The sequence below is a fragment of the Rhizobium sp. YTUHZ045 genome (assembly GCF_051124255.1).
GTDB lineage: Bacteria > Pseudomonadota > Alphaproteobacteria > Rhizobiales > Rhizobiaceae > Rhizobium.
This window is the reverse complement of record NZ_CP101434.1, coordinates 172,697-399,463: the sequence shown is the minus strand read 5'-3', so window position 1 is coordinate 399,463 and position 226,767 is coordinate 172,697. Positions and strand designations below refer to the sequence as shown.

The window sequence follows — 226,767 nt, the reverse complement described above, 5'->3', positions numbered from 1 at the left end:
CGGAGTCTGGAGATGACCCGGCTGCGGGACGGGAATGGCCGGCGCACCTGGAGCGGCGGCGCTGGCCGCGCGAACCTTCTTCCCAGAAAGAACATCGGGTGGACGTGCCACCGGCCTTGGTGCCCTTGCGATTTTCGACGCACGAACTGCCACAGAAAGAACAGTTCCAGGCCTGGCGATCACATGTGGCGCCCCTTATGGATGTACATCTGCCGGATGGAAAATCAGAGGGCGATGGTTTCCTCGCGGAACAGACCGGTTGGCACCTCGGCGATATCCTCATCGTTCAGCAGCGCGCGCAGGCGTGCAGCTATATTCGCGATCAGGCGATGCTGCGATCGAGCCCAATTGATCACTGGAACGTCGGCATACTGCGCAGCGGCCGGGCCTGGACCGAAGCCGATCGGCATGTCACGGAAACCGGCCCGGGTGAGATATTTTTCAGGTCTCTTGGTTATCCGTACCGCGGGCGGATGACCGATTCAGTTGCTGTGCTCGTCTTCCTGCCCTATGAACTGTTGACCGGTGATGCGACTCTTCTGCAGAGCGCCAACAACACCGCCTTCTCCGGTAGCCTGGCTGAATTGCTGGTCAGCTATATTAACGGCCTGGAAACGAACCTGAGCAGCTTGACGGTGGAGGAGGTGCCGCGGATCATACGGACGATCGGCGATATGGTCGTTGCATGCGCTGCATCCTCCACAAGTTCGGACCGCGGCCAGGAACAGACCAATATGGGGCTGATGGAGCGGGCGCATCGCTATATTCACCTCAATCTTCATTCAGATAGCTTGACGCCTGAGGTCATGTGCCGAGCGCTGGGAATCTCGCGGACCCGGCTCTACCGATTGTTCGAAACGAGCGGGGGCGTCTTCACTTACATTCGCAAACGTCGCTTGCTGCAGGCCTATGCGGATCTTACCAATCCGACCGACAACAGGCCGATCTCGGAGATTGCCGAGGCCGCCGGCTTCGACGTTGCAGCCAATTTCACGCGCGCGTTCAGCCATGAATTCGGGCTCAGCCCGCGTGAAGTCCGAAAGACCATAGCCACTGAGCGCCCGGCAATCCCCGCAACCCGTGCCATGCGAGTTGGGACAACGATCGGCGATTGGCTGACGTTCGCACGTTGATGTCGGAAAGTACCAAAAGCCATTGCTATTAATGGATATTTTCAAAGAATTAGGCAGCGACGTTTACTTGGCACCCTCGAGTTCCATAAGATCGATTACGCCAGATTCGATTGTAGCCGGGGTGGGTTCAAAGTTGAAGTGTCCTGTTTCTGAGTGTCGCCAGATGATTTTGGACTTCGGTCAAGCACTCTTGGACTGTGCACCAATAATTTTGGATCATGACTCTCCTGCCCGAATGCCTGACCGCTCCGCCTGTCAGGCGATGCCGGAACGAACCGGCAGCGGATCGAACATCCGCTGCCCAAGATAATTCAACGAGTGGTCTGCTTATTTTGCCGGAGCTTTGTAGGCAGATGCGATTTTGCCCGCCTTTTCTTGAGCGGCCTTGAATTCCGCACCTGTGTACGCTCGCACGGTTTTGATATTCGATACTGCTCCCGAAGCGCCGACGACAAGAAGCGCGGGGATCAGGTCAACACCGTCGGGGAATTCTGCGATTACCATCCAGTCGGTTTCGCCGGTCGTGACGTAGAAAGAATGCTGCTTCCCGCCTGCTGCTTCCATGATGGCACGGGCCGCCGCTTCCCGGTCCGACGGATCGGCGATCATTCCCTTTGTTGCCGCGGCTGAATAGCACCCTGTGATTATGAACAGTGGCATAGGACATCCTCCTCAACAATCGGGCAGATCGGGCGATCTGCCGCATATTCAGTATCTCACATCCAGGCGTTGACCGCGATTAGGTAAACCGGAGTAAACCCCGGCGTAGGGCGCCCTGTCGCGCATGGTTGCATGTGCTTGATCTGTAACGTCGTTTCCTATCGCACCTCGAACTCCGGATCTGAGGGAACCTGCATGGCGAGAGCGAGATGATTTGTCTGCGCGGCAAGTCCGATGATCGTCAGGAGTTCGCCATGTTGGGCATCGGTCATGCCGCGGGCTCGGGCAGCTGCGGTGTGGGATTGAATGCAATACTGGCAGGCATTGGCCGTCGACACGGCGATGTAGATCATCTCCCGTGTCAACGGATCAATCGCGCCTTCGACCGTCATGACCGATTTGAGCGTCTCCCATACCCGCTTGAGATTTGCCGGATCGTTTGCAAGAGCACGCCAGAAATTGTTGATGAAATCGGTCTTGCGTGTCGCCCTAATGTCATCGAATACGGCTTGCACGGCTGGAATGGCTGCGGCCTCTTGGTCTGACAGGAGTTTGACTGTTGCCATCGATTTTCCTTTCGGGTTTGCCGATACACCGCCTCGGGCACGATGTTTGCTCCGCGAGCCCATGTTGCCGGCGGAAGATACGAAGAAATGCCAGCGGCCGCCAGCCTCCCTCCCGGCGAGGAAATCGAAGACGGCTGTTTCAGGAAAACAGGCAAAATTAGAAATTATTGTCTACAGATTTTATAGATTATACGGTTCCATAGACCTGTCGACTTTCAGCGATGAGATTTCGAACACCCGAAGAATCCTTTTGCGGGTGCAGGTGACCTGCCGACTCTTCCAACATCAACAGGAGATTTTCATGAGCAATCCGGTTCTCGTCGATCAGATCATACCCGAGTCCGATGTCGTGCCGCTGACCGGCCGCGTCGGCGCCGAAATCAAAGGTGTTCGTCTTGGCGGAGATCTTTCGGACGCAACGGTGGCAGCCATCAACCAGCTTCTGCTCAAACACAAGGTGATCTTCTTCCGCGATCAGGGACATCTTGACGATTCCGAACAGGAAGCCTTTGCACGCCGGCTCGGCGATCTCGTGCCGCATCCAACCCAGGGGCCCGTCGCCGGCACGGCGTCCATCCTCAATCTCGATTCCAGCCGCGGCGGCGGCAGGGCGGACCAGTGGCATACCGACGTCACCTTCGTCGACGCCTATCCCAAATTCTCCGTCCTGCGCGGTGTCGTCATCCCGGCAGCCGGCGGCGACACGATCTGGTCCAACACCCATGCCGCCTATGAAAGCCTGCCGGCGCCGCTCAAACTGCTGGCGGACAGTTTGTGGGCCATTCACAGCAATGCCTACGACTATGCCGCCGTTCGCCCTCGCGCCACCGCCGAAGAGAAGAAGCATTTCGAGGAAGTTTTCACCTCGACGATCTACGAAACCGAGCATCCGGTCGTGCGTGTCCATCCGGAAACCGGCGAAAGATCGCTGCTGCTCGGCAACTTCGTTCAGCGCCTTGTCGGCCTGTCGAAGAGCGACTCCGTAAAACTCTACGAGGTGTTCCAGTCCTACGTCACCGCCCCGGAAAATACCGTGCGCTGGCGCTGGAGAGCCGGGGATGTGGCGATCTGGGACAATCGCACCACCCAGCACTATGCCGTCAACGACTATGGCGACCAGCACCGCGTCGTGCGCCGCGCCACGGTCGATGGCGATGTTCCCGTCAGCATCGACGGCCGCCGCAGCATAACGCATGTCAAGGCTGCCAAGCCGCAAGCAAGGGCGGCGTGACCGCGCACATATGAGTGTTGCCCGGCCCATGAAGCGACCAGAGCTTCATCGGCCGGTCTTCGCAAGTGCAAATGAGCCGCATGCCTTACGAGAAGGAAAGCTTCTCACTTGGCCGCGTCAGCGTTTCCGGGCGCAGGACCGCATCGAGATGCTCCTTCTGCATCAGGCCGCGTTCGAGAAGGATTTCATAGACTCCCCGCCCCGAATGATGTGCTTCCAGCGCGACCTCCGTGGCATTGCGATAGCCGATATAGGGGTTCAACGCCGTCACGATGCCGATCGACTGCTCGACTGTCTGGCGCAGCCGGTCACGGTTGGCGGTGATGCCTTGAATGCAGTTGGACTGGAGCGTCAGGCAGGCATTGGTCAGGTGGCTGAGACTGCGGTAGAGGCTGTAGAAGATCACCGGCTCGAAAGCATTCAACTGGAGCTGGCCCGCCTCGGCCGCCATGGTGATCGTCACGTCATTGCCGATGACCTCGAAAGCCACTTGGTTGACGACTTCCGGGATGACCGGGTTGACCTTGCCCGGCATGATCGACGAACCCGCCTGGCGCGCCGGCAGGTTGATCTCGTTCAGCCCGGCGCGCGGCCCCGAAGACAGAAGCCGCAGGTCGTTGCATGTTTTGGACAGCTTGACCGCGACGCGCTTGAGGACGCCTGACAGCTGCACGAACGATCCGCAATCCTGCGTCGCCTCCACCAGATCCGGCGACGTCACCAGATCGACGCCGACGATCTCAGACAGGCGCTCGCGCACAAGCGCTGCATATTGCGGGTGGGCCGTGATGCCGGTGCCGATGGCCGTGGCGCCAAGATTGATCTCGCGGATCAGCGAGACGGCTTCTAAGAGGCGCGCCTCGTCCTCTGCCAGCATCAGCGCGTAGGTTCCGAATTCCTGCCCCAGCGTCATCGGCACGGCGTCCTGCAACTGGGTGCGGCCCATCTTGAGGACGTCGGCAAACTCGATCGCCTTGGCCTCGAACGCTCGCCGCAGGACCGCCATGGCGTCGACCAGTCGGTGAACGCCGATCCACGCAGCGAGCTTCAGGGCCGTAGGATAGACGTCGTTGGTGGATTGCGACAGATTGACATGTTCGTTCGGGTGCAGGTGCTGATAATCCCCTCGCCCATATCCCATGATTTCAAGCGCCCGGTTGGCAATCACCTCGTTGGCGTTCATGTTGGTCGAGGTGCCGGCGCCGCCCTGGATCAGATCGACAACGAAGTGGTCGTGCAGTGCACCGTCGCGGATCTCGATACAGGCCGCAATAATGGCGTCGGCGCGTTCCCGGTCCAGAAGGCCAAGGCTTGCATTGGCCTGGGCCGCCGCCTGCTTGATCGCAGCGAGCGACGCAATCAGGTCCGCCGATTCCCGCAGGGTCTGACCGGTGATCGGAAAATTCTCGACCGCACGCAGCGTATGCACGCCGTAATAGGCCGAGGCCGGCACCTCGCGATCGCCGATCAGGTCATGCTCGACGCGGATTTTCGCAATATCGGAGATAGTCATGGCTGGACTTTCGAAAGCGGCGCTGCGGACCTGAAATGCGGCGGCAGGCCGGAGAGATGATCGGTTAAGGCGCGGCAGAATTGCCGCGTCCGGAAGCGTCATTGTATCAAAGCTGCAGGACTGGACTACTCCCCCTCCGGCTCCGGTATGCGCAGCCTGAACGGAAAGGACACGCCACCGGTCAAAACACCCATGGTGTTCACCCGCATGGGACGATGGAACGTTGCAAGCTCATGGCGGAGTTCAGGCGAACCGATGCCGAGCTGATCGAGGATTTCCGTCACAACCGCGTAGAGGATTTCGATGTTGCCATCCTCGACCTTGACCGAAATGGCGAGCGCCCCATCCGCCCCCAATTGCCTGGTGTCATCCGAGGCGCGCACACCGATTGCATAGCTGGCATCGGCGCCGAGCTTGCCGATCAGCGCGCCGTTGAACGCGCGCATCAACACTGTGCAGTAACGCCCCTCGCCCGCGACCATTTCGGGGTGGCGCGCCATCGCCCGGAAAATGCGAGCGAGTGCTGCGTCTCGCCTCGACAAACCCTCCTGCCCCTCGCCCCGATCTGCTGCCGAAGCAAGCTTAGCGTAGAGGCGCGCCAGGCGATCCAACGGAAAAGCGGGCGTCGGCAGATTGCATCCGTCGATCCCCCATTCGACGTCCTGCGGATCAAGATCGCATAGTTCAGCGACTGTACGCTTCACGAGCACCTGCATCGGATGATCCGGCAGGTGATAGTCTTCGACGCCCGCGCCGATGGCCCGGGCGCCTGCAATCATTCCAACGTGTTTTCCCGAACAGTTGCTGCAGACCGCCGTCGGCGTATAGTCCTGCCTGATCCAGGCGCGATTCACGGTTTCGGACAAGGAAGGATGGCCGCCGCAGCGAAGATCGGCCTCTTCTGCCCGGACCTTCGCCAGCATGGTCCGCGTGTGCGCGATATGCAGCTCTTCGCTGCTGTGCGAAGCGCACATCAGCGCGAGATCCGCATCATCGAAGCCGTAACGCTCGATCCCACTCGTCTCCAGGATGGCGAGCGCCTGGGCCGGCTTGGCGGCAGACCGGGCAAGCGTCAGGCGCGTCGGGTTTCCCAGCGCATAAAGCAGCCGGCCTTCTGCATCGACGACCGCCGCATGGACGCGATGGCGGTTCTCGACGATGCCGCCACGGTCGGTGACGACGAAATCCTCACTCGGGATCATTTCTCTCTCCATTGAAGCGGCCCCGGCGGCATTTGGCGCCGGGGCAAGCCTTGCTGTCGCGCCGGTCAGGCCAGATCGAAACCGCCGCGATCGTCGCCTTGTTCTGCCGCGATCATGTGGATGCGCTCCCGCATCAGAAGCCAGCCGACCACCAGCGCCGGAATGATCAGCAGCAGCGACGCGACCGTGTAGGTGCCGACCGGATAATCCAGCGCCATCAGAATCACGACGACCGCAAGGAAGCCGAGCGTCAGCACGCCGGTATAGGGCGCGCCGAACATCCGGAATTCGGGCCGCGCCAGCTTGCCCTGACGCGACAGGTGCCACAGCTTAAGCTGGCACAGAACAATCACGCCCCATGCCGCGATGATGCCGAGCGCGGCGACATTCAGTCCGATCTCGAACGCTTCTGCCGGAACGACGGCGTTCAGCACGACGCCGAAGGCGGTCACGACAGCCGTCACCGCAATGCCGCCGTAGGGCACGCCGGATCTGTTCATCTTCGCCAGCGTGGCCGGCGCCGAGCCCGAAATCGCCATGGAATGCAGGATGCGGCCGGTCGAATAAAGGCCGGCATTGAGCGACGACAGGACCGCGGTCAGCACGACGAGGTTCATGACGACGTCGGCGCCTTCAACGCCGATCTTGCCGAAGAAGGTGACGAACGGGCTCTCGCCGCCCTTATAGGCGGTATAGGGCAGCAGCAGCGACAGCAGCAGAACCGAGCCCACATAAAAGACCACCAGGCGCAGCACGACCGTTCGGATCGCGCGCGGCATGACCTTGCGCGCGTTTTCGGTTTCGCCCGCGGCGGTGCCGATCAGCTCGATCGAGGCATAGGCGAAAACCACGCCCTGGATCACCACAAGCGCGGGCAGGATTCCGTTCGGGAACATGCCGCCGAAGTCGACAATCGTATTGAGGCCCGGAGCGTGGCCGTCGATCGGCGTGCCGGTCACAACGAAGTAGACACCGACGAGCAGGAAGACGACCAAAGCGAGAACCTTGACGAGGCTGAACCAGAATTCCAGTTCGCCGAACACCTTCACCGACAGAAGGTTCATGGCGAGAACGAGAACCAGCGCCGCCAACGCAAAGACCCACTGATCGATCATGGCGATCCATGGGACGTAGGCCTTGAAGAAATTCATGTAGAGAGCCACGGCGGTGACATCGGCGACCGCCGTCATCGCCCAGGTCAGCCAGTAGAGCCAGCCGACCGCAAAGGCGAGCTTTTCACCGTAGAATTCACGGGCATAGGAAACGAACGAACCGGAGGTCGGGCGGTGCACGATCAGTTCGCCGAGAGCCCGGAGAACAAGGAACGCGAAAAAGCCGCACAAGGCATAGACCAGCACAAGCGCCGGACCGGCAGCGGCAAGCCGCCCGCCCGCGCCCAGAAACAGACCGGTGCCGATCGCTCCGCCGATGGCGATCATCTGGATCTGCCGCGGCTTCAGTGCCTTTTTGTAACCGAGATCCTCCTCCGCGAAAATCTGGCCATCGGCCTCGGTTCTGGTGGATTCCATCACTGTCATTTCTCCTCCCTGGGTTCGGCAACCTCCCGGCCGCCCCTCCGCGCAGTCGCGTCAAAGATGTCAATCTGCCATGCGGTCTGACAGGTTTGAAATAGATGAAGAGACGCCGCTCGGTCAAGGGTCTTTCGTGCGATGTTGTGCATATATGGACGCCGGTTCGTCACAGGCAGCTGGATGCCGGGTTGATCCGATACCCCATTTCGCGATATGGAAGAACTCGTTGTTCACCGACCTTGTGACCGGGGAGTATGACCAAAGGTGCGTTTGAAAGCGTGTCCGAAAGCGCTCTGAGAGAGATAGCCGACTTCACTTGCGATGCGCGCGATATCAGCCTCGGGCTCGCTCAGCCATTGCCTCGCCAAAAGCATTCTCCAATCCGTGAGATACTCTAGCGGCGGCTTGCCCACGCGGCGCGCGAAACGGGCCGAGAACGCCGATCGAGACATGCCAACCCTCGCCGCCAAGCTCGCAACAGTCCACGGGCGCTTTGTTTCACCGTGGATAACACGGAGCGCTTCTCCAATGTGACGATCCGCCAGCGCACCGATCCAGCCGATGCAGGCGTCGCCCTGCTCGGCGACATAGGCACGGATCGCCTCCACGAACAAAACCTCCGCCAGCCTTGTCGTGACCAGAGAACCGCCAATGCGGTCCCGTCCGACTTCGCCATCGAGAAGCTCCAATGTCCGGGACACTGCCGTAGCCGCGCCTGACGCGCCTCCGATGCGCAGGAAACGCGGAAGCGCGTCGAGAACGAAGTTGGCCTCGGCACTTGCGAACGTGATGCTGCCGCCGATCAGGACCGTCTCGTCGCCACCAAGACGGACGATGTCGCGGCCGGATTGCGCGTACAAGGCCGCACCATCGATCGGTGTCAGGTCCGGGTTGCTTGCCACCCCATAGGCTCCGCCGCCGATCAGGAACACGTCGCCTTCGGTCAACTGCTGCGGGGGGTGGTCAGGCAAGAGAATCCAACATTTCCCGCGCAGGACGGCCACGAGCTTCAATCTTTCCTTTTCCGCGAAAGACAGGCTCCAGTCGCCACTGGCTTCCAAACGAGTTCTACCGCCGCTGCGCGCACCGAGAGTGGTGAGCACATCAGAAAGCGGATCTGAATGATTCATGGACGATCGCGACATATTCATGGCCTTCCGAGCATAGATCATCCAAGTGAGGTCGACTACCTTTAATTCGAAAAGGAGACCAAGCCATGACTATCGAAAACAAAGTTGTCGTCATTACCGGCGCGGGCAGCGGAATGGGTCGCGCCACCGCCCTCCACTTGGCCGAACGGGGCGCTCGTGTCGTGTTGGGCGGACGAAGGGAAGATCGGATCGCGTCTGTGGCCGCGGATATCAAGGCCATTGGCGGCGGTTGCGCATATCGGAGCACGGATGTCACCAAGCGAGAGGACCTCACCGCGCTCGTCAACTTGGCTTGCAGCGAATTTGGCCGGCTCGACGTCGTCGTGAACAACGCCGGCATTGGCCCGCTGTCGCGTTTCGACGCCCTGCAGGTAGATGAATGGGACGAGACGATCGACATCAACGTGAAGGGGGTCCTTTATGGGATCGCCGCGGCGCTGCCGGTGTTCGGCAAGCAGCAGAGCGGCCATGTCATCACTGTCGTTTCGACCGCAGGGCTCCGAATCCTGCCGAAGATGGGCGTCTACGCTGCCAGTAAGAATGCGGTACGCACGATCATGGAAGCGTTACGGCAGGAGTCCGGACCGAATATCCGGGTGACGGAGATCTCACCGGGGGCGATCCAAACGGAATTCCTGACGACAGTGGGGGACGAGGCCGAACAGGCGCGCCTTAGAGCATGGTCGGACAGAATTGCAATTCCTGCCGATTCCATTGCGCGCGCAATCGCCTTCGCCATCGACCAGCCGGCTGACGTCGAAATCGGAAGCATCGTGGTTCGGCCAACCGCACAGGACTAACCGTCGGGATTCCGCGGTGATCTCTCGACAGACAGGATCTAGCGCGTCTCGCTGCCGATGAGCCGGCTGACGGCCATCTCCACCTTTTTAAGATGGATGTCCATCGCGGTCCGGGCGTCGACCTCCGCGCCTGCGCGGATGGCTTCGACGATGGCGCGATGCTCGTCGTTCGATTCCTGCCGCCGCGGCCCGAGGACCGTCAGCAGACCGGATTGCTGCGCCATGGCCTCCCGAACCTCGTCGACAATATCGCGGAAGACGGCGTTCTTCGACGCCGCCGCGATCAGCCCATGAAAATCCGAGTCCAGCCGCACCCAGGCCTCGGTATTTTCCTCATGCTCCATCTCGTCGCAAAGGCCGAGCAAGCGGGACAGCTCGTCATCGCTTCGACGCAGCGCCGCCCAGCCGGCGGCCGATACTTCGACGTAGGGACGGGCCTCCATCAGATCACGCGCCGAATAAGTGCCGTAACTGATATCGCCGTCGCCGGCAGCCGCTAGCACATATGTGCCGCTGCCCGTTCGTGTCTCCGTCAGCCCCAGAATCTGCAGCGAGCGCAGTGCTTCACGCACGATCGGGCGGCTGACGCCATATTTTGCCGCCAGCTTCGCTTCTGACGGCAGCTTCGAGCCGGCAGCAAAACGGCTTGACAGGATGAGGCTGCGCAATTCCTCGAACACAAGTTCCGAAGCGCTTTTGCGACTAAGGGTCGCTGGATTGGACAGCCAGTTTTCTAGATCGTTCATCGCCTTGCATCCGATCGGCCGCGCGGGATATCCGGGCGCAAATTGGAAATTACACCTTCAACGCTGCGCGTCTGTCATCGGCAACCCAATGATGGACCGCTTGACCTCCAGCAGGTGCTCCGCCATGGCCGCACGCGCATCCTGCTCGCTGCCCGCGGCAATTGCCTCCAGAATTCGGCGGTGCTCCGCATTGGACGCTTTGCGCCGTCCACGAACATGCTCGACCAGTTCGGATTGCGTCGAGAGCGCGCCGCGAACATCGGCGACGACTTTCCGGAAGATCGCATTGCCTGAAGCCTCCGCGATTTCTCCATGAAAGGTCGCGTCCATCCGCACCCATTTCTGGACATCCTCCTCCTTGTCCATCCGGTCGCACAAGGATGTCAGCCGGACCAGCTGCTCGCCCGAACGGCGCAATGCCGCCCAACCGGCAGCCGGAATTTCGATGCAGGGGCGCGCCTCCATCAGATCGCGGGCGGAATAGGCACCGCCGCCAAGTTGTCGTGCGGGGCTTTCCGAAACGACGAAGGTGCCGCGGCCGGTCCTGGTCTGCGTGAAGCCCAGCGTCTGCAGGGAGCGAAGCGCTTCACGCACGATCGCCCGGCTGATGCCGTAGCGTTCGGCCAGTTGCACCTCCGAGGGAAGACGGCTTCCGAGCGGCAGTTTCTGATCCACAATGGCCGTGCGGATATCTTCGAAGACCGCTTCGGCAGCGTTTCTTCGGTTGATTTCGTTCTTCTCCGACAGCCATGAATCCATATCCCGCATCGAAGGACGATGCGTGTTAACCGGAGAGCTGTCAAGCAACCGGACAGGTGCGGGCATGCCTCGTGTGCGGCCTATGCGAAGCCGCTTACCAGAGCTTCATATGCCGATTGACATCTTTGTAGAGCAGATAGCGGAAGCGGCCGGGACCGCCGGCGTAGCAGGCCTGCGGGCAGAAGGCGCGCAGCCACATGAAATCGCCGGCTTCGACCTCGACCCAATCCTGGTTCAGACGATAAACCGCCTTGCCCTCCAGCACATAGAGGCCGTGCTCCATGACGTGCGTTTCCATGAAGGGGATCACCGCACCCGGCTCCAGCGTCACGATATTGACGTGCATGTCGTAGCGCACATCGGCCGGATCGATGAAGCGGGTCGTGCCCCAGCGGCCGTCGGTGTCGGGCATGGCCTGGATCGGATGGTCATCCTCATGCGTAAAAATTGCCGGCGGCGGCTCCAGCCCCTCGACTTCCTGGAACGCCTTGCGGACCCAATGGAAGATGGCAGCAGCCGAACCGTTGTTTTTCAGGCGCCAGGCCGAGCCGGCCGGAAGATAGGCGAAGGAACCGGCACGCAGCGCATGGCTGACGCCCTCGAGCTCAACCGTCATGCCGCCTTCGACGACGAAGAGCACCGCTTCGGCTCGTTTGTCGGGCTCCGGCCGGTCGCTTCCGCCGCCCGGCTGAACTTCCATCACATATTGCGAGAAGGTTTCGGAGAAACCGGAAAGCGGCCGTGAGAGCACCCATGCCCGCGTTCCCGTCCAATGCGGAAGGAGGCTCGTGACAATATCGCTCATGACGCCGCGGGGGATGACCGCGTAAGCCGTGGTGAAAACGGCCTTACCGGAAAGCAGTTGGGTCTGCGGCGGCAGGCCGCCGAGCGTCGAAAAATACTCTGTCTTGTTCATCGGTGCGGCTTTCCAAGCATTTGTCTCCGCATCTGCTTTATGCGCCGCTGATCCGTTAGGCAACTCCCAGCCCGGACGAGCGCTCGGCCATGACCAGATGGCCCGGCCCGACCTCGCGATAGGAGGCTATCGGAGGGGCATAGTCGACCGGGCGCATCGGGCTCTTGATCTCGTCGTTCGCCGCCATCCGCTTCTCGTGGCGGCGGTCGGGATCTGGCACCGGCACGGCGGCGATAAGCTTCTTGGTATAGGGATGCTGCGGATTTTCGAAGACGGCGGCGCGCGGGCCGATCTCGACGATCTCGCCGAGATACATCACCGCCACGCGGTGGCTGACCCGCTCGACCACCGCCATGTCATGCGAGATGAACAGGAAGGCGAGGTTGAGACTCTGCTGCAGATCCAGCATCAGGTTGATGACCTGCGCCTTGATCGAGACGTCGAGCGCCGAGACGCTTTCGTCCGCTACGATCACCTTCGGCTGCAAGGCAAGCGCGCGGGCGATGCAGATGCGCTGGCGTTGGCCACCGGAAAATTCATGTGGGTAGCGCGCCGCCATATCCGCGGACAGGCCAACCTTCACCAGCAGGTCGGCGACGACCTCCCTTGCCTGTTTCGCATTGCCCATCCGGTGTTCGAGATAGGGTTCGGCGATCGCAGCCCCCACCGTCATGCGCGGATTGAGGCTGGCGAAGGGATCCTGGAAGATCATCTGCACGGATTTGCGCATCTCGCGCAGATCCTTCTTGTCGAGCCCGAGCACCTCCTTGCCCTCGACGAGCACCGAGCCGGCCTGCGGCTCGATCAGGCGCATGATGGCGCGCCCCGTCGTCGATTTGCCGCAGCCGGACTCGCCGACGAGCGACAGCGTCTCGCCGGCATTGAGATCGAAAGAGACGTTTTCGACCGCATGCACGCGGCTGGTCAGCCGGCCGAAAAGGCCGGAATGGATCTCGAAGCGCTTGGTGAGGTTCTTCACCTGCAGGACGGGCTTCGCCGCGACCGTATCGGCAGCCTCGGCGGGAACGTCCGATTGCCCCGTCGCCGTGTTGACCACGGGAAAGCGCAGCGGCCGCTGCCGGCCCCGCATCGAGCCGAGCACCGGCACGGCCGATAGCAGCGCCCGCGTATAGGGGTGTTTGCCACGGTGAAAAATATCGGCGGTAGGCCCGCTTTCGACCTGTTCGCCGCGATACATCACGACCGTCCGATCGGCGATCTCGGCGACGACGCCCATGTCGTGGGTGATGAAGAGCACGGAGGTCCCCTCCTCTTCCTGCAGCAGCTTGATGAGGTCGAGGATCTGGCCCTGGATCGTCACGTCGAGTGCGGTCGTCGGCTCGTCGGCGATCAGGAGCTTCGGCCGGCTGGCGAGCGCCATGGCGATCATCACCCGCTGGCGCATGCCGCCGGAAAAACGATGCGGATATTCGTCGAAGCGCGAGGCGGCCGAGGGGATACGGACCTTTTCCAGCAGCCTGATCGTCTCCGCCCTGGCATCGGCTTTACTCATATCGGAATGGCAGAGCAGCGCTTCGGAGATCTGATCGCCGATGGTGAAGAGCGGATTGAGCGAGGTCATCGGCTCCTGGAAGATCATCGCCACCTCATTGCCGCGCACCTGCCGCATCGCATGTTCCGGCAGGGCCAGCAGGTCGCGGCCGTTGAGCATGACGCGGCCCTCGATGCGGCTCGTCTCCGCCTGCAGCAGCCGCATGATCGACAGCGAGGTGACGCTCTTGCCCGAGCCGGATTCGCCGACGATCGCCACAGTTTCACCGGGCGCGACGGTGAAGGAGACGTCGCGCACGACCGGTTTCCAGGCGCCGTCGACCAGGAAGGACGTAGTCAGCCGGTCGACGGAAAGAACGGGGCTCAATGTCTCGATCGGCTGGGCTTGGGCGTTGGCCATATCGGCTCCTCTTGTGGCGGATGAGAACGGTCGATCAATCCGGCCAGCACAGCAACCCGTCGAAGCGGTGCCGGCTGCGGTTTTCGATCGGTGTGGCGATGACTTCGTTGGAGGCGCGCGCCTTGTCGAGTTCCTCAGCGAGGCGGTTTGCGACGATGACCTCCTGGCCCGGGTGCAAGTTGCAGGGGTCGAGATAGAAATAGCGGTGCTCCACCTCATGATCGCGCACGATGATCGGCGGACTGCCCTTGGCGAGCGCATCGGCCAGATCCCAGGCGGTGATATGCGCCTCTTCTGGATCGACGATGAGCCGCAGCCGATCGAGCGGATTGTTGGTCGGGTCGGGCTCGATCAGCGGGGTGACGCCGGGACGGCCGTCGAGCGTCTTCTTCCACAGATTGAGATAACCGGTCTCGCGCTCGCGGATGCCGGCATGATCGCGCCTTTCCCACGCCTCCAGCGCCGCCATGACCCCGAAGATACTTTCCTTGCCGACCTTCATGCCGCGGCCGATCCCCATATTCTGCAGGAAGGCGTGCCGCACCAATTCCTTGCTGCCGGCGACGATGCCCGAGGTCGGGCCGCCGAGAAACTTGTGGCCGGAATAGAGCGCGATATCGGCCCCCTGCTCCAGGAAGGTCCTGAGGTCATATTCCGAGGCCGCATCGACGATGACGGGGACGCCCTTGGCATGGGCGATCTCGATGAATTCCTTGAGGTTCAGCAGGCCATAATCGACGACATGGTGGGAAACGACATAGACGGCAGCAGCCGTCTTGTCGGTGATCGCCCTTTCCATGTGGAAACGATGCGTCGAGGTCGCCTGTCCCACAAGCACCACCGTGCCGCCGGCAAGCCGGATCGCCTGGTCGACCGGCGCGCCGTAGCTGACCACATGGCCCATCTGCACCAGCACCTCGTTCCTCTCCGGGACGGCGTCCGGGAGTTTCTCGATCGCCAACAGATTGTCGCCGGTGATTGCGCCGGCGACGGCAAGCGAAATGCCGGCCGAGCAGGAGGCGGTGACGAAACCAGCCTCCCCGCCGGTCAGCCGGGCGATGACGCTGCTTGCCTTGCGCTGCAAGTCGTTGATTTCCACGAAGTGCGGCAGGATCGCTGCCATCGCCTCGATCGCCTCCGGAACGACGATCGAGGCGCCGAGGCTGGTCATCGTGCCGGACACATTGATGACGGGACGAAGGCCGAGCGAAGGTCTGATATCATCGGGCATGAAGATCTCCGAAAGTCTGGGAGGAAGGGCAGAACATGGCGCGGCCATCTGGTAGTGTCGAGCAGCCGGGGGAAGGATGCCTGTTAAAATAGAAATAAGTCATCCGAAGACCACTCCAAACACGAAAACACGTTCAGCCATGCAATGCGACGATGGCCTCGATCTCGACGGTGATATTGCCGGGCAGCGAGCCGAAGCCGACCGCCGAGCGGGCATGTTCGCCGGCCGCGCCGAATACGGCGATCAACAGATCCGAGCAGCCGTTGATGACGCTCGGATGATCCTCGAACTCGGGCATGGCATTCACCATGCCGAGCAGCTTGACCACCCGCCTGACGCGGGAGAGATCGCCAAGCGCTTCATGCATGACGGCAAGCAGGTTGATGCCGGTCAGCCGCGCATGTCGGTAAGCTTCCTCGACACCAACTCCGCCGCCGACCTTGCCGGCATGCAGGAAGCCATCGGCCTCGCGCGGGCCCTGGCCTGACAGATAGAGCATGTTGCCTTCTAGCACATGCGTCACGAAATTGGCGATCGGCGGCGGTGGCGGCGGCAGCGTTATGCCGAGCGCGGCTAACCGTTGGTAAGGCGAGTTCTCGACCTTGCCGGCGGCGGCGGGGAACTGATTCACGCGAACTCCTGTCATGCGAATTTCTATTGGCGGATTTGGATTGGGCGACCTCTGGTCGGCGGATTAAAGGTCCTTGCGAAGTCTTGGATCGAGCATGTCTCTCAGGCCGTCGCCGACCATCTGCAGCGACAGCACCGAGAGGACGATCGCCACGCCGGGGAAAACGGTCATCCAGTCGGCCTGCCCGATATATTGCCGGCCGGCAGCGATCATCGTTCCCCAGGTCGGCACTTCGGGGCTGACGCCGAGGCCGAGGAAGGAGAGGCCGGCTTCGGCAAGCATGGCGCTGGCAAAGAGGAAGGTGGCCTGTACCAGGATCAGCGACAGCAGATTGCGCAGCACGTGTCGCGTCATGATGTGGAAGGTCGAGATGCCAAGCGCCCTCGCCGCCTCGACATAGGGCAGCTCGCGGATGACAAGCGTCGAGGCACGGACGATACGGGCAAGGCGCGGCGAGTAGACGATCGACAGCGCAATGATGACCGTCGTCAAGGACGGGCCGAGAGCGGCGACGAGGGCGATGGCGAGCAGGATATCCGGAAAGGCCATCATCGCGTCGATCAGCCGGGCGATCGGCGTATCGAGCTTTTGAAAGAAGCCGGCAAGCAGGCCGAGCGTCACGCCGATGGCGGCCGACAAGGCGACGACCGCCGCACCGACGAGCAGCGACAGGCGGCCGGCGAAAATCGTGCGCGAGAAGACGTCGCGGCCGAACTCGTCAGTACCGAAAAAGAAGACGCCGCTCGGCGGCTTCAGACGGTTGACGATGGAAAGCTTCGACGGCGAATAGGGCGCGACCACCGGTGCTAACACCGCCAGCAGCACGAAGACCGTCAGGATCAGCAGGCCCAAGGCCACCGTCCTGCGCTTCATCAGGCGGCGGACGAACTTGATGCCTTCGCTTTCGACGGGTTTGATTGCCACATCCGCCATCAGTAGCGCACCCTCGGATCGACCAGCAGGTAGAGCATGTCGATCGCAAAATTGATCAGCACGTAGAGGGCGGCGATGACGAGCAGCGCCCCTTGAATGACGGGATAGTCGCGGCGCAAAACCGCCGAAACGACGAGATTGCCGACACCCGGCAGTCCGAAAACGGTTTCGGTGACGACAGCGCCCGAGATCAGCACCGCCGCCGTCAGGCCGAGCACCGTCAGTATCGGGATCAGCGCATTCTTCAGCGCGTGCTTGAGGATGACCTTGCGCTCGATTAGCCCCTTGGCGCGCGCCGTGCGGATATAATCGTCGCCGAGCACATCGAGCATAGAGGCACGGGTGAAGCGCAGGATCAGCGCCGAAGAAACGATGCCGAGCGCAAAGGCCGGCAGCGTCAGATGATACATCCGGTCGATGAAAGTCGAGCCCGGGCCGCCATAGCCGGAGACCGGGAAGAGATTGAACCGGACAGCGAAGAACTGCATCAGAATGAGACCGAGCCAGAAGCTTGGAATGCTAGCAGCGAACATGGCAAGCGTCGTTGCCGCCTGGTCAATGAAGGACCCGCGCCGATAGGCGGCATAGATGCCGATCGGCAGGGCGATGGCGCTGGCGATGGCAAGCGAAAACAGCGTCAGGAAGAAAGTCGGCTCGGCCCGGTCGATGAGCGCGGATGTGACCGGCATGTTAAGGAAGATCGACTGACCGAGATCGCCCTTCAGCAGTTCGCCTATGTAATAGACATATTGCAGGCCGAGCGACTGATCGAGGCCGAGCCGGGCCCGGAGATCGGCAATATCCTGCGGCGTCGCATCCGGCCCGAGCATGACGGCGGCCGGATCTCCCGGAGTCACGCGCACGATGACGAAGACGATCGTGACGACCAGGAACATCACGACCATCATGCCGAACAGGCGTTGGAGGATGTAGCGTATCATGAATGCCGGCCTTCAATCCCTTGCAGATGCGGCAGAAAAGATGACCGGTACCGGTCCCGAAGGGCGGCACCGGCGGTGTTGCTTACTTCTTGATCGAGGCGTTCCAGAAATATGGCCACGGAGCCGGATCGACGCCTTCGAGCTTGATCGACTTCGCCGAGACGGCGTTGAAATCGCCGATCTTCATGAAGGGTGCGTCTGTATAAACGGCCTTCTGGACATCGGCCCAGAGCGCCACGCGCTTCTTCGGATCGACCTCGGAGGTGAAGGCATCGACCGCGGCCTTGCGGGCCGGCGTGTCCCACCAGCCGGGCGAACTCGTCGACAGCGAGCCGATGAGGGCCGGCTCCGGCAGGAAGGGACTGTGGGTGATGTAGATATCCCACAGCTTCGGATCGGTGCGGCGCTGCGTCAGCGTCGCCCAGTCCACCACCTGCATATCGACGGTGAAGCCGGCAAGTTTCAGATATTCGGCGGCGACCTGCGCCATCTTGTAATGGAACTCGTATTGGCGGCTGGTCAGGATGCGGATCGGCTCGCCATTGTAGCCGGCCTTCTTGGCAGCGGCCGCCGCCCCTTCCGGATCGGCGACATTATAGGAGCCCTCGGCGCCGGCATCCGTCGACCAGGCAAAGGACTTCGGGTAGATGGCGCCGTCGAGCGCATAGAAATCCTTGCTGCCGAAGGCCGCCGCCAGCATATCTTCCATGCTGAGCGCCTGGCGGATCGCCTTGCGCACATCGACCTTGGCAGCCACACCTTCCTTGGTGTTGAAGACAAAAACCGGATAACCGAAGGGCTTCAGCATGACCGGCTGCGCGGCGGTCGAGGCCTTTAGCTTGTCGTAGGATTCGACCGGGATCGAGTCGACATAGTCGTACTGCCCGGAAACGGCGGCCTCGACGCGGGTGTTCGGGTCCGGCACCGGCACGAAGCGGATTTCATCGAGATATTGATGACGCGCGCCGCCATAACCATCGCTCTCGCCGCTGCGCGGCTTGTACCCATCGAAGCGGACAAGCTGGATATACTGGTCGGCTTTCCGTTCCTTCAGCATATAGGGTCCGGTGCCGATGAACTCCTTCATCGGCTCGTCCTGTTTTTCGGACGGGATGATGATCGCCGCCGAATTGTTGAAGGCGAGCAGCGAGGTCAGCGGCGCATAGGGCTGCTTCAGCGTGATCGTAACCATCGAAGGATCGGTAGCCGCGATCTTGTCGATAAAGCCGGCCACCTGCTTGCCGCGCGAGGCGATCTTCATCCAGCGGGTAAGCGAAGCGACCACATCCTCGGACGTCATATCGGTATTGTCGTGGAACTTGACGCCAGTCCTGAGCTTGATCGTATAGGTTTTGCCGTCGGCGCTGATCTCGGGCAGGCTTTCAGCGAGAAGCGGCGTGACGTTCCAGCTCTTGTCGAAAGTGTAGAGCGTCTCGAAAATATGCTGCGTGACGATGCCGACGAGATCAGCCGTGGACGACATCGGATCGAGCGTCGGCGGCTCGCCGATCGTCGCGACATTGATGACGCCGCCCTTTTCCTGAGCGAGCAGGGTCGAAGGCAGGGCGACGAGCGCGGTGCCGAGAAGGAATGCGACGAATGTTTTCATATGAGAGCTCCCGATTTAATTCCACAATTATGTAATTCATCTTTTTGTAACAGAATAGAAGCTGAAGCTATCGTGTCAAGCATGAGCGGTCGATTATGCAGCCGCGGATGGCGCGTTTCCGGAAAGCACCATCTTCAGCTGCGCTAGTTCTCCGCACGGGGCCTGCGTGATACGCCAAGTGAGACGACTGCCCTGCGGCAAGATTAAAGGAAGGGAGAAGCGAATGAGCATCGACTTCAATGACGGGAAATGGCTGAACGAGCCGGCCAGCTGGCACGCCGACGAAACCGGCCTGACGATGACGACAGGCGAAAAGACCGATTTCTGGCGCGAGACCTATTACGGCTTCACCCGCGACACCGGCCACTTCCTCGCCTTTCCCACGGGCGACAGCTTCACCGCACAGATCCGCGTCCAGGGCGAATTCCGCACCCTCTACGATCAGGCCGGCCTGATGGTACGCATCGACGAGAGCCGCTGGGTGAAAACAGGCGTCGAATTCACCGACGGCGAAGCCTTCCTCAGCACCGTCGTCACCGACGGAAAGTCAGACTGGTCGGTGTCGCAGCCCTTCAAGGAATTGGAGGATTTCCGCATCCGTGTGACTGTCGCAAACGGCGCCGTGCGCATCCAGGGCTCCCGCGACGGTAGCCGCTGGCCGTTGCTGCGGCTAGCACCCTTCCCGGCTGCCGATCGCTATGAGGTCGGGCCGACAGCCTGTACGCCGGAGCGGAGTGGTTTGAGGGTTCGATTTTCGGAGTTTTCAATCAGCCCGGCTATTACGACGGGGCTGCATGATTTGAGTTAGGCAAAATTGGATGCCTTCAGGATTGCGCTGGGAAGGCCTCCAGCAATGTCCACGCCCAAGGGCAGCCGCTCCGAAATACCGGAATACTCACTTTCGGAGTGACAGCCGCGCCCTTCTCTGCGAAAAAGAGCGTGATGAGAGACAGGGGCGTTCGTCGACAGACGGGCTGAGAAGAACCCTTCGAACCTGAACCGGATAATGCCGGCGGAGGGAGTCGCTCGGGGCACCGCCGTAAGAGCAGCGCCCCGCGCCCGCCCCCGCCTGAAAGGGGCACCATGCAGAGCAAGATCACGTCGGGAGCCATGCTGAAGGCGATGCGCGAAAAGCCGCCGCTCGTTCAGTGCATCACCAATTATGTCGCGATGAATATCGCGGCCAACGTCCTGCTGGCCGCGGGCGCTTCGCCCGCCATGGTGCATGCCGCTGAAGAAGCCGGCGAATTCGCCGGCATCGCCAATGCTTTGACCATCAACATCGGCACGCTCTCGACGCAATGGCTCGAAGGCATGCAGGGGGCTGCCAAGGCCGCCATTGCGGCCGGCAAACCCTGGGTGCTCGATCCGGTGGCCCATTACGCCACGGGCTTCCGTCGCGCCGCGGTGGCCGACCTTCTGGAGCTTCGCCCGACGATTATCCGCGGCAACGCCTCCGAGATCATCGCGCTTGCCGGCGGCGAGAGCCGTGGTCAGGGCGTCGACAGCCGCGATCCAGTCGAACAGGCGGAGGATTCGGCACGGCGGCTGGCGAAGAGGCAGCGGACCATCGTCGCCGTCACCGGTGCTGTCGATTTCGTCACCGATGGCGCGAGGGCAGTCCGTATTGCGGGCGGATCGGCCCTGATGCCGCAGGTCACCGCGCTCGGCTGCTCGCTCACCTGCCTCGTCGGCGCCTTTGCCGCGACCGCGCCCGAAGATCTCTTCGGCGCGACTGTCGCCGCGCTTGCGACCTTCGCCGTCGCCGGCGAAGATGCAGCGCTCGGCGCCGCCGGCCCGGGCTCCTTTTCCTGGCGCTTCCTCGATGCGCTGGCTGCGATCGACGCCGAAACGCTCGATGCCAGGGCAAGGGTATCGGTCGCATGAAGCGCTTCGACCTTTCGCTCTATCTCGTTCTCGATCCCGATCTCTGCGCCGGAATCGGCATGATCGAGACGGCGCGGCTTGCCGTTGCCGGCGGCGCGACGATGGTGCAGTTGCGCGACAAACATGCCGGCACGGCCAGCATGATCGAGACCGGCCGCGCCTTGAGAGAGGCGCTCGTTGGAACCGGCGCCCTCCTCATCGTTAATGACGATGTCGAGGCTGCGGTCGCGATCGGCGCCGATGGCCTGCATGTCGGCCAGGAGGATATGAATGCGCGCAGGGCACGAGACATGATCGGACCCGAGATGATCCTTGGTCTCTCGGTGGAAACAGCCCGGCTCGCTGCCGCCGTCGACCCTGATATTGTCGATTATGCCGGCGTCGGACCTGTCTTTGCGACGCCGACCAAGGCTGATCACAAACAGCCGGTCGGCTTTGATGGTCTTGCCAGGCTGGTGAAGGCCTCGCCGGTGCCGTCCGTCGCCATCGGCGGCCTCAAGGCGGAGCATGTGGCCGAAGTGTTTGCAGCCGGCGCCGAAGGGCTTGCCGTCGTCTCCGCCATTGCGGGCACGCCGGACCCCGAGGCCGCCGCCCGCCGCATCGCCGCAGAAATCCGAAAGGTCCGCCCATGATCCGCAACGTCCTCTCCATCGCCGGCTCGGATCCCTCCGGCGGCGCCGGCATCCAGGCCGATCTCAAGGCGTTTGGCGCCCGTGGCGTTTACGGCATGGCAGTGCTCACAGCGTTAACGGCACAGAACACGCAAGGGGTGACCGGCGTGCATCTGGTGCCCCCGCAATTCGTCGCCGATCAGATCGATGCCGTCTTCGCCGATGTGCGCGTCGACGCCGTCAAGATCGGCATGATCGCCAATGCCGGCATAGCCGAGGCTGTCGCCGCAGCCCTTGCCGGTCGACCGGGAATCCCCATCGTTCTCGACCCGGTGATGATCGCCAAGGGTGGGGCCGCCCTGCTCGCGCCCGAAGCGGTCGACGTGTTGACCCGGCTGCTGCTGCCGCTCGCAACCCTCCTTACCCCGAACCTGCCCGAGGCCGCGGCCCTGTTGCACCAGCCGGTCGCGACCAATCGCGATGAGATGGCGGCGCAGGCCGAGCGGCTGCGCGCGCTTGGCCCCGCCGCCGTATTGGTCAAGGGTGGCCATCTCGGCAGCGACGAGAGCCCAGACGTGCTTGCCACGGCCGACGGCCTGCACTGGTTCGAGGCCAGGCGAGTGCCAACGAAAAATACACACGGCACTGGCTGCACGCTCTCCAGCGCACTGGCCGCCGAGCTTGCCAAGGGCGCATCGGCCGAGCAAGCCGTCGCCATTGCGAAGGATTACCTTGCCGATGCAGTCGCCGCCGCCGGCAGTCTCACTGTCGGCTCCGGACATGGCCCGGTGCAGCATTTTCATGCGCTTTGGAAGCACGGCGAATAACCGATCCCGCCGAAAGGCGCAGGCTTAGGATTATGAGAGAAAAACGGCCCGGCCTCCCCGGGCCGTTTTCATTCGCGCCAGCTGGCGCTGGTCCGAAGCCGGGCGCACCGCTCCATTTGAAAATCCCTGTTGACAAGCCCATTTAGATAGCCAAGTCTATGACATTAAACGGATATATATTCCGCTATAAAGGAATATCTGGAGGAGAGACAGGTGCCAGACCTGCTTGTGAGCTTATATTCCAACAGGCTCGCCGACCTGAAAGAGCGGGCCGATAATGTCCGCGCCTCCATTCGTCCGGCTCTTCCACCGGAACTGCACCTGGTCGTCAACTGGGTTCGCGAACGATTCAGCGAGAATTGGGCGAGTGAAGTTTCGGTTGCCTTTTCCCGCCAACCCGTCGCCTGCCAGATTGCCGTCGACGGCGGCAAGCTGCTCGGCTTTGCCTGCTATGACACGACGGCCCGCGGCTTCTTCGGCCTAACCGGCGTCGATCCCGAGGCGCGTGGCAAGGGCATCGGTCTCGCGCTGTTTTCCGCCTGCCTTCAGACGATGAAGGCGCTCGGCCATGCCTATGCCTTCATCGGCGATGCCGGGCCGGTCGATTTCTACGCCAGCACCGCGGGTGCGATCGCCATCCCTGCCCCCGACAAGGGCATTTACGAAGGCATGCTGCGAAGCGCGCCGAAATGACCAGCTGATACCGGAGTTCCAGAAGTGTCCTCGACCCCGCTCGCCCTTTTTGTCGGTCTCCCGAACCCTGCGATTTCGGATGACGAATTCGCCCTGTTTCGCGAGACCAATCCGCTCGGCCTGTTCGTCGGCCGGCGCAATCAGCGCGAGCCGGAGCAGACAAAGCGGCTGATCGAACGCTTCCGCGAAGCCGTCGGACGAGAGGATGCGCCCGTCTTCACCGACCAGGAAGGCGGCCGCGTCCAGCATCTCGACGCCGGTCCCTGGCCGCTCTTCCGCAGCTTCGGCCAGTTCGCCGAACTGGCCCGCCGCGATTTCGATCTCGGCAAAAAAGCACTGCGCCTTTCCTCCCAGGCCATGGGCGCGATGATGACGGAACTCGGCCTTTCCAGCGGCTGCTCGCCCGTTCTCGACCTCGTCTTCGAGACGACGAGTGCGGTCATCGGCGCCCGCTCCTTCGGCCCCGATCCCGACTTCATCGCTGCCCTCGGCCGTGAGGTGGTCGACGGGCTGCTAGAGACCGGCAACATGCCGGTCATGAAGCATATTCCCGGCCACGGCCGCGCCACGCTCGACTCCCACAAGGAGCGTCCGGTCGTCGATGCCAGCCGTGAGACGCTCACCGCCACCGATTTCAAGCCTTTCGTCGCACTGAAGGATACGCCCTGGGCCATGGTCGCCCATGTCGTCTACTCGACCTACGATGCCGAATTGCCGGCATCCGTCTCTCCTGTCATGCACGACGTGATCCGCAAAGAGATGGGTTACGAGGGCGTGCTGATCTCCGACTGCATCTTCATGCAGTCGCTCACGGGCACCTTGCCGGAACGCGTCGCCCAAGTCCTCGATGCGGGTTTCGATATCGCCCTCCACAGCCACGGGGACGTCAGGGAAAGCGAAGCCGCCGCCAAGGCCGCCCGCCCGCTCACGGATGCCGCTCTGAAGCGTATCGCCGCCGGCAAGGCTCGCCTCGGCAATCTCAAGATCGACGTCCGCGCCGCCCATGCCGAGGTGGAAGACATGTTTGCCAGCGTGCCGGCCGCCTGACCGGCAGATCATTTTTCACGCATAAGAAAAGGGGAATGGAACATGAAAAAATATCTATTTGCAGCCGCCGCACTGACGCTGCTTTCGGGATCCGCCATGGCGCAAACGATCCTGACGGCGAATATCGAACCGGCCACGACCTGGGTTCGCAACTTCAACCCGTTCAACCAGACCTCGGCGCGCCAATCGACGCTCGATTTCATCTATGAGCCGCTGGTTATTTTCAATCGCTTCGACAGCAACAAGCCGGTCTATCGCCTGGCCGAAAGCTTCAAGCTCTCCGACGACCTGAAGAGCATCGACTTCAAGCTGCGCCCGAACCTGAAATGGTCTGATGGCAAACCGCTGACGGCAGCCGACGTCAAGTTCACCTATGATTATCTGAAAAAGTTCCCGGCGCTCGACTTCGTCAGCATCTGGACCTTCGTCACCGACGTGCAGGCCGTCGACGGCCAGACGGTGCGCTTCGCGCTTGCCAATCCGAGCTCGCTTGCTGCCGAGCAGATCTCGCAGCTGCCGATCGTTCCCGAACATGTCTGGAAGGATGTCGCCGATCCTGTCACCTTCGCCAACGAGAACCCGGTGGGCAGCGGGCCGTTGACCGAGGTGCCGCGCTTCACCGGCCAGACCTACGACCAGTGCCGCAACCCGAATTACTGGGACAATGCGCATCTGAAGGTCGACTGCATTCGCTTCCCGCAGCTTGCCGACAACAACCAGATCCTGACGGCGACCGCCGACGGCACGCTCGACTGGGGCGTCTCCTTCATTCCCGATATCGACAACGTCTATGTCGCGAAGGACCCGGCGCATTTCCATTACTGGTATTCACCGAGCAGCATGGTCGCCTTCCTGTTCAATCTGGAAACGGCGAACGAGAACAATAGAAAGGCCTTCAACGATGTGAAATTCCGCCGCGCCATCGGTATGGCGCTCGATCGCAAAACGATGATCGACGTCGCCGGCTACGGCTATCCGACGCTGAACGAAGACCCCGGCCTGATGGGCGAGCTCTACAGGAGCTGGGCGGATCCGTCCGTCAAGGCCGACTTCGGCAAGTTCGCGACCTATGACGCCGACGCCGCCAAGGCCCTGCTCGACGAGGCCGGCTACAAGGACAAGGACGGCGACGGCTTCCGTGATAATCCCGACGGCAGCAAGATCTCCTTCTCGATCATCGTCCCGAACTCCTGGACGGACTGGGTCGACACGGTCAACATCGCCGTCGAAGGCATGCAGGCGGTCGGCATCGACGCCAAGATCGAAACGCCTGAAGAAGCCGTCTGGACCGGCAACCTCATCGCCGGCAAGTTCGATGCGGCGATCAACAGCCTGCCGGCTTCGGCCTCGCCTTATTATCCCTACAAGCGCGCCTTCAGTGCTTCCGACAAGGGAAAGACCCGCTTCACCGCGCAGCGCTGGTTTAACCCCGATGTCGAAAAACTCGTCACCGAATTCACCCAGACCGCCGATCTTGCCAAGCAGAAAGAGGTGATGAACAAGGCGCAACGCATCGTCGCCGAAAACATGCCGATGATTCCGGTGTTCAACAATCCGAACTGGTACCAGTACAACACCAAGCGCTTCACCGGCTGGTCGACCAAGGAAAATCCCTTCGTCAATCCGTCGATCTCGCGCACCAATCCGGCACGCCTGCTGAACCTGCTTGCCCTGGAACCCGTGAAGTAAGCATCACGATCTCCGGAAGCGGCGTATGAACGCCGCTTCCGTCACGACGGAGTTCTCATGGCTTTTCTGCTTCGCCGCCTCGTCTTCTACATGGCAGCCTTCATCGCCGCAGCGACGATCAACTTCTTCCTGCCGCGCCTGATGCCGGGCGATCCGGTGCAGATCATGTTTTCGAGTGCCGGCACCGAACTGCCGCCGGAAAGCCTGCAGGCGCTGAAGCTGACCTTCGGTTTCGTCGACGGCCCGCTCTGGCAACAATATCTCACCTATCTCGGCAGCATCTTCACCGGCGATCTCGGCCGCTCGATCAAATATTTCCCGCTGCCCGTCACCTCGTTGCTCGGCCATGCGCTCGTCTGGACCGTCGGCCTCATGGGAACGGCGACGATCGTCAGCTTCGCGCTCGGCACCTTGTTCGGTATCGTCGCCGCCTGGCGGCGCGGCAGCAGGTTCGATGTCGTCGTTTCCGTCGGCGCGATCTTCGCGACCTCGGTCCCGGCCGTCGTTACCTCGCTGATCGTGCTTTTCATCTTCGGTTTCACGCTCGGCTGGTTCCCGAACGGTTATGCCGCCGATCCCTCACTCGATCCGGCCTTCAGCCTGCACTATATCGGCAGCGTCGCCTATCACGGCATTCTGCCGATGGTGACGCTCTGCACCGTGCTGATCGGCGGCTTCACCGTCACCATGCGCAACAACATGATCAACCTGCTCGGCGAGGATTATATCGTCATGGCCCGCGCCAAGGGCCTTTCCGACAGGCATGTGATGCTCTGGTATGCGGCCCGCAACGCCCTGCTGCCGACCGTCTCCAGCCTTGCCATCGCCATCGGCACCATCCTCGGCGGTTCGCTGGTGACCGAAGTCGTCTACAACTATCCCGGCCTCGGCAACATTCTCTATCAGGCGATCCTCGCCCGCGATTATCCCGTCATCCAGGGCCAACTCCTCATCATGACCGCGACCATGCTGATCGCCAATTTCATCGTCGACGTCAGCTATATCCTGCTCGACCCGCGGCTGAAGGGCGCATGAGATGAAGACCCTGCTTCGGAACCGCAAGGCGCTCACCGGCCTCGCCATCATCGCTTTCATCATCGCCGTCGCGATCGCAGCGCCGCTGCTGACGCAGTACGATCCCGCCGCCCGCACCGGCAGGCCGCACCAGCCGCCGTCGCTCGACCATATCCTCGGCACGACCCGCATCGGCCAGGATGTCTTCGCCCGCCTGCTCTACGGCGCCCGCACCTCGCTTGCCGTCGGCTTCGGCGCCGGCCTGCTGATCACCTTCGTCGGCACCGCGCTCGGCATCATATCAGGCTATCGCGGCGGCAAGACCGACGAGGTCATCAGCTTCTTCACCAACATGGTGCTGGTCGTTCCCAACCTGCCGCTGCTCTTGGTGCTTGCCGCCTTCATCGGCCAGGCAAGCCCCATCGTCATCGCCCTCATCCTCGGCGCCACCTCCTGGGCCTGGGGCGCACGCGTCACTCGCGCCGAAACGCTCTCCGTCAAACACAAGGATTTCGTCAAATCGGCCGAGATGATGGGCGAGCCGCAATGGCGCATCATGACATTCGAGATCTTCCCCAACGTGATCTCGATCGTCGGCATCAATTTCATCGGCAGCGTCATCTTCGCCATCATCACCGAGGCGACGCTGGAATTCTTGGGCCTCGGCGATCCCGAAGCGATCTCCTGGGGAACGATGCTCTACAATGCCCAGAAGGCCTCCGCCCTTTCGGTAGGCGCCTGGTGGGATATCCTTACCCCCTGCTTCGCGCTTGCTTTCCTCGGCATCGGCATGTCGCTGCTGAACTTCGCCGTCGACGAGATCGCCAATCCGCGTCTCCGCACCGGCAATCAACTGAAGCGCTGGTCCCTGCTCGTCCGTTCCGGGGAGGGCCGCCTGTGACCCAGCCGCTGCTTTCGGTGAGGAACCTAACCATCGACTACATCGGCGAGGAGAAGGATTTCCGCGCCGTCGACGATGTCAGCTTCGATGTCGCACCGGGCGAAGTCTTCGGCCTTGCCGGCGAATCCGGCTGCGGCAAGAGCACCATCGCCTTTGCCATCAGCCGGCTGCACAAGCCGCCGGCATTGATCCGCAGGGAAAGCCGGATCCTGCTCGACGGCCGCGACGTGCTCAGCCTCGACCAGCAGGCGCTCAGCGCGTTCCGTTGGCGCGAGGTCGCCATGGTTTTCCAGAGCGCGATGAACTCGTTGAACCCTGTGCTGCGCATCGAGAGGCAGTTCTACGATGTGCTGCGCACCCACAAGAATATGAGCGGTGCGCAAGCGCGCGAACGCACTGCCGAGATGCTCAAGCTCGTCGACATCGCGCCGGACCGCATGTGCGACTATCCGCACCAGTTTTCCGGCGGCATGCGCCAGCGCATCGTCATCGCCATCTGCATGGCGCTCGATCCGAAGCTGGTCGTCATGGACGAGCCGACAACGGCGCTCGACGTCGTCGTTCAACGCGAAATCCTGCAGCGCATCAACGAGCTACGCCGCAGCTTTGGCTTCTCCGTGCTGTTCATCACCCATGATCTCGGGCTGATGGTGCAGTTCTGCGACCGTATCGGCATCATGCTTGCGGGCAAGCTTGTCGAGCAGAACGGCGCCGAGGCGATCTACAGGACGCCGAAACACGCCTACACGAAGAAGCTGTGGGCCTCCTTTCCCTCGCTTCATGGAAGCGTGCTGCTGTGAGCGATGCCATCCTTGCCCTCGACAAGGTGACGAAGACCTTCGGCCACGGCGCATCCGCCGTTCATGCCGCCCGCTCGATCTCCATTTCGCTGCATGCCGGCCGGGCGCTGGCGCTCGTCGGCGAATCCGGCAGCGGCAAGACCACCTGCGCGCGGATGGCGATGCGCGAATATCAGCCGACATCGGGGCAGATCCTCTTTAAAGGCCGCCCGGTGGAAGGGGCGAGAGCAAATGAGATCGCTCGCTATCGCCGCTCGGTACAGATGATCTTCCAGGACCCTTTCGCTTCGCTCAACCCGGCGCATACCATCGCCCATCATCTGAGGCGGCCCTTGAAGCTGCACCGGCCGGAGATCAACGGAGCTGAGATCGACATCACGGTCCGCAGACTGCTACAGCGCGTCAGACTCGATCCCGATCTCGTTGCGCCGAAATATCCGCATGAACTCTCCGGCGGTCAGCGCCAGCGCGTCAATATCGCCCGCGCCCTTGCCGTCAAGCCGGAGGTGATCGTTGCGGACGAACCGACCTCGATGCTCGACGTCTCGGTGCGCCTGGGGGTGCTCAACCTGTTGAACGAAATGAAGCAGGAGATGAAGCTCGGACTGCTCTACATCACCCATGACATCGCCACCGCCCGCTATGTGGCGGAGGACATCGCGGTAATGTATGCCGGCCAGATCATCGAATGGGGCAGCACCTCCAGCGTGATCGACAATCCGCTGCATCCCTATACAAGACTGCTGCTTTCGGCCGTGCCCGATCCCGATGTCCGTTTCGAAGACCCGAAAGCCCGGCTGAGGCCTGATGAAGTCGAGGATATCCGCCGCCGTTCTGCCGCGCCACAGGATGATATCGTCGAAGTGGAGCAGGGTCACTTCATCCGGATGGTCTAAGATCGGCTCGCTGGCCTCGCCCTTTGCGCTATGCTAGGGACGGTCCCTTTCATGTGAGGCGAAACCATCATGCTGCCCTGGATCCAGCTCGATTCCGCGACCATTCCCGGCGAAGACGGCGAACTCAGGCTGAAGCGGCGCGGCAGCGAATTCTCGATCATGCTCGGCGCCAACGAGCTGATGAACAGCCGCCTCAGCGGCTCGGAAGAAGCGCTGGCGACCCTTTCCTGGGAGCGGATCAAGGCGCATCCAAAGCCGAAAATACTGATCGGCGGGCTCGGCATGGGCTTTACCCTGCGCGCCGCCCTTGCCGTCCTTCCCCAGGATGCCAGGGTCATCGTCGCGGAACTGGTACCCGCTGTCGTCGCCTGGGCGCGCGGACCAATGGCCGAGGTCTTCAAGGGCTGTCTCGACGACCCGCGCGTCCACATTCACCAGGGCGATGTCGGCGAGGCGATCCGCGCCGGCAAGGCTGCCTATGACGCGATCCTGCTCGATGTCGACAACGGCCCGGACGGGTTGACTCGCAAATCCAATGATCGGCTCTACGATTTCGCCGGCCTTCGCGCCACCCGCGACGCGCTTCGCCCCGGCGGCGTGCTCGCCGTCTGGTCGTCCGGCCCTGATCCCGATTTCACACGCCGTCTCAAGGACAGCGGCTTCTCCGTCGACGTGGTCAATACCCGCGCCAGCCGCAAGCGCGGCGCCCGCCACGTGATCTGGCTGGCGGCCAAACCGGCTCGCTGAGACGAGCTCAGCCGCCGGAAGCGATTCTGCGCGCAGCGTTGATCGCTCGGCGAGCGCCGGCGCGCAGTTGCACGGTCTCCGCACCGGCGATGACCAGATCGAATCCGTACTTCAGCAGTTCCCCGGCCCGCTCGCCATCGCCGGCATAGGCGCAGGCGAATTTCCCGTGGGCGCGGCAGCGGGAAACGGCGTGCTGCATAGCGCTGTCGATCTCGGCGGCGTTCGGCGCCACCTGATCGCCGTTCGACAACGCGATCGAAAGATCGGCGGGGCCTACGAAAATGCCGTCGATGCCGGTGACGCCAAGAATGCCGTCGATCGCATCGAGCGCGGCGCGGGTCTCAACCATGGCGATGGCGACCGTGAGCTCGTTGGCGCTCCTGAGATAGGCATCGGCCGACAGGCCGGTATGGTTCAGCGCCAATGACGGCCCCCAGCTTCGCTCGCCGAGGGGCGGATATTTCGTGGTCCTGACCAGCGCTCGCGCATCTTCTGCCGAATTGATCATCGGCGCGATGATGCCGGAGGCGCCGGCATCGAGCAGGCGCGAGGCGGAAGCGAAATCGCCGACGGGTATGCGGGCGATGGCCGGCTTTCCGGCGAGACGAACCTGAGCGACGGCGTTTGCCGCCGATTGCATATCCCACATCCCGTGCTGCATATCGAGCACGACGGCATCGAAAGCCTCTTGCGCCAAATGGTTGACGAGCATGGCATCGGGGATGCCGACCCAGGCGGAGATCATGCCGCCCTGGTGCTTTCTGATACGGTCGGCAAAACCGTCGATTTCAGCTGCGCTCATGCCATTCTCCTCATTTCGACAGGCCGTCAGCGGCCGGATTTGCCGCCAGACGGCAGCAGCAATTCATCCTCTGCGGCGCAGCCGCGAGAGCATGACGATCACCACGATACCCGCTGCGGCCAGAATGGCTCCCCAGAGCATCCAGATCTTTTGAGCGATCATGAAACTGGACGCCGGATAGGGAAAATAGCCGCTTCCCTGCCCGATCCAGATCAGGCCGAGCAAGACCATGAGCAGACCTATGACATATCCGATCGTTTGCATGCTTCAGCTACCTTCGCCATCGATTCGGCCCCACAATGTCGATCGCGATCGCCGATGACAAGGCTTCTCCTGGACAGAACTGCAACCGCCGCTAATCATTTCTCTTCACCTCATCCGCCAGCCAGGCGCTGAGCCTCTCGCTGTGAACGTTTGGAGACCGCGGCGGCACCAGCCAGTAACCGTGGTCGGGCGCCTCCAGCGGTGGACCGGCTTCGACGAGCATGCGTGCCGAAAGAAGCGTATCGACGAGGCCCTTCCAGCCGATCGCGACGCCCTGCTCGCTGAGGGCGGCCTGGATGACCAAGGAATAGGTATTGAAGCTGATATCGCCGCGCCCGGCGTTGATGTCGCGCAGGACCGATAATTCGGCAAAGTAGCTGCGCCAGTCGAACCAGGGCGATGGCAGCGGTCCGTCAAGATGGATCAGCCGCGCCTTTGCGAGCTCTCTTGGATCGTCGAGGGGGCCGTTGCGATCGAGAAATCCGCGCGTGCAGACGGGCACGACCCTCTCCGGCAGCAGGAGCGTACCGACGGCTGCAAATTCCTTACGCGTACCGAAAACCACCGCGACATCGGCTTCATCGCGGAATCCGGCCGCAAGCCTCTGCGTCGCAATGATCTGTATGTCCGTTTCCGGATGCAGAAGGCGAAACCTCTCCATCCGTGGTATCAGCCAAAGTGCCGAGAATGCATAGTCTGTCCTGAGCCTGACGACCGGCCGTTGAGCTTCGACGCGAAAACTGCGGGCGAGTGCATCGATGTCGCCGACTGCCTTGGCGGTCACCGCGAGAAGGCGCTCGCCTTCCGCGGTCAGCTCGACGCCACGATGCTGGCGGCGCAGTAGGCTGACACCGAACTGGTCTTCCAGCCGGCGGATCTGGTAGCTGACGGCGGGCTGGGTCAGCCCGAGTAGCGTCGCAGCCGCCGAAAAACTGCCCAGTCGCGCGACTTCAACAAAAAGGCGCATCCATCCAAGCTCAGGGGGGTGCTCTGCCATAAAAATCCCTTTAGGCAGCCATCGAAAAAAAGCTGCCTTTACAGGCGCAATGATAGGCGCTTCAATAAAATCTTCAAATAGCAAAAGGCAAATCATATGGCGCGCCCGAATATCCTCATTCTCATGGTGGACCAGTTGAATGGGACCTTGTTTCCCGATGGTCCGGCCGATTTCCTTCATGCGCCGCATTTGAAATCCCTGGCCGAGCGCTCGGTGCGCTTCGCCAATACCTATACGGCAAGCCCGCTCTGCGCGCCGGCGCGGGCATCCTTCATGTCGGGACAATTGCCGAGCCGAACGCGCGTCTATGACAATGCGGCGGAATTCGCCTCCGACATTCCCACCTACGCCCATCACCTACGCGCCGCAGGATACCAGACGGCGCTGTCAGGAAAGATGCATTTTGTCGGCCCCGACCAGCTGCACGGTTTCGAGGAACGCCTGACGACGGATATCTACCCGGCGGATTTCGGCTGGACGCCCGACTACACCAAGCCCGGCGAGCGCATCGACTGGTGGTACCACAATCTCGGCTCGGTCACGGGCGCCGGTGTGGCCGAAATCACCAACCAGATGGAATATGACGACGAGGTCGCCTATCACGCCACGCGGAAACTCTATGATCTCTCCCGTGGCCATGACGAGCGCCCCTGGTGCCTGACCGTCAGCTTCACCCATCCGCATGACCCCTATGTCGCGCGCCGCAAATTCTGGGATCTCTATGAGGACTGCCCGGCCCTCGATCCGGCGGTTGCGCCGATCGCTTTCGATGAGCAGGACCCGCACTCGCAGCGTCTGATGAAAGCCTGCGATCACGAGGCTTTCGACATCAGCCCGGAGGAGATCAGACGGGCAAGACGCGGCTATTTCGCCAATATCTCCTATGTCGATGAAAAGATCGGCGAGATTCTCGATGTGCTCGAACGCAGCCGCATGGCCGACAATACGATCATCCTCTTCGTGTCCGACCATGGCGACATGCTCGGCGATCGCGGCCTCTGGTTCAAGATGAACTTCTTCGAAGGGTCGGCCCGCGTTCCGCTGATGATCGCAGCGCCCGGCTGGGCGCCGAAGCGCATCGACCAGCCGGTTTCCACCCTCGACGTGACGCCGACGCTCGCCGGCCTCGTCGGCATCGATATAGCCTCACTGAAACCGTGGACCGAGGGTTGGGATCTCGCTCCGCTTGCCCAAGGCACCGGCAGCCGCGGCCCCGTGCCGATGGAATATGCCGCTGAAGGTTCCGAAGCGCCGCTCGTCTGCCTGAGGGATGGGCGATACAAGCTGTCGCTCTGCGAGAAGGACCCGCCGATGCTGTTCGACCTCGAGGCCGACCCGAGAGAATTGAATAATCTGGCGAGCGATCCCTCGCATGCGGAAGGCTTGGCGCGGCTAACCGAACAGGCAAGCCGGCGCTGGAACCTTGGCGATTTCGACGCAGCCGTGCGCGAAAGCCAGGCGCGACGCTGGGTGGTCTATTCAGCGTTGCGCAACGGCGCCTATTATCCCTGGGACTACCAGCCGCTGCAGAAAGCCTCGGAGCGCTATATGCGCAATCACATGGATCTGAATGTGCTGGAGGAGAGCCAAAGGTTCCCGCGCCAGGAATAAACGTGATTAACCGGTCTTTCGCGCCGGCGCCTCGCGCAGGAAACCCTCAATGAACTGCTTTTGCAGTAGGATGCCGTCCCATTCATCGGGGAAGAAGGGCGAGTCATAGATGAGCGTGAAAGGCCCGGCGTAACCGGCCTTCTCGCACATCTCCAGGCACTTGCGGTAATCGTCAGCATCGAGACCTGCAGGGCCATAATCGGCCTTGGCGTGGCAGATCTCCGCCCGGCGCATGATATCGGCAAGACCTTCGTACTTGGCGGGTGCCGACCAATTGCCGAGGTCGCCGTTAAGGCCGACCTTGCCGTCCAGCCGGTCCAGCAGCCAGTTCATCTCCAGCGGCGACGGCAGCAGGTCGAACCAGTTCTCGACAACGACGCGCACCCCACTGCCTTTGGCCTTGTCGGCCAACCAGTTCAGATGGCGGGCAGCGCGAGCAAGGTTTCCCTCCGTCGGCTTCTGCTTGCCGGCAATGACCCGCATCCGCTCAGCCCCGAGGGCAGCGGATATGTCGATCCAACGCGCCATCCATTCGACGTCGCGTTCGGCCGTTTCGGGATGGCTCGGGTCACCGTCCTCGACGAGCAGCGTCTGGAACAGCACATTGGACGCTGCCATCGCGTCGCGCAGCTCGTGGAGGTAGCCGGTTTCGAGGCTCGGCAGATGGAAGGAACAGATCTCCAGCCGATGGATGCCACGTACCGCCAGCGCCGCCGGAACGTCGATCAGCGCCGCGACACCGGGGCCATACGGTTCTTTGGGGGCAGCGCGTTTGCTGGGATCAGGGCTGTAGGCATGGACCGCGCCGAGCAGCCGGTGCAGTGACCACGTCGAAACCGCAAAGCGTTCGTTCTGCAAAAGCTGCATGTGCCTTCCTCCAGAAAGCTTCTCGTTCCATTAATGGCAAAAAAAGCCCGCGCTCTTCAATTGCCGTCAAGCGAAATCGCCACGGATGACTGCCTCGGCGGCCAGGGCAGCCCCCAACAGCGCCTCGTCGCGATTGGCGGTCGCTGAAAGCAGCAGGCCGACAGGCATGCCGGCCCCGGCCGTGCCGCAGGGGATGGAAACGCCGCACGAGTCGAGGAAATTGCCGAGCGCGGTGTTGCGCAGCGTCTTGTTGTTGGTCGCGAAGAAGAGCTCGTCGTCGCGCTCCAGCGGGCTGATCGGCGGAGCGACATGGGCGACCGTGGGAAAGGCGATCAGACGATTGCCAATGAGACGGTCGGTATCGGCGATCAGGCGGCTGCGCGCCTGCAGTATCGCGATGTAATCGGGCGCCGTCGTCCTGCTTCCCAAGCGAGTGCGCATGACGACGCGGTGGTCCATACGGTCTGCGTCCGGTCCCGCGAGGCGTTCATGGTGAAGGGCGAACGCCTCTGCCGTCACCAGCGGACCGTATCTCGTCATCAGATCGAAAATCTCGTTGAACGCTGGGATGACGGTGCGGGATATATGGGCGCCGGCCCTTTGTAGGCGTTGCAACGCTGCCTCGAACGCGGCGACGACACCCGGTTCGGCTTCATCGAAAACAACATTTTCTGGCACAAGCAGTTCCAGCCCCGGCAGGGCAGGCTCGACAACGTCAGGCGCGGTCAAGCCCCGCATTGCCGCATCGATCCAGACTGCGTCCCTGACGCTGCGGCAGAGCGGCCCCAGCGAATCGAGGCTTTTTGCCAGCGGGTAAACTCCATCCATCGCATAACGGCCTGATGTCGCCTTGTAGCCGACGATTCCGTTGAACGCAGCGGGAATGCGCACCGACCCGCCGGTATCCGTGCCCATCGCGACAGGCACCAACCCAGCTGCGACGGCAACACCGGCGCCAGAGGAGGAGCCGCCGGGGATGCGCGGGAGATCGGTGCCGCGCGGATTGACCGGCGTGCCGTAATGGGGATTGATGCCAAGGCCGGAAAAGGCGAATTCGCTCATATTGGTGCGGCCGATGGCGACCATGCCCGCCCGCCTGAGAAGACCGACGACCGCCGCATCACGGCTGGCGGGTGCGTCGGAAGCCAGGACGATTGACCCCGCCGTCGTCGGCAGGCCTTCGATGTCGAAAAGATCCTTCCAGGCGATCGGAATGCCGTCCAACAAACCGAGCGAGCGCCCTTCCCGCAAACGTTTGGAGCAGGCGCGCGCCTCCTCCATCGCCCGACCTTCGAGCAGTGTGGTGAAGACCGCCTTGTCGGCATAGTTCGCTATGGATTCGAATACCGTCTCGGCCACATCGACCGGATCGGCGGCGCCGCCTTGGATGAGAACGGAAAGCTGGGCGACCGACATCGCGCCGAAGGATTTGCTCATGGGGCGGTCCTGATGAGAGATGCGGTCAATGACTAACCCGGATCATTCCGGCGAGCCAGAGCTTCACGATCTTTTGCATCTATTGGTACGAATTTTTGAACACTGAGTTTGAATATTGCCCCTTCAATTGCCACGATTGAAGACACACATGCATGCACGCATGGCGAGCCGGCTCGACGCGAGGGTGAGAGTTTACTCTTCGACCGGCCGCATGTGTTGCAGGAGTAATTAAAAATGACAGATTGTGAAACTTTAAGCCGTCGCCAGGACATGGTGACCCTCCACGTGAAAGAGGACGAATCTCTCGGTCCAGGCGAGCGTGACTATGTGGAACATGTCAGCGCGCAGAAACTTTCCGGTTTCGAGCGCATCGTGGTGGTCGCAGCGTTGGTTGTCTTGAGCTTTGTTGGTTTTGCCGCATATTCTTCCAGTGTGACGGATCCGGTGACGACATCGGCCATTGCCGCCACCCCTGGCGATACGCCGCATCATCAGCCTTACGGCCATTGCCGTGACAGCAGCCCTTATGCTGAACGGGTCTGCTGACAGCAAGCCGACTACCCCGGGCGACATTGTTGTTCGCCCAGGGAGAAGTTTCTTCGCCGGGCATGACGACCTCTGGCTCACGCTGCGTTGACAGCAAAAGGGAAAGAACCATGGCCGGCAAGATCGATTACAATCTCGAACGTTTCGTCAATGCCCAAAACGGCGTCTACGAGCAGGCGCTTTCCGAGCTGAAGGCCGGACGGAAAACCTCGCATTGGATGTGGTTCATCTTCCCGCAGATCGCTGGTCTCGGCGCCTCTGCAATGGCGGAAAAATATGCCATACGCTCGGCCGGGGAAGCGGCCGCCTATCTCGCCGATCCCACGCTCTCAAGCCGGCTGCTGCGCTGCGTCGAGGCTCTTTTATCGATCGACGGCCGATCGGCCCATGACATCCTTGGCTCGCCTGATGATCTCAAGCTGCGCTCATCGATGACCTTGTTTGCAGCGATCAGCGATCATGACTCGCCCTTCCACCGGGCGATCGACCGTTTTTATCAAGGAAAATTCGACGAGCGGACGATCGAGATCCTCAGCGCCAAGGACTAGAGCGGTTCAGCTTTTCACGGAAGCGCAGCACCGCTCCAAGTTTTTGTTTTTAAGCAATTCCCGGCAAAGGCGCTCCGCGCTTTGCGTGGGAAAACCGTTTCACACTTTTCCTGGAATTGCTCTAAGCGGAGCGACATGCGCCGCCAAGTTTTTCTATCAGGCCGAGATTTTGGGGCGCACATGTTGCCTACCCCGAGTAGTTGGCGTTTATTGCCCATGGCGCAAGCCAGCGAAGACCGCCTCTGTCGCCTTTTTTGTGAGTATCTGCTTAAATTCTTGAGTTGTTAGCTTTTTTTCACGATGATGCCGGTGAACGCATCCGAGTCTTGGGTAAGAATGTCTGATGGGGATCAAATTGCCAATGCTGCAGATCAGAGCTGGGACTAAATGCATTGCCCTTTTGCTGGCGACCGCAGCGATTTTGGCTGGTTGCCAGTCATCCGGCGTTGATGGTCTGGCTGCTTACGGCGACAGCGCAAAAACTCTCCAGGATGACTCGGCCGTCGCCTTCTACAAGAACGACGAGCTGATAACCAACGGCAAACTGCAGTTTCAGGAAAAGAATTACGGAAAATCCTACGCCATCTACAAGCGAGCGGTTGACGTTTTTCCGGAAGACCCGGCCGCCTGGTTAGGCTTGGCGGCCTCCGCCGATATGGTTGCCCGCTTCGATACCTCCGACCGCGCTTATCAGCAACTCTCGCGGATGATCGGCAACACCCCGGTCTACTACAACAATATCGGCTATTCTCACCTGTTACGCGGTGACCTGCGTACCGCCCGGCGCTATTTCCTGAAAGCCTATGAGCTTGATCCCGGAAACGAAGTCACTGCCCGTAATCTCGAACTGATGAAGAACAGCGTGAAGTATGCTCAGAGGTAATCGATCCTTCAGCGATCGGCAATCTGCGTCGAGATGAGAACGCCCTAGATATGAGCAGCGGCACGGCGCCCCTGGCGGCGACCACCGATTGCTTTGGAGATTTCGGCGAGTCGGTGTTTACCGTGCCTTCCGAAGAATGAGCTTGCCTTCCGGCGAGAGTGTGCGTTCGTAACGCGGCAGGTTACTGACGGAAATGCCGCCGGCTTCGATCGACGCAAGGGTGCTATCTGCAGTTTGTGTTTCCGCTGACACGCCACGGGGTGCGAAAAACTGTGCCGGTTCCTTGCCGGGTGCACTGAGGACCAAAGCTGAACCCATGCGTGCACCGCTCATGTCGTTGCGCATTCCTTCGTTGATCGACAGAATGGACTTTTGCAGGCTATCCATCTCCTGGCGGATCAGTGCGACTTCGTCGGCCTTGGCATTCTCCGCGATGTTGCGCGACTGCTTTTCCATTTGTCCTCTCAGGCCATCGATGGACCTTTTGAGCGCAGCGATGGTCTCGCGGCTCTCGCGAACATCGGCCGAGTTCTTGGCCGTATAAATGAGAACGCCGGCATTCACAGGCAGGAGCATGAGGATCAAACCGACGAGCAGCGGGTTTCTTGAGACTCTCGGCTCTGGTGTTCGCATATGGCTTGGTTTTGCGCCGTCGACTTCGACGTCGATATTCGGGATGCCGGTCATTCGCTTACTCCCCGTAAGTCATCAAATCTGCGTTGGCATTGTCCAGGAACAGGCCGTGATCAGCGCCAAGTCCGCAATCATTCCGACGTAAATACACCTTCCCACGCGCGTTCGAGCATATCAAGCGACGCGATTCGCGCTAAGCCATTAAACTCGCAGTAGGAACCGACGAAATCGAGAAGATATTTCGGATGGTAGCAAGACGCTAGCGCATCACCGTTGTACTTGCGATCGTAGAACAAGTTCAGCTCTGGGTCAGAGACAACCAATCCAGTGCCGCTGGCATAGGATTTGAAAATTCTGAGATATTCGTCGCGCGACGGAGTGTTGACAAAGATCTTGTATTTGAGGCGCCGCAAGCCTGCCTCGTCGGAGAGGTCCTTCGGCGCTATATTCGTCGAGAATACGACCAGTTCGTCAAAGGGAACCTTGAACTTCTTGCCGGTGTGCAGCGTCAGGAAGTCATATCCGCGCTCGAGAGGCACAATCCAGCGATTGATGAGCGCCTGCGGCGCCACTTGCTGACGCCCGAAGTCGTCGATGATGAAGACGCCGCCGGACGCTTTCAAGTGTATGGGTGCTTCATAGACATTTGGCCCGGCGTTGAAGGTGAGATCGAGCTGATCGAGGGTCAATTCCCCGCCCGTCTTGATCACCGGACGGCGGCATTCGATCCATCGTTGATCCGCTTTCGAATGGGAGTCCGTGCCAGCCTCCGATACGGGGTGATGCACGGCCTCGTCATAGAAACTGATGACATGACCGCCGACCTCGATGGCATATGGCACCCAGATCGTTTGCCGAAACAGTTGCGACGTCCGCTCGGCGATGCTGGTCTTCCCGTTGCCGGGCGGTCCGTAAAGCAGGATAGAGCGACCGGAGTTGATGGCCGGGCCGAGTTTTTCGACCAGTGTGTGCGAGAGCACCAGCCCCTCAAGGCTGTCGGTCAGCCGGTCTGGGGTCACGCGCTCGTGATGGATGGACTGCAAACCTATTTGCCGGCAGAACGCGTCGAGCGACACCGGCGCCGGCCCGACATATTGGCATTGGCGCGACGCCGCGTGGGCATATTCGAACCCCTTCATTGACAGCGCATATCGAACATCGGATCTGACATCCTCACCCGCCAGGCCGCGAGCCTCGAGGTATGCGAGTTTCACCAGTTCCTTGATCAAGATATTGACGATCACTTTCGGCAATTTCATGCGTTCAGCGAGATGAGAGGCCGTGGTCGTATCCTGCTCGGCCGCACATTTTGCGGCCAGCCGAAGCAAGAACGACTGATCCAATCCCGCTTGCTCTATGCTTCCCGGTGCCATTGGCATACGCGGGTCGAGGGAAATGATGGCGTCACGATTCTGTTCGAGCGAATACTGCATACGACCTCGCTTGGCTTAACCGCCGGGTTTCATGCCGATAAGAAGACTGATGACACGCATAACAACGGGCACGAGCACAATGACGAGGCTTACCGGAAAAAGGAACGCGCCCAGCGGCAGCAGCATCTTGACCGGCAAGGCGTTCGCCTTTTCCTCGGCGCGCACAATACGCAGGTCGCGCATTTCCTTGCTGTAGACCCGCAGCGTCTGCGTGACGCTGGTCCCGAGCTCCTCCGATTGGCGGAACAGAACGGACAGGGCCCGGGCCTCGTCGATTCTCAGGCGGGTGGCCAGGTTAGCGAGCGCCTCACGCAGTCGCCGGCCGCCCCGAACTTCCAGCATCATGATCGAGAGATGGAGGCCGAAGTCCTGCTGCTTGTCCACGAATTCCCGGGCAACACGGTTCGCGGCCGCTTCGATGCTCATCCCTGCATCGAGGCAGACGATCAGCATATCCATAAAATCGGGAAAGAGGCGGCGGTACTCCCTCTCCTTGGCGGTGCCACGCCGGTCGATATAAATGTTGACGAGAATAAAGGTCGCGCCCGCAGCAAACATGGCAATGATCAGGGCGCCTATCTGCGGCATGTTCGGCGCGATCCGGTTTAGGGCCCAGACCGCCCCGACCAGCATGCAGATACAAATCACCGCGCGGACCACCTGGAAGGTGGTCACCGCGCCGGCAGCAAAATAGCCCGCCCGAATCAGCCGGTTCTGGGTGGAGTTCAGATTCGTGTCACGTCGCGTAATTTCGAAATAGCGGCGGATCAGGCGGTTTTCCGCCTCGCCGAGATCGGCGATCGTCGTATCGCCAACATGGAAGTCGTCGCCCACCGCCGAGCTCTTCGACACCCGAACGGAGACCTCGCGCTGTCGAAAAAACAATTCCGAGGCTGCCGCCGAAAATATCAGCACTGCAAAGAAGACGATGAGGTAGATTCCATACTCGCTCGACATGACCGCCTCAGTACTCGAAGTTGACCATCTTGTAGAGAATGACATTCCCGATCGCCATGATGGCCAGCAGAATGCTCACAACGGCGGTTCCGTGGCCGCTGTCCCAGACGGGGTCGAAGTAGGTCGGCGACAACGCCTTGATCATCGCGTAGAGCAAAAACGGATAGATCGACATGAAGATCGCCGTGATGCGTCCTTCAGACGAAATCGCCCTGACCTTTGCCTTGAGCATCGACCGGTCTCGCAGCGTTTTCGAAAGGTTCTGCAAGATCTCCACGAGATTGCCGCCGGTTCCGGCCTGTACGCTCAACGATATCGCAAGCAGATTCAGGTCCTCGACGCCGACCCGATCGGCTAAGTTCACAAGGGCATCGTCCAGCGTCACGCCGTAGGTGAGCTCATCCGAGAGGAGGCCGAATTCGGTGCCGATCGGATCAGGCATCTCGCGTGCCACCAAAGAAATCGCCGCCGGCAGCGGGTGGCCGGCGGCCAGGCTGCGATTGGCGACATCGAGCGCTTCAGGAAGCTTCAGCTCGAATTTCTTCATGCGGCTCGCCCGGGCGCGCCAGACGACCAATGCTGGGATGAGCAGGCAGATCAGCAGAAAGATAGGTATTCTAAACAGAGTGCTCGGCACGAGGAACTGAACTGCCAGCCACGTCAAAAGTGCGCCAGCGATCGCGAAGAGGGCAAATCGCCTGGCATCGAACTTGATTCCCGACTGGGCGTAGAACCGCAGCAGCCGCTGCATCATGGGAGTTTGTCGCCAACCGCCGGCGACACCGCGCTCCTTGAGCATATCGCTATAGGTCTTGCGATGATCATCGCTGACCTCGAGCAAGCTCAACCGATGGTTCACGGCGCGGTGGCGTTCGGATGTCTTGAAGTAGCCGCGCATAATCGCTTCAACAGCGACAAGGGCCGCAGTAAAAACGGCAGCGTAAACGAGAGTGAGGGTCATTGAACAGGTCCCGTCTGCAACGGTTTACCGGGGTCAAAAATCGCTACGGGGATCTCAATCCCGAGTTCGGCAAATTCCTCGACGAATCGCGGCCGGATGCCGGTGGCGCGGAATTCGCCATGGATCCGCCCGCCTTCGTCGGTGCCGAGCTTCTTGAATTTCATAATCTCCTGCATCTGCACGACTTCGCCCTCCATGCCGGTGATCTCGGAAATCGAGACAACTTTGCGGCTGCCGTCGCTCAGACGCTGCACCTGCACGATCACGGTGATGGCGGACGAGATCTGCGAGCGAATGCTCAACTGCGACATCGGCATCCCGGCCATGCCGACCATCTGCTCAAGCCGGCCGACGGCGTCGCGGGGGGTATTGGCATGAATGGTCGTCATCGACCCCTCGTGACCGGTATTCATCGCCTGCAGCATGTCGAACGCCTCGTCGCCGCGGACTTCGCCGACGATGATGCGGTCGGGACGCATGCGAAGGGCGTTTTTCAAAAGTTCGCGTTGACGGATCTCGTTGCGTCCGTCGAGCGTCGGCGGTCGGGTTTCCAAACGCCCGACATGGGGTTGCTGCAGTTGGAGTTCGGCCGCATCCTCGATAGTGATCAGGCGCTCCTTTGGAGAAATCTGCGAGGAGAGAGCGTTGAGCAACGTGGTCTTGCCAGAACCGGTGCCGCCTGAAATGACCATGGACACTTTGCCCTTGACTGCGGCGCTGAGAAGGATGCGCATCGCATCGGCCATGGCGCCATATTGCACGAGGCGCTCCAATGTCAGCGGCTTGCGGGTGAATTTGCGGATGGAAACGAGCGGCCCATCGACCGAGATCGGCCTGATGGCGACGTTCACGCGTGAGCCATCCTTGAGGCGGGCATCAACCATCGGCGTCGATTCGTCGACGCGGCGGCCGACCGCCGAGACGATCTTGTTGATCACCCGAAGGAGATGGTCCTCGTCCTTGAAACGCACGGCGGTGCTTTCGAGCTTGCCGCTCCGCTCGACATAGACGCTGCTGTAGCCGTTGATGAGAATATCTGCGATCGTCTCGTCGGCCAGCAGTGGCTCGATCGGTCCCAGCCCGAGCATCTCGTCGGTGATATCGCGGATCAGATCGTTGATTTCCTTGGCATTCAGCGGAAAGTTGTTACTCCGGATATAGTCCTTGACCAACGGCCGGATCTCGGTCGCGATCTCCTCGTTGTCGAGCGTGTCGAGGATCCCGAGGTTGATACGATCGAGCAGGTAACGGTGCAGATTGACCCGCTCGGAAACCATGTCCGGCCCGAGAGACGCCTCTTCGCCACCCGCCGTGGCGCTGTCGGAGACCGGTCGGGCAGGCATGTTCTGAGCTGCGACGAGAGACAGGTCGGCCGCCTCCGGATGTTCGCGGCTTTCAGGCTCCTGCTGATGCTTGTAGAAACGCCCCATGATGCCGTTCGCCATGCTTCCCACCCCTGAACTATTTTACAATGACCGTGGAACCGACTTTCACCCTCTCATAGAGATCGATGACGTCGGCATTGCTCATGCGAAAACAGCCCGATGAGGCGAAATCGCCGACCGTCGACTGCTCGTTCGTTCCGTGAATGCGGTAGAGCGTGTCGGTCCCGCCCTTGAAGAGATAGATCCCGCGAGCGCCCAAGGGATTGAGCGGACCGGCAGGTACCAGGTCCGGAAGTCCGGCCGCGCGCGCCTTCATCTCGGCAGGCGGGCGCCAGTCAGGCCACTCTGCCTTGCGTCCAACCCTGACGGTCCCGCTCCAGCGAAATCCGTCACGTCCAACGCCGATCTTGTAACGGATCGCACGTCCTTCAGAGATGACGAGATCCAGCGTTCGGTTCGCGCTGACGATGACGATCGTTCCGGCCGCGTAGTTTTTTTCGATCGTCACCACGGTGCTTGTCGTCGGCCCGAGGCTTCGAGGCACAAGCCCGGCTGCCGCGGCATCCCCGGCAATGGCCAGAACGGCCAGAACCACAAGGCCGACGCAGGACCTTACGCGGCCACTGTCAATCGCCTTCATCGCACCAATGCTCCAAGTTTACCGACCGCACCGCAGAATCGCGCCCGGGAATTCACCTGAGCCGGCAGCACACCGCGGTTGACCGCCTCGCTCAAAGTATCCCAGTCATCCGCAATGACATGCGTCGGAATCTCCTTGAATATCTTCTCCGTTTGCTGTCGGCGCAGGCCGAGGCCGAAAAGCTTGGCGCGGTATTTGTTTATGATGATAAATATCTGATCCGAACTGCCTCGCAGCCGTACCAGATTGGCAAACAAATCCTTGGCTTGGGAAAGCGCGGGGACCGTCATTTCGGTGACGATGCAGATGCTGTTGACCGAAGTGAGCACCTCGTATTTCCACGGCGTGTCATAATAGGGGATGTCGACAATCGTGTGGTCGCTCTCGAAGGCGGCCACGTCGAGCATTCGCAGTACGAGTTCAGAGCCCTTCGGCGCCAGAAGGACTGACGGCTGTTTGAACGAAAGCAGTGAAAAGCCTCCTGGATGCCGCTTTCGGACCAGATCGATGAATTCGAGATCGACCCGGGAAGGATTGGCGATGACCGGTTTCAGGTCGTAGTCGTTGACAAGATTAAGATAATAGCCGAGCGATCCCGAGCAGAAATCCGTGTCGAACAAGTCGATCCGCGGCGTGGAATTTTTGGTCGGCTGGGCCAGTACATGCGCAAGCGACGAAGCGATCATGCTGGCGCCCGCGCCACCGACGGCTGAGACCACGGCATGCACCCGGCTGTCGCTGGCCCCGGTGCCTGGCGCATGGGTCGAAATCATGTCGATCAGGGCGCGGCGCTCGAGCGGCTTCTTCAGCCAGTCATTGCCGTTCAGGCGGAAGAGCAGCCGCAGCATGTCGTCCGGCAGGTCTTCGGAAACGACAACGAGGGGAATGTCGCGATAGCGGGTGCGAAATGTGAAGAGCTCCGGCTGCTGCAGCAACTCCCCGTTGTCGACGTCGAGAACGATCAGGTCGAACTGCGTCGGATCGAGCCGGCCCTTTTCTCCGAGCGCCTTCAGCGAGAGATGGCGGACATCGTAACGCGAAAGCGACCCGAACGTATCGAGCATGAAGCTCGCTGCCGCCGCGTCGTCGGAGAGAACCAGGATCTTGGTGGATGCGGCAATGTTCATGTGAGCTGTCATTTTCGCTTTCCTACGCGTAACAAGGAGTCAGCAGGTTGAGCAGGTCTTCAGGTCTTCCGTCGTGATTGTCACCGGATGGGCCGGGATGGTGACGTCGTTCAGTCCCAACAGCCCGCCGAGGATCGGCAGATCGAAGGTGATGTCCCGCACCTCCAGCCGCATCGTCAGCACGGGCCCGTCAGGGCGGCCCCAATAGCCGAGTCCCGATCGCTGGTAAGTGACGACCAGATTCTGCGGTTGGATGCGCCAATTGAGATCGCAAATGCCGGGGTTGGGATCACCGGCGGTGCAAACGCCATCGCTTCCCAGAACGATCCGGTTCAATGCCGCGGTGCAGTTGGCAAGAGCCGGTCCGCAGGTCGACGATATCGTGGCATCGTTCGGTGTGGCTTTGCCATTGTTGAGCGGATCGGCAGCGTCGGTCGGGAAAACGGCGTTGAAATTGGTCGTCAGCGGATCTGATACCGCCGCCAGTCGGGCACCATATTGCAGTGCCTTGACCGTCTGATTCCACTGCGACATGGCATAGCCGAACTCGATGAACGCGGCGAAGACCAGCATAACGATGGGGAAGGTCAGCAATGCTTCGACAAGGCTGACACCACTGCTATCCTGCCAGAATGTCTTGACCAGCCGAAGGATCACCATCCGATGTATCTCTCTTCATGGAAAGAACTGAGGGTGATGGCGTCAATTCCAAGAAAGCCGAACACCGGCGAGCTCTGATAGAGATGCGCAGTGGAAAGGGTTATGTTCCCGTCGGCATCGGGCGCACTGATGGTGATGTCGGCAGGGTCGTTCCAGCCAGGGACGCGGGGTTGAGCGTTTGCCGCAGGTGTCTGCGTTCCGTAAAATGCGATTGTCTTTGCCGTTGCTTGATTGCATGTCGGCACATAAGTTCCCGACAGCGGTCGGCATCGCGAAAGGTAACGCCCAGCATCCCGCAGACCTGCGTCGATCTGCATCCGCTGCCAAAAAATGCTGCCAAACTCCAGTATGGCCGCGGCAAAGAGCGTCACAAAGGGGACCGCGAGCAGCGTCTCGGCGAGCACCGCGCCTTCCTCCCGCCGCCAGAAGCCGAGGCACAGTCGATGCAGGATAAAATTGCGAAGCGCCATCATCTGACCAGCTCCGCTTCTTCCCGAAGGAATTCGTCCAGCGTGCCGCGTCCGCCCTTGCCGGTGATGTCGATCATCTCCAGGGAAAGGTATCGTTCGCCGGCATCCGCGATCGCCGGCTTGGTCAGGAACATGCGCGCGAAGGCTACGGCGCGGGTGGCCTTGTGACCGTTCAGATGGCCGACCGAGGCCTCATAGCCACAATTGACAATGGCCGAGAAAATCTCGCGGCGGTCACCATATTCGGCCGCCGTATAGTTCGAAAGATCCGGGCCGGCATAGCATTGGCCGCCCGTTGCCGGTGTTCCGGTCTCACCATTCGCCGAGGCATGATTGATGAGAGCCGCGTTTGCAAGCTCGTATCGATAGACGTCGTAAGCGGAGGGTTGGGTCGGTGTTCCAGTTGCCTGCGGGGGATAACTGGAGTAGTTGCTGAGAACCGTGCTCACCGAGGGCGCAGCGGTGCCCTGCGCGACATTCCAATAGGTCGTGTAATTCCAATTGTTGCCGCTGCTGATCTTGCCGCCGGCAAGCGAGGTCATGCTTGCTCCGTAGCCGAGCGGCAAAGCCTTGGTCGCATCGCCGACAACGTCTCCGACCATGACTGGATTATAGGTGTCGCAGCCCTTCTTTCCCTTGCCGCTGATTGACTGAGCGGAGCGCACGTTCTGGGCAGGTCGGTAACGATAATCTCCGTTCGCCTTGTTGAACGACGAGGAGTAGAAGCCGAAGCGCGTATTTACGCCGTCCTCGACAGGCCCCGCCTTTGCGCCCGTTTCCGTATCGAGGCTGTCCTGTGTGTAGCATGTACCGGGATTGCCGGTGGCAAGAGCCTCCGCCAGCACGGACGCACCATTGCCCAAGGGGGTCCGCAGGAAGCCGAAATTGCCGGGACCGGGATTGGACGCCGCGGTGCTGTGAAGCTCGATTTGCCGCCCGTAGAGATTTCCGGCCGCAAAATTGGTGTGCAAGGCGGCAGCTGCAGTTTCGCTGGCGCTTTCACTGGTGTTCCCCACCGGCTCGAACGGATTGCAGATAAAGATCGGCGTCACGTCGCAGGCGCTGGCGTGGTATACCGCCACGGCGTCGGCAGCGATGTTGATCGTATCGCGGGTGAAGCCAGCCGGCATCGGAAATATCGTCTGCATCGCCTGCGGCTTGGCGATGACCCAGGCATAAGACGCTTCGCTGGCCACGGTCGTTTCCATGGAAGACGGAATAGCCGTATCGTCGTTGGCCGGAATGCTCTTCAGAAAAAGCACGGTAACCGTGCTCCCGGCATCGTTGCCGGCGTCATAGGTCACGCTTATATACGAGCCAAGCGACATGCCGGTCCCGCCGCCGGAGAAAGCCGCGCTATTGGCGATTTTCTCGATCGCCGTCTGCGCCCTCGAAATGGCATCATCGCGGCCATCGAGTTCACGGGCCCCGGCCAGCGCCATCGCATCGACAGCGTTCTGAAGATCGGTATGCAGGTTGCTGCTGCGGCCGACATCGATCACCAGCAGCGAAAAGCCGAGAAGCATTGGCATGGCGATGAGCGTCAAGGCGATGACATAGCCACGATGATCATTCCAGAACCGTCTGACAACCCTGCTGAGCATTGGCGTCCCCCCATCACGGCGCTATCGCCGTGATGACCCCGTTTCGTGCATTTCCCCTGCGGCGCGCTACGCCGTTCATGCCTCCGCCAGCTACTGGCTGGCAATCGCCCCGTTGGAGGCCCCATTCGCCCCCATGGCCGGCGACGGCTGAACAACGCCCAGCCCGCCGTTCTGATATTGAGTGACCACCCTGCGGATCACCTTGCCGTCGCTTGCGATTCGGGTTCGCTGGGCTTCCGGCGGGAATGGGTCCTCGATCTGGATGGCCTTGTTTGCTTCCACGGCGTTGCCGACCCCGAAGGTGATCGTGTCGCGATGGTTCATGTAGTCGGCGCAGCCGGAAGCGAGGCCGGCGGCCGCAAAGACGAGAAGGACGCGCTTAGCGTTTTGTAGCAACGGCTTGGACTCCCTGGTTCAAGTCGAGACGGTGGCCATAAGGCCCGGTCACACCTACGCCATTTCGAAAGCGTCGGAGCATGTCCTTGTCGACTTCCAGAACCCCGAGCGCGAAGAGCTCGACGTCGTTGGACGAACGCGTCTGATCGAGTGGGCTGTAGAGGTCCTCACCCGGGCGGGCCGGGCGCACAATGTGTGGCGTGACGACGATGACGAGGTCGGATTCCTTCTTCTGGAAACTCGTCGAACGGAACAGAGCGCCGAGCACCGGTATCTGCCCGAGTCCCGGCAATTGCTGGATGTCTTTGGCATTGATCGACTGCAGCAGGCCCGCCAAGGCAAAGCTCTGGCCGTCGCGGAGCGCGACCGTGGTGCTGGCAGCGCGCGAGATGAACCCCGGATTGCCGTTGACGTTGATCGACGGATCAATCTCGGAAACCTCAGGCTCGATCTCCAGGTTGATGAGACCATCATCAAGAACCACCGGCTTGAAGGTCAGCCGCACACCGAATGGGCGATAGTCCGTCTCTGTGGCCACCGTCGTGCCGTTGTTCGTCGTCTTCAGGATCGGCACTTCACCGCCTGCATGAAAGCTGGCCGTAGAGCCACTCATGGCGATGAGGTTCGGCTGAGCCAGGCGGCGCACCAATCCCTTCTGCTCGAGGGCGTTGATCACAACGTCGATGTGGCCGCCGGAGATTTCCAACACCTTGGCGATCAGCTGGCCGAAGGGCAACGCACCCGTTGCCGCACCCTTGGGATCAAGGAGGGTACGGGCCAAGTTGCCGTTGTCATCAACGGTGATCCCCTGGCTGGCCGTTGCCTTGCCGATGCGATTGTTGTTGCCATAGCCGGACCAACCGATCCCGAGGTCACGACCCGTCTGGCGCGAGGCTTCGATGACACGGACCTCAAGCATCACCTGCTGGCTGTCACTGACGCGCAACTGGTTCAGCACTGGCTGGTCGGAATAGGATTGGGCGATTTCCATCACCCGCTGCAGTTCGATGCCGTCACGGACGAAGCCTGTCAGGCGAATGCGATCGTTGGAGTTGATGACCCTGACCCGAGCCGAGGGCGCGGCAGAGCGAATGGCGGAAGCGACTTCGCTGAAATCGCTCGCAACGCGGATGTCGATGACCCCAAGCAGCGACTTGTCGTCGCCATAGACCGAAATATTGGTGGCGCCGGGCTTTTTGCCGCGGATGAACAGCGACTTGTCGGAAAGCGGCACCACGTCGATCATATCGGCGCTGCCGATGACAAGATCACCGAAGGGCTGGCCTGTATTGAGCGTCAGCGTCTCGTTCGGAGGCAAGGTCACATGCTGGACTGATTCGCCTAAAGTGATGGACTTCTCCTGTGCGTTGGCGCGGCCGGCAACTCCGGGGCCCAAACACACACAGGCCGAAAACACTGCCGCTAGTGCCGCAAGGCTTTTCGTCCTCGCGATTTTTCTCTTGCCGTTCGCCATGCCTGCTTTAGCCCCCTCATCCGGCTCGCCGCACCTGCGGCATTCCGCATCAACATCACTGGACCAAGCCGACTCGGTGCTCCTCGCGCTTCGTCGTGTTCCAGACTCCCACTGTCACCCACTTCGGCTCAACCGGCAACACCGGCTCAACCTTTTGTTCCACAATCTGCACTTGTTTTGCCGGTTCTGGCAACTGCTTTTCCAAATCCTTGCCCAGTTCTGTCGCCATCGCCCCGCCACCGAGGTCGGCGACAGTGATCGGCCGGGTCTGCTCGACTGAGGAAGAGGCAACATTGCGAAGCGCCAGCGAGAGTGTGCCGACACTGGAGCCGAGGGTTAGGCGCTGCGCCTCGTCGGTCGTGACCTCAAAGGTCACCGTTTTCACGACGGATGGCTCGTCCTTGCGCTCGTCTGCCGTCTGGTCCACCGCAAGGACCTTGACGCCTTGCAGCAGCACGTCGACGAAGGTCTGATCGTTGCCCGCCTGCCCGCGCACGACCCGCGTCAGAAGCACGTCGACGCGATCGGAAGGCCTAACGAAGCCGGCAACGCCGAGCACATCGTTGACGCGGATGGAGACCGCCTTCATGCCCTGGTCGAGCGCCGCCGACAGCGTGGCGCGTTCGCCCGTACCCGTGATTTTCGAGGATAACACCGGCTCGCCGGGATCGATCGCCGCCATGGCATAACGCGGCTGGGCATCGTTGCCGACGACCATCTCGATGCTGACGAATGAGCCTGCGGGTGTTTCATTAGAGGGCCACGGAATGGCTCTGAGGTTTTCGGATCGGATCCGGTCACCGAAGCGCATTGGCGTGGCGGCGACTACGAGCGTCCGTTCCTCCGCCTTCACGCCGTTCATCGCCAGCAGCCGGGCCTTCTGATCGGAGAGATACTCGCGCATCCCGAAAACTGCGGCGGCGGCGAGTACAAATGCAATAACGAGGCTTAAAATTGTTGAAGAACGCATCGCGGTTACTCGCTACACTGGACGGAGCGCATCCATTCATTGATGCTAATTTAGAAGAGAGGGGTTAACAAAACCCCTCGCTTCTTCGAACGCCAATATCAGGCCGGGACAGCCAGCGAGGTCGTGAACCACCCTGCCCATGCCGTCCAAACCGCACTCAGATTGGTGCCGGCCAGTGTCACCGCCCCGATCACTCCACCAACCAGCAAGGCAAGCAGAATGAGGTATTCGGTGAGTGCGACGCCATCTTCTTCCCGCGCGAAAGCGCGTACGCTATTTACAAATGCTTTCATCGAGAATTACCTCCCAGGTAAGTGGTGCGCCGTATTTCCCCCGGCACTAGTCGTCGAGACCGCCCCTTCGACTGAAATATTAATAATCTGTTAAGTCTAATTTAGTCAATTGTTTTATACGCAGACATTCGACATTTATACTTTATGGTTAAGACGAAAAATCGCAGGACTGGTGGTAAAATCCAGCTAACGTGGCCGATATAGAGCGAAACCAAGCGTACAGAGTAGATTACTATAGCCCTAAAAGGTTGAATCGCATGATGGAACTGGTGGTTGTTATTAATTCTCTTTCAGTATTACTTTTTCTCTGCGCCGCCTGGAGCGACTTCCGCACATGGAAGATCCCTAACGCCGTCGTGCTGGCGCTCGTAACACTTTATGCACTGCGCGCCGTGGCCGTGATGCTTGGCTCCGAGGATGTCGGCGCGGCCCTGTTTGCTCCGAGCGGAATTGGTGGCGACCTTGGGGCCGGTCTGCTGATGTTCATGCTTGGGGTGGCGCTCTGGACGTTCCGGCTGTTTGGCGCAGGAGACGCCAAGCTTTTCCTGCCCATCGGCCTTTTTGTCGGATGGCACGGAATGCTGCCCTTTGCGATGTTGCTGCTCGTCCTCGGCATTCTGACGCTGCTGGCCCTGCGGCTGCCGGTGCCGCTGCCCGTCGCGCATCTCGCCTTTTTCATGCGCATCGAGGAAATTCGGGCGAGCCGGAAGATACCCTATGGCGTCATCATGGTTTTCGCGACGCTCCTGACCCTGGCTTTGCCCATGATCCGGCAGCACCTGTAGCGACGGCGACCTACCCCGAAAAGGCTCTGGCCGACCTGTTCTCCAGCGCGGCGATCTCCTCGGAGACCTCGCTCAATCGCTGACGCAGGTCGCTGTCGGTGCCGTCATCGACCTCTTCCTCGCCAAAACAATAGCGTGCCTCGTGAAGCTCGAGCTTGGCTTCGAGCTCGGCGCGTCTGGCATATAGGCGCTTGAGATAGGCGTAGTTCATCTCCCGGTCTCCACATCGTCCCGGTGATGGAAAAACGGTGTGGAGGCGGTAAGGTTCCGGTCTATCAGGTGAAAGAAGCGATCGCTGCTCGGCAGGCCTTGGCGAAATGGCCGCAACAGCCGGCGGCGCCCATTGCCTGACGGCTGACGCGCGCGCCTTCGAGCAGCAGCGTCAGCGTATCGGCAAGAAGTTGAGGTTCGCGCGCACCGGCTGCCGAACAGAGCGCGGCCAAGCGATCGCGCTGTGCGGCCTTGTGCCTCTCGATCATTTCATGGGCGGGATGCCCTTCTCCCTTGAGCTCGATGGCGGCGTTGGCGAGATCGCAGCCGGCGGGCTCGCCGTTCAGACACTGCGCCCGCATCTCCACCCAGGCGTCGAGCTGGGCGCGGGGATCGGCGGGATGAGCGGCCTCCAGATCGCGCCAAATGGCATCGGCCTTTTCGGAGGCACGCCGCAGCGTCTCGCAGACGAGTTCGTCTTTCGAGCCGAAATGCCGGTAGAGCGTCATCTTATTGGTCGAGGCGGCATCGGCGATGGCATCGACGCCGATGCCGCGGATGCCGCGCTCGCGGAAAAGCTCCACGGCCGTCGAGACGATGCGCTCCCGCGGCGGGATGCGATCTTCTGAAACGGTTGGGGAGATTTCATTCGAAGTTTCTGATTTTTTTGCGGACGAAGTCCTTGACATCAATGTGACCGATCGGTAACAACAGCATTGTTACTTACCGGTAACACCACAGACCGCGAAAGTCAACGCAGAGGGTTGGCGGCGGATGTGGAACACGGGCGACCGCCCACGAAAGGAGGACAAGCCATGAGACAGACCAGAGACGACCTGACAATATCCGAAGCCCTTCGCGACCCCCTGATCGCCATGGTGTTGCGCGCCGACGGCGTGAAGCTTGAAGACTTCAAGCAACTCCTGGAAACGGCCGCCGGGAAACGCGAACCACGCCCGACGCCGGTGGGCAAGATGATCGGAGCGCTTGCGAGCCGCGCCAATCTGCCGGCCATTCCCTGCTTCGGCTGAAAAAGCCGCCTGAATACCGGGGGATCTCTCCCTGCCCCCGACAAGGGCTGTCGTCACAAAGAGGCGGCGGCCCTTGCTGCTTGATCGTAATGGCCGGAAAGCGCCCGCAGCGTCGCTGCCACCGCCGATGTCGCGCCGGCATCGAGCCCGAGTCCCTTTATCGATTCCACCAGTAGCGCTTCCCGCACCGCCCGGTATTTCAGGCAGGTTTCAAGGCCCTTGGCCGTGGCGGCGATCACCTTCTCCTTGCCCGCCCGCGCGCTTTTCACAAGGCCGCGCTTTTCGAGCTTCTTGAGCGCATAAATCACCAGATGCGTATCCTCGACGCCGAGCACGCTGCAGAGGTCGCCGAGCCGCTTCGGCCGCTGCCGGTGCGCCACCGAATGCAACACCAGCACGTCGATCGCCGCGCAGCCGGGCTCGCCCGCCGCCGTCATGCAGCGCACCATCCAGCGGTCGAAGGCATTGCCGGCGAGGATGAGACCGAATTCCAATTCCGAAAGAACGGGAAGCGCGCCATCGGCGAGATGCGAGGAGGAGACGATCGGCCCGATTTCCGGCTGCCCGCGCTCACCTGCCATTCCATCCCTCCAAGATCACCATCTCGACGTTGACATTTTATCGATAAATCGTCAATAAATTTTCAGTTCAAAAGGAGGTCGGACGATGAGCGGACAGTGGGATTTCTGGATCGATCGCGGCGGCACTTTCACCGACATCGTCGCCCGCCGCCCCGACGGTTCGCTTGTCGCCCACAAGCTGCTTTCGGAAAATCCGGAAGCCTATCGCGACCCGGCGGTGCATGGAATCCGCGAATTGCTCGGCCTCAATCCCGGCCAGACGATCCCTTCCGAGCTCATCGGCGCGGTGAAGATGGGAACGACGGTCGCCACCAACGCGCTTCTGGAACGCAAGGGCGACCCGACCTTGCTGGTGACGACAAAGGGCTTCCGCGATGCGCTGGAGATCGGCCATCAGGCGCGCGCCGATATCTTCGCCAAGAAAATCGTCAAACCGGAACTGCTCTACGCCGATGTGATCGAGGCCGACGAGCGCGTACTGGCGGACGGCACGGTGGAACGCCCCCTCTCAGAAAATGATCTGCGGCGCGCGCTTGAAGTCGCCTATGCGCAGGGATTGCGCGCCGTCGCCATCGTTTTCATGCATGCCTACCGCTATCCCGAGCACGAACAACAGGCCGCCGCCATCGCGCGCGCCATCGGCTTCACGCAGATCTCGCCGTCGCATGTCGTTTCACCGCTGATCAAGCTTGTCGGCCGCGGCGACACCGCCGTCGTCGACGCCTATCTGTCCCCCGTTCTCCGGCGCTATGTCGATCAGGTTGCCGTCGAACTCGGCGCCGTCGAAGGAAAGGGCCCGAAGCTGATGTTCATGCAGTCCTCGGGCGGACTGACCGATGCGCATCTCTTTCAGGGAAAGGATGCGATCCTCTCCGGCCCCGCAGGCGGGGTGGTTGGCGCGGTCGAGGTCTCGCGCATCGCCGGTTTCGACAGGATGATCGGCTTCGACATGGGCGGCACCTCGACGGATGTTTCGCATTATGACGGCGAGCTGGAACGCGCTTTCGAGACCGAGGTCGCCGGTGTGCGCATGCGCGCGCCGATGATGAAGATCCATACGGTCGCAGCCGGCGGCGGCTCGATCCTGAGTTATGACGGTTCACGCTTCCGCGTCGGCCCGGAGTCGGCCGGTGCCACGCCCGGCCCGAAATCCTATCGCCGCGGCGGGCCGCTGGCTGTCACCGACGCCAACATCATGACCGGCAAGCTGCTGCCGGAATTCTTCCCCGCAATCTTCGGGCCGGAGCAGGACCAGCCGCTCGATGCCGAGACGGTGCGCGCGGCCTTTGCCGAGATGGCGCTAAAGATCGGCGGCGGGCGGACGGCGGAAGAGGTCGCCGACGGCTTCCTCGCCATCGCTGTCGAGAACATGGCCAACGCCATCAAGAAGATCTCCGTCCAGCGTGGCTATGACGTTTCCAATTACGCGCTCACCTGCTTCGGCGGCGCCGGCGGCCAGCATGCCTGCCTGGTCGCCGACAGCCTCGGCATGAAAACGGTGCTGATCCACCCCTTCTCCGGCATTCTTTCGGCCTATGGCATGGGGCTCGCCGATATCCGCGCCACACGCCAGCGCGCGGTGCTGACGGAACTCGGAGCCGCCCTGCCGACAATCGGCGGCATCCGGGCCGAGCTGGAGAAAGAGGTGCGCGGGGAACTTATCCTGCAGGGTGTCGAGCCCGGCGATATGGAAGTCGTCACCCGGCTGCACCTGCAATATAAAGGCACCGACACGGCGCTGCCGGTCGCCTTCGGGCCACAGGAGGAGATGACGCAAGCCTTTGCCGCCGCCCATAAGAAGCAGTTCGGTTTCATCTTCGACGACCGGCCTGTCGTCGTCGACTCCATCGAAGTCGAGGGCATCGGGGGCGGCGCCGATATCGAGGAGATGGACGGCCAGGCGGCGACCTTCACGCCGCAAGCGCTGCGCACGACCCGCTTCTATTCCGGCGGAACCTGGCACCAGGCTGGTATTTTCAGGCGTGATGCGCTGAAGCCGGGCGCCGTGGTCGCGGGACCTGCCCTCATCATCGAAGCGCATCAGACGATCGTCGTGGAGGCCGGTTGGCAGGCACGGCTTACCGGCCACGACCATATCGTTCTCACCCGTGAGGTCGCGCTCTCCCGCAATTCCGCGATCGGCACCAGCGCCGATCCCGTCATGCTCGAAGTCTTCAACAACCTGTTCATGGCGATCGCCGAACAGATGGGCGTGACGCTGCAGAACACCGCTCACTCGGTCAATATCAAGGAGCGGCTCGATTTCTCCTGCGCCGTCTTCGATCGCACCGGCGCACTCGTCGCCAATGCGCCGCATATGCCCGTCCATTTGGGATCGATGGATCGCTCGGTCGAAACGATCATCCGCCTCAACGAAGGCCGCATTCGTCCCGGCGACGTCTTCGCCCTCAATGCGCCTTACAACGGCGGCACGCATCTGCCCGACATCACGGTCGTCACGCCGGTGTTCGACGACGACAGCGAGACCATCCTGTTTTACGTCGCCTCACGCGGCCATCATGCCGATATTGGCGGCAAGGCGCCGGGTTCGATGACGCCGCGGGCGACCAAGGTCGATGAAGAAGGCGTGCTGATCGACAACTTCCTACTAGTCGACAACGGCCGTTTCCGCGAAGCCGAATTCGCCGCAATGTTGCGGGAGCATCCTTATCCCGCCCGCAACCCGGCTCAGAACCTCGCCGACGTGAAGGCGCAGATCGCCGCCAACGAAAAGGGCGTTCAGGAGTTGCGCAAGATGGTCGCCCATTTCGGGCTCGACGTCGTCGAAGCCTATATGGGTCATGTCCAGGACAATGCCGAGGAGAGCGTTCGCCGGGTGATTGTCCGCCTCAGCGACAGCGAATTCACCTATCCCACCGATCAGGGCGCCGTCATCAAGGTGAAGATCACCGTCGACCGGAAGGCGCGCGAGGCGACGGTCGATTTCACCGGCACGAGTGCGCAGCAACCGACCAATTTCAATGCGCCGGAACCGGTGACGCGCGCCGCCGTGCTCTATGTCTTCCGCGTCATGGTCGAGCAGGCGATTCCGATGAATGCCGGCTGTCTACGGCCGATCCGGATCATCGTGCCGGACGGTTCGATGCTGCGTCCGGCCTATCCGGCTGCCGTCGTCGCCGGCAATGTCGAGACCAGCCAGCATGTGACGAATGCGCTATTCGGGGCGCTCGGAACGCTGGCAGCCGCCCAGGGCTCGATGAACAACCTGACCTTCGGCAACGCCACCTACCAATATTACGAGACGATCTGCTCCGGCGGCCCGGCCGGCCTGCTCAACGACGGCACCGGCTTCAGCGGCGCGGACGGCGTGCACACGCATATGACCAACTCACGGCTGACCGACCCCGAGGTGCTGGAGTTCCGCTTTCCCGTCGTGCTGGAGGATTTCCACATCCGCCGCGGCTCCGGCGGCAAAGGACGATACAGTTCCGGCAGCGGCACCGAGCGGACCATCCGCTTTCTGGAAAAGATGGATTGCAGCATTCTCTCCTCGCACCGAACGATTCGGCCTTTCGGCCTCTTCGGCGGGGAAGACGGGCAACTGGGGAAAACCGAGATCCGTCGTGCGGACGGCAAGCTCGAAAGGCTGGAAGGCTGCGACCAGGCAATACTCGCCGCCGGCGACGCCGTGATCGTCACGACGCCGACCGGCGGCGGCTACGGCAAGCCGTGACTGAAGCGCGCATCCTACCAGATCGTGATTACGCGCTTCAGATCCTTGTATCCGTGCATGCCTTCATCCCGGAACCGCCAATTCCGGGCGACATGCATTAAAGGATCGGTTTGCCGCCTGTAACCGCGATGGTCGTGCCGGAGACATAGCTCGACAAGGGATCGGCCAGCATGACATAGGCCGTGGCCAATTCGGCCGGCTGGCCGGGCCTCTTCATAGGCACCTGCTTGCCGAAATTGCTGACGCTGTCTTCGGGCAGCGTCGAGGGAATGAGCGGCGTCCAGATCGGCCCCGGCGCCACAGCATTGGCGCGGATGCCCTTTTCGGCCAGAAGCTGGGCCAGTCCGGCAGTGAAATTCTGGATTGCGCCCTTTGTCGTCGCGTAGGCCAGCAGTGTCGGGTTCGGATTGTCGGAATTGATCGAGGCCGTGTTGATGATGGCGCTGCCGGGCTTCATATGGGCGACGGCCGCCTTGGTCAGGTAGAACATCGCATGGATGTTGACTTTGAAGGTCAGTTCCCACTCTTCGTCGCTGATCTCGTCGATGCTCTTGAAGCTTGCCTGGTGCGCGGCATTGTTGACGAGAATGTCGATACCGCCGAGCTCCTTGACCGCCGTCTCGACAATCTGTCGGCAATGGGCGGGATCCTGAATATCGCCGCTGACCAGCACGGCCTTGCGCCCGGCCTGTTCGACGAGCCGCTTCGTCTCGTCGGCATCCTCATCCTCGTCGAGATAAGAGATTACCAGGTCTGCGCCTTCCCGGGCATAGGCAATCGCCACTGCGCGGCCGATGCCGCTATCGCCGCCGGTAATGATCGCCCGCTTGCCCTTCAGCCGTTCGGATCCGCGATAGGTTTTTTCGCCATGGTCGGGAACCGGGTCCATCTGGGCGGTGAAACCCGGCATCGGCTGTTTCTGGGACGGGAAAGGGGGTGTCGGATAATGCGTCATTATAGCCTCCTTAGTTGAGGGACAAACTCAGGCTGCGGCTGGTTGTTCCAACGGCATTGCAGCCACATCGCTTTCCGAATAAAATGACCAGAAAATTGGTCACGGAGACAATATGATGGCACGTGTCAACCTGGCGGAAGCAAAAGCCCACCTGAGCGAGTTGCTCAATAGGGTGGAGGCCGGCGAAACCGTCGAGATATTGCGGCATGGCAAGCCGGTGGCGCAGCTCGTGCCGGTGAAGACGCCGAAACAACCGATCGATGTCGAACGGCTGAAAGCATTGACGGCCTCGATGAAGCCACCGGCCGAGCCGGTCGATTCCGCGACCTTCATTCGCGATCTGCGCGATACCGATCGTTATTGATGCTTTACATCGACACATCAGTCCTCGTCGCCGCATGGACGGTCGAAACCCGCACGGACGACGTGCAGCAATGGCTGGCGGAGCGTCGATCCGAGGAGATCGCCGTCAGCAGCTGGACGATAACCGAATTTTCAAGCGCCATCGGGCGCAAGGCGAGAAACGGACAGATCGATCCGGCCGATCGCAGCAAAGCTTTGGCGCTGTTCAAGGAACTATGTTCGACGACCTTCGAGTGCCTGCCGATATCGCGGGCGCACTTCATCGAAGCGGCGCGAATGATCGAACAGTTCAATATCGGTCTTCGTGCCGGTGATGCGCTGCATCTCGCCGTCGCAATCGATAGCGACGCCACGCTCGTCACGCTGGACAAGGGGCTGGCAAAAGCCTGCAGCCTCATCGGAGCGCGTCACCGCTTGTTATGAGGTCGGCGGTATCGGCGGATGCGGAAACCACGCAGTCTCCCGGTTCCACCGCCGCCACATTCGGACCGACGATCAACCTACAAAATGTTGCGATTTGCCACAGCGACCGCTGTACCATAGTAATGTAATATGGTCGCAGTGTTCATGAGGTGCATGAAATTGGACGGAAAGACATCGCCCGCAGTTTACTCCGAAGATGAGAGCCTTGTCGGCGAAGCCGGCGGCAAGAGCGCGCGCCGCGCCCGCGTCAGCGGCATCGACCGCGCTCTTCAGGTGATCGATCATCTCTATGAAACAGGATCGCCGGCCGGCGTCTATGCCATCGCCAAGGCGGTGAAGGCGCCGCTATCGACCGTCTACGTCATCGTCGACGACCTCGTCGAAAAGAATATGCTGACGCGCCAGGCGGATGGCTCGATCTGGCTCGGCGCCCGACTTTATCATTACGGGCTTGCCTATGCCCGGTCGCTGGATTTCATGAGTATCGCCACCCACGAAATGCACGATCTCTGTCGCCAGGCCGGCGAAACCGTGCAGGTCTGCGGCCGTGACGGCGATTACATGCTGGTGCTTGCCATGGCGGATGGCCCGAGCCACTTCCAGGTGGCGTCGCGCGTCGGCACCCGGGTGCCGCTCAACTGGACCGCATCGGGCCGCCTGCTCGTCGGCCATCTGCCCGAAGAGGAACGCATCGAGCTTTTCAAACGCTGCGCCCGCTCGTCGCCGACCGGCCGCGCCGAGATCGATCCGCGCACCCTATCGGAAGCGGCCGGCAAGGCCTTCGAGGCGCGCCTGTCGATCCAGGCCGGCGAATCCGATTATGCGGTCGCCTGCATCGCCTCGCCGATCTGCGATCGCGACGGCCAGTGCGTTGCCACCATTTCGATCGTGCTGCCGGAGCAGAAGGCCTTTTCCGACGAGAACCATTATACGGCGCAAGTGCGCAATTCTGCGGAGCGGATCGAAAAACTGATGGGTTGGCGCAACCGCTGACGTGAGCTCGGACACGATCCTTGAAGGATTGTCCTCTGACTGCATTGCATCTATATTGACGTCACTGACAGCATTTGGGGTCTGAATATGGCCGTTCTGACAGTTCGAAACGTGCCTGATGACGTGCATCGCGCATTGCGTGTCCGGGCGGCGATGCATGGCCGCAGCACCGAGGCGGAAGTTCGCGAAATCCTGCAAAATGCCGTAAAGCCCGAGCAGCGCATTCGCATGGGAGACGCTTTGGCTGAACTCGGCCGGCAATTGGCGCTGACCAATGATGATCTCGAGGTGCTTGATCAGCTGCGCGAAAGGGCGGCGGCGGAGCCCTTGAGATTTGAATGATCGTACTCGATACGAATGTGCTTTCCGAGACGATGAAACCGACGCCCAGTTTGGCTGTGCGCGCGTGGCTCAACGAGCAAGCCGCGGAAACGCTGTATTTGTCGAGTGTTACCTTGGCCGAATTGATGTTCGGCATCGGCGCCTTACCGGACGGTCGACGCAAAGCGGCCCTGACCGAGATGTTTGGCGGCTTACTAGCACTCTTTGGGGATCGGGTATTGCCATTCGACGTCGGAGCGGCCCGGCATTATGCCAACCTTGCCGTCAGAGCTAGAGCCTTTCATGTTTTGACGGAAGCATAGCCCGCATTTGAGAAGTAGTTGGCGCATTCCTCTGGCTTGATGGTGTCGGCGAGTAAGCCCAGATGGCGCCAGGTTTCCTCGATGGTTCGCTTTTGGGCCTGGCGCATCCAGTGCTTGATCTTGGCGAAGGCTTGTTCGATCGGATTAAGGTCGGGGGAATATTTTGGCAGGAACCAGAGCCTGGCGCCGACGGCCCTGATGGCGTCGCGGATGGCTTTGGCTTTGTGAGAGCCGAGATTATCGAGGATGACGATGTCGCCAGGTTTGAGGGTCGGGATCAACTGCTGGCGGACATAGGCGTGAAAGCATTCGCCATTGATGGGACCGTCAAAGACGCAGGGCGCAGTGAGCTTGTCGCAGCGTAGGGCGCCGAGGAAGGTCAGGGTGCGCCAGCGGCCATGCGGGGCAAAGCCGCGCAATCTTTTGCCCCTCGGCCCCCACCCGCGTAACGGCGCCATGTTGGTGCGGATCCAGGTCTCGTCGATAAAGACGAGCCGCTTCGGATCGAAGCGGTCTTGCCAGGCTTTCCAGCGGGCTCTGCGCCGGGCAATGTCGGCGCGGCCCTGCTCAAGGGCGAACAGCGTTTTTTTTAAAGCTCAAGCCCTCGCGGCGCATGAACTGCCAGATGGCATTGTGGGAGACGCTCACGCCACGGGCGGCCAACTCATCCTTCAGCCGATGTAGCGTCAGATGCGATGTCTGCTCGATCTGCTCGACGATGAAGGCGCGGTGCGGCTCCAGCACACGTCGGCGATGGCCGCCCATCTTGCCCGGTGACACACTGCCGGTGGCCCGATAACGCTGTGACCACTTCACCACGGATGAGACAGCTATGTCGAACCGCTCCGCCACCACCCGGCAGCTCTGACCGTCCACAACCGCTGCAACGACTCGCTCGCGAAGATCATTCGAATAGGGTCGCGTCATGGATGCTGGCCTCCATTCCAGCATCCATCATGAATCACAAATCTGCTGATTTGGGAATCCAGAACCGATTCCGATAAGCAATGAGCCGCTCTAGAACGAACGGCAAAGGCTTCCCGACGCCGGACGGATATATCGCCGCCATCGCCGCTTCGAAGGGCTTTGTTGTCGCGACACGCGATATAAGCCCCTTTGAGGCGGCGGGACTGACTGTCGTAAATCCCTGGAACCATCGATCACCTGAGGCCTCTCGGGAGAATTTATGATCGGACCCCGCCTCGCGGCGGATTCTATCTGTAGGAATAGCCGTGGCTGTGGCGCACCAGCCTGCGCGCCCGCGGCACGTAGCGGCTGGCGGCGACGGCCTCGCCACCAATCACCGCATAGCGTGGCTCGAACAGCTTGTTGAGCATCGAGACATCACCATTCGAATCCGTCGCCTCGAGTTCGGACTCGACGAGGTCGAAAACGGTGAATTCGGCTTGCGCGCCGACGGCAAGCCGGTTCTCCATCGGCAGCTTGATGACCGAGGCCGGCGCATGGGTGACTGCTTCCACGACCTTGTCGAAGGGCATGCCGACGCTCAGCAGCTTCGACATCGTCGTCGCCAGGTCCCAGACCGGAAAGTTCATCGAATGGCCGTGCAGGTCGGTCGAGATCGAGAACGGCAGAAGCCCGCGCGCGATCGCCGCTTCGGCGACCTTGAAGGAGAAGGAGGCGCCGCCATGGCCGATGTCGAGGCGGATGCCTTCGGAGGCGCAGCGCTCGGCGAGATTGAAAAGATCCTCGTCCTCCATGATGCTCGAACCGGCCTTCCCGTTGAAGCAATGGGTGACGACGTCGCCGGGGCCGAGAATTTCAAGCACTTCGTCATAAAGCGCCGGCGGCTCGCCGACATGGACCATCATCGGCACTTTCAGGATCTTGGCGATCTTCTTGCCGAGCTTGACGGGAGTGACACCCCAGGAGCCGGTGATGACGTGGCTGGCGCGCACCTTGATGCCGACGATGTGCTCGCTGTTTTCAGCGTAGACGTCGAGAATGCGGTCGAGATCGATATCTCTGATATCCCTGAGCTCGGCGACGCGGTTGCAGGCGACGAGGCCGATCGAGCCGAGGTTCAGGAAGGCCTTGATGCGCTCGCGTGAGGGCTCGATGATATACTCGCGGAAGCCATGGAAATTCGCCTCGCCGGCCGAACCGGCGTCGACCAGGGTGGTGACGCCGCGCTCGAGACCGCATTCGGACGGGCGGATGGAGATGTCGGTGCCGCCATGCCAGATGTGCACGTGCAGATCGATCCAGCCCGGCGAAATGAAAGCCCCCTTGCCGTCGATGCGTGTCACATCCTCAGCGGCTGGAAGCGATGGACCGATCCGGGCGATGCGGCCGTCGGCATTGACGAGAATGTCGATCACCCCCTCGGATGCGCCCGCACCGAAAGCCGTCGGTCTGACATTGGTGAGGAGAAGCGGCTTCTTCGCCTGGTCGCCCGACATGATCATATTTGCAAATTCCATAGTTATGACATGTTAATCCTTATAATAGGATAAAATCGAAGAGACTGCTGTCAAGAGAAATGAAGCGCAGCCAGCCGCACGGGAACGGCGGCAGCGCGCTCGTTCTCAGCCGCACTCGCCGTCAAGGAGCGGCAAATTTTTCGAGCGATTTCAATCCCGCAGGATCGAATATTCAAGCCGTTTGAGGTGGTCGCGATCGGCGATGGCTTCGATTGCCGCAATCCTGTCGTCGGCGATAGTAAACGCCACCACGACGCGGATCTGACCCGCGATGCGCACGACGAAGCCAAGCTCGCCGTCGACGATGGCGATCTCTGCCGCCTGCGCCCGGCCCTTGAACAACTCTGCCACTTCGGATGCGCCGCGTCTTTCGCCGAAGGCGCCGAAACGCGCTGCCGTCGCATCCAGGCGAAACACGACATCTGGGGCGAGCACGGCAATCAGCGCCTGCAGATCGCCGTTGCGCGAAGCCGTCAGAAAGGCCTCCGCAATCGTTCGCTTGCGGCCGAGATCGACATCCGGCGTCTCGTCCACACCCTGCACCCGGCGGCGGGCACGGCTCGCGAGCTGGCGGGCGGCGGCGGATGACCGGCCGATAATCGGCGCAATTTCGTCGAAGGGAAGATCGAACATGTCGTGCAGCACGAAGGCAACCCGTTCGGCAGGCGCCAGCGTCTGCAACACGACGAGCAGCGCCACGCCCACTGAATCGGCGAAGGCGGCGTCGCGTTCCGGATCCTTGGCCGGATCGGCGATCGCTGCATGGACCGATGTCTCCAGCGGCTCCTCGCGCCGGGTCTTGCGGGCACGCAGCATATCGAGGCAGATGCGCGCCACCACCGTCGTCAGCCAGCCGGCGAGATTGCCGACGTCAGTCCTATCCGCGCGGGTGAGCCGCAGCCAGGTCTCCTGAACCGCGTCTTCGGCCTCGCTGCGCGACCCCAGCATACGATAGGCGGCCGCCTTCAGATGCGCCCGGTTGGCTTCGAATTGATCGGCCAGCCAATTATTCTCGTTCATCCGTCACATTCCTTCGCTGCGTTCCGTCACATCAATGACGAATGAACCCGGGCCGGTGTGACAGCGCCGGCGGATCGTCGCACCCTAAACGCATCAAGGAGACATATCATGCAGGAGAGAATGGGAAATCCCGCCCTCGTGCTTCCAGAAGCCATGCAGGCGCTCAATGCACTCAGCAAGGTGCCGACCGAAACGGGCCTTTCGCCAAAGCTGCTCGAACTCGTCAATCTGCGCGCCAGCCAGATCAACGGCTGCAGCGTCTGCATCGATGGTCATTGGCGCATTGCCCGCAAACACGGCGAAACGGATGAGCGGCTCTTTGCCGTCGCCGGCTGGCGCGACGCCCCCTATTATAGCGAGGCTGAACGCGCCGCTCTCGCCTTGACCGAGGCGGTGACCCGCACCAGCGACCGCGCCGACCCGGTGCCTGACGAGATCTGGGACGAGGCGACCCGGCATTATGACGGCCGGAGCCTTGCGGCTCTCGTCATCGCCATCGCCAACATCAATGTCTGGAATCGGCTGAACATCGCAACCCGTCAGATCGCCGGCGCCTGGAAACCGTGATCGGCGATTGCCGGCAGCGTTTCACCCCACGCTGCCGGCGACCACACCTTTATTCAGCCCGGCAGCTCAGATGATGCCGCCGCCGCCGGCAACCGACGCCGGGCGCTCGGCCGCCACCTTTTTGCGGTAGCCGCTGGCGCGGTAGGCAGCAATCGGATCGATCGCGCCGCCGGCGCGGCGGCGGGCCTCGGCGAGGATCGGCTCGACATCGGCGCGATAGGCGCGCTTCAGCGTTTCTGACGCCATCAGCGCGTCATTGTCCTCTTGGTAGCCCACGAGGGCCTTGCGGTCGACGAGGAGCGCCTGCGCATAGGCGCGGCGGATTTCATTGGCGCTGTTGATCAGGCTCTCGATCGGATCGGTGACATTGTGCGACTGGTCGATCATATGGGCTGGGTTGAAATCGTTGACGCCGCGCTGTTCGGCATCCACCAGCTCGTTGAATACCAGGAACAGCCGGTAGGGATCGATGACGCCGGCATCGAGATCATCGTCGCCATATTTCGAATCGTTGAAGTGGAAACCGCCGAGTTTGCCGAACTGGATCAGGCGGGCGACAATCATCTCGATATTGGTGTTGGGCGCATGGTGGCCGAGATCGACGAGGCACTGGGCTTTGGGGCCGAGGGTCTGGGCGATCAGATAGTTGGTGCCCCAGTCCTGTACGATCGTCGAATAGAAGGCCGGCTCGTACATCTTGTGCTCGGAGAACAGCTTCCAGTCGTCGGGCAGCGCCTTGTAAATGTCAGCCATCGAGGCGAGGTAACGCTCGAAGGCCTTGGTGAAATTGCTCTGGCCGGGGAAGTTCGACCCATCGCCGATCCAGACTGTCAGCGCCTTGGAGCCGATCACTTTGCCGATCTCGATGCATTCGAGATTGTGCTCGACCGCCTGGGCGCGTGTTGCCGCGTCGGTGTGGCTAAGCGAGCCGTATTTGTAGGAATAAGTCTGCCCCGGCGCGTCGGAAAAGGTGTTCGAATTCATTGCGTCGAAGCCGAGGCCGAGCGCATCACCCTTGGCTTTCAAATCCCGTGCATCCGCTTTGTCCCAGGGAATATGCAGCGACACATTCGGCGTTGCCTGCGTCAGCTGATTGATGACGGCGCAATCGTCGAGCTTGTCGAAGATGCCGCGCGGTTCGCCGGTGCCGGGAAAGCGGGCGAAACGCGTGCCGCCGGTGCCCACGCCCCAGGAAGGAACGGCGACGAAGAACTCCGCCACCTTGCGTGTCACCGCCTCTATATCGACGCCGCGGCGATCAAGCGTCGCCCCCAGCGCCTCGTAATCGGCTTTCAGCGCGGCTGCCCGCTTGTCGTTTTCGCTCGCGACCAGATCCTGCGCGATCCTGAACTCGGCCATTTTTTCCTCCCGGTTCTGCAATTTCTACATTGGAACTGCCGTGCGGCCGCCCCTCATCCGCCTGCCGGCACCTTCTCCCCGTTCAGACGGGGAGAAGGGGATATGCCGCGCCGTCTCCGTCTCACTCCAACATTTCGTTGGGCAAGTCCCCTCTCCCCGTCTGAACGGGGGGAGGGTTAGGGCGAGGGGCAGACGCATCCGCCCCCAGTCAAAATCAGCGCGTAAAACTCTGAACGTTGCCGGCGTCGACGTTGATAATGTTGCCGGTCGATTTCGCCGACAGATCTGACGCCAGGAAGTAGACCGCCTCGGCGATATCTTCCGGGAAGACGTTGAGCTTCAGCATCGACCGCTTGCGGTAATGTTCCTCCAGCTCGTCGACCTCGATCTTCGAGGAGGCCGCACGCTGTTCACGCCACTCGCCGCTCCAGATCTTCGAACCGCGCAGCACCGCATCGGGGTTGACGGTGTTGACGCGTATGCCCGCATCCGCCCCCTCCAGCGCCAGGCAACGGGCGAGATGGATCTCGGCCGCTTTGGCGGTGCAATAGGCAGAGGCATTCGGCGAGGCGGCAAGGCCGTTTTTCGAGGCGACGAAGACGATGTTGCCGCCGAGCGCCTGACGGCGGAACAGGCGGAAGGCTTCGCGCGAGACGAGGAAATAGCCGGTCGCCAGAATATCGATATTGCGGTTCCACGTCGAAAGCTCGGTGGCTTCGATCGGCGCGGAGGAGGCAATGCCGGCATTCGAGACGAGGATATCGATGCCGCCGAATTCCACCGAGGCTTCGGCGAAGGAGGCGATCACCGCGTCTTCCTTGGTAACGTCGAGCTGGACGCTGCGCACGGAGTCGGCACCGTATTTCTTGACGAAATCGGCCTCTGTGCTTTCGAGTGCTGCCTGATCGATATCGGCAAGCACCACACAGGCGCCCTCGCCGACGAGGCGGGCGGCCGTCGCCCGGCCGATGCCGCCGGCGCCGCCGGTGACGAAGGCGACCTTGCCGGCAAGGCTCTTCGGCTTCGGCATGCGCTGCAGCTTCGCCTCTTCGAGCAGCCAATATTCGATGTCAAAGGCTTCCTGCTCCGGCAGTCCCTGATATTCCGAGACCGTCGAGGCGCCACGCATGACGTTGATGGCGTTGACGTAGAATTCGCTGGCAATGCGAGCCGTCGCCTTGTCGCGGGCAAAGGACAGCATGCCAACGCCCGGCACCAGGAAAATCACCGGATTGGCGTCGCGCATCGCCGGTGAATTGTCATGCTTGCAGTCGTTGTAATAGCGGGCGTAATCGGCGCGGTAATCTTCCAGAGCCTGGTCGAGGCCGGCGACAATCGCATCGACATCCGGCTTGGCCGGGTCGAAATCGACGATCAGCGGGCGGATCTTGGTGCGCAGGAAATGATCGGGGCAGCTGGTGCCGAGCGCGCCGAGCGGACGCAGTTCCTTGGAATTGACGAATTCGAGCACGGCGTCCTGATCGTCGAAATGGCCGAGCTTGCGCTCCTGCTTGCCGATGCGGCCGCGAATCTCGGGCATCAGGCGCGCGGCGACGGCGCGACGTTCGGCAACCGGCATGCTCTGCACGGCCGCGCCGCCGAAGATCATCTTGCCTTCGGTCTGGCCGGCAAACCACTCGATCGCCCTGTTGATGATATCGAGTGTCAGTTCGTAGCAGGTCTTGGCGTCGTTTGCCCAGGTGAAGAGACCATGGCTTTCGAGCACGACGCCCTTGGCGTTCGGATTCGCCTTGACGAAAGCTTCAAGATCGAGGCCGAGCTGGAAGCCAGGACGGCGCCAGGGCAGCCAGCCGATCTCGTCACCGAAGATCTGCTTGGTCAATTCCCTGGAGTTCTTCGATGCGGCGATTGCGATGATCGCGTCGGGATGCATGTGGTCGACATGGGTGAACGGCACGAAACCGTGCAGCGGCGTGTCGATCGAGGCGGCGCGGGCATTCAGGTTGAAGGTGCAATGCGGCAGGAAGCCGACCATGCGGTCTTCATCCTCGACACCCTTGTAGATGCCTTTCAGCGATTCCAGCTTATCCTGGTAGAGCGTGGCGAAACCGTCGAGCTTGATCGTGCCGACATCACCGCCCGAACCCTTGACCCAGAGCACCTTGACCTTGCCGCCGGTCAGCGGATCGGTTTCCATCACCTTGGCCGAGGTGTTGCCGCCGCCATAATTGGTGATGCGCTTGTCGGCACCGAGCAGATTGGAGCGATAGAGCAGCTTGCCGGGCTCATCGAGGCCTGCCGCATAACCATCATCCCACCGGTTTTCCAGAAGCCGGACGTTTGCCGCCATGTCATCCTCCCATATAGGCTTGCAAGGCGCCGCAATCCCAGCGCCCTTTCGCTCACGGTATCGCGCATCAAAAGCAGGGTTGTCAATCGAAAACGATCAAATTCGATTATTGTGCAGCGCAATATGAAAATTTATGATCGTTTGTGATTGACAGCCTCCAACGGATACGAAATAAATATGACAAGAGGAGGAGCCCAATGCACGAACGCGAACGCCATCGCATCATCTTAAGCGCCGTTCAGGAAAAGTCCGTCGTCACGATCCAGGACATTTCCGAGTTGACGGAAGCTTCTGAAGCGACGATCCGACGCGATATTGCGGCCCTTCATGTGCAGGGCAAGATCCGCCGCGTCCGCGGCGGCGCTGAAGCGGTGCATCCGCCGCAGCTCGGCAATCTTGCCGGCCGGCCCTTCAGGGTTTCAGAATCAGTCAACATCGATAAAAAACGCGCAGTTGCGCGCGCAGCCGTCGATCTCTGCGAGGCGGGTGACGCCATCATCATCAATGGCGGCACGACCACCTTCCAGATGGTGCATTACATGGCCGGTCACCGCATGCAGGTGATGACCAACTCTTTTGCCATCGCCGAACATCTGGTGAAGCATTCCAAGAACACGGTGACGGTGCCGGGCGGCGCGATCTATCGCGAACAGAGCCTCATCCTGTCGCCTTTCGACAATGACGCGATCCGCAATTTTTATGCGCGGCGCATGTTCATCGGCGCGCAGGGCGTCGGCCCGCTCGGCATCATGGAGGCGGATGCCCTCATCATCCAGAGCGAGCAGAAGCTGATGCACCAGGCCGACGAACTCGTCGTCATGGTCGATTCAAGCAAGTTCAATCGCCGGTCGAGCCTCATTCTCTGCGCGCTCGACCGCGTTTCTGCGATCATCACCGATGACGGGATTACCGACGAGGCGGCTCGCATGGTCGAGAATGCCGGCGTTCGGCTCGTCGTCGCCAGCCCGGTGGCGCAGCTTGCGAAGGAGGATTCCTCGTCGGTCGCAAGAGGCGCCGCCGAGGTGTGGACGTCTAATCTTAATGGGAGGAAAGTGACATGAAATTTGCAAAGACACTGGCGCTCGGCGCAGCGCTCGCCATCGCCATGATGGCTGGCACTGCCAGTGCCAAGGACATCAAGATCGGCCTTGTCGTGAAGTCGCTCGGCAACGGTTTCTTCGACGCCGCCAACAAGGGCGCCCAGGAAGCCGCCAAGGAACTCGGCGGCGTGGAAGTGATCTACACCGGCCCGACGTCGACGACGGCCGAAGGCCAGATCGAAGTCATCAATTCGCTGATCGCTCAGGGCGTCGACGCCATCGCCGTCTCGGCCAACGATCCGGACGCGCTCGTTCCGGCGCTGAAGAAGGCTACCCAGCGCGGCATCAAGGTCATTTCGTGGGATTCCGGTGTTGCACCCGAAGGCCGCATCCTGCAGCTCAACCCCTCGTCCAACGAGCTGATCGGCAAGATGTGCCTGACGCTCGCAAAGGACCATCTGGAAGGCGGCAAGGGCGACTTTGCCATCCTGTCGGCCACGACCACCTCGACCAACCAGAACATCTGGATCGACCAGATGAAGAAGCAGCTCAAGGATTTCCCGGGCCTCAACCTCGTCACCACGGTCTATGGCGACGACCTCTCGGACAAGTCCTATCGTGAAGCCGAAGGCCTGCTGAAGTCGAATCCGAACGTTAAGGTCATCGTCGCTCCGACGACGGTCGGCGTTCTCGCTGCTTCGAAGGTCGTCGAAGACAAGGGTCTCATTGGCAAGGTCTACGTCACTGGTCTCGGCCTGCCATCCGAAATGGCCGGCGCGATCAAGTCGGGCGCCACGAAGGAATTCGCCATCTGGAACCCGATCGATCTCGGCTACTCCGCAACCCAGATCGCCTATCGCCTCGTCAAGGGTGAGACCGACGGCAAGCCGGGCAGCGAAATTAACGCCGGCCGCATGGGCAAGATCAAGGTTGGGGACAACGGCGAAGCCGCCATGGCCGATCCCTTCGTCTACAATGCTTCGAACATCGACCAGTTCTCCAAGGTCTTCTGATCCGAAGCAGCTCTATAAAAGCCCGGCGGCCCGATAGCCGCCGGGATTTCTCATTCGACACTGGTAGAAGCCGATGAACGCCGCCTTTCAACAATCCGTCACGGACAGCAAAACCGGCGATGCCCCCGCCATTCTGGAAATGCGCGGCATCTCCCAGATCTTTCCTGGCGTGAAGGCGCTGGACAATGTCAGCATCGCACTCCATCCCGGCACGGTCACTGCACTGATCGGTGAAAACGGCGCCGGCAAGTCGACGCTCGTGAAGATCCTGACCGGCATCTACAGGCCGAACGAAGGCGAGATTCTGGTCGACTGCCGGACAGTGACCTTCGCCAGCGCCCAGGCCGCGATCGATGCCGGCGTCACCGCTATCCATCAGGAAACCGTGCTGTTCGACGAGTTGACGGTTGCCGAAAACATCTTCCTCGGCCATGCGCCGCGCACACGCTTTCGCACCATCGACTGGCAGGTGATGAACAGCCGCTCGAAGACGCTGCTGACCGCGCTCGAAAGCAATATCGATCCGACGATCCGGCTGAAGGACCTCTCGATCGCGCAGCGCCACTTGGTGGCGATCGCCCGCGCTTTGTCGATCGAGGCCCGCATCGTCATCATGGACGAGCCGACGGCCGCCCTTTCCCGCAAGGAGATCGACGATCTCTTCCGCATCATCAAGGGTCTGAAGGAACAGGGCAAGGCGATCCTGTTCATCAGCCATAAGTTCGACGAGCTTTACGAAATCGCCGACGATTTCGTTGTCTTCCGCGACGGCCGCGCCGTCGGCCAGGGCCGGCTGAAGGAAACGCCGCAGGACGAAATCGTCCGCATGATGGTCGGCCGCGACGTCGAAAACGTTTTTCCGAAGATCGAGGTTGCCATCGGCGGCCCGGTGCTCGAGGTCGAAAAATACAGCCACCGCACCGAGTTCCGCGACATTTCGCTGACGCTGCGCAAGGGCGAGATCCTCGGCATTTACGGCCTGATCGGCGCCGGCCGCTCGGAACTGGCGCAATCGCTCTTCGGCATCACCAAGCCGCTCTCGGGGCGGCTGACGCTCGAGGGCCGGGAAATTTCGATCAATTCGCCGCATGATGCGATCAGAGCCGGCATCGTCTACGTGCCGGAAGAGCGCGGCCGCCACGGCCTGGCGCTGCCGATGCCGATCTACCAGAACATGACGCTGCCGTCCTTGGCGCGCACCTCGCGGAAGGGGTTCCTGCAGGCGGCGGAAGAATTCGGGCTCGCCCGCAAATATGCCGAGCGGCTGGATCTGCGCGCCGCCGCCCTCTCCGTGCCGGTCGGCACGCTGTCGGGCGGCAACCAGCAGAAGGTCGTCATCGGCAAGTGGCTCGCCACCATGCCCAAGGTCATCATCCTCGATGAACCCACAAAGGGCATCGACATCGGTTCGAAGGCGGCCGTCCACGGCTTCATCAGCGAGCTTGCCGCAGAGGGCCTCTCGATCATCATGATCTCTTCCGAACTGCCCGAGATCATCGGCATGTCGGACCGGGTGCTTGTCATGAAGGAAGGTCTGTCCGCCGGGCTCTTCGAGCGCGATCAGCTTTCGCCGGAAGCGCTGGTGCGCGCGGCGACCGGAAATGCATGAGGTGATGAGCATGGCCAAACTGATCAAAAAACGCGAAACCCTGCTCTTTGCCATCATCGTGGTAATGATTGCCGTCTTCTCGACGCGGGCCGCCGATTTCGCCACACCGGACAATCTCGCCGGGATATTCAACGACACCGCGATCCTGATCATCCTGGCGCTTGCCCAGATGACAGTCATCCTGACGAAATCGATCGATCTCTCGGTTGCCGCCAACCTTGCCTTTAGCGGCATGGCAATCGCGATGATGAATGCGGCCTTTCCGGGCCTGCCGCTGATCGTGCTGATTCTTGCGGCGGTGGTGATCGGCGCGGCCCTTGGCACCATCAACGGCTTCCTCGTCTGGCGCCTTGAAATTCCGCCGATCGTCGTCACCCTCGGCACCCTCACCATTTATCGCGGCATGGCCTTCGTGCTCTCTGGTGGCGCCTGGGTGAACGCACACCAGATGACGCCGACCTTCCTCGCCGTTCCCCGCACGCCGATCCTCGGCCTGCCGGTGCTGAGCTGGGTTGCGATCATCATCGTCGCGCTGATGTACATGCTGCTGCGCTACAGCCCGTTCGGCCGCTCGGCCTATGCGACCGGCGGCAATCCGACGGCGGCCGTCTATGCCGGCATCGATACCGGCCGGACGAAATTCCTCGCTTTCGTGCTGTCGGGCGCGCTCGCCGGCCTTTCCAGCTATCTCTGGGTGTCGCGTTATGCCGTCGCCTATGTCGATATCGCCAACGGCTTCGAGCTCGACAGCGTTGCCGCCTGCGTCATCGGCGGCATCTCGATTGCCGGCGGCGTCGGCTCGGTCGCCGGCACGGTGCTCGGCGCGCTCTTCCTCGGCGTCATCAAGAACGCCCTGCCGGTCATCGGCATTTCCCCTTTCACGCAGATGGCAATCTCCGGAACCGTCATCATTCTCGCCGTCGCCTTCAATGCCCGGCGTGAGCGCAACCGGGGCCGCATCATCCTGCGCGACCGCGCCGCAGCCGAAATCAGAACGGAGGCCGCAGCATGAGCACCGTATCCACCCACGAAAAGCGCGTCATCCCCGACCGCCTCGGCACGCCCTTCCGCCGCATCGTCGCAAGCTGGGAAGTGCTGCTCTTCGGTGTCGCCGTCCTGATCTTCATCTTCAATTCCGTGGCCTCGCCCTACTTCCTCGATGCCTGGAACCTCTCGGACGCCACCTTCAACTTCACCGAAAAGGCGATGATCGCCTTCGCCATGGCGCTGCTCGTCATCTCTGGCGAAATCGACCTCTCCGTCGCCGCGATCATCGCGCTCGCCTCAACGGCGATGGGCGCGGCAGCCCAGCTCGGCGTCGGCACGCCGGGCCTGGTCGCGATCGGCATCGGCACCGGCCTCGCCTGCGGCATCTTCAACGGCGTGCTGGTCTCGGTGCTGAAACTGCCGTCGATCGTCGTCACCATCGGCACGATGAGCCTGTTCCGCGGCATTTCCTATATCGTGCTCGGCGACCAGGCCTACGGCAAGTACCCCGCCGATTTCGCCTATTTCGGCCAGGGCTACGTGTTCTGGGTGTTCTCCTTCGAATTCGTGCTGTTCATCGTGCTGGCGGTCCTCTTCGCCATCCTGCTGCATGCGACGAATTTCGGCCGGCAGGTCTATGCGATCGGCAACAATGATTTCGCCGCCCGCTTCTCCGGCATTCCGGTCGAGCGCGTCAAATTCATTCTCTTCCTGCTGACCGGCGTCATGAGCGGTGTTGCCGCCGTCTGCCTGACCTCGCGCCTCGGTTCGACCCGGCCGTCGATCGCGCAAGGGTGGGAGCTCGAAGTTGTCACCATGGTCGTGCTCGGCGGCATCTCGATCCTCGGCGGCTCCGGCACGATCGGCGGCGTCGTCATCGCCGCCTTCGTCATGGGCCTCGTCACCTTCGGCCTCGGCCTCTTGAACGTGCCCGGCATCGTCATGTCGATCTTCATCGGCCTGCTTCTGATCATCACCATCGCCATCCCGATCCTCGCCCGCCGCATCAAGCTCATGAGCTCCCGATGACCCTGGAAAAACACGCCTTCAAGATGCAGCTTAATCCCGGCATGGAAGCCGAATACCGCAAGCGGCATAACGAGATCTGGCCGGAACTGGTGGATCTCCTGCACCAGTCGGGCGCCAGCGACTATTCCATCCATCTCGACCGCGAGACCAATACGCTGTTCGGTGTTCTCACGCGGCCAACCGATCACACGATGGCGAGCTTGCCGGACCATCCGGTCATGAAGAAATGGTGGGCTCATATGGCCGACATCATGGCGACCAATCCGGATAATTCGCCCGTTCAAAGCGACCTCGTCACCCTCTTCCATATGCCATGACCGCCAGCTCCTACCGCCGCATCGCCGTCCTCGACATCGGCAAGACCAACGCCAAGGTCGTCGTGCTCGACAGCGCGACCGGTGCCGAAATTGCCGTCCTGAAGCGGCCGAACATTGCGATCAAGAACGGTCCCTACCCGCATTACGATATCGAGGCGCTCTGGTCCTTCGCCCTCGACGCGCTGAAGAGCCTTGCGCGGGAACCCGGCTTCGATGCCATCTCGATCACCACCCATGGCGCCGCAGCCGCGCTGCTCGACCGGGACGGTGCGCTCGCCATGCCGGTGATCGACTACGAACATGAATATCCGGAGGCGATCCGCGATGCCTATACGGCCTTGCGCCCCTCCTTCGGCGAAACCTTCTCGCCGCGCCTCGCGATGGGCCTCAATGTCGGCGCGCAGCTGCACTACCAGAAGAGCGCCTTTCCGGAAGACTTCGCCGAGGTCGCAACCATCCTCACCTATGCGCAATACTGGACGGCGCGACTGACCGGAGTCCCCGCCAATGAACTGACGTCGCTCGGCTGCCACACCGACCTCTGGAACCCGAAAACATCAAGCTATTCCTCGCTCGTCGACCGGCTCGGCATCCGCGATCTGATGGCGCCGATCCGTTCCGCCTTCGATGCGCTCGGCCCGGTCCTGCCCGAGATTGCCGCCGCGCTCGGGCTTTCAGCGCCGGTGCCGGTCTATTGCGGCATCCACGATTCCAACGCCTCGCTGCTGCCGCATCTGGTTCATCGCGAAGCGCCCTTCGCCGTCGTCTCCACTGGCACGTGGGTGATCAATTTCGGCGTCGGCGGCGAGCTCGACCATCTTGATCCGAGCCGCGATGCGCTTGCCAACGTCGACGCCTATGGCCGCACCGTTCCCTCCTCGCGTTTCATGGGCGGGCGGGAATTCGAAATTCTTTCGGCCGAGATCGGTCCGGTGGATGACGAGGCCGCCTGGGCTGCGATCGGTGCGGTGATCGGCAAGGGCATGATGCTGTTGCCCAACGTCGCCCCCGGCTCCGGACCCTTTCCCGGAAAGGCAAGCCGCTGGATCGGCGCGGAGGGAGCAGGCCGCGAGGCGCGTCATGCCGCTGCCTGTCTTTATCTGGCGCTGATGACCGATGCCTGCCTCGGGCTGATCGGCGCCAAGGGCCCTGTTGTCGTCGAAGGGCCTTTTGCCCTGAACGAACCCTATCTTAAGCTGCTCGCCGCCCTCGCCGGCCGTGTTGTCGTCGCCCATCCAGGCTCCACCGGCACCAGCCAGGGGGCTGCACTTCTGACTGGCATCCGGCCAGTCTCCGGTGCCGAGACACATGTTCCGCCGTCCGAAATTGCCGGGTTGAAGGTCTATCGGGATCGCTGGTTCGCGGAAATCGAATAGGAGCTTTTCCTGCAACGCCCCCTTGTTCCTCACCGGCTTGCGGTTAGTGTGGCGCCTCGAAACTCAGGTCGGGGAGACAGCATGACAGAAGCATTCGATCCGCGCGCCCTCGCAGCCAGGCTTTACAGTCTGCGGCGGGCCGGCAGACAGGAGGCGACCAGCGCCTTCCTGTCGCCGGCCAATCTCCATCAGGCGACGGAAGCGCAGCACTTTCTCGCCGCGGCCGACGGCATTTCCAGCAATGCATGGAAGGTGACGGTTTCGCCGCAAGGCCACGCCGTCAGCGCTCCGCTGCATCCCTATGCCGAAGCCGTCTCAGGTGCTGAAATCTCCTGGTATCCAGGGCTGAAATTCGAAACCGAGATCGCCGTGCGCCTCGGCAAGGACCTGCCGATCCGCGCGGGCAAGCCGTACAGCCGCGCCGACGTGGTCGAGGCGATTTCCACTGTCCATCTCGGCGCCGAACTGCTGATCAGCGCCGTCAGGGAAAGCGGCAGCGTTTCCTTCCTGCTGTTTGCCGCCGACCGCCTCGGCAACAGCGGCTATGTGCTCGGCCCGAAGCTCGACAACAGCGTTGTCGATACCGCCGGCGGCACGCCGCTCAAGGTCACCCATGCCGGCCGCACCATCTATGACGGGCCTGCCCAGCATCCGAAGGGCGACGTTCTCACTTGGCTGGTCGACTACGCTAATGACGGCTGGCGTCCGCAAACATCGCTTAAGGCAGGCGCGCTGATCACAACGGGCACGTTGAGCGGCGCGATCGAACTGGCCGAACCCGGCGAGATCGACATCCTTTTCGGCGATGCCAGGCTAAGTTTTTCGGTATCGAAGACATGATGAACGTTGGTTATACCCGCGGCCGCGGCAATTCCCCGCTGTCTCACCTTCTCCAGAGAAAAGGTAAGTTGACAATCCAGGTTTAGTTTTGCAGGAACCGGGTGTGGATGGGAGGCCGATGCATGTCAGAGGCACTCCCCAACCTGCAGCGCCGAACCCGGAGCAGACCATGCCTTCGTCTTTCCTTGCCCTGTCTCAAATCACCTATGCCATTGGGCCGAAGCCGATCCTGCATGGCATCGACCTGACCCTCGATCAGGGCCGTATCTACGGCTTGGTGGGACCGAACGGCTCCGGCAAGAGTACGCTTTTGAAGATCATTGCCCGGCAGATCGCGCCGCAATCCGGCGCGATCTCCTTCGGCGGCAAGGTGGCGGCGGACTGGGGCGCCCGGGAATTTGCCCGGCACGTCGCCTATATGCCGCAATTTACCCCGGCGACTGACGGGATGACCGTGCGCGAACTCGTGGCGCTCGGGCGTTTTCCCTGGCACGGCACACTCGGTCGCTTCACCGCGACAGACCGCAGCAAGGTCGAGGAGGCCATCGCCCGCACCGAGCTTCAGGACTTCACCGATCGTCTCGTTTCCGACATGTCCGGCGGCGAGCGCCAGCGCGCCTGGATTGCCATGATGCTCGCCCAGAATGCCCGCTGCCTGCTGCTCGATGAACCGACATCGGCGCTCGACCTCGCCCATCAGGCCAGCGTCCTCTCCCTGGTACAGCAACTCAGCCACGAACGCGGGCTGACCGTCATCATCGTGCTGCATGATATCAATCTCGCCGCCCGCTACTGCGACGCGATCGTCGCACTGAACCGCGGCCGGATCACGGCCGAAGGCACGCCCGGCGAGATCATGCAGGCCGAGAAGCTGCATTCGATTTTCGGCGTCGGCATGGGCGTCTTCGCGCATCCGGTGCGAAACGAGCCGGTCAGCTATCTCTTATAGGCCGCCGCCTCACACCTTTTCGCGGAACATCTCGATGATGGCGGAGAAATCCCGACCGCCGTTACCCTGCTTTTCGAAGAGCGAATAAAGCTGCGCTGCCTCCGCGCCGAGCGGCGTCGAGGCGCCGCTTGCCAGCGCCGCCTCCTGCGAGAGCTTGAGATCCTTTAGCATCAGCGCCGCGGCGAAACCCGGCTTGTAGCCGTTGTTGGCGGGCGAGGTCGGCACCGGCCCGGGCACCGGGCAATAGGTATTGATCGACCAGCACTGGCCTGATGAGGTCGAGGCCACGTCGAACAAAGCCTGATGCGAGAGGCCGAGTTTTTCGGCCAGCACGAAGGCCTCGCAGACGCCGACCATGGAGATGCCGAGGATCATGTTGTTGCAGATCTTCGCCGCTTGACCGGCGCCCGCTTCGCCGCAATGGACGATCTTCTTGCCCATGGCCTCGAGAATCGGTTCGGCTCGGGCAAAGGCTTCCGGGGAGCCGCCGGCCATGAAGGTCAGTGTGCCCGCGCCCGCCCCGCCGGTACCGCCGGAGACGGGCGCGTCGAGCGACAGGCAGCCTGCGGCCTTGGCCATCTCATGCACCTTGCGGCTGCTTTCCACATCGATTGTGGAGCAATCGATGACCAGCGTGCCCTGCGCAGCGGTCTGCAGGATGTCGGTCCACGCCGTCAGCACATGCCGGCCCTGCGGCAGCATCGTGATGATGATCTCCGCGTCCTTGACCGCTTGGCTGGCATGGCTTGCCGGCTTGACGCCGCTTGCCTCGGCCGCCTTCAGCACCGAAGCAGCGAGATCGAAGCCAAGGACCTCGTGGCCTGCCTTGACGAGATTGGCCGCCATCGGGCCGCCCATATTGCCGAGGCCGATGAATGCAATCTTTGCCATGGTCTTCTCCTATCGATTGTCTTCAAGGATCATCGCCGCCGCCTTTTCGGCGATCATGATGGTCGGCGAATTGGTGTTGCCCGAGGTGATCGACGGCATCACCGAGGCGTCCGCGATCCTGAGCTTGCCGAGCGCCCTGAGTTTCAGCCTGGGATCGACGACGCTGTCCCGGTCGGCGCCCATACGGCAGGTACCAACCGGATGAAAGATCGTCGTGCCGATATCGCCCGCCGCCCGCTCCAGATCGGCCTCCGTCTGGTAGTTCGGCCCGGGCTTGAATTCTTCCGGCCTAAAACGGGCGAAGGACGGCTGCGCCACGATCCTGCGCGTCAACCGTATTGAACGGACAGCTATGTCACGGTCACGCTGCGTCGAGAGGTACTTCGGGCTGATGGTCGGCTGGGCGGCGAAATCCGGGCTCGACAGGTGCACCGAACCGCGGCTTTCGGGCCTCAGATTGCAGACGCTGGCGGTGATCGCCGGGAAAGGATGGACCGGATCGCCGAACTTCTCCAGCGACACCGGCTGCACGTGATATTGCAGATCAGGCGTTTCCCGGTCGGGGCCTGAGCGGGTGAAGATGCCGAGCTGGCTCGGCGCCATCGCCATCGGGCCGGAACGGCGCACGAGATATTCGAGCCCGATCGCCGCCTTACCGATCAGCCGGGTCGCCTTCTCGTTCAGCGTCGGCACACCCGTCACCTTATAGGCCAGGCGCAGTTGCAGATGGTCCTGCAGGTTCTCGCCGACACCCTTCACCTCGGTGACGACATCGACTCCGGCTTGGCTGAGAACCTCGCCCCTGCCGATGCCCGACAGTTCCAGAATATGCGGCGAGCCGATCGAACCGGCCGAGAGAACGGTTTCCTTTGCTGCATAGGCGCGCTTCGCCACGCCCTGGTGCTGGAATTCGACGCCGGCGACCGCCCCCTCCTCCACCAACAGCCGCCGGACCTGTGCCTTGGTCAGCACGGTCAGGTTGAGGCGCCGCATCGCTGGCCTCAGGAAGGCCTTCGACGTGTTCCAGCGGATGCCCGAGCGCTGGTTGACGTCAAAATAGCCGGAGCCTTCGTTGCTGCCGCGGTTGAAATCCTCTGTCTCCGGAATTCCGGCTTCCCTGGCCGCCTGCTGAAAGGCATCGAGCACGGCCCAGCGCACACGGGCCTTCTCGATGCGCCATTCGCCGCCAGCCCCATGCATCTCGTCTTCGCCGCGGTAAAAATCCTCTGACTTGCGGAAGAAGGGCAGAACATCGTCCCATCCCCAGCCGGTGCAGCCCATCTGCCGCCAGAGGTCGTAATCGCGCGCCTGGCCGCGCATGTAGATCATGCCGTTGATCGACGAGCAGCCGCCGAGCACCTTGCCGCGGGGATAACTCAGCGCCCGGCCGTTCAGCCCCGCTTCCGGCGCCGTGGTGAAGCACCAGTCGGTGCGCGGATTGTTGATGCAATAGAGATAACCGACGGGAATATGAATCCAGTGGTAATTGTCGCTGCCGCCGGCTTCGAGCAGCAGCACCCGGCTCCTGCCGTCAGCGGATAACCGGTTGGCGAGTACGCAGCCGGCACTGCCTGCCCCGATGATGATGTAGTCGTAACGATCCATGTGCGCCCTGCATGAAAATCCAGATGCTTGGCCGCCCGCCTCTGCCCGCGCTGCGGAAAGACGAGAGGGCCGCCCGTTAGCGGCGATAGACGAAGCCTAGTCTCCGCCCCAGCCGCGAAGCATAGAACTCGCCGATGATGCCGCGGCGGAAGATCAGAACGCAGACCATGAAGACGATGCCGGTGATGATCGTCACCGGGAATTCCGAGGTGGCGAGGTAGTTTTCCAGCGCCACCACCAGACCCGCACCGAAGAGCGGGCCGATCAGCGTGCCGATGCCGCCGAGCAGCGTCATCAGGATCACCTCGCCCGACATCTGCCAGGCGACGTCGGTGAGCGTCGCGAACTGGAAGACGATAGATTTCACCGCGCCCGCCAGTCCGGCAAGCGCCGCCGACATGACGAAAGCGCCGAGCTTGTAGCGCGCAACCGAATAGCCGAGCGAGATCGCCCTTTGCTCGTTTTCGCGGATTGATTTCAGGATCATGCCGAAGGGCGAATTGATGAAACGCCAGATAATCAGCACGCCGATAATGAACACGGCGAGCACGAAATAATACATGTTGGTCGAGCTGTTGAGATCGATGACGCCGAAGAGATGGCCGCGCGGCACCGACTGGATGCCGTCTTCGCCCTCGGTGAACTTCGCCTGCAGGCAGAAGAAGAAGAACATCTGCGACAGCGCCAGCGTGATCATCGCGAAATAGATGCCCTGCCGGCGGATGGCGAAGAAGCCCATGACGAGGCCGAGCAAGGCAGCCCCAACGACACCGATCAGGATGCCGAGCTCCGGCGGCAGCCCCCATGACTTTACCGTATAGGCGGTAAAATAGGCCGCCCCGCCGAAGAAGGTGGCATGTCCGAAGGAAAGCAGGCCGGTATAGCCGAGCAGCAGGTTGAAGGCGCAGGCGAACAGCGCGAAGCATAGCAGCTTCATCAGGAAGATCGGATAGAAGAAAAACGGGGCGAGCAGCAGAAGCAGCAGCCCCACGAGGAGGAAGCCAGCCTGCACCGAAAGAGCGGTTCGGCTTTTTTCCGTTCGGATGGTTTCGGTGATGTCAGCCATGTCAAGCATCCCGGCCGAAGAGGCCCGCGGGCCTGATGAGAAGCACGATCGCCATGATGACGAAGATCACGATGTTGGATGCCTCGGGATAAAAGACCTTGGTCAGTCCCTCTGCAATGCCGAGCACGTAACCGGTGATGATCGCGCCCATGATCGATCCCATGCCGCCGACGACGACCACGGCGAAAACGACGATGATCATGTTCGAGCCCATCAGCGGCGAGACCTGGTAGATCGGTGCGGCCAGCACGCCCGCAAAGGCTGCAAGTCCGGCGCCAAGCGCATAAGTGAGCGTGAGCAGCACCGGCACGTTGACGCCGAAGACCTGCACCAGGACGGAATTTTCGGTGGCGGCGCGAAGATAGGCCCCGAGTTTGGTCTTCTCGATCAGAAGCCATGTGCCGAGACAGGCGACGAGCGAGACGACGACCACCCAGCCGCGATAGATCGGCAGGAACATGAAGCCGAGATTGGCGCCGCCGGCAAGGGCTGGGGGCGTCGCATAGGGTTGGCCGGACGAGCCATAGAGATAGCGGAAGGTGCCCTCGACGGCGAGCGCCAGCCCGAAAGTGAAAAGCAGGCCGTAGAGCGGATCGAGATCGTAGAGCCGGCGCAGGAACAGCCGCTCGATGATCGCGCCGGCAAGTCCGACGATGACGGGCGCCAGGATCAGCGACGGCCAGTAGCCGATGCCGGCATAAGTCAACAACAGATAGGCGACGAAGGCGCCGAGCATATATTGGGCGCCATGGGCGAAGTTGATCACCCTTAGAAGGCCGAAAATGATCGCGAGGCCGAGGCTGAGCAGCGCATAAAACGAGCCGTTGATCAGGCCGATCAGAAGCTGGCCGAGCAGCGCCTGCAGGGGAATGCCGAAGATCATCGTCATCTGGTCACACTCCCAGAACCTTGTGCAGCGTATCCATGCGCTGCGGCAGTTCGCCAACCGGGAATTCCGACACCATCTGCCCATGATCCATCAGATAGAAGCGATCGGCAATACGGCTGGCGAAGCGGAAGTTCTGCTCGACGAGCAGGATCGTCATGCCGCGCTCCTTGAGTTTCTTCAGCACCTCGCCGATGCGCTGGACGATGACGGGAGCAAGCCCTTCCGTCGGTTCGTCGAGGATCAGCAGCCGCACGCCGGTGCGCAGGATACGCGCGATCGCCAGCATCTGCTGCTCGCCGCCTGATAGTTTGGTGCCCGGGCTGCCGCGGCGCTCGTAGAGATTGGGGAAGAGCTCGTAGATCTCCTCGAGCGTCATGCCACCGCTGGCAACGACCGGCGGCAGCAGCAGATTTTCCGAAACGGTGAGCGTCGAAAAGATACCGCGCTCCTCCGGCACGAAGCCGATGCCGCGGTGCGCCGTCTTGTGCAGCGGCACATGCATCATGTCTTTGCCGGCAAAGCTGATCCTTCCCTTGCGGGTTCGCACGATGCCGGTGATGGTGCGCAGCGTCGTCGTCTTGCCGACGCCGTTGCGGCCGAGAATGGTGATCGTCTCGCCCTCGCCGACATGCATGTCGACGCCGTGCAATATATGGCTTTCGCCGTACCAGGCGTTGAGGCCCTGAACCTCGAGGAGAGCGGCCATCAGTGCTCCTCCGTGCCCATATAGGCCACGCGCACGCGCTCGTCCTGACTGACAGTGGCATAGTCGCCCTCGGCGAGGATCTCGCCGCGCTGAAGCACGGTGACGTGCTGGCAGATATTGGCGACGACGGAGAGATTGTGCTCGACCATCAGCACCGCCCGGTCGCGAGCAACGTCGCGGATGATCGCCGAGACGACGCCGACATCCTCTTGCCCCATGCCGGCCATCGGCTCATCGAGAAGCAGCACTTTCGGCTCCAGCGCCAGCGTCGTGGCGATCTCCAGCACGCGCTTGCGGCCATAGGAAAGATCGGCGGCGAAATGGTCGCGCTCCTTGGAAAGGCCGACGCTCGCAAGCAGCTGTTCGGCGCGCTCGTTCAGCCTGTCGAGTGCCGACAGCGGCCGCCAGAATTGCGTCGACAGATGGTTCGGCCGCTGCAGCGCCACGCGCACATTGTCGAGGACCGAGAGATGCGGGAAGACCGCCGAGATCTGGAAGGAGCGCACCAGCCCCATGCGCGCCACCCTGTCGGGCGGCGTGTCGGTGATATCGGTGTCCAACAGGGTGATGGTGCCAGCCGTCGGCTGCAGGAACTTCGTCAGCAAGTTGAAGACCGTGGTCTTGCCGGCGCCGTTCGGGCCGATCAGCGCATGCACGCTTGCGTCGTGCACGTCGAGATCGACATTCTTGACGGCCGTGAAGCCGCCGAAATCGCGGCGCAGGCCGCGGGCGGACAATACCACCCGCGGCTTTGCCTGAGTTTCAATCGCGGAAACCGCCATCGTGCTCACTTCACCAGATCGCAGCCGCTCTTAGCGGGATCAATGTAGGCTTCCTTGCCGGGAATGGTCGCGAGAACGTTGAAGTAGTCCCACGGCTCCTTGCTGTCGGCGGGCTTCTTGACCTGCAGGAGATACATGTCGTGAATCATGCGGCCGTTGGCGCCAACCGTGCCGCCGCGGCCGAAGACGTCGTCAACAGGCATTTGATGCAGCTCTTTGGCGACGGCTTCCGTCTCGTCGGTGCCGGCTTTCTGCACCGCCTTCAGATACTGCGTCACCGCCGAATAGGTGCCGGTATGGACCATGTTCGGCATCTTGCCGGTGCGGTCGAAGAACTTCTTGGCGAAGGCGCGGCTTTCGTCGTCGCGGTTCCAGTAAAAGCCCTCTGTCAGCGTCAGCCCCTGCGCCGCCTCAAGGCCGAGACCATGGACTTCGGCGAGTGTGAAGAGCAGCGCCGCCAGATGCTGGCCACCCTGGGTGATGCCGAACTCGGCCGCCTGCTTGATGGCGTTCGAAGTGTCCAGGCCGGCATTGGCAAGACCGATCACCTTGGCGCCCGATGATTGCGCCTGCAGCAGGAAGGAGGAGAAGTCCTGGCTCGACAGCGGATGGCGAACGGCGCCGACGACCGTGCCGCCGCTCGCCTTCACAAAGTCGGTTGTCTGCTGCTCCAGCGAGTAACCGAAGGCGTAGTCGGCGGTCAGGAAAAACCAGCTGTCGCCGCCCTGCTTGACGAGCGCGCCGCCGGTGCCGACGGCCAACGCATGCGTGTCATAGGCCCAGTGGAAGCCGTAGGGCGAACAGGCCTTGCCGGTGAGATCGGTCGTCGCAGCGCCGGTCACAATGTCGATCTTCTTCTTCTCCTTGGCGATCGCCTGCACCGCAAGCGCCACCGAGGAGGTCGTCAGTTCCATGATCGCATCCACCTGCTCGGTGTCATACCATTGGCGGGCGATGTTGGAGGCGATATCCGGCTTGTTCTGGTGGTCGGCATCGACGATCTCGACCGGAACGCCGAGCACCTTGCCGCCGAAATCCTCGACCGCCATCTTGGCGGCCTCGACGGAAGACTTGCCGCCGAAGTCGGCATAGACGCCCGATTGGTCGTTCAGGATGCCGATCTTGACCTTGCCATCGGTCGCGCTCTGCGCGAGCACCGCTGTGCTGCTCGCAAGCAGAAATGCAACTGATGCAACGAGATTCTTACGCATATTCTCTCCTCCCAGAGATGAGCCAGATTGCGGGTCTGTTCAGATTTGGCCAGCCGCACTCCTCAGAGCGGCCGATCCTTGGCCTACGATCACGGAAATTCCGCATTGAAGCAACGGGTGGTTTACAACTAATTCCAAACAGTATCTGTTCGTTTTTGAACAGATAGGAACGGCGATGACCAATCCACCGCAGTTTACTTGGGACGATCTTCAGTTTTTTCTAGCGGTCGCCCGTACCGGACAGCTCTCGACGGCGGCCCGGCAATTGCGCTCCAGCCATGCCACCGTTTCGCGACGTATCGACCGGCTGGAATTTACCCTCAAGGTCAAGCTGTTCGAGCGCAATCCGCGCGGTTACGTGCTGACTGCCATGGGCACGCGTTTCATCGAGACGGCCGAGCGGATGGAGCAGGAGACCGAGCGGCTGCGCGCCGACCTTGCCGATGGCTCGATGGCGCAGCGCGGCCTGGTGCGCCTCAGCGCGCCCGAGGGCTTTGCCAATTTCTTCTTCGCCACCGTGTTGCCGCGCTTTGCCGCCCAGCATCCGCATCTTTCGCTCGAGCTGGTGACAATCCAGCAGATCATGTCGCTGTCGCGCAAGGAGGCCGATCTTTCCGTTGTGCTCGACGAGCCGAAAGGCGGGCCTTATTACGCTGAAAAGCTGACCGACTATCACCTGCAGATCTACGGCTCGCGCAACTACCTGGCAAAGGCGCCTGATATCACTAGCCGCGAAGATCTGCTTCAGCATCCCTTCGTTAGCTATATCGAGGAAATGATTTTTGCGCCGGGGCTGGATTATCTCAGCGATGTGCATCCGCGCATCAAACCGCAGTTCCAGAGCTCCAGCATTTTCGCGCAGCTCACCGCCACCCGAAATGGCCTCGGCTTATGCATCCTGCCCTATTTCTTCGCCAGCCGTTATCCCGAACTCGTGCGCGTGCTGCCCGAGGAGATCGACCTGAAGCGCCATTACTGGATTACCTGCCATCGCGACCTGAAACAGGCGCCGCGTGTGCGGGCCGTTATCGACTTTCTGCGCGAGGCCGTGCGCGGCGAAGATGCGCGCTTCGTGCCGCCTTTTGTCGCCAACGCCCCGCGCCAACCAGAATCCGAAACGTGATTACTTGAGAAACTCCGCCCGGTGCGGCGTGAAGGTATCGATCAGCCGGCCCTTTTCCAGTGCCTTGACGCCATGGACGAGATTGGGCGGCACGATGAAGCTGCCACCCTGCCGCAGCAGTTCAGTGCGGCCATCGATCGTCACCTCGAAGCTGCCCTCGGCAACGTAACTTGCCTGGATGTGCGGATGCGAATGGGCTGCACCCACGGCGCCGCTTTCGAACGCCACTTCCACCATCATCATCTCGGGCAGATAGGTCATGATGCGCCTGGTGACGCCGGGCTCCGGATTGACCCATTGCGCACCTTCGGCCGATACGAACAGATCGCTTGACGACATTTCCGCCTCCTCATTCCAGAATCGAACGCGGGCAAAGTGGATCATACCGCGGCGTTTGAAAAGATGGCGGCCCCTGTCTTTTCGATAGGGCCGCCTTGTTGTTGACGCGCTCGGCTGGCGGGTCTATGCGACCTTGAGCGAGGCAAGCCTGAATGAGGAGACGCCGCCATGCAGCATACGCGCGAGGTTTTCGACTGGGCCGACCCATTCCGCCTGGTGGAGCAGCTGACTAACGAGGAGCGCATGGTGCAGGACACCGCCCATGCCTATGCGCAGCAAAAGCTCACTCCCCGTGTTCTCGACGCCTTTCGCAATGAAAAGACCGATCCCGCTATCTTCCGCGAAATGGGCGAACTCGGCCTGCTCGGCCCGACGATTTCGCCAGATTATGGCGGCGCAGGCTTAGGTTATGTGGCCTACGGCCTGATCGCTCGCGAGGTCGAAAGGGTCGACAGCGGCTACCGTTCGATGATGAGCGTGCAGTCCTCGCTGGTCATGGTGCCGATCGAAACCTTCGGCTCCGAGGAGCAGAAGCTGAAATACCTGCCGAAGCTGGCGACCGGCGAATGGATCGGCTGCTTCGGCCTCACCGAGCCCGATCATGGCTCCGACCCCGGCTCGATGGCGACACGCGCCAGGAAGGTCGACGGCGGCTACAGCCTGACCGGCTCGAAGACCTGGATCTCGAATGCGCCGATCGCCGATGTCTTCGTCGTCTGGGCAAAAACCGAGGACGGCCTCATCCGTGGCTTCATCCTCGAAAAGGGCTGGAAAGGGCTTTCGGCGCCCGCCATCCATGGCAAGGTTGGCTTGCGCGCCTCGATCACGGGCGAAGTGGTGATGGATGGGGTTTTTGTGCCCGAGGAAAACCTGTTACCCGGCGTCACCGGCCTCAAGGGGCCGTTCACCTGCCTCAACTCGGCCCGCTTCGGCATTGCCTGGGGCGCACTTGGTGCGGCCGAAGATTGTTATGCGAGAGCCCGGCAATATACGCTGGAGCGCAAGCAGTTCGGCCGGCCGCTCGCCGCCAACCAGTTGATCCAGAAGAAACTCGCCGACATGGCGGCGGAAATCGCGCTCGGCCTTCAGGGCTGCCTGCGGCTCGGCCGGATGAAGGAGGAAGGCCATCCGCCGGTGGAGCTGACCTCGATCCTCAAGCGCAACAGCTGCGGCAAGGCGCTGGAAATGGCGCGCGCGGCCCGCGACATGCTCGGCGGCAACGGCATCTCCGACGAATTCGGCATCGCCCGTCATCTCGTCAACCTCGAAGTCGTCAACACCTATGAGGGCACACACGACATCCACGCGCTGATCATCGGCCGGGCGATCACCGGCATCGCCGCCTTCGCGAACTAAATCAGCGGCGCCGCTCAGCGCTGGCGAATTGCCACGCGCCCGACAATGTGCGACCTTCCCTGGCTGCGGCACACGGCCGGCAATGAGGGGATCGCGCATGTTTCTGCTTCTTGCATTGCTGATCGGTGTCATCTCGGGCCTTCGCGCCATGACCGCGCCCGCTGCCGTCGCCTGGGGCGCCGCGCTCGGCTGGGTCGACGTATCGCAGACACCGCTTGCCTTCATGGGCTACCGGTGGACGCCGTGGATTTTCACCGTTCTCGCCGTCGTTGAACTCGTCACCGACCAGCTGCCGTCGACGCCGTCGCGCAAGGTGCCGATGCAGTTCGGCGCCCGCATCGTCACGGGAGCACTTGCCGGCGCCACGATCGGCGCAGCCAGCAGCCTGCTTTTCGGCGGGCTGATCGCCGGCGTGATCGGCGCCGTCATCGGCACCTATGGCGGCGCCGCCCTGCGCGCCAAGCTTGCCGCCGCCTTCGGCAAGGATCTACCGGCCGCCCTCATCGAGGATGCCGTTGCCGTTGTCGGCGCTCTATTAATCGTGGGAGCCGTGTCATGAAGAGCTTCGACGCCATCGTTATCGGCGCCGGCCAGGCCGGCCCGTTCCTCGCCGCCCGCATGGTCGAAAAGGGCATGAAGGTAGCGCTGATCGAACGCAAATTTCTGGGCGGCACCTGCGTCAATGCCGGCTGCATGCCGACCAAGACGTTGGTCGCCAGCGCCCGCGCTGCCCATGTCGCAAGAAGTGGCGCCGCCTACGGTGTCAATATCCCCGGCGAAATCGCTATCGACATGAAGGTGGTGAGAGCCCGGGCGGAAACCGTGACGATGAATGCCCGCAACGGCCTGATCGGCTGGTTTGACAGCATGGAGGGCATGAGCGTGATCTACGGCCATGCCCGTTTCGAGGATGCGAAAACCATCCGCGTCAACGGCGAGACGCTGACGGCGCCGCGCATTTTCCTCAATGTCGGCGCGCGGCCCGTCATCCCCGAACTGCCGGGCATCGACGATATCGATTACCTCACCAGCACGTCGATCATCCATCTCGATACGCTGCCGCGGCACCTGACGGTGATCGGCGGCAGCTATATCGGCTTGGAATTCGCGCAGATGTATCGCCGCTTCGGCGCCGAAGTCAGCGTCATCGAGCACGGCCCGAAGCTCGCTTCACGCGAGGATGAGGATATATCGGACGCGATCGCCGATATATTGCGCTCCGAAGGCATCGAGGTTCATACCGATGCCGGCGATATCGCCTTTGCCCGAAACGGCAGCGGAGTGAGCGTTGTCGCCGGCGCGGCGAAGATCGATGCAAGCCATGTTCTGATCGCCACCGGCCGCCAACCGAATACCGACGACCTCGGCCTCGATGCCGCCGGCGTGGCGACGGATAAGCGCGGCTACATCACCGTCGACGACAAGCTTGCCACCAATGTCGAAGGTATCTTTGCGCTCGGCGATTGCAATGGTCGCGGCGCCTTCACCCATACCTCCTACAATGATTTCGAGATCGCCGCCGCCAACCTCCTCGATGGCGACGACCGCAAGGTCTCAAGCCGCATCCCGGCCTATGCGCTCTACATCGACCCTCCGCTCGGCCGGGTCGGCATGACGGAGAAGCAGGCGCGCGCCTCCGGCCGCAGGATCATGGTCTCGACCCGGCCGATGAGCCGCGTCGGCCGCGCCAATGAACGCGGCGAGACCAAGGGCTTCATGAAGGTGATTGCCGATGCCGAGACCAAAGAGATCCTCGGCGCGGCGATCCTCGGCATCGAAGGCGACGAGGTGATCCACGGCCTGATCGATGCGATGAATGCCGGAACCACCTATCCCGCACTGAAATGGTCGGTGCCGATCCATCCGACAGTGTCGGAGCTGATTCCGACACTGCTTGGGGATTTGAAGCCGGTTTAAGGCCAGGAACGCGTGTCCATCGAACTCCTGATCGAAAATTATGGGCTGCTGGCGATCTTTCTGGGCGCCGCCTTCGAGGGCGAAACGGCGGCTTTTCTCGGTGGCGTGATTTCCCACCGGGGGCTGCTGTCCTATTGGTCGGCGTCGCTGGCGGCCGTCGCAGGCTCCTTCGCCGGCGATCAGTTCTGGTTCTTCGCCGGCCGCTATGCTGGGCAATGGGCTCCCGTCCGCCGGCTGATGGAACGACCCGCGCTCGCCCGTGCGACACGGCTGCTGGAAAAATATCAGACCGGCTTCATCCTGGCGTTCCGTTTTCTCGTCGGCTTGCGCACGATCAGCCCAATCGTCATTGGCACGACGCGGATAACGACCGGTAAATTCGTCATCCTGAATGCGGTAGCCGCTCTGGTGTGGGGGCAGCTCTTCACAGCACTCGGTTATCTGTTCGGCAACGGCATCCAGCAGATACTGGGCCACCTTCCCCTGCACCGGCATCTGCTGATCGCCGTCGCAGCCGCCGCTGTCGTCGCAGCCGCGGCTCTACTCTTTCGCAGGATGAAACCAAGCGGCAGGCATCCGTAAAGGCGCTGCGGCGCCTATTCCATAACGATCTGCAGCTTCACGTCGCTCGGCCGGGCCTCGACGGCGCGGTCGAATGCCTTGACCGAATCTTCGAACTTGAACGTCTCGGAGATCAGCGGCTTCAGATCGACCCGGCCCGAACCGAGCAATGCGATCGACCGCTCATATTGGTGAGCATAGCGGAACACCGTTTCGATGCGGATTTCCTTGGTGGAGGCCATCGAGACGTCGAAGCCGATCGGGTTCACCGGCAGGCCGACGGCGACGATGACACCGCCCGGGCGCGGCAGCGCCACGATCGTCTCCCAGGCCTTCGGCGACCCGGAGCATTCGAAGACGACATCCGCACCCCAGCCGTCGGTCAGCCGACCGACCTCTTCGGCCAGGTTCTTCTCGCGGATGTTGACCGGGATGACACCCTGATATTGCGCGGATATATCGAGCTTCGGCTGGGCGAGATCGGCAACGATCGCGCGAGCGCAGCCGCCGGCAAGAGCGGCAATCGCGACCATCGTGCCGATCGGCCCGGCGCCGAGCACGACGGCAGTATCGCCGGGCGCAATCTTCGCCTTGGCTGCCGCCTGCATGCCGACGGCAAAGGGTTCAACCATCGCGCCTTCCGCGAAGCTGACATTGTCGGGCAGCTTGAAAGTATAATTGGCCGGATGCACCACTTCGGGCGTCAGTACGCCATGGATTGGCGGTGTCGCCCAGAAGCTGACGGCAGGATCGATATTGTACATGCCGAGCCTGCTCGCCTTCGAGTTCGCATCGGGAATGCCGGGCTCCATGCAGACACGGTCGCCGATTTTCAGATGTGTCACACCGGCCCCGACCTCGACCACCGTGCCGGCCGCCTCATGGCCGAGCACCATCGGCGCGTTGACGACGAATGGGCCGATCTTGCCGTGGGTGTAATAATGAACGTCCGAACCGCAGACGCCGACAGTATGAATCTTGATTCTCACCTGCCCTGGCCCTGTCTCCAGCGGCAGATCGATATCGCGCAACGCAAGCTCATGCTGGCGCTCCAGCACCAGCGCACGGACTTTGGTCATTGTTGGTTTCCTTCCCTTTGGCCCCGAAGATTCAGAGGTGCCGTTGAGGCGACTATAAGACCGCAGGGCGCTCCGATTCAACCGCCTGAGTAAGCTTTTGCCCATCACGCGACGAAATGCTCATGTGCGTAGCCCGAAAGATAAGCGCTGATAAACCTCCGTATGATTCCGGAAGAGCACAGCGCGCGGTACAGTCTTACTCGTGAGCCACGGCAAGGCGGGAAGGCGACAAGTGATGAAGCATGATAACGACAATGTCGGCGGAAGCCGGCTTTCCCAGAGGATGCTTAGACCGCTTCGAAAATTCTGGCGCAGACTGGTGGCCGATTTGAACGCCGCCCTTCGCAGAGACAACCCGGGGCAGCCAATGCGCGTCATTCTGCGGACGCGGGATCGAAATCGCCCCCGGCAGCGTTAAGAGCATGCACCCGCACGGCGTGGCGGGAGCATGACGGCTCCCGGCGCCAATGGCTCGGCAATATAGGAAGGCCATCATGAAGTCGGTCGTGTCATTCTGCCTGTTCGCATCCCTTCTTTTCGCCGGCAACCAGGCGGCCGCGGCCCTCGAACAAGCATCACTGCCCTCGCAGCAGCAGGAAGAAGAGCTCGTGCCGGCCAATGTCGAGCTTACCTTCAGCGGTCCCGTCGATCTTGCCCGCTCGACCGCCACCTTGCTCGATGCCCAAGGCAGGGCGCTCCCCCTCGGCAAGCCGTTCCTCTCCGGCCCCGAAGGATCCATATTCAAGATCCCTCTCGATCCCGCAATGGCGCCCGGCCTCTATACCCTCGACTGGCGCGTCCTCTCGATGGACGGCCGCAGCGCCGAAGGCCGCTACCAGTTCCGGGTCGACCCTTGAATTTCAAGATCGCGCCCTGCTCTCGTTTCCGCTGCAGCGGCCTGAAAGCATTTATAAGATTTTTATATTGATGCGGTTTCGGCCGTCTCGAACCTTTATGCGCTCCGGCTCCATATTGGTGCCCGAGAGATCGAAGGATCCGCTCCACGCCACAAAGCATAAAAGGCAGTCTCCTACGGCGGCGGCCCTTTGTCTTGTCTGACTCCAACAAGAACAACATGAGTCACAATCATGATGGATACCATTCTGCTCGGCACAGCGATCCTATTCTTCGCGCTGTGCTTTGCCTATGTCGCAGCCTGCGACAAGCTCTAAGGAGAAGCGACGATGACCCTCGATTATGTCCTGAGCGGCGCCGTAACCGTGTTTCTCACCGTTTACCTCACCTACGCTCTCTTACGCCCAGAACGCTTCTGAACCGGCGCTTGCGAGGCCGCGCTGCGCGACCGAGAACCAGCCGGGTATTGAAAGTTTTAGCTCCATGACCCTCAACGGATGGCTTCAGATCCTGCTCTATTGCGGGATCGTCCTTTTGCTCGTCAAACCGCTCGGCGGCTACATGACGCGCGTCTATAACGGCGAGCGAACGTTCCTCTCGCCCGTCCTCGTCCCGATCGAACGCGGACTTTACCGTATGGCCGGCACCGGCGAAGGCGAGGAGCAGCATTGGACCTCCTATGCCTTGGCGATGCTGATGTTCAACCTTCTCGGCGTCCTCCTCCTCTACGCGTTGATGCGCCTGCAGGGCGTTCTGCCCTATAATCCGGCCGGCATGGCCGCTGTTCCGCCCGACCTTTCCTTCAACACCGCCGTCAGCTTTCCCACCAATACCAACTGGCAGAACTACGGCGGCGAAAGCACCATGTCGTATCTGACGCAGATGGCCGGCTTCACGGTGCAGAATTTCCTGTCCGCCGCCACCGGCATGGCCATCGCCGTCGCCTTCATCCGTGCCTTCGCACGGGCGTCTGGCAAGGCGATCGGCAATTTCTGGGTCGATATGATCCGCGGCACGCTCTACATCCTGCTGCCGATCTGCATCGTGCTGACGCTCGTCTTCGTCTATCTCGGCGTACCGCAGACGCTCGGGCCCTATGTCGACGCGACGACTCTCGAAGGCGGCAAGCAGACGATCGCCCTCGGCCCGGTCGCCTCGCAGCTCGCCATCAAGATGCTCGGCACCAATGGCGGCGGCTTCTTCAACGCCAATTCGGCCCATCCGTTCGAAAATCCCGATGCGATTTCCAACCTCATCCAGATGGTTTCGATCTTCGCGATCGGTGCGGCTCTGACCAACGTCTTCGGCCGCATGGTTGGCAACCAGCGCCAGGGCTGGGCGATTCTGGCCTCGATGGGCGCGCTGTTCGTCGTCGGCGTCGGCATCACCTATTGGGCCGAAGCGGCCGGCAATCCGCTGATGCATGGCTTTGGCCTCGCCGGCGGCAATATGGAGGGGAAAGAAGTCCGCTTCGGCGTCGCGCTGTCCTCGCTCTTCGCCGTCATCACCACCGCCGCCTCCTGTGGCGCCGTCAACGCCATGCATGGCAGCTTCACCGCGCTCGGCGGCCTCATTCCGCTGATCAACATGCAGCTCGGCGAAATCATTGTCGGCGGTGTCGGCGCCGGCTTCTACGGCATCCTGCTGTTCATCATCGTCGCCGTCTTCGTCGCCGGGCTGATGGTCGGGCGTACGCCGGAATATCTCGGCAAGAAGATCGAGGCGAAAGAAATGAAGATGGCCGTTCTCGCCATCCTCAGCCTGCCGCTCGCCATGCTTGTTTTTACCGCCATAGCAACGGTGCTGCCCTCCGCTGTCGCCTCGGTCGGCACTCCCGGACCGCACGGCTTCTCCGAGATCCTCTATGCCTACACCTCGGCGGCGGCCAACAACGGTTCGGCCTTCGGCGGTCTTACAGGCAACACGCCCTGGTACAATGTGACACTCGGCATCGGCATGCTTGCCGGCCGGTTCCTGGTCATCATCCCGGCGCTCGCCATTGCCGGTTCGCTCACCGCCAAGAAGACAGTTCCGGCCTCGGCAGGCACCTTTCCGACCGACGGTCCGCTCTTCGTCGGCCTGCTGATCGGCACGATTCTGATCGTCGGCGGCCTGACCTTCTTCCCGGCGCTGGCCCTCGGTCCAATCGTCGAACACCTCGTCGCGATCGCCGGACAGACCTTCTGAGGCGATGCCGTAGCCCACATCCCCAGGTTTCCTCGTCGTCCTCGTTTCAAAGCTGGAGTCTCTTATGAGCCAGGCAAAATCCGCGAGCATCATCGATTCTCGTATCCTTATTCCGGCCGTCGGCGCCGCCTTCAGGAAGCTCGACCCACGCGCCCTTGCCAGAAATCCCGTCATGTTTGTCGTGGCCACTGTTTCGGTGCTGACCACCGTCATCTTCCTGCGCGATCTCGTGGCGGGCAACGGCAATCTCGGCTTCTCGTTCCAGATCAACCTCTGGCTCTGGTTCACCGTGCTCTTTGCCAATTTCGCCGAGGCCGTCGCCGAAGGCCGCGGCAAGGCGCAGGCGGTTTCGCTCCGCAAGGCGCGCACCGAAACCCAGGCCAAGCTGCTGATAGCCAACGGCGGCGGCTACCGCATGGTGCCGGGCACCAGCCTCAAGGTCGGCGATATCGTGCTGGTCGAAGCCGGCGACATCATCCCTTCGGACGGCGAAGTCATCGAAGGGGTCGCCTCCGTCAACGAAGCGGCGATCACAGGTGAATCCGCTCCGGTCATCCGCGAATCCGGCGGCGACCGTTCGGCGGTGACAGGCGGCACGCAGGTGCTCTCCGACTGGATCCGCGTGCGCATCACAGCGGCGGCCGGCTCCACCTTCCTCGACCGGATGATTTCGCTTGTCGAAGGCGCGCAGCGCCAGAAGACGCCGAACGAGATCGCGCTCAACATCCTGCTCGCCGGCATGACGCTGATCTTCGTGCTGGCGACGGGGACGATCCCGAGCTTTGCCATCTATGCCGGCGGCTCGATCCCGATCATCGTGCTCGTCGCGCTCTTCGTCACCCTGATCCCGACGACGATCGGTGCGCTCTTGTCGGCGATCGGCATTGCCGGCATGGACCGGCTCGTCCGCTTCAACGTGCTTGCCATGTCCGGCCGTGCCGTGGAAGCGGCCGGCGACGTCGACACGCTGCTACTCGATAAGACCGGCACGATCACACTCGGCAATCGCCAGGCGACGGCCTTCCACCCGGTGCGCGGCGTTTCCGAGCAGGAGCTCGCTGATGCCGCGCAACTCGCCTCGCTTGCCGACGAAACGCCGGAAGGCCGTTCGATCGTCGTGCTCGCCAAGGAGAAATATGCGATCCGCGGCCGCGACATGGCGAGTCTCAAGGCCAGCTTCGTGCCTTTCACCGCCCAGACCCGCATGAGCGGCGTCGATCTCGAAGGCGCTTCGATCCGCAAAGGCGCGGTCGATACGGTGCTCGCCTATGTCAAAGGCGACGCCCCCTCGAAGAACGGCAACGAGGTTATGCGCGAGCTGCAGTCGATATCAGACGAGGTCGCCAAGTCAGGCGGCACGCCGCTCGCCGTTGCTCGCGACGGCAGGTTGCTCGGGATCATCCAGCTGAAGGACATCGTCAAGGGCGGCATCCGCGAACGCTTCACCGAGCTTCGCCGCATGGGCATCCGCACCGTCATGATAACAGGCGACAATCCGCTGACAGCAGCGGCCATCGCCGCCGAAGCCGGCGTCGACGACTTCCTTGCCCAGGCAACACCCGAGATGAAGCTGGCGCTGATGCGCGAGGAACAGGCCAAGGGCAAGCTCGTCGCCATGTGCGGCGACGGAACCAACGATGCCCCGGCGCTGGCCCAGGCCGACGTCGGCGTTGCCATGAACACCGGCACCGTCGCCGCCCGCGAGGCCGGCAACATGGTCGATCTCGACTCCGACCCGACGAAGCTCATCGAGATCGTCGAAATCGGCAAGCAACTGTTGATGACACGCGGCGCGCTGACGACCTTCTCGATCGCCAACGACATCGCCAAGTATTTCGCCATCATCCCGGCGATGTTCCTGACCTTCTACCCGCAGCTCGGCATCCTCAACATCATGGGGCTTTCGACTCCGCAGAGCGCCATCCTTTCGGCGATCATCTTCAACGCGTTGATCATCATCGCGCTGATCCCGCTGTCGCTGAAGGGTGTGCGTTACCGTCCGATCGGCGCTGGCGCGCTTCTGTCACGCAACCTGCTGATCTACGGCCTCGGCGGCATTGTGGTTCCCTTCATCGGCATCAAGGCGATCGACATGGCCGTCGCGGCCCTCCGTCTCGCCTGACATCTCTAGGAGCTAAGAACAATGTTGAAAGAACTTCGCCCGGCCGTCGTTATGATCGTTGCCACTACAGCCATCACGGGCCTGCTTTATCCGCTCGCCATGACGGGGGCGACCCAGGCGCTCTTCCCGACCCAGGCGAATGGCAGCCTGATCGAGAAGAACGGTCAGGTGATCGGCTCGAGGCTGATCGGCCAAGCCTTCACCAGCGACAAGTATTTCCACGGTCGTCCCTCGGCCGCCGGCGACGGCTACAATGCCGCCGCCTCCAGCGGCTCGAATCTCGGCCCGACCAGCCAGAAGCTGATCGACCGGGTGAAGGGCGACTATGAAGCGGCCGAGGCGGCAAACCCGAACGCCGAGGTGCCGGCCGACCTCGTCACCGCGTCCGGCAGCGGCCTCGATCCCGATATTTCGCCCGAGGCCGCCTATTTCCAGGTGCCGCGCGTCGCCAAGGCGCGGGGCCTTGATGAGACCAAGGTCAAGGCGCTGGTCGACGGCGCCGTCCACGACCGCGAGCTCGGCATTTTGGGAGAACCTACCGTCAATGTTCTGGCGTTGAACCAGAGCCTTGATGCTTCTATGACTGAGTGAGTTTGGCAGGTTAGATGCTGTGGTTTGGCGACAAGGCCAACCCCACTCTCCGCCATCCTCGGGCTTGACTCACTGATGTCCGGTTGGCGCTAACGGCTGCCCCTCACCCTAACCCTCTCCCCGTTCTGACGGGGAGAGGGGACGTGCCAAGCGAGAGCTAGGCGAGGGACGGAGAGGTCGCGGCGCGTCCCCTTCGCCCCGTTTACGGGGAGAAGGTGGCGGCAGCCGGATGAGGGGCTGATCTCGCCGCGTAAACATCGGGAATGCCATCCGCCAGCTGAACCTCGATTGCCGCCATTCGCAGAAAGACAACACGCATGCCAGACGACAACCGCGACCAGGCCGGCAGGCCCTCGCCCGATGCGCTTCTCGAAAAAGCCCGGGCGGAGATGCGCGGCCGTCTGAAGATCTTTCTGGGCGCCGCCCCAGGTGTCGGCAAGACCTATGAAATGCTGGTCTCCGGTCGTGCCAAACTCGCCGACGACCTCGACGTCGTCATCGGCGTCGTCGAGACTCACGGGCGCAAGGAGACCGAGGCGCTGCTCGCCGGTTTCGAGATCATTCCCCGTGTCAAAATCGACTATAAGGGGCGGCCGCTCGAAGAAATGGACCTCGACGGTATCCTCGCCCGCCGGCCCGATCTCGTGCTGGTCGATGAACTCGCCCATACCAATGTCGAGGGCAGCCGGCACCCGAAGCGCTACCTCGACGTCAAGGAATTGCTCGACCGTGGCATCGACGTCTACACGACGCTCAACATCCAGCATGTCGAAAGCCTGAACGACGTCGTCTCGCAGATCACCCGCATCCGTGTGCGCGAGACGGTGCCGGATTCGATCATCGACCTTGCCGACGACGTCGAGATCATCGATCTGACGCCGGACGATCTGATCAAGCGCCTGCATGACGGCAAGGTCTATGTGCCCCGCACCGCCGAGCGGGCATTGGCAAACTATTTCACCCCGGGCAACCTGACGGCGCTGAGAGAACTTGCGCTACGCAAAACCGCCCAGCGCGTCGACGATCAGTTGCTCACCCATATGCAGGCTCACGCGATCTCCGGCCCTTGGGCGGCGGGCGAACGTATCCTCGTCTCGATTGACCATCACCCGCGCTGCGCCTCGCTGGTGCGATATGCAGCTCGTATGGCCTCGCGCCTGCGTGCGCCCTGGGCCGCCGTCTATGTCGAGACCAGCCGTTCGGTCAATCTGACCGAAGCCGAGCGCGACACTGTTGCCGCAACGCTGCGTCTTGCCGAACAGCTCGGCGGCGAGGCGATCACGATTCCGGGCCGCGAGGTCGCCGAAGAGCTCGTCCGTCACGCCACAGCAAACAATGTCACCCACATCGTCATCGGCGCCCCCAAGATGGCGACATGGCGCGACTGGTGGAGCCGTTCAATCACCGACGAACTGATCCGCAAGACCGGCGAGATCAGCGTCCATGTCATTTCCGGCAATGAGAAGGACGGCACCACCGCGCGCGGCATCCGGGCGGCGGCCACGGCCCCTGAATTCGATTTCAGAGCCTATCTGCTGGCGACCATCTATGTTGTCATCGCGCTTGGCGTCAGCATCGTGCTCGATCAGGTGCTCGACGTGCGTAACCTTGCCCTCGTGTTCCTGATGGCGGTGCTGACCTCTGCCGTGCTGCATGGGTTACGGCCGGCGCTCTACAGCTGCATTCTCGGCGCGCTGTCCTTCAACTTCTTCTTCCTGCCGCCGCGCTATACGCTGACGATCAGCGATCCGGAAAGCGTGCTGGCCCTGTTCTTCTTCCTCGGCGTCGCCATCATCGCCAGCAATCTGACCGCGACCGTGCAGCGGCAGGCGGCCGCCGCCAGGCAGCGGGCCCGCACGACGGAAGATCTCTATCTTTTCTCAAAGAAGCTCGCCGGCACCGGTACGCTCGACGACGTGCTCTGGGCGACCGCCTTCCAGCTCGCCTCCATGCTGAAGGTCCGTGTCGTGCTGCTCTTGCCGGAAGAGGGCACCATCGCCGTCAAGGCCGGTTATCCGCCCGACGACACGCTCGACGATGCCGATATCGCCGCCGCCCGCTGGGCCTGGGAGCACAATCACGCCGCCGGCCGCGGCGCCGATACCCTGCCCGGCGCCAAGCGGCTCTATGTGCCGCTGAGGACCGGGCGCACCGCCGTCGGCGTCATCGGCCTCGACAGCGACCGCCGCGACGGGCCGCTGCTGACGCCGGAGCAGCAGCGGCTGCTCGATGCGCTGGCCGATCAGGCGGCTCTTGCGATCGAACGCGTCCAGCTCGTCGCCGATGTCGACCGGGCAAGGCTTGCGGCCGAAGCCGACAGGCTGCGTTCGGCCCTGCTCACCTCGATTTCGCATGATCTGAAAACGCCGCTTGCGGCTATCCTCGGCGCCGCCGGCACGCTGCGCGACTATTTCGCCTCCATGCCGGAGGAGGACCGCGCCGATCTGCTTTCCACCGTCGTCGACGAATCCGAGCGCCTCAATCGTTTCATCGCCAACCTGCTCGACATGACTAAGATCGAATCCGGTGCGATGGAGCCGAATTTTGCGCTGCATTATGCCGGCGATATCGTCGGCAGCGCGCTGCGCCGCGCAGCAAAGATCCTCGAGCGCCACAAGACCGAGACGAGCATTCCCGCCGACCTGCCGATGGTGCGCGTCGATCCTGTCCTGTTCGAGCAGGTGATCTTCAACCTCCTCGACAATGCCGCGAAATATGCGCCCGAGGGATCGGTGGTCCATATTGAGGGCTGGGCCGATGCCGACAACGTCGTCCTGCAGGTCTCGGACGAAGGCCCAGGCATTCCACCCGCCGACCTTACCCGCGTCTTCGACACCTTCTATCGCGTGCGCAAGGGCGATCAGGTGCGTGCCGGCACCGGCCTCGGCCTTTCCATCTGTCGCGGTTTCGTCGAGGCGATGGGCGGCACGATCACCGCCGCCAACCGAAAGGGCCGCCCGGGCGCCGTCTTCACCATCCGCCTGCCAAAACCCAACGACATACCGAAACTGGATGAACTCAGATGACCGGTTCAGCCGTCAAGATCCTCGTCGTCGACGACGAGCCCCCAATCCGCAAGCTTCTTCGCGTCGGCCTGACCGCGCAGGGCTACGAGGTGCAGGAGGCGCCGAATGCGGCAAACGGCCGCCAATCGGTTGCCGACGGCAGGCCCGATCTCATCCTGCTCGATCTCGGCCTGCCCGACACGCCTGGCCATGACCTCTTGCAGGAGTGGCGCGACGAAGGCCTGTCCATACCCGTCGTCATCCTCTCCAGCCGCACCGACGAGGCCGGCATCGTCAAGGCGCTGGAAAGCGGCGCCGACGATTATGTCACCAAGCCCTTCGGCATCAACGAACTTGGCGCCCGCATCCGCGTGGCGCTGCGCCATCGCTTGCAGCAGCAGGGCGAAAAGGCGATCTTCCAGACCGGCGGGCTGTCGGTCGACCTCGTCAAGCGCATCGTCAAGGTCGACGGCGAGGAAATGAAATTGTCGCCTAAGGAATATGACATCTTGCGCGTGCTCGCCCAGCATGCCGGCAAGGTGCTGACACACCAGTTTCTTTTGAAGCAGGTATGGGGGCCGGCGGCTGACGTGCAATATCTGCGCGTCTATATCAGGCAGCTCAGGCAGAAGATCGAGCAGAGCCCCGACCAGCCACACTATATCACCACCGAAACCGGCGTCGGCTATCGGCTCAGGGAACCGGACTGACCTGCTCTCCCACCCGCCGCCTGAACAGTATCGAGAATGACATGTATCTTCCCAACATCATCCGGCCCGAACACACCTTCATCGGCATGTCGGCACCGACAAAGTGGCGCGCGCTGCATATCATAGCGGACAAGGCAGCCAAGGCCTTTTCCGTCGACAGCCAGACCATCCTGAAGGCGCTCGAAGCGCGTGAGAAGCTCGGCTCCACCGGAATCGGCAACGGTATAGCCATCCCCCATGCCGCCATCGACGGCATGACCAGCCCGCGCGGCCTTCTCATTCGTTTCGCGCCGCCGCTGGATTTCGAAGCGATCGACGATATCCTGACGGACATCGCCTTCGTGCTCATCTTCGGGGAGAACAATCGCGGCGAATATCTGAACGTGCTGTCGGCCATCGCCCGGCGGCTGCAATCGGATGGCGTGCTTGCCGCCATGCGCAAGGCAAGGACGGTGGACGAATTCTATTCCGATTTCATTGCTGATTCCCGGGTATGAAAAAGGCGCGGCCCGAAGGCCGCGCCCGCTCGTCTCTATAAGACGATCTTAGAAATCGCGCTGGAAGCGCAGGAAGCCGAAGACTTCGTCGTCGCCTTCGTCCTCATCGTGGTACTGCACGCTGAGCTTCGTCCTGAGGTCGTCGACGATGCGGTAGTCGATCGTCACACCGGTCGTGTAGGCGCTGCCGCCGGTGAAGCCGTTGCCGTCAGCCTCGAGGGCGATGTTTTCGAAGTACTGGAAGCCCGGGGTCACCGTCCACTTGTCGTTGATCTTCAGGGCATATTCTGCTGCGATCGTCCATTCGGACTCTTCGTAGTAGTAGTTGGCGCCGCTTGCCCAGATGCCGGCAATGCCGAGCGTGCCGGGGCCGATATCGGCATAGACGATGCCGCGGACGGCGACTTCGCTGGTGTCGACATCATAACCGGCAAGCAGGTAAGCGCTGATGGCGCCGGCCTTGTAGGAAACCTGGCTTGCGACACCGAAGTTGTTCGGGCCTTCGCCCGGCTTGGTGGCATAGTCTTCTTCCAGTTCGTCGACCGAGAGGCCGGCGGCGAAAGCGCCATTCTCGTACTGATAACGGATCGAGTTGTGGGTCGTCTCGTTGCTGGCGAGCGTATCGGTCTCACCGCTCATGTCGTCGTCCCACCAGCTATAGAGCTTACCGACGCGGAAACCGGCGATATCGATGTAGCCCTCATCCAGCAGCGCTTCCTGATCGGAGGCATTGTCGGCATTGTAACGCAGCGTCAGGACGCCGGTGAGCGTGCCGTACTCAGTGTCGTTCTTGGCCTGGAAGGTGACCTGACCGCGAGTCCAGAAGTTTACATCGGAATCGCCGGCAATGTTGTCACCGAAGCGCACTTCGGTACGGATGTAACCGCCGATCGAAAGGCATGTTTCCGTTCCCGGAATATAAAAATAGCCGGTACCGTAAGCGTCGCAAACGCGAACATATTCCACGGGCTCGGGTTCCGCCGCCACGATGGCGTCGGCTGCGCGTGCTCCGGAGGCCGCGGCAAGGGCGGCAACGGAGGCAAAAAGGATAGTTCTGATATTCATTTTGAATGGCCCTAACAGGTTGGAATGCGAGGCGCATTTCAAGAGATGCCCCCACGTAGCGGTAGCAAATACGACCGCACCGCCGCCATATAGGAATCCGCAAGTGCCATCGCGGCAAAATGCGGGCAAAAATTAGCATTGCTCGCGCCCGATGTGGAGGAACTGTGGCCAAAAAAACACGGTTATGCGGCATGGCCGCGGCAGCCGCATAATTGGCCGCGGCCAACTCCCGGCACGTGCATTTCAAAATCACCCGTCGAATGGAACGGCATTCTAACCGACCCGCCTAAACCGGAACAAGTTTCGTTTCCTTATACGACTGACTTGATAGAGTTAAGGCACATAACAGGAGGGTTCCCATGCAGACACAACGGTTCACCCGGCTCCTCGCGGCCGCGGTCATGGCAGGCAGCTTCGTCATCGGGAGCATTGCGCCGTCATACGCGGATCAGGCGCTGCTCAACGTTTCCTATGACCCGACGCGTGAATTGTACAAGGATTTCAATGCCGCCTTTGCCGCCAAGTGGCAGAAGGACACAGGTGAAACCGTGACGATCAAAGCCTCGCATGGCGGCTCCGGCGCTCAGGCGCGTTCGGTCATCGACGGTCTCGACGCCGACGTCGTCACGCTTGCCCTCGAAGGCGATATCGACGCCATCGCCAAGGCGACCGGCAAGATCCCGGCCGACTGGAAGAGCAAGCTTCCGAACAATTCGACGCCCTACACCTCGACGATCGTCTTCCTCGTCCGCAAAGGCAATCCGAAGGGCATCAAGGATTGGGGCGACCTGATCAAGGACGACGTGCAGGTCATCACCCCCAACCCGAAGACCTCGGGCGGCGCACGCTGGAACTTCCTCGCCGCCTGGGCATGGGCCAAGCAGGCAAATGGCGGCGACGACGCCAAGGCGCAGGATTACGTCGCCAAGCTGCTGCAGCATGTTCCGGTTCTCGATACCGGCGCGCGCGGCGCCACGACCACCTTCGTCCAGCGCGGCCTCGGCGATGTGCTGCTTGCCTGGGAAAACGAAGCCTATCTTTCGCTCGAAGAGCTCGGCCCCGACCAGTTCGAGATCGTGACGCCAACCTTCTCCATCCGTGCCGACCCGCCGGTCGCGGTCGTCGATGGCAATGTCGACAAGAAGGGCACGCGCAAGGTCGCCGAAGCCTATCTCAACTACCTCTATTCCGACGAAGGCCAGAAGATCGCCGCCAAGCATTATTACCGGCCGATCAAGCCGGAAGCCGCCGATCCGGCCGATATCGCCCGCTTCCCGAAGCTGACGCTCGCCACCATCGACGATTTCGGCGGCTGGAAAGAAGCGCAGCCGAAATTCTTTGGCGATGGCGGCGTATTTGACCAAATCTACAAGCCGGCACAATAATAGATTTCATGAGAGTACATAGCCCCACGCGGTGGCGGTTCAGGCGGCCGAGCGTCATTCCGGGTTTCGGAATGGCGCTCGGCCTTACCTTAACCTGGCTCACCCTTCTGATCCTCATCCCGCTCTCCGGCCTTGCCGTCCGGTCGAGCGCGCTCGGCTGGGAGAAATTCTGGTCGATCGCGCTCGATCCGCGTACGCTGAACGCCCTACGCATCAGCTTCGGCAGCGCTTTCATCGCTGCGATCATCAACGCCGTCTTCGGCATCATCCTCGCCTGGGTGCTGGTACGCTACCGTTTCCCCGGCAAGCGCGTCATCGACGCCATGGTCGACCTGCCCTTCGCGCTGCCGACGGCCGTCGCCGGCATTGCATTGGCGGCGCTCTACGCGCCGAACGGCTGGGTCGGCCAGTTGCTGACACCGCTCGGCATCAAGATTGCCTTTACCCCGGCCGGCATCGTCGTGGCGCTGATCTTCGTCGGCCTGCCCTTCGTGGTGCGCACCGTGCAGCCTGTCATGGAGGAAATCGACAAGGAGGTCGAAGAGGCCGCCGCTACGCTCGGCGCCAACCGCTTCCAGACGATTTTCCGCGTGCTGCTGCCGGGGCTGGCGCCGGCCGTGCTGACCGGCTTCGCGCTCGCCTTTGCCCGCGGCGTCGGCGAATACGGCTCGGTCATCTTCATCGCCGGCAACCTGCCGTTCAAATCGGAAATCGCGCCGCTGCTGATCGTCATCAAACTCGAAGAGTATAATTATGCGGCAGCGACCGGCATCGCGGCGATCATGCTGGTGATCTCGTTCGCCTTGTTGCTCGTCATCAATCTCATCCAGAGCTGGAGCAGGCGGAGGTACGGCTATGGCGCTTGATGCGACCGTTCAACCGACGAAACTGCGTTCGGTGACCACCGAACACAGAATGGCGCGATACACGCTGATCGCCGTTTCGCTGCTTTTCCTGCTGCTAATCCTGCTGTTGCCGCTCGCCGCCGTGTTCGTCGAGGCTTTTCGCAAAGGTGCCGGCCCCTTCATCGAGGCGCTTGGCGATGCAGAGACCTTCTCGGCGATCCGCCTGACGCTCGTCGTCGCCGGCATCAGCGTACCGCTGAACCTCGCCTTCGGGGTCGCCGCCGCCTGGGCGATCGCCAAGTTCGAGTTCAAGGGCAAGGCATTCCTCACGACGCTGATCGACCTGCCCTTCTCGGTTTCACCCGTGATTTCGGGCCTGGTCTTCGTGCTCTTGTTCGGCGCCAACACGTGGCTCGGCCATTGGCTCAGCGCAAACGACATCAAGATCCTCTTCGCAGTGCCGGGGCTGATCCTGGCGACAATGTTCGTCACCTTCCCGTTCGTCGCCCGCGAGCTGATCCCGCTGATGCAGGAGCAGGGAACGGCCGACGAGGAGGCAGCCCTGTCGCTCGGCGCCAGCGGCTGGCAGACCTTCTGGCACGTGACGCTGCCGAACATCAAATGGGGCCTGCTCTACGGCGTGCTGCTTTGCAATGCCCGCGCCATGGGCGAATTCGGCGCGGTCTCTGTCGTCTCCGGCCACATCCGCGGCCAGACGAACACCATGCCGCTGCAGGTCGAAATTCTTTATAACGAATATAATTTCACCGGCGCTTTTGCCGTCGCCACGCTTTTGGCCTTGCTCGCGCTCGTGACTCTTGTTTTGAAGACGCTGCTGGAAATGCGCTACAGCGCTGAAATCTCCGCCAGCCGGCGGCACTGAAGGATCTGGAATGGAAGTACGCGTTCAAAACATCCGCAAGGAATTCGATCGTTTTCCGGCGCTCCACGATGTCTCGCTCGACATCCGCTCCGGCGAGCTGATCGCACTGCTCGGCCCTTCGGGCTCCGGCAAGACGACATTGCTGCGTCTGATTGCCGGCCTGGAAAGCCCGACCGAGGGACAGATCTTCTTCGGTGAAGAGGATGCCTCGAAAAAATCGGTGCAGCAGCGCAATATCGGCTTCGTCTTTCAGCATTACGCCCTCTTCCGCTACATGACGGTGCTCGACAACGTCTCCTTCGGCCTGAGGGTCAGAAAGGGCGCGCGGCGGCCTGCGAAGGCCGATATCCGCCGACGGGCGCTGGAACTGCTTGACCTCGTCCAGTTGTCCGGCCTTGAAAAACGCTATCCCGCCCAGCTTTCCGGCGGCCAGCGTCAGCGCGTGGCGCTCGCCCGCGCCATGGCCGTCGAGCCGAATGTGCTCTTGCTCGACGAACCCTTCGGGGCGCTCGATGCTCAGGTGCGCAAGGACCTGCGCAAATGGCTGCGCGAGATCCACGACCGTACCGGCCACACCACCGTCTTCGTCACCCACGACCAGGATGAGGCGCTGGAGCTTGCCGATCGCGTCGTCGTGATGAGCCAGGGCGCGATCGAGCAGGTCGGGACGCCCGACGAAGTCTATGATTATCCGAACTCGCCCTTCGTCTTCGGCTTCATCGGCCAATCCAACTGCCTGCAGGTCGAGATTTCGGGCGGCGATATTCTCTTCGAAGGCCGCTCGCTCGGCCTCAATGCCGAGGGCGAGCCGGATGGACCGGCGCAGCTCTACTTCCGCCCGCATGATGTCAGGCTCTGCGAATCAGCCGAAAACTGCATTGGCGGCCAGCCGGTCTCCAGCCGCCGCGTCGCCGGTACGCGCCATATCGAACTCGATATCGGCAATGACCGGCCAAATATTGAAATCGAACTGCCGCCGAGCGAGGCTGACCGGCTCGACCGTCACCGCGTGGCGTTCAAGCCGACCCGCTGGAAGCTGTTCCGTGGCTGATCTCGATTGCGCGCGTCGTTCCTGACGCGCTCACGGCGCCTCGCTTAATAATTCGTTAACCCTCCGGATTTATGCATCGGTCGGTCGCAGGGCTCAGCCGGAATCGCCCTTCGCGGGAGTCCCTCCGACCTTTTGTTATCTCAGGTTGTTTGTATTTCAGTCATATGACGAGTAAAAGATTTTGCGCGTTAATCATAAAGGGCTGGACTAATCCCATAGGAGGCACCTGGCGTTGAGGGCGGAGAATTCCTTTCGAAAATCCCTGATCGGGATTTTATTCGTAGGACTGGCGGCTGCAGGCTGCACCACAACACCGAAGCCGGCGACGACGCCGGCAAAGACAAAACAGGCTCAAGCGGCGAAAGTCACTTTCAATTATACCGCCAAGGATCGCGACTGCCTGAAGCGCGCGATGTATTTCGAATCGCAGCACTCCGACGAGGATGGTTATCTGGCCGTCGGCACCGTCGTCATGAACAGGCTGACGTCAGGCGCCTACCCCCCATCGATCTGCGGTGTCGTCGCCCAGGAGAAGCAGTTTGCGCCCGGGGTCATGACGCGCGAAGTCAAGCCTCAGGCGGAACCGGAACTTGCCACCGCGGCTGATGCGATCCTGCTGAAGGGGGCGCGCCATCCGGCCGTGAAGGATGCAATGTTCTTCCACACCGATGGTCTGAAATTCCCCTACGACAACATGCATTATGTGACGGTCGCCGGCGGCAACGCCTTCTACGAGAAGCGCGATTCGAACGGCATGCTGGAAACGCCGTCGCCGCTGCCGTCCTATGAGGTGGCGATGAATTATGTGCCCGGCGAAAGCATGCTGCCACCGCAATTCGAGGCGCTGATACCCTCGGCCGTTCCCGTTCCTCTGCCGGCGCCCGATCCGATGGCGACGGCGAGCACGGCGCCAATGCAGATAACGGCTCCGGTGACCCAACCGGAAACCGCGCCTTCGCCCGAGCCGGCGATGCGGATCGCGATCCCGACCCCCCGTCCCGCCTATGACAGCGTGATGCTGCGCGGCGAGATCCCGGTAAATGGCGGCTGATGCCGTTTCGGTTTGCGTTTATAAAAGCGCGCCCTAAGCGCGCTCAGTTTGTTGAGAAGGTCTAGCCATGCTCGGTCTTACCAGTCTTGCGCCGAGCATCTGATCACTGCAATTGCTTGACAGGAAATCATTTATTTTCGGATACTTAATTGACCGGCGCAGATCCTCGGCACAGGGCCGAGGATGACGTCGCGGGTCATTTGTCGGTAGCCTGAGTGCGCCTTAAGCGCGCTCTTCCCAGATCTTTGCAAGCTCCACGATCGTTGCGACCGCCTTTTCCATATCCTGGCGGCTCACCCATTCGAGCGGCGAGTGGAAGGCATGGCCACCGGCAAAAATGTTCGGGCACGGCAGCCCCATGAAGGAGAGGCGGGAGCCGTCCGTGCCGCCGCGGATGCTGCCGCGCACCGGCGTCATGCCGGCACGACGCACCGCTTCAAGCGCGTTCTCGACAATCTCCGGATGGCGGTCGAGCACCGTCTTCATGTTGCGATATTGTTCCGTCACCTGGAAATGGTAGGTCGAGGCTGGATAGGCAGACATCACCTGCTTGACGATAGTTTCGAGCATCGCCTCCTTCTCAGCGAGCCCCTCCTCCGTGAAGTCGCGGATGATGAAGCTCAGCGACGCCTTTTCCATCGAGCCGGTCACGCCGACCGGGTGGATGAAGCCCTGCCGGCCTTCCGTCGTCTCCGGCGCCAAATCCTTCGGCAGCCGGTCGATGATGGCGCCGGCGATCTTGATAGCGTTCTCCATACGGTCCTTGGCGAAGCCCGGATGGATCGCCACGCCTGTTATGCCGATCTCGACGCCGTCGGCCGAGAAGGTTTCGTCCTCGATATGGCCTGATGTCTCGCCGTCCATCGTATAGGCGAAGTCCGCTCCGAGTTTGCCGAGGTCGACCTTGTTGACGCCGCGACCGACCTCCTCGTCAGGCGTGAACAGGATCTTGATCGCTCCGTGCCGAATATCGGGATTGTCGACAAGGATCTGGGCCGCAGTCATGATTTCCGCCAGTCCCGCCTTGTCGTCGGCGCCGAGCAATGTCGTTCCGTCGGTCGTGACGATATCATTGCCGACCTGGTTTTTCAGCTCCGGATGCTCGGCGACACGGATCACCCGGCTCGAATCGCCGACAAGCCTGATATCGCCGCCGGCATAATTCCTGACGATCTGTGGCTTGACATCCGTGCCGCTGAAATCGGGCGCCGTGTCCATATGCGAGCAGAAACAGATGACCGGCACCGCCTTGTCGCTATTGGCCGGAATGGTGGCATAGACATAGCCATGTTCATCGAGATGGGCATCGGAAAGCCCGATCTCCAGCAGTTCGTCGACCAGAATCTGGCCGAGATCCTTCTGCTTCTCGGTGGTCGGCTGCGTCGACGAGGAGGGATCGGATTGAGTGTCGATAACGACATAACGGAGGAAGCGGTCGAGAACAGTGTCGGTCATTTCAATCCAATCCAATGAGATCACCAGAGGATATAGCCCTTCCGGGCGAAGCGACAAAAGGATTTTCCGCTCGGCGCATGGTTCTATGACGACGGCCCCTACTGAGGAGCGGGGATGATCTGGCTCGCCCGGGCGCGTCCAGCCGAGGAGCTGTAGCAATCCTTCTCTCGCATCCAACAGCGGCAGGCGGAATTTGTCCTGTAGGCATACGCCATTAATGGATTATCGCTGCCGTCTTGAACTACCGGCAGCCATCTCCAATATTTTTAAGGGATCAAGCTGGCATCGAAAGGAGGAAGAAGAAAATGCCGCTGAACGATGTGCTCTGGACTCGTCCAGTGACGGTCCGGCTGCAGTGCGGCCTGGAACGAACTTTTACGGGCGTCTATGACGCCTTGGATTTCCTGGAAAACGAATGGCCGTTGGGCCACGGAGAGCGCCACAAGCGCGCGGTCAAGACCTGTCGGGGCGCTCTTAACCGGGTTATTGCCCCTTTGATTGCGCGGGAGGCTTTCATGGCCGCGTGCGTCGAAGCCGGCATGCCCGCGGTCGTGGCTCCCTGGCAGGTGCAGGCTACCAGCCGCCCGGTGCGACCCACGCGTGTCGCTGCTCTTGGCTAAGGGCCAGGCGTGCGCAGTTCACGTCGGGACCCTGACTTCAAGATGCCTGTCGCGCGGCCCCGGGAGGAGCCGCGCCAGGTCAAAACCCAAGGCATCTCGATCTCCTTTGCCGTCTGGGCTTCGGAGCTGAAATTGTGGTTGTTTCGCCGTAGAACCGTCGCTGTCGTGCCTACTCAAACGGGGAACGCTGCCGCGGCTGGAACAACGATCACCAAAATTTCGTTTGAGGGCCGAATGCACGGGAACAGCCATGGCCAGCGACAAGCTATCAAGCTATCGATCAAAACGCGATTTTCAGAAGACTGCTGAGCCCAGCGGCGAGCGGCCCCTCAAACGGAGCAACCGCCGTCGCTTTGTCATTCAGAAGCACGATGCGACACGTCTGCACTACGACCTGCGGCTTGAGCTCGACGGCGTGTTCAAGAGCTGGGCCGTTACGAAAGGTCCGTCGCTCGATCCGCAAGACAAGCGCCTGGCCGTCGAGGTCGAGGACCATCCGCTCGATTATGGCGATTTCGAAGGGACGATTCCGAAAGGCCAGTATGGCGGCGGCACGGTCATGCTGTGGGATCGCGGCTATTGGGAGCCGGAGGGGCGGAAGAGCCCTGAGCAGGCGCTTGCCAAGGGCGATTTCAAGTTCACGCTCGAGGGCGAGCGCTTGCACGGCAGCTTCGTGCTTGTGCGCATGCGCAACGATCGCGACCGCAGCAAGCGTACCAACTGGCTGCTGATCAAGCATCACGACGAGTTCTCCGTGGAGGAAGACGGTGCTGCCATACTGGAAGAGAACGTCACCTCGGTCGCCTCGGGCCGCAGCATGGAAATGATCGCGGCCGGCAAGGGGCGCAAGCCGAAACCCTTCATGGTGGAGGGCGGCAAGATCCAGGCCGACGCCGTCTGGGACAGCAATCACGGACTGGCCGCCGAGGAGCGGCAGGAGGCGAGAGGCGGAAAGCGCGCCAGCACCGCAACGGCGGTTGATCTTCCGGATTTCATCGCGCCGCAGCTTTGCGAGAAGCTGGAGCGGCCACCCGGCGGGAACGACTGGATCCACGAGATCAAGTTCGATGGCTACCGCATCCAGATGCGTGTGCTCGACGGCGAAGCCACGCTGAAAACCAGAAAAGGTCTCGACTGGACGGCCAAATACCCCGAAATCGCCGAGGCGGCGTCAGCGCTTCCAGACTGCATAATCGATGGTGAAATCTGCGCTCTCGATGAGCACGGCGCGCCCGACTTCGCCGCGCTTCAGGCGGCACTGTCGGAAGGCAAGACCGGCAGCCTCGTCTACTTCGCCTTCGACCTCCTCTATGACGGCGGTGAGGATCTCCGCCTCAAGCCCATCATTGAACGAAAGACGCGACTGCAGGAGCTTCTCGCGGATGCTGGCAACGACCCTCGCATCCGCTACGTCGAACATTTCACAGGCGGCGGCGACGCCGTGCTCAGGTCGGCATGCAAGCTATCGCTGGAAGGCATTGTGTCGAAAAAGGCAGATGCCCCCTATCAATCCGGTCGAACGGCAAGCTGGGCGAAGTCGAAATGCCGGGCGGGGCACGAGGTGGTCATCGGCGCCTATGCCAAGACCAACGGCAAGTTTCGTTCCCTTCTCGTCGGCGTTTTCAGCGACGATCATTTTGTCTATGTCGGCCGCGTCGGGACCGGCTACGGCGCCAAGAAAGTCGAAACACTGCTTCCGAAACTGAAGGCGCTGGAGACGACGAAGTCGCCGTTCACCGGTATCGGCGCTCCGAAGAAGCAGGCTGACGTCGTCTGGGTGAAGCCCGAGCTTGTCGCCGAGATCGAATTCGAGGGCTGGACCGCGGACGGTCTCGTCCGTCAGGCGGCCTTCAAGGGCTTGCGTGAAGATAAGCCGGCCAAAGAAGTCGAGGCGGAGCGACCGCTAAGATCCTCCAAGGCCGAGATTGCGGAACCGGCTCCCCGGGCCGAACCAAAATCGACGCGCCGTAAGGGTCAGAAGGCCGATGTCATGGGTGTGCTCATTTCGAACCCGGACAAGCCATTGTGGCCAGATGCCGAGGATGGTGAGCCGGTAACAAAGGAAGAATTGGCCCGCTATTACGAGGCGGTCGGCGACTGGATGATCGACCACCTCAAGGGCAGGCCCTGCTCCATCATCCGTGCCCCGGATGGGATTGGTGGCGAGCAGTTCTTCCAGCGTCATGCCATGCCGGGGCAATCCAAACTGCTCGAATTGGTCAAGGTATTCGGCGACAAGAAGCCATACCTCCAGATCGACCGCATCGAAGGGCTCGCCGCAGTCGCCCAAATCGCGGCTGTCGAGCTCCATCCGTGGAACTGTGAACCCGGGCAACCGGAAGTTCCTGGCCGCCTGGTATTCGATCTTGATCCCGGTCCCGATGTTCCCTTTTCCACGGTTGTTGCCGCTGCCCGCGAGATGCGCGACCGGCTGGAAGACCTCGGATTGATCAGCTTCTGCAAGACGACGGGCGGCAAGGGCTTGCATGTCGTGACCCCGCTTACAGTAAACAAGCGAAAACCGTTGTCATGGCCCGAAGCGAAGGCCTTCGCGCATGACGTCTGCCAGCAGATGGCCCGAAACAACCCCGATCTCTACCTTATCAAGATGACCAAGAGCCTGCGGGGCGGTCGCATTTTCCTCGATTACCTGCGCAATGATCGCATGGCGACGGCCGTGGCGCCGCTCTCCCCTCGAGCCCGCCCAGGGGCGACCGTGTCAATGCCTCTGACGTGGACGCAGGTGAAATCGGACCTCGATCCTAAAAGGTTTACGATTCGAACCGTGCCTGCTTTGCTACCGAAGTCATCCGCCTGGAAGGATTATTGCGAGGGGCAGCGTCCCCTAGAGCAGGCGATCAAGAGGCTCGGCCGCACCGGCAAGCATGCCGCCTGACACGGCTGATCGCCCCGCGGCACTCATCTGATTGCAGCGGCATCAGTCATATCGAAGACGGCTGCGTTATCCTGGATCTCGCGGAGGCCTTTATATGAGGGGTGGCGCAGGCTGCCCTCACGCGTCCAGCCGCGAAACTCGATTTCGGCGATGAGTGTCGGTTGAGAAAAGACGAGGCGCTTTCCTTTGAGCGGCACAACAGGTTTTTTTGTCTGTAGGCGGTTCAACGTCTTGCGCAGATACTCCGCCTCCGTTCGGTTGAAGCCTGTGCCGACGGAGCCGACATAGATCCACTCGTGACCCTTTCGACCCGCAAGCAAAAGACTGCCGAGCCCACCGCGGTTGCTGACGGATTCCTCGTACCCGACGATCATGAAACTTTCGCTCTGAACGCACTTGATCTTCTGCCAGTCCCCCAGACGACCACTGCGGTAAGGGCTATCCCTGCGCTTTGCAATGATGCCTTCCAAACCCCGATGGCATGCGTGCTCAAGCAGTTCCTCGCCACCTAGATCCAGGTCTTGCGAGAACCGAATAGCGCCATCGTCGGTCTCAGGGATCAGATCTTCGAGAAGATGGCGGCGGACCGAGAGCTCGGTGCGCGTCAGGTCGTGACCGTCGAGATACAATAGATCGAAGGCGTAGAAGATGGATTCAGTCGAGATTCGTTTGCCGCCCCTTCCGCCGAGCGATCGCTGCAACGCCCCAAAGTCGGACCGACCCTCGTCATCAAGGACGACCGCTTCTCCGTCGAGAATACAGGTCGATACGCCGAGTTCTCTTACCCCTGCGGCGATCGTCGGAAATCGGTGGGTCCAGTCATGACCGCCACGGGTGAGGATGCGAATGCCCTTTGGCTCGATGTGGATTGCCAATCGGTAGCCGTCCCACTTCACCTCATAAAGCCAATCCGGCCCTTGCGGCACCGTCTGCTTCAGCAAGGCCAGGCACGGCTCCACTCTCGACGGCATCGCATCGAACGGCAGGTTTGGCTGGTCGGGATCACGCCGACGGAGAGGTCGTGATTGTATGGAATTCGACTCGCGAAGAAGCGGAGCGGAGGGGCGCCGTGGTCTGGTCATCGCTCAATGCCTGTCGGGTCGGTTCTCCGCATCGACGGATTTACGCAGGGCGTCCATGATGTTGATGACGTTGCTGGGCACCGGCTCCGCCTTCTCCTTGCCCTTGGATTTTGCTCTGACGGGCTTCTTCATTTGTTTCTTCTTGGCCTCGATGATGTCGAGCAGCCTATCCTGCACCGGGTCGGAGACCATCTTCGGGTTCCAGTGCTGCGTCTGCTTCTTGATCAGCTGCTGGACCAGCGGCATCATCTCACTGTCCGCCGGCTGATCGTCTACCCGCTCGAAATAGCTCTCCGCGTCGCGCACCTCGTCCCCGTAACGCAGGGTCCAAAGAACGATGCCTTTGCCCCGTGGCTCCAGCATCACGGCGCGCTCGCGGCGCGCAATCACCAGTCGCGAGATGCCGACCATGTCCTCGGCGGCCATCGCATCGCGGATCACCGAGAACGCCTCCTGGCCGACCGGATCGTCCGGTGAAAGATAGTAGGGCGTGTCGAGCCAGATCCAGTCGACGCCGTTGCGCGGCGTAAAGACCTCGATATCGATCGTCTTGGTGCTTTCAAGCGCGACGTTCTCCAACTCGTCGTCTTCAAGCAAGACATATTCGTTCTCGCCACGCTGGTAGGCTTTCACCTCGTCTTCATCTTTCACGTCCTTGCCGGTGACGGCATCGACATAGTGGCTGACGACGCGGTTTTGGGTGGCGCGATTGAGCGTGTGAAACCGCACCTTCTCATTTTCGGAAGTGGCCGGCATCATCTGCACCGGACAGGTGACGAGCGACAGTTTGAGGTAGCCTTTCCAGTAAGGCCGGATCGCCATGGAAACCTCCGATCACCCGGCGCGGCGCTGGTGAGCGCCGGCCGGGCCGCGTGATTTCGTCGTCGACGCGCGCGCGGCCTTCTGCCTGCTCTTTCCGGCATTGGCATTTGCAGCGGTGCGCTTCGTCTTGGCCGGCGTCGCCATGCCGGCGCTTTCGCGTAGCGCCTGCAACAGGTCGCTCGGTTTGGGAGCCGGCGGCGCCTTTTTCTTCGGAAGGGTGCGGCCTTCGATCTTGGCCTTCACCAGTTCGGCGACGGCCGCTTCATAACGGTCGTCGAACTGCTTCGGGTCGAACTCGCCCTTCTTGGTGTTGATGATGTGCTTGGCAAGCTCCAGCATCTCGCCTTCGATCTTGAGATCCGGCATCTCCTCGAATGCCTTGTCGGAGGAGCGAACCTCATAATCGAAGTTCAAGGTTGAGCCGACCAGCCCTTTTCCATGGGGACGGATGAGGAGCGTTCGCAGGCGCCGGAACAGCACCGTTCGGGCAATGGCCGCGACCTTGGCTTTCTTCATACCATCCCTCAGGAGTTTGAAAGCGTCGCTGCCCATCTTGTCGGGAGCCAGATAATAAGGTTTGTCGAAATAGACGTCATCGACCTCGTCAAAAGGAATAAAGGCCTCCACCTTCAGCGTCTTGTCGCTTTCGGGAATGGCGGCCGCGACTTCCTCGGGCTCGAGCACGACATAGCGGCCGTCCTCGATCTCAAAACCCTTGACCTGCTCCTCGCGCTCGACCGGATCGCCGGTCTCGCCGTCCACGAATTCTCGGCGCACCCGGTTGCCGGTCTTCCTGTTCAGCGTATGAAACGCGATCCGCTCGGATGTGGAGGCGGCGGTATAGAGCGCCACCGGGAAAGCCACCTCTCCGAACTTGATAAAACCCTTCCAATTCGCCCTCGGGGCAACCATCTCGCTCGCGCTCCTGACGCAACCTGTGCGAGTCAACCGAATCAGTTTACGATTGGTTCCGAGTCAAAACGAATCAAATTTCAATAGCTTAATCAGAATTACCCACGCTTTTTCCGAGTCTCTTTCATCTCCTTGAATCTGATAGGTGTTTTTCTTGACTAAGTGCTTTTAAGGTGAAAACAACCAGGAGATAAAGCCGCTGCGGACCGATTTCCCTGGCGTGACTGCTCATTCGATGCGTTGTCCCTCGCCGTCGAACACATGCAGATATTGGGGCGGGAAGGCGACATTGACCTTCGGCCCCGCCTTCAGCGCTTCGCGGTCCAGAGTGAAGATCTTGAACGGCAGGCCATGCAGGGCGAGGTGGAGGATAATGCCGAAGCCGGTGGGTTCGACGAGTTCCACGTCGGTGGCAAGCCCGCTCCCGTCATTCGTGATCAGCACATGCTCCGGCCGAATGCCGAGCGTCACCTTCGTGCCGTCTGCAAGCGGCAACGGCTTTGCCAGCGGCACGATCGTTCCATCGTTCAGCTTGACGCCGCCTGCGGTATAGCTGGCCTCGAGGAAATTCATTCCGGGCGAGCCGATGAAACCGGCGACGAAGAGATTGGCGGGGCGATCATAGAGTTCCAGCGGGCTGCCGACCTGCTGCACCACGCCGCCATGCATGGCGACAATCCGGTCCGCCAGCGTCATCGCCTCGATCTGGTCGTGGGTGACGTAGATCGAGGTCGCCCTCAGCTCGCCGTGCAGTTTCTTGATTTCGGCACGCATCTGTTCGCGCAGGCGCGCATCGAGGTTGGAGAGCGGTTCGTCGAACAGGAACGCTTTCGGCTGGCGGACGATGGCGCGGCCCATGGCGACACGCTGGCGCTGGCCGCCGGAGAGCGCTTTCGGCCGCCGTTCAAGCAACGGGTCGAGGCCGAGCTTGGCGGCGGCCGCGGAGACCGCGCCCGCGATCTTCTCCTTCGCCGTTTTCCGCAGCCTCAGACTGTAGCTCATATTGCCGGCGACATTCATATGCGGATATAGCGCATAGGACTGGAACACCATGGCGATGTCGCGGTCCTTGGGATGCAGTTCGTTCACCCGGGCGCCTGCAATACGGATCTCACCTGATGTGACTTCCTCCAGCCCGGCAATCATCCGCAACAGCGTTGACTTGCCGCAGCCGGAGGGACCGACGAGCACGACGAATTCGCCATCCCTGATGTCGAGGTCGACGCCGTGCAGCACCTGCACGTGGCCATAGGCTTTGCGGATATTCTGGATATCGATCGATGCCATTCTGTTTAACCCTTGACCGCGCCGGCCGTCAGGCCCTGGACGAGATAACGCTGGATGAGCAGGAAGAAGAGGCCGGCAGGAACGAGCGCCATGACGCCCGCCGCCATCATCTGCCCGAAATCCACCGAGAATTTCGAAACGAAGGTGAGAAGCCCGACGGGGAAGGTCGCCGCGTCGTTGCCGTTGATCAGCATCAGCGCGAAGAGCAGTTCGCTCCAGGCGGCAGTAAAGACGAAGCCGAGCGTCGCGGCGATGCCGGGCAGCGTCAGCGGCAGGATGATCTGGCGAAACGCGGTGAACTGCGTCGCCCCGTCGATCATCGCCGCCTCTTCGAGATCCTTCGGAATACCGTCGAAAAAGGACTGCATCAGGAAGGTGGCGAAGGGCACGTTGAAAGCGGTATAGACGATGACAAGCCCGGTCAGGCTGTTGGTCAGATGCAAGGGCGACAGGATCTTGAAGATCGGCGCGACCAGCATGACGAGCGGGAACATCTGAGTCAGCAGCATCAGCGCGACGATCCAGTATTTCGCCCGAAAATTGAAGCGCGACAGCGCATAGCCGGAAAGCGAGGCGCAGATCGTCACCGTCACGGCCGTCGAGGCCGAGACGATCAGGCTATTCTTGAAAAAAGTGGGAAAGGCGCTGTGCTGCAGCACGAAGGCATAGTGATCCCAGCTGGTGCGCGACGGCCACATCCGCACGCCCTCGGTATAGAGCAGATCGTTCGGCGTCACCGAGACCTTGAGCAGCCAGAACAGCGGGAAGAGCGCGAAAGCGATATAGCAGAGGATCGCCAGACGGTGCGCGATCGTTGGGATGAGGGATCGTTTCATGGCCTCAATCCTTGTTCAGCAACGTCTGCCGCAGCAGGATGATCAGCATCGAATAGGCAAGCAGCAGCACCAGCAGCACCAGCGCGATCGCCGAGGCGTAACCGAAATCGAGCCGCTTGAAGGCCGTGGTGAAGATGTAGCTCGCGACGATCTGCGTCCGGTCGGCCGGCCCGCCATTGGTCATGACGACGATGAGATCGGCGAAGTTGGAGATCCACACGGTGCGCAAGAGCACGGTGATGGCGATCGTCGGCGCGAGAAACGGCAGGGTGATCGAGCGGAAACGCTGGAACCAGCCGGCACCATCGATAGAGGCCGCCTCGTAGAGATCGCGCGGGATGGCCTGCAGCGCCGCAAGCAGGGTGATGGCAAAAAACGGAATGCCCCACCAGACATTGGCGACGATCGGCCCCCACATCGCATGATCGGGATCGGAGAGAATGTTGCCCGGCGCATGCATCAGCCCGAGCGCGAAGAGCCAGTGCGGGATCGGCCCGATGACCGGATTGAACAGCCAGGCCCAGTTGAGACCTGCGAGAAAGGACGGCACCGCCCAGGGCAGGAAAACCAGCGCCTGCGCGATTGCGCGGCCCGGGAACGGCTTGTCGAGCAGCAAGGCCAGAATGAGGCCGAAGATGAATTGCAAGACGACGGATGCGCCGGTCCACCACAGCGTGTTCCTCAGCGCACCGTAAAAAGCCGCGTCGCTCGACAACTCGCGAAAATGCTCGAGCCCGATGAAGCCGCCGGAAAAGGGGTTGAGCAGCTGAATATCGCGGAAGGCATAGGACAGCCCGAGCGTCAGCGGCACCAGCATCACCGCAATGATCAGGATCAGCGACGGCGCGCTGTAGAGATAGGGCTCCGAAGCATCTGCAAGACGGCGCAGCCACGGCCTACGGTCGCGACGCATGTCGAGCATATCGGCGGAAATGGTCATCGGATTGCGGTTTCCATTGTCTTGATCAGCGGAGTCTCGCCCGGGTGATACTTCTGAAGCAGGAGGTCGAGGCCCCCTCATCCGCCTGCCGGCACCTTCTCCCCGCTGGGGAGAAGGGAATATGCCGCGACGTCTCCGTTCTCTTCTCCCCAGCGGGGAGAAGGTGGCCCGAAGGGTCGGATGAGGGGGCTCCGCACTCAGAGCCCACCGATTACTTTTTGGCCAGGAACTTCTGCTGCGCCTTGGTCAGATAATCCGCCCACTGGTCGGCCAGGTCCTTCGCCGAGATATCGCCGAGCAAGGCCTGTTGCGAGGTCTTGATCGCGAGCGAATCCTTAAAGAAGGCGAACTCCTCCAGATAGGTCGGCATCACGGTCGGCACGGTGTTCGGATCCGCCAGTTCCTCGAACCAGCCCTTGAACTGGTCACCGGCATAGAAGGGATCCTTCTCGGCCGCCGTATAGGCCGGCAGGGCGCCGATGCGCTTGTTCCACTCGATATTGCCTTCCGGCCCTTCGAGGGTGGCGATCAGCTTCCAGGAGAGATCCTTGTTGGCGCTCGTCGAAAACATCGACCAGCCGCCATAGCCGATGGTCGGGAAGGACTTGCCGTCGGGCCCCTTCGGCAGCGGCGCAACGCCGAAATCGTCCTTCTTCATGCGTTCGGCAATGGCGATCAGCGCATCCGGATCCTGGTCGAGGAAGGCGCAGGTGCCGGAATAGAAGCCGGCGACGACTTCGTTGAAGCCCCAGTTGACGCTGTCCTTCGGCGCATAGCCCTTCTTGTAGAGATCGACCATCCACTCGATGCCCTTTGCCCAGCCGGGGCTGTTCATGGTCGAGGTGCCGTCTTCCTTGAAGTACTTGTTGTCGCCGGCCATCGTGGCGGCGAAGATCATCCAGCCATTGAGGCCGCCCGGGCCGCCGCGCATGCAGTAGCCATATTTGCCCGGCAGCTTGGAGACCTTTTCGGACGCGGCAGTAAACTCCTCAAGCGTCTTCGGCGGCGCGGCGACACCAGCCTCCGAAAGCAGCTTCTTGTTGTAGAACATTGCCCTGAGATAGAAGCCATAAGGCAGCATGTAGGCGGTGTTCTTGACGTCGCGGCCGAGCTCGAGCGCGCGCGGCGTCAGCTCCTTGGTGTGCTCCCATTTTTCGAGATAGGGCTCGAGGCTTTCGAGCATCCCGTTATTGGCATAGAGCGACAGCCAGGTATCGGGCATCTCCATCACATCGGGCACGTCACCGGCCGAGACCATGGTCGCGAATTTCTGGAAGGCTTCGTTCCAGGGCAGCGAGATGATATCGACCTTGGTGCCGGGATTGGCGGACTCGAACTTGCCGACGATTGATTTCAGCGTTTCGGTGCGCTCCGGGCTGGTGATGACTTCGACAAGCTTGAGCGTCGTATCGGCAAAGGCCGTGCCGGCCATCATCGAAGCAAAGAACGTCGAGATTATTAGTTTTTTCATGGCTCAGTTCCCCCTTGTTAGGTTTCTCTCGGGTTTCAGGATTGTGAGGCGGCGGCGAGCGCCTCCTCGATGTCCCTCCACAGAGCCTCGGTTCCTTCGAGGCCGACATGGAGGCGTACGGATCGCGCATGGATGCCGAAGGTTTGCGCGGAATTCGGCTGTGCCTTCTGCTGCAGCACGACCTCGCCTGGTACGATCAGGCTTTCATGCCCACCCCAGCTTACACCCAGTTTGAACAGCTTGAGATGGTCGGCGAAGGCGCGGATATCGACGCCGTCGCGGAAGATGAACGAGAACAGGCCCGAGGTGCCGTTGAGCCCCGCGGGCAGGCGGTTGGCAAGCCCGGGATGGCAGACCGTCTCAACCACTTCAAGCCGCTGCAGGCGCCTGGCGATTTCGAGAGCGGAGGCCTCATGCGCTTTCATGCGCAGCGGCAGCGTCCGCAAGCCGCGGATCAGCAGCCAGGCATCGAACGGCGAAAGCTTGCCGCCGAGATAGGGATAGGCCTCGGCTTTGACGCGCGCGATCATTTCCTTCGAGCCGGCGACGACGCCCGCCACCACATCGCTGTGGCCGCCGAGATATTTCGAAGCGGAATGGATGACGAGATCGACGCCGAGCGTCAGCGGCCGCTGGAAGAAAGGGCTCGCCCAGCTGTTGTCGATCATCGAGACGACGCCGTGCCGCTTGGCGAGGGCGGCCAGCGCACCGACATCGTGCGCCTCCATCACCCAGCTCGTCGGGCTTTCCAGGTAGAGGAGCTTGGCGCCGGGCAGCGCCCTCGCGACGGCTTCCTCGTCACGGCCGTCGACATAGGTCACCTCGATCTTCATCCGCTTCAGGATGGTGCCGAACAGGCGGAAGGCATCGGGATAGACATGCCGGACGGCGACAATGCGGTCGCCCGGTTCGACGAAGCTCAGCACCGCCGAGGAGATCGCCGCCATGCCGCTCGCAAAACCCAGCGCATCCTCCGCACCTTCGAGCTTGGCCAGCATTTCCTCGAAGGCGCGCACCGTCGGGTTCAGCCCGCGCGTATAGGTCGGCCGCACCTTCTCGCCGCGATAGACGGTGATCATCTCGTCGTAATTGGAAAAGGTGAAAAGCGAGGTCTGAAAGATCGGCGGCACGACGGCATCGGCGAAGTCGCCGTCGTCGTGGGCGGTGATGAGGGAAGCAAGATCGAACGGATCTGCGCCGTTGCTCATTTGGACATTTCCTTGATGTCTTCCTCGACGATATCGAGAATTTTCAATGTTTCCGCGCGCGCCGCCTCGGCATCACGGGCAGCGATCGCGTTGAAAAGCGTGCGGTGAAAGGGAAAGGACCGGCGGGCGAAATCCTGCCGGTCGAACGGATGCTCCCAGAAGCGCTCGAAGGTCTCGCGCATCTGCTCGAGCAGCTGGCGAAACAGCGGATTGTGGGTGGCGTCGTAGACGGCAAGGTGGAAGGCGAGATCTTCCGGCCCGGAGGTGCCTTTCTCCAGATGCACCCGCTCCATCTCATTGAGCTTCTCCTCGATGACGACAAGGTCGTTCTCGGTGCGCCGCCGGGCCGCGACCATGCCCGCCTCGCATTCGATGCCGCGGCGGACCTCGAGCGTCTGCAGCAACGCGTCGCGCAGATGCACCGTGTCGAGCGACAGCGGCATATGGATCGTCGCCCTGGAAACCGGCTTCAAAAGATAGGTGCCGCTGCCCTTGCGCGTCTCGATGACGCCGAGCGCCTGAAAGTGGCGGATCGCCTCGCGAATGGTCGAACGGCCGACGGCAAGAGCCGCCATCAGCTCCCGCTCGGCCGGCAGCCGATCACCCGCCTGCAACCGCGCTTCCTCCACATAATCCGCCAGCGCATCGGTCACCTGACGCGCCCGGTCCATGACGGGAAGCGGCCGGATCACCGGCCTGTCGCTACGATTTGCCTTCATGGTTCCCATTTGTTATCAGGCAGCCAGATTTGAATTGGTCTGACATCTTAGCATTTCGCAAACGGGGCAAGACGTCAAGCCGAGTTGTTGTGGAAAGCACTCCTGAGCCCCAGAGCGCGGTTCTGTGTTCCAAAGCCGAGCTCGCTCATTGTGCAAACGCTGGGTGCGATCTTTGACAGCATTTTCGATGGAACTTCGCCGAGCCGGTCGATCTTAAGATCGTAAAAACGACTGTTGCCAGGAGTTTAGGCCTGACCCGCCCAGCTTCGGCGGCCTTCCTGCGCGAGTCGATCCGCTAATGTGCCTTACAGTCGACGTTAATCGAGGCAGTGTGGTCACGCGGACTTGTTGCAGTTCCGGATTGATCGAAACAGAAGCGTTTTGCAACGATCCCGATCGTATACGTGCGGCCACATTGCGCTGGAATATCTAGTGCGTAGTCATGTGAGCCTGCAGTTTGTGATGGTTCCGAAAAGGCGGTATGGCCGAAATACGAGAGATTTCGGACGACCCATTTTCGTTCCGAACCGGCAAACCCGAGCTGCGATCGAACATGCTCGCGCTGCGTTTGCCGATTTTCTGAATGGTCAATCTCCCCGCTCAGCCGCTTGGTTTCGGCGACCGTCACATCGAACCTCACATCATCGCGTCCTGGAACTTGGCCATAGTCATTTGCATATTTCCAGGAAGCCCGAATCCGTGAAATGGACACTCCACCAAGATGAACCGTCCCGACCGTCTTGAGCTTTAACTCAGTTGCCATAGATCTGTCCTCGCGCCCCTCGGGTGGAGGGCACGCGCTATATAGCGGACGGTAGTTACATTGATCACCGCCCGAGCCCCAGAGGCAGTCACTTAGCGACCGCCATTGATCAAGATTTGGCACCTCTCTTTGTGTTGCTCCGTTCAAGGTTGACCCAAGCGGCATCCAAGGATGGATTCCACCTTCGATGCTCTTTGCCCAATCGGTTCGGTGCAGATCGATTTGTTTCAGCTTTTGGCGTTCCGCCTCGAGTTCCAATAACGTGGACCATTGCGTCGTTGAGGAATACGGTTCGCGAGATAAGGCGTCGGAAGCAAAGCGCTGTCCGCTTATCTGGGTCGTTAGCGTATGGCAGTCTGTGCAAATCCCCGAGGGATCTCGCAGCGTCCGCGCTCTTTGAAGTTCGAGTTTGTAAGTCGCGGTGTAGCCCGTACCTATGACTCTGAACGGCGCATCTTCGCTTCTGGGGTGACGGGGCAGATACTCCCCAAGACTAAAGGCGTCCCGTTGAAGATTGTGTTTCGACACACCATAGCCAACTCGCGACATCGAGATGTTAGGGCTGATCGCATATGGGCTCTTGTTATCGTGGCACGAAGAGCAAGGCACTCGAAACTGCGGATCATATAGTTTCTCCGCCCTCGCGCGAGTGTGTGCATCCGCGTATCCGTTGCCTCCGGGTGGAGGAAATTTCCGAGACCAGTCAAACTGCTGTACTTCCTTTGTCCCGTCGAAGTAGACGATCTCGCCCGTCTGTCTGTTGAACCCGATGACGCCATAGCGAGCGAATTGCGGATTGTAAGACGACCAATAAGCGCTCGCTTCGACTTCCAGCGAAGGCTGGGATTTTCGACAAAGGAAAAGCCATTCGACATTGCCTTTGACAACGCGTTTCAACCTGGAATTCAATCCGCAATACGACACATCTCCCGCAAGTGATGGCTTGTCACATTGGGCGAGAAAGCGTGTTCTTTTGACGATAGTGCCTTGCGTATCGCGATACTGAAATTCGAACGTTTCCGAGTCGAGGCTGCTCCGTGCAAGATCGACAACATTGCCCTCCACCTGCATGGGAATTGTCCGTGCGTCGTTCTCACAGTCTCCTTCCGGAATTTGTCCGAATACAGCGCGAGCCTCGTCGCCAAAGCGCGTGATTGTGTTATTGCTCATGGAAGCAGGAGCCCACAGAAAGTCTCCGTTCCAGCGGTTCACCAAGTCGACGAAGAACTGCTCGAACGCCGACGTCCCGCCATAAAGCTCTCCGCGAGCATCGCTGCGTGCAACAACCACAGCCATGAACAGGAGAACAACGAGCATAGGGCCGCGATGCATACGCCCGAACAAGCTAACGCGCACGTGCCATGATCTCAGGTTCATCCGTAGTGAGGGTCATCATCGAAAATTTCCAGACACCGCCATCCCTCACCAAGACCGCCTTCATAACGGCGGAATAGTCGAGTGCCGGCACTTCGAGATCTGATCGTTGAATGGTGGTGATTATTGCCGATTTGACCTCTATTCTGTCGATCATCTTCGGATCCGCCACATGGAGCAATGTGTTGGATTCGAAATGGCGAACTCTGGACGTCCGGTTTTGGAGATCAAAGAATAACCCCTTGAGGTATGTCGCCAGCTGCTCTGGGCCGAGTGTTTTCTTCAATTGAAGTGACCCACCTCCGCTACAGACCTCGTAGGACGCGTCAGCGGTAAACATCCTGGCAATTGCTGCCGCATTCTGTTCATCGACCGCCCAATAATACTGATGGATCAGATCCATAGCAGCTTGACGATCCGCCGGCCCGGGATTGCTAACAGCAGCCGACCAGTCGCGGTTGAGCGTAGGATCGGCGCATCCGGACTGTGACCAAGCCGTTGGGCCCGAGCACAGCAACGCTGCTGAGGCGGCGGCCAACAAAACAATCCTGTTGAGCTTCGTTTTTGTAACCTGGAGAATAGCCAACCGTCCCTCCTGTCAGCTTTACTCAGAAATACGATTGAAGAAGCATTCAAAATGGTCGGCAACAATCAACGCGGCATCAGTGTTATACACGCGATATCGAGATTAACCGTGCATTGCGACCTTTCATGATCACTGATGCTTGTATATTATCTTGAAACACTAATCAAGAAGTTGCTGATCTTGCAGTCCGGCGTTTCGTTGCCAGGCCTATGATTTGCTTGCACGATTCGTGAAAACACACGTCACAATACATCATTGAGCGATCCGGCGGAGAAGCGGGATGGACGAGGTTGTAAAATGGTTGAAAGAGCTTGGTCTCGAGAAATACGCGAAAAACTTCTCTGAAGCGGAAATTGATTTCGAGACCCTCCCGCTACTATCAGCCGATGATCTGAAAGAAATGCTGATTCCGATCGGGCCGCGGCGAAAGATACTTTCCGCAATCGCCGGTATGACAGAGGGGCCCGAAATAAAGGCCAGAAAGGTCACCCCGGTAGAACGGAGACCCCTGACGATATTGTTCTGCGACATGGTGGCATCGACGGAATATGCCACCAAACTGGATCCTGAGGACTTCAGTCGCCTAACGCAAATCTATTTGCGCCGTTGCAGCGCGCTCGTCCGCGCGCATGGAGGCTTCGTCGCAAACTACATTGGTGACGCGCTTCAGGCGCTCTTTGGTTATCCGGCCGCAGAAGAGGATGATGCCGAGCGAGCGATATCCCTTGCAATCAGCCTTGTCCAAACGATACCGCAAATCGAGGCCCCGGATGGGTCGAGGCTCCAGGTCCGCATCGGCATTGCGAGTGGATTGGTCGTTGTCGGAGACTTCGAAGGAGCTCCGGCGGGAGTGTCGACTGTGGCTTTCGGGCCGGTTCCAAACCTTGCGCAAAGGCTTGAAGCACTCGCGGACCACCAAACCATTCTGATCGATCAGAACACGCGGGATTCAGCGGCCGGAGCATATGAGTTTACCGACATCGGCGAGCTGACATTGAAGGGCTTCGCCAAGGCGGTAAGAGCCTGGAAAGTCATCCGTCCCAGAAGTCTCGGAAACAGGTTTGCCAAAAGAGGCCAGCTTGCAAGATTTGTCGGGAGACGCCGCGAGGTGGCTGACATTCAAGCTTTGGCGGAGGATGTCAAGTCGTCCCGCCAAGGACGCGTCCTTCTGGTCACGGGCGAAGCGGGCATCGGAAAATCCCGGCTAATTTACGAGTCCAAAAGGCAGCTTGAGGGTTTCAACTACATCACGCTGCAATGCGCGCCCGCTTTTACCAACAGCGCGCTCGCGCCCTTCATCGAGCTCATCAAAGGTCATGACGCGTTCAGATATTCCCCGACGGTCACAACCCTCCGGGAACTTATATCCAAACTTGACGTACCGATCGCGACAACGCTCCCGGTTCTTGCAAGATTGCTTGGATTGGATCAGAACGAATATCCCCTGATAGATCTATCGTCCCAGGATCAGCAGCAGGTAATTAGAGAATTTTTCTTTACTTTGCTACGTAGCTTCGCAAACCAGGCTCCCATTTGGCTAACGATCGAGGACGAACAATGGATTGACCCGTCGTCGGCAGATCTCTTGAGAGCGATCATATCGAATATCTCTGCGGACAGTATCTATCTTGTCCTGACCTCTCGGCTGTCCTCCTGCGTTAGCCTCGAAGACAGCTCGGCGGATAAGAAGATAACGTTAAAGCGCCTTAACTCCCGCGATACGCAAGAACTCTGCCAGGCGCTTGCTCAAGATACCGTCATGGAAACATCCACTGCAAATCTCATAGTGAGTCGGGCTGAGGGCGTGCCCCTGTATGTCGAGGAGCTTTGCCGATCACTTGTGACCGTAAATGGCAGCTCAGCGCCAGACATACCGGTCTCGCTACAATCATCGCTCCTGTCACGCCTGGACAAAATGGGCGAGGGAAAGCGGATAGCTCAAATCGCAGCTGTTATAGGCCGTGAATTCCAAATCGATCTTCTTGCACACGTTTCGGCAACTCCATCCAATCAGCTGCATTCGATACTCAATGACCTCGTTGTCGCGGGAGTTTTGATCCACCAACCGACGTCCGGCTGGCCCACGTACAGTTTTTCTCACGCGCTTCTGCAGGAGGTCGCACGCGACAGCCTCCTGCTCGAGCGGAGGCGAGAAGTGCACGGTGCCATAGCTCAGGGTATCCTCATGTTTGAGCCCAACCTGGCAAGACAGTCGCCGGAGCTCCTGGCACAGCACTACGAAGGGGCCGGCGAGTATGCTCAGGCGGCTGACTATTGGCTGGAGGCCGGTTTGAAGCTGGGTTCGACATGGGCGAAAGTTGAAGCTGCAAACATGTTTGTGCACGGTCTGCGATGTCTTGAAAGATTGCCGGCATCAAAGGAAACAGACCGCAGGAAACTCAAACTGGAGCTGGAACGGGGCGACGTCTTGTATGCCACGTTCGGATACGTCACTTCGGAGGGGAGTGCCGCCTATGAACACGTCATGCGCCTCAGCGAAGAGCTCGAAGATATCGACGCCGGAATCCGCGCGCTTGATGGCCTTTTCGGAACAGCTCTAAATTCAGCGAAATTCGCAGACGCCGGATGGGCGAGCGAGCGCCTCATAACACTCGGCGAGACAAACAAAAACCGTCGAGCGCTTGTCCTTGGCTTGCAGTTCAAAGGAATGTGCCTGTTCTCTCTAGGAAAGCTGAAGGAGGCAAAGCAATACCTCGAGCGAGCGCTACAACACCGGAACCACGCCGAGGAAATTGGAAGTGATTTTCCGAGTATGGCGATGAGCTATCTTTCCTGGACGCTTCAGATTTTGGGGGAGTCCGATAGCGCTCGGCATCTATACCTTGAGGCGGAAAAAGATGCCCGGCAACAGTCCAGCTACAATCTTGCGGCCTGCCTCGGCAACGGCTGCATTTTGATGGCCATGAGACAGGACGTGACGGCAGTCAGCGCAATGGTCGACGAACTGATCCCACTTGCGGAGAAGAACGGGTTTCAACTGTGGCACAAGATCGGTCTTTTCTTCAAAGGTTGGGTCACAGTGTATGCAGAACACGACGGCAGTGGCCTCGAAGAGATGCGGCGGACCTGCGACAATCTCGGGCAGCAACTTATCGATAAGACATGTTACCTCTGCCTGCTTGCGACTGCGACGATGGAACTGGGAGATTTTGCAAACGCCCGAATCCATCTTGCAGAGGGACTTGACGTCGCACGAACGACTGGCGAGAGCTATTTCTTGGCGGAACTCTTACGCCTAGAAGCAGTAAACGAGTTTCATCTCAACGGCTCCGAAGCTTCCGCGCGTGCAGCACTCCAGCAAGCTGTCCAACTGGCGCGAAACCAGGGGGCAAGAATCTGGGAAAACCGCGCCGTGGCCACATTGACGAAGTTGGAAGAAGAAGCGCTGGCTGCGAATTCTGTTTATGTCAATGAGCAGACCAAACCGCATTTCCCAGAAGCTCCCTGACCGTCCAGACAATTTGTCTCGAGCGGCAAAAGTAGTTACTACGACACAAGGGGCCGTAGTGCCTTCCAACATGCCATGAGCTCAGAAGCATGCGCGACTACCTGAAAAGCAAAGACTTTCACCGGCATATGCGGTCGCTGCTGGCTCCAAAATTTCGTGCGCTTGGCTGGGAATCGCAAACGGCCGGCAAGTGCAGCTTTGCCCGGGGGAGAAGGGTTTGTTGGCTGCAGGTTTCGCAATATTCGAACAGCTTGATCGGCGCGAAGTTTACGATCAACATGACCGAGGGCTCCGGTTCCGCCGGTGACATTAGAATACTTCGCCGCCTAAACGAGGCGGATCGCGCGTTTGGCAAAGCTCTGGAAGAAACCATCATCGCGCGTCTTGCCAGGCCCGATCCTGATTCGGAAATCGAAGTCGTTGGAGAGAACGGCGGAACTGTCTTGGTCAAGCCCGGCGACCTTGCGCGAGCAAATCCGCGACAATGGGAGATCCCCTCCGATGTCTGGCTGCCCTATTTCAGAAAACGCGATGTTGACGATTGGGCTGCGTTCCTCTTGCCTCGGCTTGAGCGAATGACTGCGCCTTCCTCACCCGAAGTCATCGATCCGCAGCTGTGGGCCCAGCGGTTTTGCCGTTTCATCGGTTCTTTCCGCTCCAAATGAGAGGTGCTACCCACCCACCGGCGTCAGGTCGACGAGCGCCTTGATCGGCAGGTGATCCGAGGCGATGCGGGCGAGCGGCGTATCATGCGCCTCCACCTCGGAGATGATGCCCTTGCGGTTGGCGATGATGCGGTCGAGCGCCAGAAGCGGCAGGCCGGCGGGAAAACTCGGCACGGCGGGCGGCAGCTCGCCGAAGGCGGATTGGAATGTGTTCAGCGACGAGCGGTCGCCGAGCCGCCATTCGTTGAGGTCGCCGAGCAGGATGGTCGGCATCTCATGCCTGTCGTTAATCAGTTCGACGAGGGTCCGGGCCTGCTGGGCTCTGCTGTGGCGCAACAGCCCGAAATGCGCGGCGATGATCCGCAGCGCGCCGCCCTCTTCCAGCTCGATTTCGACGACGAGGGCGCCGCGCGGCTCCAGCCCCGGCAGTTTCACCTGGTGCACATCATGCACCAGCCCCTTCTTGAACAGCACGACGTTGCCGTGCCAGCCATGCGCCTTCGCCATGCCGGCGACCGGCACAGGGATCAGCCCCGTCTCCCGCTCCAGCCGGCCGAGATCGAGTATGCCCGTGCGCTCGCCGAAACGTGTGTCGGCCTCCTGCAGCGCGATCACGTCGGCGCCGATTTCATGGATCACCCGGCTGGTCCGCTCCGGATCGAAGCGGCGGTCGGTACCGACACACTTGTGGACATTGTAGGAAGCGATCAACGTTCCGGCGCTACGCGGCCTTGCCTCCATATGCACTGCGTCAAGCCGCTTTTTCCTGCTCCTGATCGAGGCGAGAATGCTGGCGGGAAGACTGTCTTTCCTGGCGTGCATTGGGAAGCGCACTTGTTCCGTTGATCAACGAGGCTACTCACTCGGCAGTATAGGCGGCCGCGCGGAACTTGCCATGTCGGAATGCAAAAAATCCGTCAGAGATAGGGCGAACCAAGCCACAGCACCTTCTCGATCAGCCGCACCGGGAAGGGCCGCGCGCGTAAGCCGTCCAGCGTCACCAGCGTTGCCGATTTCAGGATTTCTTCGATATGCTCGTCGATCTCGGCGGCAAAGCCCTCATTCAGCACTTCGAGGTCGACTTCGAAATTCAGCCTGAGCGAACGTGGATCGAGGTTGGAGGAGCCGACATAAGCCCAGGTGCCGTCGATTGTCAAAAGCTTCGAATGGCTGAAGCTGCCGCTCGAGCGCCAGATGCGGCAATAATTTTTGAGAATCTGATCGAATTGCGCCGTCATCGCCCGATCGACTAGCATGAGATTGTTGAGAGCCGGTACGACGATATCGACTTCAACGCCGCGCCGCGCCGCCGTCACCAGGGCGCTGATGAGTTCGCGGTCCGGCAGGAAATAGGGCGACATGATGCGGATCGATTGACGCGCAACGGAAAAGGCGCCCATCAGCATCTTATGGTTGGTTTCAAGGCTGCGGTCCGGCCCTGAGGCGACGATGCGCATCAGGATGGGGTCGCCGGGGCTGCGCTGCGGCGGTTCGATGCGCCACGCCTCGTCGTTCAACAGTTCGTCGGTGGTGAACCGCCAGTCTTCGGCGGCAAGATCGAAGAGATCGGCGACGACCGGGCCGGTGACGCTGAAATGCGTATCACGAGCAAAGGTCTCGCCCGTCGCCTCCTCGCTGAAACCCGCCCTGATATTCATGCCGCCTGTCAGCGCGATGCGTCCGTCGACGATCAGGATCTTGCGGTGGGTGCGCAGATTGGCATAGGGCAGCCGCAAACCCATGATGACATTACCGTTGAAGACGGCGACGGTGACGCCGCCCTCCTTGAGATGGCCGAGAATGCTCGGCACCGAATAACGCGCGCCAACGGCATCGATCAGCACCCGGACCGTCACACCCCGCTTCACCGCGGCAATCAGCGCATCGGCGATGCGCAGACCGATGACGTCACGGTCGAAGATGTAGGTTTCGAGCAGGATGCTGCGCTCCGCTTCATCGATGGCGGATTTCATCGCGGCATAGGCCTCGTCGCCGGTCTCCAGCATGTCGATCGTATTGCCTGATGTCAGCGGGTTGCGTGTGACGCGGTCGCCAAGCGTCTGCAGCGCCGCAAAGCGGCGGCCGAACTGGCTGATCACGGTCTCGGCGTCGGCGTCGAATGTCTCCAGTTCGTCGGTCCCGGGCGCGAGCAGCAGGGCGTCGCGGCGAATGCTCAGCGATTTGCGGCGAATGCGATTGATGCCGGCAATCGCATAAAGCAGCGCACCGACAACAGGCGAGAGGATGATGACGCCGACCCAGCCGATTGCCGCGCGCACCTCCTCCTTGGTCATGGCGGCATGGATCGCCGCCGCGGCTCCCATGGCGATCGAAACGACAAAGAGAATATGCGGCCAGTAGGTCGACAGGAGATAGAACATCGCTGGCCAATATAGCCGCGAAACGGCGGCGTTCAATTATGCCGCCGCTCCCCCATGGCGCGAAATTTCTCCTCGGGATTATTTTGCCGGGAGTGGGCCATTCGATCGCGGGAACAATCCTGGTTGAGATCGATTCCTCCTCAGAAGATGAGGATCGCCATCATGAACATCGCCGCAAGCGTCGGTCCTGCCTTGGCGCTCGAAGTTGCGGATGCCGAAAGCATTGCCGAACTCCGGCATCAGGCCGAGGACTGCACCCGCTGTGACCTCTATCGCAATGCGACGCAGATCGTCTTCGGTGAAGGTCCGGGAAAGGCCGAGATCGTCCTTGTCGGTGAGCAGCCCGGTGACCGGGAAGATATCACCGGCAGGCCCTTTGTCGGCCCGGCAGGGCATATGCTCGACCTCTGTCTCGATGAGGCCGGTCTGGATCGTCAACGCTGCTACGTCACCAATGCCGTCAAGCACTTCAAGTTCACGCCGCGCGGCAAACGACGGCTGCATGCGAAACCCAATGCCGGCGAGATAAGGCGTTGCGCCTGGTGGCTCGGCGCGGAGCTCAACATCCTGCAACCGAAACTCGTGGTGGCGCTGGGCGCAAGCGCTCTTTACGCGCTGCTTGGGCCGAAGGCGAAATTGACGCCCGAGCGCGGTCATGTCCTGCAGCCTGCAAACCACCCGCCGGTTCTGGTGACCATCCACCCCTCCTATCTCCTGAGAATCCGTGATGAGGCCGAGCAGCAAAGGCAGCGCCAGGCATTCGTGTCAGATCTGCACAGGGCGACGGAATTTCAGCTTCGGTGAATGCCGATTCTCAACCTTGATATGCTGCAATGCGAAATATTTGCGGTTGCAGTTCGATTTCGCTTGAAACGGCGCTCCTCCTCTGGAACCATCCCGGCAGTATCGCGTTCGAACGACGGCATTATGTGACTGGAGATCAGCGATGTCAGAAACTCGCGAAGAGTGGATCAAAAAACGTGCATACGCCCTTTGGGAAGAAGAGGGCCACCCGACAGGGCGAGATTCCATCCATTGGGAAAAGGCCCGGCACGAGCGCGAAGCGCTCGAAGGCTCTGCTGCCCCCTCCAACGGCAAAGAAGCCAAACCCAAGGCCAAGCGCGCCGCAACGGTCACGAAGCGTGCCGCAACAGGCGCCAAGACGAATGGCGTCGTCACGCCGGCGCCCAAGCGGACGGTGAGCCGCAAGACGGCATCCTGACTGCTGGAATACCGATCACATTCAAAAAAGGGCGTCGTTGCGACGCCCTTCGGCTGTGCTTTGTCATATCCCTGAATTAGTTGGGTCTTAAGAGAGATTGCAGGCGGGCTTGCCGCGCGGGGGGTGAACAAAGGCCGGATGACGCTGCAAGCTTTGAAGCTTCCAAAAAATTTGAGGCTTCGCCCGCAAGCCGGGAACAAGACCATACAAAGACTGTTTGTGGCGAAACAAGGGAGGCAGCCATGAACGATCGTATCCAAATGCTCTTCGTCACGCCTCTTGCCGCCCGCAGCCACGCTCCCAATGTGATCGTGTGAGCCATGGAAATATCGCTCGTGCTCATCGCCGCTCTGCTTTATCTCGGTCTGGCGCTCGGCTTTATCCTCGTCATCGATAACCTCGTCGGACTGGTTTTCCGAGATTCCCGTACGCCGCTGCAACTGCCCTCCTTCGACATCGGCCGCGCCTTCGTAGCGTCGCAGAAATTCCAGCGGAAATAACGGTTCTCGGCTGGCGCCCACGCACGGTTAGAAAGTAGGATGGGCCTGGCGCATCGGCCCGAAAATCGGAATTGATTTTCGGAAAGCAGGATGAGATCGACGACAATGGGACAGGCGCGAAGCGTTCAGCCGGCGATTTGGCTTTTTGCGGCGCGCTCCTTGCGCGACTTCGGCGACGGCTTCGTGGCTATCCTGTTGCCGGTCTATCTCCTTGCTCTTGGATTTTCGCCCCTGCAGGTCGGTGTCATTGCGACGGCATCCCTTTTCGGATCCGCACTTTTGACGATCATCATCGGATTTCTCGGCGCGCATCATGATCTCCGCCGGCTGCTTTTGGCAGCCGCCGGCCTGATGGTCGCCACCGGTGTCGCCATGCCCATGATCGACGATTATGCGCTGCTGCTCGCCATCGCCTTTGCCGGCACGATCAACCCGTCGGCAGGCAGCGTGAGCATCTTCGTGCCGCTTGAACATGCGGTCCTTGCCCGGGAGGCGACCAACGCCGATCGAACGAGAATGTTTGCACGCTACAGCGTGGTCGGAGCGCTCGCAAGCGCCGGCGGCGCGCTTGCCGCGGCGCTGCCCGACGCCATGACCCGGTTCGGGATGACGCAACTGAGTTCGCTCAGGCTGATGTTCGTGCTCTATGCGCTCGTTGGCATGCTCGGCAGCCTTCTTTATGCCCGCATACCGCCTCGACCGGTGACGCACGAAGACCACAAGCCGGCGGCACTCGGGCCTTCGCGCGCCATCGTCATGAAGCTCGCAGCCCTCTTCAGTCTCGACGCCTTCGCCGGCGGTTTCGTGGTCCAGTCCTTGCTCGCGCTATGGCTGTTCGAACGATTCGACCTTTCGCTGTCCGAGGCCGGGGTGTTTTTCTTCTGGACCGGCGTGCTTTCGGCGTTTTCGTTTCCTGTCGCCGCCCGGCTATCGAAGCGGATTGGTCTCGTGAACACCATGGTGTTCACCCACATTCCATCAAGCATCGCTCTCGGCCTTGCCGCATTCGCTCCCACCTTGCCGTTGGTGCTCGCCTTGCTGCTGGTTCGGGCCGCACTTTCGCAGATGGATGTGCCAACCCGTTCTTCCTACGTGATGGCGGTTGTCACCGAGGCGGAGCGAGCCGCCGCCGCAAGCTTCACATCGGTGCCGCGCAGCCTCGCATCGGCGGCCAGCCCTGCGCTGGCCGGCGCTCTTTTTGCCGCGTCTTATCGCGCTTGGCCGCTTGTCATCTGTGCCGGCCTAAAGATCATATACGACCTCTTGCTGTTGCTGCAGTTCCGCCACCTCAAGCCGCCCGAGGAATCCTGAAGTGCTTTGCTTGCAGTGGGCGCATGCCGCTCAGGTCCGGACTCTGAGAGCCCGTTCCGTTCTGTCGGCGATTTGGGTCACGGCATAGGCGATCACCATGTAGATCACCACGGCGACCAGGAAGGCTTCGAGGTAGTAAAAGTTCAGCGCCGCGGTCAGCTGCGACTGCGCGAAGATGTCGACCACCTCGATGGCGAAGCCGAGCGACAGCGCCTTCATGATCACCATGAAGGAGTTGGCGAGATCCGGGATGGCGGCGACGATCACCTGCGGCAGCATGACCCGGCGGAAGAGCTGGCTCTTCTTGTAGCCGAGCGAATAGGCGGCGTCCGCCTGCCCCGTGTCGAACGAGTTCAGCGCGCCCTTGACCACCTCCGCCTGGAAGGCCGCGACGCAGGCCGTCAGGGCGACGATGAGCGTCACCCAGTTCGGCGTCGAGTGACCATTATACTCCACGCCGACGAGCGACGTGAGAAACTGCAGCGTCGACGGAAGTCCATAATAGGCAAGGAAGATCACCACCACCATCGGGACGCCCTTGAATGCCACCTTGTAGGCGACAACGAGTTGGCGAAGGACCGGTACCCGACGATACTCGATCATGGCGAACAGGCTGCCGACGACCGTCGACAGGACGAAGATAGCGAGGGCCATGACAAGCGTCAGCGGCACAGCGCCCAGGATCTCATAAAGGTCGGGGAGAAGAACTTCGCTGTCGAAAATCATGATTTCCTTCCTCGATCAGACGCTGGCCATCAGCGGGGCACGTGCTGCCTTTTCGCCCGGGACGTACCTGCCGGAGCGGTGCTCGAAGAGCCGCACGATCGCCCAGGCGATGAGGCAAAGTACCGAGTACAGCACCGCCAATACGAGGTAGGTTTCGAACTGATACTGATTGTAGTCCCGCTCCATGACGAGGTGGGCGGTCGCCATCACGTCGGCCGCGCCGATGTACATGACCAGAGCCACATTATGGATGAGGTAGATGATCGAGTTTCCGTAGCCGGGAAGCGCGATATGCACCGCCTGCGGCGCGACGACGCGCATCAGTTTCTGCTGGAACGTATAACCGAGGCTGTCGGCCGCGTCATGCTGGCCGCGCTCGACAGCAAGAAAGGCCGGACGCATGACTTCCGACAGATAGCCGCCGTGATACAGGCTGAGACCCAGCATGGCGGCGATCGTCGGCGAGACGAAGTCGTCGATGCCGAAAACGCCGACAAGCACCGGAAGACCATAAAAGGCCACGAACAGCTGCAGAACGACCGGAACGCTCCGCGCGTAGGACACATAGAGGTCGGCCAGCTGGCTGACCACCGGGATCCTGCGCACGCGAAACATTGTCGTAATCAAGGCCAGCACGAAGCCGGCGACCATGGCCGTGAACGTGATCGCAAGCGTCAGCGGCAATGCCGAGAGCAGCTCCGGGATCATGATGGATAGGTCCACCTGGGAACACTCCTTCTTTCAGTTCTGGGCCGGGTCGCCGGCTGCAAATTCCCGGCGTTACTTCATGTACGTGGTGATGTCCTCGCCGAACCATTTCTGCGAGAGCTTGGCGAGCGTGCCGTCGGCCTTGAGCTCCTTCAAAGCCTTGTCGATGCCGTCCGCGAGCGCCTTGTTCTCTTCCGAGCGATGGATGAGTACGAAAGTGTTGTTGATCGCGACCGGCTCGCTTGCCTGGACGTTCAGCTTCTGCTGGTCGATCACCGTCTGCTCGCCGAGATTCGACGGCAGGACCAGCGCGTCATACTTGCCGTTCTCCACCTCCTTCAGGCGATCCGGATAGGGAATGCCGGCGCTCGAAGCGGTGATTTCGATCTTGTAGTCGGGATTCTTTTCCTGCCACGCCGTAGCGAACTTGTAGATGCCGCCACCTGCCGTCACCGGAACGATCTTCTTGCCGACCAGGTCCTTCATTTCCTTGATGCCGCTGTCCTTGCGGCTGTAGATCTTGATCAGGCTGGCGCCGATCGGAGCTTCCGGGATGAGGAACTGCTTTTCGCGGGCGGGAGCACGGTAGTAGCCGCCGGTTGCGATATCGTACTTGCCGGTCGCAAGACCCGTCTCCTGCGCGATGTCGGCAGCACCTTCCATCACGAACTTGTACTGCGGCAGCTTGGCGTTGATCGCCTTCAGGACGTCGGGCTCGTAGCCCTGCGGTTCGACGCCGATCGCACCCCACGAGAGCGGCTTCGATTCCGCCGCGGTGGCGATCTTGATCGTCCGAACGTCTTCGGCGAAGGACGCGGTTGCGAAGGCGATCGCGACGCCTGCTACGGCGAAACCGAGACCACGGCGCGAGATTGAACTCATGGAAGTCATTTCAGGCATCCTTTCTTACTGGATCGCGCGTTCGGAATTGAGGAACTGAGCGAGGCGCGGGTTGGAGGGCGTGTCGAAGATTTCGGACGGACTGCCGTCGGCTGCGACGACACCCCGGTCCATGAAGACGATGCGGTTCGAGATGTTCTTCGCAAACTGCATCTCGTGAGTGACGAGAAGCGAGGTGATGCCGGAGGACGTGACATCCTTGATCACCTTGAGAACCTCGTTCACCAGTTCAGGATCGAGTGACGAGGTCGGCTCGTCGAAGAGCATCACATCAGGTTTGACCGCGAGCGCTCTGGCGATGCCCGTTCTCTGGAGCTGCCCGCCGGAAAGCTGCGACGGATAGTTGTCGAGCTTGTCGGAAAGCCCCACTCGCTCGAGCTCCTGCAGCGCGATGGCGCGGGCTTCGTCCTTGGCCTTGCCCTGTACGACCACCAGCGGATCCATGACGTTCTGGATAACCGTCATGTTCTTGAAGACGTTGAACTGCTGGAACACCATCGCAGTGCGCAGACGGATCGCCCGAACGGCGGTCTTGTCCGGCCGGGCGAAGTCCATCCTGATATCATCGAAGGCAATCGTTCCGGATGCCGGCTTCGCCAGATGGTTGATGCACTTCAAGAGGGTCGTCTTGCCGGTTCCGCTGGGGCCGATGATCGAAACCACGTCACCTCGTTTCACCGAGAGATCGACGCCATTCAGGATCTGGGTGCGACCGTAGGACAGCTTCAGGTTCTTGATCTCAAGCATTTTGGGGTCTCAGGTCCTTTCGGAAGATAGTTCGGGAAGCGCTTCGGTCTCGGCATCGAACCACTCGTCGCCGAGAAGTTCCGGCGCGTCGAAAGCCTGAAGGTTTGCAAAATGCTTCTCGCGGTCTTCGACGAAAAGCGATCGGACGACGCCGCGCGCCAGGCGGTCGGCGCCCTCGCTGATTGCAGGGATGTCGCCTGTGAGCTTCCCGTGGCTGAGAGTCGCCGGGAAGTTGAAGCAATGAATCTTCGAGAGAACCGGGCAGGAACCCGGTTCCCTCTCAAGGAATTCGAAAGCCTCGCCAAGATCCGGCGATCCTTCAAGCTCCGCATTGGCCATCCCGGCCGGCGTCGGGAAGCGGTCGCGCCAAAGTCGGATGTGGGGTTCAAAGACTGCCAATTCCGGCCGATTGGTCAGATCGATCTTGAAGCCGGTTCCGAAGATCAAGAAGTCGAGGAGGTAGCTGGCCTTCGACGTCGTCACGACGAGTTGGTCACCGTGCTGCTGCAGGCCGGTGATCGGGCTTTGGAGATGAAGGTGGGCCTGTTCGAAGGCGCTGACGCGCAGCACGCTCGCACGCGGCGGCGGCGTCTGCTGGCTCATGGCGTAGTCGAGGAAGCGCCACTTCCATTCGTCCGGCAGTCCGGCGAAGCCATGGACGACGCCCTGACTGCCGATGCCGGTGAACTTGTTGATCCGCGGCAGTTCCGTCCGGCGGACGAACATGTCGAGCCGGGCGGCACCGGCTTCGAGCGCGGTCGCGGCATTGTCCATCGCCGACGCACCCGCACCGATCACTCCTACGCGCTTGCCGCGCAGCGCTGCGAAGTCGATCGCATCGGCGGTGTGCGCCCAGAACTTGCGATCGATATTTTCGGCGATGTCGGGCACGAAGGGGCCGCCGAGACCGTCGCGGCCGGTTGCGAGAACCACGTGTCGGGCGATGATCCTTTCCGTGCGGCCATTCTCGCTGCAGGCGAGGTCGAGCATGTCATCGTCGCGCGGCAGGATCGCATCGACCGAGACGCCGTTGCGCACCGGCAGCTCGAGCACCTTCCGATACCAGATCAGGTAGTCCATCCACGTCTCGCGCGGCGCCCGGTCGAGCGCCGCCCACCCCGCGCTGCCGAAGCGCGCTTCATAATAGGCCCGGAAGGTGAGCGCCGGCAGTCCCATCGCGGGACCTGTAAGCTGTTTCGGCGAACGAAGGGTGCGCATCCGGGCGAAAGTGACCCACGGCCCTTCCTCCCCGGCGGGTGCCTTGTCGAAGACGACATGGTTGGCGACGCCAAGGCGCTTCAGCATTCCGGAAGCGACGAGGCCTGCCATGCCGCCGCCGATGATGACGACGTCGATGACGGATTGGCCATCAATTTCGCGGGCGGGAACCCACGCCTTTGCGGGCAGTTCCAGCCAGGCGAGGTCCTGGCGAAGACGCGCTTCGAGGGCGTGAAGATTATCCGGATGTGTGGAGAGATCGCTCATGCGGGCGCTCCTTCGGGAATTGCCGCCTGCCCGTAAACTGTGTCCGCCAAGGTTTCGATGCCATTTGCCTCCAGCAGGCGGCAGCCGGGCATCTTCAACGCTTCGATCCGCGCGGCATCGATTGCGGCGGCGACCGTCGGCGCGAGCGGTAACGCCGCCGCGGAGATCGCACCGAACAGAAACGGGATGGCTTGGTCGAGCACGCGCATGACGATGCCATCGAGGGGCACGCCGCAGACGGTCGCCGGCTCGACGATGGCAATGCCAAGTCCTGCGCGCACCAACGAGAGCGCAGTCAGCGAGGCGTTGACGTCGATGATGCGATCCGGCGCCACCCCTGCCCGTTCCAGCGCCTCGTTGACGCGATGACGAAGCCGATAGGGGTTCGCGAGCGTGATGATGCGATGCTCCGCGAGATCGGCCATGCGGACGACCTCGTTCGCGGCGAGAGGCTCGTCGGCGCCGATGGCGATCACGCACGGTGCTTCCGCGATCCAGTGGATGTCGAGACCGGGATGTTCGAGCGGCAGGCTCGATATGCCAAGATCGGCCGACCGGGCGAGAACCGCCTGCACGACGTTTTCGGCGGCGAGCGCCTGGACGTGGAGATGACGCGGGATCAGCTCGGGCGAGACGGCCGCCAAAGCCTGCGGCAGGATTCCTGCAGCAAGGGATGGCGTTGCCGCGATGGTCAAGGTCGCTGGCTCGTCAAGACCGATTGCCTCGGCCCGTTCGCGGATGTGGGTCAGGCTGGCGAGATGACGTTCGACCTCGGCATGGAAGCGCAGACCGCGCGACGTCGGCTGGATGCGCGGGCCGCTTCGGTGGAGGAGCGCATAGCCCAGATCGCCTTCCAGGTCCTGGATCTGCCGCGTCACGGCCGGCTGCGAACGGCCGAGCAGCCGGGCTGCGCCGGTGACGCTGCCAGCCGACATCACCGCCGCGAAGGCTTCAAGCTGCCGGATGTCGAACGGGTTTTTATTCATATTCAACATGAAGCACCGCCATCCATGCTTTGGAAGCATGACCTTCCTAAGAATTGAGCAGATAGTAGATAATTATTTCGCATGGATTGCAAGTCTTCATGTTAATTTGACATAATGACACTTCAACCTATCTAATGCTCTCCCGCGAGATGCAAAGGAGCCTGCCTTGACGCTCATCGAAACTCTTGCCGCCGTCAGACCCGGCTCAGCCCTGGCCGAGGCCATTGAAAAACGGGCGGAGATCCTGCGCCTCAGCGAAGCCGCCCACGACGCAGTCCTTCTTCCGCGTGATCCCGGCGGCCTGTCGCATGGCCTCAGGGCGGCGCTTGCCGCCCGTATGGCCCGTCACAACCACAGCGAAAAACTGGCGCAGCACTACGAGGAACTGGTCAAACGTGCCGCCGAGGCATCGACAGCGCCGCTCGCCAAGCCAGGTACTAGCGCAACCGATGAGCGCATCGCAGAGATCGTCCGCCATGCGGACCGACTGACGGTCGCGCCGCGGGAAGCGACCCGCGACCACATAGAAAGATTGCGCAGTGCGGGAACGACCGACGCCGACATCGTCCGGCTGTCGGAGCTTGCGGCCTTCGTAAATTATCAGGCTCGCGTCATTGCAGGGCTGACGCTGATCGGAGGAAGACAATGAGCGACGTCGTCCATACCTTCACCACCCAGGTTCCGCGCTGGCAGCCTTACGTTATTCCAGTCGATCTTGAAACTGCGACCGCCGAGCAGCGTGAGGCAATGCAGGTCACGCCCTCCAACAAGGGCATCTCCCCCTACGTCCTGACGCTTGCGCACGACCCGGAATCCCTCGCTGTCCGCTCACCCCTGTTCAACCTGATCATGTATGGAAAGGACGGGCTTTCACCGGGAGAACGCGAACTAGGCGCCACTGCTGCTTCCGTCGTCAATCGCTGCGTCTACTGCGCCGCCGTCCATGCCTCCCGGTTCATCAGCCATACCAAGCGGACTGACGTGATCGACGCCATTTTCGCCGATGGGCTCGACGCCGAACTCGATGAGCACCTTCAAACCATCTTCGATTTCTCCGCACATCTATCGACGACGCCGCCGGAAGCAACGCAAGCTGACGCGCAAGCGCTGGCGGACGTCGGCCTTTCCGAGCTTGAAGCCCTGGACCTCGTACTGTCGTCCGCCATCTTCGGCTGGGCGAACCGCCTGATGCATACGCTCGGCGAACCGGTAAAGGACTAGGTGCATCGAGAGGCAGGAGGCCTCATCGCGTCGCGCTCAGGGGTGCACCGCGGAATCGGTGTCACCGCATGCGCATAAGATCCACTGCGCGATTGCTTATGATTGCTTCCATCGAAAAATAGCCGGTTACTGTCGCAAGATCGAAGTTCGTTATCAGCTTCTGGTAGAAAGCGTCATAGCCCGACATTCCTTTGGTGATGACCTTGATCAGGTAGTCCCAGTCGCCGCCTATTCGGTAGAAATCGACAACTTCCGGCATCCGGTCGACGTGCTTGCGAAAATCTTCCGACCATTCCTTTGAATGATGGCGAGTTCGGATCATGACGATCACCGTGAGATCAAAACCGAGCGCTTCAAAATCGATGGAGGCGCGCGATCCCTGTATGACACCTGTCGCATAAAGGCGCTGAAGGCGGCGCCAGCAGGCATTCTGCGACAGCCCGACCTGATCGGCCAAGTCACGTTGAGAAAGCGAAGAATCCCGCTGCATGCACGTCAGAATTCGCAAATCAATTTCGTCGATTTTCAAACTGTTATCGATCATATGACCCAATTATGCCCCCTTCGTCCAAAAAATCGGTGAAGTCTTCAACGGTGATGCAGATTAGAATCGTTGTCAAATCCTTCGCGGAGAATGACGATGCACGAATTGGCTACGCGCTATCCATCAAAAGAACTCTCCACTGTTCTCGGCAAGTTCAAGAGTGATCTCAACCGAGATGACCCCATCGGCAGGTTCAGGGCGGGGCTGATAGGCTCAAAGGCGAAGGTCGACGGCCCGTTCGGCCCCAAGGACCTCGTCTATGCCGACTATGTGGCTTCGGGACGCGCGCTCAGACAGGTTGAAGAATTCATCCTCGAAGAAATCCTGCCCTACTACGCGAACAGCCATACCGAGGCGTCCTACTGCGGAGGGATGATGACCCGCCTTCGACGGGAAGCACGCTCAGTCATTAGGGAGCTCTGCGGAGCCGATCGACAGCACGCCGTCATCTTTGCCGGATCCGGCGCGACGGCGGGCCTCAACCGCCTGGTGAACCTGCTGGGCGTCACCCATGCGATCGCGGCCGGCAAAAGCGTGCGCGTCGTCCTCGGCCCATATGAGCACCACTCGAACATCCTGCCTTGGCGCGAGAGCGGAGCGGAGGTCATCGAGATTGTCGAGGGGAACGACGGTGGTCCCGATCCGGTCATGTTGCAGAAGGTCCTTGAGAACGCCCCCGCAGATTTGACCATTTGCTCGTTCTCTGCCGCATCGAACGTCACCGGCATCCTGACCGACGTCCCGGCGCTAACGAAGATTGCAAAGGCTGCAGGCGCCAAAGTCGTCTGGGACTACGCGGGGGCCGGACCATACGTGCCGATTGCGATGACGCCCGAGCATGGCGCCGAAATCGACGCAATCGTCGTGTCTCCTCACAAGTTCCTGGGCGGCCCAGGGGCCTCCGGCATATTGGTCGTGCGGCACGATGCGGTAGTAACGAGCAAGCCATCCTGGCCCGGTGGCGGCACGGTTAAATTCGTTTCGCCCACGAGTCACGATTACAGCGACAGCTTGGAGTCTCGGGAGGAAGCGGGAACACCCAACGTCATCGGCGACATCCGTGCGGCGCTCGCCTTCCTGGTCAAGGATGCGATCGGGCTTGATGCAATCAAGCGGCTGAACGACGAGTGCACGCGGCGCGCCTTCACCGCGTGGAAGGACGTTTCGGAGATCGAATTGCTTGGCCCCACCTCGATCGCACGTTTGCCGATCTTTTCGTTTCGCGTGCGAGATGGCAAGGGTGGCTACATCCACCAGCAATTGGTCACCCGCATGCTTAGCGACCGGTTTGGCATTCAGGCCCGTGGCGGCTGCGCCTGCGCTGGTCCCTACGTGCATCGGCTGCTTTCGATAGACGCCCGGACGTCGGAACGCATGCGGCAGGCGATCTTGGCTGGCAACGAAATCGAGAAGCCCGGATTCACGCGGCTCAATCTGAGCGTCCTGGCATCGGACGAAACGGTTGCCTTCATCCTGGATTCGGTCGCGCAACTCGCGCGGGACGCATCGTCGTATGTCTCGCTCTACACCTTCGATCCGGCGCGCGCGATCTTCTCGCCGGTCGCGTCCCTTCGGCGGGAGGCGGTCTGTGCGTAGACCTGATGTCGCCGCGTTCTTCGACCCGCGTACCTCCTCGATCCAATACGTGGTCAGCGATCCGCAAACCAGGGCCTGTGCGATCATCGATCCGGTTCTTGACTTCGATGAGAAGTCGGGATCGCTGACGACCCACAACGCCGAAATGCTGTTGAACCACATTCGGGACCAGGACCTGCGCCTGCACTGGATCCTCGACACGCATCCGCATGCCGATCACCTCTCGGCCGCCGCCTATCTGAAGGAGCTGACCGGCGCGCCAACGGCCATCGGGAGCCGCATCACGGATGTTCAGAAAATCTGGTCGAAGATCTACAACTGGCCAGCATTGCGCGTCGACGGCAGCCAGTGGGATCGGCTCTTCTTCGATGGAGACACCTTCTCTATTGGGAACATCGAAGTCGGCGTCATGTATTCGCCCGGCCACACCCTTGCCTCGATCACCTACACGGCGGGCGACGCCGCGTTCGTTCATGATACGGTCTTCATGCCTGACAGCGGCACTGCCCGTGCTGATTTTCCAGGCGGTAGCGCCAGGTCACTCTGGTTGAGCATTCAGAACATCCTGATGTTACCCGGCGATACGCGCCTCTTTGTGGGACACGACTATCAGCCCGGCGGCCGGCAGCCGCTCTGGGAAAGCACAGTGGAACGTCAGAGGGCGGAAAACATCCATGTCGCGCAATGTGCGTGCGCCGACGCGTTCGTCAACCTTCGGGAGGCGCGTGATCGGACGCTGCCAATGCCGAAGCTCATACTTCACGCGCTGCAGGTCAACATCAACGGCGGCCGGCTACCGGAACCCGAAGGGAACGGCCTTCGCTACCTCAAGTTCCCGATGGGTGCCTTTCAAGGTTCCGTCTGGTCCTGAGCAACCCGATTACGGCACCTCGCCCGCTGACTAAACGTTCTGTGCTCAAGCAGGATCCTGATAAATGGCGCTAGATCTTTTTCAATATGGCATGGGGACCCTCAGCGGCGCCTTGGTTGGTTTCACCCTCGCCCTTTTGGGCGGTGGCGGCTCCATCCTTGCAGTCCCGCTTCTTGTTCATGCCGTAGGGCTGACCGACGCCCATACCGCCATTGCCACCAGCGCCGTTGCCGTTGCTTCGAATGCGTTGATCAGCCTGGTCATGCACGCGCGCCGCGGAACGGTGATATGGCGGTATGCGGGACTTTACTGCGCGACTGGGATCGTCGGGGCGCTGCTCGGAGCATCGATCGGAAAGATGCTCGATGGGAAGCATCTGCTTTTGTATTTCTCAGGGCTGATGATCGCCATCGCCATTTTGATGCTGCGTCGAATAAGCGTCGCCAGCGAAGATACCTGTATCTTCGAACGTCGGAACACCACCAAGGTTCTTGCGATCGGTGGTGGGAGCGGCGTCATCTCCGGCTTTTTCGGAATAGGCGGTGGCTTCCTGATCGTCCCCGGCCTGGTGTTTTCCACCGGAATGCCGACGATCAATGCAGTGTCGACCTCTTTAGTCGCGATCGTGGCGTTCGGTTCGACTACGGCTGCCACCTATTCCATCTCAGGTCTCGTCGACTGGCCGCTGGCCACTGTCTTCATAATGGGAGGCGCGTTCGGCGCCGGCCTCGGCTGCAAACTTGTGCACCGCCTTAGGCCTTATCAATCTGCGCTCAACAGTGTTTTTGCGGGCGCCATCCTCACCTTCGGCATCGCCATGGCGTGGAGCACCCTCCTCGGGTAGCTCGCCGTGGTCTTCCGGAACAGGATTTCCTATCTGATGAGAAGGCATCCGCAATTGCTTGCCTCTGTCTCGCGCGCGATGGCCGGCTTGGCCGGCCTCGTGCTCGTCGCCGTCGCCGCGGTCGAGATAGCAAAACTGGTTGGGATGAGGATCAGGCCGATGCGAAGACTTCAGACTATGCTCGCTTCCGCAGCAATTGCGCTCGTGCCTCTCACCAACGCTCTTGCGGACGATGCTCTGTCTTCGTTCGACCGTTTCGTCGATCGCTGTCTGGACCGCGGGCCGCAGTATGATCGCGCGGCAGCCCTCGCCCACCGAAACAAATGGCCGGCGCTTGCTGCCGACATGGTGTTGAGCATTCTTCCTCTTTCGGAGCCCGTGGCATTCGACGGCTGGATCACCGGGGCGGGCAGCGCGGCACCCTTCGAAGCCCTCGTCGTTGGAAGGAGTATGGTTGGCGAGAAGGCTGTCGAGAGCTGCACGATGGCCTTCGCCGGGACCGACGCCGCGGGCTTCGAGCACAGTCTTGTTTCGACAAAAGAGGCAAAACCGTCCGGCGAGCAGAACGGTGAAGGACGTATCCGGAAGTTCTTCACGATCGAGCGCGATGGGTTGAAAGAGGCGGTGACGCTCGATCTTCCCATCTACCCTAACGGCAGCGACGAGGTGCTCGCGAGCGTCGTCGCCGAGCAGCAGACCGAGCACTGAACTTGCCCCGATAACAACGCGCTGAATACCGAGCGGCAACCATATTTCAACCGAACCCTTTCCCCGCCATCGCAAGCCTCTATGTTGACGGTGGACGAGCTGAATCCTTACGGCGCCGCGCATCTTTTCAGGCGCCCAAGAAATGCTGTAGAACTTTGAATCGCTGCCGCTCGCACCGGCGCGGTGGCGATAGGGAAGCGGTTTTGAATGGGAAGCGTCGGCAACGGCTGGCCGAGAGGCGGCGGGAAAATCGGCGAATTGTTGCGGCATCCGGCCTTTGACGCCGTCGGTCTCGGACCGGCCGAAAGCTGGCCTGCGTCTCTCAAGCATATCGCCGAAATGGTGTTGAATTCGCGCCAGCCGAAATTCGTCGCCTGGGGTCCGGATCTCGCCTTTCTCTACAATGATGCCTACGTGCCTGTTTTCCCCGACCGGCATCCTGGCGCACTCGGAAGACCCTTTCGCGAGGTTTGGGCGGATATCTGGGAACAGTTCTCGCCGATCGTCGCCAGCACGCTTGAAGGCAGGCCGCAGCTCTTCAAGGAGCTGCTCATCCCGATGCGCCGGGACGGCCGCACCGAGGATACCTGGTTTACCTTCTCCTATACGCCGCTGCGCGACGATGACGGCGCCATCGCCGGCATCCTTTGCGCGACCCTCGACGTCACCGACCAAGTGGCGGCCAAGCGGGGCGAGAAGCTGGCGCTGGAAGAACTGCGCGCCAAATCGGAGGCGCTTGCCATCGTCAACCAGGCGGGCGCCGCTATCACCGTCGAGCCCGATGTCGAACGCCTCACTCAGATTGTCGTCGATGCGGGTGTGACGCTGACAGGCGCCGAATTCGGCGCCTTCTTCTACAATGTCGATGATGGCGAGGGCGGCAGCTACATGCTTTACGCCCTCTCCGGCGTCGACCGGAAGAACTTCGAGAAATTCCCGATGCCACGCAATACGAAGGTCTTTGAGCCGACCTTCAGCGGTGAAGGCATCGTGCGCTCCGACGACATCCTGCTCGACCCGCGCTACGGTCAGAATCTGCCGCATTCCGGCATGCCGGAGGGGCATCTGCCGGTCAGGAGCTATCTTGCCGTGCCGGTGAAATCGCGCGACGGCAGCGTCATCGGCGGTTTGTTCTTCGGCCACGGCGAGCCTGGCCGGTTTTCCCAGGCAGCGGAGGCGAGCCTCATCAGTCTCGCCGGCCAATCGGCCGTGGCAATCGACAATATTCGGCTCTTCCGCGCCGCCAAAATCGAAATCGACCAGCGCCGCCACATGGAAGACCAGCTGCGCAAACTCAATGAAATGCTCGAGGTCCGGGTCGCGGCCGAGATTGCCGATCGCCAGCAGGCCGAAGCGGCGCTCCGGCAGTCGCAGAAGATGGAATCGATCGGCAAGCTCACCGGCGGCGTTGCCCATGACTTCAATAATCTGCTGCAGGTCATCTCCGGCAATCTGCAGCTTCTCGGCAAAGACGTGGCTGAGAACGGCCGGGCAAAGGAGCGCATCGCGAATGCGCTGGCCGCCGTCGAACGCGGCTCGCGGCTGGCAAGTCAGCTGCTCGCCTTCGGCCGTCGCCAGCCGCTGGAGCCGAAGGTCGTCAATATCGGCCGCCTGGTCACCGGCATGGACGACATGCTGCGTCGCGCGCTTGGCGAGGAAATTGAAGTCGAGACCATCGTTTCCGGCGGCCTCTGGAACACCTTCGCCGATCCTGCTCAGATCGAGAACGCCCTGCTCAACCTCGCGATCAACTCGCGCGACGCAATGGATGGTGTCGGCAAGCTGACGATCGAGGTCGGCAACGCCTTCCTCGATGATTCCTACAGCCGCACCCATCCCGAGGTAAAGGCCGGCCAATATGTCGTGCTCGCCGTCACCGATACAGGGTCCGGGATGACGCAAGAGGTGATGGAGCAGGCCTTCGAGCCGTTCTTTTCGACAAAACCGGAAGGCAAGGGCACCGGTCTCGGCCTCTCCATGGTTTACGGTTTCGTCAAGCAGTCCGGCGGTCACGTGAAGATCTATAGCGAGATCGGCGAGGGTACGACCGTCAAACTCTATCTCGCCCGTTCGTTGCGCAGCGAGGATCGCGCCGCGGCGGCCGACAACCTTCCGGCAACCGGTGGGACCGAAACCATCCTCGTCGCCGAAGATGACGAGGGCGTTCGCGCCACCGTCATCGAGATGCTCTCGGATCTCGGCTATTACGTGCTGAAGGCGAAGGATGCGCAAAGCGCCCTCACCGTCATCGAAAGCGGTGCCCACATCGACCTGCTCTTTACCGATGTCGTCATGCCCGGTCCGTTGCGCAGCCCGGAGCTTGCCCGCATGGCGCGACAGCGCCTGCCCGACATCGCCGTGCTCTACACCTCGGGCTATACGGAAAACTCAATCGTTCATGGCGGCAGGCTCGATCCAGGTCTGGAGCTGCTCTCCAAGCCCTATACGCGCGAGGAGCTCGCCCGCAAGATCCGCCAGGTGCTCGCCAACCGGCCGCAACGCCACCAGGCAGAGGCCAATGCGCCGGTGTCCAATGCAAAGCAACCCAATCCAAAGGTTCCCGGCACGGCCGGAAAGCTGAAGCTGCTGCTCGTGGAAGACGATGCATTCATCCGGATGGATACCGCCGAAATCCTGCAGGATCTCGGCTACGACGTCATCGAGGCGGGTAGCGGCGAACAGGGCGTTGATATCCTTGGCCACACGCTCATCAACGTGATCGTCGTCGACGTCGGCCTGCCCGGCATGTCGGGCTCGGCCTTTGCCGCCAAGGCGCGGGAAGCCTTTCCCTCCGTCGGCCTGGTCTTCGCCACGGGCGACAGCGACCCGCCCGACGCCGCTCGCTTCTCCGGCTCGGTGCTGCTGATGAAACCCTACACCAGCGCTGCGCTCGACCGGGCGGTCAAGAGAGCCGCCCAGCTTTCCCAAGCTGAACCGCCCTAACCCGCACCGTCGAACTCGGGATATTTGCGCATCAGGTCGGCCTCGCTGGTGCAGCTGTCGTCGCGCGCCGTCAATTCGATCGAGATCGTGTCGCCAAGATCGAGGCGGCCGTCGTCATGATGGTCGCCATCGTGATGGCTGCCGCCGTCGTAACGACTACCGTCATTGTGATAGACGGGAATGCGGGCGCCGCTCTGGCTGACAAGCACGGCATCCCTCTTGAAGCCCCTCCGCAGCAGCCAGTCGCGCGGCGCCATCAGGCGGATATCGACCTCGTAGGAATGTCCCTTCCCTTCCTTGAAGCTTACCGTGTAGGTGACCGGCGATACCTGGCCGTTCACGTCGATCGTGCCGTTTCCATCGGCTTTGACGATGTGTTTTTCCATGTTCTCGGTTCCTTGCTGCATGTGGGCTTAAGTAGGCTTGCCCATCGAAAACCCGACAAAATCGGCTTTTGTTCCGAAATCTGGGACAATGACCCTATAGGGAACTTTTCCCCTCCCCACCGGTTGGATTCTCTTACAAATCGCGTTCGAGCGCTTTGCAAACCACAGGAGGCGAAGATGCCGCGAGGAGACAAATCCGACTATACCGACAAGCAGAAACGCAAGGCCGAACACATCGAGGAGAGCTACGAGGAGCGCGGCGTCTCTGAGAAGGAGGCCGAACGGCGCGCTTGGGCGACCGTCAACAAGGAAAGCGGCGGCGGCAACAAATCCGGGTCCGGCCGCGGCAAGAAGGATACGCATGAATCCTCCAAAAAAGGCGGCCGGGCCGGCGGCGCTGCATCTGCGGCACGCTCGAAGGAGGAGCGTTCCGCTTCCGCCAAGAAGGCGGCCGCGACACGCAAGCGCAACGAGCACCATAGCCACCACTAAACATGTGCCGAAGGGTGTGAGCGGTCTCGGGCGGCACCATGCTCCAACCAATCGAGAAGAGGACGGCAGGCGCCAGCTATCTGCAGCCCGTCCGGCAAAAGGGATTTTCACCATGGCCAAATCGAAGAAGAAATGGTCGCAGGACGTTACCGAGCACAGCAACGCGATGGATCTCAAGGAAGGCGTGTTCAAATCGGACGATCCGAAGAAAATTGCCCGATCGATCAAGCACTCCGCCGAGGAGACCGATCGCCGTAAGTCGAGCCCGTTTCGCGCTGCCATGTCGATGCTGACCTTCTACATAAACCGCGCTGGCGGGCAGCTGTCGAAAAAGCGGCGCGGCACCCTTGAAAAAGCCAAGGACGAACTGCGAAAAGACTTCGGTCGTCAACCGAGGCATTGAACATGGCATATGAGCTTTATTATTGGGACGGCATTCAAGGCCGCGGTGAATTTGTGCGCTTGGCGCTGGAGGAAGCCGGCGCCGACTATGTCGACGTCACGCGTCAGCCCGGCCGGGGAACGGGCGCCATGCTCGAGATCATGAAGAGCGAAGGCGAGCCGCACATCCCCTTCGCTCCGCCCTTCCTGAAGGACGGCGACCTCATTATCCCGCATGTCGCCAACATCCTGTTTTACGTCGGGCCGAAGCTCGGCCTTGCGCCGGAGGACGAAAGCCTTCGCTACGTCACCAACGGCCTGCAGCTCACCATCACCGATTTCGTTGCCGAAGTGCACGATACCCACCATCCGATCGACCTGTCGCTTTATTACGAAGACCAGAAGCAGGAAGCCAAAGCCCGTTCGGCCGCATTCATCCGCGACCGCATTCCCAAATTCCTCGGTTATTTCGAGCGCGTTCTGAAGCGCAATCCGAAAGGCGCCGATCATATAGTCGGCAATGCGGTCACCTATGTCGACCTCTCGCTTTTTCAGGTGATCGAGGGCCTCACCTATGCCTTTCCCAAGGCCATGAAGAAGAGCAAGGCCGAATACCCCGCTCTCCTTGCCCTTCATGATGCGGTGGCGAAGCGGCCGAACATCGCCCGTTATCTCGCCTCCCCTCGCCGCCTCGCCTTCAACGAGGAAGGGATTTTCAGGCACTACCCGGAACTAGACGCCGGGAGCTGAAGAGTTTAGTTCGGCCTCGCCTATGAGGAAATCAAGCAGCCTGTTTTCTTCGGCCCGCAAGCCCCGCAGCGGCTCGCTGCCGCCCTCGATCAAAGGATGATCATTGCCCGCCAGCGCGATGATTGCCGGATGGATATAGCTCGAGCGCGAGATCGCCGGCGTATTGTGCAGAGCCTCGGCCGCAGCCTCCGACATTTCCTTCACCGTCGGCCGTCCGCCGCCGCCGATCCTTTCGCGGGCGACCCCGAAGGCCGCCAGCGATCCGGCCCAGGTGCGGAAGGTCTTGGCGGAGATCGGAATGCCCGATATTTCGGCCAAATAGGCATTCAGCCGGCCGGAGTCGACCGGTTTCAGCACGCCGCTTTCATCCTTCCAGACGAAGAGCTGGCGGCCGGGAAGGTCGGAAATCTCTTCCAGGATTTTCTGCAGCCTGGGATGCTTGAGACTGCGCTGGACGCGCTTGCCGCCCTTGGCCCGAAATTTGAGCTCGATCCGCCCGTCGACGATTTTCAGATGCCGCTTCAAGAGCGTCGTCGCGCCATAGGTGCCGTTCTCCCTGACATAGGCCTGATTGCCGACCCGCAGATGCGCCTCGTCGAGCAGCGTCGTCAAAGCCGCCAGCACGCCGTTGACATCCTCGGCACCGGTGTCGAGATGCCGCAGGACGGTGCGGCGGATCTTCGGCAGCGCCCGGCCGAATTCGATCAGTTGGTAGAATTTTCCGGCGCTGCGGAACGATTGCCAGTCCTTGTGATAGCGATATTGTTTGCGCCCGCGCGCATCGATACCGGTCGCCTGCAGATGACCGTTCTCGTAGAGACAGATCCAGACATTCTCGTAGGCTGGCGGCAGTCCGAGCGCGCCGATGCGCGCCCGCTGTGATTCATCGGAAAGCGTCGTGCCGTCAGGCATCACATAGCTGAAGCCCTTGCCTTTCCTTCGCCTGCGGATGCCCGGTTCGGTATCGCTGACATAGATCAGGCCAAGTTCGGTAATTGTTTCGGCATTCATGCTGTTGGCGACCTGCTATTTGCCCCAGCGGCCGAGCTGAAACCACCGGCGCCGCTGGGCTTTGGTCGCCCCTTCCGGCGGTTGGGTCTGGCCTGTTGGCGCGAAGACGGCCACGCTCTGGGTATAGACCATGACGGGATTGACCTCGTCGTGTACGTCGAAAGCACCGGTCTCAGCCCCTGTGTCGAGAACCCGTGACCACTGTTTCAGTCCGTTCACGATGGGCAGATGAACTTCGCAATCACCGCCGGCGTTGAAGACGAGGAAGAGGTCATCCATCTTCTCTGTATCGAGTGCGTGCACGCTCTTCGAGAAGTACACGCCAAGGACCTGCAATCCATCGTCGTTCCAGGCCGCATCGTCCATGAAATTACCGTCCGGCTTGTACCAGGCGATCTCGATGCGCCCGTCCTCGGTGGTCTCACCGGTCAGGAACCGCTCCTGGCGCAGGACGGGATGGGCCTTGCGGAACGCGACGGCCTGCCTGCAGAAATCGAGGAAGGGATCGTCGAGCCCGTCCCAACTCGTCCAGCCGATCTCATTATCCTGGCAATAAGCATTGTTGTTGCCGCCTTGGCTATTGCCGAGCTCGTCGCCGGCCAGGATCATCGGCACGCCCTGCGAAAGCATCAGCGTCGCCATCATGTTGCGGCGGCGGCGTGCGCGTGCCGCGTTAATATCGGCATCATCGGTGGCGCCCTCGAAGCCCATATTGTCGGAATGATTATCCGAATGCCCGTCCCTGTTATCTTCGCCGTTCGCCTCGTTGTGCTTGCCGTCGAAGGAAACCGTATCCATCAGCGTGAAGCCGTCATGAGCCGACAGAAGATTGATCGAGGAGGTCGCGCCCCGATCGGAATGGTTGAATTGCGGCGCCGAACCGGTGATGCGCGCCGCCAGCTCCGAAACCATGCCGCCGTCGCCCTTCCAGAAACGGCGGACGTCGTCGCGGAACTTGTCGTTCCACTCACGGAAGGGGTGCGGGAAACCGCCGACCTGATACCCGCCCGCGCCGATATCCCAAGGTTCGGCGATCAGCTTGACGCCGGCAAGGATCGGATCCTGGCGAATGGCGCCGAAGAACAGCCCCTGCCGGTCGAATTCCAGATCCTGTCGCCCGAGTGTGCTGGCAAGATCGAAACGGAAACCGTCGATATGCATGACGCCGACCCAATAGCGCAGGCTGTCGAGCACCATGCGCATCACCATCGGATTGGCGACATTCAGCGTGTTGCCGGTTCCCGTCGTATCGAAGGTATGGCGGGGATCGTCGGGAGAGAGGATGTAATAGCTCGCATTGTCGAGCCCGCGGAAGGACAGCGTCGGCCCTTTCTCGCTGCCTTCGGCCGTATGATTGTAGACCACGTCCATGATGACCTCGATCCCGGCCGCATGGAACCTCTTCACCATGGTCTTGATCTCGGTGATCTTGTCACTCGACAGGTAGCGCGCCTGTGGCGCGAAGAAGCCGAGCGTCTGATAGCCCCAATAGTTCCTTAGCTTCTTTTCAATAAGATAGCGGTCGTCGAGGAAATACTGGATCGGCAGCAGCTCGATCGCCGAAATGCCGAGTTTGACGAGATGATCGATGATCGGATCGCTGCACATGCCGAGAAAGGTCCCGCGCAGCCGGTCGGGCACTTTCGGATGCGTCATCGTCAGGCCGCGCACGTGCGCTTCGTAGATGATGGTATCGGTCCAGGGCCGGCGGATCGCCTCTTCCCCCGCCCAGTCGAAATCAGGATCCTGCACGACGCCCTTGACCATGAAGGGCGCACTGTCGCGGTCGTCGAAGGTCAGATCGTCCTCACCGATCCGATAGCCGAACAGCGCATCATGCCATTGCAGCTCGCCCGTCACCTGCTTGGCATAGGGATCGAGCAGCAGCTTGTTCGGATTGAAGCGATGGCCGGCGCCCGGATCATAGGGGCCATGGGCGCGATAGCCGTAGACGGTGCCCGGTTCGATACCGGCGATATAGCCCGACCAGATGTCGCCCTCGCGTTTGGGCAGGGGCAGCCGGGCAATCTCATCCTTTCCGTCGGGGGAAAACAGGCAGAGCTCGATCTGTTCCGCATGCGACGAGAAGACGGCGAAATGAGTGCCGGAACCCGTATACTCCGCCCCCAGCTCCGGCTTGAGGAAGTCGAGTTCCGAAAATGAAAAGCTCATGGCGCCCCGCCTGATGAAAAGACCAAGCGGGAAACGTGAAGGTGGTTCGAAAGTTCCGTAGCCCCGGGGAAAGCGGACGCTGTCGTTTGCCGATCGAGGCGTCTACGGCATCAGCTGGCCGCCGTTGACCTCGATGACCTGGCCGGTGATGTAGCCCGAGAGCGTCGGCGAAGCGAGGAAGAGATAGGTTCCGACGCAATCCTCAGATGTGCCGACGAAGCCCATCGGGATCGATCTGCGCTGCAGCTCCATCTGTTCGTCATTGGTATAACGCTCGTGGAAGGGCGTGGCGATCACACCTGGCGCCACCGCGTTGACGCGGATCCTGTCGGCGACGAACTCCTTGGCATGGCCGCGCGTGATGGTCGAGACGAAGCCCTTGGAGGCGGCGTAGAGGACCGCGCCATTGCCGCCGCCGTTGCGGGCGGCGATCGATGTGGTGTTGATGATGAAGCCGCCCTGTTTCTTCAGCCAGGGATGGGCCGCGCGCGTCGCCGCCAGCACCGAGCGGGCATTGAGGTCCATCACCGCGGCATAATGGGCGTCTGTATATTCGGAAGTCGGCTTACGCCCCAGCATGCCGCCGGCATTATTGATGAGCCCGTCGAGATGGCCGAAGGTCTTCGCCGTCTCCTCGACGACACGCTCCGTCTCCCCCTCCCTCGACACGTCGCCCTGGATCAGATGCACGGTGCCGCCTGCAGCCCGGATTTCTTCGGCGAGCTTTTCCGCCGGTTCCCGGCTAGCATTATAATGCACCCCGACCTTCGAACCCTGGGCCGCAAAGGCGCGGGCAAGTGCTGCGCCGATGCCGGTCGAGGCGCCGGTGATCAGTACGGCCTTGCCGGCGAGATCCGGCAGTCTGATGAATGCGAGCAATTGAGCAAGTTCTGTCATGGCCAAGAAGCCTCCCGAAAAACCAAGGACATAGGTGATGAAACAGACGGGGGAAGTCTATCAGCCGAAATCGGCGAAGGGCAATGCACGAAAGTGGGAGATTTGGGTCGTGGGTGATGACATGGCTAGTGGGTTCGGACGGCCTGGCTGCCCCTAACCCTCTGGGGCGAGGGGACGTGCCACGCGAGAGGTCAGAGGAGAATGGAGAGACTGCGGCATGATCCCTTCGCCCCGCGTGCGGGGGTCCGAAGGACGGGTCGAGACCCGTGGCTCGACCCCGGTCGGTGCCGGCAGGCGGATGAGGGGCGGACCTCGCCGATCTCCACCCTCAAGAAGACACGCCCAAGACCGCCTCCTGTTCGCGGCGCCCAAGAGGCGGAAATGCGAGCGCGATCGCCGCAGCCCCGAGCCCGACCATCGCGGAGCCGATGAACAGCCAGGAATAATTGGCGAAGGTATCGAAGATCCAGCCGCCGATCAGAGGCCCGAAGGCCATGCCGAGGCTGGAGAGCATCGTCGCCGCTCCGAGGACGGTACCGATGATGCGCTGGCCGAAATATTCCCGCGCCAGCACCGCATAGAGCGGCATCACGCCGCCATAGGCGCTGCCGAAGACGATGGCGAGCGCATAGAACTCCGTCAACTGGCTGACCAGGAGATAGGTCGCGAGTGCGGCCGCCTGCACCAGGAGGCCGGCGACCAGGACCGGCTTCACGCCGATCCTGTCGGCGAGACTGCCATAGAGCAGCCGACCGCCGAGGCCCGCCAGGCCTTCGACACTGTAGATGCTGACGGCCGCCATCGGTGCGACGCCGCAGATCGTCGCATAATTCACCATGTGGAAGATCGGGCCGGAATGGGCCGCACAGCAGGCAAAGAAGGTGAGGCCGAGCACGATGAATTGCGGTGACCGGAAGACTTTCGAGAGCTGTGGCCGGGCTCCCGCCGCGGCAAATTCGGTGCCGGCATCGACGGCTTCGGCAGGCGGACGCCTGACCAGCAGGGCGGCCGGCACCAGCAGCACCCAGGTGGCAATGCCGATGATCAACATGGCAGGGCGCCATTCATAGGCCGAGATCAGCCAGCGGGCGAAGGGCGAAATCGTCATCGGCGCCACCCCCATGCCGGCGGAGACCAGCGACACGGCAAGCCCGCGGTTCACGTCGAACCAGGCGGTGGTCGCCGCGATCATCGGGGCGAAGAAGGCGCTGGCGGCCAGTCCGACCAGGATGCCGTAGGTCAGCTGGAATTCGATGAGTGTTACGGCGCGGCTGGCGAGCACCAAGGCCAGGCCGAGCAGCACGGACCCGACCAGCACGACGATGCGAGGGCCGAAACGGTCGCTCGCCGCACCCCAGAGGAAACCGCCGAAACCCATGACGAGGAAATTCAGCGTCATGGCGCTGGCGATCCCGACATGCGACCAGCCGGTGGCGGTGGCGATCGGCTCCTGGAAAATCGCCAGCGAGAACATTGCGCCGATGGCGACGCACGACATCAGGGCGCCGACGGCGACGATGACCCAACGATAGGAAACACTCATGGCTTCATACCTCCATGCCGACAGAGTGATCGCGACGCGTGCAGCCGGTCGGCCACTTTCCGCGCCTTGCGATTAAAGACGTTCGAAGCACCGCGATTTCGACAGCGCCGTCACATCTTTTTTCCACCGGCCGTTTAGAGCGTGCGGAACATCACCAAGGCGTCAACATAACTCTCGGTTGGATGCAGGAAGACGCCGGGCAGCCGGCCGACGATTTCGAAGCCGAGGGATTGCCACAGCGCGACAGCGCGGCGATTGCTGCTGACGACGAAATTGAACTGCATGGCCCGAAAGCCCCGTGACCGGGCATGCTCGAGCGAATGTTCGTGCATGCGGCGGGCGACGCCGCGGCCGCTCGCGGCGGCATCGGTCATGTAGCCGCAATTGCAGACGTGGCGCCCGCCGCCCGCCTGATTGGCCTTGATGTAGTAAGTGCCGAGGATGACGCCGTCCTCTTCCGCCACGAAGGTCTCGCGGTCCGCTCCCATCCAGTAGGCGAGCGCATCGGCTTCGGAGAGATCGCGGTCGAGCGCATAGGTCTCACCGGCGCGGATCGTCGGGCCGATGATCCGCCAGATTGCGCTGCGGTCGTCGTTGTTTGCGGGTCGGATCAGCATGACGTTTTCTATCGAAGTAGATCGCGGCACGCAACGTTCCGCGAGCGCTCAGATCGCGGCAGTTATAAAGTGCGGGTTACGAAGGACCCTGCCGACAGCGCCCGGTCTGCACAAGCTCAGTGCCATTATGCCGGCGGTGCGGCCTGATGAACAGAGCGGAGGGCGAAGAGCGCGCAAATGTCAGCAACCAGGATCAAACACCCCTTTAGATCCCATGGCAGAACAGGCGTACTGGCAGTCCACCCGCACGAGGTTAATCATGAATACCAAGACTCTTTCTGCCCTTTGCGCGGGCGATGACAGCGCGCAGCGTCGCAAGCATGAACATTACACAAGGCATTCTGCCTTTAGCGCGCCCGGCCGCCATTCTGCGCTCCTCGACTTACTGCCGTCCGATCCGGCCGGCGTTGCCCGCACGGCGCAGGCCTTACTGATCTACGAGCACGCCGCAGAACCATTCTATGGTTACAGGGTTCCCGAAGCGCGCCGCGGCGAAAGCCACATCCGGCCGATGGAAAAAATGCTTGATGCGTTGCTGGTCCTCGACGACCGTCCGCTCTCCGTCGCCCGGTCGCCCGAGAAGCGTCTGGTCGGAATCTGCCGCCATTACATGTTGCTGTCCGTCGCAATTCTTCGGCAGCACGGAATTCCCGCCCGTGGTCGCGGAGGCTTCGCCACCTACTTCAATCCGGGCAAGTTCGAGGATCATTGGGTATGTGAGTACTGGAAAGCGGCTGATGGGCGCTGGGCCCTGCTGGACAGCCAGCTCGACGAAGTTTTCATCCGCAATCTCGGAATTGGCTTCGACATCACTGACGTTCCGCGCGCCCAATTCCTGACCGCTTCCGAGGCGTGGCGCAGATGCCGCAGCGGAGAACTCGATCCAAATCTGTTCGGCATCGAGTTTGAGCAGCTTCGTGGTCTGTGGTTCATCGCCGGTAACCTGATCAGAGATCTCGCCACTCTCAACGGTCGCGAAGTCCTGCCTTGGGACGTTTGGGGAGCACAACCCACGATAAATTCGACGCTTTCGCATTCAGAACTGGATTTCTTTGACGAGGTCGCTTTGATTACGGCCAATGCAGATGCAGATTTCGATGCGTTGAGCCGGCGTTTTTCCGAGAATCCTAAACTACGGCTCCCGCAAACGGTCTTCAACTCATTGCGACGGCGTCAGGAAAGCGTGTTCGAGTAAGATTACCTATACTTTCAGACCGAAAGGACCTGCTTTCCCACTGCCCAGGACCCATCGGCGCGCAACCGGAATCCATCTCTCATGATAGGACTTCGCGGCAACGGAGCACCTTCATATGGAGATGCGGCGCCTCTCGATATCAAGCGTCGGTTTTGCGCTCAGACCCTTTCGAGCGCGATCGCGATCCCCTGCCCGACACCGATGCACATGGTCGACACCGCATAGCGGCCGCCGGTTTCGGCAAGTTCCAGGGCGGCCGTGCCGGTGATGCGGGCGCCCGACATGCCCAAGGGATGGCCGAGCGCAATCGCGCCGCCATTGCGGTTCACCCGCTGGTCGTCATCGGCGATGCCGAGTTCGCGCAGCACCGCCAGTCCCTGGCTGGCAAAGGCCTCGTTGAGTTCGATCACGTCGAACTGTTCCTGTGTCATGCCGAGCCGCGCCATCAGCTTGCGCGAGGCCGGGATCGGCCCGATGCCCATGACCCGCGGCGGAACCGCGGCGGCAGCACCGCCGAGGATGCGGGCGACCGGCGTCAGACCGTATTTTCGCACCGCCGCTTCCGAGGCGACGATCAGCGCTGCCGCCCCGTCATTGACGCCGGAGGCATTGCCCGCCGTTACCGTGCCACCTTCCTTTTTGAAAGGGGTGGCGAGCTTCGCCAGAGCCTCGATCGTCGTCGCGCGCGGATGCTCGTCCTTGTCGACGACGATGGGCTCACCCTTGCGCTGGGGAATGGTGACCGGGACGATCTCCTTCGCCAGCCGTCCGCTCGCCTGCGCTGCCGCCGCCTTCGCCTGGCTGCGTAGCGCGAAGGCGTCCTGATCCACGCGGCTGACCTGATAGTCCCCGGCGACGTTCTCGCCCGTCTCCGGCATGGAATCGACGCCATACTGCTTCTTCATCAGCGGGTTGATAAAGCGCCAGCCGATCGTCGTGTCGTGAATTTCGGCTGCCCGAGAAAAAGCCGTCTCGGCCTTCGGCATGACAAAGGGCGCGCGCGACATGCTTTCGACGCCACCGGCGAGCATCAGTTCCGCCTCGCCGGCGCGGATGGCGCGCGCCGCCGTCATCACTGCATCCATGCCGGAGCCGCAGAGCCGGTTGATCGTCGTGCCCGGGACAGCGACGGGCAGGCCGGCGAGCAGCGCCGACATGCGGGCGACGTTGCGGTTGTCCTCGCCCGCCTGATTGGCGCAGCCGAAGATCACGTCGTCGACGGCTTCCCAGTCGACGGCGCCGTTGCGCGCCATCAGCGCCTTCAGCGGGATGGCGCCGAGATCGTCGGCCCGCACCTGGGAAAGCGCGCCGGCGAAGCGGCCGATCGGCGTCCTGATATAGTCGCAGATGAAGGCTTCGGTCATGGCTTTCCCTTCAGAGTTTCGGAACGACGAGATCGGCCACCGGGCGGTCGACATGCAGTCGCGCCCCGGTCATCGCCTGCAGTTCTTCCAGCGACATGGCGGCGAGCTTCTCGCGCAGGACGAAGCGCCCGTCGAGGATGTCGATGACGGCGTGGCTGGTATAGACGCGGGTGATGCAGGCGACGCCGGTCAGCGGGAAGCTGCATTTCTCCACCAGCTTCGGCTCGCCCGTCTTGGTGACGTGCTCGGTGATGACGCAGACCTGCTTGGCGCCATGCACCAGGTCCATGGCGCCGCCGACGGCCGGCACGCCCTTGCTGCCGACCCGCCAATTGGCGAGATCGCCATTCTCCGCGACCTGATAGGCGCCGAGGATCGCGACGTCGAGATGGCCGCCGCGCACCATGGCGAAGCTGTCGGCATGGTGGAAGAAGGCCGCACCCGGCTTCAGCGTCACCGCCTTCTTGCCGGCGTTGATCAGATCCCAGTCTTCCTCGCCTTCCTCTGGCGGTTCGCCAAAATTGAGGATGCCGTTTTCGGTGTGGAAGATCGCCTGACGGCCGGGCGGCTGATAGCGGGCGACCATTTCGGGAAAGCCGATGCCGAGATTGACATAGGCGCCGTCAGCAATGTCCTGCGCCGCGCGCCAGGCGATCTGCGCATTGGAAAGTTTGATGTCGTCCCTGATATCGACGGTCATACGTAGACCACTCCGGCTCGGATGAGCTCTTCTTCCTGCTGCGGATGGGGGACGGCGACGAGACGGTCGACGAAGATGCCGGGGGTGACGACATGCTCGGGATCGATGCCGCCGGCCGGCACGATCGAGGAGACCTGGGCGATCGTCGTGGCGGCCGCCATGCACATCAGCGGATTAAAATTGCGGCCGGCCTTGTTGTAGGTGAGGTTGCCGTGGACATCGCCGACCGCCGCCTTGACGATGGCAAAATCGGCTTTCAGCCAGCGCTCCTGCACATAATGGCGGCCGTCGAATTCGGCGATGACCTTGCCTTCCGCGAGTTCGGTGCCGTAGCCGGTCGGCGTATAAAAGGCCGGAATGCCGGAGCCGCCGGCGCGGATGCGCTCGGCGAGCGTGCCCTGCGGCACCAGTTCGAGCTCGATTTCGCCGGCCAGATATTTTTCGGTGAAGGCGCGCGGATCCGAGGAGCGCGGAAACGAGCAGATCATTTTCCGGACCAGGCCGGCGTCAATCATCGCGGCGATGCCGATGCGGCCGTTGCCGGCATTGTTGTTGATCACGGTCAAGTTTTTCGGGCCCTTGTCGATCAGGGCATGAATCAGCTCGATCGGCGCGCCGGAGCCGCCGAAACCGCCGATCATGACGGTGGCGCCGTCGCCGATCTCGGAGACGGCCGTCGCCGTGCTCGCGACTGTTTTGTCCATGGGGATCTCCTCAGCCTTTCCTTGTCATCAGAAATAAAACGCAGCAGGAGCAACGGCAAGGCATTCTGTGCGTTATTTGACATTTGTTCATATATCGCACATACTCACTGTTGAGAGGAGAATCGAACCCATGCGTGAAACCGATTTCGTCAGCGGCTTTGCCCGCGGCCTGAAAGTCATCGAGGTCTTCGGCGAAACGCGGCAGCGGCTGTCGATCGCCGAAGCCGCGAAGCTGACCGGGCTCGACCGCGCCACGGTGCGGCGTTCGCTACTGACGCTCGCCGATCTCGGCTATGCCGATTATGACGGCAAGTTCTTCACGCTGACGCCGAAGATCCTGCGGCTCGGCCATGCCTATCTCGCCGCAACGCCGCTGCCGGCGCTCCTGCAGCCGCATCTCGATCTTCTCTCGGAAAAGTCCGGCCAGAGCGCCTCGGCCTCGGTGCTCGACGGCACCGAGATCGTCTATATCGCCCGCGCCGCGCAGCGCCGGGTCATGTCGATCAATCTGACCCCCGGCAGCCGCCTGCCGGCCTATTGCGCCTCGATGGGCCGGGTGCTGCTCGCCGCCCTTTCCGAAAACGAGGCGCACGCCATCCTTGCCCGCAGCGAGCTGAAGCAGAACACGGCCAAGACCCGCACCGACCCGCACGAGCTCATCGCCGAATTCCGCCGGGTGCGCGCCCAAGGCTACGCCATCATCGACCAGGAGCTGGAGATCGGCCTCTGCTCAATCGCCGTGCCTGTTGAAAACGATCGCGGCGAAACTGTCGCGGCGATCAATATCGGCGCGCCGGCCGCCCTTGTCCCGGCCGCCGAGATGAAGGAGCGCTATCTGCCGCTTCTGAAGGAAACGCAGGCGGCGTTGCGACCGCTGCTGCGCCGGTGACGATAAGCAGTTCCAGCAAAAGTGCGCAGCGGTTTTGCGTCCGGAATGCGAAAAAGAAAGAGATGGACCGGCTCCGATGGAAACCGGGGCCGGTCGCGATCAATCAATGCGTCAGATCGAGCGCGGCTGTGAGATCGCCCATCGGCGGCTCGCCATTGTCGCTGAGCGCCTTGTCGCGGGCGGCGATGCCGGGCAGCACCGGCAGGTCGTAACGCGTCGTGATCAGCCGGATTATCGAGGTCGTGTCGTACTGGGTATGATCGACCGTGCCGGCCTTGGCGAAGGGCGAAATGATCACGGCCGGGACGCGGTTGCCCGGACCCCAGCGGTCGGCCTTCGGCGGCGCGACGTGATCCCAGAAGCCGCCATTCTCGTCATAGGTGACGATGACGAGCATATGGCCCCATTGCGGGCTCTTCTCGAGATGGGCGACGACATCGGCAAGATGCTGGTCGCCGCTTGATACATCGGCATAACCACCATGTTCGTTGAGATTGCCCTGCGGCTTGTAGAAGGAAACCGCCGGCAGCTTGCCAGCGTCGACATCCTTGAGGAAGGCCTCGCCGGCAAGACCGCCATCCTTCAGATGTTCGGCGCGATCAGGCGTGCCGGGGGCGAAATTGGCGAAATAATTGAAGGGCTGGTGGTGGAACTGGAAGTTCGGCACCGGTGTGGCGTTTTTGCCGTCGAGCGCCGCCTGCCAGGCGCCGCCATACCAGGCCCAGCTGACGCCCTTCTGCGACAGGAGATCGCCGATGGTGGTCTCATGCTGCGGCGGCAAAGTCGTCGCCGCATTGGGATCGGCATAGGCCGGATCGCCGTCCTTGGCCGGCGGATTGGCGCTCGGCTGATAGGGCGGCTGCATGGTGTTGACGGCGTAGAAGTCTGGGGTCAGCGTGCCGTCGGAGACGAATTTCGGCGCCCCCTGCAGCGCCGATTGCGGCGCGTTGTCGGCGACAACAAGCGAGGTGCCGTCGGCATCGACCTTGGCGATGACAGGCTTTGCCGGGCTCTTGTCGGCATCGGGATAAAAGGGCGCGCAGGCGCAGACCAGCGCGAAATGGTTGAGGAAGGAGCCGCCGAAAGCGCCCTGGAAGAAATTGTCGGCAAGCACGTACTTTTTCGCGACCTGCCACATCGGCAGGATCGAGCCGTCGTAGTGACCCATTACCAGGCTGCCCGAATCGGCCCAGGCGACGAACTTGTCGTTCTTGCCGCCGTCGATCTGCATCTGCTCCTGATAGAAGCGGTGCCAGAGATCGCGGGTGACGATCGTCGGCGCCTGTGCAAACCCCTTGGGATCGTCGATCGCAAAGCTGGCATTGGCAAGATGGGCTGACTGCGCCTCGGTGATCGCAGGCGTCACGCCTTTGGCGGTCAGGCCGCCCCAGGCCGGCGGCAGTTCGGCGAGCGGCTTGCCGTCGCGGTCGAGCTGGCGGTCCTGACCGGCGCCGACATTGGCAAGGCCGTTGGCGCCGGGAAAGCCGCCATAGAGATTATCGAAGCTGCGGTTTTCGGCATAGATGACGACAATATTGCCGATCTTGTCGTAACCGGCGGGCGCGGCATGGGCGGATGCCGCGATAGTGAGCGGCACGATGGCCGATCCGGCGAGGCAAAGCGAGGCGAGGCGTTTCAGGCTTTTCACGGAGGTACCTCATGGCTGGGGCGTTGGCTAGAGGGAGCGGAGGCCGCTCGGGGGCGAGCTGACGCTATTCCCGCCGTCTATCAACTTTGTGACAGCAAGGTTACAGCGCGGCGACCGGACACGAGCCGTCATCAATTTGTTGCACCGAGGCTCGATTATGCTGGACCTTACCTCTAAGCCACTGGAATCCCTAGCATGGCTAAAACGATGTCCTGGCTTGCGCGGCCCGGCCTGGCGGCCGGAATCGGCGCTGCAATGCTCTCTCTCGCCATTATGCCGCTGCGGCAAAGCAGCGCGGCGGCGGCTGCCGGCATCCATCCCGGCCCAATGTCGCGCGCCGAGGCCTTCGCCCGGGCCGAATGGCTGACCGCGCTCGGCCGCAAGATGTTTTTCGATCCCTCGCTCTCGGCCTCGGGGCTGCAGGCCTGCGCCTCCTGCCATGATCCAGCCCACGCCTTCGGCCCGGCCTCGGCAGCGCCGGTCGAGATGGGCGGCGCCAATATGGACCGGCCGGGCCTGCGCGCCGTCCCGACGCTGCGCTACCTGCAGGCGGTGCCCGCCTTCACCGAGCATTATTACGAGTCCGAGGACGAGGGCGACGAGAGCGTCGACAACGGCCCGACCGGCGGCCTGACCTGGGACGGCCGGGTCGATCATGGCGCCGACCAGGCGAAGATCCCGCTGCTCTCACCCTTCGAGATGGGCAACACGGATGCGGCCGACGTCGCCGCCAAACTGCGCAAGGCGTCCTATGCCGCCGACGTCAAAGCGGTCTTCGGCGAGACCGTATTCGACAATCCGCAAGACACATTCGACGCCGCCGCCGAGGCGCTCGCCACCTTCGAGCAGAGCGGCCCGGATTTCTACCCCTATTCCAGCCGCTACGACGCCTTTCTCGCCGGCAAGGCGACGCTGACTGCGCAGGAACTGCACGGCCGGCAGCTGTTCGAGGACCCGGCCAAGGGCAATTGTTCGAGCTGTCACCTCAGCGAACCCGCCAATGACGGCGAGCCGCCGCTCTTTTCCGATTTCGGCTTCCTCGCGCTCGGCGCGCCGCGCAACATGGCGATCCCGGCCAATGGCGATCCGACCTATCATGACCTCGGCCTCTGCGGCCCTCAGCGGACCGATCTCGCCAGCCACAAGGACTATTGCGGCCTCTTCCGCACGCCGACGCTGCGCAATGTCGCGCTGAAGAAGAGCTTCTTCCACAACGGCTATTTCCACACGCTGCGCGACGTGGTCTCCTTCTATGCCACCCGCGACAGCGACCCCGGCCGCTGGTATGCGCAAAATGCCGACGGCACGATCCGCCGCTATGACGACCTGCCGCAGGCCTATTCGGACAATCTCAACCAGGACCCGCCCTTCGGCCGGAAGCCCGGCGACGCGCCGGCGCTGACCGATCCCGAAATCGACGACATCGTCGCCTTCCTCGGGACGCTGACGGATGCGGATCTGCTGCCAGAGCCGAGCGGGGATTGAAACAATCGCTGGATGGGCCGTGCGAAGCCCAGTCAGGGCTGCATGTCATCGAGCTGTACGGTTTGACGCACCCGTATGGCCGTGGCCTTGTCTAGGAGACGTGCGGTCGCATAGGCGAAGCAGACCACCGCACCGAGAAGCACCAGAAACGCGAGGGGGCCGTTCAGACCCATCGAGGCAGCAAATGGCTTGAAGACGCCGATTATACCTCGGTGCAGGATGTAGACGGGATAGGAGATGAATCCGATCCAGGTTGCCAGGCCCTCTGCCTGGGCGGGCATCTCCAGCAACAGGCCGAGTGTTACGATGAGCGGCGCCAGGGTGATCGCGAAGATCAGATCATAGTAGGGCCGCAGTACGAGCGGAACCGGAGCTGCAATGCAGATCAGCAAAAGCAGGCACGGAGCTATTGCGACCCAGCCCCTCCTCCAGGCCGGTGCGTCGTTGAAGAGACGGCTGATAACGACACCTGCGGTAAATGAGAACATCACCCTCGGCAGTCCACCCACTGCGGAAGGCCACTCCCAGCCGATATTCAACATGCCGTACTTCAGACTGACAAAAACCAAGAATGCCGCCGAGACGAGCGCAACGGCGCAGAGGGCGCGGACGGAGAGCCGGAAGAGCCACAGTGCGAAGACGATATTGACCAGCAACTCCCAGAACATCGACCAGGCCGGGCCGTTGATCGGAAACATCCCTTGCATCGGATGCGCTTGAAGGAAATACATCGGGCTCGGCAAAACGAAGGTGTTGGTTGCGCTCGACACCAGCAGATCGACCGCGCTTTGGGCTCGCAGTCCCCAGCTCGTCAACAGAATGATCTGCACGAGGCCAACCAAGATCCCGATCAGATAAAGCGGATACAGGCGTTTGATGCGGGCCTTCATGAATGACTGAAATGGCAGGCCGCGCGACAGCCTTCGTCCGTAAATGTCGGCGATAATGAAGCCGCTGAGAACGAAGAAAAAGTCGACCGCCAGATAAGCCGATGGCGCGTATCTCTCCTGGAAGTGCGTGGCGACAACACAAATGGCGGCAAAGCCGCGCATGGCATCGAGCGTATAGTAGCGGCTGCGGCCACTTGTCGAAACATCTGCCCGGTGAAGCTGATGTAACGGATAATCGCGGTCGAGATCGGTCATCTTGTCGATTATCCCATGCGCTTGCGGCCGAAGGCCGTTTGGGTTGAGAGACGGGCGGCGAAACAATCCGCCGCGCTGGAGCCAGGAAATCACACAGGGGTGGCCACTGCGCCCCTGTTGCCCTTGCGCTGCCGAGCCTGCTTGATGCTGCCGATCAGGACATTCAGGCGCGCCCTGCACAGCAAGAATATCAGGCTGCAGTAAGCGATGCCGCCTGCAAGGGCTTCTATAGCCAGACGTGCGTAGGGCGACCAATGAAGCAACAGTTCATGCAGCAGCAAAACGACAGCCACCATCGCTGCACTGGCCGTGGTCGGCCGCAGGAACTGCGCCAAATATGCCGGCACACTCAGCTCTATATGCTGCGACACCTTCCAGCTGGTGATCGGCCAGAACAGCAGAACTTCGATCATGATCGCAAACACGATTGTCGTCACGCCGTAGGGGTAAAGAACTGCGATGGTCAGAAGCGTGAGAACGTTTCGAACCAGCTGGTAGTAAAACCACCAATCCATCTCTCCCTGGCTTTTTATCAGGGATGCCTGCACGTAGCCGATCCCAGCCATCAAGCCAATAACGCAGTAGAATCGAACCGGCCAAACTGCCTCGATCCAGTGCGCACCGAAAATCGTCGTGATTGCATCATCGGCAACCGCCGCAAGCCCGATGAAGACGGGGTAGGAAACCAGAGCACAGCCAAACGTCGCCATCAGGAATGCTTCCCGGACTTTCTTCGGATCGGCCCGCAGCGATGACAGCAGCACGTGCGTCACCGACGTCAGGCCGCCGGCGATGACGTTGTTGATCATGTCAAACAAGCGCTTGGAAAAGTTATAGATGCCGAGCGCCGACGGGCTCAGGAGCACGCCGATGAGCAAGTTGTCCAGGCTCATCGTCTGTAAAAAACGGGTGCCGGATGCAAAGAAACCGTAGTGAAGCAGATCATTGAGGCTCGCTTTCTTTATCTTCAGGCCGGGAATCCAACCCGCACCCCAGAAAGCAGCGCCGCACGATGCCGCTGTGGCGGCGATCTGGGCAATGGCAAGCCCCCACAAGCCGAAACCGGCGAGAACCAGAACAAGGCAAAGGCAAGCAGACGTGACGGTCGCGATGACTGTGCGGACGGCCACCAGATGGAATGACATTTTCCTGTTCACGATCGCATTCGGAACGACGGCCGTGAAGTCGAAGAATACCTTCGATCCCATGATGTAAATGAGATAGGTGACTTCCTTATGCCCGACATAGGCCGCGATCGACGAAGCGGCCAGGCATAAGCCGCCGTAGACCAGGAACGAAAAGCCGAGCGAAAGCAGGAATATCGTGTCGAGGTGGCTGCGCCTGATCTCGGCTCTCTGGATGATCGCTTCGCCAAAGGCAGTCGGCCCGAAACTCGCTGCAAAGGAGACGATGCTGAAGGACAGCGCGACAAGACCGAAGTCCTGAGGCTGGAGAATACGAGACGTGACCACAAAAACAGCGAAGGTCAGGACCGTCGGAATAAGGGTGCTGAGCGCCGACCAGAAGGCACCCGTTACGGCTGCGGCGGACCGGTTCTCACTGACATGGCTGAAGAGAATATCGTCGTCTTGCAAAACCGACAAACTGAGCTCCTACCGATAATCAGACTATGGAAGGTTGAGGGACCAGATCGGGGGCGGGAATACTGGGACCGACAGTCATGGGCCGGCTCGACTTGTACCAGGTGCCGCCGATCTCATAGGGGAGGCGAGACATTGCTGCGAAAATCTCGCCGGCATTCGTTGCTGTCTCCACCAGAGGGCTGTCGCCGGTCCGGCTATCGATGAAAGCGTGAAGATTGCTGCCGTCTCTCGCGACCGCGACATGCGGCTTATTGAGCAACAGACAGAGAATATGGCCGTGTAAATGGTTGGTAATGATCCGCTCTGCGCCGGACAGGATCCGCACGCCATAATCGACATATCGACGGGCGACATCCTCGCGGTGCTGAGCCAGCATCGCCGTGCGGCTCAATCCATGCCGCAGCGCCGAGCTGACGATGCTCGACATGCGCAGGCGCGACAAACTGTCGGGGCCATTGATCCAATTGGTCAGAGGTCCGTCAACAATCGCTCGCGCTTTGGCTATATCGACGCAGTCCTCGCCAAGAGGCTGCATGACATACAACACCCTCAGAGGATCGGCGTCGAAGGGCTTCAGCGTCTCGATACCGAATGCCGTGTCCGGGCCGGCCTCGACCTCACAATCGAAGTTCGCTCTTGCCAGTTCGAAGCTCTGGTCATCGCGCGTCAGGCAGAAGAAGTTGCGATGCCTGCCAATCGTGCGTTTGGCGTATTCCTTGAGCGACTCGTTGGCGAAGTGGACCCTCTGCGGCATCTGGATGATCGTCCGATCCGGATATTTCCACATCAAGCGGCAGCGAATATCATCCCTGCCCGCCCGCAAATTGCCAAAATCACTCCACCCGCAAATGAAAATTGGAGCATCGGCCGGCGTTTCCTTTATCTCGTCTATATTTTGGGATGCACCGCAAACAAGCGCCGGCATCCTGCCCGTTACTTCCTTCAATACCTGCGACAACCCAAGCCAACTTGCATGATGCCCCGGATCTTTATTCAAAGGAAAGTCAATTATGATGTAAGGCTGTCCCGTATTTACGAACTTCCTTACTATTTCAATCAACTTTTCTTTTTGTCTATGTATTACAACTTCGCCGAGGTGATGCATCAATACAACTTGATTCTCTAAATTTTATCGACTGATCTATATCCATCAGCTGAATGAGTCAATTGGACTTCGGCGCGACATAGAATCGCACCAGATTTACATTACTTTTTCGTAATGTTAGACATGCTGGATTTTCGGAGATGACTTCGTTCTAGCGCTCACTCCGATAGACTGAGGCGGTGCGCCACGGCTCATCCGGTCGTTGTGCCGAGCGCACTGTTGTCAGAGGCGCAGTTGGGCAGATCGGAGAGAGTCTCGACTTGAGCCCATTTTCACAACGGCTCGTAACAACGTTCAAACTCGCCTTAATGGCGTGTCAAACTTTAGAGGTGCGGGAGGCTCGCATGCACGGGGGCGATGGCAAGAAGGCATTTTACCCGAACTTCACCATGATCAGGCTCGTCGCAGCCTCGACGGTGATCTTCTCGCACGCCTTCCTTATCGTGGAAAAGACCTCGGCGAACGAGCCCTTCGAGTGGTTGTTCGGAGAGGGCAATATCCTCGGCCTATTCGGCGTCTATGTGTTTTTCATCACCAGCGGATTCCTCGTCACGCAGAGCGCGCAGTTCGGCAGCGCGGGGGGTTTTCTCTGGCGGCGGGCGCTGAGAATATACCCGGCGTTCATCGTCTGCACCCTGCTCAGCGTCTACGTCCTGGGCGCCCTGTTCAGCCCGTTGGGCATCAGTGGTTACTTGCTGAAATCGCTTCATCTGAAGACGACGTTGCATTCGCTGCTCGACCCGAACTTTGGCATGACCCTGCCGCATGTGCAGTTTTATGATCCCGCCATCTCCTGGCTTGCCACCTCCGTCAACGGTTCTCTCTGGACGATCGGGCAGGAAATCTTCTGCTACCTGATCGTCGCAGGATTGATGGCAATCGGGCTTCTGCGGGCGCCGCTGATGGCACTTGCCGTCGCCGTGGGCGTGACATGGCAGCTTTTCTTCGATCATCCGTGGCCAAACATACGCTTCCTGACGGATTTCACCTTTATCGCTCCCTATTTCTTCTGCGGTTCGCTTCTCTGGTTCGTGATGGAAAAGCGGCGGCCCAGCATTGTCCTGGCATTGGTCTTCGCGGCGCTCGGCGCGCTCTTCCTCGTCTTCTGGCCCGCCTATCTTTACGGTCGCATGTTGTTCGCCTATCCGCTTGTCTACATCGCGACCTCGCCCTCCATACGCCTGCCGACTCTCGAACGATTGGGCGACGTCTCCTACGGGACCTATCTCTATGGCTGGCCAGTGGAGCAGGTGATGAACCATGCCCTCGGCCAGTACAGCACGTGGTGGGCCGTCTTTGCCCTTTCGCTGCCGACATCGTGGTTGCTCGGCTGGCTTTCATGGCATCTCCTGGAGAAACGTGCGCTGCGCCTGAAGCGCATCCCGCTCCTCCAGCGACAGCCTGTCAGCCCTTGAGAAAAGCTGACTTCCGACCCACAGTTCGCAGCGACGTCTGACGCTCTGATTGTTGCAGCCGGACTTTGGCGCGTGATTGTTCTCGCTTAGCGCATCATTCCGAACTACTCCACTTGCTGCATCATAATTTCCGATATACATCATTCTATCGGAAACTATGGGGAACTGATGGAACGCTCGTTTTTAACGATCGCCGCCGGCGAGAATAGTGAGGCCATTCGGGCGCTTTCGGCGCCGGCGCGGATCGAGATATTGAAGCTGCTCTGCGCCAAGGGGCCGCTCAACATCAACGATATCGCCCAGGCGCTTTCTCTTCCTCAATCCACCGTCGCCACCGGCATTCAGATCCTGGAAGATGCCGGACTCGTCGATTCGCGGCTGGCCAAGGCGCGCAAGGGCAACCAGAAGATCTGCTCGGCGGTCTATAGCGAAATCCTGATCAGCTTCGAGGAAAGCGCGGCGCAGCGGGCCAACAATATCATCGAGGTCGAGATGCCGGTCGGGCTCTATACGAGCTGCGACGTGCATGCGCCCTGCGGTCTCTGCTCGACCGAGAGCGTCATCGGACCGCTCGATGTGCCGGACTATTTCCTCGATCCGCAGCGCATGCAGGCCGGGCTGGTGTGGTTCGGCCGCGGTTATGTCGAATATAAATTCCCCAACAATGCCAAGGTGTTGAACAAGGATATTCGCGCTATCGAATTTTCGCTGGAGCTGTCATCCGAAGTGCCCGGAACCAATCCGGACTGGCCCTCCGACATCACGCTCTGGGTCAACGGCATGGCGATCGGCACCTGGACCTCGCCCGGCGATTACGGCGACAAGCGCGGCGCCTTCACGCCCGCCTGGTGGAAGCTCGAAGGTTCGCAATACGGGACGATGAAAACCTGGCGGATCTCGACGCGCGGCACCTTCATCGACGGTATCGCCGCATCGAATATCACGCTCAGCGATCTGGCGCTCGGCCAGCATTCGTCGATCCGCCTGCGCGTCGGCATCGCCGAAAATGCCGGCCACACCGGCGGCGTCAATATTTTCGGCCGCGGCTTCGGCAATCACGGCCGCGACATCACCATGCGGCTGCATGTCTGAAAAGTTAATATCGGATATCCTGATTTAAAAATCGCATTTATTTCGTGTTTCAGCGGTCGCTAAACTTAATCAAGCCATTGTATTTCAATATTTTTCCTTCGGATTGGCATTAGTATGATTAAATCCGCCTTTCGGTTGACATCACGGTATTCCTGATATCAAGTTAGAGGCACGAAAACAAAAATCCTGATACATAAACGGGGAGGATCCGTTGAAGACGAATGTCGTTGCCCACCGCGATTTCCGCATCGCGACCATTGACGCCAGGCTCTACAGCTCGTTTCTCGAGCATCTCGGCAGAGCGATCTACGGCGGCATTTACGAGCCCGGACATCCGACAGCCGATGAAGACGGCTTCCGCCGCGACGTGCTCGATCTGGTGCGTGAACTCGACACGCCCTACTGCCGTTATCCCGGCGGCAATTTCGTCTCGGCCTATAATTGGGAAGACGGCGTCGGCCCGCGTTCGGAGCGGCCGGTGCGGCTCGACCTTGCCTGGCGCACCCGCGAAGCCAACCAGGTCGGCGTCAACGAATTCGTCGACTGGTGCAAGAAGGCCAACACCAAGCCGATGCTGGCCGTCAATTTGGGATCACGCGGCCTCGATGCGGCCCGCAACTTCCTCGAATATTGCAACCATCCCGGCGGCACCTACTGGTCGGATCTGCGCCGCAAGCACGGCTGGTCCAATCCGCATGATGTGAAACTCTGGTGCCTCGGCAACGAGATGGACGGCCCCTGGCAGGTCGGTCACAAATCGGCCTATGAATATGGCCGGCTGGCGGACGAGACGGCCAAAGCCATGCGCGGCTTCGACAAGTCGCTCGAGCTCGTCGTCTGCGGTTCGTCGAATTCCGACATGAAGACCTATCCGCAATGGGAGGCCGAGGTTCTCGACCAGTGCTATGACAGCGCCGACTACATCTCGCTGCATATGTATTTCGCCAACCGCGAGAAGAACACGCTGAATTACCTTGCCCGGGCGACCAAGCTCGACCGCTACATCACCACGATCGGCGGCGTGATCGATTACATCAAGGCGAAGAAGCGCTCGAAGAAGACGATCGGCATCTCCTTCGACGAATGGAACGTCTGGTATCATTCCAACCAGCAGGACAAGGAGATCCTGGCGCGCGACGAATGGCCGGATGCGCCGCATCTGCTCGAGGACGTCTATAATTTCGAGGACGTGCTGCAGGTCGGCGGCATCTTGAACACCTTCATCCGCCGCTCCGACCGGGTGCGCATCGCCTGCATCGCCCAGCTCGTCAACGTCATCGCCCCGATCATGACCGAGGATGGTGGTGCGGCCTGGCGCCAGACGATCTATTATCCCTTCTATTACGCCTCGCGATATGGCCGCGGATCGGCGCTGCAGCTCGTCGTCGACGGCCCGACCTATGACAGCGACGAGGAGAACGAGGTTCCCTATCTCGATGTCTCGGCGGTGCATTCCGAGGATGGCCGGTCGCTGACCTTCTTTGCCGTCAACCGCCACCCGGATAGCGCGCTCGATCTCGACGTGCGGCTGGAAGGTTTCGGCGGAGCCCGGCTGATCGAGCAGGTGGAGATGACCCATGGCGATCTCGAAGCCGTCAATACGGCGCGGCGGCCGGAGACGGTCGTGCCCGCCAAGGTCGAGACGGCAAGGATCGAGGATGGACGGGTGCGGGCGGCGCTGAAACCGCTGTCCTACAACGTCATCCGGCTGTCGGTGTGACAACCGCCGCCGGTGCCGATCGGCCCGGCTGAGAAATCGGCCCCCTGCGAGGAGGCAGGCGGCCGGAGGATGGTTCGCCGAAGCGTCAGGCTCACAAGCCCGCTTCTGCGAACCGACAACCGCGACATGCCCCTGCGTGCCTCGAAGGCCGCCGCATCGTCGCTTACAAGGGAGGAGTTCATGCAAAAGTGGAAGAGGTTTGCATTCGGCTTCGTGCTGGCCACGCTCGGCCTGACCGCGGTGGCCGGAGCCCAAGACTATACCTCCTTGCCGCGCAAGGAGACGCTCATCGTTGAAAATCCGGAAGGGACGATCAAGAATCCCGGCTGGTTCAATATCTGGGTCAATGGCGGCGGCGGGGTTTCCACCGGCCTGCAGCAGCTGACCATGGATACGCTCTGGTATATCGACCCCGAACAGGGGCTTGGCGGCGCAGCCTGGGACAATTCGCTCGCCGCCGACAAGCCGCAGTATAATGCCGACTTCACCGAAATGACCGTGAAACTGCGCAAGGGGCTCTATTGGAGCGACGGCGTGGAATTCACCGCCGATGACGTGGTCTATACCGTCAAGACGCAGATGGACCATCCCGGCATGATCTGGAGTGCGGCCTTCTCGGTGCAGGTGGCAAGCGTCGAGGCGACCGATCCGCAGACTGTGGTGTTCAAGCTGAAGAAGCCGAATTCGCGCTTCCATGCGATCTTCACCGTGCGCTGGAACGGCGCCTGGATCATGCCGAAGCACGTCTTCGAGAAGGTCGAAGATCCGCTGCGCTACGATTTCGCCAATCCGGTTTCGCTCGGCGCCTACAAGCTGAAGGCCTACGACCCGCAGGGCAAATGGTATACCTGGGAGAAGCGCGACGACTGGCAGCGCACCTCGCTTGCCCGCTTCGGCGAGCCGGCCCCGAAATATGTGACCTATACCGATCCCGGCCCGCCGGATAAACGCACGATCGCCCAGCTCGAGCACAATCTCGATATCATCCACGACAACACCCCGGAGGGCATGTTCACCCTCAAGGAGAAGTCGAAGACGATCGATACCTGGTTCCCGGGCTTCCCCTTCGCCCATCCGGATCCGACGCTGCCGGCCGTCATCTTCAACACCCAGGAAGCGCCCTTCGACAATGCCGACGTGCGCTGGGCGCTGGCTCTGCTGATCGACATCAAGGCCGTCGACATGGCGAGCTATCGCGGCGCGGCGACGCTTTCCGCACTCGGCGTGCCGCCGACGGCGGCGACGATGAAAGACTATCAGGCGCCGATGCAGGACTGGCTGAAGGATTTCGAGGTCGATACCGGCAAGAGCAAGATCAAGCCTTATGACCCGACGGTCGGGCAACAGATCGCCGATATCCTGCGCAAGCAGCCGAAGTTCAAGGACCAGATCCCGACCGATCCGGAAGCGATCAGCGGTGCCTTCGGCTACGGCTGGTGGAAACCCAACCCGAAAGCGGCCGGCGAGCTTCTGGAGAAGGCAGGCTTCAAGAAATCCGGCGGCAAGTGGCTCACGCCTGATGGTCAGCCCTTCAAGATCCGCATGACGGTGGAAGGCGACACGCGCTCCGTCTTCACCCGCGCCGGCACGCTGATCGCGCAGCAATGGGCGGCCTTCGGCATCGACGCCAAGGCCGTACCGGCCGCGAAACTGTGGCAGACGGCGCTGCAGCCCGGCGATTTCCAGGTGGCGATCGCCTGGAGCGTCGAAACCTGGGGCGGCGATCCCGACCTCTCCTTCTTCCTCGACAGCTGGCACTCGCAGTTCGTCGCCAAGAAGGGTGAGGTTCAGCCGCCGCGCAACTGGCAGCGCTGGTCCAATCCGGAGCTCGACAAGATCATCGAGAGCATCCGCGGCATCAGCGCCGACGACCCCAAGGGCATGGAGCTCGGCAAGGATTATCTGAAGCTGGTCGCCCGCGAAATGCCGACGATCCCGCTGATGTCCTATAACGTCTTCACCTCGATGGATACGACCTATTGGACCGGCTATCCCACCATCAAGGATCCCTATACGGATCCGGTGCCGAATTGGGCGAACTCCAGGTTGATGATGGTCAAGCTGAAGCCGGCTCAACCGCAATAACCCTCCCAACGCCGGCGCGTAAGCCATCGCGCCGGCCCCCTCATCGACGGGCATGAGCCCCAGCTGCCATGCTCGTCGATCCTTTCAAGAAGGGAAGCAGAGAGGAACCACTGCCTTATGACGCCCTATCTGATCTTTGTGCTGAAGCGATTTGGTCAGTTTCTGCTCGTCGTCTTTCTCGGCGTGACGATCACCTTCTTCGTCACCCACCTGACCCCGATCGATCCGGTCGAAGAAAGCATAGGCGCCATCACCCAGATGGGTCAGTCCGATCCCAATGCGATCGAGCTGATGCGCCAGTCGCTGCGCGAGCTCTACGGCATGCAGGGCTCGATCTGGCAGCAATATCTGCACTTCTGGCTGCGGCTTGCGACCGGCGATCTCGGCCCCTCGCTCTCGGCCTTTCCGACCCCCGTCTCCACCATCATCCTGCGCTCGCTGCCCTGGACGATCGGGCTGATGACGGTCTCGACGCTGATCACCTTCGTGCTCGGCAATGCGATCGGCGCGCTTGCCGGCTATTACCGCAAGGACATGGTGCTGAAGGCCGTCAGCCTCGTCTTCATCGCCATGCTGCCCATCCCCTATTACATCCTCGCCTTCGTGCTGCTCATCGTCTTCGGCTTCATCTGGCCGGTGCTGCCGATCAATGGCGGCTATGAGATGAACGCCAACCTGGACCTCTCCTTTGCCCTTGTCATCGACATCCTCAAACACTCCATCCTGCCGGCTTTGTCGCTGATCCTGGTCGGCGCCGGCAGCTGGCTGATCGGCATGCGGGCATTGGTTTCCAACATCATCACCGACGACTATGTCGTCTTTGCCGAGCTCGGCGGCGTGCCGAAGGGCAAGATCCTGCGCTCCTACATCGCCCGCAACGCCATGGTGCCGCAATTCACCGGGCTTGCCATGTCGCTCGGCGCGATCTTCAACGGCACAGTCATCACCGAAATCGTCTTCGGCTATCCCGGCATCGGCAATCTCTTGATCGAAGCGGTGCATGCCGGCGACTACAGCCTGGTGCTCGGCCTCAGCGCACTGTCGATCGTCGGCGTTGCCGCCGCCGTCTTCATCATCGACGTGCTGAGCCCGCTGATCGATCCGCGCATCAAGGTGGAATAGTCATGTTTACCATCATCCGCGACCTCGCCCGCCAGAACATGGAATTCCTCTGCGGCCTGCTGCTCTTTGCCGTCATCGTCGGCCTGGTGATCCTGTCCTATTTCTCGCCCTATGGCGCGACCGACATCTATCTCCTGCCACCCGATATGCCGCCGGACGGCGAATATTGGCTGGGCACGACATCGCGCGGCCAGGACGTTTTCTGGCAGCTGACGATCGGCCTTCGCAACACCCTCTATTTCGGCATCGGCGTCGCCTTTCTCTCGCGCATCATCTCGCTCGTGGTCGGGCTGGTGGCCGGTTATGCCGGCGGCGCGGTCGACCGGGTGCTGATGGCGATCAACGACAGCGTCATGGTGATCCCGCAATTTCCGCTGCTGATCCTTTTCTATTTCGTGCTGAAGGACAACATGACCTGGGTGGCGCTGATCGTCATCATGGCCTCGCTCGGCTGGTCCTATGATGCGCGTCTCATCCGCTCGGTGGCGCTCGGCCTCAAGAGCCGGCCGTTCACAACCCAGAGCGTCTATTCCGGCATGACGATGCGCAAGATCCTGGTGGAGGAGCACCTGCCCTATGTGCTGCCGATCGTCTTCGCCACAACGATGAACAACATGATCTGGTCGATCGGCATGGAGATCACGCTTTCGGTGCTTGGGTTCACCGATATCGAGACGCCGACCATGGGCATGATGATCTACTGGGCCAATGCGCATTCGGCGCTGATCTCGGGCATCTGGTGGTGGGTGGCCGCCCCCGTCGCCGTCATCGTCATTCTCTTCCTGGCGCTGTTCCTGCTCTCCATGTCGATGAACGAATACAATGATCCGCGCAGCCGGCTGAACCGGATGGGAAATTAGCATGGAGAATCTGGTCGAAATCGACAACTTGAAAGCCTATTACCGCGCCTTCCTCTATGGCGTCGATCGCGAGGTGCGGGCCGTCGACGACATCAGCCTGACTATCCGCCGCGGCGAGGTCTATGGCGTCGCCGGCGAATCGAGCAGCGGCAAGACGACGCTGATCAAGACCATTGCCGGCGCCATCCGGCCGCCGCTCCGGGTCGTCTCCGGCAGTGTCAAATTCCATTTCGGCGGCGGCACCCAGGATCTCTATGCGATGACGCCGGAGGAGCGCGTGGCGCTGCGCTGGAAGCATCTCTCCTACATCATGCAGGGCTCGATGAATGTGCTGAACCCGGTGCGCCGGATCCGCCATTCCTTCACCGATTTCGCCTTCCGCCACATGAAGGTGAGCAAGCCGATCTTCTTCGAGAAGGTCGCCAACCACCTGCAGCGGCTGAAGCTGGATCCGCAGCTGCTCGACGCCTATCCGCACGAACTCTCCGGCGGCATGCGCCAGCGCATGACCATTGCGCTCGCCACCATCCTTACGCCGGAATTCATCATCGCCGACGAGCCGACGACGGCGCTCGACGTGATCGTGCAGCGTGACGTGCTGTCGATGATCCGCGACATCCAGCGCGAGATGGGCTCGTCCTTCCTGTTCGTCACTCATGATATGGGCGTGCATGCAACGGTCTCCGACCGCATCGGCATCGTCTATGCCGGCCGGCTGGTCGAGGAGGCACCGACGGCCAAGCTCTTCAGCGCGCCGCTCCACCCCTATACGCAGCATCTCGTCGGCAGCCTGCCGAAGATCGGCGACCCCACCACCCGGCCCTCGCTGGAGGGGCGGCCGCCGAACCTTGCCATGCCGCCGGAAGGCTGCCGCTTTCACCCGCGCTGCCCGAAGCGCATGGAGATCTGCTCACAGAAGGTTCCGCCCTTGGTCACCGTCGCGCCCGAGCGGCGGGTGGCATGTTTTGCGGTTACGGGGGATCAGGTTTGACTCTGCTTAGCCTCTCGCATGTGACGAAAATCTACCGCCAGGGCGGCCTGCTCGGCCGGCGGCTGATCACCGCGGTCAAGGATGTCAGCTTCGAAATCGGCGACGAGCCGGAGATACTGTCGATCGTCGGCGAATCCGGCTCGGGCAAATCGACGGTGGCGGCGATGATCCTCGGCCAGGCGGAACCGACCGAAGGCGAGCTGCAATTTGCCGGCAAGACCGTGGCGATCCACAGCCGGGCCGAACGCAAGGCTTTCATGAAGGAGGTGCAGCCGGTGCTGCAGAACCCCTTCGAAGCCTTCAACCCGCTGAAGCGGGTGGACCGCTATCTCTTCGAAACCGCCCGCAACTTCTCCGCCTCCGGCAACCGGCCGGACCGGCGAGCGGTGGAGAAGATGGCCGATACCGCCCTCCACCATGTCGGCCTGACGCTGGAAGAGGTGAAGGGCCGCTTTCCCCACGAACTCTCCGGCGGCCAGCTCCAGCGCGTCGCCATCGCCCGCGCGCTGATCCCTGAGCCTCGCCTGCTGGTGGCCGACGAACCGGTCTCGATGGTCGACGCGTCGCTGCGCATGGCGATCGTCAACCTCTTCGGCCGGCTGAAGAACGAGCTCGGCCTTTCGATCATCTACATCACCCATGATCTCGCCACCGCCTATTACATCAGCGACAACATCATCATCATGCGCAAAGGCGAAATCGTCGAGCGGGGGCGGGCGCGGGCGGTGTTGGACGATCCGCAGCATGAGTATTCGCGGGCGTTGAAGGATGCGGTGCTGGCGGCGGATTTTAGTGCGGTGGTATAGTTCGCCAGTAGCTGACATCGGCGGCTTGGATGCAACGTCTGATTTGGGGCCGTGAGGGGAACCGAAAAGCGGACAACCGAGCTTGTTGATCATGCGGCGGCAATCAGGGAGTCTGTCGATTGGTTCAGGCTCCGATGATCATCGCACGACGAGGCCCTGGAAACCCAAAGGCTTCATGGACCGAGCTGCCGCGAGCCACGCCCACCTACATTCCCAGCGTGCGTCGTATAGTGCAACTTCCATCCCGCATCCTTGTGAGCTTTTATGGCTTCTTCTTTTGGATGTCGGTAGACATTCCCCTTTCCAACGGAGACAACACAGGAAGCTCCCTCAAACGGAGGCCGCGGAACGTCGCCCTCGAATGAAGCTCCATGGTGGGTTGCAACCAAGTAATCGGGCCTGAATGAAACCGGCAGCCTTAAAAATTTGTAGTGTGCATCTCCGACCAGAAGCGCTTGCTTCCCAGACTGAAGGGTGATGGTGAACAGAAGCCCACTGCTGTTGGCGTCATTTCGCAATCCGCCGGCTTGGCGGATGCTTCCCCATCCAAGATCAAGATCCCGAAATGCGACTATCAGTCTGCCATCGCGCTCGAGAAGGGAAGCGAAGCGTCTTGCGCCAGGCCCCATTTTCTGGTCAGGGACGATCCAGCAGGCTTTTCTGAGGTATGGGTACCTGTATCCAGAAAGCAGATGATCGAAGTCCCAGTGCGACAAGACTACGAAATCGACCCTCCGCGGTGCAAAGTGTGCAGGCTCGGTGCGCTGGTTGAATATAAGTGGCCAGCCGGCATCGAAATACAACTTCGCTTCACCCGCCTCGTCATTCAGGCCAACGAAGCTCGCTTGCCCGACGTCGTGTACCTTGAGGTGTGACGGTGCGCCGACTGCCGCCAATGTTCGCTCGACGTCTGCAAGGGCATGCTCGTCAGGGTACGGAAGACCGCAACTGCGGTGGAGGTCGTTCGCGACAGACCGTTGATCGGGGATGCCCGCACCGCCTGGAAACGGGCGGGAATCCTCTGGCCCATCGCTGAAAAGGTACTCACCGCGGCTCACCCAGACGTCGGTGGCCTGTGCGTACCCCGTTGGCCCCAAAACCGCGATGTTTGCCCTGAGCGATCGATCTTCCCGAGCACCTATTTCTAGAAAAAGCCACGCCCCTTCGCCAATCGCTTCTGCGTCGATGCCGAAAACCTCTGAAAACCGTCTTCCTGTATTGCTGACCCGGACGAGTGCAAAGTTCTGCAGCGCACTGTCGGCTTTCAGCAAGTGCGGGTCGAGTCCTGCGTCTGAGACAAGAACGGCGTCAATCTCGATCGTGAGGCGCCTACCTCTGCCGGACGGCGTATCTTCTGCCGCGTAGATCCGTCCAACGATCCTGCGCTTCTCCAAATTGTCCCCCTCTCGATTATGTGGTTAACCTCGTTAGAAGCATGCAAACAGCTTGACGATCATGATCGTTAATTACGTGATAGGCGCATAGCGATTCATTTTTCAAAAGCAGATCTCAACTGCAGCGTCGGAGTCGACCGCATTTCGCCCGGGAGCCGCGGCCAGCCTTTATTCGACCGATAACTAAGTTGGCGAAGACCTGCACGATATGGTTGAAATCAGTGAAAATGGAAGATAAATACTTCGCGTCCGGGCGGAGTGGTGAAAACCACTGATTCACTGATGTGGGTCACTGTTACCAAGACTGGCATGCCTGAGCTTAAAGCTGCACTCCTTGGAGTGCTTAATCGTTATGAAATCTTTGCGTCCGGACACCTTAACCAATACTTGACGGGAACGAAATTGAGCAATGTTGACGACCGCATCTGGATTACCTCCCGTGTCAGAATGATCGCTGAACGAAAAGCTATTCGAAATCAGAACATTAGCTACCTATCTGTTACATATTATTCCCTATTCACGGTAGTCCTATCAGTATTCTCCAAGTTCTATGTGCAAACCTATCCTCTGCTTGAGGAGATCAACCTTTCGGCCTCGGTCATTGTGTTGGTCGCGTCTCTTGTCGCTGGAGGATTTCGGTTTGAAAGCCGCGCGAATATATTCCGCGAGTGCTATTTAAAACTTCAGAAACTTGAGAGCAAAGGCACAAGCTCGGAAGAGAGACTTAACCAATATCTTGAAATCCTTGAGATCTACCCGAACCATTCCGAAAAAGATTACTACGATCTGATCGTAAATCATACATACTGGGAGGGCAAGAAACTGAATATGGGCGAAAAGCCGCTCACTCCGACAAAGTATATGTGGCTATCTTATATTTTCCGCCATACTTTTTATTACGTTGCCATCACATTTTTATTTTCAGTCCCATTGGTCTTTCTTGCCTGGCCTTTGATTTCTGGGTGGGTGTGCAGGTGACCGCGCTCGACATTTTCACCATTGAGTTCGCCCCACAGCGATTAGCGGAAATCTTCAACGAACGTGTCCTCCACTCTCACACCATCGGGAAGGATGGCGCTCATCCCTCCGTCTTCGCCCAAACCCTCGATGAGGGAGTACAGCGAATTTCTGACAGGGCACTCGCTGGATCGTACAATTTCACGACGTTTAAACAAAAGCTCGTACTCAAAGGCCCGGATAAGCCGCCACGGCAAATTTCTGTTGCCACGGCAAGAGATCGGGTCGCATTACGTGCGCTAACCAATGTTTTGATGTCGGTTTTTCCCGACGCTAGGGTCCCACCCGCCCATCATATCGTAGACGAAGTAGCTGCTTTGATAGCGCCGCTCGCAGATGACTACTCGTTCATTCAAATCGACATAAAAAACTTTTATCCCACAGTGCAACACGACGAGTTGCTTCGCCGATTGAGAACTCGCATTCGTCACAGGCCGCTTCTTAAGCTAATCATCCAAGCAGTTAGCACTCCGACCTCAGCCAGCAAGGAAACTCGACCCAACAGGATTGGCATCCCGCAGGGTCTCAGCATATCTAACGTGCTGTCTTCGATCTATATGATGAAATTCGATGATTTTGCCCGGTCGCGCTTTGCATATTTCCGATATGTCGACGACATCTTGATCGTGTGCCCCACGACACATGCCAAGCGGAACTTTCGTTTGATCAAAGGACGGTTGGCGCAGATTGGGCTGGAGTGTCATCGCCTCGAAGACAAAACAAAGACTAAAATTGTCCCACTCTCCCAAGGAGTCGACTATCTTGGCTTCCATCTCGCGCCCGAAATCACGTCGGTGCGAGAAAGCTCATACCGGCGCATCATCGACAAGGCGATGAGGGTGATGACCGGAGTGAAATATAACGCAAATCACGCCAAAATCCTCACTCGTCTAAATCTGAAAATCACCGGATGTATCTTTGATGGCCGAAGAATGGGCTGGATGTTCTTCTTTTCGATGACGGACGACCTAAAGCAACTTCAGCGGCTAGACAGCTTTATTGCGAAAACATGGCGGAGGTTGGGGATGGATCAGTTCGGCACTCCAAAGCGATTTGTTAAGGCATATCATGAGATAAATTTTAACCTTGCCTCAACTCGCTACATTCCCAGGTTCGACGAATATTCCACCGATCAGAAGATCGACATGATCGCTACAATGAAGGTTATCGACCGTTCTATAGTGGCAAACTGGCCTATCGAGCGGATTAATCGCAAGTTTTTTCAGCTGATCAGAAAGGAAGTCGCGGAACTCGAAAAGGATATCACGCCACTCAGTTGAAACGAGACGTTAGCAACCCACGCTAACACCGTGCATCCCGCTCCACACGACGCGGAAAGGCGAACTGGTCACATGGCTACCGAAGTATTTGTGACCGCAGCCCACGCGATGGCGACTCAAGTTCGTGGTGGCCACGAGCCTCACGCTCGCTGGCTTGTCGAGCATACTTCGATAATCTCGTTACCATCGAAGTAACCCAGATCGTTATGCATATATTTCATGATCTTCTGTCTGTTTCCCTTCGGTGCCGCTGTGGCATTACGACCATAGCGGGGCCAACCTACCAAGCTCACGATCAACCCTTGGGAGGATAAGGATCTTTCCCATAGCTATAGGCTTCCCGGAACCGGGCATCGCGGCCCCGCCGACCCGGCCGAAACAATCGTTGCGGCGGACGTTCTGGTGGATGCGATGGGCGAAATCGCGCAGCACGAGATCGCCGGCGTGGTGGCCGTGCCTGTCGTTGATGCGTTTGAAATTATCGATGTCGAAGACGGCGAGGCAGCCCGGGCTTTCGTGCCGGGCGGCGGCCAGCATGTCGTCGACGCGCGCCATGACGAAGCGGCGGTCGGCGACACCGGTCAGCTCGTCGGTGTAGGAGGCCTTGATCGCCTGGTCGCGATCCTGCCGCACGCTCCTGCCCTGCGCGCGCAGATGGGTGATGTCGCTTGCAATGCACATCATCCAGCCGTTGGTCTGGACTGCCTCGGTCATCCAGAGCCAGCGGCCATCCCAGACGTCCGTCTCGGAGGCGCGATAGCCCGCAATCCCGCCCGCTATCCGCCGGGCTTCAATTCGGAGATGTAGCGGACGATCGGGTTGACCTGCCGGTTCTCGATTTCGGCATCGTTGCGCAGGCGGATCGCCTTGCGGACGAGCCTGGCGCCGAGATAGCGGATCGGCTCCGGCGGCAGCCTCTTGCGCTTGCCAAGTCCGACAAGACCGCTGCGGCTCCATTGGTGATCCCGGCCGAGCACCAGACTCGCGAGGATGCGGCCGGCCACAGGCGTCTGGGCGATGCCGGTGCCGTTGAAGCCGATGCCGAAGAAGATATTGGGCTGGTCGGTGAGATGGCCGAAAATCGGCAGGTGATCTGCGGTGCAGTCGATCGGGCCCGACCAGTCGTGCTCGATCTTCACTGTTCCCAGTTCGGGATAGACCCGGTCCAGCTCGCGCCTGTTGTCGGCGCCCTTTTCCGTACCGCGATTGAAGGAGGGACCGATCCGATCGGCGTAGGCGATCTTGCCGCTGCCGCGGCCGAAGATCACCCGCCCCTCCGGCGTGCGCTGGTAATAGAGCACATGCGCCTGCGCGTCGCAGATCGATTCGCCGCCCATCCACCCCAGGCGCTGAAGCAGATCCGGCACAGGTTCCGTGGCGACGATCTGGCTTTCGACCACATAGATGTAGCGCAGGAGCTCGGGAATGGATGCAAGCCAGGCATTCGCCGCCAGCACGACGCGGCCGGCGCGAAGGCGGCCCTGCGGCGTGTGCAGGGTGGCGACGGCTCCCGGTTCGATCGCGGTGACGGGTGTCTTTTCGTGGATGATCACATGGCGCGCGAGAGCGAGCCGGCGCAGGCCCGCGGCGAGCTTTGCCGGCTGCACCGTTCCTGCCCGCATCTCGACAATGCCCATGTAGGAGGCGCGGGAGCCGGTGCGGCGGGCAATCTCGCCGGCATCGAGCCTGGTGAAGCGCGCTTCGCCCTGGGCCTCCGCCATGTCAAGCGCCTTCTGCCATGCGCCTTCCTGGGCCCTGGCGCTTGCCGTCCACAGCCATCCGTCCAGCCTGAGATCCATGTCGATCGCGCCGCTTGCCTGCAGGGCCTCCAGCTCCTTGATCGCATCGGCGGTGGCCCGGCAGAGCGAAAGCGCCTCCGTCTCTCCCACCACGGCGGTGAGAAGATCGATCTCGGCAAACCAGGAGTGGACCTGGCCGCCATTGCGGCCGGATGCCCCTGCTCCGCAGCAATCCGCTTCGAGCAGGACGATCTTGAGCCCGGGATCCTGCTCCTTCAGGCGCAGCGCCGTCCACAGGCCGGCATAGCCGCCGCCGACAATGGCGACATCGGCGGCCTGATCGCCGACGAGCGGCGTGGTGACGGGGGCGGCACCGGCGTCCTGGAGCCAGAAGGAGCGGTCCGCGCCGTGCGCCAAAACCGGCGGTCTCAAGGTGTAGCGCATGATGTCAGCCCTCCGCGGCAGAGATTTCGTCGGCATATTTCCGCAGGAGCCATGGCGGAATGGCGGCGAGCCTCTGCGGGAAGCCGCCTTCGTGCAGGCAGGTCCCGGCGGCCGCATCGGTCGCGAGGCGCATGGCCGCCTCGGCATCCATGCCTTTCAGAAGATGCGCGACAACAAAGGTGGCGATGAAACTGTCGCCGGCGCCGCAGGTATCGACGACATCGACTGCTTGCGCCGGCACATGGACAAGCTCCGCACCGTGGTCAAAGAAGGCGCCGCGCGGCCCGCAGGTCAGCACGATCCTCGCGGCGCCACGATCCTTCAAAGTTCCGATGACGGGCTCGACCGGCACGTGCGGCTCATCCGGCCCGGATGCGAAGACCAGCGGCACGCCCTTGAGATCCAGTGACTGGTGCGCCGTCGAGACGTCGATGCTGAAGCGGATGCGATCCTCGATCAGCCGCTCGATGAGCTCGGCGCTGGAATTGGTGCCGAGGTGAACCCAATTGGCCCGCCTGAGTGCCGCGTAGCGTTCCGGAGACGGAACGTAATCGCGCCCGACGCCAAGATCCTCCAGCAGGAACCTGCGGTCGCCATTCTGCTCCAGGAGCAGGGTGACGGCGGTGGCGCCGTCCCGCCGCTCCAGGTCCGCCCCAGGCAGGCCGACGGCTTCGATCGCCGTGGCGATCACGTCGCCCTCGGCATCCCTGCCGACAACGCCGAAATAGCGGGCATCGCAGCCTTGCCGATGCCATTGCACCGCCACATTAAGCGCATTGCCGCCGACAGCCATGCTGTTCTTGCTGAGGTAAACGTCCAGGCAGTTGTCGCCAACTGCAATTAGCCGCATCGCCGCCATCACGCGACCTCCCCTGCCGGCTGGAGATAAGGCGGGATCCCCCAGGGTTCGATTTCGGCGAAGCCGAAGCCGCGGATGATTTCCGCGACCTTTTCGAAGGGAGAGTGCTGAAAGCTGAAATTGGCGCCGATCAGCTGCCTGGCCGAGAGTTTTGGCACTTCCGGTTTCCTCATGAAATCACTTGCCGATGCCTTCGGTGAGGCCGCGGATGAAATAACGCTGGGTGAAGAAGAAGATGACGACGATCGGCAGCGCCGAGATGGTCATGGCGGCGAAGACCTCGGCGAAATTGGTGCCATGCTTGGCCATCAGCGAGGTCAGGCCGACCGGCAGGGTCTGCACGTCGATCTGGTTGGTGAAGATCATCGCGAAGATATATTCGTTCCAGGCAAACAGGATGTGCAGGATGATGCAGGAGACGATGATCGAGCGGCAGAGCGGCAGCATGATCTTGCGGAAGATCTGCCCTTCGCTGGCGCCATCGATCATGGCCGCCTCGTCCAGATCGCGCGGCAGGTCGAGCATATAGGCGCGGATCAGGAAGGTGGTGAAGGGCACTCGGAAGGCCGTGTAAAGGATGATCAGCGCCCAATGCGTATTGTAGAGGCCAAGGCTCTGCATCATCTGCACGAGCGGCACCAGCGCGACGGTCGGGCTGAGCATCATGCCGCCGAGCACGAAAGCGACGATAACAGGCTTGCCGAACATCTGCGTCCGGGTCAGGCCATAGGCGGTCCAGGCACTGATGAACACCGTGGTGATTGTGGAAACGACCGTCACCAGCAGGCTCGAGAACAGGAAATTGCGCACACCCTGGTTCCAGGCCGCGACGTAATTGTCGAAGGACCAGCGGTCGGGAAGCGCGAAGGGATCGCTGAAGATCTGGCTGTTCGACTTGAAGCCGCCGAGCGCCATCCAGACCAGCGGGTAGACGACGAGAATGCCCGCCGCCACCAGCAGCGCCATCAGCACGCCCTTGCCGATGACCAGCCAGGGGTTGCGCAGCGACGCGCCCGCAGGAATGACCACCGCGCTCATGCCTCAACCCTCCGCCGCTTGGTGTACCAGAGCTGGAGCAGGCCTGTGGTCAGCGTGGCGAGGAAGATGACCACGCCGATTGCGGCCGCATAGCCCATGTCGTTCTGGTTGAAGCCCTGCTCGTAGAGCCATGTCCCCAGCACCTGGCTCGAATTGTTCGGCCCGCCGCCGGTCATCACCATGACTTCGTTGAAAACCTGGAAGGCGCCGGCAATGGTGACGATGATCATCATGCCGGTCATTTCGCGGGTGAGCGGAAAGGTGATGCAGAAGAGCTGGCGGAGCGGCCCGGCCCCATCGACCGTGGCGGCATCGTAGAGTTCGCGCGGGATCTTCTGGATGGCGATGGTGAAGAGTAGCGTCGAATAGCCGAAGCCCTGCCACTGGCTCATCGCGATGATCGCGTAGATCGCCGTGCGCTCGTCACCCAGCCAGGTGTAAGACAGGTTCTGCAACCCGAGCAGATGCAGCAGGGCGTCGAGAAGGCCGATATCGGGCTGGTAGATGAAATAGAAGAGCAGGCCGGTGACCGTGGTGGAGATTGCCGAGGGAATGAAATAGACGGCCCGCCAGAAATTCCGCCAGGCGCGGCTCCGGAGCCCTTCGATGATGGCGGCAAGCACGAAGGCGGCGAAGACCTGGAAGACGACCGAGAGCACGGCATAGAGGCCGTTATTGGTCAGCGCCCGCCAGACGACCGGATCGTCCAGCAGCCGGCGATAATTGTCGAGCCCGACATAATCGACCTCGCCGGTGAAGATGTCCTGGGTGGTCGTGCTGACAAACAGGTTGTCGACGATCGGATAATAGACGAACCAGCCGACGATGATCAGCGCCACGATGCCCCAGCGCAACGCCGCCAGCTGCTGCAGCAGGCCGTGCCGCAGCCATCTCCTGCGGTTGGAGACGGCGCCGCGCAGGGCGGCACCGTTCCTTGTCGGGGTTGCCGTTACGCTCGCCATGCTCATTGCCTGACGGCAGCCGCGGCGGCTTTGCGGACGGAGGCGAGAAGATCTTCCGCCGACATGGAGCCGCCGGCGAAGGCCTGCAGGCCGGAAAGCCAGGCAGCGGCGACACGCGGATGGTTGACCGTGTCGAGCCATGGCATGAGATAGCTTGCCTTGGCGATCTCCTCCATGCCTTCGGCGACATTGGGATTGATCCTGGTCTTATCCGCGCCGCCGATCACGGCGCTCGGCTGGCCATAGGGCGGCGCCGACAGCGTCCTGCCGTTTTCCTGGCTGGTGAGGAATTTCAGGAAGTCGATCGCCAGGGGAAGGTTCTTCGCCTTGGCATTGACCATGTAACCCTCGGGCGCGCCTTCGAGCGCGGTGGCCGAACCCTTGGCATCGCTCGGGGCCGGCAGCTTGAAAAAGCCGAACTCCTCCGGCTTCAGGGCCGTTTCCTTGGTCGCGGCCTGATCGAACTCGATGATCTCCTGGTAGTACATGGCCGCCTTCCTGTCGCTCATCGACTGGAGTGCGGTCTGGTAGGAGAGGCCGTTGACCTGGGCGCCGCCGGCGCAGCGCTCCTGAAGCGAGCGGTACTGCCCGAGCGCCGCGATATAGCCGGGATGGTCGAAGGTCGCCGTCTTCGGGTTGAAATCGCGCTCCAGCGTCTCGGTCGGCACATTATAGGCCAGCAACTGCCCGAGATAGTGGACGAGCGGCCAGGATTCCTTGTTGCCGATCGCGATCGGAACCACGCCCGAACCCTTCAGCGCGTCGCAGGCCTTCAAGAGCGCGTCGAAGTCCTTCGGCGGCTCGATGCCGAGATCGGCGAACATCTTCTTGTTGTAGCCCATGAATTTGGCGTCGAGATAAAGCGGCACACCGAAATATTTGCCGTTATACGAAAAGGCCTTCACGGCCGCCGGGCTCAGCGTCTTGCCCCATTCGGTCTCCGGCCCGATGACCTTGGACAGATCGACGGCGCGATTGCCGCGGATGAAGTTCTCGCCCCAGGTCCCCGTCCAGGAGAAATAAATGTCCGGCAGCGAATTCGAGGCGACCAGCGTCTTGGTCTTGCCCTTGATGCTGTCGTCGTTCTCCTGGATGAGCTCGATCTTCACGCCGGGATGCTGCGCCTCGTAGGCCTTGGCGACATTGACGAAATAGGGGGAAAGCAGCTGCAGGCCGAACTTGGTCAGGATCGTCAGCTTGCCGCTGTATTCGACCTTGGCGGCAGGATCGGCAACCGGCGCATCGCCGGCCGCGGAGGCTGTTGCCGGGAAGGCTCCCCAGGAAATCGAGATGACCGATACTGCCGCAATCATCGCAGCAGTGGAGTGGATGGACCGTTGCATGTTTCATTCCCCTTTTGCTTGTTGATCGTGCGGCAGATCGCGGTGTCCTACCGTCCGCCATCCGCCGGTGCGAAGCGGCAAGCCTCTTTCGCCGCTGCGGGCGACGAGGATCGCGGCATGCATCAGTACTCGACCCGCTTGTAGTAGCGGCGGGTCGTCAGCGGGTGCTGGCGCAGCACTTCGAGATGGGCGCTCAGCCGCTCCACCAGGGTGGCAAGGACGACCGGCGAGATCAGACTGCGGACCTGCGGCGAAATGCCGGGAAGCGCGACGGATGCGGAATCGAGGATCCAGACTTTGTCCGTGTAGCGATGGACGAAGCGCTCGACCCGCTCGCCGAGCGGCCGCAGCGCATCCTCGCTCTTGAACAGGAACACGCTGACGCCCGGCTCGACCAGTTCCAGCGTGCCGTGGAAGAAATCGGCGGCATGAACGGGCCGCGTGCGGATCCACTGCATTTCTTCCAGGATGCACATTCCGTAGTAATGCGCCTCCGGCCAGACCGAGCCGGCGCCGGTGAAGATATGATATGGCTCGTCCTTGATGGACTGGGCGAGCTTCGCCGCCTCGTCTTCATAGGCGGCCTTGGCCTCTGCGAGCAGCCCCGGCAGCCTCTTCAGCTCGGAAACGATCGCGTCGAAATTCGCGATCCTGCCTGTTTCGGCCAGCAGCGCCAGGACGATGATCATGGTCTGCAGGTAGAAAGACTCCGACGACGTGTCGTCTTCGGCGAAGTTGGTATAGGTGTGATCGGCCTGCTGCGCGAGCGGCGTATCGGCATGGCCGGTGAGCGTCAACAGGCGCACGCCGCGTTCCCTGAGGAAAGGCAGAAGCGCAACGCTCTCCTTGGTCGTGCCCGACAATGACGGCATCACCACCAGCGCCTTTTCGTTGAGCCCGGCCGGCGGATCGAGGATCACCTGGGCCGGGAAGCAGGCCGATACCGGAAAGGTCGTATGGCGGGCGGCGAGCTCGATCGCAGGAAAGGTCAGGAGCTGCACGCCGCCGGTGCCCATGAAGTAAAGCCGCTCGATCCCCGCATCGAGCAGTTCGCGCATCAGCGGGCGGATCCAATCAGCAATCGCAACGGCGCCCGTCTGGATCTTCAGAAAGCGGGCTTGGTCAAAGTTCAACATTCGGGTCCCTTGTCTGTCAGTAGAAAGCACGCACACGTCCCCACTTCAGGCGGCGGACTGCGGCACACGGCATGCAGTCGCCGATTTCAAAATGTGATATCGATCTCACACTGAGATCAAAAGAAAGACCGGTCGCTCCTTGGGAATTATGAGAGACCGATCTCACACGCGGATTAATGCATGCTCCGGCCGGCATGGCAAGCCACTTTTTGCAGAAATTTCACCTGATGTCGGAAAGAGCCTGTCTCGGACAGACCAGGAGAGGCGCGAGCAGATCAGCGTCCCGGCGTGCGGGACGGCCGGGAGACGGAGCCGCGCACGACCAGGCGCGTCGGGAACTCCTCCCTGTGCGGCGGCTCCCGGCTGCCGTTGATCCGCTGCATCAGCAGCTTCACCGCAAGCGGGCCGATCTGAGCGATCGGCTGCGCCACGACGGTGATCTGTGGGTCGGTGAAAGTGGCGAGGTTGAAGTCGTCGAAGCCGACCAGGGAAACGGCGTGCGGCACGGCAAGGCCCATCGAGCGCAGCCCGAGAAGCGCCCCCTGGGTCATGAGGCTGTCGACAGTGAAGACCGCTGTCGGGCGCGACGGCCGGCTGAACAGCCGGATGGTGGCGTCGATCGCATATTCCACGGTCGATCGCGAGACGATGATCAGCGATTCGTCCACCTCGATGCCATGGCCCTGCAGCGCTTGGATATAGCCGGCGAGACGGCCGCGGGCGGTCGTGATGCGGGAATCGTCCTGAATGAGGCCGATGCGGCGATGGCCGTTGGCGATCAGATAGCTCACCGCCTCGCGGGCGCCGCCTTCATTATCGACGGTGACGCTGTCACAGGCAACCTGCGGCAAGGCGCGGTCGATGAGGACGAGGGGCGTTCCGTCCCGGACCAGCCGAACCAGGTGCTCCTTGTTGTCGGCCGAGGTCGGAGCGACGATGAAACCGCGCACGTTGAGAGACCTCAGGCTTTCGAGCAGTTCCACCTCCTGTTCCGGATCCTCTTCGCTGCTGGCGATCAGCAGGTTGTGGCGAAAGGCGCGCAGATCGACATCGACATCATGAGCGATCCGGGCAAAAAACGGATTCTGGATATCGCCCGGCATGAAGCCGATGAGCGGCAACTGCCCCCGCCGCAAGGCCTGCGCCACGCGATTGCTCCGATAGCCGAGCCGATCGGCCGCTGCAAGCACCCGCTCTGCCGCGTCTCCGCCGACATAGCCGTAACCGTTCAATGCGCGGGCGGCGGTCGCGCGCGACACATTCGCGGCGCGCGCAACGTCTATCAGCGTCACTGCCTTTGGCGCCACTTCCCTCGGTCCCCGCTGGATCTTGTTCGGCTTTCAAAGCCAGGATGACGCCTAGCAGAGGACGCCCGACCAATTCAAGAGCGGCGTTTTGAATGAGCGCGACCTGACCCGCGCGGCCGGACCTCGGCATCTTTTCCTACGCCGCCCGCACCCTATCCCGCCCGCTCATCTTCGCATCATAAAGCGCCTGATCCGCACGCCGGTAAAGCTCCGACGCACTGTCGGTCGGCAGACAGGCGGCGATGCCGGCGGAGCAGGTGTAGCTGAAGTCGGGTGAGTCCGGCAGCGGCCGGGAGAAGCGGATCACCGTCAGCATGCGCTCGACCATGGCAAGGGCGTCTTCCGAGCCGGTTGACGGCATGACGAGGAGGAATTCTTCGCCGCCGACCCGGCCGAAACAATCGTTGCGGCGGACATTCTGATGGATGCGGTGGGCGAAATCGCGCAGCACGAGATCGCCGGCGTGGTGGCCGAGCCGGTCGTTGATGCGCTTGAAATTGTCGATGTCGAAGACGGCGAGGCAGCCGCTGCTGCCATGACGGACGGCGGCCAGCATGTCTTCGACGCGCGCCATGACGAAGCGGCGGTTGGCGACGCCGGTGAGCTCGTCGGTGTAGGAGGCCTTGATCGCCTGGTCGCGATCCTGCCGGACGGTGCGGCCATGGACCTTGAGACGGGTGATGTCGCTGGCGATGCAGAGCATCCAGCCGTTCTTCTGCACCGCCTCGGTCATCCACAGCCAGCGGCCGTCGGCAAGATCCGTCTCGAAGGCGCGATAGCCGATCTTGCCGCGGCGCGACTGGGTGGAGCGCAGCCATTCCTCGAAATTATCCGTGCGGATGACGGTGCCGCGGCCGAGCTCGAAATTGCGCCGCATCAAATCCGGCCAGAGCGGCGTTTCCTCCGGCTCGATGAAAAAGGCTGAGCGGAAAGCGCTGTTGGCATAGCGCAGCCGGTCATCGCCATCATAGACCGCCATCAGCGTTTCCGTCTGTGCGGAAAGATGGAGAAGCTGTTCGATTGTCTCGTCCATAAAGCACCCTGTCTGGTTGCCCTGGCAAGAGATGGCGCAGAAATCCTGTGAGAAAAGAGCCGCTCGGCAAGCAAAGGCGCTTGCCGTGATTACGGGAGCGTCAACATTCTCGCTGGTGATCGGACATCGGCTGCATCGGATCGGCGCGGAAGCGATCCGATGCTGCAAGGCTGGTCTCGCCGCCGCGGTGAAATGGCCGCCGCGGCGCATGCCAGTGAACCGCACAGTAGGCCCGAGCGCGATTATGCGCTCGGAAATTAGTTGACTGTGATAGTCAAGGATTATACGCGCTTCGGCCAGTTTTCTGCCAATTCGAAGCGTCAGCATGATCCCCGCCAATCTGTTTTCCGAAATCGCCCGCGCCGACGATCGCCCTGCCCTCATCTTCCCGGACGGGCGGACGCTCTCCTATGCCGATCTCAACGCCCGGACGCGGCGCTTTGCCGATCGGCTGGGAAGCGGGGAAAAGCGGCTTGTGGCGATTGCGGCCGAGATCTCGGAACATGCGATCGTCGCCTATCTCGGCGCCTTGCGCGCCGGCCATGCGGTGGCGATGCTGCCGCCCTGCGACGACAGGATGTGGCGAGAGTTTCTGGAGGCCTTTCAGCCCGACTTCACCTACCGCCCGGCCGATGGCCGCTGGCGGCTCGTCGAGGAAACCCAACCTGGAAGAAGCGCCGGGCCGCTGCATCCGGACCTCGCTCTGCTGCTGATGACATCGGGCAGTTCGGGGCGGGCGAAGGCCGTTCGCCTGTCCCATGCCAATCTTGACGCCAATGCCCGCTCGATCGCTTCCTATCTCGAGCTCTCCCCTGCCGACAGAACCGCGCTCGTCCTGCCGCTTCACTATTCCTACGGTCTCTCCGTCCTCCATTCGCATCTGGTTGCCGGTGGCAGCATCTTCATTCCGGGCGTCTCCGTGGTCAGCGAGGATTTTGCAAGACTGCTCGGCGAAAGCGGCTGCACCAATCTTTCGGGCGTGCCCTATTCCTATGAGCTGATGGAAAAGACCGGTTTCCGGACGAACGCGCTGAAGGCGCTGCGCTTCATGACGGTGGCGGGCGGCCGGCTGGCGCCCGAACTCATCCGCCTCTACCGTGATCATATGCGCGCCAATAGCGGCCGCTTCTTCGTCATGTACGGCCAGACCGAGGCCGCCGCCCGCATCTCCTTCGTGCCGCCGGAGAGCCTGGGCGATCATGAAGAGCGGATCGGCATCGCCATTCCCGGCGGCAGCCTCAGCCTCGTTGGCGATGACGGGCGTCCGCTCGACCGGTCCGGTGTTGCCGGAGAACTCGTCTATGCCGGCCCGAACGTGATGATGGGCTACGGCGCCGATCGCGCCGATCTTCAGCGCGGGGCCGAGGTCGCGGCATTGATGACCGGCGACATCGCCATGCGCGACGCGGACGGCTTCTTCCGGATCGTCGGCCGCAAGAGCCGTTTCGCCAAGGTCGCGGGGCTTCGCATCGGCTTCGACATCATGGAGCAGGTTCTGGCCGAAGCGGGGATCGCGGCTGCCGTCGTCGGCGACGATCACGGCCTGCAGGCCTATGTGACCGGTGCGCGTGAGGCCAACCGGGCGCTCGGGCTGCTCGTCGAAGCGAGCCATCTTCCCGCAGGCCTTGTTACCGTCAGGGTGCGAAGCGCGCTGCCGAGGCTTGCCTCGGCCAAGATCGACTATGCAGCCCTTGGCGTGGAGATGCTGGCGGCGCGCGAGACGAGCCGCGCGGTGGCCAGCGTGCTCGATGCTTATGCGGGGGTGTTCTACCCCCACAAAGTGAGCCGCAACGACAGCTTCGTCTCGCTCGGCGGCGATTCCCTGCGCTTCCTGCAGCTGACGATGGAGCTCGACAGGCTTGGCGTCGAGCTGCCGGAAGGCTGGGAGCAGCGGCGGATCGCCGAGATTGATATCGGCCCGCGCCCCACCGCGTCGGGCCGAAGCGCAGAGTTGCGGGCGCTGCCGACCGATCTCGTTCTGCGGGCGATCGCCATCCTGCTCGTCGTCACCCATCACGAGATGCTCTGGCCCATTCCCGGCGGATCGGGCGTGATGCTGCTCCTCGTCGGCTTCAGCCTGGCGCGCTTCCAATCCGGCCATTTCCTCGCCGGCAATTTCCGCCATGCGCTGCGGCCTGCCATCAATGTCCTCATTCCCTATTTCCTGATCGTCGCCGGCTATGGGCTCGCCTGGCAGACCATTCCCTGGGCCTCGGTCACGCTCACCGGCAATTTCGGCTATGCCGAGCCGGAGCGTCACGAGATGCTTCCCTATCTCTACTGGTTTATCGAAGCCTATGCGCAGACGCTTCTCGTCTTCTCGCTTGTCTTCGCCGTGCCTACGGTGCGCAGGCTCGCGCGGGCGTACCCCTTCGCCTTCTCGCTCGCGCTGCTGGCGCTGGCGGTCACCGCGCGCTTTTCCCTGCCGCATGTCTTCGAGATCGGCCAGCGGCAGATTTTCACGATCTACTGGGGCCTGCATCTCGGCGTTTTCGGCTGGTGCGCGGGCCTTGCCGGCAAGCCGGCGCAACGGATCATCCTGACGGTCATTGCCGCCGCCGTGCTCGGTTATCTCGCCTTCTGGGAAACGCTCTGGATCGGCACGACGGTCAAATATCTGACCTTCTTCGCAGCACTGATGGCGCTGCTCTACCTGCCGCGCATTCCCCTGCCCGTGCGGCTGGGGCGCCTGGTGACGCTGATCGCCGTCTCCGCCTTTCCCACCTACCTGCTGCACCGCTTCGTGCCGGAACTGCTGATGCCGCAAGCCGCGGCCGTGCTGCCGGCTCCGCTCTTCCATCTGCTGGCGATATCAGGCGGCCTGGCGCTCGGCGTCATCGCCAACAGAGCCGCGGCGGAGCTTCGCAACCTGCTGGGCGGCATAGCGATGACCCGCGGCACGGGCGGGCGGGCGATGGCGGCGGAGACGGCCTGACCCGTTTTCGATGCGTCTTTGGAGACACGGTCCGGTTGACCGTCAGGCGCTGATGCTGGCTTTGCCGTTTTGCGCCAGCGGATGCGTCATCGCATCGGCCGCGCCGAGGCTCCGGCACCATGACCCGGAAAGGCTCCCTGGAAATATTGTCCTGGAGAGACACCGAAGGCCGTGCGGAACACTGCAATGAAGGCGCTGGGGCCCGAGTACCCCAGCGAGAAGGCGATATCGCCGACGCTTCGGCCGGCGGCGAGCCACTCCACTGCTTTGAGGAGTTTCGCCTGCTGACGCCAGGCGCGGAAACTCATGCCCGTCTCAGATTGGAAATGGCGCTGAAAGCTGCGGGCGGACATGGCCGCACGCGAGGCAAGTTCATCCAGCGGCCAATCGGCACCCGGTTCGTTGCGGATGTCGGAAGCGATGCTCCGGAGGCGTTCGGATGCCGGCGAGGGAAGCGACAGCGGCGCGACCGGACTCGTCTGAAGCTGGTCGAGAATGACGGCGACGAGCCGTTCGGCACGGGCACTGCCGGCATCCGCGCGCGGGATCTCCAGGAACGCCAGGATCAGTTCGCGCAGGAGCGGCGTCGTACCGATCACTGAGACCTCGGAGGGCAGGTTCACGACCGCGTCGGGCCGGAAGAAGAGGTAGCTGCGCTCCGTCTCCTGCAGATATGTGACTTCGTGGAGCACGCCTGACGGCACGAATACGGCACGTTCAGGCGGAACGATGAAGTAGCCCCGCTCGGTCTCCAGCCGCAGCGAACCGCGAACGATCTGAAAGAGCTGGGCGCGGTGGTGCACGTGGAAAGAATAGGTTCGCCCGGCGGGCTCTGCTCCACCCTGAGCGACGGCGGTGTGCGGATAATCTCCAAATGCGTCTTCCGGCAGATGAACATTGGTCAGGTTGTCGCGGGCGATCATGGCGTCTCACAGACATAATTTGACAGACTACCGATAACACGTCGGACGGCATTTCACTAGATTGATATCACCGCAACACAACTTGGACGTAGGTTATGACATTCGAACTCCGGCACATTGAAATTTCGGATCGTTTTGCTCCCAGCCTTCTGACGAAGATGGCAGCTTTGCGGTTTGCAGCGCCCGCCCTCCTCCGCTGGTGGCAACGGCGCGAAACAGAACAGGCACTAGAGTGGCTGTCGGACCGCGATCTGGAAGACATAGGCGTCGCTCGCCACGAGATTGGCGAGCTGGCGCGATCGCTAGGACCAATTGACGCGTTGCCCGCGAAGCGGCGGGCAAGGTGATCGCACGACCGGTCCTCAGGCAACCGCTATCAGAGAGGTAAGAACGATGCACGACAATGGTTTCTTTGACGATGAGGTCGCGGCTACCTACGATGACGCTGACGGGATCTCGGCCCCGGAGGTCGTCGATCCGGCGGTCGATCTCCTGGCCGAGGTCGCAGCCGGCGGGCGCGTGCTCGAATTCGCCATCGGCACCGGGCGCCTGGCGCTGCCTCTTGCGCGGAAAGGGGTGGAGGTAGAAGGCATCGAGCTTTCGAAAGCGATGGTGTCTCGCCTTCGCGCCAAAGAGGGCGGCGCGGACATTCCGGTCGTGATCGGCGACATGGCGACGACCCGTGTCGAGAGGCGCTTCTCCCTCGTTTATCTCGCTTTCAACACGATCAACAATCTGACGTCGCAGGAAGCCCAGGTCGCCTGCTTTCTAAACGCGGCCGCACACCTTGAAACTGGCGGGCACTTCCTGATCGAGGTTGGCGTCCCGCCGCTTCAGCGGCTTCCGCTCGGCGAGACGATCCTGGCGTTCGACCGCAGCGAGACGCATTGGGTCGTCGACGAGTTTGACGTGGTAAGCCAGAACTTCACGTCCCATCACATCCGGATCCGGGACGGAAACTACAGTCGCTTCGCGGTCCCGTTTCGTTATGCCTGGCCAGCGGAATTCGACCTTATGGCGCGGCTGGCCGGCCTGAAACTCAAAGACCGATGGGGCGGCTGGAAAAAGGAGCCGTTCACAAAGGTCAGCGATCGACATGTCTCGGTCTGGCAGAAAATCGCAGGTTGGGCCAGGAGATGAACGGGAGGTCGCTCGCGACCGTGTCGAGCTCGGCCAGACCGATCTCGCTTTACTCAGGCCGGTGAGCGGTCGCCACCGGCTTCATCCAGCTCGGCAGCTCCGCCTGGCTGCTTCCCAGCTCCTCAAAGGCTTCCGTGGCGAAGCTCGGCACGGCGCCTGTCCAGCGCAGCTCGCCATCCGCGTTGGAATGGCCGCCGCCATCGAGCTTGTAGATGCTCTCGACGATATACTGACCATCCTCATTGAGGCCCTTGATCTCGGAAATTTCGATGACCCGCCGCCGCCCGGTGCGCTTGAACCGGGCAATCTGGACGACGACATCGACGGCGGAAGCGATCTGCGAGCGCAGCGGCCGCAGAGGCATGTCGATATCCGACATCAGCGCCAGGGTTTCCAGCCGGTGCAGCGCGTCGTAGGGCGTATTGGCATGCACGGTCGAAAGGCTGCCGCTGTGGCCCGATGTCATCGCCTGGATCATATCGAGCGCTTCGCCGCCGCGGCACTCGCCGACGATGATGCGGTCCGGCCGCATTCGCAAGGAAGAGCGGAACAGCTCGCGAATGCTGGCGCCGCCGCGACCGAACCTGTCGGGCTTGGTGACTTCGAGATAAACGACGTGCTCCTTGCGGATCTGCAGTTCCGAGGTGTCCTCGATGACGATGACGCGCTCATGATCGGCGAAGGCTTCCGACAGCGCGTTCAGCATTGTCGTCTTGCCGGTGCCGGTGCCGCCGGAGATGATGACATTCTTCTGCAGCCCGACCGCCGCCTGCAGCAAGGACAGCGACTCCTCCGTCAGGCTGCCCTGGGTGACGAGGTCGCGAATGCTGCGATGTTCTCTCAGGAAGCGGCGGATGGAGATGCAGAGCCCCGTGCGGGCGGCCGGCGGCTGGATCATCTGCACGCGCGAACCGTCCGGCAGGCGGGCTTCGACGCTCGGTTCCTCCGGCGTCAGGCGCTTGCCTGAGAATTGCGCGATGCTGCGCGCCGCCGATTCCAGATCCTCGCGGCTGGCGAAGCGCGTATCGGCGCGTTCGAGCTTGCCTCGCCGTTCGACGAAGATGTCGGAGGTTCCGTTGATCAGGATTTCGGAAACGCTCGGATCCTCGAGCAGGAAGCGGATGGGCGCCAGGAGCTTGTCCAGCGCCCGGGTCAGGACCTGGAAGGTCGCCTGTTCGGCAGCGTCGTCGGAAACGGCTTTCATCAGAGCGGCATCCCGACGAGGACGGAGCTCATGCCGAACAGCGTCACCATCATCTGAACCGCAGTCGGAAAGAACAGCATCAATGGAATGAGGACCAATGCAAGTATCAGGACGCTGCTCATCGTTTCCATGGTTTTGTCTCCGGAACGACTGACGGGCCATAGCCAATATTGAAGACAAGCTTAATCCAGATCGGCAAGCAACGCCATGGGGGCGCCCTCGCCCGCCCGCCACTATGGGCGCGTTGCTTCCGTCTCTTCTATCGCCTTGAAACAATTGACCAATAATGGAGCAGCTGACGATATTTGCGAAAACGGCTTCACTGGATGCCTCACCCGAAAAAATTACCGCGTAATCAGCCGGTTAGCGTGAAAACTTCACCGTCAACCGCATTCCTTCAAGCGACGCCTCCAAGACAATTGGAACCCTGCCTTCCGTTTGCTTGACGGAGGGCTGGCCTTGGGCGCACTCTTGGGTCTTAATGATGTTGCTCAACAAGCGTTGGCGACCGGGGAAGAAAAGCAGAAGCAGAAAAAATCATTGGAACGAGCAACGTGCTGGTTCGGATCGATAGCGTATGCTTGCTTCTTCTTCACTAAGGTCTTCGATCCGAAACAAACCAAGGAACGAGGAATACGCAGATGTTTGGAAAACTCAAGACTCTCGCAATTGCACTTCACAAGGACGAACGCGGCGACATGGCCCAGATCGTCTTGGCCGTCGCCCTCATCGTCATTCCACTCATGCTGATCCTGCTCGCATTCGGCACCAAGATCGCCGGATGGTTCAACGAGAAGAACGAGGCCCTGACCAGCGCCGAGAGGATCCCCGAGCCGGGCCAATAAGCGGATCCGTGTCATGGATATGACCTACGATCTGACCCAGATGCCAGCGGCGGCGGCTCTTGCCGTCGCCTGCGCCACGACCGCGGCGGTGTTCGATCACCGCCATGGTCACATCCCGAACGCCGTGACCTATCCCTGCCTGCTTGCCGGCTTCATGCTGGCAGCGATCAGCGGCGGTCTGGCAGGGATCGGCCTTGCTTTCGCCGGCCTGCTTGCTGCAGGCACGATCTTCATTATCGCCTTCGCAGCCGGAAGCTGCGGCGGCGGCGATGTCAAGCTGATGGCGGCGCTCGGCGCCGTTCTCGGCCTCTGGCCCGCCATCGACGTGATGCTCGCATCGCTGATGATCGGCGGCATGATTGCGGTTTTGTCGATGGCGCGGCGGGTTCAATGGGGCGCGCTGGCGCGGAACGTCGGACTGTTCGCCCTGCTTCTGCCTGTCGGTATTCGAAGCGCCGCTTCTGTGCTGAAGCCGCGCGAAACACATCATACCGTCCGTTTCGGCGTCGCCGCCGCTCTCGGACTTCTCTGGTGCCTGTTCATGCCTGATTTCACCCCTCTTGCCCTCGTGAGGTAACGGCAATGCGCGCGGAACTCGAACGCCCCACTTTCGACGGTGCTTTCTGGAGTTCGATCCTGCACTCGCGGACCTTCTGGATCCCTCAGGATCATGGCGCGCTTCTCGGCACCTTCGCGATCGCCATGCTGTTGCTAACCTCGATGCTGCTGCTGCCGCGGCTTTCCGCCCGCCGGCGGCGGATATCGGAGCTTCATGGCGATATGTCAGGCAGCACGACGATGATGGATTTCGTGCTGGTCACGCCGATCTTCGTCTTCTTCATGTTCGTGGTCTTCCAGTTCGCGATCCTGGCGAAGAACCATCTCTTCACCCATTATGCCGCCTATGCGGCGGCGCGCAGCGCTCGCGTCTATTTCTGCCCGGCCCTGCCGATCACCATCCACAGCTTCATCGGCCCCAAGACCTGCGATAACGACGCTGCAGCGGGCAAGGCCGATCTTGCCGCCCGCCTGGCGCTGATCCCGGCCGCTCCCTACGACCAGCTGAAATGCGTCGGCGCCTGCCAGCCGCCGGAAGAGGCGCTGAAGAGCCTTGCCGACGCCTCGGGCCTTTCGAAGAACTGGCGCGCCATGCGCAACCAGGCGCGCTACATGTTCGACCCGCAGAACGTCACGGTCACCGTCGACCGCGCCCCGATGGCGCTCTTTGCCGCCATCAACCGCTCGCCGCATGTGCCCGTGACGGCCAAGGTCGAAGCGCGCTTCCTGCTGCTCGAATATGCCGGCTGGGTCTTTGCCCGCGGCCAGCGGAAGGACGGGCGCTACTATACGATTTCGACGGCGGAGGTGAACCTGCTATGACACCGTCCTTCATCCATCGCCTGCACCGCGACCAGCGCGGCTTCCTGTCTCCGATCATCCTCTACATGACGATCGCGCTGGCGCTGATGATCGTCTGGATCCTGAACACCGGGCAGATGATCTACGACAAGCAGCGCACGCAGGATACCGCCGATGCCGCCGCACTCGTCCATGCCGACTGGGAGGCGCGTTATCTCAACATCATGGCGATGAACAATGTCGCCTCCTCGCAGGCGACCGTGGTCATGGCGACCTCGGTCGCCTACCAGCTGACCACCGCGGAACTGGCCCTGCGCTCGGCCGCCATTCTGGCGAAACTCGCTCAATATTCCTTCACCGAAGGCTTCGGACCGGCATCGCTCCTGCCGCCGCTGCCGCCGATGCCCTACTGCCCCGGCTGGCAGAAGGTTCCGATCGTCGGCGGCATCATCTACGGCGCTTGCCTGGCGTTCCAGGGGTTCCGGGCGACCGAAGCCACCAAGGCGATCGCCTACACGGTGGCGGCGCAGGTCAAATACGATCCGCTGGGTCTGATCAATAAGTCCAGCGACATCATCGACGCGATGAACGATCTCAACGACTATCTGGTCGAAAGCTTTCCCGAGCGGGTCGGCAACGACGCCTTGCATCTGGTTCGGTTGAACAAGTCGGATCACGTCGTCTTCCATCCGCCCTGCGAATCCTGCGGTCAGGCCGGAGAAGGCGCCGGCGGCAACCTGCCGGTGGACCGCGACGGCGTCAATCCAGCCGCCGCCTATACCGAAATGTGCCTTGCCATGTCCTATGGCACCCAGGGACAGGATCCGTTCCTGATGCGCGGCGAATACGCCAATCGCGGCTTCCCGAACGGCAAGGGTCCGTTGACGGCAGGCGGCGTCGACGGCAGCCATATCCGCGACTGGGTCAACCACGAGAGCGGCATCGACGATCAGCTGGTGGAGTTCTACATCTTCTACGAAGCTTTCGGGCCGGCCTATCTGAGCAAGGTCCCGTTCAAGGCGATTGTCGAGCAATATGCCGGCGATCTCAGCTGGTGGCAGGAACTGGCGCTCGATGCCAGCTTCTGGATCGCCGACAAGGTTTTTGGCGTCGGCTTCGGCATCACCAACCCCTTCCAGCTGCCGATCGACGTGCCGCCGCGCTACTCCGACTCGCAGACAAAGGACGAGAACGACTTCACCCGCAAGTTCGACATGATCTGGAACCAGGTCTGCGGCCCCGGGGGCGGGGCGATCTCGGTGACCGGCGTCAGCCTGCCGCTTCTCTCCTTCCCGAAGCCCTACTGGCTGAAGGGACGCATTCCCTTCAACTTCACGCCCTTCGGCGGCGACCAGCTCACCGACTACCAGACGCTGGCAATCGTTTCGCGTGCGCCGCGCGCCAGGCTCCAGGTTCGCCTGTTCAAGGACAAGACGCCGTCCGCTTATGCGCTCGCGCAGAGCTGGGTCCATAATTACACGGCCTTCGATCTCTACACGCAGGACTGGCTTGCCTCGCTGGCGCCAGCGACGCTCGCCGACGATATCGGCGCTGTTTCTGGCACCATCAAGCAAAGCCCGGCCGCCGACAGTTTCACCGGCCTGACGCGCGTCTTCGACCAGGGAGGAGCCAATGCCTGGGCTGCCGTCAACACACACTGAGCAAGCCGGTGACGCTCCGGCCGGCGGGTTCATGATGCGGCTGCACCGCGACCGGCGCGGTCTTGCCTCGATCGAATTCGTGCTCGCCGCGCCGGTTATCCTGCTGATCGTGATCTTCGTCATTCACGCCAACAAGATCTCCACCAAGAAGGTCGCGACCATGCTTGCCATGCGCAATGCCGCCTTCGCCGAGGCGAGCGGCCTGAATTGCACCTCTGATTTCTCCAACGTCTTCCCCATCCCGGCCTTGCCGGCCCTGCCCGGAGGAGACGCGATCAACTGCTCGCGCACCCCTTCGCACGAAGGCGACGGCGATCCTCAGCGGACCTTTATCTGGGATGACGTGCAGAAAACCCTCAAAGGCAATGGTCGCGACTTCGGCGATATGGTCGGCGAGCTTGCCGACGAGAAGCCGCAGCTCGTCACCGCGACCGCCGACCGCGTCTACAAGTTCAGGGATTCCGACGATCTCGACACCATCCGCAGCATCCGCTGGAAGGATGCGTTCACAGTCGACGACTCGACGCTGTTTATTTCGCACAATAACGATACCACGCGGCGCGGCTACGACCCGACGCTGCGCCGGGAGATCCGCGATGTGGCCAGCGATTCCGGCGATCTCTTCGACGGCGTCTTTCCGGGGGCGAAGTGACATGGCACAGCGATCACGCATCTCCGCTCATTTCCTCGGCACCGCCCTGATCGTCGGCCTCGCCGTGATGGCTACACCGGGCCGCGCCGAGATCTACAAGGATATCCGGGTGACGCTGAATTCGATGCTGGCCGGCATCCTCGGGGCGCCGGAACGGGCGCCGCGCGATCTCGTCATCAACGGCCAGCCGCTCGAGTTCACGCCCTACCAGAGCGATCGCAGCATTGCCGATATTACCGACGAGTGGCTGCGGGTGCTGGCCGCCAATACCCGGCCGGCCATGCCGAAAAGCAGTGACCGGGAGGAATTGACCGCCGTCATCGCCGCCAACATGATGATCGTCCCGAAGGTGAGCCGCATCCGCGACGATCTCGCCGTTGTCGTGCGCTTCTTCGACGGCGACGGCGAGGCTGCGCTCGACTATATGAGACAGCAGGATCCGAATGATCCCTCGGCGAGAGCGCCGATTCCGGGCGTCTCGATCATGATCAGGCGGCCTGCCGATGCGCCGATGACCGAAGTGCTGATGAGCCGCTTCGACGATGTCGCCGCCACGCTGCCGGCCTTCGCCGCCCCTGCGGATGTCGCCAAGCTGCCGACGTCGCTGCGTCCGCCGGCCGGCGTCGAGGTGCTGAGCGATATCGGCGACCATGACAAAGGCCATATGTCGCGCACGGTCGTGTCGAAGGGCACGCTCGCCGCCGCGCGCTGGTCCGGTGAGCGCGCCGATCTCCTTGTCCGCGACGGCTTCACCATCGAAACGCCGCCGGCTGAGCGCGGCGGTGTCACCGCGCTTTACGGCCGGCGCGGCAGCGTCGAAGCCAATGTTCTCTACACCAGAAGCAGAACCGACGGCAGGACCGTTGAGGTCATTCAAATCAGGCAACCCTTCGTCGAAGGAACAACACCATGAACTGGAAGCTCATTGCCGCTGTCATCGTCGGCCTAATCACCGGCGTTCTCCTCTACTTCTGGACAGAGAGCGTCAAGAACGAGCAGGTGGCCTATGCCTTCATGCGGCTCCAGCCTGACAAAAAGGTGACGAGAGGACAGGCGATCACCCCCGACATGCTCGCCGAACCGGTGATGCTGCCGGAAAGCTTCGGGGCGCTCGCCAAGCTCGCCGTTCCTGCCGCCAGCGCCTATCAGGAATGGCTGAAGGACCGGACGGCGGCGGCCGACATTCCGGCCGGCTCGGTGTTGCTCTTCCAGTATTTCGACGATACCGACGGCGGGCGGCTGACGACGATGATCGCGCCCGGCAAGCGGGCGCTGACCCTGCCCGTCAACGCCGCCGAAGCGGTCGGCCATTTTGTCGAGCCGGGCAGCTATGTCGATATTCTCGGTACGGTCGACGAACCGGTCGAGCCGGTGGCGCCCCCCGCCGCGACCCAGGCGGGAACGCCCGGGCAGCCGCCGGCCGCAGCCGGCCAGCCGCCCGCCGCACCGGCGGCTCCGGCCCAGCCGCCCTCGCCGGTCGAGCAGATGCTGAAGAATTATCTCACCCAATATCCGGGCGCCGACGAGAACGACATCAACGCCTACCGGAAGCAGGCGCAGGACTACAAGCTCGGCATCAGCTCGCGCACCCGCGTCGTCACCCGCACCTTCCTGCAGAACGTCAAGGTGCTCGCCGTTGGCGCGGCGACCACGCCCGAAGGTGCGGTCACCAAGGCCAATAGCAGCTATAATCACGTGACGGTCGAAGTGACGCCGTCGGAAGCCGAGATGCTGATCTTCGCCATGGGCCAGGCGAACGGCAGCCTCAACCTCGTGCTGCGCAATCCGACGGACAATAGCGTTGAAGACCTGCCGAGCATCAACTGGACGCGGATGTGATCGTTTCGGGGATTGAGCCATGCTGTTGAAGATTTCCTATGAGGACGGCAGCGGACGGGAAGTGATCCCGCTCTCGGCGAATGAGACCTATTTCGTCGGCGAAAGCAGCACGCTTTCGCTTCCCGCCGGCGCCGGCGTCGTGCGGCTGCGCGGCAGCCACGTTTCCTCGCCGCAATTCGTGCTGCGCAAGTCCGGCCAGGGATGGTCGGTGCAGCATCATGGCCGCAACCCGACCCGGGTCGACGACCAGCCGCTTCGGGCCGGCACGCCGGTGGCGGTCTCGGCCGGCATGTCGATCTGGGTGCCGAATGTCACGATCGAACTGGTCGAGCCGGCGGCGGCGCCGGAGGCGGTGACGCAGTTTCCGGACCAGGAGCGGGTGCTGGCGCTGCAGATGGAAATCCATGAGCGATTGCTAAAAGACACGCAATATGACCGGCTGGTGAAATCCTCCGATTTCGGCCGCGAGGAGACGCGCAGCCGCATTCGCGAGCGCCTCGACCTGTTCATCAAGGAGGCGCTGGACGCCGCACCGCAGGATCTCGTCATCCTCGTCATCAAGAACGCCGTCTACCGGTGGCTCGCAAAACGCATTGCCCGCACCGGCCGGCGCGACGGCGCGGGCAATGCGGCAAGCCTCGCACGCGAAGAGCAGGACAACCGCCGGCTCTTCGATGTCGGCAAGGCGCTGATCTCGGCGCTGCAGCTGAAGCTGAACTTCGAATCCACCCGCTCCGACTTCGTCCAGCTCGACACCAAGTTCGGCGCCGCCTTCCAGGCCCGGCAGGCGCTCTTCAATGCCGGCGACCGCTACGAGATCGCCCATATGCACCTGCGCTCGAATATCGAGGAGCTGATGTATCGCTGGGGCACGATCTCGGAACTGATGGACCTCGACGTCATCTCGGAAATCATGGTGACGCGGTATGACGAGATCTATGTCGAAAAATTCGGCCTGCTCGAACGTTATCCCTTCGCCTTCGCCAATGAGCGTCAGCTGATGAAGGTGATCGAGCGCATCGCCGTCGATTCCAACCGCTCGATCAACGAGAGCGAGGCAATGGCCGACTTCCGCATGCCTGACGGCTCGCGCGTCAACGCCGTCATCCCGCCGCTCGCCGTCAAGGGCGCCTGCCTCACCATCCGCAAGTTCGGCGGCAAGTCGCGGCTCGACATCAGCAAGCTGGTGGCCGCAGGCGCGCTCAGCGAACCGATGCGCGCCTTCCTCGAGGCGGCGGTGCGTGCCCGCAAGAATATCGTCGTCTCCGGCGGCACCGGCTCCGGCAAGACGACGCTCTTGAACAGCCTATCGCAATTCATTCCGGTCGGCGAGCGCGTCGTTGCCGTCGAGGACACGTCCGAACTGCAGCTCGACGGCATTCATGTCGTCTACCTGCAATCGCGGCCGAAGACGGCGGAGAGCGAAACCAGCGTCACCATCCGCGACCTCGTGCGCAACGCGCTGCGCATGCGCCCCGACCGCATCATCGTCGGCGAGTGCCGCGGCGCGGAGGCGATCGACATGCTGCAGGCGATGAACACCGGCCATGCCGGTTCGATGACGACGGCGCATGCCAACACGCCGCAGGACATGATGACCCGGCTTGAGGTGATGGTGCTGCAGGGCCAGAGCTCGCTGCCGGTGACGGCGATCCGCCAGCAGATCGTCGCCGCCGTCGAGCTCGTCGTGCAGCTCAACCGCCTGGAAAGCGGCCGGCGCGCCGTCACCGAAATATCCGAGGTGATCGGCATCGATCCGGATACCGGCCTCATCATCGTCGAGCCGATCTTCAATCTCGTCGGCCGCGCCGGCGGCCAGGCGGTGCATGCCTTCACCGGCTATCTGCCGAGCTTCGTCGCCGAACTCGTCGCCTTCGGCGAAGACGGCGAGATCAAGAACCTCGATATGTTCGTTTGAGGGTGGAACCATGGACATCAGCCTTCTGCAGATCCTGACGATCGCCCTCGGCGCAGTGACCGCGGGACTGCTCGTCTGGGGCGCGCCGATGCAATGGCCGGCACCGCTGCTGCGCGCCACCGAACGCGATATCGCGCTCGCTAGCGAAGCGGCCCAGGTCTTCGGCCGCGACGCCGTGCCGCCCTATACGATGATCCTCGCCTATACCATCACCGCCATGATCGTCTTCGCTCTGATCTCGCTGATCTTCGGGCCGATCTTCGGCATCGTCGTTGCCATTCCCGTCTCCTTCTTCCTGCCCAAGGCGACGATCCGTTATTTCCTGCGGCGCCGCTGGCTGCAGATCGAATCGCAGCTTCCCTATGCCGTCGACCAGATCGTTTCGGCGGTGCGCACCGGCAAGCCGCTCGCCGTCGCCGTCAATGCGGTTGCCGACACCGGCCAGATGCCGGCCTCGCGCGAATTCGAGCGCATCGCCCGCGAACAGAAGCTCGGCATCGGCCTGGTCGAAGCGCTCGACCGCCACGGCCGCACGGTGCCGAGCCTGCATTTCAAGATGGTCGACGCCGCCCTCGGCCTGTTTGCCCGCCAAGGCGGCGACATATCCGAGCCGCTGACGGAAATGTCGAAATCCTTCAAGGAGATCTGGAAGCTCGACCAGAAGATCAGCACCTCGTCGTCACAGGCGCGGATGAACTTCCGCGTCGTCAATGGCGGCGCGCTGTTCATGATCCTGATGATCTTCTTCGGCCAGCCGGAGCTGATCGACAAGGTGTTCGGCAACGCCATCGGCATCGTCATCGCGATCGTCGGCGCCATTCTCTACGCCACCGGTTTCTTCTGGATGCGCTCGATGATGAAGGTGTCGGTATGATGTCGGCAATCCCCCTCGCCCCGATCATCATTGTCCTTGCCGGCATCACTGCGGCGCTCATCGTCTGGTGGATCGGCGATCTCCTCGGCAGCATCAAGGTGGTGCGGCGGTCGGCTGGTGGCGACGGGCCGCCGCCGAATATCGTCGACAGCATCGGCATGCGCACGCCGGTCGAATTCGTGCTGAGGCAGTTCGAGCCGCTTCTGGCCGATTTCGGTGCGCAGCTCGAAAAGAAGCTGATCTATGGCGGCCGGCCCTTCGGCGGCGTGACGGGGCGTGAATATATCGCCCTTCTCGTCGTCCTCAGCCTCTTCGGCTTCATCCTGCTCGGCGTGCTGTTCGGCATTGCGAGCGGCAGCGTCATCGGCGGGCTGGCCGCCGGCCTGATCCTCGGCTTCATCCCCGCCATCTATTTCTGGGTCGTCGCCGACGACAAGATGCAGGACCGTAAGGAACGCATCTCGCGCGAATTTCCCTATTTCCTCGATCTCGTCGTCATGACGCAGCAGGCGCAGGCGACCCTGCCGGAGAGCCTGCGGCTCTATGCCGAGGCAGCACCCGGCACCGTGATGACCGAGGAGATCGAGCAGACGCTGAAGGACGTGGCGCTCGGCACCGGCATGATCGAGGCGCTGCAGCGCCTGGAGGCGCGCATGACGGCCGAGGAGGTGGTGCGCGTCATCCGCGCCGTCATCCAGGGCGAGGTCGAGGGCAGCAACCGCGTCGAGCTGTTGCGCGAACATGCGCGCGACCTGCGCTTCCGCCGCTGGGAAAAGGCCGACAGGGCCAGTGAGAAGCTGAAGGCCAAGATCGTCATGCCGGCTATGTTGATCGTCGTGTCGATCCTTCTTCTGGTGCTGGCGCCTGCTATCGTCGAGATGATGTCGAGTGGGATGTTCTGATCATGGTCTTTTCTTTCTTTCGCGGCAACAAACCGAGCCTTCTGCAGACCGGCCCCGGCGGCCAGAGCCGCAGCCATGTGCTCGACCGGGCGGAAATGTCGATCGGCCGGGCAGCCAATGCCGATATCGTGGTCGACGATCCGTTCCTGGCGCCGATCCACGCCCGCATCGAAAAGCAGAGCGACGGCGGCTTCATCATCCGCCGCATGGGGCTGAACCCGATCATGCTGCGCGGCGAGGCGCTGCTGCAGACCGCCTCTCTCAAAACAGGCGACAGTTTCCGTCTCGGCAAGGATGTCGAATTCCAGTTTCTGGAGAAGGCGCCGGCCAAGGAGGCGCCGAAAAAGGAGGCTGCCAAGGCAGACGACGGCAAGCCGAAAAAGCCGCTTTTCAAACAGCCCGCCTTCCTCGCCGGCATAGGCCTCGTCTACCTCGCCGTCGTCGGGATCATCGGCTACGTCATCCTCTCCGGCGGCGGCAGCACGGAGGCCGGCCCGACGGCCGAGCGCATCAATGCCGAAGCCGCACGCATCCCGACATGCATCAAGAACGCCAGGCGCCTGCGCCAGGTTTCCGAGCAGACTTTCAACGGCGCCGTCAGCGGCCGCGTCGGCCGCGATGGCGACGTCACCTATGCCGCGCTTGCGCTGGCAGCCGAACCCGCCGACGACGCAGCTCTGGCAAAGGCGGCGGAGCCGATCGTCGAGGCCTACAAGCGCACCGCGCTCGCCGCCCTTGCCTCGGAAAACCGCGGCAACAACACGCTGGCGCAGAGCCTCTATCAGCAGACCTACGATCTCGTTCCCGACGTCAACTGCTCGGCCGCGCGTTTTGCGCTACAGCGCCGCGCCGCCACCAAGCCGCCGGCGCGGCGGTGATTGGCGGTTCGAAACTCTTCAAAACGGCTCGGAGGGTCGACCGGCCAGCCCGCGTCGTAGTCACGCCTACGGCCAAGCCGGCCGGTCGATCAGGAGGCCCGCAGATTCGCCTGGCAAGTCTGCGAAACCCCTGAATGCCGGAGGCAGCTTGAGTATGCCCTCGCCACGCCTTTCGCCTGACGAAAATCCGCTCCGGCAGAGTTAGCCTTCAATGGTTTGGCTTTGCTATGTTTGTAGGTCGTGATGCCGTCCGGATTAGCCTCATTTGTTGCCGGGCCCGCTCGAACCGCAGTCGTTGCAGTTGAAGTTCTCCGGGTTGCCCTTGTTTGTTGAGGTGTCCTTGGTGCCGCTGCTGCTTCCTGCGTTGTCGTTCGGCGGCGTCTTGCCGCTTTCACCCATGGTTGTGGTCTCGTCCCGTGAATTGCTGTTGGCAGCAAACGTCGACTGAAGCCCACCGAGCAGAAGTGCGAGGGCGGTGAAAACCGAAAGCGTAAGTCTCGACATGGTACATGCTCCTTGATCGGGGTTCACTAACATCAGGCATGCGCCAGAACGTTCCTTTTGGAGATGTGCTGGCTTCCCCTCCGGCGTTGGTCGCCAACGGACTACGAATCCTCGCCCCGCCTCGCGGCGGGAGCTGAATCGGATGTTAGGATTCTCCTCATTGGAGGTCGGCTATCGGCTTCAACGCGCGATACGCAATCCATCTGACACGTGAGAATGTTTGCCCATAGCAAAAACCTCCATTTCCGACTGATCTCTGCAGTCGGAGGAGGATTTATGCCTTTCCACAAGACGAGAAGACTATAATCAGGGCGGCGACAGATCAACTTACTAATTGTGTGATTTTCTTAGTTAATTCGGGCTAAGACGTGAGTAGACTTGCACCCCCCGGGGATCGGACTCTGTTATTCATATGCGTCCACTGCGTTAAGCCGCGCATCAACAGTGCCAGGCGGATGCGGGTCCGAGCAGCGCCGCATCCTCCAACGTCCCTCATGCTGAGGTGCGCAGCCCGAAAGGGCGAAGCGTCGAAGCACGCCGCAACGCTGCTTCTTGCAGGTATCAACGCCTGAGCACCCGCCTCGTCCTTCGAGGCCCTGCGGGGCTCCTCAGGATGAGGCTCTCTTGAACCCCGGCGCTATATTCTCCAACCCCGTGATCTGTATATGCATCCAAGCGCCTGTTATCGGAGCGCGGCATCCTCCAACGTCCCTCATGCTGAGGTGCGCAGCCCGAAAGGGCGAAGCCTCGAAGCACGCCGCAACGCTGCTTCTTGCATGAAGCAACGCCTGAGCACCCGCCTCGTCCTTCGAGGCCCCTGCGGGGCGCCTCAGGATGAGGCTCTCTTGAACCCCGGCGCTATATTCTCCAACCCCGTGATTTGTATATGCACCTCAAGCGCCTGTTATCGGAGTGCGGCATCCTCCAACGTCCCTCATGCTGAGGTGCGCAGCCCGAAAGGGCGAAGCCTCGAAGCACGCCGCAACGCTGCTTCTTGCAGGTATCAACGCCTGAGCACCCGCCTCGTCCTTCGAGGCCCTGCGGGGCTCCTCAGGATGAGGCTCTCTTGAACCCCGGCGCTATATTCTCCAACCCCGTGATCTGTATATGCATCCAAGCGCCTGTTATCGGAGTGCGGCATCCTCCAACGTCCCTCATGCTGAGGTGCGCAGCCCGAAAGGGCGAAGCCTCGAAGCACGCCGCAACGCTGCTTCTTGCAGGTATCAACGCCTGAGCACCCGCCTCGTCCTTCGAGGCCCTGCGGGGCTCCTCAGCAACCGTGTTGTTGCGGTTCGCTCCATGGGGTTCGTCTTTTGATGATAGTGTTGATCATGACGATGAATTTCCGCATGGCGGCGACGAGCGCGACCTTGGGTGGTTTGCCGGCAGCGCGCAGTCGTTTGTGGAAGGCCTTGATGGCCGGACTGCAGCGAATGGCCGAGAGCGTTGCCATGTAGAGGGCGCAGCGGACGGTGGCGCGGCCGCCGGCGATGTGGCGCTGGCCACGCCAGGTGCCGCTGTCGTGGGCGACCGGGGCGACGCCGACGAGGGCTGCGAGTTTCTTGTCGTCGATGGCGCCGAGTTCGGGCAGTTCGGCGATGAGCACGGCGGCGCCGACCTCGCCGATGCCCGGCACGGTCAGCAGCAGGTCGCGGCGTGCGGCCATGTCGGGTTCGGCCTCGATGGCGAGCGCGATGGCGGCATCGACGCGGGCGAGCTGGCTTTTGAGGGCGGCGAGGGTCTCGCCGATCAGGGTGGCGACGGCTTGCGGGGCGTGTTCGAGGCGGTTCTTCTCAGCGACCGCCATGTCGATGAGCTGGCGGCGGCGGGTCACGAGGGCAGCAAGCGCGATGCGGCCGTCGTCGATATGGGGGATCTGTGCCGGACGCATCGCTCTGGCGAAGTGGAGAATGACGCGGGCGTCGACCTGATCGGTCTTGGCCAGCCGGCCGCTGGCCCTGGCGAAATCGCGCACCTGGCGGGGATTGACAACGGCGACGGCAATACCGGCGGCCATCAGCGCCCTGACGATCGCCATCTCGTAACCGCCGGTGGCCTCGACGACGGCCAGCTCGGCGCCGGCTATCGCCGTCGCCAGCGCGGCCCGGCCTGGCGCGTCGTTGTCGAAACGGACAACGGCGCGTTTGCCCTCGACGGCCACGTCGAAATGGGCTTTCGAGACATCGATGCCGACCATGAAAGCTTGCGGGATACGCATGGGTGCTCCTCCTTGCAACGCGGGCTCGAAGCCCAATCAACCGTTCGAGCGAAGACATCGCGACGGAGATGCTCGCTGAGGCACGAGTTCGAAACCCAAGGATGACACGCATCCCCGTCGCGCAGCCCGTTTATACACCAACGGCAACGTACAAGGATGAGGCTCTCTTGAACCCCGGCGCTATATTCTCCAACCCCGTGATCTGTATATGCATCCAAGCGCCTGTTATCGGAGTGCGGCATCCTCCAACGTCCCTCATGCTGAGGTGCGCAGCCCGAAAGGGCGAAGCCTCGAAGCACGCCGCCACGCTGCTTCTTGCATGTATCAACGCCTGAGCACCCGCCTCGTCCTTCGAGGCCCTGCGGGGCTCCTCAGGATGAGGCTCTCTTGAACCCCGGCGCTATATTCTCCAACCCCGTGATCTGTATATGCATCCAAGCGCCTGTTATCGGAGTGCGGCATCCTCCAACGTCCCTCATGCTGAGGTGCGCAGCCCGAACGGGCGAAGCCTCGAAGCACGCCGCAACGCTGCTTCTTGCATGTATCGACGCCTGAGCGCCCGCCTCGTCCTTCGAGGCCCCTGCGGCACCTCAGAATGATGCTCTCTTGAACCCCGGCGCTACGGTCCGGCGGGGATGCCGCTGCACATGCGCAGAGCACTGGCATCCGCGCCGACCCTGGCATAAATTGATTTCATCGAGGGAGGCACCATGATGCAGAAGAATGCCCCGGACTTTAGCCTTGAGCACAAAGTGACTTTGGTAACAGGAGCGAGCCGTGGCATCGGCCGGGCTTGCGCGCTTGCCTGTGCCGCAGCAGGCTCCGATATTGTTTTGGGGGTTCGCAATGTCGCAGCGTCGGCGGGTCTGGTTGCCGAGCTCGAGGACACGGGGCGAAAAATCCTCGCTGTTGAACTCGACATTCCCAATAAGGCCCATATCGAACAAGCCATCGACGCCGCGCTGACGACATTTGGCCGGATCGACGTCCTCGTCAACAATGTCGGGGTGGCGCCCGGCAATCTCGCCGAACTGGTCGAGGAGAAGGACCTTGACGAGATCCTCGATGTCAACATCAAGGGCACCTTCCTGATGACCCAGGCCATCGGGCGTCAGATGATCGAACAGAATGGCGGCCGGATCATCAGCATCAGCTCACAGGCCGGCACCGTGGCGCTGCGCGGCGAGGCGATCTATTGCATGAGCAAGGCGGCCATCAATCACCTGACGCGCTGCCTTGCAGCCGAATGGGCCCGCTATAATGTCACCGTCAACACCGTATCGCCGACCTTCATCCACACGGATGGGACGGCACCCTTTCTATCCGACCCCGCCAATCGCCAAGCGACGCTCGATCACATTCCGCTTGGCCGGATCGGTGAAACCGATGATGTGGTGGGCGCCGTCGTGTTCCTGGCATCGCCGGCGGCGAGCCTCATCACCGGCGCGAACCTGCTGGTGGATGGTGGCTGGTCCGTCGCCTGAGGCCAGCCCACGCCGTCGGAAAGTGCGATGCGACTTATGCCGCGCTTTTGCGGCCGCTGAATCCGTCCGAAGATGCTGGTGGCAAAAGCCTCCGAGCCGATCTTCGCAGCGGCATCTAGCCGACGATTTCGACGCAGAACTCAATAAAGGCTCGGACCTTGGCCGGTACGTGATGGCGGGAGGTGTAGAAGCAGTGCAACGGAAAGGTCTCATCGGGCCAATCCGGATAGAGATCGACCAGCTGGCCGCAATCGAGATAGGGCTTCATGCCGAGCGAGAAGACCTGGGCAATGCCGATCCCGGCGAGACAGGTAGCAAGCGCCGTACCGGCATCATTGACGAGGATGCGCCCATGCGTTTGGATCGGCACCACCTTCTTTCCGCGCCGCAACTCCCATTCGAAAGGCCTGCCCGTCAAAGGGTCCTGATACTGGATGCAGGTATGATCGGTCAGGTCGGCAGGCAGCTTCGGCGTGCCGTGCCGTTCAAGATAGGACGGCGCAGCAACCGTGATCACCCTCGTGCGAAAAAGCTGCCGGGCAATCAGCGAGTTCTTCGCCGGGATTTCGCCGAAGCGCACCGCCACATCCATGCCGTCGGCGACAAGATCGCCGATCTCGTTCCTTGTCACCAGCTCGAGCTGAAGATCGGGATAGCGGTCGAGAAAGGTGCCGAGCTTCGGCGCGAGGATCAGCCGCGAAAAATAGGGATCGACATTAATCCGCAGCCTCCCACGCACCGTTTGCGTCGTCCCGGCCGCATAGGCAGCGGCTTCTTCGATGCCGCCAAGTAGCGGCACCACCTGCTCGTAGAAACGCGTACCGTCATCGGTGAGCCTCAGGGAACGGGTCGTCCGCTCGAGCAGGCGCACGCCGATGCGGCTCTCAAGCCGCGCCACTGCCCGGCTGACTCCGGAAGCTGTCAGCCCCAGCGCCTCGCCCGCCCGCGCAAAACTGCCGCTCTCAACGACGGCGGCCAGCACGCTGACCCCATTCAGCAATCGTCCGTCGAACATCATCCAGTTCCTGATATTGTGTCATGAATTATCTGACAAAAGGGCAATTCAGTCAAAAGCGGCTTTGGCGCATCTTTCTTTCATCGCGGCGCAGGCCGCTGCCAAAAGGAGTCCGAGAATGTTTGCTGTGACTGGAATAACAGGTCAGGTCGGCGCCGTGGTCGGCACGAAATTGATGGATCAGGGACTGCCTGTCCGTGCAGTCCTGCGGAATGCGGGAAAAGCAGGCGCCTGGCGGGACCGCGGCGCGGAAATCGCCATTGCCGAAATGACAGACGCGCCGGACCTCGCCCCGGCCTTCGAAGACGCCGAGGGCGTCTTCCTGCTTCTGCCGCCAAGCTTCGATCCCGCGCCGGGCTTCCCGGAGGTAAAGGCAATCATCGAAGCACTGAAGACCGCCCTCACAAGGGCGTCACCGAAGAAGGTGGTCTGCCTGTCGACGATCGGCGCTCAGGCAAAGCAGGAGAATCTGCTGAGCCAGCTCGGCCTCGTCGAGCAGGCAATGTCGACACTTCCGATGCCGGTCGCGTTCCTGCGCGCCTGCTGGTTCATGGAGAATTCAGCCTGGGACATCGCACCGGCAAGGGAGAGCGGCATCATGCCAAGCTTTCTGCAGCCGGTCACCAAGCCGGTGCCAATGGTTTCCGTGCGCGATGTCGGCGCTACTGCGGCTGAAATGCTGCAGGAGGACTGGACCGGTAAACGCATCGTCGAGCTTGAGGGTCCGTTCCGCATCACGCCGCTGCAAATGGCGGAGGCCTTCTCTGCGGTGCTCGGCAAGTCGGTCCGTGCCGAGCCGGTTGCAAGAGAGACATGGGAAGCGCTGTTTTTGAACCAGGGCATGCAGAACCCCCGACCCCGTATGCGCATGCTTGACGGCTTCAACGAAGGCTGGATCGAGTTCGAAGGCGGCGAGGCTCGATCGCGCAGGGGCACAACCACCTTTGAGACCGCAATCCGCAAACTGGTCGAACGCGGTTGATGAACACGCCGTGGCGGCTTCAGCAATCCCATGGAGGTCGCTACCTGAGGCCGAGGCGCCTGCCCAGCGGCACAAGTCTCATACAGCCTTTTCGGCGGTCTCGCTATTTAGTCCATCGGGGCGCGTCAGGACGAGTCACGAACGAGCCCATCTATATACGTCTGGAGCGAGATCGATCCGCGAATTGAGTCCTCGGGATATTCGGGGCCATCGGCGGTGAGAGCCGTCATCCTGGCATATGAGTGAGCCGCCGCGTCGGAGAAGCCCAAATTGCGGTATGCGTCTTCCCAGGCTTCCCGCCGGATCACCTCGACGCGGACGGCGCGGCCGAGGGCGGCGGCGAAGGCTGCGGCAACATCATTGGGAGAGTATCGTTCCGGCCCTTCGACGGCGTATATGCCGATCTGCTCGATCGGCTCCTGCAGCAGCCGCGCAGCCACCCTTCCCAGATCCTCCGGCGCGACCATCGGGAGCCTGAGGTCGGCCGGGAGCATGGTCGACAATACCCCGTCCTTCGTGACGGGGCCCACCATCGCATCCCAGTTGCTGTAGTAATAGGCTGCGCGGATAATACTGGCGGGAATCGGCTGATTTCTCAGGCCCGCCTCCAGTTCATAAAGTACGTTGAGATCGCCGCATTGCTCGCCCGGCTGCGCGCCCATGGTTGATTGCGCCACCACTTTCTCCAGTCCCGAGCCTTCGATCGCCTCGAGCAGGCAGCGCACGGTCTCGCGTTCCTCCCGATCCGTATCGCTCGCGATGTCAGCGTTGGGGTTCAGCAGGAAGGCCCGCTTCCCGCGGCGGAACACCGTCCGCAGCGAGATGACGTCGCGGACGTCGGCGAGCGCGACTTCTGCGCCCCGCTGTCGCCACGCGCCTGCCTTCTCAGGGTTTCTGGTGACGATGGTGACGGCTTCACCCTGGTCGAGCAGCGTCTTCGCCACGGCGGAGCCGACGCGCCCCGTCCCTCCGACAATGATGTACATCGGTCATGCCTCCCGCAATCATGCCGAGCACAACACTTCGCCCCTGCCAAAGGTTCCCTTGTCGTCGCAGGCGCAGTGCACGGATGCGGCGCGCTAACCGGCGGCTCTGAAAAGAACCGGAAGCAACCTCAAATGGGCCAGTGACTGGGCGTGCTGCAAGAGATCCTACGGTTGCAATCCAGCTGTCGCCTGGCTCGCACCATGTGATCCAGAGGCTATGACGACGCATTAAGTCGCTGCACCAATTCCCGTGCGTGTTCTTCCATCCAGGCCAGTTCGAGCGCGCCTTCATCAAGGACGCCACGGCGTTCCAATTCCATTTCCCATGCCGAGCCGGAGGCAGCGAGATTGCGCATATGTTGCTGCATCTGCCGCACCCTTTCGATAGCTGCCTGCATGATCTCAATCTCCGGCTTTATCCCATAGGCGTCGAGGAACAGCTGGAAGCGTCGCGCCTTCTCGCGGACGCCTTTCGGCAAACCATGCGCTTCGCATTTGTCGTCACGCCAGAAGGGCACCCAACGCCACGCAATGAAGCCGAGGTCCCAAGAGCGCGGTCCTGGTGCTGCAGCATCCCAATCGATGAACGCGACAGGGAGCCCAGCCCGAAAGACGATATTCCAGGGTGAGAGATCATTGTGACAGATCGTCTCGACCGGTTCTTGAGGTTGAAGACGCCAGTTGCGCTCATTCCAGGGAAAGCTTGCTGCAGCATCGTGGTAGCATCGCAGCAATTTCCCTAATTCGACAAGGGCGCGGTCGCTCCAGACATAGTCAGGAAGCCGGACGTCGAAGCGGCCAAGTTGATCCGGGATGAAGCCTTTGCCCATGCCGACTTCACCTTCGACGTAAGTGAGACATTCGCGTCCCTGATCATCGAAGCCGAGCGCACGGGGAGCTCCTTCAAATCCTTGCCGTTCAACGTGGCGAAGCAGGTCGAGAACGGCGGAAGACCATGCGCGGCCACCCCGCCGAACCGTGCCGCCGACCCGGACAACATTCGAATCTGCGCCACCTGTGAGAGGAATTTCCGGCTCGCCCATGCCCAAGCTTAGCCAGGGGCAAACCAGAGGGTCAAGCCGCGGCGCTATTTTCGCTGCGTATCGAACGGACGGGAGGGCGGCTCCGCAAGGGTGATGCGATTGCCGTCCGGGTCCGCGATCTGGGCAATCCTTCCGTAGTCGCCCTCGGATTCATCTGTGAGCGTCACGCCGGTCTCTTCGAGCGCTCTGCGGGCTTCATCCATTTTCGGCACCACAATGGTCAGCCTGCCGAACCCGGCATTCTCCTTTTCGAGGAAGATTTGAATGTTCGCTCCGGCGACATTGCGCCATTGGATCAACGCCTCCATGGGGCGATCATCGGGCTCCCGGTCGAACAGCTGCGTGTAAAACTTCTCCGCTTTATCCATGTCTGCCGTTGCGAGCGCGGCGTAGATTCCCTGGATCAGCATTGCCATACCCTCCTTGCTTACCGCCTCCACGGTAATGAAACAGGACGAGTTGCGTTCCAACCGTGCGTGGATGGCGGCAAAGGCAATGAAGGCCGTGCGCTACTCGGGCAGGCTGGAAAGCAATTCGTCGAGCTGTTCCAACTGCTCCGGCAATGCGACAGCCGAGCCCTGCAGTGCTTCCTCAAGCGCCTCCTTGGACGGATAGACTTCGTGGAAAACCAAAAGCGTCTTCCCGCCTTGGTCCTCGAAGGTCACGGTCGTGATCGCGCCCTCTTCGCCCTCGTCGTTGGTCCAGACAATGCGCTCGTTCGGCACCACCTCGAGATACTTGCCATAGAAGGCCATGGTGTCCGAACCGCCGGCGCCGAATTCCAGCCGATATTTGCCGCCGGTGCGGACGTCCATTTCGCATGATACGAGCGAAATGCCGGGTGCTGATTTCGGCACCCACCAGCGCTGGAACAGCTCGGGCTGGCTCCACGCCCTGTAAATTGTGCTCGGCGGCGCATCGAATATCCTGGTTACCACGAGTTCGCGATCCCCTCTGCGCTCGACCGACGTGCGGTTCTGCGCGCCACCTGCCCTCTCAACTTGCTCAGTCATCGCTTTCCTCCCGTTTCATTTCGCTGATGATTTCGTCCAATGCTTCGAAGCGGGCCTCGAACAGCCTGCGATGCGCCTCGATCCACTCGGCCTCTGCCTTGAGGCCGCGTTTCCCCAGCTTGCAGGTTCTCACCCGTCCCACCTTCTGCGTGACGACGAGCCCCGCCCGCTCGAGAACCTGGACATGCTTCTTCATGCCGGTCAGCGTCATCTGGAACTTGTCCGCGAGACTGGTGATCGACGCGTCCCCTCGCCCAAGCTGATCGATGATCCCGCGGCGGGTCGCATCCGCCAGCGCCGCGAACGAGAGATCGAGGGGTGGACTTTCATACTGAACCATATGGTTCAGTGTATAACCTGCTCGCGCAGGTAGCGCAAGTGTCCCCGAACTTTCCCTGCCGAAGACCGGTCCCTCGAGGTCATGTACCGCGGCGCCGGCACGGAGGACAGCTGCCGAGTATCTCGGCAGCTTCGCGCCCTCATTCCAGCGACGACGACACGCCGTTGTCGCTCCCAAAGCGGCTACGAAGGAAGATGCCGATAATCGGCGTTCAGGCGGAGGACTTCAGGGGAGATGAGCGAGGATATCGTCAACGACACCAGTAATGCTACCAGCCGCGTCGATATTGATACCGACGGGAAGATGCTCCCGTGTCTTATGGTAACGGAGCACCAGAGCCCGCTCGGCCGGTTCGAAGCCCGGCTCATCGGGCCGCCCATCCAATCGTCGGTTCAAAGTCTCGACGTCGATGTCGAGCACGAAAACCTTGTCGAACAGGTGCAGGAATTTGTGGAAATTTCGCGAGCCGCCACAGAAGAAAGTAACAGGGTGGGTGGTGTCGGCAGCAATGGCCCGGACCTTTTCGGCAGGCCAAACCCAATGTGCATATCCCCAGGCAATGCGGTCGGCGCCTTCGGGTGGTCCCGCGAGTGCGCGGCCTGTCTCGGGGTCGCCCACATATGCCAGGACGCGGTCACCATGGACAACATGGTAGCCCCGCCGCTCCAGTTCGGAAGCGACAGAGGTTTTTCCAGTGCCCGAACTGCCTTCGATCAAATAGTTCTTGATGCCCATAAGGGCTTTTATCACGGGCTTCAATCCGGCGAGAAGAGTCTTACCGTGCGGCGCCCGCACAACGAATGCAGTGATCGTCCGCCGTCCGACCTGCCTCAAACTCTACGAAGAACCTCGGCAGCGGGTGCGGAGGCAGAGTGCCGCAGTCAGTGAAATTCGGCGGAAGCTATCCGAGCTTAACAGTCACAGCAAGGTTTCGGTCACTTAAGCGTCTCGAAGCGGCGCCACGCCTCTCTGAACTGCGGCTGATCATACGCAGATGGCTGTAGCCAGATAGACGCTGTGCCGTTTCTGCTCTTCGTAGGATCGCTGTGATGGCAGAGTTCCTTCACTTCGTTCAGAGTCATGATGTAGCAGACCGGAGCGTCAGTTTTCGCTTTGATCGTGATTATCCACCAATCAGACCTCAGATTGGAGAGATTATTGCCAAGGCCGACGGGGTCGCGCTTCGTGAGCCCCTTACTCTGGACCCCGAACATGATGGTCTCAGCATCGTTTGAACAAAACAGATCGCTGCCTTTCGAATTGCGGGCCGTTAACATAACGTTCCAGCCCTTCCTGGAGAGCTGCCACGCCGCATAATGCAGAGCAGCGTTCCCTGTGCCTTGCGATGATTTTACATCCATTCTGAACCCGCCCTCAGCCTAGCTGCTTGAGCCGCTTATCTAGCTAGTGAGACACTCTCCCGCCAAACAAAAGGCCAATCAGTAGAATGGAACCGAAAGACAGAAGCGAACCTCTCCATGCGATGGAGGCTGCCTTGCGCAATGAACGGAATTCGTCGGCGACGTAGTACCTGTGGAAACGGCTGCGCCGGCGTGCTTGTCGTTCCCGCCAGCTAAAGCCCTGATCTTCTGGCTTATCGACCAGACACCCGGTCGCTGCGAGCACCTTGATCATCACCCAAATATTGACGGCAAAGCTCACAAGAAACGCACCGTAGCAGATCAAAACTACCAACTGCAAGACGAGCGGTTGATCGGCCATTCCCAGCACATCCTATTAAGTACGTATACCCTTAAGATCATCTATCAGAATAAACCTGTCAATTTTTCGCTCGCCACGCACTGCGACTTTTAGCTTTGCTGAATCGACGACTTAGAGACCAAGGTTAAAGCGGCCTCGGCCCTGCTTCGTCAGCCAAACCGTTCCACCAGGAAATCGATCACCGTCCGCAGCATCGCTGTCGGGCGCCGGTTTGGGGCATAGATGAGATACATCGGCACAGGCCTGTAGGACCATTCCGGCAGCACCTGCTCGAGCCGTCCTTCGGCGATATCGGCGGCCAGCAGCAGTTCCGGCTGAAGCACGATTCCCGCGCCGCTGAGCGCTGCCATGCGCAGTGCTGCGCCCTGATTAGTGGAAAATTTTCCGGAGATCGGCACATCGCGCATTTCGCCGCCCGGCCCGACCAGGTGCCAGAGATCCGACATGCGCCAATAGGAGTGGCCGAGGCAGAGATGGGTCGTCAGATCCTCCGGCGCCGCCGGTCGGCCATGGCGGGCAAGATAGGCTGGCGCGGCGGCGAGGATGCGCCGATAGGGCGTGAGCGGGCGGGCGACGAGACTGCTGTCTGAGAGCGGGCCGATGTGGATGCCGAGCTCGAACCCCTCGCCGACGAGATCATGGACATTGTTGTCGAGCGACAGCTCGATGCTGACGTCGGGATAGGTGTTCTGATAGTCGATGAGCGCCGGCACCAGAACTTGCGTGCCGAAGCTGACGGGCGCCACCAGCCGAAGCCGGCCGCGCGGCGCCGATTGCAGCTCGCTTGCCGAAGCCTCGGCCAGCGCCACTTCGGCAAGCGCGCGCTTGCAGCGCTCATAATAGAGCTGGCCGACCTCCGTCAGCTGATGGCGCCGCGTGGTGCGATGGATGAGCTTGGCCCCGAGCCGGGTCTCGATCGTCTTGATGTGCTTGGCAACCATGGCCGGCGATACCCGCGCAATCTCCGCGGCGGCCGCGAAACTGCCATTGTCGATGACCCTGACGAACATCGCCATGCCGGCCAGCTTATCCATGATTGCCTACTCGCAGGTTTTGAATGACGATACCGGCAGCTTATTTATCAACCTCAGCATTTACAACATAGTCGTCGTGCCCGCCCCAAGGCGACGGACATTGCCAATAACGAAGGAAAAAACATGCCCATTCTTCACCTGCAGATGCATCCCGGCCGCACCGACGAGCAGAAGCGCGCCTTCGTGCGCGAAGCAACCAAGGCCGCCGTCGAGACCCTGGCCTGCCCGCCGGAATCGCTGGAAATCCTGATCACGGAGATCGCCAAGGATTCCTGGTCGGTCGGCGGCAAGCTGAAATCTGACGTTTGAGTGACGACTGCAGCGTCAAAGGCTCCGGCTGCGGTAAGCCGGCCATAGTTTTAGAAAGGGAGCCGGCAGTCGACTCCCTGCTACTTGCCATAGGGCAGCCCAGCTCCGCGCGGGCCTATGTAAAGCCTACTTTTGGATTCGGCCCTGATCAGACTTCTTCCTTTACCGAAGAGAACGGCTGCTTTGCGCCCTCGGTATTGCCGTTCAAGTTATTTGTGCCTTCGCACAAAAGCGGACTTTGCTGACGAAATGGCCATGATAGGACACTCCCCCCCATGCTCCGGCACTTCCCTACCGATGCTTCTTCCAAACAGGCTTCTGCTTGAACGGTTTTTTATCAATCACGCCTTTGACGACATGGAAGCCGTCATCCTGCAGCCGCAGTACCGCCGGAAAATCGAAGTATTTTACGTTGATGTTTGCTAAGTGCCACTGGCTTTCGAGATACCCTCTGAACTCGGTCGCGCGTTTGTATCTATCCGCGATTTCAAACGAGGAAGCCAAATCCGATATTGAAGATCGGCAGCCTTCGTCGAATATCGGCGTATCGGTTGACGTTGCATCTAGGAACGAAAACGCCCCAATCCAATGTTTTACATGATAGATTCCAACCGAAGTTGCTCTGAAATAAAACTGATCCGGTAACTGATTTTCGGCGACTTTCAGCTCTCTGTAATGTGCGTAAGGTGTCTCTATGAGTCGTTTAGCTGCTAGGCGTCGCAAGGCATTCCGAGTCTGATCTTCAATGAAGCCGTGATGCAACATTTCGCTGACTACGAACTCGCCCAACACGAATCCGTCGCTATCCTTCTCGCCTATGTTGGAACTCAAGTAGGAAACGACGAGAGGAGAAAGGAAATGTTCTCGTGCATCCGCCGTTGAGACGTCAAAAACATTTTGGGCCACCAGGGAGGATTGCGCATTGAAGTAGGCGTATTCACCTAGCAGAGCATGTTTGGTGAATTCGTGCAGGGGAATCTTATAGCTGCCGGTTTCCTGCTCGATTCTCACAATTTTTTGAGAATCAACATTCGGGCTGCCGCAGAACGAAGTAATCAGTTCTATGACAGATCGTGTGTTTCCAGAGCTAATGTTACTTAAGAATTGCTGTATTGCTTGATTTGATCTAACCGCGCGCAATGTTGCGTTGAGAAAAGCTACCACACTGCCGAGTTGAAGCTTGATGCCCTCTAGTTTCCCAGGATTCTCCTTCCCCTCCGCCACCCGAACCGCGAATGTTAGGCGGCGTTGAACCACCTCGTCTGCCGGCGGCGGAGAAATTGTTAAAATCTTGTTTTGATAGCCTGAAAGTGCGCCGGTAGTTTTGGAGTCGTAGAAAGTGCTAGGTCGCAGTGCGATGAAAATTAGCAAATTTCGCCATGACGCCAACTCCTGCGAGATAAGAAAGGCTTCCTGCTGTACGGCTAATCCTCTCTGGTCGGCATTGTCCATGATAATGATGATTTGCTTGCCACGACCGCGCACGATGTGACCGAAAGCGGCCATCAGGTGATTGTCCTGTTGCGCAATTTTCGCTGATAGAAACTCAATTTTTTCTTTCTCGTAGGCTATTGGATCGACAGCTTTCAATCTGCCTTTTACGCTTTCGTCGAATGCTCGGAGCTCTTCATAGTAAATCGCGTCAGCGAACGACGACGAGTTTATATCAACGCCGTACTTTTTCTTGAGAACTGCTGGAATCTCTGAAAGCACAAACGTTTTCACGTCCTTTGAAAGATTAGCTTTGATGCCGAGATTTATGTGAATGAAATAGGTGTTTGCTTTTTCACCGACGTCCATTCGTTCGAAGAGATTTTCGAAAAACGATGTTTTTCCAACGCCGACATCGCCCAACACCACTACCGGACGGGAACTCGCTCGCCCCAACACCGCAGTTTCATCGATGGCGCTTGGGGTGATTCCATCACCGCTTACGCGTTTGTACCGCGCCGAAATAATTTGCTTGCTTAGCAGCAGATGGCGATTGTTGGCTTCTATTGGGACGTAGCAATCGCGGTAAAAGGCTGATTTGAGGTCCGGATTGTCTTCAATCTCCTCTAGCAATAGCCCCGAGAGGTCCCGCAGATTCTCCTGAAAGGGACTTCTGTAACGATGCTTCATCGGCTCGGGGATCACAACCGACGCCTTTTCTGGTATCCGCGGGTTGCGATGAATCGCGATGTCTCTGTACGCTCGATTTTCGGAAATTCCCTCGGGAGACAACAGCGTCCACAAAAGCGGGAAGTTCGACAGATAGCTCTCAAACCCGTTGAATAGGAAGCATTCGCCGTCAAGTGGTGATTGACCGGGAATAATTGCTTGGAAGATTGCCAACTGTGGGCCGTTGCAGACGATGGCTACTTGCGCGCCAAGTAGCGAGCAGTAAGGGATGACTTGATGCACCGCCTCCCTAAAGTCCGGAAACGCTTTCATAAGAGGCTCGAGCTTGCGGACCAAGGTAGGTTTGCCTACTGGCAGGTCGCCGAATGCCTTTGCCTCGCGTTTCGCCTCTAAGACGGCTTTAGCCGGATTCCCAAGCACATAATCTGCTTTCCCGCCGACACCGTCCTGCACTTCAACTCGGATATTTGGCTTTTCCCAACCCAAACACTCGATCAACAGGCGGTCAACAAACTGGAATCGGTTTTCAGCTTCATTCCAATGGGAGCTATCAGACGGAAATTGCGTAATAATCGATCGGAGCCGCTCTTCTCCTTCGCTTAACTCGAACGGTGCTTGCATTTGTCCCCCGGTTTGCTCCCTGCCCCACAACTGTTTGCTTAATTTTGCATGCTTGGTGAGCAACACTAGCGCGATGTTCGATCTATACAAAGTGGTCCGACCCAAATGTCAGTAGTTGAATGAGGGCGTGACATGTCTCTGACAAGAGGGCTTACTCGCCTTTCATGCATGAGCGGACCGTCCGCTACCGGGCCCAAACCGGTCGTTCCTCCACGAAAACCTGAGGAAAGCGGATAGACCGTGAAGGAAAGCCTATATTCGCAGCGTGGGGGGAAGACCGGCCCGTCGCTCACTCATGCCCTGCGGAACCAACGATAGAGTACGGACACCCGCCTCTTCGGCCGCACGCAGAAGCACTTCGCGGAATTGTTCCGGGGCAATTTTGCCGGTGATGGCGTCGACGCAGGCTTTGACGGCAGCCATATATTCCTCGCCGTCATCGCAAGGCCAGTCGTTCATCAGGAGACGCGCCGCGTCGCCCAATGTCCACACGATCTTGCGAGATTTCGGACCTCGCAAAGCAAACCCGACAGGCGTGAATGCTGATGATGTATTCCAGCACATTTCCCCGACCCCTCAACGCACGGATACTACAGTCCCCATGTTCAATGTACGCGCGTATTTAAAAATTTGGAATTGAAATTTGTCGTGAGGCACGGCTTGAACGCGAATTTGTGAATGAAAGTTCGCCGTAATTCGGCGCTTACGCTGACGGGGCCGCTGCCAGAGCAGAGGGAGCGCCAATCCAAATCATATCAAAACGCAAACCCTCGAACACGTCCCGACGTTTCGGCCGAACCTGCGAGCGCTTTTGGGGATCTGAGATCCATGCAGCGTTATCTGCCGATGCGTCAGGTTGTCGGCTTGACGCTGCTTTTTGTTGGCACAGATTTCAGGCGGATACGAAGCTGCCCTCCTTCGGCATGAGCGACCTCAAAGGCGTTCGTCTTCCTAACCAGATCGCTCAACTTCTTGAATCCGAACGTCCGTGGGTCGAAGTCAGATGCCAGATTGGCAAGTTGCGTTCCAACTGCGCCAAGCGGGATCCATCCATCGTCGGTCTCCATCTCCGCGATCACTCTTTTGATGATCGGTATTGCGGCGCTAGGCGGCCGCAATGAAGACACCGCCTGTGCGGCGTCCGCGCCGTTCGACACGACTGAAGGCGCCAGATTTTCGGTGTAGATGAACCGGCGGCATGCCTGGCGGAAGCTCTCCGGCGTCTTCTGCTCCCCGAAGCCGAAGACATCGATCCCTTGTTCCCGGATGCGTGAGGCGAGACGCGTGAAATCGCTGTCGGATGACACCAGGCAGAAACCGTCGAACCGGCCACTATGGAGCAAGTCCATCGCATCGATAACAAGCGTGATGTCGGATGCGTTTTTACCTGTGGTGTAGGCAAACTGTTGTTGAGGGATGATCGCGTGTCTTGCAAGGACGTCGATCCATGCTTTTGAGCGAACGTTAGCAAAGTCGCCGTAGATGCGCCGTACGCTCGCTTCGCCGATCTTGGCTATTTCCTCGAATAGGCCGTCAACGATCTTCGCGGAGGCGTTGTCAGCATCGATTAGAACAGCAAGACGTGGTGAGCGTGGTTCAGGCATGTCGAAGCTCCGTGGTGATTGAGCCCAAAATTGAGCAGGCAGACTAGGTAGCTCCTTGAGCCAAACGTTTGCATCACGCATGATCTATAGCAAATGACGCAGCTAAAGGGCGCCATAAATGGAGTGCCGTGCGACCCCCTCATCCGACCCTTCGGGCCACCTTCTCCCCGATGGGGAGAAGAAGGAGCAAGGTCCGCTGACACTGTCAGGTGACAGGGGATCTCTCAGACCGACGTAACGCCTCCGGAGCTAATCCACTGTTGA

General features: G+C 61.2%; 218 protein-coding genes, 3 pseudogenes and 1 riboswitch (2 of these 222 only partly in view). Of the genes and pseudogenes, 104 read left to right on the top strand and 117 right to left on the bottom strand.

The window, feature by feature from the left end; genetic code table 11:
- A protein-coding gene (locus NMA58_RS28995) for a helix-turn-helix domain-containing protein (RefSeq protein WP_430958906.1) crosses the window boundary here: on the top strand, positions 1–1,133 show its 3' portion. 7 nt of this gene lie to the left of the window's left edge; 1,133 of the gene's 1,140 nt are visible here — the last part of the coding sequence; its start codon lies off the left edge, out of view; the stop codon is at positions 1,131–1,133.
- Positions 1,134–1,460: 327 nt separating this feature from the next.
- Here NMA58_RS28995 and NMA58_RS28990 read toward each other — a convergent pair whose 3' ends face one another.
- On the bottom strand, positions 1,461–1,793 hold the full coding sequence (locus tag NMA58_RS28990) for a GYD domain-containing protein (RefSeq protein ID WP_097600749.1): 333 nt from the start codon (positions 1,791–1,793) through the stop codon (positions 1,461–1,463).
- 158 nt (positions 1,794–1,951) lie between these two features.
- Positions 1,952–2,359: a carboxymuconolactone decarboxylase family protein gene (locus NMA58_RS28985; RefSeq protein WP_088674573.1), complete on the bottom strand. Its 408-nt coding sequence runs from the start codon at positions 2,357–2,359 to the stop codon at positions 1,952–1,954.
- 301 nt (positions 2,360–2,660) lie between these two features.
- On the opposite strand from NMA58_RS28985, the gene NMA58_RS28980 reads away from it, so the two are divergent.
- Complete coding sequence (locus tag NMA58_RS28980; protein ID WP_434714556.1) at positions 2,661–3,590, top strand: TauD/TfdA dioxygenase family protein; 930 nt, start codon at positions 2,661–2,663, stop codon at positions 3,588–3,590.
- An 85-nt stretch (positions 3,591–3,675) separates the two neighbouring features.
- Here NMA58_RS28980 and aspA read toward each other — a convergent pair whose 3' ends face one another.
- The 4 genes from aspA to NMA58_RS28960 form a co-directional block, all read right to left on the bottom strand.
- Positions 3,676–5,103, bottom strand: coding sequence for an aspartate ammonia-lyase (aspA, locus tag NMA58_RS28975; protein WP_434714554.1), 1,428 nt, complete (start codon positions 5,101–5,103; stop codon positions 3,676–3,678).
- Between the two features lie 125 nt (positions 5,104–5,228).
- Positions 5,229–6,305 carry an asparaginase gene (locus tag NMA58_RS28970; protein ID WP_434714553.1) on the bottom strand — a complete coding sequence of 359 codons (1,077 nt, stop codon included), beginning with the start codon at positions 6,303–6,305 and terminating at the stop codon, positions 5,229–5,231.
- 65 nt (positions 6,306–6,370) lie between these two features.
- Positions 6,371–7,843, bottom strand: coding sequence for an amino acid permease (locus NMA58_RS28965; RefSeq protein WP_183701070.1), 1,473 nt, complete (start codon positions 7,841–7,843; stop codon positions 6,371–6,373).
- Between the two features lie 224 nt (positions 7,844–8,067).
- A complete protein-coding gene (locus tag NMA58_RS28960; protein WP_434714552.1) occupies positions 8,068–8,988 on the bottom strand; it encodes an AraC family transcriptional regulator in 921 nt (306 codons plus the stop codon).
- A 65-nt stretch (positions 8,989–9,053) separates the two neighbouring features.
- Between NMA58_RS28960 and NMA58_RS28955 the strand changes: the two genes are divergently transcribed.
- Positions 9,054–9,788: an SDR family oxidoreductase gene (locus NMA58_RS28955; protein WP_430958900.1), complete on the top strand. Its 735-nt coding sequence runs from the start codon at positions 9,054–9,056 to the stop codon at positions 9,786–9,788.
- Between the two features lie 38 nt (positions 9,789–9,826).
- On the opposite strand, the gene NMA58_RS28950 is transcribed toward NMA58_RS28955, so the two are convergent.
- The 9 genes from NMA58_RS28950 to NMA58_RS28910 all read right to left on the bottom strand — a co-directional run bounded on the left by NMA58_RS28950 (position 9,827) and on the right by NMA58_RS28910 (position 19,466).
- Complete coding sequence (locus tag NMA58_RS28950) at positions 9,827–10,534, bottom strand: FadR/GntR family transcriptional regulator (RefSeq protein ID WP_434714551.1); 708 nt, start codon at positions 10,532–10,534, stop codon at positions 9,827–9,829.
- 57 nt (positions 10,535–10,591) lie between these two features.
- Entirely contained in the window at positions 10,592–11,302 is a 711-nt protein-coding gene (locus NMA58_RS28945) for a FadR/GntR family transcriptional regulator (RefSeq protein ID WP_434714549.1), read from the bottom strand.
- Between the two features lie 85 nt (positions 11,303–11,387).
- Complete coding sequence (locus tag NMA58_RS28940; RefSeq protein WP_430958897.1) at positions 11,388–12,209, bottom strand: bifunctional allantoicase/(S)-ureidoglycine aminohydrolase; 822 nt, start codon at positions 12,207–12,209, stop codon at positions 11,388–11,390.
- Between the two features lie 55 nt (positions 12,210–12,264).
- On the bottom strand, positions 12,265–14,121 hold the full coding sequence (locus NMA58_RS28935; protein ID WP_434714548.1) for an ABC transporter ATP-binding protein: 1,857 nt from the start codon (positions 14,119–14,121) through the stop codon (positions 12,265–12,267).
- A gap of 34 nt (positions 14,122–14,155) precedes the next feature.
- Positions 14,156–15,352 carry an aminotransferase class V-fold PLP-dependent enzyme gene (locus tag NMA58_RS28930; RefSeq protein WP_434714547.1) on the bottom strand — a complete coding sequence of 399 codons (1,197 nt, stop codon included), beginning with the start codon at positions 15,350–15,352 and terminating at the stop codon, positions 14,156–14,158.
- A 133-nt stretch (positions 15,353–15,485) separates the two neighbouring features.
- The gene (locus NMA58_RS28925; RefSeq protein WP_430958894.1) at positions 15,486–15,998 is read right to left on the bottom strand and encodes a RidA family protein; all 513 of its coding nucleotides are present in this window, start codon (positions 15,996–15,998) and stop codon (positions 15,486–15,488) included.
- 48 nt (positions 15,999–16,046) lie between these two features.
- Complete coding sequence (locus NMA58_RS28920; RefSeq protein ID WP_434714546.1) at positions 16,047–16,916, bottom strand: ABC transporter permease; 870 nt, start codon at positions 16,914–16,916, stop codon at positions 16,047–16,049.
- Entirely contained in the window at positions 16,916–17,857 is a 942-nt protein-coding gene (locus NMA58_RS28915) for an ABC transporter permease (RefSeq protein ID WP_434714545.1), read from the bottom strand. Before NMA58_RS28915 ends, NMA58_RS28920 begins: the two co-directional genes overlap by 1 nt.
- An 82-nt stretch (positions 17,858–17,939) precedes the next feature.
- Complete coding sequence (locus NMA58_RS28910) at positions 17,940–19,466, bottom strand: ABC transporter substrate-binding protein (protein WP_434714544.1); 1,527 nt, start codon at positions 19,464–19,466, stop codon at positions 17,940–17,942.
- A 223-nt stretch (positions 19,467–19,689) separates the two neighbouring features.
- Between NMA58_RS28910 and NMA58_RS28905 the strand changes: the two genes are divergently transcribed.
- From NMA58_RS28905 to NMA58_RS28850, 12 genes are all read left to right on the top strand, one after another.
- Positions 19,690–20,274, top strand: a complete 585-nt coding sequence (locus NMA58_RS28905; RefSeq protein WP_434714542.1) for a DUF1349 domain-containing protein — start codon at positions 19,690–19,692, stop codon at positions 20,272–20,274.
- A 133-nt stretch (positions 20,275–20,407) separates the two neighbouring features.
- Positions 20,408–20,504, top strand: a riboswitch (TPP riboswitch).
- A 45-nt stretch (positions 20,505–20,549) separates the two neighbouring features.
- The gene (gene thiM / locus NMA58_RS28900; RefSeq protein ID WP_434714541.1) at positions 20,550–21,353 is read left to right on the top strand and encodes a hydroxyethylthiazole kinase; all 804 of its coding nucleotides are present in this window, start codon (positions 20,550–20,552) and stop codon (positions 21,351–21,353) included.
- Positions 21,350–21,985 carry a thiamine phosphate synthase gene (thiE, locus tag NMA58_RS28895; RefSeq protein ID WP_097600762.1) on the top strand — a complete coding sequence of 212 codons (636 nt, stop codon included), beginning with the start codon at positions 21,350–21,352 and terminating at the stop codon, positions 21,983–21,985. The genes thiM and thiE overlap by 4 nt, the downstream gene beginning before the upstream one ends.
- Positions 21,982–22,791: a bifunctional hydroxymethylpyrimidine kinase/phosphomethylpyrimidine kinase gene (gene thiD, locus NMA58_RS28890; protein ID WP_434714539.1), complete on the top strand. Its 810-nt coding sequence runs from the start codon at positions 21,982–21,984 to the stop codon at positions 22,789–22,791. The genes thiE and thiD overlap by 4 nt, the downstream gene beginning before the upstream one ends.
- A gap of 213 nt (positions 22,792–23,004) precedes the next feature.
- Complete coding sequence (locus NMA58_RS28885; protein ID WP_434714538.1) at positions 23,005–23,484, top strand: GNAT family N-acetyltransferase; 480 nt, start codon at positions 23,005–23,007, stop codon at positions 23,482–23,484.
- Between the two features lie 24 nt (positions 23,485–23,508).
- A complete protein-coding gene (locus NMA58_RS28880) occupies positions 23,509–24,531 on the top strand; it encodes a glycoside hydrolase family 3 N-terminal domain-containing protein (protein ID WP_097600766.1) in 1,023 nt (340 codons plus the stop codon).
- Between the two features lie 42 nt (positions 24,532–24,573).
- Positions 24,574–26,220, top strand: coding sequence for an ABC transporter substrate-binding protein (locus NMA58_RS28875; RefSeq protein WP_434714537.1), 1,647 nt, complete (start codon positions 24,574–24,576; stop codon positions 26,218–26,220).
- A 57-nt stretch (positions 26,221–26,277) separates the two neighbouring features.
- Positions 26,278–27,255 carry an ABC transporter permease gene (locus NMA58_RS28870; RefSeq protein WP_434714536.1) on the top strand — a complete coding sequence of 326 codons (978 nt, stop codon included), beginning with the start codon at positions 26,278–26,280 and terminating at the stop codon, positions 27,253–27,255.
- A 1-nt stretch (position 27,256) separates the two neighbouring features.
- Complete coding sequence (locus NMA58_RS28865; RefSeq protein WP_430958884.1) at positions 27,257–28,135, top strand: ABC transporter permease; 879 nt, start codon at positions 27,257–27,259, stop codon at positions 28,133–28,135.
- On the top strand, positions 28,132–28,935 hold the full coding sequence (locus NMA58_RS28860) for an ABC transporter ATP-binding protein (RefSeq protein WP_434714534.1): 804 nt from the start codon (positions 28,132–28,134) through the stop codon (positions 28,933–28,935). The genes NMA58_RS28865 and NMA58_RS28860 overlap by 4 nt, the downstream gene beginning before the upstream one ends.
- Positions 28,932–29,831 carry an ABC transporter ATP-binding protein gene (locus tag NMA58_RS28855; RefSeq protein WP_434714533.1) on the top strand — a complete coding sequence of 300 codons (900 nt, stop codon included), beginning with the start codon at positions 28,932–28,934 and terminating at the stop codon, positions 29,829–29,831. Before NMA58_RS28860 ends, NMA58_RS28855 begins: the two co-directional genes overlap by 4 nt.
- Positions 29,832–29,900: 69 nt before the next feature.
- Positions 29,901–30,578, top strand: a complete 678-nt coding sequence (locus NMA58_RS28850; RefSeq protein ID WP_434714532.1) for a spermidine synthase — start codon at positions 29,901–29,903, stop codon at positions 30,576–30,578.
- Positions 30,579–30,585: 7 nt separating this feature from the next.
- Here NMA58_RS28850 and NMA58_RS28845 read toward each other — a convergent pair whose 3' ends face one another.
- The 3 genes from NMA58_RS28845 to NMA58_RS28835 form a co-directional block, all read right to left on the bottom strand.
- A complete protein-coding gene (locus NMA58_RS28845) occupies positions 30,586–31,380 on the bottom strand; it encodes an HpcH/HpaI aldolase family protein (RefSeq protein WP_434714531.1) in 795 nt (264 codons plus the stop codon).
- Between the two features lie 63 nt (positions 31,381–31,443).
- Positions 31,444–31,644, bottom strand: a complete 201-nt coding sequence (locus NMA58_RS28840; RefSeq protein ID WP_434714530.1) for a hypothetical protein — start codon at positions 31,642–31,644, stop codon at positions 31,444–31,446.
- 91 nt (positions 31,645–31,735) lie between these two features.
- Positions 31,736–32,641: a choline sulfate utilization transcriptional regulator gene (locus tag NMA58_RS28835; RefSeq protein ID WP_430958880.1), complete on the bottom strand. Its 906-nt coding sequence runs from the start codon at positions 32,639–32,641 to the stop codon at positions 31,736–31,738.
- Positions 32,642–32,737: 96 nt separating this feature from the next.
- Between NMA58_RS28835 and betC the strand changes: the two genes are divergently transcribed.
- Complete coding sequence (gene betC / locus NMA58_RS28830; RefSeq protein ID WP_221156484.1) at positions 32,738–34,252, top strand: choline-sulfatase; 1,515 nt, start codon at positions 32,738–32,740, stop codon at positions 34,250–34,252.
- A 6-nt stretch (positions 34,253–34,258) separates the two neighbouring features.
- On the opposite strand, the gene NMA58_RS28825 is transcribed toward betC, so the two are convergent.
- Both NMA58_RS28825 and NMA58_RS28820 read right to left on the bottom strand, forming a co-directional pair.
- Positions 34,259–35,119 (bottom strand): sugar phosphate isomerase/epimerase family protein, encoded by an 861-nt coding sequence (locus tag NMA58_RS28825; protein ID WP_434714529.1) that lies wholly within the window; start codon positions 35,117–35,119, stop codon positions 34,259–34,261.
- A gap of 66 nt (positions 35,120–35,185) precedes the next feature.
- A complete protein-coding gene (locus tag NMA58_RS28820) occupies positions 35,186–36,556 on the bottom strand; it encodes an amidase (RefSeq protein WP_434714528.1) in 1,371 nt (456 codons plus the stop codon).
- A 270-nt stretch (positions 36,557–36,826) separates the two neighbouring features.
- On the opposite strand from NMA58_RS28820, the gene NMA58_RS28815 reads away from it, so the two are divergent.
- The 3 genes from NMA58_RS28815 to NMA58_RS28805 all read left to right on the top strand — a co-directional run bounded on the left by NMA58_RS28815 (position 36,827) and on the right by NMA58_RS28805 (position 38,533).
- Entirely contained in the window at positions 36,827–37,102 is a 276-nt protein-coding gene (locus tag NMA58_RS28815) for a hypothetical protein (protein WP_176536365.1), read from the top strand.
- Between the two features lie 110 nt (positions 37,103–37,212).
- Positions 37,213–37,650: a DUF1810 domain-containing protein gene (locus tag NMA58_RS28810; protein WP_434714526.1), complete on the top strand. Its 438-nt coding sequence runs from the start codon at positions 37,213–37,215 to the stop codon at positions 37,648–37,650.
- A 361-nt stretch (positions 37,651–38,011) separates the two neighbouring features.
- Positions 38,012–38,533 carry a tetratricopeptide repeat protein gene (locus tag NMA58_RS28805; protein WP_434714525.1) on the top strand — a complete coding sequence of 174 codons (522 nt, stop codon included), beginning with the start codon at positions 38,012–38,014 and terminating at the stop codon, positions 38,531–38,533.
- A 117-nt stretch (positions 38,534–38,650) separates the two neighbouring features.
- Here NMA58_RS28805 and NMA58_RS28800 read toward each other — a convergent pair whose 3' ends face one another.
- The 14 genes from NMA58_RS28800 to NMA58_RS28735 form a co-directional block, all read right to left on the bottom strand.
- Positions 38,651–39,220, bottom strand: coding sequence for a hypothetical protein (locus NMA58_RS28800; protein ID WP_183701124.1), 570 nt, complete (start codon positions 39,218–39,220; stop codon positions 38,651–38,653).
- A gap of 77 nt (positions 39,221–39,297) precedes the next feature.
- On the bottom strand, positions 39,298–40,599 hold the full coding sequence (locus NMA58_RS28795; RefSeq protein WP_434714524.1) for an AAA family ATPase: 1,302 nt from the start codon (positions 40,597–40,599) through the stop codon (positions 39,298–39,300).
- A 15-nt stretch (positions 40,600–40,614) separates the two neighbouring features.
- Positions 40,615–41,556, bottom strand: a complete 942-nt coding sequence (locus NMA58_RS28790) for a type II secretion system F family protein (protein ID WP_434714522.1) — start codon at positions 41,554–41,556, stop codon at positions 40,615–40,617.
- A gap of 7 nt (positions 41,557–41,563) precedes the next feature.
- Positions 41,564–42,517, bottom strand: coding sequence for a type II secretion system F family protein (locus NMA58_RS28785; RefSeq protein ID WP_434714520.1), 954 nt, complete (start codon positions 42,515–42,517; stop codon positions 41,564–41,566).
- On the bottom strand, positions 42,514–43,962 hold the full coding sequence (locus NMA58_RS28780) for a CpaF family protein (RefSeq protein WP_434714519.1): 1,449 nt from the start codon (positions 43,960–43,962) through the stop codon (positions 42,514–42,516). Before NMA58_RS28780 ends, NMA58_RS28785 begins: the two co-directional genes overlap by 4 nt.
- 16 nt (positions 43,963–43,978) lie before the next feature.
- Positions 43,979–44,542, bottom strand: coding sequence for a L,D-transpeptidase (locus NMA58_RS28775; protein ID WP_434714517.1), 564 nt, complete (start codon positions 44,540–44,542; stop codon positions 43,979–43,981).
- Positions 44,539–45,681, bottom strand: coding sequence for a pilus assembly protein (locus tag NMA58_RS28770; RefSeq protein WP_434714515.1), 1,143 nt, complete (start codon positions 45,679–45,681; stop codon positions 44,539–44,541). Before NMA58_RS28770 ends, NMA58_RS28775 begins: the two co-directional genes overlap by 4 nt.
- A gap of 27 nt (positions 45,682–45,708) precedes the next feature.
- A complete protein-coding gene (locus NMA58_RS28765) occupies positions 45,709–46,329 on the bottom strand; it encodes a TadE/TadG family type IV pilus assembly protein (RefSeq protein WP_434714513.1) in 621 nt (206 codons plus the stop codon).
- Positions 46,323–46,802 carry a TadE/TadG family type IV pilus assembly protein gene (locus NMA58_RS28760; protein ID WP_183701141.1) on the bottom strand — a complete coding sequence of 160 codons (480 nt, stop codon included), beginning with the start codon at positions 46,800–46,802 and terminating at the stop codon, positions 46,323–46,325. Before NMA58_RS28760 ends, NMA58_RS28765 begins: the two co-directional genes overlap by 7 nt.
- A complete protein-coding gene (locus NMA58_RS28755) occupies positions 46,799–48,403 on the bottom strand; it encodes a TadE/TadG family type IV pilus assembly protein (protein ID WP_434714512.1) in 1,605 nt (534 codons plus the stop codon). Before NMA58_RS28755 ends, NMA58_RS28760 begins: the two co-directional genes overlap by 4 nt.
- Positions 48,404–48,493: 90 nt before the next feature.
- Positions 48,494–48,799 carry a hypothetical protein gene (locus NMA58_RS28750; RefSeq protein WP_085781103.1) on the bottom strand — a complete coding sequence of 102 codons (306 nt, stop codon included), beginning with the start codon at positions 48,797–48,799 and terminating at the stop codon, positions 48,494–48,496.
- On the bottom strand, positions 48,783–50,273 hold the full coding sequence (locus tag NMA58_RS28745) for a type II and III secretion system protein family protein (RefSeq protein ID WP_097600795.1): 1,491 nt from the start codon (positions 50,271–50,273) through the stop codon (positions 48,783–48,785). The genes NMA58_RS28750 and NMA58_RS28745 overlap by 17 nt, the downstream gene beginning before the upstream one ends.
- 55 nt (positions 50,274–50,328) lie before the next feature.
- The gene (cpaB, locus tag NMA58_RS28740) at positions 50,329–51,243 is read right to left on the bottom strand and encodes a Flp pilus assembly protein CpaB (RefSeq protein ID WP_434714510.1); all 915 of its coding nucleotides are present in this window, start codon (positions 51,241–51,243) and stop codon (positions 50,329–50,331) included.
- Between the two features lie 98 nt (positions 51,244–51,341).
- Entirely contained in the window at positions 51,342–51,536 is a 195-nt protein-coding gene (locus NMA58_RS28735) for a Flp family type IVb pilin (RefSeq protein WP_434714509.1), read from the bottom strand.
- A 257-nt stretch (positions 51,537–51,793) separates the two neighbouring features.
- Between NMA58_RS28735 and NMA58_RS28730 the strand changes: the two genes are divergently transcribed.
- Positions 51,794–52,321, top strand: a complete 528-nt coding sequence (locus NMA58_RS28730; RefSeq protein ID WP_434714507.1) for a prepilin peptidase — start codon at positions 51,794–51,796, stop codon at positions 52,319–52,321.
- A gap of 10 nt (positions 52,322–52,331) precedes the next feature.
- Here the strand turns inward: NMA58_RS28730 and NMA58_RS28725 are convergent, their stop codons facing one another.
- On the bottom strand, positions 52,332–52,532 hold the full coding sequence (locus NMA58_RS28725; RefSeq protein WP_434714505.1) for a hypothetical protein: 201 nt from the start codon (positions 52,530–52,532) through the stop codon (positions 52,332–52,334).
- 64 nt (positions 52,533–52,596) lie between these two features.
- Positions 52,597–53,220 carry a TetR/AcrR family transcriptional regulator gene (locus NMA58_RS28720; RefSeq protein WP_434714503.1) on the bottom strand — a complete coding sequence of 208 codons (624 nt, stop codon included), beginning with the start codon at positions 53,218–53,220 and terminating at the stop codon, positions 52,597–52,599.
- Positions 53,221–53,346: 126 nt separating this feature from the next.
- Here NMA58_RS28720 and NMA58_RS28715 point away from each other — a divergent pair, with 126 nt between their 5' ends.
- The gene (locus NMA58_RS28715; RefSeq protein WP_434714502.1) at positions 53,347–53,562 is read left to right on the top strand and encodes a hypothetical protein; all 216 of its coding nucleotides are present in this window, start codon (positions 53,347–53,349) and stop codon (positions 53,560–53,562) included.
- A gap of 53 nt (positions 53,563–53,615) precedes the next feature.
- Here NMA58_RS28715 and NMA58_RS28710 read toward each other — a convergent pair whose 3' ends face one another.
- On the bottom strand, positions 53,616–54,143 hold the full coding sequence (locus NMA58_RS28710) for a winged helix DNA-binding protein (RefSeq protein ID WP_430958857.1): 528 nt from the start codon (positions 54,141–54,143) through the stop codon (positions 53,616–53,618).
- An 85-nt stretch (positions 54,144–54,228) separates the two neighbouring features.
- On the opposite strand from NMA58_RS28710, the gene NMA58_RS28705 reads away from it, so the two are divergent.
- Positions 54,229–57,837 (top strand): hydantoinase B/oxoprolinase family protein, encoded by a 3,609-nt coding sequence (locus tag NMA58_RS28705; protein WP_434714500.1) that lies wholly within the window; start codon positions 54,229–54,231, stop codon positions 57,835–57,837.
- 97 nt (positions 57,838–57,934) lie between these two features.
- On the opposite strand, the gene NMA58_RS28700 is transcribed toward NMA58_RS28705, so the two are convergent.
- The gene (locus tag NMA58_RS28700) at positions 57,935–58,792 is read right to left on the bottom strand and encodes an SDR family oxidoreductase (RefSeq protein WP_434714499.1); all 858 of its coding nucleotides are present in this window, start codon (positions 58,790–58,792) and stop codon (positions 57,935–57,937) included.
- A 115-nt stretch (positions 58,793–58,907) separates the two neighbouring features.
- On the opposite strand from NMA58_RS28700, the gene NMA58_RS28695 reads away from it, so the two are divergent.
- The 5 genes and pseudogenes from NMA58_RS28695 to NMA58_RS28675 all read left to right on the top strand — a co-directional run.
- Positions 58,908–59,156: a type II toxin-antitoxin system Phd/YefM family antitoxin gene (locus NMA58_RS28695; protein ID WP_434714498.1), complete on the top strand. Its 249-nt coding sequence runs from the start codon at positions 58,908–58,910 to the stop codon at positions 59,154–59,156.
- Positions 59,156–59,578 (top strand): type II toxin-antitoxin system VapC family toxin, encoded by a 423-nt coding sequence (locus NMA58_RS28690; protein WP_434714497.1) that lies wholly within the window; start codon positions 59,156–59,158, stop codon positions 59,576–59,578. Before NMA58_RS28695 ends, NMA58_RS28690 begins: the two co-directional genes overlap by 1 nt.
- A 153-nt stretch (positions 59,579–59,731) precedes the next feature.
- Positions 59,732–60,571, top strand: coding sequence for an IclR family transcriptional regulator (locus NMA58_RS28685; protein ID WP_434714496.1), 840 nt, complete (start codon positions 59,732–59,734; stop codon positions 60,569–60,571).
- Between the two features lie 87 nt (positions 60,572–60,658).
- Positions 60,659–60,913 (top strand): FitA-like ribbon-helix-helix domain-containing protein, encoded by a 255-nt coding sequence (locus NMA58_RS28680; RefSeq protein ID WP_430958853.1) that lies wholly within the window; start codon positions 60,659–60,661, stop codon positions 60,911–60,913.
- Positions 60,910–61,191, top strand: a pseudogene (locus NMA58_RS28675) (PIN domain-containing protein); the annotation flags it as partial. The gene NMA58_RS28680 and the pseudogene NMA58_RS28675, both read left to right, overlap by 4 nt.
- A 2-nt stretch (positions 61,192–61,193) precedes the next feature.
- Here NMA58_RS28675 and NMA58_RS28670 read toward each other — a convergent pair.
- A protein-coding gene (locus tag NMA58_RS28670; protein ID WP_434710177.1) for an IS630-like element ISRel6 family transposase occupies positions 61,194–62,142 on the bottom strand; the annotation gives its coding sequence in 2 pieces (ribosomal slippage) (positions 61,194–61,805 and positions 61,807–62,142; 948 coding nt in all).
- A gap of 89 nt (positions 62,143–62,231) precedes the next feature.
- Here NMA58_RS28670 and NMA58_RS28665 point away from each other — a divergent pair.
- Positions 62,232–62,405 (top strand): annotated as a pseudogene (locus NMA58_RS28665) (VapC toxin family PIN domain ribonuclease); the annotation flags it as partial.
- A gap of 24 nt (positions 62,406–62,429) precedes the next feature.
- On the opposite strand, the gene NMA58_RS28660 reads toward NMA58_RS28665, so the two are convergent.
- The gene (locus NMA58_RS28660; protein WP_434714904.1) at positions 62,430–63,638 is read right to left on the bottom strand and encodes an amidohydrolase/deacetylase family metallohydrolase; all 1,209 of its coding nucleotides are present in this window, start codon (positions 63,636–63,638) and stop codon (positions 62,430–62,432) included.
- A 171-nt stretch (positions 63,639–63,809) separates the two neighbouring features.
- A complete protein-coding gene (locus tag NMA58_RS28655) occupies positions 63,810–64,679 on the bottom strand; it encodes a sigma-70 family RNA polymerase sigma factor (protein ID WP_434714494.1) in 870 nt (289 codons plus the stop codon).
- A gap of 108 nt (positions 64,680–64,787) precedes the next feature.
- Here NMA58_RS28655 and NMA58_RS28650 point away from each other — a divergent pair, with 108 nt between their 5' ends.
- Complete coding sequence (locus tag NMA58_RS28650) at positions 64,788–65,246, top strand: carboxymuconolactone decarboxylase family protein (RefSeq protein ID WP_184459035.1); 459 nt, start codon at positions 64,788–64,790, stop codon at positions 65,244–65,246.
- A gap of 66 nt (positions 65,247–65,312) precedes the next feature.
- Here NMA58_RS28650 and rhaI read toward each other — a convergent pair whose 3' ends face one another.
- Positions 65,313–66,605: an L-rhamnose catabolism isomerase gene (gene rhaI, locus NMA58_RS28645; RefSeq protein WP_434714493.1), complete on the bottom strand. Its 1,293-nt coding sequence runs from the start codon at positions 66,603–66,605 to the stop codon at positions 65,313–65,315.
- A gap of 214 nt (positions 66,606–66,819) precedes the next feature.
- Positions 66,820–68,916 (bottom strand): bifunctional rhamnulose-1-phosphate aldolase/short-chain dehydrogenase, encoded by a 2,097-nt coding sequence (locus NMA58_RS28640; protein ID WP_434714492.1) that lies wholly within the window; start codon positions 68,914–68,916, stop codon positions 66,820–66,822.
- Between the two features lie 197 nt (positions 68,917–69,113).
- On the opposite strand from NMA58_RS28640, the gene NMA58_RS28635 reads away from it, so the two are divergent.
- From NMA58_RS28635 to NMA58_RS28595, 9 genes are all read left to right on the top strand, one after another.
- Positions 69,114–69,977: a DeoR/GlpR family DNA-binding transcription regulator gene (locus tag NMA58_RS28635; protein ID WP_434714491.1), complete on the top strand. Its 864-nt coding sequence runs from the start codon at positions 69,114–69,116 to the stop codon at positions 69,975–69,977.
- On the top strand, positions 69,974–70,969 hold the full coding sequence (gene rhaS, locus NMA58_RS28630; protein WP_434714489.1) for a rhamnose ABC transporter substrate-binding protein: 996 nt from the start codon (positions 69,974–69,976) through the stop codon (positions 70,967–70,969). The genes NMA58_RS28635 and rhaS overlap by 4 nt, the downstream gene beginning before the upstream one ends.
- Before the next feature lie 73 nt (positions 70,970–71,042).
- Positions 71,043–72,578, top strand: a complete 1,536-nt coding sequence (locus NMA58_RS28625) for a sugar ABC transporter ATP-binding protein (RefSeq protein WP_434714487.1) — start codon at positions 71,043–71,045, stop codon at positions 72,576–72,578.
- Between the two features lie 10 nt (positions 72,579–72,588).
- Positions 72,589–73,590 carry an ABC transporter permease gene (locus tag NMA58_RS28620; RefSeq protein ID WP_434714486.1) on the top strand — a complete coding sequence of 334 codons (1,002 nt, stop codon included), beginning with the start codon at positions 72,589–72,591 and terminating at the stop codon, positions 73,588–73,590.
- The gene (locus tag NMA58_RS28615; RefSeq protein WP_434714485.1) at positions 73,587–74,594 is read left to right on the top strand and encodes an ABC transporter permease; all 1,008 of its coding nucleotides are present in this window, start codon (positions 73,587–73,589) and stop codon (positions 74,592–74,594) included. Before NMA58_RS28620 ends, NMA58_RS28615 begins: the two co-directional genes overlap by 4 nt.
- A complete protein-coding gene (rhaM, locus tag NMA58_RS28610; protein WP_434714484.1) occupies positions 74,591–74,911 on the top strand; it encodes an L-rhamnose mutarotase in 321 nt (106 codons plus the stop codon). Before NMA58_RS28615 ends, rhaM begins: the two co-directional genes overlap by 4 nt.
- Positions 74,908–76,287, top strand: a complete 1,380-nt coding sequence (locus NMA58_RS28605) for an FGGY-family carbohydrate kinase (RefSeq protein ID WP_434714482.1) — start codon at positions 74,908–74,910, stop codon at positions 76,285–76,287. The genes rhaM and NMA58_RS28605 overlap by 4 nt, the downstream gene beginning before the upstream one ends.
- Positions 76,288–76,368: 81 nt before the next feature.
- On the top strand, positions 76,369–77,127 hold the full coding sequence (locus tag NMA58_RS28600; RefSeq protein ID WP_434714480.1) for a fumarylacetoacetate hydrolase family protein: 759 nt from the start codon (positions 76,369–76,371) through the stop codon (positions 77,125–77,127).
- A gap of 169 nt (positions 77,128–77,296) precedes the next feature.
- On the top strand, positions 77,297–78,076 hold the full coding sequence (locus NMA58_RS28595; RefSeq protein ID WP_434714479.1) for an ABC transporter ATP-binding protein: 780 nt from the start codon (positions 77,297–77,299) through the stop codon (positions 78,074–78,076).
- A 9-nt stretch (positions 78,077–78,085) separates the two neighbouring features.
- Here the strand turns inward: NMA58_RS28595 and mmsB are convergent, their stop codons facing one another.
- From mmsB to NMA58_RS28560, 7 genes are all read right to left on the bottom strand, one after another.
- Entirely contained in the window at positions 78,086–78,967 is an 882-nt protein-coding gene (mmsB, locus tag NMA58_RS28590) for a 3-hydroxyisobutyrate dehydrogenase (RefSeq protein ID WP_434714478.1), read from the bottom strand.
- A gap of 9 nt (positions 78,968–78,976) precedes the next feature.
- Positions 78,977–80,572 (bottom strand): GMC family oxidoreductase, encoded by a 1,596-nt coding sequence (locus tag NMA58_RS28585; protein ID WP_434714477.1) that lies wholly within the window; start codon positions 80,570–80,572, stop codon positions 78,977–78,979.
- Positions 80,573–80,648: 76 nt separating this feature from the next.
- The gene (locus NMA58_RS28580) at positions 80,649–81,638 is read right to left on the bottom strand and encodes a branched-chain amino acid ABC transporter permease (protein WP_434714476.1); all 990 of its coding nucleotides are present in this window, start codon (positions 81,636–81,638) and stop codon (positions 80,649–80,651) included.
- Position 81,639: 1 nt separating this feature from the next.
- Complete coding sequence (locus NMA58_RS28575) at positions 81,640–82,527, bottom strand: branched-chain amino acid ABC transporter permease (RefSeq protein ID WP_430958837.1); 888 nt, start codon at positions 82,525–82,527, stop codon at positions 81,640–81,642.
- 4 nt (positions 82,528–82,531) lie between these two features.
- A complete protein-coding gene (locus NMA58_RS28570) occupies positions 82,532–83,233 on the bottom strand; it encodes an ABC transporter ATP-binding protein (RefSeq protein WP_434714475.1) in 702 nt (233 codons plus the stop codon).
- Positions 83,233–84,015 carry an ABC transporter ATP-binding protein gene (locus NMA58_RS28565; protein ID WP_434714474.1) on the bottom strand — a complete coding sequence of 261 codons (783 nt, stop codon included), beginning with the start codon at positions 84,013–84,015 and terminating at the stop codon, positions 83,233–83,235. The genes NMA58_RS28570 and NMA58_RS28565 overlap by 1 nt, the downstream gene beginning before the upstream one ends.
- A gap of 5 nt (positions 84,016–84,020) precedes the next feature.
- Complete coding sequence (locus NMA58_RS28560) at positions 84,021–85,226, bottom strand: ABC transporter substrate-binding protein (RefSeq protein WP_430958834.1); 1,206 nt, start codon at positions 85,224–85,226, stop codon at positions 84,021–84,023.
- A gap of 175 nt (positions 85,227–85,401) precedes the next feature.
- Between NMA58_RS28560 and NMA58_RS28555 the strand changes: the two genes are divergently transcribed.
- Positions 85,402–86,349 carry a LysR family transcriptional regulator gene (locus NMA58_RS28555; RefSeq protein ID WP_430958833.1) on the top strand — a complete coding sequence of 316 codons (948 nt, stop codon included), beginning with the start codon at positions 85,402–85,404 and terminating at the stop codon, positions 86,347–86,349.
- Here the strand turns inward: NMA58_RS28555 and NMA58_RS28550 are convergent, their stop codons facing one another.
- A complete protein-coding gene (locus NMA58_RS28550) occupies positions 86,350–86,688 on the bottom strand; it encodes a cupin domain-containing protein (RefSeq protein WP_097600895.1) in 339 nt (112 codons plus the stop codon).
- 168 nt (positions 86,689–86,856) lie between these two features.
- On the opposite strand from NMA58_RS28550, the gene NMA58_RS28545 reads away from it, so the two are divergent.
- The 4 genes from NMA58_RS28545 (at position 86,857) to NMA58_RS28530 (ending at position 90,543) form a co-directional block, all read left to right on the top strand.
- Entirely contained in the window at positions 86,857–88,044 is a 1,188-nt protein-coding gene (locus NMA58_RS28545; RefSeq protein ID WP_434714471.1) for an acyl-CoA dehydrogenase, read from the top strand.
- A 97-nt stretch (positions 88,045–88,141) separates the two neighbouring features.
- Entirely contained in the window at positions 88,142–88,603 is a 462-nt protein-coding gene (locus NMA58_RS28540) for a DUF4126 family protein (protein ID WP_434714470.1), read from the top strand.
- Positions 88,600–89,961 (top strand): FAD-containing oxidoreductase, encoded by a 1,362-nt coding sequence (locus NMA58_RS28535; RefSeq protein ID WP_434714469.1) that lies wholly within the window; start codon positions 88,600–88,602, stop codon positions 89,959–89,961. Before NMA58_RS28540 ends, NMA58_RS28535 begins: the two co-directional genes overlap by 4 nt.
- 12 nt (positions 89,962–89,973) lie before the next feature.
- Positions 89,974–90,543, top strand: a complete 570-nt coding sequence (locus NMA58_RS28530) for a DedA family protein (RefSeq protein ID WP_097600830.1) — start codon at positions 89,974–89,976, stop codon at positions 90,541–90,543.
- Positions 90,544–90,557: 14 nt separating this feature from the next.
- Here the strand turns inward: NMA58_RS28530 and NMA58_RS28525 are convergent, their stop codons facing one another.
- On the bottom strand, positions 90,558–91,601 hold the full coding sequence (locus tag NMA58_RS28525) for an NAD(P)-dependent alcohol dehydrogenase (RefSeq protein WP_434714467.1): 1,044 nt from the start codon (positions 91,599–91,601) through the stop codon (positions 90,558–90,560).
- 494 nt (positions 91,602–92,095) lie between these two features.
- Here NMA58_RS28525 and NMA58_RS28520 point away from each other — a divergent pair, with 494 nt between their 5' ends.
- The 8 genes from NMA58_RS28520 (at position 92,096) to NMA58_RS28485 (ending at position 101,568) form a co-directional block, all read left to right on the top strand.
- On the top strand, positions 92,096–92,458 hold the full coding sequence (locus tag NMA58_RS28520) for a copper resistance CopC family protein (RefSeq protein ID WP_085781067.1): 363 nt from the start codon (positions 92,096–92,098) through the stop codon (positions 92,456–92,458).
- Between the two features lie 327 nt (positions 92,459–92,785).
- Entirely contained in the window at positions 92,786–92,875 is a 90-nt protein-coding gene (locus NMA58_RS28515) for a K(+)-transporting ATPase subunit F (protein WP_003547774.1), read from the top strand.
- A gap of 64 nt (positions 92,876–92,939) precedes the next feature.
- Complete coding sequence (gene kdpA, locus NMA58_RS28510; RefSeq protein ID WP_434714463.1) at positions 92,940–94,643, top strand: potassium-transporting ATPase subunit KdpA; 1,704 nt, start codon at positions 92,940–92,942, stop codon at positions 94,641–94,643.
- Positions 94,644–94,707: 64 nt separating this feature from the next.
- Positions 94,708–96,765, top strand: a complete 2,058-nt coding sequence (kdpB, locus tag NMA58_RS28505; protein ID WP_434714462.1) for a potassium-transporting ATPase subunit KdpB — start codon at positions 94,708–94,710, stop codon at positions 96,763–96,765.
- 21 nt (positions 96,766–96,786) lie between these two features.
- The gene (gene kdpC, locus NMA58_RS28500) at positions 96,787–97,356 is read left to right on the top strand and encodes a potassium-transporting ATPase subunit KdpC (protein ID WP_434714461.1); all 570 of its coding nucleotides are present in this window, start codon (positions 96,787–96,789) and stop codon (positions 97,354–97,356) included.
- Positions 97,357–97,673: 317 nt separating this feature from the next.
- Positions 97,674–100,382, top strand: coding sequence for a DUF4118 domain-containing protein (locus tag NMA58_RS28495; RefSeq protein ID WP_434714460.1), 2,709 nt, complete (start codon positions 97,674–97,676; stop codon positions 100,380–100,382).
- Positions 100,379–101,071: a response regulator gene (locus tag NMA58_RS28490; protein WP_434714459.1), complete on the top strand. Its 693-nt coding sequence runs from the start codon at positions 100,379–100,381 to the stop codon at positions 101,069–101,071. Before NMA58_RS28495 ends, NMA58_RS28490 begins: the two co-directional genes overlap by 4 nt.
- 41 nt (positions 101,072–101,112) lie before the next feature.
- A complete protein-coding gene (locus NMA58_RS28485; RefSeq protein ID WP_434714457.1) occupies positions 101,113–101,568 on the top strand; it encodes a PTS sugar transporter subunit IIA in 456 nt (151 codons plus the stop codon).
- Positions 101,569–101,616: 48 nt separating this feature from the next.
- Here the strand turns inward: NMA58_RS28485 and NMA58_RS28480 are convergent, their stop codons facing one another.
- Entirely contained in the window at positions 101,617–102,633 is a 1,017-nt protein-coding gene (locus tag NMA58_RS28480; RefSeq protein ID WP_434714456.1) for a porin, read from the bottom strand.
- A 359-nt stretch (positions 102,634–102,992) separates the two neighbouring features.
- Here NMA58_RS28480 and NMA58_RS28475 point away from each other — a divergent pair, with 359 nt between their 5' ends.
- The 5 genes from NMA58_RS28475 (at position 102,993) to NMA58_RS28455 (ending at position 107,848) form a co-directional block, all read left to right on the top strand.
- Positions 102,993–104,018, top strand: a complete 1,026-nt coding sequence (locus NMA58_RS28475; protein WP_434714455.1) for a sulfate ABC transporter substrate-binding protein — start codon at positions 102,993–102,995, stop codon at positions 104,016–104,018.
- Positions 104,019–104,026: 8 nt separating this feature from the next.
- The gene (gene cysT / locus NMA58_RS28470) at positions 104,027–104,884 is read left to right on the top strand and encodes a sulfate ABC transporter permease subunit CysT (RefSeq protein ID WP_434714454.1); all 858 of its coding nucleotides are present in this window, start codon (positions 104,027–104,029) and stop codon (positions 104,882–104,884) included.
- On the top strand, positions 104,874–105,746 hold the full coding sequence (cysW, locus tag NMA58_RS28465) for a sulfate ABC transporter permease subunit CysW (protein WP_097600842.1): 873 nt from the start codon (positions 104,874–104,876) through the stop codon (positions 105,744–105,746). Before cysT ends, cysW begins: the two co-directional genes overlap by 11 nt.
- Positions 105,747–105,756: 10 nt before the next feature.
- Positions 105,757–106,797, top strand: a complete 1,041-nt coding sequence (locus tag NMA58_RS28460; RefSeq protein ID WP_434714453.1) for a sulfate/molybdate ABC transporter ATP-binding protein — start codon at positions 105,757–105,759, stop codon at positions 106,795–106,797.
- 232 nt (positions 106,798–107,029) lie between these two features.
- Positions 107,030–107,848 (top strand): cell wall hydrolase, encoded by an 819-nt coding sequence (locus tag NMA58_RS28455; RefSeq protein ID WP_434714451.1) that lies wholly within the window; start codon positions 107,030–107,032, stop codon positions 107,846–107,848.
- A gap of 222 nt (positions 107,849–108,070) precedes the next feature.
- On the opposite strand, the gene pepT is transcribed toward NMA58_RS28455, so the two are convergent.
- A complete protein-coding gene (pepT, locus tag NMA58_RS28450; protein ID WP_434714449.1) occupies positions 108,071–109,303 on the bottom strand; it encodes a peptidase T in 1,233 nt (410 codons plus the stop codon).
- A gap of 305 nt (positions 109,304–109,608) precedes the next feature.
- Between pepT and NMA58_RS28445 the strand changes: the two genes are divergently transcribed.
- Positions 109,609–109,923, top strand: a complete 315-nt coding sequence (locus NMA58_RS28445; RefSeq protein WP_085781055.1) for a DUF982 domain-containing protein — start codon at positions 109,609–109,611, stop codon at positions 109,921–109,923.
- Between the two features lie 250 nt (positions 109,924–110,173).
- Positions 110,174–112,819: a DNA ligase D gene (gene ligD / locus NMA58_RS28440; protein ID WP_434714447.1), complete on the top strand. Its 2,646-nt coding sequence runs from the start codon at positions 110,174–110,176 to the stop codon at positions 112,817–112,819.
- A gap of 23 nt (positions 112,820–112,842) precedes the next feature.
- Here the strand turns inward: ligD (NMA58_RS28440) and ligD (NMA58_RS28435) are convergent, their stop codons facing one another.
- From ligD (NMA58_RS28435) to NMA58_RS28385, 11 genes are all read right to left on the bottom strand, one after another.
- Positions 112,843–113,901 carry a non-homologous end-joining DNA ligase gene (gene ligD / locus NMA58_RS28435; protein ID WP_430959168.1) on the bottom strand — a complete coding sequence of 353 codons (1,059 nt, stop codon included), beginning with the start codon at positions 113,899–113,901 and terminating at the stop codon, positions 112,843–112,845.
- A 3-nt stretch (positions 113,902–113,904) separates the two neighbouring features.
- Positions 113,905–114,723: a Ku protein gene (locus NMA58_RS28430; protein ID WP_434714445.1), complete on the bottom strand. Its 819-nt coding sequence runs from the start codon at positions 114,721–114,723 to the stop codon at positions 113,905–113,907.
- A gap of 12 nt (positions 114,724–114,735) precedes the next feature.
- A complete protein-coding gene (locus NMA58_RS28425; protein ID WP_430959170.1) occupies positions 114,736–115,635 on the bottom strand; it encodes a Ku protein in 900 nt (299 codons plus the stop codon).
- Positions 115,636–115,863: 228 nt separating this feature from the next.
- Positions 115,864–116,922 (bottom strand): ABC transporter ATP-binding protein, encoded by a 1,059-nt coding sequence (locus NMA58_RS28420; RefSeq protein ID WP_434714444.1) that lies wholly within the window; start codon positions 116,920–116,922, stop codon positions 115,864–115,866.
- Positions 116,923–116,927: 5 nt separating this feature from the next.
- Complete coding sequence (locus NMA58_RS28415; protein ID WP_430959172.1) at positions 116,928–117,758, bottom strand: carbohydrate ABC transporter permease; 831 nt, start codon at positions 117,756–117,758, stop codon at positions 116,928–116,930.
- A 4-nt stretch (positions 117,759–117,762) separates the two neighbouring features.
- Positions 117,763–118,698 carry a carbohydrate ABC transporter permease gene (locus NMA58_RS28410; protein WP_430959173.1) on the bottom strand — a complete coding sequence of 312 codons (936 nt, stop codon included), beginning with the start codon at positions 118,696–118,698 and terminating at the stop codon, positions 117,763–117,765.
- 211 nt (positions 118,699–118,909) lie between these two features.
- The gene (locus NMA58_RS28405) at positions 118,910–120,169 is read right to left on the bottom strand and encodes an ABC transporter substrate-binding protein (protein WP_434714442.1); all 1,260 of its coding nucleotides are present in this window, start codon (positions 120,167–120,169) and stop codon (positions 118,910–118,912) included.
- A 35-nt stretch (positions 120,170–120,204) separates the two neighbouring features.
- Positions 120,205–121,377, bottom strand: a complete 1,173-nt coding sequence (locus tag NMA58_RS28400; protein WP_434714440.1) for a PLP-dependent transferase — start codon at positions 121,375–121,377, stop codon at positions 120,205–120,207.
- A complete protein-coding gene (locus NMA58_RS28395) occupies positions 121,374–122,096 on the bottom strand; it encodes a FadR/GntR family transcriptional regulator (protein WP_434714439.1) in 723 nt (240 codons plus the stop codon). The genes NMA58_RS28400 and NMA58_RS28395 overlap by 4 nt, the downstream gene beginning before the upstream one ends.
- 295 nt (positions 122,097–122,391) lie before the next feature.
- Positions 122,392–124,176: a hypothetical protein gene (locus NMA58_RS28390; RefSeq protein ID WP_434714438.1), complete on the bottom strand. Its 1,785-nt coding sequence runs from the start codon at positions 124,174–124,176 to the stop codon at positions 122,392–122,394.
- Positions 124,177–124,204: 28 nt separating this feature from the next.
- Entirely contained in the window at positions 124,205–124,819 is a 615-nt protein-coding gene (locus NMA58_RS28385) for a nuclear transport factor 2 family protein (protein WP_434714437.1), read from the bottom strand.
- A 280-nt stretch (positions 124,820–125,099) separates the two neighbouring features.
- Here NMA58_RS28385 and NMA58_RS28380 point away from each other — a divergent pair, with 280 nt between their 5' ends.
- Together NMA58_RS28380 and NMA58_RS28375 are read left to right on the top strand one after the other, a co-directional pair.
- Positions 125,100–128,288 (top strand): adenylate/guanylate cyclase domain-containing protein, encoded by a 3,189-nt coding sequence (locus NMA58_RS28380; protein WP_434714436.1) that lies wholly within the window; start codon positions 125,100–125,102, stop codon positions 128,286–128,288.
- 89 nt (positions 128,289–128,377) lie between these two features.
- The gene (locus NMA58_RS28375) at positions 128,378–128,953 is read left to right on the top strand and encodes a hypothetical protein (protein WP_434714435.1); all 576 of its coding nucleotides are present in this window, start codon (positions 128,378–128,380) and stop codon (positions 128,951–128,953) included.
- A gap of 6 nt (positions 128,954–128,959) precedes the next feature.
- On the opposite strand, the gene NMA58_RS28370 is transcribed toward NMA58_RS28375, so the two are convergent.
- Positions 128,960–129,775 carry an endonuclease/exonuclease/phosphatase family protein gene (locus NMA58_RS28370; protein ID WP_434714434.1) on the bottom strand — a complete coding sequence of 272 codons (816 nt, stop codon included), beginning with the start codon at positions 129,773–129,775 and terminating at the stop codon, positions 128,960–128,962.
- Between the two features lie 95 nt (positions 129,776–129,870).
- The gene (locus NMA58_RS28365) at positions 129,871–131,334 is read right to left on the bottom strand and encodes a phospholipase D-like domain-containing protein (protein WP_434714902.1); all 1,464 of its coding nucleotides are present in this window, start codon (positions 131,332–131,334) and stop codon (positions 129,871–129,873) included.
- Between the two features lie 162 nt (positions 131,335–131,496).
- Here NMA58_RS28365 and NMA58_RS28360 point away from each other — a divergent pair, with 162 nt between their 5' ends.
- The 4 genes from NMA58_RS28360 to NMA58_RS28345 all read left to right on the top strand — a co-directional run bounded on the left by NMA58_RS28360 (position 131,497) and on the right by NMA58_RS28345 (position 134,367).
- Positions 131,497–132,138: a UdgX family uracil-DNA binding protein gene (locus tag NMA58_RS28360; RefSeq protein WP_434714432.1), complete on the top strand. Its 642-nt coding sequence runs from the start codon at positions 131,497–131,499 to the stop codon at positions 132,136–132,138.
- Between the two features lie 142 nt (positions 132,139–132,280).
- A complete protein-coding gene (locus tag NMA58_RS28355) occupies positions 132,281–132,556 on the top strand; it encodes a DUF2934 domain-containing protein (protein WP_430959183.1) in 276 nt (91 codons plus the stop codon).
- A 335-nt stretch (positions 132,557–132,891) separates the two neighbouring features.
- The gene (locus tag NMA58_RS28350) at positions 132,892–133,056 is read left to right on the top strand and encodes a hypothetical protein (RefSeq protein WP_434714912.1); all 165 of its coding nucleotides are present in this window, start codon (positions 132,892–132,894) and stop codon (positions 133,054–133,056) included.
- Between the two features lie 105 nt (positions 133,057–133,161).
- Positions 133,162–134,367, top strand: a complete 1,206-nt coding sequence (locus NMA58_RS28345; protein WP_434714900.1) for an MFS transporter — start codon at positions 133,162–133,164, stop codon at positions 134,365–134,367.
- A gap of 30 nt (positions 134,368–134,397) precedes the next feature.
- Here NMA58_RS28345 and NMA58_RS28340 read toward each other — a convergent pair whose 3' ends face one another.
- The 6 genes from NMA58_RS28340 to NMA58_RS28315 are packed head-to-tail and all read right to left on the bottom strand — an operon-like array spanning position 134,398 to position 139,919.
- On the bottom strand, positions 134,398–135,090 hold the full coding sequence (locus NMA58_RS28340) for an amino acid ABC transporter permease (protein WP_302749524.1): 693 nt from the start codon (positions 135,088–135,090) through the stop codon (positions 134,398–134,400).
- Positions 135,091–135,108: 18 nt separating this feature from the next.
- Positions 135,109–135,816 (bottom strand): amino acid ABC transporter permease, encoded by a 708-nt coding sequence (locus NMA58_RS28335; RefSeq protein ID WP_434714430.1) that lies wholly within the window; start codon positions 135,814–135,816, stop codon positions 135,109–135,111.
- 57 nt (positions 135,817–135,873) lie between these two features.
- Positions 135,874–136,692 (bottom strand): amino acid ABC transporter substrate-binding protein, encoded by an 819-nt coding sequence (locus NMA58_RS28330; RefSeq protein WP_430959186.1) that lies wholly within the window; start codon positions 136,690–136,692, stop codon positions 135,874–135,876.
- Between the two features lie 15 nt (positions 136,693–136,707).
- Complete coding sequence (locus tag NMA58_RS28325; protein WP_430959187.1) at positions 136,708–137,448, bottom strand: amino acid ABC transporter ATP-binding protein; 741 nt, start codon at positions 137,446–137,448, stop codon at positions 136,708–136,710.
- A 9-nt stretch (positions 137,449–137,457) separates the two neighbouring features.
- The gene (locus NMA58_RS28320) at positions 137,458–138,933 is read right to left on the bottom strand and encodes an NAD(P)-binding domain-containing protein (protein WP_434714428.1); all 1,476 of its coding nucleotides are present in this window, start codon (positions 138,931–138,933) and stop codon (positions 137,458–137,460) included.
- A complete protein-coding gene (locus NMA58_RS28315; RefSeq protein ID WP_434714899.1) occupies positions 138,930–139,919 on the bottom strand; it encodes a LysR family transcriptional regulator in 990 nt (329 codons plus the stop codon). Before NMA58_RS28315 ends, NMA58_RS28320 begins: the two co-directional genes overlap by 4 nt.
- A gap of 166 nt (positions 139,920–140,085) precedes the next feature.
- Between NMA58_RS28315 and NMA58_RS28310 the strand changes: the two genes are divergently transcribed.
- Positions 140,086–140,568 carry a CMD domain-containing protein gene (locus NMA58_RS28310; RefSeq protein ID WP_434714427.1) on the top strand — a complete coding sequence of 161 codons (483 nt, stop codon included), beginning with the start codon at positions 140,086–140,088 and terminating at the stop codon, positions 140,566–140,568.
- Positions 140,565–141,140, top strand: coding sequence for a peroxidase-related enzyme (locus NMA58_RS28305; protein ID WP_434714425.1), 576 nt, complete (start codon positions 140,565–140,567; stop codon positions 141,138–141,140). The genes NMA58_RS28310 and NMA58_RS28305 overlap by 4 nt, the downstream gene beginning before the upstream one ends.
- Before the next feature lie 61 nt (positions 141,141–141,201).
- Here NMA58_RS28305 and NMA58_RS28300 read toward each other — a convergent pair whose 3' ends face one another.
- A complete protein-coding gene (locus NMA58_RS28300) occupies positions 141,202–141,684 on the bottom strand; it encodes an Lrp/AsnC family transcriptional regulator (protein WP_434714897.1) in 483 nt (160 codons plus the stop codon).
- 96 nt (positions 141,685–141,780) lie between these two features.
- Between NMA58_RS28300 and NMA58_RS28295 the strand changes: the two genes are divergently transcribed.
- The 5 genes from NMA58_RS28295 (at position 141,781) to NMA58_RS28275 (ending at position 148,646) form a co-directional block, all read left to right on the top strand.
- Positions 141,781–143,280: an aminotransferase class V-fold PLP-dependent enzyme gene (locus NMA58_RS28295; RefSeq protein ID WP_434714424.1), complete on the top strand. Its 1,500-nt coding sequence runs from the start codon at positions 141,781–141,783 to the stop codon at positions 143,278–143,280.
- Positions 143,273–144,151: an MBL fold metallo-hydrolase gene (locus NMA58_RS28290; RefSeq protein WP_434714423.1), complete on the top strand. Its 879-nt coding sequence runs from the start codon at positions 143,273–143,275 to the stop codon at positions 144,149–144,151. The genes NMA58_RS28295 and NMA58_RS28290 overlap by 8 nt, the downstream gene beginning before the upstream one ends.
- Before the next feature lie 64 nt (positions 144,152–144,215).
- Positions 144,216–144,995, top strand: a complete 780-nt coding sequence (locus NMA58_RS28285; RefSeq protein ID WP_434714422.1) for a sulfite exporter TauE/SafE family protein — start codon at positions 144,216–144,218, stop codon at positions 144,993–144,995.
- Positions 144,996–145,031: 36 nt separating this feature from the next.
- The gene (locus tag NMA58_RS28280) at positions 145,032–145,703 is read left to right on the top strand and encodes a type II toxin-antitoxin system VapC family toxin (RefSeq protein ID WP_434714420.1); all 672 of its coding nucleotides are present in this window, start codon (positions 145,032–145,034) and stop codon (positions 145,701–145,703) included.
- A gap of 207 nt (positions 145,704–145,910) precedes the next feature.
- Positions 145,911–148,646, top strand: coding sequence for a response regulator (locus tag NMA58_RS28275; RefSeq protein WP_434714892.1), 2,736 nt, complete (start codon positions 145,911–145,913; stop codon positions 148,644–148,646).
- Here the strand turns inward: NMA58_RS28275 and NMA58_RS28270 are convergent.
- On the bottom strand, positions 148,643–149,032 hold the full coding sequence (locus NMA58_RS28270; protein WP_430959197.1) for a hypothetical protein: 390 nt from the start codon (positions 149,030–149,032) through the stop codon (positions 148,643–148,645). The genes NMA58_RS28275 and NMA58_RS28270 overlap by 4 nt on opposite strands.
- 177 nt (positions 149,033–149,209) lie before the next feature.
- On the opposite strand from NMA58_RS28270, the gene NMA58_RS28265 reads away from it, so the two are divergent.
- The 3 genes from NMA58_RS28265 (at position 149,210) to NMA58_RS28255 (ending at position 150,655) form a co-directional block, all read left to right on the top strand.
- Positions 149,210–149,524, top strand: coding sequence for a plasmid stabilization protein (locus tag NMA58_RS28265; RefSeq protein ID WP_302749270.1), 315 nt, complete (start codon positions 149,210–149,212; stop codon positions 149,522–149,524).
- Between the two features lie 112 nt (positions 149,525–149,636).
- Positions 149,637–149,927, top strand: coding sequence for a DUF3175 domain-containing protein (locus NMA58_RS28260; RefSeq protein WP_430959198.1), 291 nt, complete (start codon positions 149,637–149,639; stop codon positions 149,925–149,927).
- Positions 149,928–149,929: 2 nt separating this feature from the next.
- A complete protein-coding gene (locus NMA58_RS28255; protein WP_434714889.1) occupies positions 149,930–150,655 on the top strand; it encodes a glutathione S-transferase in 726 nt (241 codons plus the stop codon).
- Here the strand turns inward: NMA58_RS28255 and NMA58_RS28250 are convergent.
- From NMA58_RS28250 to NMA58_RS28230, 5 genes are all read right to left on the bottom strand, one after another.
- On the bottom strand, positions 150,638–151,666 hold the full coding sequence (locus tag NMA58_RS28250; protein WP_434714887.1) for a DNA topoisomerase IB: 1,029 nt from the start codon (positions 151,664–151,666) through the stop codon (positions 150,638–150,640). The genes NMA58_RS28255 and NMA58_RS28250 overlap by 18 nt on opposite strands.
- A 15-nt stretch (positions 151,667–151,681) precedes the next feature.
- Positions 151,682–153,838, bottom strand: coding sequence for a glycogen debranching protein GlgX (gene glgX / locus NMA58_RS28245; RefSeq protein WP_434714885.1), 2,157 nt, complete (start codon positions 153,836–153,838; stop codon positions 151,682–151,684).
- 102 nt (positions 153,839–153,940) lie between these two features.
- The gene (locus NMA58_RS28240; RefSeq protein ID WP_434714883.1) at positions 153,941–154,735 is read right to left on the bottom strand and encodes an SDR family NAD(P)-dependent oxidoreductase; all 795 of its coding nucleotides are present in this window, start codon (positions 154,733–154,735) and stop codon (positions 153,941–153,943) included.
- A 328-nt stretch (positions 154,736–155,063) separates the two neighbouring features.
- Entirely contained in the window at positions 155,064–156,278 is a 1,215-nt protein-coding gene (locus NMA58_RS28235) for an MFS transporter (protein ID WP_434714881.1), read from the bottom strand.
- Between the two features lie 134 nt (positions 156,279–156,412).
- Complete coding sequence (locus NMA58_RS28230) at positions 156,413–156,895, bottom strand: GNAT family N-acetyltransferase (protein ID WP_434714879.1); 483 nt, start codon at positions 156,893–156,895, stop codon at positions 156,413–156,415.
- A gap of 259 nt (positions 156,896–157,154) precedes the next feature.
- On the opposite strand from NMA58_RS28230, the gene NMA58_RS28225 reads away from it, so the two are divergent.
- Complete coding sequence (locus NMA58_RS28225; protein WP_434714878.1) at positions 157,155–158,090, top strand: transglutaminase domain-containing protein; 936 nt, start codon at positions 157,155–157,157, stop codon at positions 158,088–158,090.
- A gap of 158 nt (positions 158,091–158,248) precedes the next feature.
- Here the strand turns inward: NMA58_RS28225 and pcaF are convergent, their stop codons facing one another.
- Genes pcaF through NMA58_RS28210 form a run of 3 tightly spaced genes read right to left on the bottom strand, consistent with a single transcriptional unit; the run spans position 158,249 to position 160,858 of the window.
- Complete coding sequence (gene pcaF / locus NMA58_RS28220) at positions 158,249–159,454, bottom strand: 3-oxoadipyl-CoA thiolase (RefSeq protein WP_434714876.1); 1,206 nt, start codon at positions 159,452–159,454, stop codon at positions 158,249–158,251.
- Positions 159,455–159,464: 10 nt separating this feature from the next.
- On the bottom strand, positions 159,465–160,154 hold the full coding sequence (locus NMA58_RS28215; protein WP_434714874.1) for a 3-oxoacid CoA-transferase subunit B: 690 nt from the start codon (positions 160,152–160,154) through the stop codon (positions 159,465–159,467).
- Positions 160,151–160,858 (bottom strand): 3-oxoacid CoA-transferase subunit A, encoded by a 708-nt coding sequence (locus NMA58_RS28210; RefSeq protein WP_434714872.1) that lies wholly within the window; start codon positions 160,856–160,858, stop codon positions 160,151–160,153. Before NMA58_RS28210 ends, NMA58_RS28215 begins: the two co-directional genes overlap by 4 nt.
- Before the next feature lie 130 nt (positions 160,859–160,988).
- Here NMA58_RS28210 and NMA58_RS28205 point away from each other — a divergent pair, with 130 nt between their 5' ends.
- The gene (locus NMA58_RS28205; RefSeq protein ID WP_434714870.1) at positions 160,989–161,747 is read left to right on the top strand and encodes an IclR family transcriptional regulator; all 759 of its coding nucleotides are present in this window, start codon (positions 160,989–160,991) and stop codon (positions 161,745–161,747) included.
- A 103-nt stretch (positions 161,748–161,850) separates the two neighbouring features.
- On the opposite strand, the gene NMA58_RS28200 is transcribed toward NMA58_RS28205, so the two are convergent.
- Complete coding sequence (locus NMA58_RS28200; protein ID WP_434714868.1) at positions 161,851–163,395, bottom strand: acid phosphatase; 1,545 nt, start codon at positions 163,393–163,395, stop codon at positions 161,851–161,853.
- Between the two features lie 195 nt (positions 163,396–163,590).
- Between NMA58_RS28200 and NMA58_RS28195 the strand changes: the two genes are divergently transcribed.
- Positions 163,591–164,880, top strand: coding sequence for a cytochrome-c peroxidase (locus NMA58_RS28195; protein ID WP_434714866.1), 1,290 nt, complete (start codon positions 163,591–163,593; stop codon positions 164,878–164,880).
- A gap of 32 nt (positions 164,881–164,912) precedes the next feature.
- Here the strand turns inward: NMA58_RS28195 and NMA58_RS28190 are convergent, their stop codons facing one another.
- From NMA58_RS28190 to NMA58_RS28180, 3 genes are all read right to left on the bottom strand, one after another.
- A complete protein-coding gene (locus tag NMA58_RS28190; protein ID WP_434714864.1) occupies positions 164,913–166,025 on the bottom strand; it encodes an acyltransferase family protein in 1,113 nt (370 codons plus the stop codon).
- An 89-nt stretch (positions 166,026–166,114) separates the two neighbouring features.
- Complete coding sequence (locus NMA58_RS28185) at positions 166,115–167,629, bottom strand: lipopolysaccharide biosynthesis protein (RefSeq protein WP_434714862.1); 1,515 nt, start codon at positions 167,627–167,629, stop codon at positions 166,115–166,117.
- Between the two features lie 19 nt (positions 167,630–167,648).
- The gene (locus NMA58_RS28180; RefSeq protein ID WP_434714860.1) at positions 167,649–168,734 is read right to left on the bottom strand and encodes a polysaccharide pyruvyl transferase family protein; all 1,086 of its coding nucleotides are present in this window, start codon (positions 168,732–168,734) and stop codon (positions 167,649–167,651) included.
- Between the two features lie 344 nt (positions 168,735–169,078).
- Here NMA58_RS28180 and NMA58_RS28175 point away from each other — a divergent pair, with 344 nt between their 5' ends.
- The 8 genes from NMA58_RS28175 to NMA58_RS28140 all read left to right on the top strand — a co-directional run bounded on the left by NMA58_RS28175 (position 169,079) and on the right by NMA58_RS28140 (position 178,825).
- A complete protein-coding gene (locus NMA58_RS28175; protein WP_434714858.1) occupies positions 169,079–170,149 on the top strand; it encodes an acyltransferase family protein in 1,071 nt (356 codons plus the stop codon).
- A 168-nt stretch (positions 170,150–170,317) separates the two neighbouring features.
- Positions 170,318–171,241 carry an ArsR/SmtB family transcription factor gene (locus NMA58_RS28170; RefSeq protein WP_064812150.1) on the top strand — a complete coding sequence of 308 codons (924 nt, stop codon included), beginning with the start codon at positions 170,318–170,320 and terminating at the stop codon, positions 171,239–171,241.
- 211 nt (positions 171,242–171,452) lie between these two features.
- Positions 171,453–172,961: an alpha-N-arabinofuranosidase gene (locus tag NMA58_RS28165; protein ID WP_221137772.1), complete on the top strand. Its 1,509-nt coding sequence runs from the start codon at positions 171,453–171,455 to the stop codon at positions 172,959–172,961.
- 180 nt (positions 172,962–173,141) lie between these two features.
- Positions 173,142–175,046, top strand: coding sequence for an ABC transporter substrate-binding protein (locus NMA58_RS28160; protein ID WP_434714855.1), 1,905 nt, complete (start codon positions 173,142–173,144; stop codon positions 175,044–175,046).
- 117 nt (positions 175,047–175,163) lie between these two features.
- Positions 175,164–176,168: an ABC transporter permease gene (locus NMA58_RS28155; RefSeq protein WP_183701372.1), complete on the top strand. Its 1,005-nt coding sequence runs from the start codon at positions 175,164–175,166 to the stop codon at positions 176,166–176,168.
- Between the two features lie 2 nt (positions 176,169–176,170).
- On the top strand, positions 176,171–177,028 hold the full coding sequence (locus NMA58_RS28150) for an ABC transporter permease (RefSeq protein WP_207245678.1): 858 nt from the start codon (positions 176,171–176,173) through the stop codon (positions 177,026–177,028).
- A 1-nt stretch (position 177,029) separates the two neighbouring features.
- A complete protein-coding gene (locus NMA58_RS28145; protein ID WP_434714853.1) occupies positions 177,030–178,019 on the top strand; it encodes an ABC transporter ATP-binding protein in 990 nt (329 codons plus the stop codon).
- Positions 178,016–178,825 carry an ABC transporter ATP-binding protein gene (locus NMA58_RS28140; RefSeq protein WP_434714851.1) on the top strand — a complete coding sequence of 270 codons (810 nt, stop codon included), beginning with the start codon at positions 178,016–178,018 and terminating at the stop codon, positions 178,823–178,825. The genes NMA58_RS28145 and NMA58_RS28140 overlap by 4 nt, the downstream gene beginning before the upstream one ends.
- Positions 178,826–178,998: 173 nt before the next feature.
- Here NMA58_RS28140 and NMA58_RS28135 read toward each other — a convergent pair whose 3' ends face one another.
- Positions 178,999–180,096 carry a hypothetical protein gene (locus NMA58_RS28135; protein WP_434714849.1) on the bottom strand — a complete coding sequence of 366 codons (1,098 nt, stop codon included), beginning with the start codon at positions 180,094–180,096 and terminating at the stop codon, positions 178,999–179,001.
- A 384-nt stretch (positions 180,097–180,480) separates the two neighbouring features.
- Between NMA58_RS28135 and NMA58_RS28130 the strand changes: the two genes are divergently transcribed.
- Both NMA58_RS28130 and NMA58_RS28125 read left to right on the top strand, forming a co-directional pair.
- Complete coding sequence (locus tag NMA58_RS28130; protein WP_311044163.1) at positions 180,481–181,197, top strand: SLATT domain-containing protein; 717 nt, start codon at positions 180,481–180,483, stop codon at positions 181,195–181,197.
- A complete protein-coding gene (locus tag NMA58_RS28125; protein ID WP_434714847.1) occupies positions 181,194–182,516 on the top strand; it encodes a reverse transcriptase domain-containing protein in 1,323 nt (440 codons plus the stop codon). The genes NMA58_RS28130 and NMA58_RS28125 overlap by 4 nt, the downstream gene beginning before the upstream one ends.
- A gap of 315 nt (positions 182,517–182,831) precedes the next feature.
- Here NMA58_RS28125 and NMA58_RS28120 read toward each other — a convergent pair.
- The 10 genes and pseudogenes from NMA58_RS28120 to NMA58_RS28075 all read right to left on the bottom strand — a co-directional run.
- Positions 182,832–183,287 (bottom strand): annotated as a pseudogene (locus tag NMA58_RS28120) (GGDEF domain-containing protein); the annotation flags it as partial.
- 5 nt (positions 183,288–183,292) lie between these two features.
- Positions 183,293–184,702, bottom strand: coding sequence for an NAD(P)/FAD-dependent oxidoreductase (locus tag NMA58_RS28115; protein ID WP_434714895.1), 1,410 nt, complete (start codon positions 184,700–184,702; stop codon positions 183,293–183,295).
- A gap of 1 nt (position 184,703) precedes the next feature.
- On the bottom strand, positions 184,704–185,558 hold the full coding sequence (locus NMA58_RS28110; RefSeq protein ID WP_434714845.1) for a PfkB family carbohydrate kinase: 855 nt from the start codon (positions 185,556–185,558) through the stop codon (positions 184,704–184,706).
- A complete protein-coding gene (locus NMA58_RS28105) occupies positions 185,558–185,716 on the bottom strand; it encodes a hypothetical protein (RefSeq protein ID WP_434714844.1) in 159 nt (52 codons plus the stop codon). Before NMA58_RS28105 ends, NMA58_RS28110 begins: the two co-directional genes overlap by 1 nt.
- A gap of 19 nt (positions 185,717–185,735) precedes the next feature.
- Entirely contained in the window at positions 185,736–186,596 is an 861-nt protein-coding gene (locus tag NMA58_RS28100) for a carbohydrate ABC transporter permease (protein WP_434714842.1), read from the bottom strand.
- Positions 186,593–187,558, bottom strand: coding sequence for a carbohydrate ABC transporter permease (locus NMA58_RS28095; RefSeq protein WP_434714841.1), 966 nt, complete (start codon positions 187,556–187,558; stop codon positions 186,593–186,595). Before NMA58_RS28095 ends, NMA58_RS28100 begins: the two co-directional genes overlap by 4 nt.
- A gap of 2 nt (positions 187,559–187,560) precedes the next feature.
- Complete coding sequence (locus NMA58_RS28090) at positions 187,561–188,901, bottom strand: ABC transporter substrate-binding protein (RefSeq protein ID WP_434714839.1); 1,341 nt, start codon at positions 188,899–188,901, stop codon at positions 187,561–187,563.
- A 122-nt stretch (positions 188,902–189,023) separates the two neighbouring features.
- Positions 189,024–190,037: an SIS domain-containing protein gene (locus NMA58_RS28085; RefSeq protein ID WP_434714837.1), complete on the bottom strand. Its 1,014-nt coding sequence runs from the start codon at positions 190,035–190,037 to the stop codon at positions 189,024–189,026.
- A 275-nt stretch (positions 190,038–190,312) separates the two neighbouring features.
- Entirely contained in the window at positions 190,313–191,344 is a 1,032-nt protein-coding gene (locus NMA58_RS28080) for a LacI family DNA-binding transcriptional regulator (RefSeq protein ID WP_221149160.1), read from the bottom strand.
- 136 nt (positions 191,345–191,480) lie between these two features.
- Positions 191,481–192,377, bottom strand: coding sequence for a GGDEF domain-containing protein (locus NMA58_RS28075; protein WP_434714834.1), 897 nt, complete (start codon positions 192,375–192,377; stop codon positions 191,481–191,483).
- A 325-nt stretch (positions 192,378–192,702) separates the two neighbouring features.
- Here NMA58_RS28075 and NMA58_RS28070 point away from each other — a divergent pair, with 325 nt between their 5' ends.
- Positions 192,703–195,312 (top strand): AMP-binding protein, encoded by a 2,610-nt coding sequence (locus NMA58_RS28070; RefSeq protein WP_434714832.1) that lies wholly within the window; start codon positions 192,703–192,705, stop codon positions 195,310–195,312.
- An 86-nt stretch (positions 195,313–195,398) separates the two neighbouring features.
- Here NMA58_RS28070 and NMA58_RS28065 read toward each other — a convergent pair whose 3' ends face one another.
- Positions 195,399–196,235: an AraC family transcriptional regulator gene (locus NMA58_RS28065; protein ID WP_434714830.1), complete on the bottom strand. Its 837-nt coding sequence runs from the start codon at positions 196,233–196,235 to the stop codon at positions 195,399–195,401.
- Between the two features lie 95 nt (positions 196,236–196,330).
- Here NMA58_RS28065 and NMA58_RS28060 point away from each other — a divergent pair, with 95 nt between their 5' ends.
- A complete protein-coding gene (locus tag NMA58_RS28060; protein ID WP_434714828.1) occupies positions 196,331–196,582 on the top strand; it encodes a DUF1127 domain-containing protein in 252 nt (83 codons plus the stop codon).
- 46 nt (positions 196,583–196,628) lie between these two features.
- Complete coding sequence (locus tag NMA58_RS28055; protein ID WP_434714826.1) at positions 196,629–197,375, top strand: class I SAM-dependent DNA methyltransferase; 747 nt, start codon at positions 196,629–196,631, stop codon at positions 197,373–197,375.
- A 49-nt stretch (positions 197,376–197,424) separates the two neighbouring features.
- Here the strand turns inward: NMA58_RS28055 and NMA58_RS28050 are convergent, their stop codons facing one another.
- Positions 197,425–198,579: a CpaF family protein gene (locus tag NMA58_RS28050; protein ID WP_434714824.1), complete on the bottom strand. Its 1,155-nt coding sequence runs from the start codon at positions 198,577–198,579 to the stop codon at positions 197,425–197,427.
- Positions 198,579–198,710 carry a hypothetical protein gene (locus NMA58_RS28045; protein ID WP_257784635.1) on the bottom strand — a complete coding sequence of 44 codons (132 nt, stop codon included), beginning with the start codon at positions 198,708–198,710 and terminating at the stop codon, positions 198,579–198,581. The genes NMA58_RS28050 and NMA58_RS28045 overlap by 1 nt, the downstream gene beginning before the upstream one ends.
- A 510-nt stretch (positions 198,711–199,220) precedes the next feature.
- Between NMA58_RS28045 and NMA58_RS28040 the strand changes: the two genes are divergently transcribed.
- From NMA58_RS28040 to NMA58_RS27990, 11 genes are read left to right on the top strand one after another with little or no spacing between them, the layout of a single operon-like run.
- Positions 199,221–199,424, top strand: coding sequence for a Flp family type IVb pilin (locus NMA58_RS28040; protein ID WP_085781002.1), 204 nt, complete (start codon positions 199,221–199,223; stop codon positions 199,422–199,424).
- A gap of 13 nt (positions 199,425–199,437) precedes the next feature.
- Positions 199,438–200,001, top strand: coding sequence for an A24 family peptidase (locus NMA58_RS28035; RefSeq protein ID WP_085781001.1), 564 nt, complete (start codon positions 199,438–199,440; stop codon positions 199,999–200,001).
- Between the two features lie 5 nt (positions 200,002–200,006).
- Positions 200,007–200,804 carry a TadE/TadG family type IV pilus assembly protein gene (locus NMA58_RS28030; RefSeq protein ID WP_434714821.1) on the top strand — a complete coding sequence of 266 codons (798 nt, stop codon included), beginning with the start codon at positions 200,007–200,009 and terminating at the stop codon, positions 200,802–200,804.
- Complete coding sequence (locus tag NMA58_RS28025; protein WP_221112833.1) at positions 200,801–202,444, top strand: TadE/TadG family type IV pilus assembly protein; 1,644 nt, start codon at positions 200,801–200,803, stop codon at positions 202,442–202,444. Before NMA58_RS28030 ends, NMA58_RS28025 begins: the two co-directional genes overlap by 4 nt.
- A complete protein-coding gene (locus tag NMA58_RS28020) occupies positions 202,416–203,096 on the top strand; it encodes a TadE/TadG family type IV pilus assembly protein (protein ID WP_183701424.1) in 681 nt (226 codons plus the stop codon). Before NMA58_RS28025 ends, NMA58_RS28020 begins: the two co-directional genes overlap by 29 nt.
- Before the next feature lies 1 nt (position 203,097).
- The gene (locus NMA58_RS28015) at positions 203,098–204,009 is read left to right on the top strand and encodes a hypothetical protein (protein WP_434714818.1); all 912 of its coding nucleotides are present in this window, start codon (positions 203,098–203,100) and stop codon (positions 204,007–204,009) included.
- A complete protein-coding gene (gene cpaB, locus NMA58_RS28010; protein ID WP_434714816.1) occupies positions 204,006–204,935 on the top strand; it encodes a Flp pilus assembly protein CpaB in 930 nt (309 codons plus the stop codon). Before NMA58_RS28015 ends, cpaB (NMA58_RS28010) begins: the two co-directional genes overlap by 4 nt.
- Before the next feature lie 19 nt (positions 204,936–204,954).
- The gene (locus NMA58_RS28005) at positions 204,955–206,853 is read left to right on the top strand and encodes an ATPase, T2SS/T4P/T4SS family (RefSeq protein ID WP_434714814.1); all 1,899 of its coding nucleotides are present in this window, start codon (positions 204,955–204,957) and stop codon (positions 206,851–206,853) included.
- 10 nt (positions 206,854–206,863) lie between these two features.
- Entirely contained in the window at positions 206,864–207,727 is an 864-nt protein-coding gene (locus NMA58_RS28000; protein ID WP_434714812.1) for a type II secretion system F family protein, read from the top strand.
- On the top strand, positions 207,724–208,629 hold the full coding sequence (locus NMA58_RS27995) for a type II secretion system F family protein (RefSeq protein WP_434714810.1): 906 nt from the start codon (positions 207,724–207,726) through the stop codon (positions 208,627–208,629). The genes NMA58_RS28000 and NMA58_RS27995 overlap by 4 nt, the downstream gene beginning before the upstream one ends.
- A gap of 2 nt (positions 208,630–208,631) precedes the next feature.
- Positions 208,632–209,507 carry an FHA domain-containing protein gene (locus NMA58_RS27990; protein ID WP_434714808.1) on the top strand — a complete coding sequence of 292 codons (876 nt, stop codon included), beginning with the start codon at positions 208,632–208,634 and terminating at the stop codon, positions 209,505–209,507.
- Between the two features lie 261 nt (positions 209,508–209,768).
- Here the strand turns inward: NMA58_RS27990 and NMA58_RS27985 are convergent, their stop codons facing one another.
- Positions 209,769–210,011, bottom strand: a complete 243-nt coding sequence (locus NMA58_RS27985; protein ID WP_085780991.1) for a hypothetical protein — start codon at positions 210,009–210,011, stop codon at positions 209,769–209,771.
- Positions 210,012–211,281: 1,270 nt separating this feature from the next.
- Entirely contained in the window at positions 211,282–212,229 is a 948-nt protein-coding gene (locus NMA58_RS27980; protein ID WP_434710125.1) for an IS110 family transposase, read from the bottom strand.
- A gap of 713 nt (positions 212,230–212,942) precedes the next feature.
- Between NMA58_RS27980 and NMA58_RS27975 the strand changes: the two genes are divergently transcribed.
- Positions 212,943–213,713, top strand: coding sequence for an SDR family NAD(P)-dependent oxidoreductase (locus NMA58_RS27975; RefSeq protein WP_434714894.1), 771 nt, complete (start codon positions 212,943–212,945; stop codon positions 213,711–213,713).
- A 115-nt stretch (positions 213,714–213,828) separates the two neighbouring features.
- Here NMA58_RS27975 and NMA58_RS27970 read toward each other — a convergent pair whose 3' ends face one another.
- Positions 213,829–214,728 carry a LysR family transcriptional regulator gene (locus NMA58_RS27970; protein WP_434714807.1) on the bottom strand — a complete coding sequence of 300 codons (900 nt, stop codon included), beginning with the start codon at positions 214,726–214,728 and terminating at the stop codon, positions 213,829–213,831.
- A gap of 118 nt (positions 214,729–214,846) precedes the next feature.
- On the opposite strand from NMA58_RS27970, the gene NMA58_RS27965 reads away from it, so the two are divergent.
- The gene (locus NMA58_RS27965) at positions 214,847–215,710 is read left to right on the top strand and encodes an NmrA family NAD(P)-binding protein (protein WP_434714805.1); all 864 of its coding nucleotides are present in this window, start codon (positions 214,847–214,849) and stop codon (positions 215,708–215,710) included.
- 125 nt (positions 215,711–215,835) lie between these two features.
- On the opposite strand, the gene NMA58_RS27960 is transcribed toward NMA58_RS27965, so the two are convergent.
- From NMA58_RS27960 to NMA58_RS27920, 9 genes are all read right to left on the bottom strand, one after another.
- Complete coding sequence (locus tag NMA58_RS27960; protein WP_434714803.1) at positions 215,836–216,696, bottom strand: NmrA family NAD(P)-binding protein; 861 nt, start codon at positions 216,694–216,696, stop codon at positions 215,836–215,838.
- Between the two features lie 215 nt (positions 216,697–216,911).
- Complete coding sequence (locus NMA58_RS27955) at positions 216,912–217,739, bottom strand: aminoglycoside phosphotransferase family protein (RefSeq protein ID WP_434714801.1); 828 nt, start codon at positions 217,737–217,739, stop codon at positions 216,912–216,914.
- A gap of 44 nt (positions 217,740–217,783) precedes the next feature.
- A complete protein-coding gene (locus tag NMA58_RS27950) occupies positions 217,784–218,149 on the bottom strand; it encodes a VOC family protein (protein WP_434714799.1) in 366 nt (121 codons plus the stop codon).
- Between the two features lie 99 nt (positions 218,150–218,248).
- Positions 218,249–218,752 (bottom strand): SRPBCC family protein, encoded by a 504-nt coding sequence (locus tag NMA58_RS27945; RefSeq protein ID WP_434714797.1) that lies wholly within the window; start codon positions 218,750–218,752, stop codon positions 218,249–218,251.
- The gene (locus tag NMA58_RS27940; protein ID WP_434714796.1) at positions 218,745–219,092 is read right to left on the bottom strand and encodes an ArsR/SmtB family transcription factor; all 348 of its coding nucleotides are present in this window, start codon (positions 219,090–219,092) and stop codon (positions 218,745–218,747) included. Before NMA58_RS27940 ends, NMA58_RS27945 begins: the two co-directional genes overlap by 8 nt.
- Before the next feature lie 225 nt (positions 219,093–219,317).
- A complete protein-coding gene (locus tag NMA58_RS27935; protein WP_434714794.1) occupies positions 219,318–219,827 on the bottom strand; it encodes a nucleoside kinase in 510 nt (169 codons plus the stop codon).
- Positions 219,828–220,027: 200 nt separating this feature from the next.
- Entirely contained in the window at positions 220,028–220,453 is a 426-nt protein-coding gene (locus NMA58_RS27930) for a hypothetical protein (RefSeq protein WP_434714792.1), read from the bottom strand.
- Positions 220,454–220,496: 43 nt separating this feature from the next.
- On the bottom strand, positions 220,497–220,814 hold the full coding sequence (locus NMA58_RS27925; protein ID WP_434714790.1) for a hypothetical protein: 318 nt from the start codon (positions 220,812–220,814) through the stop codon (positions 220,497–220,499).
- Between the two features lie 149 nt (positions 220,815–220,963).
- The gene (locus NMA58_RS27920) at positions 220,964–221,848 is read right to left on the bottom strand and encodes a LysR family transcriptional regulator (RefSeq protein ID WP_434714788.1); all 885 of its coding nucleotides are present in this window, start codon (positions 221,846–221,848) and stop codon (positions 220,964–220,966) included.
- A gap of 123 nt (positions 221,849–221,971) precedes the next feature.
- On the opposite strand from NMA58_RS27920, the gene NMA58_RS27915 reads away from it, so the two are divergent.
- The gene (locus tag NMA58_RS27915; protein WP_434714786.1) at positions 221,972–222,157 is read left to right on the top strand and encodes a 4-oxalocrotonate tautomerase; all 186 of its coding nucleotides are present in this window, start codon (positions 221,972–221,974) and stop codon (positions 222,155–222,157) included.
- A gap of 291 nt (positions 222,158–222,448) precedes the next feature.
- On the opposite strand, the gene NMA58_RS27910 is transcribed toward NMA58_RS27915, so the two are convergent.
- The 4 genes from NMA58_RS27910 to NMA58_RS27895 all read right to left on the bottom strand — a co-directional run.
- Complete coding sequence (locus tag NMA58_RS27910; protein WP_434714785.1) at positions 222,449–224,899, bottom strand: hypothetical protein; 2,451 nt, start codon at positions 224,897–224,899, stop codon at positions 222,449–222,451.
- A gap of 252 nt (positions 224,900–225,151) precedes the next feature.
- Positions 225,152–225,463, bottom strand: a complete 312-nt coding sequence (locus NMA58_RS27905) for a DUF982 domain-containing protein (protein WP_434714783.1) — start codon at positions 225,461–225,463, stop codon at positions 225,152–225,154.
- A gap of 287 nt (positions 225,464–225,750) precedes the next feature.
- Positions 225,751–226,503, bottom strand: a complete 753-nt coding sequence (locus NMA58_RS27900; RefSeq protein WP_434714781.1) for an NYN domain-containing protein — start codon at positions 226,501–226,503, stop codon at positions 225,751–225,753.
- Between the two features lie 224 nt (positions 226,504–226,727).
- Positions 226,728–226,767: the 3' end of an AAA family ATPase gene (locus NMA58_RS27895; RefSeq protein ID WP_434714779.1), read on the bottom strand. Its footprint extends 518 nt past the window's final position; 40 of the gene's 558 nt are visible here — the last part of the coding sequence; its start codon lies off the right edge, out of view; it ends in the stop codon at positions 226,728–226,730.

Excerpts from the sequence above, each read along its gene's own strand:
- NMA58_RS28990 (WP_097600749.1), bottom strand. The coding sequence starts at position 1,793 with ATGCCACTGTTCATAATCACAGGGTGCTATTCAGCCGCGGCAACAAAG.
- NMA58_RS28985 (WP_088674573.1), bottom strand. The coding sequence starts at position 2,359 with ATGGCAACAGTCAAACTCCTGTCAGACCAAGAGGCCGCAGCCATTCCA.
- NMA58_RS28980 (WP_434714556.1), top strand. The coding sequence starts at position 2,661 with ATGAGCAATCCGGTTCTCGTCGATCAGATCATACCCGAGTCCGATGTC.
- aspA (WP_434714554.1), bottom strand. The coding sequence starts at position 5,103 with ATGACTATCTCCGATATTGCGAAAATCCGCGTCGAGCATGACCTGATC.
- NMA58_RS28970 (WP_434714553.1), bottom strand. The coding sequence starts at position 6,305 with ATGATCCCGAGTGAGGATTTCGTCGTCACCGACCGTGGCGGCATCGTC.
- NMA58_RS28965 (WP_183701070.1), bottom strand. The coding sequence starts at position 7,843 with ATGACAGTGATGGAATCCACCAGAACCGAGGCCGATGGCCAGATTTTC.
- NMA58_RS28960 (WP_434714552.1), bottom strand. The coding sequence starts at position 8,988 with ATGAATATGTCGCGATCGTCCATGAATCATTCAGATCCGCTTTCTGAT.
- NMA58_RS28955 (WP_430958900.1), top strand. The coding sequence starts at position 9,054 with ATGACTATCGAAAACAAAGTTGTCGTCATTACCGGCGCGGGCAGCGGA.
- NMA58_RS28950 (WP_434714551.1), bottom strand. The coding sequence starts at position 10,534 with ATGAACGATCTAGAAAACTGGCTGTCCAATCCAGCGACCCTTAGTCGC.
- NMA58_RS28945 (WP_434714549.1), bottom strand. The coding sequence starts at position 11,302 with ATGCGGGATATGGATTCATGGCTGTCGGAGAAGAACGAAATCAACCGA.
- NMA58_RS28940 (WP_430958897.1), bottom strand. The coding sequence starts at position 12,209 with ATGAACAAGACAGAGTATTTTTCGACGCTCGGCGGCCTGCCGCCGCAG.
- NMA58_RS28935 (WP_434714548.1), bottom strand. The coding sequence starts at position 14,121 with ATGGCCAACGCCCAAGCCCAGCCGATCGAGACATTGAGCCCCGTTCTT.
- NMA58_RS28930 (WP_434714547.1), bottom strand. The coding sequence starts at position 15,352 with ATGCCCGATGATATCAGACCTTCGCTCGGCCTTCGTCCCGTCATCAAT.
- NMA58_RS28925 (WP_430958894.1), bottom strand. The coding sequence starts at position 15,998 with ATGACAGGAGTTCGCGTGAATCAGTTCCCCGCCGCCGCCGGCAAGGTC.
- NMA58_RS28920 (WP_434714546.1), bottom strand. The coding sequence starts at position 16,916 with ATGGCGGATGTGGCAATCAAACCCGTCGAAAGCGAAGGCATCAAGTTC.
- NMA58_RS28915 (WP_434714545.1), bottom strand. The coding sequence starts at position 17,857 with ATGATACGCTACATCCTCCAACGCCTGTTCGGCATGATGGTCGTGATG.
- NMA58_RS28910 (WP_434714544.1), bottom strand. The coding sequence starts at position 19,466 with ATGAAAACATTCGTCGCATTCCTTCTCGGCACCGCGCTCGTCGCCCTG.
- NMA58_RS28905 (WP_434714542.1), top strand. The coding sequence starts at position 19,690 with ATGAGCATCGACTTCAATGACGGGAAATGGCTGAACGAGCCGGCCAGC.
- thiM (WP_434714541.1), top strand. The coding sequence starts at position 20,550 with ATGCAGAGCAAGATCACGTCGGGAGCCATGCTGAAGGCGATGCGCGAA.
- thiE (WP_097600762.1), top strand. The coding sequence starts at position 21,350 with ATGAAGCGCTTCGACCTTTCGCTCTATCTCGTTCTCGATCCCGATCTC.
- thiD (WP_434714539.1), top strand. The coding sequence starts at position 21,982 with ATGATCCGCAACGTCCTCTCCATCGCCGGCTCGGATCCCTCCGGCGGC.
- NMA58_RS28875 (WP_434714537.1), top strand. The coding sequence starts at position 24,574 with ATGAAAAAATATCTATTTGCAGCCGCCGCACTGACGCTGCTTTCGGGA.
- NMA58_RS28870 (WP_434714536.1), top strand. The coding sequence starts at position 26,278 with ATGGCTTTTCTGCTTCGCCGCCTCGTCTTCTACATGGCAGCCTTCATC.
- NMA58_RS28865 (WP_430958884.1), top strand. The coding sequence starts at position 27,257 with ATGAAGACCCTGCTTCGGAACCGCAAGGCGCTCACCGGCCTCGCCATC.
- NMA58_RS28850 (WP_434714532.1), top strand. The coding sequence starts at position 29,901 with ATGCTGCCCTGGATCCAGCTCGATTCCGCGACCATTCCCGGCGAAGAC.
- NMA58_RS28845 (WP_434714531.1), bottom strand. The coding sequence starts at position 31,380 with ATGAGCGCAGCTGAAATCGACGGTTTTGCCGACCGTATCAGAAAGCAC.
- NMA58_RS28840 (WP_434714530.1), bottom strand. The coding sequence starts at position 31,644 with ATGCAAACGATCGGATATGTCATAGGTCTGCTCATGGTCTTGCTCGGC.
- NMA58_RS28835 (WP_430958880.1), bottom strand. The coding sequence starts at position 32,641 with ATGGCAGAGCACCCCCCTGAGCTTGGATGGATGCGCCTTTTTGTTGAA.
- betC (WP_221156484.1), top strand. The coding sequence starts at position 32,738 with ATGGCGCGCCCGAATATCCTCATTCTCATGGTGGACCAGTTGAATGGG.
- NMA58_RS28825 (WP_434714529.1), bottom strand. The coding sequence starts at position 35,119 with ATGCAGCTTTTGCAGAACGAACGCTTTGCGGTTTCGACGTGGTCACTG.
- NMA58_RS28820 (WP_434714528.1), bottom strand. The coding sequence starts at position 36,556 with ATGAGCAAATCCTTCGGCGCGATGTCGGTCGCCCAGCTTTCCGTTCTC.
- NMA58_RS28815 (WP_176536365.1), top strand. The coding sequence starts at position 36,827 with ATGGTGACCCTCCACGTGAAAGAGGACGAATCTCTCGGTCCAGGCGAG.
- NMA58_RS28810 (WP_434714526.1), top strand. The coding sequence starts at position 37,213 with ATGGCCGGCAAGATCGATTACAATCTCGAACGTTTCGTCAATGCCCAA.
- NMA58_RS28805 (WP_434714525.1), top strand. The coding sequence starts at position 38,012 with ATGCTGCAGATCAGAGCTGGGACTAAATGCATTGCCCTTTTGCTGGCG.
- NMA58_RS28800 (WP_183701124.1), bottom strand. The coding sequence starts at position 39,220 with ATGACCGGCATCCCGAATATCGACGTCGAAGTCGACGGCGCAAAACCA.
- NMA58_RS28795 (WP_434714524.1), bottom strand. The coding sequence starts at position 40,599 with ATGCAGTATTCGCTCGAACAGAATCGTGACGCCATCATTTCCCTCGAC.
- NMA58_RS28790 (WP_434714522.1), bottom strand. The coding sequence starts at position 41,556 with ATGTCGAGCGAGTATGGAATCTACCTCATCGTCTTCTTTGCAGTGCTG.
- NMA58_RS28785 (WP_434714520.1), bottom strand. The coding sequence starts at position 42,517 with ATGACCCTCACTCTCGTTTACGCTGCCGTTTTTACTGCGGCCCTTGTC.
- NMA58_RS28780 (WP_434714519.1), bottom strand. The coding sequence starts at position 43,962 with ATGGCGAACGGCATCATGGGGCGTTTCTACAAGCATCAGCAGGAGCCT.
- NMA58_RS28775 (WP_434714517.1), bottom strand. The coding sequence starts at position 44,542 with ATGAAGGCGATTGACAGTGGCCGCGTAAGGTCCTGCGTCGGCCTTGTG.
- NMA58_RS28770 (WP_434714515.1), bottom strand. The coding sequence starts at position 45,681 with ATGACAGCTCACATGAACATTGCCGCATCCACCAAGATCCTGGTTCTC.
- NMA58_RS28765 (WP_434714513.1), bottom strand. The coding sequence starts at position 46,329 with ATGGTGATCCTTCGGCTGGTCAAGACATTCTGGCAGGATAGCAGTGGT.
- NMA58_RS28760 (WP_183701141.1), bottom strand. The coding sequence starts at position 46,802 with ATGATGGCGCTTCGCAATTTTATCCTGCATCGACTGTGCCTCGGCTTC.
- NMA58_RS28755 (WP_434714512.1), bottom strand. The coding sequence starts at position 48,403 with ATGCTCAGCAGGGTTGTCAGACGGTTCTGGAATGATCATCGTGGCTAT.
- NMA58_RS28745 (WP_097600795.1), bottom strand. The coding sequence starts at position 50,273 with ATGGCGAACGGCAAGAGAAAAATCGCGAGGACGAAAAGCCTTGCGGCA.
- cpaB (WP_434714510.1), bottom strand. The coding sequence starts at position 51,243 with ATGCGTTCTTCAACAATTTTAAGCCTCGTTATTGCATTTGTACTCGCC.
- NMA58_RS28735 (WP_434714509.1), bottom strand. The coding sequence starts at position 51,536 with ATGAAAGCATTTGTAAATAGCGTACGCGCTTTCGCGCGGGAAGAAGAT.
- NMA58_RS28730 (WP_434714507.1), top strand. The coding sequence starts at position 51,794 with ATGATGGAACTGGTGGTTGTTATTAATTCTCTTTCAGTATTACTTTTT.
- NMA58_RS28725 (WP_434714505.1), bottom strand. The coding sequence starts at position 52,532 with ATGAACTACGCCTATCTCAAGCGCCTATATGCCAGACGCGCCGAGCTC.
- NMA58_RS28720 (WP_434714503.1), bottom strand. The coding sequence starts at position 53,220 with ATGTCAAGGACTTCGTCCGCAAAAAAATCAGAAACTTCGAATGAAATC.
- NMA58_RS28715 (WP_434714502.1), top strand. The coding sequence starts at position 53,347 with ATGAGACAGACCAGAGACGACCTGACAATATCCGAAGCCCTTCGCGAC.
- NMA58_RS28710 (WP_430958857.1), bottom strand. The coding sequence starts at position 54,143 with ATGGCAGGTGAGCGCGGGCAGCCGGAAATCGGGCCGATCGTCTCCTCC.
- NMA58_RS28705 (WP_434714500.1), top strand. The coding sequence starts at position 54,229 with ATGAGCGGACAGTGGGATTTCTGGATCGATCGCGGCGGCACTTTCACC.
- NMA58_RS28700 (WP_434714499.1), bottom strand. The coding sequence starts at position 58,792 with ATGACGCATTATCCGACACCCCCTTTCCCGTCCCAGAAACAGCCGATG.
- NMA58_RS28695 (WP_434714498.1), top strand. The coding sequence starts at position 58,908 with ATGGCACGTGTCAACCTGGCGGAAGCAAAAGCCCACCTGAGCGAGTTG.
- NMA58_RS28690 (WP_434714497.1), top strand. The coding sequence starts at position 59,156 with ATGCTTTACATCGACACATCAGTCCTCGTCGCCGCATGGACGGTCGAA.
- NMA58_RS28685 (WP_434714496.1), top strand. The coding sequence starts at position 59,732 with ATGAAATTGGACGGAAAGACATCGCCCGCAGTTTACTCCGAAGATGAG.
- NMA58_RS28680 (WP_430958853.1), top strand. The coding sequence starts at position 60,659 with ATGGCCGTTCTGACAGTTCGAAACGTGCCTGATGACGTGCATCGCGCA.
- NMA58_RS28660 (WP_434714904.1), bottom strand. The coding sequence starts at position 63,638 with ATGTCGGGCGACCAGGCGAAGAAGCCGCTTCTCCTCACCAATGTCAGA.
- NMA58_RS28655 (WP_434714494.1), bottom strand. The coding sequence starts at position 64,679 with ATGAACGAGAATAATTGGCTGGCCGATCAATTCGAAGCCAACCGGGCG.
- NMA58_RS28650 (WP_184459035.1), top strand. The coding sequence starts at position 64,788 with ATGCAGGAGAGAATGGGAAATCCCGCCCTCGTGCTTCCAGAAGCCATG.
- rhaI (WP_434714493.1), bottom strand. The coding sequence starts at position 66,605 with ATGGCCGAGTTCAGGATCGCGCAGGATCTGGTCGCGAGCGAAAACGAC.
- NMA58_RS28640 (WP_434714492.1), bottom strand. The coding sequence starts at position 68,916 with ATGGCGGCAAACGTCCGGCTTCTGGAAAACCGGTGGGATGATGGTTAT.
- NMA58_RS28635 (WP_434714491.1), top strand. The coding sequence starts at position 69,114 with ATGCACGAACGCGAACGCCATCGCATCATCTTAAGCGCCGTTCAGGAA.
- rhaS (WP_434714489.1), top strand. The coding sequence starts at position 69,974 with ATGAAATTTGCAAAGACACTGGCGCTCGGCGCAGCGCTCGCCATCGCC.
- NMA58_RS28625 (WP_434714487.1), top strand. The coding sequence starts at position 71,043 with ATGAACGCCGCCTTTCAACAATCCGTCACGGACAGCAAAACCGGCGAT.
- NMA58_RS28620 (WP_434714486.1), top strand. The coding sequence starts at position 72,589 with ATGGCCAAACTGATCAAAAAACGCGAAACCCTGCTCTTTGCCATCATC.
- NMA58_RS28615 (WP_434714485.1), top strand. The coding sequence starts at position 73,587 with ATGAGCACCGTATCCACCCACGAAAAGCGCGTCATCCCCGACCGCCTC.
- rhaM (WP_434714484.1), top strand. The coding sequence starts at position 74,591 with ATGACCCTGGAAAAACACGCCTTCAAGATGCAGCTTAATCCCGGCATG.
- NMA58_RS28605 (WP_434714482.1), top strand. The coding sequence starts at position 74,908 with ATGACCGCCAGCTCCTACCGCCGCATCGCCGTCCTCGACATCGGCAAG.
- NMA58_RS28600 (WP_434714480.1), top strand. The coding sequence starts at position 76,369 with ATGACAGAAGCATTCGATCCGCGCGCCCTCGCAGCCAGGCTTTACAGT.
- NMA58_RS28595 (WP_434714479.1), top strand. The coding sequence starts at position 77,297 with ATGCCTTCGTCTTTCCTTGCCCTGTCTCAAATCACCTATGCCATTGGG.
- mmsB (WP_434714478.1), bottom strand. The coding sequence starts at position 78,967 with ATGGCAAAGATTGCATTCATCGGCCTCGGCAATATGGGCGGCCCGATG.
- NMA58_RS28585 (WP_434714477.1), bottom strand. The coding sequence starts at position 80,572 with ATGGATCGTTACGACTACATCATCATCGGGGCAGGCAGTGCCGGCTGC.
- NMA58_RS28580 (WP_434714476.1), bottom strand. The coding sequence starts at position 81,638 with ATGGCTGACATCACCGAAACCATCCGAACGGAAAAAAGCCGAACCGCT.
- NMA58_RS28575 (WP_430958837.1), bottom strand. The coding sequence starts at position 82,527 with ATGACGATGATCTTCGGCATTCCCCTGCAGGCGCTGCTCGGCCAGCTT.
- NMA58_RS28570 (WP_434714475.1), bottom strand. The coding sequence starts at position 83,233 with ATGGCCGCTCTCCTCGAGGTTCAGGGCCTCAACGCCTGGTACGGCGAA.
- NMA58_RS28565 (WP_434714474.1), bottom strand. The coding sequence starts at position 84,015 with ATGGCGGTTTCCGCGATTGAAACTCAGGCAAAGCCGCGGGTGGTATTG.
- NMA58_RS28560 (WP_430958834.1), bottom strand. The coding sequence starts at position 85,226 with ATGCGTAAGAATCTCGTTGCATCAGTTGCATTTCTGCTTGCGAGCAGC.
- NMA58_RS28555 (WP_430958833.1), top strand. The coding sequence starts at position 85,402 with ATGACCAATCCACCGCAGTTTACTTGGGACGATCTTCAGTTTTTTCTA.
- NMA58_RS28550 (WP_097600895.1), bottom strand. The coding sequence starts at position 86,688 with ATGTCGTCAAGCGATCTGTTCGTATCGGCCGAAGGTGCGCAATGGGTC.
- NMA58_RS28545 (WP_434714471.1), top strand. The coding sequence starts at position 86,857 with ATGCAGCATACGCGCGAGGTTTTCGACTGGGCCGACCCATTCCGCCTG.
- NMA58_RS28540 (WP_434714470.1), top strand. The coding sequence starts at position 88,142 with ATGTTTCTGCTTCTTGCATTGCTGATCGGTGTCATCTCGGGCCTTCGC.
- NMA58_RS28535 (WP_434714469.1), top strand. The coding sequence starts at position 88,600 with ATGAAGAGCTTCGACGCCATCGTTATCGGCGCCGGCCAGGCCGGCCCG.
- NMA58_RS28525 (WP_434714467.1), bottom strand. The coding sequence starts at position 91,601 with ATGACCAAAGTCCGTGCGCTGGTGCTGGAGCGCCAGCATGAGCTTGCG.
- NMA58_RS28520 (WP_085781067.1), top strand. The coding sequence starts at position 92,096 with ATGAAGTCGGTCGTGTCATTCTGCCTGTTCGCATCCCTTCTTTTCGCC.
- NMA58_RS28515 (WP_003547774.1), top strand. The coding sequence starts at position 92,786 with ATGACCCTCGATTATGTCCTGAGCGGCGCCGTAACCGTGTTTCTCACC.
- kdpA (WP_434714463.1), top strand. The coding sequence starts at position 92,940 with ATGACCCTCAACGGATGGCTTCAGATCCTGCTCTATTGCGGGATCGTC.
- kdpB (WP_434714462.1), top strand. The coding sequence starts at position 94,708 with ATGAGCCAGGCAAAATCCGCGAGCATCATCGATTCTCGTATCCTTATT.
- kdpC (WP_434714461.1), top strand. The coding sequence starts at position 96,787 with ATGTTGAAAGAACTTCGCCCGGCCGTCGTTATGATCGTTGCCACTACA.
- NMA58_RS28495 (WP_434714460.1), top strand. The coding sequence starts at position 97,674 with ATGCCAGACGACAACCGCGACCAGGCCGGCAGGCCCTCGCCCGATGCG.
- NMA58_RS28490 (WP_434714459.1), top strand. The coding sequence starts at position 100,379 with ATGACCGGTTCAGCCGTCAAGATCCTCGTCGTCGACGACGAGCCCCCA.
- NMA58_RS28485 (WP_434714457.1), top strand. The coding sequence starts at position 101,113 with ATGTATCTTCCCAACATCATCCGGCCCGAACACACCTTCATCGGCATG.
- NMA58_RS28480 (WP_434714456.1), bottom strand. The coding sequence starts at position 102,633 with ATGAATATCAGAACTATCCTTTTTGCCTCCGTTGCCGCCCTTGCCGCG.
- NMA58_RS28475 (WP_434714455.1), top strand. The coding sequence starts at position 102,993 with ATGCAGACACAACGGTTCACCCGGCTCCTCGCGGCCGCGGTCATGGCA.
- cysT (WP_434714454.1), top strand. The coding sequence starts at position 104,027 with ATGAGAGTACATAGCCCCACGCGGTGGCGGTTCAGGCGGCCGAGCGTC.
- cysW (WP_097600842.1), top strand. The coding sequence starts at position 104,874 with ATGGCGCTTGATGCGACCGTTCAACCGACGAAACTGCGTTCGGTGACC.
- NMA58_RS28460 (WP_434714453.1), top strand. The coding sequence starts at position 105,757 with ATGGAAGTACGCGTTCAAAACATCCGCAAGGAATTCGATCGTTTTCCG.
- pepT (WP_434714449.1), bottom strand. The coding sequence starts at position 109,303 with ATGACCGACACTGTTCTCGACCGCTTCCTCCGTTATGTCGTTATCGAC.
- NMA58_RS28445 (WP_085781055.1), top strand. The coding sequence starts at position 109,609 with ATGCCGCTGAACGATGTGCTCTGGACTCGTCCAGTGACGGTCCGGCTG.
- ligD (WP_434714447.1), top strand. The coding sequence starts at position 110,174 with ATGGCCAGCGACAAGCTATCAAGCTATCGATCAAAACGCGATTTTCAG.
- ligD (WP_430959168.1), bottom strand. The coding sequence starts at position 113,901 with ATGACCAGACCACGGCGCCCCTCCGCTCCGCTTCTTCGCGAGTCGAAT.
- NMA58_RS28430 (WP_434714445.1), bottom strand. The coding sequence starts at position 114,723 with ATGGCGATCCGGCCTTACTGGAAAGGCTACCTCAAACTGTCGCTCGTC.
- NMA58_RS28425 (WP_430959170.1), bottom strand. The coding sequence starts at position 115,635 with ATGGTTGCCCCGAGGGCGAATTGGAAGGGTTTTATCAAGTTCGGAGAG.
- NMA58_RS28420 (WP_434714444.1), bottom strand. The coding sequence starts at position 116,922 with ATGGCATCGATCGATATCCAGAATATCCGCAAAGCCTATGGCCACGTG.
- NMA58_RS28415 (WP_430959172.1), bottom strand. The coding sequence starts at position 117,758 with ATGAAACGATCCCTCATCCCAACGATCGCGCACCGTCTGGCGATCCTC.
- NMA58_RS28410 (WP_430959173.1), bottom strand. The coding sequence starts at position 118,698 with ATGACCATTTCCGCCGATATGCTCGACATGCGTCGCGACCGTAGGCCG.
- NMA58_RS28405 (WP_434714442.1), bottom strand. The coding sequence starts at position 120,169 with ATGAAAAAACTAATAATCTCGACGTTCTTTGCTTCGATGATGGCCGGC.
- NMA58_RS28400 (WP_434714440.1), bottom strand. The coding sequence starts at position 121,377 with ATGAGCAACGGCGCAGATCCGTTCGATCTTGCTTCCCTCATCACCGCC.
- NMA58_RS28395 (WP_434714439.1), bottom strand. The coding sequence starts at position 122,096 with ATGAAGGCAAATCGTAGCGACAGGCCGGTGATCCGGCCGCTTCCCGTC.
- NMA58_RS28390 (WP_434714438.1), bottom strand. The coding sequence starts at position 124,176 with ATGCTCGTTGTTCTCCTGTTCATGGCTGTGGTTGTTGCACGCAGCGAT.
- NMA58_RS28380 (WP_434714436.1), top strand. The coding sequence starts at position 125,100 with ATGGACGAGGTTGTAAAATGGTTGAAAGAGCTTGGTCTCGAGAAATAC.
- NMA58_RS28375 (WP_434714435.1), top strand. The coding sequence starts at position 128,378 with ATGCGCGACTACCTGAAAAGCAAAGACTTTCACCGGCATATGCGGTCG.
- NMA58_RS28370 (WP_434714434.1), bottom strand. The coding sequence starts at position 129,775 with ATGCACGCCAGGAAAGACAGTCTTCCCGCCAGCATTCTCGCCTCGATC.
- NMA58_RS28365 (WP_434714902.1), bottom strand. The coding sequence starts at position 131,334 with ATGTTCTATCTCCTGTCGACCTACTGGCCGCATATTCTCTTTGTCGTT.
- NMA58_RS28360 (WP_434714432.1), top strand. The coding sequence starts at position 131,497 with ATGAACATCGCCGCAAGCGTCGGTCCTGCCTTGGCGCTCGAAGTTGCG.
- NMA58_RS28355 (WP_430959183.1), top strand. The coding sequence starts at position 132,281 with ATGTCAGAAACTCGCGAAGAGTGGATCAAAAAACGTGCATACGCCCTT.
- NMA58_RS28345 (WP_434714900.1), top strand. The coding sequence starts at position 133,162 with ATGGGACAGGCGCGAAGCGTTCAGCCGGCGATTTGGCTTTTTGCGGCG.
- NMA58_RS28330 (WP_430959186.1), bottom strand. The coding sequence starts at position 136,692 with ATGACTTCCATGAGTTCAATCTCGCGCCGTGGTCTCGGTTTCGCCGTA.
- NMA58_RS28325 (WP_430959187.1), bottom strand. The coding sequence starts at position 137,448 with ATGCTTGAGATCAAGAACCTGAAGCTGTCCTACGGTCGCACCCAGATC.
- NMA58_RS28320 (WP_434714428.1), bottom strand. The coding sequence starts at position 138,933 with ATGAGCGATCTCTCCACACATCCGGATAATCTTCACGCCCTCGAAGCG.
- NMA58_RS28315 (WP_434714899.1), bottom strand. The coding sequence starts at position 139,919 with ATGAATAAAAACCCGTTCGACATCCGGCAGCTTGAAGCCTTCGCGGCG.
- NMA58_RS28305 (WP_434714425.1), top strand. The coding sequence starts at position 140,565 with ATGAGCGACGTCGTCCATACCTTCACCACCCAGGTTCCGCGCTGGCAG.
- NMA58_RS28300 (WP_434714897.1), bottom strand. The coding sequence starts at position 141,684 with ATGATCGATAACAGTTTGAAAATCGACGAAATTGATTTGCGAATTCTG.
- NMA58_RS28295 (WP_434714424.1), top strand. The coding sequence starts at position 141,781 with ATGCACGAATTGGCTACGCGCTATCCATCAAAAGAACTCTCCACTGTT.
- NMA58_RS28285 (WP_434714422.1), top strand. The coding sequence starts at position 144,216 with ATGGCGCTAGATCTTTTTCAATATGGCATGGGGACCCTCAGCGGCGCC.
- NMA58_RS28280 (WP_434714420.1), top strand. The coding sequence starts at position 145,032 with ATGAGAAGGCATCCGCAATTGCTTGCCTCTGTCTCGCGCGCGATGGCC.
- NMA58_RS28275 (WP_434714892.1), top strand. The coding sequence starts at position 145,911 with ATGGGAAGCGTCGGCAACGGCTGGCCGAGAGGCGGCGGGAAAATCGGC.
- NMA58_RS28270 (WP_430959197.1), bottom strand. The coding sequence starts at position 149,032 with ATGGAAAAACACATCGTCAAAGCCGATGGAAACGGCACGATCGACGTG.
- NMA58_RS28265 (WP_302749270.1), top strand. The coding sequence starts at position 149,210 with ATGCCGCGAGGAGACAAATCCGACTATACCGACAAGCAGAAACGCAAG.
- NMA58_RS28260 (WP_430959198.1), top strand. The coding sequence starts at position 149,637 with ATGGCCAAATCGAAGAAGAAATGGTCGCAGGACGTTACCGAGCACAGC.
- NMA58_RS28255 (WP_434714889.1), top strand. The coding sequence starts at position 149,930 with ATGGCATATGAGCTTTATTATTGGGACGGCATTCAAGGCCGCGGTGAA.
- NMA58_RS28250 (WP_434714887.1), bottom strand. The coding sequence starts at position 151,666 with ATGAATGCCGAAACAATTACCGAACTTGGCCTGATCTATGTCAGCGAT.
- glgX (WP_434714885.1), bottom strand. The coding sequence starts at position 153,838 with ATGAGCTTTTCATTTTCGGAACTCGACTTCCTCAAGCCGGAGCTGGGG.
- NMA58_RS28240 (WP_434714883.1), bottom strand. The coding sequence starts at position 154,735 with ATGACAGAACTTGCTCAATTGCTCGCATTCATCAGACTGCCGGATCTC.
- NMA58_RS28235 (WP_434714881.1), bottom strand. The coding sequence starts at position 156,278 with ATGAGTGTTTCCTATCGTTGGGTCATCGTCGCCGTCGGCGCCCTGATG.
- NMA58_RS28230 (WP_434714879.1), bottom strand. The coding sequence starts at position 156,895 with ATGCTGATCCGACCCGCAAACAACGACGACCGCAGCGCAATCTGGCGG.
- NMA58_RS28225 (WP_434714878.1), top strand. The coding sequence starts at position 157,155 with ATGAATACCAAGACTCTTTCTGCCCTTTGCGCGGGCGATGACAGCGCG.
- pcaF (WP_434714876.1), bottom strand. The coding sequence starts at position 159,454 with ATGACCGAAGCCTTCATCTGCGACTATATCAGGACGCCGATCGGCCGC.
- NMA58_RS28215 (WP_434714874.1), bottom strand. The coding sequence starts at position 160,154 with ATGACCGTCGATATCAGGGACGACATCAAACTTTCCAATGCGCAGATC.
- NMA58_RS28210 (WP_434714872.1), bottom strand. The coding sequence starts at position 160,858 with ATGGACAAAACAGTCGCGAGCACGGCGACGGCCGTCTCCGAGATCGGC.
- NMA58_RS28205 (WP_434714870.1), top strand. The coding sequence starts at position 160,989 with ATGCGTGAAACCGATTTCGTCAGCGGCTTTGCCCGCGGCCTGAAAGTC.
- NMA58_RS28195 (WP_434714866.1), top strand. The coding sequence starts at position 163,591 with ATGGCTAAAACGATGTCCTGGCTTGCGCGGCCCGGCCTGGCGGCCGGA.
- NMA58_RS28190 (WP_434714864.1), bottom strand. The coding sequence starts at position 166,025 with ATGACCGATCTCGACCGCGATTATCCGTTACATCAGCTTCACCGGGCA.
- NMA58_RS28180 (WP_434714860.1), bottom strand. The coding sequence starts at position 168,734 with ATGCATCACCTCGGCGAAGTTGTAATACATAGACAAAAAGAAAAGTTG.
- NMA58_RS28175 (WP_434714858.1), top strand. The coding sequence starts at position 169,079 with ATGCACGGGGGCGATGGCAAGAAGGCATTTTACCCGAACTTCACCATG.
- NMA58_RS28170 (WP_064812150.1), top strand. The coding sequence starts at position 170,318 with ATGGAACGCTCGTTTTTAACGATCGCCGCCGGCGAGAATAGTGAGGCC.
- NMA58_RS28160 (WP_434714855.1), top strand. The coding sequence starts at position 173,142 with ATGCAAAAGTGGAAGAGGTTTGCATTCGGCTTCGTGCTGGCCACGCTC.
- NMA58_RS28155 (WP_183701372.1), top strand. The coding sequence starts at position 175,164 with ATGACGCCCTATCTGATCTTTGTGCTGAAGCGATTTGGTCAGTTTCTG.
- NMA58_RS28150 (WP_207245678.1), top strand. The coding sequence starts at position 176,171 with ATGTTTACCATCATCCGCGACCTCGCCCGCCAGAACATGGAATTCCTC.
- NMA58_RS28145 (WP_434714853.1), top strand. The coding sequence starts at position 177,030 with ATGGAGAATCTGGTCGAAATCGACAACTTGAAAGCCTATTACCGCGCC.
- NMA58_RS28110 (WP_434714845.1), bottom strand. The coding sequence starts at position 185,558 with ATGGCGGCGATGCGGCTAATTGCAGTTGGCGACAACTGCCTGGACGTT.
- NMA58_RS28100 (WP_434714842.1), bottom strand. The coding sequence starts at position 186,596 with ATGAGCGCGGTGGTCATTCCTGCGGGCGCGTCGCTGCGCAACCCCTGG.
- NMA58_RS28095 (WP_434714841.1), bottom strand. The coding sequence starts at position 187,558 with ATGGCGAGCGTAACGGCAACCCCGACAAGGAACGGTGCCGCCCTGCGC.
- NMA58_RS28090 (WP_434714839.1), bottom strand. The coding sequence starts at position 188,901 with ATGCAACGGTCCATCCACTCCACTGCTGCGATGATTGCGGCAGTATCG.
- NMA58_RS28085 (WP_434714837.1), bottom strand. The coding sequence starts at position 190,037 with ATGTTGAACTTTGACCAAGCCCGCTTTCTGAAGATCCAGACGGGCGCC.
- NMA58_RS28075 (WP_434714834.1), bottom strand. The coding sequence starts at position 192,377 with ATGGACGAGACAATCGAACAGCTTCTCCATCTTTCCGCACAGACGGAA.
- NMA58_RS28070 (WP_434714832.1), top strand. The coding sequence starts at position 192,703 with ATGATCCCCGCCAATCTGTTTTCCGAAATCGCCCGCGCCGACGATCGC.
- NMA58_RS28065 (WP_434714830.1), bottom strand. The coding sequence starts at position 196,235 with ATGATCGCCCGCGACAACCTGACCAATGTTCATCTGCCGGAAGACGCA.
- NMA58_RS28060 (WP_434714828.1), top strand. The coding sequence starts at position 196,331 with ATGACATTCGAACTCCGGCACATTGAAATTTCGGATCGTTTTGCTCCC.
- NMA58_RS28055 (WP_434714826.1), top strand. The coding sequence starts at position 196,629 with ATGCACGACAATGGTTTCTTTGACGATGAGGTCGCGGCTACCTACGAT.
- NMA58_RS28050 (WP_434714824.1), bottom strand. The coding sequence starts at position 198,579 with ATGAAAGCCGTTTCCGACGACGCTGCCGAACAGGCGACCTTCCAGGTC.
- NMA58_RS28045 (WP_257784635.1), bottom strand. The coding sequence starts at position 198,710 with ATGGAAACGATGAGCAGCGTCCTGATACTTGCATTGGTCCTCATTCCA.
- NMA58_RS28040 (WP_085781002.1), top strand. The coding sequence starts at position 199,221 with ATGTTTGGAAAACTCAAGACTCTCGCAATTGCACTTCACAAGGACGAA.
- NMA58_RS28035 (WP_085781001.1), top strand. The coding sequence starts at position 199,438 with ATGGATATGACCTACGATCTGACCCAGATGCCAGCGGCGGCGGCTCTT.
- NMA58_RS28030 (WP_434714821.1), top strand. The coding sequence starts at position 200,007 with ATGCGCGCGGAACTCGAACGCCCCACTTTCGACGGTGCTTTCTGGAGT.
- NMA58_RS28025 (WP_221112833.1), top strand. The coding sequence starts at position 200,801 with ATGACACCGTCCTTCATCCATCGCCTGCACCGCGACCAGCGCGGCTTC.
- NMA58_RS28020 (WP_183701424.1), top strand. The coding sequence starts at position 202,416 with ATGCCTGGGCTGCCGTCAACACACACTGAGCAAGCCGGTGACGCTCCG.
- NMA58_RS28015 (WP_434714818.1), top strand. The coding sequence starts at position 203,098 with ATGGCACAGCGATCACGCATCTCCGCTCATTTCCTCGGCACCGCCCTG.
- cpaB (WP_434714816.1), top strand. The coding sequence starts at position 204,006 with ATGAACTGGAAGCTCATTGCCGCTGTCATCGTCGGCCTAATCACCGGC.
- NMA58_RS28005 (WP_434714814.1), top strand. The coding sequence starts at position 204,955 with ATGCTGTTGAAGATTTCCTATGAGGACGGCAGCGGACGGGAAGTGATC.
- NMA58_RS28000 (WP_434714812.1), top strand. The coding sequence starts at position 206,864 with ATGGACATCAGCCTTCTGCAGATCCTGACGATCGCCCTCGGCGCAGTG.
- NMA58_RS27995 (WP_434714810.1), top strand. The coding sequence starts at position 207,724 with ATGATGTCGGCAATCCCCCTCGCCCCGATCATCATTGTCCTTGCCGGC.
- NMA58_RS27990 (WP_434714808.1), top strand. The coding sequence starts at position 208,632 with ATGGTCTTTTCTTTCTTTCGCGGCAACAAACCGAGCCTTCTGCAGACC.
- NMA58_RS27985 (WP_085780991.1), bottom strand. The coding sequence starts at position 210,011 with ATGTCGAGACTTACGCTTTCGGTTTTCACCGCCCTCGCACTTCTGCTC.
- NMA58_RS27980 (WP_434710125.1), bottom strand. The coding sequence starts at position 212,229 with ATGCGTATCCCGCAAGCTTTCATGGTCGGCATCGATGTCTCGAAAGCC.
- NMA58_RS27975 (WP_434714894.1), top strand. The coding sequence starts at position 212,943 with ATGCAGAAGAATGCCCCGGACTTTAGCCTTGAGCACAAAGTGACTTTG.
- NMA58_RS27970 (WP_434714807.1), bottom strand. The coding sequence starts at position 214,728 with ATGTTCGACGGACGATTGCTGAATGGGGTCAGCGTGCTGGCCGCCGTC.
- NMA58_RS27965 (WP_434714805.1), top strand. The coding sequence starts at position 214,847 with ATGTTTGCTGTGACTGGAATAACAGGTCAGGTCGGCGCCGTGGTCGGC.
- NMA58_RS27960 (WP_434714803.1), bottom strand. The coding sequence starts at position 216,696 with ATGTACATCATTGTCGGAGGGACGGGGCGCGTCGGCTCCGCCGTGGCG.
- NMA58_RS27955 (WP_434714801.1), bottom strand. The coding sequence starts at position 217,739 with ATGGGCGAGCCGGAAATTCCTCTCACAGGTGGCGCAGATTCGAATGTT.
- NMA58_RS27950 (WP_434714799.1), bottom strand. The coding sequence starts at position 218,149 with ATGCTGATCCAGGGAATCTACGCCGCGCTCGCAACGGCAGACATGGAT.
- NMA58_RS27945 (WP_434714797.1), bottom strand. The coding sequence starts at position 218,752 with ATGACTGAGCAAGTTGAGAGGGCAGGTGGCGCGCAGAACCGCACGTCG.
- NMA58_RS27940 (WP_434714796.1), bottom strand. The coding sequence starts at position 219,092 with ATGGTTCAGTATGAAAGTCCACCCCTCGATCTCTCGTTCGCGGCGCTG.
- NMA58_RS27935 (WP_434714794.1), bottom strand. The coding sequence starts at position 219,827 with ATGGGCATCAAGAACTATTTGATCGAAGGCAGTTCGGGCACTGGAAAA.
- NMA58_RS27930 (WP_434714792.1), bottom strand. The coding sequence starts at position 220,453 with ATGGATGTAAAATCATCGCAAGGCACAGGGAACGCTGCTCTGCATTAT.
- NMA58_RS27925 (WP_434714790.1), bottom strand. The coding sequence starts at position 220,814 with ATGGCCGATCAACCGCTCGTCTTGCAGTTGGTAGTTTTGATCTGCTAC.
- NMA58_RS27920 (WP_434714788.1), bottom strand. The coding sequence starts at position 221,848 with ATGGATAAGCTGGCCGGCATGGCGATGTTCGTCAGGGTCATCGACAAT.
- NMA58_RS27915 (WP_434714786.1), top strand. The coding sequence starts at position 221,972 with ATGCCCATTCTTCACCTGCAGATGCATCCCGGCCGCACCGACGAGCAG.
- NMA58_RS27910 (WP_434714785.1), bottom strand. The coding sequence starts at position 224,899 with ATGCAAGCACCGTTCGAGTTAAGCGAAGGAGAAGAGCGGCTCCGATCG.
- NMA58_RS27905 (WP_434714783.1), bottom strand. The coding sequence starts at position 225,463 with ATGTGCTGGAATACATCATCAGCATTCACGCCTGTCGGGTTTGCTTTG.
- NMA58_RS27900 (WP_434714781.1), bottom strand. The coding sequence starts at position 226,503 with ATGCCTGAACCACGCTCACCACGTCTTGCTGTTCTAATCGATGCTGAC.